General features: G+C 70.0%; 216 protein-coding genes, 3 tRNA genes and 1 pseudogene (2 of these 220 only partly in view). 88 read left to right on the top strand and 132 right to left on the bottom strand.

Annotated features, from left to right (window positions below):
- The 6 genes in view from ccsB to MO1_RS02345 are tightly spaced (at most 59 nt apart) and all read right to left on the bottom strand, a layout consistent with a single transcriptional unit that may run on beyond the window.
- Positions 1 to 927, bottom strand: the 5' portion of a protein-coding gene (gene ccsB, locus MO1_RS02370; protein ID WP_036310190.1) for a c-type cytochrome biogenesis protein CcsB. It extends 93 nt beyond the left edge of the window; the window shows 927 of its 1,020 coding nt (coding positions 1-927); its start codon is at positions 925 to 927; its stop codon lies beyond the left edge, outside the window.
- A 29-nt stretch (positions 928 to 956) separates the two neighbouring features.
- Positions 957 to 2,720 (bottom strand): cytochrome c biogenesis protein ResB, encoded by a 1,764-nt coding sequence (resB, locus tag MO1_RS02365; RefSeq protein WP_036310191.1) that lies wholly within the window; start codon positions 2,718 to 2,720, stop codon positions 957 to 959.
- Positions 2,701 to 3,498, bottom strand: a complete 798-nt coding sequence (locus MO1_RS02360) for a cytochrome c biogenesis CcdA family protein (RefSeq protein ID WP_036310192.1) — start codon at positions 3,496 to 3,498, stop codon at positions 2,701 to 2,703. Before MO1_RS02360 ends, resB begins: the two co-directional genes overlap by 20 nt.
- A complete protein-coding gene (locus tag MO1_RS02355) occupies positions 3,495 to 4,094 on the bottom strand; it encodes a TlpA family protein disulfide reductase (RefSeq protein WP_060915113.1) in 600 nt (199 codons plus the stop codon). Before MO1_RS02355 ends, MO1_RS02360 begins: the two co-directional genes overlap by 4 nt.
- On the bottom strand, positions 4,091 to 4,720 hold the full coding sequence (locus MO1_RS02350) for a histidine phosphatase family protein (protein ID WP_036310194.1): 630 nt from the start codon (positions 4,718 to 4,720) through the stop codon (positions 4,091 to 4,093). The genes MO1_RS02355 and MO1_RS02350 overlap by 4 nt, the downstream gene beginning before the upstream one ends.
- 59 nt (positions 4,721 to 4,779) lie before the next feature.
- Positions 4,780 to 5,463, bottom strand: coding sequence for a DedA family protein (locus MO1_RS02345; RefSeq protein WP_036310195.1), 684 nt, complete (start codon positions 5,461 to 5,463; stop codon positions 4,780 to 4,782).
- A 109-nt stretch (positions 5,464 to 5,572) separates the two neighbouring features.
- Here MO1_RS02345 and aspS point away from each other — a divergent pair, with 109 nt between their 5' ends.
- The 6 genes from aspS (at position 5,573) to MO1_RS02315 (ending at position 12,231) form a co-directional block, all read left to right on the top strand.
- The gene (aspS, locus tag MO1_RS02340) at positions 5,573 to 6,913 is read left to right on the top strand and encodes an aspartate--tRNA(Asn) ligase (RefSeq protein WP_036310198.1); all 1,341 of its coding nucleotides are present in this window, start codon (positions 5,573 to 5,575) and stop codon (positions 6,911 to 6,913) included.
- 90 nt (positions 6,914 to 7,003) lie between these two features.
- Positions 7,004 to 8,176 carry a mechanosensitive ion channel family protein gene (locus MO1_RS02335; RefSeq protein ID WP_036310199.1) on the top strand — a complete coding sequence of 391 codons (1,173 nt, stop codon included), beginning with the start codon at positions 7,004 to 7,006 and terminating at the stop codon, positions 8,174 to 8,176.
- Positions 8,177 to 8,289: 113 nt separating this feature from the next.
- Entirely contained in the window at positions 8,290 to 9,417 is a 1,128-nt protein-coding gene (locus MO1_RS02330) for an ABC transporter substrate-binding protein (RefSeq protein WP_036310200.1), read from the top strand.
- A complete protein-coding gene (locus MO1_RS02325; RefSeq protein ID WP_370670631.1) occupies positions 9,414 to 10,319 on the top strand; it encodes an ABC transporter permease in 906 nt (301 codons plus the stop codon). The genes MO1_RS02330 and MO1_RS02325 overlap by 4 nt, the downstream gene beginning before the upstream one ends.
- Positions 10,316 to 11,119, top strand: a complete 804-nt coding sequence (locus tag MO1_RS02320) for an ABC transporter permease (RefSeq protein ID WP_060915111.1) — start codon at positions 10,316 to 10,318, stop codon at positions 11,117 to 11,119. The genes MO1_RS02325 and MO1_RS02320 overlap by 4 nt, the downstream gene beginning before the upstream one ends.
- A complete protein-coding gene (locus MO1_RS02315) occupies positions 11,116 to 12,231 on the top strand; it encodes an ABC transporter ATP-binding protein (protein WP_060915110.1) in 1,116 nt (371 codons plus the stop codon). Before MO1_RS02320 ends, MO1_RS02315 begins: the two co-directional genes overlap by 4 nt.
- A gap of 9 nt (positions 12,232 to 12,240) precedes the next feature.
- Here the strand turns inward: MO1_RS02315 and MO1_RS02310 are convergent, their stop codons facing one another.
- The 5 genes from MO1_RS02310 to MO1_RS02295 form a co-directional block, all read right to left on the bottom strand.
- Positions 12,241 to 12,540 carry a Dabb family protein gene (locus MO1_RS02310; protein WP_036310211.1) on the bottom strand — a complete coding sequence of 100 codons (300 nt, stop codon included), beginning with the start codon at positions 12,538 to 12,540 and terminating at the stop codon, positions 12,241 to 12,243.
- Positions 12,537 to 12,794, bottom strand: a complete 258-nt coding sequence (locus tag MO1_RS02305) for a glutaredoxin family protein (RefSeq protein ID WP_081416964.1) — start codon at positions 12,792 to 12,794, stop codon at positions 12,537 to 12,539. The genes MO1_RS02310 and MO1_RS02305 overlap by 4 nt, the downstream gene beginning before the upstream one ends.
- Positions 12,795 to 12,890: 96 nt before the next feature.
- Positions 12,891 to 12,989 (bottom strand): 30S ribosomal protein bS22, encoded by a 99-nt coding sequence (locus MO1_RS14410; RefSeq protein ID WP_003792170.1) that lies wholly within the window; start codon positions 12,987 to 12,989, stop codon positions 12,891 to 12,893.
- Positions 12,990 to 13,071: 82 nt separating this feature from the next.
- Complete coding sequence (locus MO1_RS02300) at positions 13,072 to 13,263, bottom strand: helix-turn-helix domain-containing protein (protein WP_036310216.1); 192 nt, start codon at positions 13,261 to 13,263, stop codon at positions 13,072 to 13,074.
- Positions 13,264 to 13,364: 101 nt separating this feature from the next.
- Positions 13,365 to 13,769, bottom strand: coding sequence for an ArsR/SmtB family transcription factor (locus tag MO1_RS02295; RefSeq protein ID WP_060915109.1), 405 nt, complete (start codon positions 13,767 to 13,769; stop codon positions 13,365 to 13,367).
- A 68-nt stretch (positions 13,770 to 13,837) separates the two neighbouring features.
- Between MO1_RS02295 and MO1_RS02290 the strand changes: the two genes are divergently transcribed.
- Both MO1_RS02290 and MO1_RS02285 read left to right on the top strand, forming a co-directional pair.
- Complete coding sequence (locus MO1_RS02290) at positions 13,838 to 15,280, top strand: TrkH family potassium uptake protein (protein ID WP_060915108.1); 1,443 nt, start codon at positions 13,838 to 13,840, stop codon at positions 15,278 to 15,280.
- Positions 15,273 to 15,944, top strand: a complete 672-nt coding sequence (locus MO1_RS02285; protein WP_036310225.1) for a potassium channel family protein — start codon at positions 15,273 to 15,275, stop codon at positions 15,942 to 15,944. Before MO1_RS02290 ends, MO1_RS02285 begins: the two co-directional genes overlap by 8 nt.
- Before the next feature lie 20 nt (positions 15,945 to 15,964).
- Here MO1_RS02285 and MO1_RS02280 read toward each other — a convergent pair whose 3' ends face one another.
- The gene (locus MO1_RS02280; RefSeq protein ID WP_036310226.1) at positions 15,965 to 16,465 is read right to left on the bottom strand and encodes a MarR family winged helix-turn-helix transcriptional regulator; all 501 of its coding nucleotides are present in this window, start codon (positions 16,463 to 16,465) and stop codon (positions 15,965 to 15,967) included.
- A gap of 62 nt (positions 16,466 to 16,527) precedes the next feature.
- On the opposite strand from MO1_RS02280, the gene MO1_RS02275 reads away from it, so the two are divergent.
- Complete coding sequence (locus tag MO1_RS02275) at positions 16,528 to 17,796, top strand: MFS transporter (RefSeq protein WP_036310227.1); 1,269 nt, start codon at positions 16,528 to 16,530, stop codon at positions 17,794 to 17,796.
- Positions 17,797 to 17,802: 6 nt separating this feature from the next.
- Here the strand turns inward: MO1_RS02275 and proC are convergent, their stop codons facing one another.
- Positions 17,803 to 18,636, bottom strand: coding sequence for a pyrroline-5-carboxylate reductase (gene proC, locus MO1_RS02270; RefSeq protein WP_060915107.1), 834 nt, complete (start codon positions 18,634 to 18,636; stop codon positions 17,803 to 17,805).
- Positions 18,637 to 18,696: 60 nt separating this feature from the next.
- Between proC and MO1_RS02265 the strand changes: the two genes are divergently transcribed.
- Positions 18,697 to 19,809: an alpha/beta fold hydrolase gene (locus MO1_RS02265; RefSeq protein WP_060915106.1), complete on the top strand. Its 1,113-nt coding sequence runs from the start codon at positions 18,697 to 18,699 to the stop codon at positions 19,807 to 19,809.
- 3 nt (positions 19,810 to 19,812) lie between these two features.
- Here MO1_RS02265 and tadA read toward each other — a convergent pair whose 3' ends face one another.
- On the bottom strand, positions 19,813 to 20,241 hold the full coding sequence (gene tadA / locus MO1_RS02260; RefSeq protein WP_036310709.1) for a tRNA adenosine(34) deaminase TadA: 429 nt from the start codon (positions 20,239 to 20,241) through the stop codon (positions 19,813 to 19,815).
- 67 nt (positions 20,242 to 20,308) lie between these two features.
- Here tadA and upp point away from each other — a divergent pair, with 67 nt between their 5' ends.
- Positions 20,309 to 20,941 (top strand): uracil phosphoribosyltransferase, encoded by a 633-nt coding sequence (gene upp, locus MO1_RS02255; RefSeq protein ID WP_036310231.1) that lies wholly within the window; start codon positions 20,309 to 20,311, stop codon positions 20,939 to 20,941.
- Here the strand turns inward: upp and MO1_RS02250 are convergent.
- Complete coding sequence (locus MO1_RS02250; protein WP_060915105.1) at positions 20,926 to 24,468, bottom strand: TM0106 family RecB-like putative nuclease; 3,543 nt, start codon at positions 24,466 to 24,468, stop codon at positions 20,926 to 20,928. The genes upp and MO1_RS02250 overlap by 16 nt on opposite strands.
- A 77-nt stretch (positions 24,469 to 24,545) precedes the next feature.
- Here MO1_RS02250 and MO1_RS02245 point away from each other — a divergent pair, with 77 nt between their 5' ends.
- Together MO1_RS02245 and MO1_RS02240 are read left to right on the top strand one after the other, a co-directional pair.
- The gene (locus MO1_RS02245) at positions 24,546 to 26,612 is read left to right on the top strand and encodes an NAD(+) synthase (RefSeq protein ID WP_036310233.1); all 2,067 of its coding nucleotides are present in this window, start codon (positions 24,546 to 24,548) and stop codon (positions 26,610 to 26,612) included.
- Between the two features lie 23 nt (positions 26,613 to 26,635).
- A complete protein-coding gene (locus MO1_RS02240; protein ID WP_036310234.1) occupies positions 26,636 to 27,193 on the top strand; it encodes a nucleosidase in 558 nt (185 codons plus the stop codon).
- Positions 27,194 to 27,220: 27 nt separating this feature from the next.
- Here MO1_RS02240 and MO1_RS02235 read toward each other — a convergent pair whose 3' ends face one another.
- Genes MO1_RS02235 through MO1_RS02215 form a run of 5 tightly spaced genes read right to left on the bottom strand, consistent with a single transcriptional unit; the run spans position 27,221 to position 33,404 of the window.
- Positions 27,221 to 27,400: a hypothetical protein gene (locus MO1_RS02235; protein WP_036310235.1), complete on the bottom strand. Its 180-nt coding sequence runs from the start codon at positions 27,398 to 27,400 to the stop codon at positions 27,221 to 27,223.
- A gap of 36 nt (positions 27,401 to 27,436) precedes the next feature.
- Positions 27,437 to 30,406, bottom strand: a complete 2,970-nt coding sequence (locus MO1_RS02230; RefSeq protein WP_060915104.1) for an AAA family ATPase — start codon at positions 30,404 to 30,406, stop codon at positions 27,437 to 27,439.
- On the bottom strand, positions 30,403 to 31,551 hold the full coding sequence (locus MO1_RS02225; protein WP_060915145.1) for an exonuclease SbcCD subunit D: 1,149 nt from the start codon (positions 31,549 to 31,551) through the stop codon (positions 30,403 to 30,405). The genes MO1_RS02230 and MO1_RS02225 overlap by 4 nt, the downstream gene beginning before the upstream one ends.
- Before the next feature lie 55 nt (positions 31,552 to 31,606).
- Positions 31,607 to 33,088 (bottom strand): MFS transporter, encoded by a 1,482-nt coding sequence (locus MO1_RS02220; RefSeq protein ID WP_235186061.1) that lies wholly within the window; start codon positions 33,086 to 33,088, stop codon positions 31,607 to 31,609.
- A 46-nt stretch (positions 33,089 to 33,134) separates the two neighbouring features.
- A complete protein-coding gene (locus tag MO1_RS02215; protein WP_036310247.1) occupies positions 33,135 to 33,404 on the bottom strand; it encodes a hypothetical protein in 270 nt (89 codons plus the stop codon).
- Positions 33,405 to 33,528: 124 nt separating this feature from the next.
- Here MO1_RS02215 and MO1_RS02210 point away from each other — a divergent pair, with 124 nt between their 5' ends.
- Positions 33,529 to 33,861 carry a hypothetical protein gene (locus MO1_RS02210; RefSeq protein ID WP_036310249.1) on the top strand — a complete coding sequence of 111 codons (333 nt, stop codon included), beginning with the start codon at positions 33,529 to 33,531 and terminating at the stop codon, positions 33,859 to 33,861.
- Between the two features lie 4 nt (positions 33,862 to 33,865).
- Here MO1_RS02210 and MO1_RS02205 read toward each other — a convergent pair whose 3' ends face one another.
- Positions 33,866 to 34,165 carry a GNAT family N-acetyltransferase gene (locus tag MO1_RS02205; RefSeq protein WP_060915103.1) on the bottom strand — a complete coding sequence of 100 codons (300 nt, stop codon included), beginning with the start codon at positions 34,163 to 34,165 and terminating at the stop codon, positions 33,866 to 33,868.
- 424 nt (positions 34,166 to 34,589) lie between these two features.
- Between MO1_RS02205 and MO1_RS02200 the strand changes: the two genes are divergently transcribed.
- Positions 34,590 to 35,309 (top strand): winged helix-turn-helix domain-containing protein, encoded by a 720-nt coding sequence (locus tag MO1_RS02200; RefSeq protein ID WP_060915102.1) that lies wholly within the window; start codon positions 34,590 to 34,592, stop codon positions 35,307 to 35,309.
- 61 nt (positions 35,310 to 35,370) lie between these two features.
- On the top strand, positions 35,371 to 36,306 hold the full coding sequence (locus MO1_RS02195; protein WP_060915101.1) for a DNA-3-methyladenine glycosylase family protein: 936 nt from the start codon (positions 35,371 to 35,373) through the stop codon (positions 36,304 to 36,306).
- Positions 36,307 to 36,308: 2 nt separating this feature from the next.
- Here MO1_RS02195 and MO1_RS02190 read toward each other — a convergent pair whose 3' ends face one another.
- Positions 36,309 to 37,130, bottom strand: a complete 822-nt coding sequence (locus tag MO1_RS02190) for an alpha/beta fold hydrolase (RefSeq protein ID WP_060915100.1) — start codon at positions 37,128 to 37,130, stop codon at positions 36,309 to 36,311.
- Positions 37,131 to 37,198: 68 nt separating this feature from the next.
- Here MO1_RS02190 and MO1_RS02185 point away from each other — a divergent pair, with 68 nt between their 5' ends.
- Entirely contained in the window at positions 37,199 to 37,411 is a 213-nt protein-coding gene (locus MO1_RS02185) for a hypothetical protein (RefSeq protein ID WP_036310259.1), read from the top strand.
- 24 nt (positions 37,412 to 37,435) lie between these two features.
- Here the strand turns inward: MO1_RS02185 and MO1_RS02180 are convergent, their stop codons facing one another.
- Positions 37,436 to 38,560, bottom strand: coding sequence for a zinc-binding alcohol dehydrogenase family protein (locus tag MO1_RS02180; RefSeq protein ID WP_060915144.1), 1,125 nt, complete (start codon positions 38,558 to 38,560; stop codon positions 37,436 to 37,438).
- An 81-nt stretch (positions 38,561 to 38,641) separates the two neighbouring features.
- Between MO1_RS02180 and MO1_RS02175 the strand changes: the two genes are divergently transcribed.
- Both MO1_RS02175 and MO1_RS02170 read left to right on the top strand, forming a co-directional pair.
- Positions 38,642 to 39,208: a TetR family transcriptional regulator gene (locus MO1_RS02175; RefSeq protein ID WP_060915099.1), complete on the top strand. Its 567-nt coding sequence runs from the start codon at positions 38,642 to 38,644 to the stop codon at positions 39,206 to 39,208.
- Positions 39,209 to 39,228: 20 nt separating this feature from the next.
- Entirely contained in the window at positions 39,229 to 40,023 is a 795-nt protein-coding gene (locus MO1_RS02170) for an aspartyl protease family protein (RefSeq protein WP_060915098.1), read from the top strand.
- A 3-nt stretch (positions 40,024 to 40,026) separates the two neighbouring features.
- Here MO1_RS02170 and MO1_RS14690 read toward each other — a convergent pair whose 3' ends face one another.
- Positions 40,027 to 40,176, bottom strand: a complete 150-nt coding sequence (locus MO1_RS14690) for a hypothetical protein (RefSeq protein ID WP_164499359.1) — start codon at positions 40,174 to 40,176, stop codon at positions 40,027 to 40,029.
- Between the two features lie 2 nt (positions 40,177 to 40,178).
- Entirely contained in the window at positions 40,179 to 41,009 is an 831-nt protein-coding gene (locus tag MO1_RS02165; protein ID WP_060915097.1) for an aldo/keto reductase, read from the bottom strand.
- A 101-nt stretch (positions 41,010 to 41,110) separates the two neighbouring features.
- Between MO1_RS02165 and MO1_RS02160 the strand changes: the two genes are divergently transcribed.
- The 3 genes from MO1_RS02160 to MO1_RS02150 are packed head-to-tail and all read left to right on the top strand — an operon-like array spanning position 41,111 to position 43,919.
- The gene (locus MO1_RS02160; RefSeq protein ID WP_060915096.1) at positions 41,111 to 42,382 is read left to right on the top strand and encodes a sensor histidine kinase; all 1,272 of its coding nucleotides are present in this window, start codon (positions 41,111 to 41,113) and stop codon (positions 42,380 to 42,382) included.
- Entirely contained in the window at positions 42,370 to 43,062 is a 693-nt protein-coding gene (locus tag MO1_RS02155; protein ID WP_036310271.1) for a LuxR C-terminal-related transcriptional regulator, read from the top strand. The genes MO1_RS02160 and MO1_RS02155 overlap by 13 nt, the downstream gene beginning before the upstream one ends.
- Positions 43,059 to 43,919, top strand: a complete 861-nt coding sequence (locus MO1_RS02150) for a DUF4097 family beta strand repeat-containing protein (protein WP_060915095.1) — start codon at positions 43,059 to 43,061, stop codon at positions 43,917 to 43,919. Before MO1_RS02155 ends, MO1_RS02150 begins: the two co-directional genes overlap by 4 nt.
- An 85-nt stretch (positions 43,920 to 44,004) precedes the next feature.
- On the opposite strand, the gene aztD is transcribed toward MO1_RS02150, so the two are convergent.
- Genes aztD through aztB form a run of 4 tightly spaced genes read right to left on the bottom strand, consistent with a single transcriptional unit; the run spans position 44,005 to position 48,138 of the window.
- Positions 44,005 to 45,177: a zinc metallochaperone AztD gene (aztD, locus tag MO1_RS02145; protein ID WP_060915094.1), complete on the bottom strand. Its 1,173-nt coding sequence runs from the start codon at positions 45,175 to 45,177 to the stop codon at positions 44,005 to 44,007.
- Between the two features lie 23 nt (positions 45,178 to 45,200).
- Positions 45,201 to 46,097 (bottom strand): metal ABC transporter substrate-binding protein, encoded by an 897-nt coding sequence (locus MO1_RS02140; RefSeq protein ID WP_060915093.1) that lies wholly within the window; start codon positions 46,095 to 46,097, stop codon positions 45,201 to 45,203.
- Positions 46,094 to 47,287, bottom strand: a complete 1,194-nt coding sequence (locus MO1_RS02135) for a hypothetical protein (protein ID WP_060915092.1) — start codon at positions 47,285 to 47,287, stop codon at positions 46,094 to 46,096. Before MO1_RS02135 ends, MO1_RS02140 begins: the two co-directional genes overlap by 4 nt.
- Positions 47,284 to 48,138 carry a zinc ABC transporter permease AztB gene (gene aztB, locus MO1_RS02130; protein WP_060915091.1) on the bottom strand — a complete coding sequence of 285 codons (855 nt, stop codon included), beginning with the start codon at positions 48,136 to 48,138 and terminating at the stop codon, positions 47,284 to 47,286. Before aztB ends, MO1_RS02135 begins: the two co-directional genes overlap by 4 nt.
- Before the next feature lie 54 nt (positions 48,139 to 48,192).
- On the opposite strand from aztB, the gene aztA reads away from it, so the two are divergent.
- Both aztA and pgi read left to right on the top strand, forming a co-directional pair.
- Positions 48,193 to 48,903, top strand: a complete 711-nt coding sequence (aztA, locus tag MO1_RS02125; RefSeq protein WP_060915090.1) for a zinc ABC transporter ATP-binding protein AztA — start codon at positions 48,193 to 48,195, stop codon at positions 48,901 to 48,903.
- Positions 48,900 to 50,582 carry a glucose-6-phosphate isomerase gene (pgi, locus tag MO1_RS02120; RefSeq protein WP_060915089.1) on the top strand — a complete coding sequence of 561 codons (1,683 nt, stop codon included), beginning with the start codon at positions 48,900 to 48,902 and terminating at the stop codon, positions 50,580 to 50,582. The genes aztA and pgi overlap by 4 nt, the downstream gene beginning before the upstream one ends.
- A 3-nt stretch (positions 50,583 to 50,585) precedes the next feature.
- On the opposite strand, the gene MO1_RS02115 is transcribed toward pgi, so the two are convergent.
- Together MO1_RS02115 and MO1_RS02110 are read right to left on the bottom strand one after the other, a co-directional pair.
- The gene (locus tag MO1_RS02115) at positions 50,586 to 50,948 is read right to left on the bottom strand and encodes an immunity protein CdiI family protein (protein ID WP_036310287.1); all 363 of its coding nucleotides are present in this window, start codon (positions 50,946 to 50,948) and stop codon (positions 50,586 to 50,588) included.
- 19 nt (positions 50,949 to 50,967) lie between these two features.
- The gene (locus MO1_RS02110; protein ID WP_255209203.1) at positions 50,968 to 52,191 is read right to left on the bottom strand and encodes an HNH endonuclease signature motif containing protein; all 1,224 of its coding nucleotides are present in this window, start codon (positions 52,189 to 52,191) and stop codon (positions 50,968 to 50,970) included.
- Between the two features lie 113 nt (positions 52,192 to 52,304).
- Between MO1_RS02110 and MO1_RS02105 the strand changes: the two genes are divergently transcribed.
- The 3 genes from MO1_RS02105 to MO1_RS02095 all read left to right on the top strand — a co-directional run bounded on the left by MO1_RS02105 (position 52,305) and on the right by MO1_RS02095 (position 54,139).
- A complete protein-coding gene (locus tag MO1_RS02105) occupies positions 52,305 to 52,898 on the top strand; it encodes a hypothetical protein (protein ID WP_060915087.1) in 594 nt (197 codons plus the stop codon).
- A 34-nt stretch (positions 52,899 to 52,932) separates the two neighbouring features.
- Positions 52,933 to 53,559, top strand: coding sequence for a hypothetical protein (locus MO1_RS02100; RefSeq protein WP_060915086.1), 627 nt, complete (start codon positions 52,933 to 52,935; stop codon positions 53,557 to 53,559).
- 208 nt (positions 53,560 to 53,767) lie between these two features.
- Complete coding sequence (locus MO1_RS02095) at positions 53,768 to 54,139, top strand: VOC family protein (protein ID WP_036310291.1); 372 nt, start codon at positions 53,768 to 53,770, stop codon at positions 54,137 to 54,139.
- Between the two features lie 3 nt (positions 54,140 to 54,142).
- Here MO1_RS02095 and MO1_RS02090 read toward each other — a convergent pair whose 3' ends face one another.
- Both MO1_RS02090 and MO1_RS02085 read right to left on the bottom strand, forming a co-directional pair.
- A complete protein-coding gene (locus MO1_RS02090) occupies positions 54,143 to 54,721 on the bottom strand; it encodes a hypothetical protein (RefSeq protein ID WP_036310711.1) in 579 nt (192 codons plus the stop codon).
- Positions 54,722 to 54,752: 31 nt separating this feature from the next.
- A complete protein-coding gene (locus tag MO1_RS02085) occupies positions 54,753 to 55,304 on the bottom strand; it encodes a helix-turn-helix domain-containing protein (RefSeq protein ID WP_036310293.1) in 552 nt (183 codons plus the stop codon).
- Positions 55,305 to 55,371: 67 nt separating this feature from the next.
- Between MO1_RS02085 and MO1_RS02080 the strand changes: the two genes are divergently transcribed.
- Positions 55,372 to 56,301 (top strand): NAD(P)/FAD-dependent oxidoreductase, encoded by a 930-nt coding sequence (locus MO1_RS02080; protein ID WP_060915085.1) that lies wholly within the window; start codon positions 55,372 to 55,374, stop codon positions 56,299 to 56,301.
- Here the strand turns inward: MO1_RS02080 and MO1_RS02075 are convergent.
- Both MO1_RS02075 and MO1_RS02070 read right to left on the bottom strand, forming a co-directional pair.
- Positions 56,284 to 56,985: a YdeI/OmpD-associated family protein gene (locus tag MO1_RS02075; RefSeq protein WP_255209202.1), complete on the bottom strand. Its 702-nt coding sequence runs from the start codon at positions 56,983 to 56,985 to the stop codon at positions 56,284 to 56,286. The two genes, MO1_RS02080 and MO1_RS02075, sit on opposite strands and share 18 nt — an antisense overlap.
- Positions 56,961 to 57,662 (bottom strand): NRDE family protein, encoded by a 702-nt coding sequence (locus MO1_RS02070; protein WP_174520533.1) that lies wholly within the window; start codon positions 57,660 to 57,662, stop codon positions 56,961 to 56,963. Before MO1_RS02070 ends, MO1_RS02075 begins: the two co-directional genes overlap by 25 nt.
- Positions 57,663 to 57,705: 43 nt before the next feature.
- Between MO1_RS02070 and coaBC the strand changes: the two genes are divergently transcribed.
- The 3 genes from coaBC to MO1_RS02055 all read left to right on the top strand — a co-directional run bounded on the left by coaBC (position 57,706) and on the right by MO1_RS02055 (position 61,698).
- Positions 57,706 to 58,911, top strand: coding sequence for a bifunctional phosphopantothenoylcysteine decarboxylase/phosphopantothenate--cysteine ligase CoaBC (coaBC, locus tag MO1_RS02065; protein WP_036310299.1), 1,206 nt, complete (start codon positions 57,706 to 57,708; stop codon positions 58,909 to 58,911).
- A 64-nt stretch (positions 58,912 to 58,975) separates the two neighbouring features.
- On the top strand, positions 58,976 to 60,781 hold the full coding sequence (locus MO1_RS02060; RefSeq protein ID WP_060915083.1) for an AMP-dependent synthetase/ligase: 1,806 nt from the start codon (positions 58,976 to 58,978) through the stop codon (positions 60,779 to 60,781).
- A 20-nt stretch (positions 60,782 to 60,801) separates the two neighbouring features.
- Entirely contained in the window at positions 60,802 to 61,698 is an 897-nt protein-coding gene (locus MO1_RS02055) for a DUF1295 domain-containing protein (protein ID WP_060915082.1), read from the top strand.
- A 144-nt stretch (positions 61,699 to 61,842) separates the two neighbouring features.
- On the opposite strand, the gene MO1_RS02050 is transcribed toward MO1_RS02055, so the two are convergent.
- Positions 61,843 to 63,927 (bottom strand): S9 family peptidase, encoded by a 2,085-nt coding sequence (locus MO1_RS02050; RefSeq protein ID WP_060915081.1) that lies wholly within the window; start codon positions 63,925 to 63,927, stop codon positions 61,843 to 61,845.
- Between the two features lie 44 nt (positions 63,928 to 63,971).
- Positions 63,972 to 64,544: a cysteine hydrolase family protein gene (locus tag MO1_RS02045; protein WP_060915080.1), complete on the bottom strand. Its 573-nt coding sequence runs from the start codon at positions 64,542 to 64,544 to the stop codon at positions 63,972 to 63,974.
- Between the two features lie 128 nt (positions 64,545 to 64,672).
- Here MO1_RS02045 and MO1_RS02040 point away from each other — a divergent pair, with 128 nt between their 5' ends.
- Entirely contained in the window at positions 64,673 to 66,328 is a 1,656-nt protein-coding gene (locus MO1_RS02040) for a RecQ family ATP-dependent DNA helicase (RefSeq protein ID WP_060915079.1), read from the top strand.
- A gap of 92 nt (positions 66,329 to 66,420) precedes the next feature.
- On the opposite strand, the gene MO1_RS02035 is transcribed toward MO1_RS02040, so the two are convergent.
- The 3 genes from MO1_RS02035 to MO1_RS02025 all read right to left on the bottom strand — a co-directional run bounded on the left by MO1_RS02035 (position 66,421) and on the right by MO1_RS02025 (position 69,771).
- Positions 66,421 to 67,305: an aldo/keto reductase gene (locus MO1_RS02035; protein WP_060915078.1), complete on the bottom strand. Its 885-nt coding sequence runs from the start codon at positions 67,303 to 67,305 to the stop codon at positions 66,421 to 66,423.
- A gap of 76 nt (positions 67,306 to 67,381) precedes the next feature.
- The gene (locus tag MO1_RS02030) at positions 67,382 to 69,091 is read right to left on the bottom strand and encodes a long-chain-fatty-acid--CoA ligase (RefSeq protein WP_060915077.1); all 1,710 of its coding nucleotides are present in this window, start codon (positions 69,089 to 69,091) and stop codon (positions 67,382 to 67,384) included.
- Between the two features lie 65 nt (positions 69,092 to 69,156).
- Complete coding sequence (locus tag MO1_RS02025) at positions 69,157 to 69,771, bottom strand: TetR/AcrR family transcriptional regulator (RefSeq protein WP_060915076.1); 615 nt, start codon at positions 69,769 to 69,771, stop codon at positions 69,157 to 69,159.
- 74 nt (positions 69,772 to 69,845) lie between these two features.
- Between MO1_RS02025 and MO1_RS02020 the strand changes: the two genes are divergently transcribed.
- Together MO1_RS02020 and MO1_RS02015 are read left to right on the top strand one after the other, a co-directional pair.
- On the top strand, positions 69,846 to 70,457 hold the full coding sequence (locus tag MO1_RS02020; RefSeq protein ID WP_060915075.1) for a GNAT family N-acetyltransferase: 612 nt from the start codon (positions 69,846 to 69,848) through the stop codon (positions 70,455 to 70,457).
- A 10-nt stretch (positions 70,458 to 70,467) separates the two neighbouring features.
- Positions 70,468 to 70,986: a DUF2087 domain-containing protein gene (locus MO1_RS02015; protein WP_060915142.1), complete on the top strand. Its 519-nt coding sequence runs from the start codon at positions 70,468 to 70,470 to the stop codon at positions 70,984 to 70,986.
- Here MO1_RS02015 and MO1_RS02010 read toward each other — a convergent pair.
- Entirely contained in the window at positions 70,977 to 72,023 is a 1,047-nt protein-coding gene (locus MO1_RS02010; protein WP_060915074.1) for a S66 family peptidase, read from the bottom strand. The two genes, MO1_RS02015 and MO1_RS02010, sit on opposite strands and share 10 nt — an antisense overlap.
- Positions 72,024 to 72,134: 111 nt before the next feature.
- Between MO1_RS02010 and MO1_RS02005 the strand changes: the two genes are divergently transcribed.
- Positions 72,135 to 74,201 carry a PhoX family protein gene (locus MO1_RS02005; protein ID WP_082724350.1) on the top strand — a complete coding sequence of 689 codons (2,067 nt, stop codon included), beginning with the start codon at positions 72,135 to 72,137 and terminating at the stop codon, positions 74,199 to 74,201.
- Between the two features lie 13 nt (positions 74,202 to 74,214).
- Here the strand turns inward: MO1_RS02005 and MO1_RS02000 are convergent, their stop codons facing one another.
- Positions 74,215 to 75,096: a helix-turn-helix transcriptional regulator gene (locus tag MO1_RS02000; protein WP_060915073.1), complete on the bottom strand. Its 882-nt coding sequence runs from the start codon at positions 75,094 to 75,096 to the stop codon at positions 74,215 to 74,217.
- Between the two features lie 101 nt (positions 75,097 to 75,197).
- On the opposite strand from MO1_RS02000, the gene MO1_RS01995 reads away from it, so the two are divergent.
- The 3 genes from MO1_RS01995 to MO1_RS01985 are packed head-to-tail and all read left to right on the top strand — an operon-like array spanning position 75,198 to position 78,022.
- Positions 75,198 to 76,439: a multidrug effflux MFS transporter gene (locus MO1_RS01995; RefSeq protein ID WP_060915072.1), complete on the top strand. Its 1,242-nt coding sequence runs from the start codon at positions 75,198 to 75,200 to the stop codon at positions 76,437 to 76,439.
- The gene (locus MO1_RS01990; protein WP_036310321.1) at positions 76,436 to 76,963 is read left to right on the top strand and encodes a cyclophilin-like fold protein; all 528 of its coding nucleotides are present in this window, start codon (positions 76,436 to 76,438) and stop codon (positions 76,961 to 76,963) included. Before MO1_RS01995 ends, MO1_RS01990 begins: the two co-directional genes overlap by 4 nt.
- Before the next feature lie 24 nt (positions 76,964 to 76,987).
- Positions 76,988 to 78,022 (top strand): zinc-binding dehydrogenase, encoded by a 1,035-nt coding sequence (locus MO1_RS01985; protein ID WP_081416952.1) that lies wholly within the window; start codon positions 76,988 to 76,990, stop codon positions 78,020 to 78,022.
- Here MO1_RS01985 and sfnG read toward each other — a convergent pair whose 3' ends face one another.
- Both sfnG and MO1_RS14935 read right to left on the bottom strand, forming a co-directional pair.
- Positions 78,023 to 79,171 (bottom strand): dimethylsulfone monooxygenase SfnG, encoded by a 1,149-nt coding sequence (sfnG, locus tag MO1_RS01980; protein ID WP_060915071.1) that lies wholly within the window; start codon positions 79,169 to 79,171, stop codon positions 78,023 to 78,025.
- 355 nt (positions 79,172 to 79,526) lie between these two features.
- Positions 79,527 to 81,329: an acid phosphatase gene (locus tag MO1_RS14935; RefSeq protein ID WP_060915070.1), complete on the bottom strand. Its 1,803-nt coding sequence runs from the start codon at positions 81,327 to 81,329 to the stop codon at positions 79,527 to 79,529.
- Between the two features lie 191 nt (positions 81,330 to 81,520).
- Between MO1_RS14935 and MO1_RS01970 the strand changes: the two genes are divergently transcribed.
- On the top strand, positions 81,521 to 81,949 hold the full coding sequence (locus MO1_RS01970; RefSeq protein ID WP_060915069.1) for a MarR family winged helix-turn-helix transcriptional regulator: 429 nt from the start codon (positions 81,521 to 81,523) through the stop codon (positions 81,947 to 81,949).
- A 73-nt stretch (positions 81,950 to 82,022) separates the two neighbouring features.
- Here the strand turns inward: MO1_RS01970 and MO1_RS01965 are convergent, their stop codons facing one another.
- Positions 82,023 to 82,475, bottom strand: a complete 453-nt coding sequence (locus MO1_RS01965) for an Hsp20/alpha crystallin family protein (protein WP_036310324.1) — start codon at positions 82,473 to 82,475, stop codon at positions 82,023 to 82,025.
- Positions 82,476 to 82,613: 138 nt separating this feature from the next.
- On the opposite strand from MO1_RS01965, the gene MO1_RS01960 reads away from it, so the two are divergent.
- Both MO1_RS01960 and MO1_RS01955 read left to right on the top strand, forming a co-directional pair.
- Complete coding sequence (locus MO1_RS01960) at positions 82,614 to 84,665, top strand: prolyl oligopeptidase family serine peptidase (RefSeq protein WP_060915068.1); 2,052 nt, start codon at positions 82,614 to 82,616, stop codon at positions 84,663 to 84,665.
- 45 nt (positions 84,666 to 84,710) lie between these two features.
- Positions 84,711 to 86,144 (top strand): alpha-amylase family protein, encoded by a 1,434-nt coding sequence (locus tag MO1_RS01955; protein ID WP_060915067.1) that lies wholly within the window; start codon positions 84,711 to 84,713, stop codon positions 86,142 to 86,144.
- A 12-nt stretch (positions 86,145 to 86,156) separates the two neighbouring features.
- Here MO1_RS01955 and MO1_RS01950 read toward each other — a convergent pair whose 3' ends face one another.
- Together MO1_RS01950 and MO1_RS01945 are read right to left on the bottom strand one after the other, a co-directional pair.
- Entirely contained in the window at positions 86,157 to 86,579 is a 423-nt protein-coding gene (locus MO1_RS01950; protein ID WP_020097977.1) for an organic hydroperoxide resistance protein, read from the bottom strand.
- A 13-nt stretch (positions 86,580 to 86,592) separates the two neighbouring features.
- Positions 86,593 to 87,015, bottom strand: a complete 423-nt coding sequence (locus MO1_RS01945) for a MarR family winged helix-turn-helix transcriptional regulator (protein ID WP_060915066.1) — start codon at positions 87,013 to 87,015, stop codon at positions 86,593 to 86,595.
- A gap of 115 nt (positions 87,016 to 87,130) precedes the next feature.
- On the opposite strand from MO1_RS01945, the gene MO1_RS01940 reads away from it, so the two are divergent.
- Entirely contained in the window at positions 87,131 to 87,760 is a 630-nt protein-coding gene (locus MO1_RS01940) for a DUF6584 family protein (protein ID WP_060915065.1), read from the top strand.
- A complete protein-coding gene (locus MO1_RS01935) occupies positions 87,761 to 88,390 on the top strand; it encodes a ThuA domain-containing protein (protein ID WP_060915064.1) in 630 nt (209 codons plus the stop codon).
- 63 nt (positions 88,391 to 88,453) lie between these two features.
- Here the strand turns inward: MO1_RS01935 and MO1_RS01930 are convergent.
- From MO1_RS01930 to MO1_RS01910, 5 genes are all read right to left on the bottom strand, one after another.
- Positions 88,454 to 88,526, bottom strand: a tRNA-Arg gene (locus MO1_RS01930).
- 64 nt (positions 88,527 to 88,590) lie between these two features.
- Positions 88,591 to 89,235 carry a hypothetical protein gene (locus tag MO1_RS01925; protein WP_060915063.1) on the bottom strand — a complete coding sequence of 215 codons (645 nt, stop codon included), beginning with the start codon at positions 89,233 to 89,235 and terminating at the stop codon, positions 88,591 to 88,593.
- A gap of 50 nt (positions 89,236 to 89,285) precedes the next feature.
- Positions 89,286 to 90,761: a serine hydrolase domain-containing protein gene (locus MO1_RS01920; protein WP_060915062.1), complete on the bottom strand. Its 1,476-nt coding sequence runs from the start codon at positions 90,759 to 90,761 to the stop codon at positions 89,286 to 89,288.
- 25 nt (positions 90,762 to 90,786) lie between these two features.
- Positions 90,787 to 91,743 carry an aldose 1-epimerase family protein gene (locus MO1_RS01915; RefSeq protein WP_060915061.1) on the bottom strand — a complete coding sequence of 319 codons (957 nt, stop codon included), beginning with the start codon at positions 91,741 to 91,743 and terminating at the stop codon, positions 90,787 to 90,789.
- Positions 91,740 to 92,774, bottom strand: coding sequence for a zinc-binding dehydrogenase (locus tag MO1_RS01910; RefSeq protein WP_060915060.1), 1,035 nt, complete (start codon positions 92,772 to 92,774; stop codon positions 91,740 to 91,742). Before MO1_RS01910 ends, MO1_RS01915 begins: the two co-directional genes overlap by 4 nt.
- Positions 92,775 to 92,826: 52 nt before the next feature.
- On the opposite strand from MO1_RS01910, the gene MO1_RS01905 reads away from it, so the two are divergent.
- Positions 92,827 to 94,071 (top strand): FAD-dependent oxidoreductase, encoded by a 1,245-nt coding sequence (locus tag MO1_RS01905; protein WP_060915059.1) that lies wholly within the window; start codon positions 92,827 to 92,829, stop codon positions 94,069 to 94,071.
- A 3-nt stretch (positions 94,072 to 94,074) separates the two neighbouring features.
- Here MO1_RS01905 and MO1_RS01900 read toward each other — a convergent pair whose 3' ends face one another.
- Together MO1_RS01900 and MO1_RS01895 are read right to left on the bottom strand one after the other, a co-directional pair.
- Positions 94,075 to 94,917: a sulfurtransferase gene (locus MO1_RS01900; RefSeq protein ID WP_060915058.1), complete on the bottom strand. Its 843-nt coding sequence runs from the start codon at positions 94,915 to 94,917 to the stop codon at positions 94,075 to 94,077.
- 188 nt (positions 94,918 to 95,105) lie between these two features.
- Positions 95,106 to 95,687 carry a hypothetical protein gene (locus MO1_RS01895; RefSeq protein WP_060915057.1) on the bottom strand — a complete coding sequence of 194 codons (582 nt, stop codon included), beginning with the start codon at positions 95,685 to 95,687 and terminating at the stop codon, positions 95,106 to 95,108.
- A gap of 338 nt (positions 95,688 to 96,025) precedes the next feature.
- Here MO1_RS01895 and MO1_RS01890 point away from each other — a divergent pair, with 338 nt between their 5' ends.
- Together MO1_RS01890 and MO1_RS01885 are read left to right on the top strand one after the other, a co-directional pair.
- Entirely contained in the window at positions 96,026 to 96,727 is a 702-nt protein-coding gene (locus MO1_RS01890; protein ID WP_060915056.1) for a WXG100-like domain-containing protein, read from the top strand.
- A 1-nt stretch (position 96,728) separates the two neighbouring features.
- Positions 96,729 to 97,364, top strand: coding sequence for a hypothetical protein (locus tag MO1_RS01885; RefSeq protein WP_060915055.1), 636 nt, complete (start codon positions 96,729 to 96,731; stop codon positions 97,362 to 97,364).
- Between the two features lie 121 nt (positions 97,365 to 97,485).
- Here the strand turns inward: MO1_RS01885 and MO1_RS01880 are convergent, their stop codons facing one another.
- The gene (locus MO1_RS01880; RefSeq protein WP_060915054.1) at positions 97,486 to 98,109 is read right to left on the bottom strand and encodes a TetR/AcrR family transcriptional regulator; all 624 of its coding nucleotides are present in this window, start codon (positions 98,107 to 98,109) and stop codon (positions 97,486 to 97,488) included.
- Positions 98,110 to 98,176: 67 nt separating this feature from the next.
- Here MO1_RS01880 and MO1_RS01875 point away from each other — a divergent pair, with 67 nt between their 5' ends.
- The 4 genes from MO1_RS01875 to MO1_RS01860 are packed head-to-tail and all read left to right on the top strand — an operon-like array spanning position 98,177 to position 103,705.
- A complete protein-coding gene (locus tag MO1_RS01875) occupies positions 98,177 to 99,211 on the top strand; it encodes an agmatine deiminase family protein (RefSeq protein WP_036310351.1) in 1,035 nt (344 codons plus the stop codon).
- Positions 99,208 to 100,905, top strand: a complete 1,698-nt coding sequence (locus MO1_RS01870; RefSeq protein ID WP_060915053.1) for an amidase — start codon at positions 99,208 to 99,210, stop codon at positions 100,903 to 100,905. The genes MO1_RS01875 and MO1_RS01870 overlap by 4 nt, the downstream gene beginning before the upstream one ends.
- A gap of 13 nt (positions 100,906 to 100,918) precedes the next feature.
- Positions 100,919 to 102,280 carry a pyridoxal phosphate-dependent decarboxylase family protein gene (locus MO1_RS01865; RefSeq protein ID WP_036310355.1) on the top strand — a complete coding sequence of 454 codons (1,362 nt, stop codon included), beginning with the start codon at positions 100,919 to 100,921 and terminating at the stop codon, positions 102,278 to 102,280.
- 42 nt (positions 102,281 to 102,322) lie between these two features.
- A complete protein-coding gene (locus tag MO1_RS01860; protein ID WP_060915052.1) occupies positions 102,323 to 103,705 on the top strand; it encodes an aspartate aminotransferase family protein in 1,383 nt (460 codons plus the stop codon).
- 15 nt (positions 103,706 to 103,720) lie between these two features.
- Here MO1_RS01860 and MO1_RS01855 read toward each other — a convergent pair whose 3' ends face one another.
- From MO1_RS01855 to MO1_RS01845, 3 genes are read right to left on the bottom strand one after another with little or no spacing between them, the layout of a single operon-like run.
- Complete coding sequence (locus tag MO1_RS01855) at positions 103,721 to 106,576, bottom strand: ABC transporter permease (protein WP_060915051.1); 2,856 nt, start codon at positions 106,574 to 106,576, stop codon at positions 103,721 to 103,723.
- Complete coding sequence (locus MO1_RS01850) at positions 106,573 to 107,292, bottom strand: ABC transporter ATP-binding protein (protein ID WP_060915050.1); 720 nt, start codon at positions 107,290 to 107,292, stop codon at positions 106,573 to 106,575. The genes MO1_RS01855 and MO1_RS01850 overlap by 4 nt, the downstream gene beginning before the upstream one ends.
- Positions 107,289 to 107,906 carry a PadR family transcriptional regulator gene (locus MO1_RS01845; RefSeq protein WP_036310361.1) on the bottom strand — a complete coding sequence of 206 codons (618 nt, stop codon included), beginning with the start codon at positions 107,904 to 107,906 and terminating at the stop codon, positions 107,289 to 107,291. The genes MO1_RS01850 and MO1_RS01845 overlap by 4 nt, the downstream gene beginning before the upstream one ends.
- Positions 107,907 to 107,999: 93 nt before the next feature.
- Here MO1_RS01845 and MO1_RS01840 point away from each other — a divergent pair, with 93 nt between their 5' ends.
- Positions 108,000 to 108,575 (top strand): DnaJ family domain-containing protein, encoded by a 576-nt coding sequence (locus tag MO1_RS01840; protein WP_060915049.1) that lies wholly within the window; start codon positions 108,000 to 108,002, stop codon positions 108,573 to 108,575.
- Between the two features lie 3 nt (positions 108,576 to 108,578).
- Here the strand turns inward: MO1_RS01840 and MO1_RS01835 are convergent, their stop codons facing one another.
- The 3 genes from MO1_RS01835 to MO1_RS01825 all read right to left on the bottom strand — a co-directional run bounded on the left by MO1_RS01835 (position 108,579) and on the right by MO1_RS01825 (position 111,838).
- Complete coding sequence (locus MO1_RS01835) at positions 108,579 to 109,562, bottom strand: Gfo/Idh/MocA family protein (RefSeq protein WP_060915048.1); 984 nt, start codon at positions 109,560 to 109,562, stop codon at positions 108,579 to 108,581.
- 132 nt (positions 109,563 to 109,694) lie between these two features.
- Entirely contained in the window at positions 109,695 to 110,852 is a 1,158-nt protein-coding gene (locus tag MO1_RS01830; protein ID WP_036310366.1) for a cystathionine gamma-synthase, read from the bottom strand.
- On the bottom strand, positions 110,849 to 111,838 hold the full coding sequence (locus MO1_RS01825) for a pyridoxal-phosphate dependent enzyme (protein ID WP_036310368.1): 990 nt from the start codon (positions 111,836 to 111,838) through the stop codon (positions 110,849 to 110,851). The genes MO1_RS01830 and MO1_RS01825 overlap by 4 nt, the downstream gene beginning before the upstream one ends.
- A 233-nt stretch (positions 111,839 to 112,071) precedes the next feature.
- Here MO1_RS01825 and MO1_RS01820 point away from each other — a divergent pair, with 233 nt between their 5' ends.
- The gene (locus MO1_RS01820; protein WP_036310370.1) at positions 112,072 to 112,617 is read left to right on the top strand and encodes a flavin reductase family protein; all 546 of its coding nucleotides are present in this window, start codon (positions 112,072 to 112,074) and stop codon (positions 112,615 to 112,617) included.
- Positions 112,618 to 112,635: 18 nt separating this feature from the next.
- Here the strand turns inward: MO1_RS01820 and MO1_RS01815 are convergent, their stop codons facing one another.
- Both MO1_RS01815 and MO1_RS01810 read right to left on the bottom strand, forming a co-directional pair.
- Positions 112,636 to 113,142: a MarR family winged helix-turn-helix transcriptional regulator gene (locus tag MO1_RS01815; protein WP_036310371.1), complete on the bottom strand. Its 507-nt coding sequence runs from the start codon at positions 113,140 to 113,142 to the stop codon at positions 112,636 to 112,638.
- 33 nt (positions 113,143 to 113,175) lie between these two features.
- Positions 113,176 to 113,400 carry a hypothetical protein gene (locus MO1_RS01810; protein WP_036310373.1) on the bottom strand — a complete coding sequence of 75 codons (225 nt, stop codon included), beginning with the start codon at positions 113,398 to 113,400 and terminating at the stop codon, positions 113,176 to 113,178.
- A 298-nt stretch (positions 113,401 to 113,698) separates the two neighbouring features.
- Here MO1_RS01810 and MO1_RS01805 point away from each other — a divergent pair, with 298 nt between their 5' ends.
- On the top strand, positions 113,699 to 114,052 hold the full coding sequence (locus MO1_RS01805; protein ID WP_036310376.1) for a DUF7882 family protein: 354 nt from the start codon (positions 113,699 to 113,701) through the stop codon (positions 114,050 to 114,052).
- A gap of 194 nt (positions 114,053 to 114,246) precedes the next feature.
- Here the strand turns inward: MO1_RS01805 and MO1_RS01800 are convergent, their stop codons facing one another.
- Complete coding sequence (locus tag MO1_RS01800; protein ID WP_036310378.1) at positions 114,247 to 114,570, bottom strand: DUF7882 family protein; 324 nt, start codon at positions 114,568 to 114,570, stop codon at positions 114,247 to 114,249.
- A 61-nt stretch (positions 114,571 to 114,631) separates the two neighbouring features.
- Between MO1_RS01800 and MO1_RS01795 the strand changes: the two genes are divergently transcribed.
- Positions 114,632 to 114,961 (top strand): DUF7882 family protein, encoded by a 330-nt coding sequence (locus MO1_RS01795; RefSeq protein WP_036310380.1) that lies wholly within the window; start codon positions 114,632 to 114,634, stop codon positions 114,959 to 114,961.
- Here the strand turns inward: MO1_RS01795 and MO1_RS01790 are convergent.
- From MO1_RS01790 to MO1_RS01765, 6 genes are all read right to left on the bottom strand, one after another.
- Positions 114,951 to 115,202, bottom strand: a complete 252-nt coding sequence (locus MO1_RS01790; RefSeq protein WP_036310382.1) for a hypothetical protein — start codon at positions 115,200 to 115,202, stop codon at positions 114,951 to 114,953. The genes MO1_RS01795 and MO1_RS01790 overlap by 11 nt on opposite strands.
- Complete coding sequence (locus MO1_RS01785; protein ID WP_060915047.1) at positions 115,199 to 115,522, bottom strand: DUF7882 family protein; 324 nt, start codon at positions 115,520 to 115,522, stop codon at positions 115,199 to 115,201. Before MO1_RS01785 ends, MO1_RS01790 begins: the two co-directional genes overlap by 4 nt.
- Positions 115,523 to 115,529: 7 nt before the next feature.
- Positions 115,530 to 116,078 (bottom strand): Dps family protein, encoded by a 549-nt coding sequence (locus tag MO1_RS01780; RefSeq protein WP_036310385.1) that lies wholly within the window; start codon positions 116,076 to 116,078, stop codon positions 115,530 to 115,532.
- 121 nt (positions 116,079 to 116,199) lie between these two features.
- Entirely contained in the window at positions 116,200 to 116,439 is a 240-nt protein-coding gene (locus MO1_RS01775) for a hypothetical protein (RefSeq protein WP_036310387.1), read from the bottom strand.
- A 70-nt stretch (positions 116,440 to 116,509) separates the two neighbouring features.
- On the bottom strand, positions 116,510 to 116,827 hold the full coding sequence (locus MO1_RS01770) for a hypothetical protein (protein WP_036310389.1): 318 nt from the start codon (positions 116,825 to 116,827) through the stop codon (positions 116,510 to 116,512).
- 88 nt (positions 116,828 to 116,915) lie between these two features.
- Positions 116,916 to 117,206: a hypothetical protein gene (locus tag MO1_RS01765; RefSeq protein ID WP_060915046.1), complete on the bottom strand. Its 291-nt coding sequence runs from the start codon at positions 117,204 to 117,206 to the stop codon at positions 116,916 to 116,918.
- A gap of 347 nt (positions 117,207 to 117,553) precedes the next feature.
- Between MO1_RS01765 and MO1_RS14685 the strand changes: the two genes are divergently transcribed.
- A complete protein-coding gene (locus tag MO1_RS14685) occupies positions 117,554 to 117,706 on the top strand; it encodes a hypothetical protein (RefSeq protein ID WP_164499352.1) in 153 nt (50 codons plus the stop codon).
- Positions 117,707 to 117,711: 5 nt separating this feature from the next.
- Here the strand turns inward: MO1_RS14685 and MO1_RS01760 are convergent, their stop codons facing one another.
- The 17 genes from MO1_RS01760 to MO1_RS01685 all read right to left on the bottom strand — a co-directional run bounded on the left by MO1_RS01760 (position 117,712) and on the right by MO1_RS01685 (position 134,529).
- Positions 117,712 to 118,509 carry a lytic transglycosylase domain-containing protein gene (locus MO1_RS01760; protein WP_036310396.1) on the bottom strand — a complete coding sequence of 266 codons (798 nt, stop codon included), beginning with the start codon at positions 118,507 to 118,509 and terminating at the stop codon, positions 117,712 to 117,714.
- Positions 118,510 to 118,648: 139 nt separating this feature from the next.
- The gene (locus MO1_RS01755; protein WP_060915045.1) at positions 118,649 to 119,230 is read right to left on the bottom strand and encodes a hypothetical protein; all 582 of its coding nucleotides are present in this window, start codon (positions 119,228 to 119,230) and stop codon (positions 118,649 to 118,651) included.
- A 19-nt stretch (positions 119,231 to 119,249) separates the two neighbouring features.
- Positions 119,250 to 120,395: a zinc-dependent alcohol dehydrogenase gene (locus tag MO1_RS01750; RefSeq protein WP_060915044.1), complete on the bottom strand. Its 1,146-nt coding sequence runs from the start codon at positions 120,393 to 120,395 to the stop codon at positions 119,250 to 119,252.
- Between the two features lie 79 nt (positions 120,396 to 120,474).
- Positions 120,475 to 121,173, bottom strand: coding sequence for a response regulator (locus MO1_RS01745; protein ID WP_060915043.1), 699 nt, complete (start codon positions 121,171 to 121,173; stop codon positions 120,475 to 120,477).
- On the bottom strand, positions 121,170 to 123,653 hold the full coding sequence (locus MO1_RS01740; protein WP_036310404.1) for a sensor histidine kinase: 2,484 nt from the start codon (positions 123,651 to 123,653) through the stop codon (positions 121,170 to 121,172). The genes MO1_RS01745 and MO1_RS01740 overlap by 4 nt, the downstream gene beginning before the upstream one ends.
- 2 nt (positions 123,654 to 123,655) lie before the next feature.
- The gene (gene kdpC / locus MO1_RS01735) at positions 123,656 to 124,270 is read right to left on the bottom strand and encodes a K(+)-transporting ATPase subunit C (protein ID WP_060915042.1); all 615 of its coding nucleotides are present in this window, start codon (positions 124,268 to 124,270) and stop codon (positions 123,656 to 123,658) included.
- A gap of 18 nt (positions 124,271 to 124,288) precedes the next feature.
- On the bottom strand, positions 124,289 to 126,436 hold the full coding sequence (gene kdpB, locus MO1_RS01730) for a potassium-transporting ATPase subunit KdpB (RefSeq protein ID WP_036310408.1): 2,148 nt from the start codon (positions 126,434 to 126,436) through the stop codon (positions 124,289 to 124,291).
- A gap of 1 nt (position 126,437) precedes the next feature.
- Positions 126,438 to 128,111 (bottom strand): potassium-transporting ATPase subunit KdpA, encoded by a 1,674-nt coding sequence (gene kdpA / locus MO1_RS01725; protein ID WP_060915041.1) that lies wholly within the window; start codon positions 128,109 to 128,111, stop codon positions 126,438 to 126,440.
- The gene (gene kdpF, locus MO1_RS01720) at positions 128,111 to 128,200 is read right to left on the bottom strand and encodes a K(+)-transporting ATPase subunit F (protein ID WP_036310411.1); all 90 of its coding nucleotides are present in this window, start codon (positions 128,198 to 128,200) and stop codon (positions 128,111 to 128,113) included. The genes kdpA and kdpF overlap by 1 nt, the downstream gene beginning before the upstream one ends.
- Complete coding sequence (locus MO1_RS14680; protein ID WP_164499353.1) at positions 128,197 to 128,343, bottom strand: hypothetical protein; 147 nt, start codon at positions 128,341 to 128,343, stop codon at positions 128,197 to 128,199. Before MO1_RS14680 ends, kdpF begins: the two co-directional genes overlap by 4 nt.
- Before the next feature lie 117 nt (positions 128,344 to 128,460).
- Positions 128,461 to 129,060: a DUF1349 domain-containing protein gene (locus MO1_RS01715; protein WP_060915040.1), complete on the bottom strand. Its 600-nt coding sequence runs from the start codon at positions 129,058 to 129,060 to the stop codon at positions 128,461 to 128,463.
- A gap of 22 nt (positions 129,061 to 129,082) precedes the next feature.
- Entirely contained in the window at positions 129,083 to 130,060 is a 978-nt protein-coding gene (locus MO1_RS01710; RefSeq protein ID WP_060915039.1) for a Gfo/Idh/MocA family protein, read from the bottom strand.
- 1 nt (position 130,061) lies between these two features.
- Positions 130,062 to 130,448 (bottom strand): DUF1304 domain-containing protein, encoded by a 387-nt coding sequence (locus MO1_RS01705; RefSeq protein WP_060915038.1) that lies wholly within the window; start codon positions 130,446 to 130,448, stop codon positions 130,062 to 130,064.
- A 7-nt stretch (positions 130,449 to 130,455) separates the two neighbouring features.
- Entirely contained in the window at positions 130,456 to 131,379 is a 924-nt protein-coding gene (locus tag MO1_RS01700) for a glycoside hydrolase family 68 protein (RefSeq protein ID WP_060915037.1), read from the bottom strand.
- A 1-nt stretch (position 131,380) separates the two neighbouring features.
- Positions 131,381 to 132,205, bottom strand: coding sequence for a carbohydrate ABC transporter permease (locus tag MO1_RS01695; protein WP_036310422.1), 825 nt, complete (start codon positions 132,203 to 132,205; stop codon positions 131,381 to 131,383).
- Positions 132,202 to 133,161 (bottom strand): carbohydrate ABC transporter permease, encoded by a 960-nt coding sequence (locus MO1_RS01690; protein ID WP_036310424.1) that lies wholly within the window; start codon positions 133,159 to 133,161, stop codon positions 132,202 to 132,204. The genes MO1_RS01695 and MO1_RS01690 overlap by 4 nt, the downstream gene beginning before the upstream one ends.
- A 3-nt stretch (positions 133,162 to 133,164) precedes the next feature.
- Positions 133,165 to 134,529: an ABC transporter substrate-binding protein gene (locus MO1_RS01685; protein WP_036310426.1), complete on the bottom strand. Its 1,365-nt coding sequence runs from the start codon at positions 134,527 to 134,529 to the stop codon at positions 133,165 to 133,167.
- Between the two features lie 213 nt (positions 134,530 to 134,742).
- Between MO1_RS01685 and MO1_RS01680 the strand changes: the two genes are divergently transcribed.
- Both MO1_RS01680 and MO1_RS01675 read left to right on the top strand, forming a co-directional pair.
- Positions 134,743 to 135,771, top strand: coding sequence for a LacI family DNA-binding transcriptional regulator (locus tag MO1_RS01680; RefSeq protein ID WP_036310428.1), 1,029 nt, complete (start codon positions 134,743 to 134,745; stop codon positions 135,769 to 135,771).
- Positions 135,772 to 135,852: 81 nt separating this feature from the next.
- Positions 135,853 to 136,836, top strand: a complete 984-nt coding sequence (locus MO1_RS01675; RefSeq protein ID WP_036310429.1) for an alpha/beta hydrolase — start codon at positions 135,853 to 135,855, stop codon at positions 136,834 to 136,836.
- A 73-nt stretch (positions 136,837 to 136,909) separates the two neighbouring features.
- On the opposite strand, the gene MO1_RS01670 is transcribed toward MO1_RS01675, so the two are convergent.
- The gene (locus MO1_RS01670) at positions 136,910 to 137,503 is read right to left on the bottom strand and encodes a fasciclin domain-containing protein (RefSeq protein ID WP_235186067.1); all 594 of its coding nucleotides are present in this window, start codon (positions 137,501 to 137,503) and stop codon (positions 136,910 to 136,912) included.
- Between the two features lie 133 nt (positions 137,504 to 137,636).
- On the opposite strand from MO1_RS01670, the pseudogene MO1_RS14970 reads away from it, so the two are divergent.
- A pseudogene (locus MO1_RS14970) lies at positions 137,637 to 137,771 on the top strand (hypothetical protein); the annotation flags it as partial.
- 53 nt (positions 137,772 to 137,824) lie between these two features.
- On the opposite strand, the gene MO1_RS01665 reads toward MO1_RS14970, so the two are convergent.
- The 8 genes from MO1_RS01665 to MO1_RS01630 all read right to left on the bottom strand — a co-directional run bounded on the left by MO1_RS01665 (position 137,825) and on the right by MO1_RS01630 (position 147,547).
- Complete coding sequence (locus tag MO1_RS01665) at positions 137,825 to 139,969, bottom strand: glycoside hydrolase family 36 protein (protein ID WP_036310432.1); 2,145 nt, start codon at positions 139,967 to 139,969, stop codon at positions 137,825 to 137,827.
- A 98-nt stretch (positions 139,970 to 140,067) separates the two neighbouring features.
- Positions 140,068 to 141,456, bottom strand: coding sequence for an NtaA/DmoA family FMN-dependent monooxygenase (locus MO1_RS01660; protein WP_060915036.1), 1,389 nt, complete (start codon positions 141,454 to 141,456; stop codon positions 140,068 to 140,070).
- A 25-nt stretch (positions 141,457 to 141,481) separates the two neighbouring features.
- Positions 141,482 to 142,675 carry an acyl-CoA dehydrogenase family protein gene (locus tag MO1_RS01655; RefSeq protein WP_036310435.1) on the bottom strand — a complete coding sequence of 398 codons (1,194 nt, stop codon included), beginning with the start codon at positions 142,673 to 142,675 and terminating at the stop codon, positions 141,482 to 141,484.
- Positions 142,672 to 143,862: an acyl-CoA dehydrogenase family protein gene (locus tag MO1_RS01650; RefSeq protein WP_060915035.1), complete on the bottom strand. Its 1,191-nt coding sequence runs from the start codon at positions 143,860 to 143,862 to the stop codon at positions 142,672 to 142,674. The genes MO1_RS01655 and MO1_RS01650 overlap by 4 nt, the downstream gene beginning before the upstream one ends.
- On the bottom strand, positions 143,859 to 144,524 hold the full coding sequence (locus MO1_RS01645; protein WP_036310439.1) for a methionine ABC transporter permease: 666 nt from the start codon (positions 144,522 to 144,524) through the stop codon (positions 143,859 to 143,861). Before MO1_RS01645 ends, MO1_RS01650 begins: the two co-directional genes overlap by 4 nt.
- Positions 144,517 to 145,617, bottom strand: a complete 1,101-nt coding sequence (locus MO1_RS01640; protein ID WP_338041435.1) for a methionine ABC transporter ATP-binding protein — start codon at positions 145,615 to 145,617, stop codon at positions 144,517 to 144,519. Before MO1_RS01640 ends, MO1_RS01645 begins: the two co-directional genes overlap by 8 nt.
- Positions 145,614 to 146,600: a MetQ/NlpA family ABC transporter substrate-binding protein gene (locus MO1_RS01635; protein ID WP_060915033.1), complete on the bottom strand. Its 987-nt coding sequence runs from the start codon at positions 146,598 to 146,600 to the stop codon at positions 145,614 to 145,616. The genes MO1_RS01640 and MO1_RS01635 overlap by 4 nt, the downstream gene beginning before the upstream one ends.
- A 218-nt stretch (positions 146,601 to 146,818) precedes the next feature.
- Positions 146,819 to 147,547 (bottom strand): TetR/AcrR family transcriptional regulator, encoded by a 729-nt coding sequence (locus MO1_RS01630; RefSeq protein ID WP_236081063.1) that lies wholly within the window; start codon positions 147,545 to 147,547, stop codon positions 146,819 to 146,821.
- A 109-nt stretch (positions 147,548 to 147,656) separates the two neighbouring features.
- Between MO1_RS01630 and MO1_RS01625 the strand changes: the two genes are divergently transcribed.
- Positions 147,657 to 149,117 (top strand): MFS transporter, encoded by a 1,461-nt coding sequence (locus tag MO1_RS01625; protein WP_060915031.1) that lies wholly within the window; start codon positions 147,657 to 147,659, stop codon positions 149,115 to 149,117.
- Positions 149,118 to 149,189: 72 nt separating this feature from the next.
- On the opposite strand, the gene MO1_RS01620 is transcribed toward MO1_RS01625, so the two are convergent.
- From MO1_RS01620 to serS, 5 genes are all read right to left on the bottom strand, one after another.
- Positions 149,190 to 149,281 (bottom strand) — tRNA-Ser (locus tag MO1_RS01620).
- Between the two features lie 74 nt (positions 149,282 to 149,355).
- Complete coding sequence (locus tag MO1_RS01615) at positions 149,356 to 150,627, bottom strand: LCP family protein (RefSeq protein ID WP_036310445.1); 1,272 nt, start codon at positions 150,625 to 150,627, stop codon at positions 149,356 to 149,358.
- 68 nt (positions 150,628 to 150,695) lie between these two features.
- A tRNA-Ser gene (locus MO1_RS01610) sits at positions 150,696 to 150,780 on the bottom strand.
- A 100-nt stretch (positions 150,781 to 150,880) separates the two neighbouring features.
- A complete protein-coding gene (locus MO1_RS01605; protein WP_174520536.1) occupies positions 150,881 to 151,708 on the bottom strand; it encodes an HAD family hydrolase in 828 nt (275 codons plus the stop codon).
- A gap of 38 nt (positions 151,709 to 151,746) precedes the next feature.
- The gene (serS, locus tag MO1_RS01600; RefSeq protein ID WP_036310449.1) at positions 151,747 to 153,012 is read right to left on the bottom strand and encodes a serine--tRNA ligase; all 1,266 of its coding nucleotides are present in this window, start codon (positions 153,010 to 153,012) and stop codon (positions 151,747 to 151,749) included.
- Between the two features lie 103 nt (positions 153,013 to 153,115).
- Between serS and MO1_RS01595 the strand changes: the two genes are divergently transcribed.
- A complete protein-coding gene (locus MO1_RS01595; RefSeq protein ID WP_060915029.1) occupies positions 153,116 to 154,285 on the top strand; it encodes a diacylglycerol/lipid kinase family protein in 1,170 nt (389 codons plus the stop codon).
- A 73-nt stretch (positions 154,286 to 154,358) separates the two neighbouring features.
- Positions 154,359 to 155,723 (top strand): cryptochrome/photolyase family protein, encoded by a 1,365-nt coding sequence (locus MO1_RS01590; protein WP_060915028.1) that lies wholly within the window; start codon positions 154,359 to 154,361, stop codon positions 155,721 to 155,723.
- Positions 155,724 to 155,837: 114 nt separating this feature from the next.
- Here the strand turns inward: MO1_RS01590 and MO1_RS01585 are convergent, their stop codons facing one another.
- The 4 genes from MO1_RS01585 to MO1_RS01570 form a co-directional block, all read right to left on the bottom strand.
- Positions 155,838 to 157,175, bottom strand: a complete 1,338-nt coding sequence (locus MO1_RS01585; RefSeq protein ID WP_060915027.1) for an ABC transporter substrate-binding protein — start codon at positions 157,173 to 157,175, stop codon at positions 155,838 to 155,840.
- Positions 157,176 to 157,252: 77 nt separating this feature from the next.
- A complete protein-coding gene (locus MO1_RS01580; protein ID WP_036310460.1) occupies positions 157,253 to 158,152 on the bottom strand; it encodes a carbohydrate ABC transporter permease in 900 nt (299 codons plus the stop codon).
- A complete protein-coding gene (locus MO1_RS01575; protein WP_036310463.1) occupies positions 158,149 to 159,084 on the bottom strand; it encodes a carbohydrate ABC transporter permease in 936 nt (311 codons plus the stop codon). The genes MO1_RS01580 and MO1_RS01575 overlap by 4 nt, the downstream gene beginning before the upstream one ends.
- Positions 159,081 to 161,096 carry a beta-galactosidase gene (locus tag MO1_RS01570; RefSeq protein ID WP_060915026.1) on the bottom strand — a complete coding sequence of 672 codons (2,016 nt, stop codon included), beginning with the start codon at positions 161,094 to 161,096 and terminating at the stop codon, positions 159,081 to 159,083. Before MO1_RS01570 ends, MO1_RS01575 begins: the two co-directional genes overlap by 4 nt.
- A 224-nt stretch (positions 161,097 to 161,320) precedes the next feature.
- Here MO1_RS01570 and MO1_RS01565 point away from each other — a divergent pair, with 224 nt between their 5' ends.
- From MO1_RS01565 to MO1_RS01555, 3 genes are all read left to right on the top strand, one after another.
- Entirely contained in the window at positions 161,321 to 162,355 is a 1,035-nt protein-coding gene (locus tag MO1_RS01565; RefSeq protein ID WP_036310468.1) for a LacI family DNA-binding transcriptional regulator, read from the top strand.
- Positions 162,356 to 162,518: 163 nt separating this feature from the next.
- Positions 162,519 to 165,005: an alpha/beta hydrolase-fold protein gene (locus MO1_RS01560; RefSeq protein ID WP_060915025.1), complete on the top strand. Its 2,487-nt coding sequence runs from the start codon at positions 162,519 to 162,521 to the stop codon at positions 165,003 to 165,005.
- 52 nt (positions 165,006 to 165,057) lie between these two features.
- Positions 165,058 to 166,101, top strand: coding sequence for an LLM class flavin-dependent oxidoreductase (locus MO1_RS01555; RefSeq protein WP_036310470.1), 1,044 nt, complete (start codon positions 165,058 to 165,060; stop codon positions 166,099 to 166,101).
- A gap of 133 nt (positions 166,102 to 166,234) precedes the next feature.
- On the opposite strand, the gene pheA is transcribed toward MO1_RS01555, so the two are convergent.
- Positions 166,235 to 167,197 (bottom strand): prephenate dehydratase, encoded by a 963-nt coding sequence (pheA, locus tag MO1_RS01550; protein WP_036310471.1) that lies wholly within the window; start codon positions 167,195 to 167,197, stop codon positions 166,235 to 166,237.
- Positions 167,194 to 168,126: an EamA family transporter gene (locus MO1_RS01545; protein ID WP_255209200.1), complete on the bottom strand. Its 933-nt coding sequence runs from the start codon at positions 168,124 to 168,126 to the stop codon at positions 167,194 to 167,196. Before MO1_RS01545 ends, pheA begins: the two co-directional genes overlap by 4 nt.
- A gap of 64 nt (positions 168,127 to 168,190) precedes the next feature.
- Here MO1_RS01545 and MO1_RS01540 point away from each other — a divergent pair, with 64 nt between their 5' ends.
- The 3 genes from MO1_RS01540 to galE all read left to right on the top strand — a co-directional run bounded on the left by MO1_RS01540 (position 168,191) and on the right by galE (position 171,849).
- Positions 168,191 to 169,126, top strand: coding sequence for a LysR family transcriptional regulator (locus MO1_RS01540; protein ID WP_036310473.1), 936 nt, complete (start codon positions 168,191 to 168,193; stop codon positions 169,124 to 169,126).
- Between the two features lie 62 nt (positions 169,127 to 169,188).
- Complete coding sequence (pgm, locus tag MO1_RS01535) at positions 169,189 to 170,829, top strand: phosphoglucomutase (alpha-D-glucose-1,6-bisphosphate-dependent) (protein WP_060915024.1); 1,641 nt, start codon at positions 169,189 to 169,191, stop codon at positions 170,827 to 170,829.
- A gap of 42 nt (positions 170,830 to 170,871) precedes the next feature.
- The gene (galE, locus tag MO1_RS01530) at positions 170,872 to 171,849 is read left to right on the top strand and encodes a UDP-glucose 4-epimerase GalE (RefSeq protein ID WP_060915023.1); all 978 of its coding nucleotides are present in this window, start codon (positions 170,872 to 170,874) and stop codon (positions 171,847 to 171,849) included.
- Positions 171,850 to 171,864: 15 nt separating this feature from the next.
- Here galE and MO1_RS01525 read toward each other — a convergent pair whose 3' ends face one another.
- Positions 171,865 to 172,803 (bottom strand): LacI family DNA-binding transcriptional regulator, encoded by a 939-nt coding sequence (locus tag MO1_RS01525; protein ID WP_060915022.1) that lies wholly within the window; start codon positions 172,801 to 172,803, stop codon positions 171,865 to 171,867.
- A gap of 118 nt (positions 172,804 to 172,921) precedes the next feature.
- Here MO1_RS01525 and galT point away from each other — a divergent pair, with 118 nt between their 5' ends.
- The 3 genes from galT to MO1_RS01510 all read left to right on the top strand — a co-directional run bounded on the left by galT (position 172,922) and on the right by MO1_RS01510 (position 177,029).
- Positions 172,922 to 174,112, top strand: coding sequence for a galactose-1-phosphate uridylyltransferase (gene galT / locus MO1_RS01520; protein ID WP_060915021.1), 1,191 nt, complete (start codon positions 172,922 to 172,924; stop codon positions 174,110 to 174,112).
- Positions 174,109 to 175,287: a galactokinase gene (galK, locus tag MO1_RS01515; RefSeq protein ID WP_060915020.1), complete on the top strand. Its 1,179-nt coding sequence runs from the start codon at positions 174,109 to 174,111 to the stop codon at positions 175,285 to 175,287. The genes galT and galK overlap by 4 nt, the downstream gene beginning before the upstream one ends.
- Before the next feature lie 80 nt (positions 175,288 to 175,367).
- A complete protein-coding gene (locus MO1_RS01510; protein WP_060915019.1) occupies positions 175,368 to 177,029 on the top strand; it encodes an ABC transporter ATP-binding protein in 1,662 nt (553 codons plus the stop codon).
- A 206-nt stretch (positions 177,030 to 177,235) separates the two neighbouring features.
- On the opposite strand, the gene MO1_RS01505 is transcribed toward MO1_RS01510, so the two are convergent.
- From MO1_RS01505 to MO1_RS01495, 3 genes are all read right to left on the bottom strand, one after another.
- Positions 177,236 to 178,195 (bottom strand): ABC transporter permease, encoded by a 960-nt coding sequence (locus MO1_RS01505; RefSeq protein WP_036310484.1) that lies wholly within the window; start codon positions 178,193 to 178,195, stop codon positions 177,236 to 177,238.
- Positions 178,192 to 179,196, bottom strand: a complete 1,005-nt coding sequence (locus MO1_RS01500) for an ABC transporter permease (RefSeq protein ID WP_036310486.1) — start codon at positions 179,194 to 179,196, stop codon at positions 178,192 to 178,194. The genes MO1_RS01505 and MO1_RS01500 overlap by 4 nt, the downstream gene beginning before the upstream one ends.
- An 84-nt stretch (positions 179,197 to 179,280) precedes the next feature.
- Positions 179,281 to 180,951: an ABC transporter substrate-binding protein gene (locus tag MO1_RS01495; RefSeq protein WP_036310489.1), complete on the bottom strand. Its 1,671-nt coding sequence runs from the start codon at positions 180,949 to 180,951 to the stop codon at positions 179,281 to 179,283.
- A 148-nt stretch (positions 180,952 to 181,099) separates the two neighbouring features.
- Here MO1_RS01495 and MO1_RS01490 point away from each other — a divergent pair, with 148 nt between their 5' ends.
- The 3 genes from MO1_RS01490 (at position 181,100) to MO1_RS01480 (ending at position 183,111) form a co-directional block, all read left to right on the top strand.
- Positions 181,100 to 181,963: a spermidine synthase gene (locus MO1_RS01490; RefSeq protein WP_060915018.1), complete on the top strand. Its 864-nt coding sequence runs from the start codon at positions 181,100 to 181,102 to the stop codon at positions 181,961 to 181,963.
- Positions 181,964 to 182,051: 88 nt separating this feature from the next.
- On the top strand, positions 182,052 to 182,579 hold the full coding sequence (locus tag MO1_RS01485) for a hypothetical protein (protein ID WP_036310494.1): 528 nt from the start codon (positions 182,052 to 182,054) through the stop codon (positions 182,577 to 182,579).
- 43 nt (positions 182,580 to 182,622) lie between these two features.
- Positions 182,623 to 183,111, top strand: coding sequence for a SprT-like domain-containing protein (locus MO1_RS01480; protein ID WP_036310496.1), 489 nt, complete (start codon positions 182,623 to 182,625; stop codon positions 183,109 to 183,111).
- Here MO1_RS01480 and MO1_RS01475 read toward each other — a convergent pair.
- Both MO1_RS01475 and MO1_RS01470 read right to left on the bottom strand, forming a co-directional pair.
- Complete coding sequence (locus MO1_RS01475) at positions 183,098 to 183,754, bottom strand: 2-phosphosulfolactate phosphatase (RefSeq protein WP_060915017.1); 657 nt, start codon at positions 183,752 to 183,754, stop codon at positions 183,098 to 183,100. The two genes, MO1_RS01480 and MO1_RS01475, sit on opposite strands and share 14 nt — an antisense overlap.
- Positions 183,751 to 186,210: a beta-glucosidase gene (locus MO1_RS01470; protein WP_060915016.1), complete on the bottom strand. Its 2,460-nt coding sequence runs from the start codon at positions 186,208 to 186,210 to the stop codon at positions 183,751 to 183,753. Before MO1_RS01470 ends, MO1_RS01475 begins: the two co-directional genes overlap by 4 nt.
- Before the next feature lie 92 nt (positions 186,211 to 186,302).
- On the opposite strand from MO1_RS01470, the gene MO1_RS01465 reads away from it, so the two are divergent.
- Positions 186,303 to 186,809 (top strand): hypothetical protein, encoded by a 507-nt coding sequence (locus tag MO1_RS01465; RefSeq protein WP_036310503.1) that lies wholly within the window; start codon positions 186,303 to 186,305, stop codon positions 186,807 to 186,809.
- Positions 186,810 to 186,865: 56 nt separating this feature from the next.
- Here MO1_RS01465 and MO1_RS01460 read toward each other — a convergent pair whose 3' ends face one another.
- The 6 genes from MO1_RS01460 to MO1_RS01435 all read right to left on the bottom strand — a co-directional run bounded on the left by MO1_RS01460 (position 186,866) and on the right by MO1_RS01435 (position 192,542).
- Positions 186,866 to 188,335 (bottom strand): FtsX-like permease family protein, encoded by a 1,470-nt coding sequence (locus MO1_RS01460; protein ID WP_060915015.1) that lies wholly within the window; start codon positions 188,333 to 188,335, stop codon positions 186,866 to 186,868.
- Entirely contained in the window at positions 188,332 to 189,093 is a 762-nt protein-coding gene (locus tag MO1_RS01455) for an ABC transporter ATP-binding protein (RefSeq protein ID WP_036310509.1), read from the bottom strand. The genes MO1_RS01460 and MO1_RS01455 overlap by 4 nt, the downstream gene beginning before the upstream one ends.
- A 95-nt stretch (positions 189,094 to 189,188) precedes the next feature.
- Entirely contained in the window at positions 189,189 to 189,830 is a 642-nt protein-coding gene (locus tag MO1_RS01450) for a response regulator (RefSeq protein WP_036310511.1), read from the bottom strand.
- Positions 189,827 to 191,029 (bottom strand): sensor histidine kinase, encoded by a 1,203-nt coding sequence (locus MO1_RS01445; RefSeq protein WP_036310513.1) that lies wholly within the window; start codon positions 191,027 to 191,029, stop codon positions 189,827 to 189,829. Before MO1_RS01445 ends, MO1_RS01450 begins: the two co-directional genes overlap by 4 nt.
- A 56-nt stretch (positions 191,030 to 191,085) precedes the next feature.
- Positions 191,086 to 192,027, bottom strand: a complete 942-nt coding sequence (locus tag MO1_RS01440; RefSeq protein ID WP_060915014.1) for a diacylglycerol/lipid kinase family protein — start codon at positions 192,025 to 192,027, stop codon at positions 191,086 to 191,088.
- 56 nt (positions 192,028 to 192,083) lie between these two features.
- A complete protein-coding gene (locus tag MO1_RS01435) occupies positions 192,084 to 192,542 on the bottom strand; it encodes an Lrp/AsnC family transcriptional regulator (RefSeq protein WP_076708388.1) in 459 nt (152 codons plus the stop codon).
- 118 nt (positions 192,543 to 192,660) lie between these two features.
- Here MO1_RS01435 and MO1_RS01430 point away from each other — a divergent pair, with 118 nt between their 5' ends.
- Positions 192,661 to 194,070: a DUF6421 family protein gene (locus MO1_RS01430; RefSeq protein ID WP_060915013.1), complete on the top strand. Its 1,410-nt coding sequence runs from the start codon at positions 192,661 to 192,663 to the stop codon at positions 194,068 to 194,070.
- Between the two features lie 69 nt (positions 194,071 to 194,139).
- Here the strand turns inward: MO1_RS01430 and MO1_RS01425 are convergent, their stop codons facing one another.
- Positions 194,140 to 195,561, bottom strand: coding sequence for an MFS transporter (locus tag MO1_RS01425; RefSeq protein WP_060915012.1), 1,422 nt, complete (start codon positions 195,559 to 195,561; stop codon positions 194,140 to 194,142).
- 65 nt (positions 195,562 to 195,626) lie between these two features.
- Here MO1_RS01425 and MO1_RS01420 point away from each other — a divergent pair, with 65 nt between their 5' ends.
- Positions 195,627 to 196,700: a threonine aldolase family protein gene (locus MO1_RS01420; RefSeq protein WP_060915011.1), complete on the top strand. Its 1,074-nt coding sequence runs from the start codon at positions 195,627 to 195,629 to the stop codon at positions 196,698 to 196,700.
- 3 nt (positions 196,701 to 196,703) lie between these two features.
- On the opposite strand, the gene MO1_RS01415 is transcribed toward MO1_RS01420, so the two are convergent.
- Complete coding sequence (locus tag MO1_RS01415; protein ID WP_036310523.1) at positions 196,704 to 197,333, bottom strand: NUDIX hydrolase family protein; 630 nt, start codon at positions 197,331 to 197,333, stop codon at positions 196,704 to 196,706.
- Positions 197,334 to 197,400: 67 nt separating this feature from the next.
- Between MO1_RS01415 and MO1_RS01410 the strand changes: the two genes are divergently transcribed.
- The 4 genes from MO1_RS01410 (at position 197,401) to MO1_RS01395 (ending at position 205,608) form a co-directional block, all read left to right on the top strand.
- The gene (locus MO1_RS01410) at positions 197,401 to 198,060 is read left to right on the top strand and encodes an alpha/beta hydrolase (protein ID WP_082724348.1); all 660 of its coding nucleotides are present in this window, start codon (positions 197,401 to 197,403) and stop codon (positions 198,058 to 198,060) included.
- Positions 198,061 to 198,357: 297 nt separating this feature from the next.
- Complete coding sequence (locus tag MO1_RS01405) at positions 198,358 to 200,019, top strand: ABC-F family ATP-binding cassette domain-containing protein (protein ID WP_060915010.1); 1,662 nt, start codon at positions 198,358 to 198,360, stop codon at positions 200,017 to 200,019.
- 59 nt (positions 200,020 to 200,078) lie between these two features.
- Entirely contained in the window at positions 200,079 to 204,782 is a 4,704-nt protein-coding gene (locus MO1_RS01400; RefSeq protein WP_060915009.1) for an ATP-dependent helicase, read from the top strand.
- Positions 204,783 to 204,834: 52 nt separating this feature from the next.
- Positions 204,835 to 205,608: a DNA-formamidopyrimidine glycosylase family protein gene (locus MO1_RS01395; protein WP_060915008.1), complete on the top strand. Its 774-nt coding sequence runs from the start codon at positions 204,835 to 204,837 to the stop codon at positions 205,606 to 205,608.
- A gap of 23 nt (positions 205,609 to 205,631) precedes the next feature.
- On the opposite strand, the gene MO1_RS01390 is transcribed toward MO1_RS01395, so the two are convergent.
- Positions 205,632 to 205,931 carry a putative quinol monooxygenase gene (locus MO1_RS01390; protein ID WP_236081061.1) on the bottom strand — a complete coding sequence of 100 codons (300 nt, stop codon included), beginning with the start codon at positions 205,929 to 205,931 and terminating at the stop codon, positions 205,632 to 205,634.
- Positions 205,931 to 206,596, bottom strand: a complete 666-nt coding sequence (locus tag MO1_RS01385) for a YitT family protein (RefSeq protein ID WP_036310534.1) — start codon at positions 206,594 to 206,596, stop codon at positions 205,931 to 205,933. The genes MO1_RS01390 and MO1_RS01385 overlap by 1 nt, the downstream gene beginning before the upstream one ends.
- Before the next feature lie 98 nt (positions 206,597 to 206,694).
- Between MO1_RS01385 and MO1_RS01380 the strand changes: the two genes are divergently transcribed.
- The 4 genes from MO1_RS01380 to MO1_RS01365 all read left to right on the top strand — a co-directional run bounded on the left by MO1_RS01380 (position 206,695) and on the right by MO1_RS01365 (position 209,212).
- A complete protein-coding gene (locus tag MO1_RS01380; RefSeq protein WP_036310536.1) occupies positions 206,695 to 207,102 on the top strand; it encodes a transferase in 408 nt (135 codons plus the stop codon).
- A 69-nt stretch (positions 207,103 to 207,171) separates the two neighbouring features.
- A complete protein-coding gene (locus MO1_RS01375) occupies positions 207,172 to 207,693 on the top strand; it encodes a thermonuclease family protein (RefSeq protein WP_036310538.1) in 522 nt (173 codons plus the stop codon).
- Positions 207,694 to 207,721: 28 nt separating this feature from the next.
- Complete coding sequence (locus MO1_RS01370) at positions 207,722 to 208,444, top strand: LysR substrate-binding domain-containing protein (protein ID WP_060915007.1); 723 nt, start codon at positions 207,722 to 207,724, stop codon at positions 208,442 to 208,444.
- Positions 208,445 to 208,486: 42 nt separating this feature from the next.
- The gene (locus MO1_RS01365) at positions 208,487 to 209,212 is read left to right on the top strand and encodes a glutamine amidotransferase-related protein (protein ID WP_036310542.1); all 726 of its coding nucleotides are present in this window, start codon (positions 208,487 to 208,489) and stop codon (positions 209,210 to 209,212) included.
- Positions 209,213 to 209,224: 12 nt separating this feature from the next.
- On the opposite strand, the gene MO1_RS01360 is transcribed toward MO1_RS01365, so the two are convergent.
- The 7 genes from MO1_RS01360 to MO1_RS01330 form a co-directional block, all read right to left on the bottom strand.
- Positions 209,225 to 210,046: a TspO-related membrane protein gene (locus MO1_RS01360; protein WP_060915006.1), complete on the bottom strand. Its 822-nt coding sequence runs from the start codon at positions 210,044 to 210,046 to the stop codon at positions 209,225 to 209,227.
- 134 nt (positions 210,047 to 210,180) lie between these two features.
- Complete coding sequence (gene treZ / locus MO1_RS01355; protein ID WP_060915005.1) at positions 210,181 to 211,896, bottom strand: malto-oligosyltrehalose trehalohydrolase; 1,716 nt, start codon at positions 211,894 to 211,896, stop codon at positions 210,181 to 210,183.
- Positions 211,893 to 214,241, bottom strand: coding sequence for a malto-oligosyltrehalose synthase (gene treY / locus MO1_RS01350; RefSeq protein WP_060915004.1), 2,349 nt, complete (start codon positions 214,239 to 214,241; stop codon positions 211,893 to 211,895). The genes treZ and treY overlap by 4 nt, the downstream gene beginning before the upstream one ends.
- Positions 214,238 to 216,448, bottom strand: a complete 2,211-nt coding sequence (gene glgX, locus MO1_RS01345) for a glycogen debranching protein GlgX (RefSeq protein WP_060915003.1) — start codon at positions 216,446 to 216,448, stop codon at positions 214,238 to 214,240. Before glgX ends, treY begins: the two co-directional genes overlap by 4 nt.
- Before the next feature lie 99 nt (positions 216,449 to 216,547).
- Entirely contained in the window at positions 216,548 to 217,024 is a 477-nt protein-coding gene (locus MO1_RS01340; protein ID WP_036310552.1) for a hypothetical protein, read from the bottom strand.
- Positions 217,025 to 217,123: 99 nt separating this feature from the next.
- Positions 217,124 to 217,807, bottom strand: a complete 684-nt coding sequence (locus tag MO1_RS01335) for a GTP pyrophosphokinase (RefSeq protein ID WP_060915002.1) — start codon at positions 217,805 to 217,807, stop codon at positions 217,124 to 217,126.
- A gap of 47 nt (positions 217,808 to 217,854) precedes the next feature.
- Positions 217,855 to 218,916, bottom strand: a complete 1,062-nt coding sequence (locus MO1_RS01330) for a LacI family DNA-binding transcriptional regulator (protein WP_338041428.1) — start codon at positions 218,914 to 218,916, stop codon at positions 217,855 to 217,857.
- A 95-nt stretch (positions 218,917 to 219,011) separates the two neighbouring features.
- Here MO1_RS01330 and MO1_RS01325 point away from each other — a divergent pair, with 95 nt between their 5' ends.
- The 4 genes from MO1_RS01325 to MO1_RS01310 are packed head-to-tail and all read left to right on the top strand — an operon-like array spanning position 219,012 to position 224,509.
- On the top strand, positions 219,012 to 220,301 hold the full coding sequence (locus MO1_RS01325) for an ABC transporter substrate-binding protein (RefSeq protein WP_060915001.1): 1,290 nt from the start codon (positions 219,012 to 219,014) through the stop codon (positions 220,299 to 220,301).
- Positions 220,302 to 220,303: 2 nt separating this feature from the next.
- Positions 220,304 to 221,317 carry a carbohydrate ABC transporter permease gene (locus MO1_RS01320; protein ID WP_036310561.1) on the top strand — a complete coding sequence of 338 codons (1,014 nt, stop codon included), beginning with the start codon at positions 220,304 to 220,306 and terminating at the stop codon, positions 221,315 to 221,317.
- Positions 221,318 to 221,325: 8 nt separating this feature from the next.
- Positions 221,326 to 222,204: a carbohydrate ABC transporter permease gene (locus MO1_RS01315; RefSeq protein WP_036310726.1), complete on the top strand. Its 879-nt coding sequence runs from the start codon at positions 221,326 to 221,328 to the stop codon at positions 222,202 to 222,204.
- Between the two features lies 1 nt (position 222,205).
- Positions 222,206 to 224,509: a beta-xylosidase/alpha-l-arabinosidase gene (locus tag MO1_RS01310; RefSeq protein WP_060915000.1), complete on the top strand. Its 2,304-nt coding sequence runs from the start codon at positions 222,206 to 222,208 to the stop codon at positions 224,507 to 224,509.
- On the opposite strand, the gene MO1_RS01305 is transcribed toward MO1_RS01310, so the two are convergent.
- Positions 224,499 to 226,955, bottom strand: a complete 2,457-nt coding sequence (locus MO1_RS01305) for a glycoside hydrolase family 3 C-terminal domain-containing protein (protein ID WP_060914999.1) — start codon at positions 226,953 to 226,955, stop codon at positions 224,499 to 224,501. The two genes, MO1_RS01310 and MO1_RS01305, sit on opposite strands and share 11 nt — an antisense overlap.
- Positions 226,952 to 226,967, bottom strand: the 3' end of a protein-coding gene (gene yicI, locus MO1_RS01300; protein ID WP_060914998.1) for an alpha-xylosidase. 2,261 nt of this gene lie beyond the right edge of the window; only the last 16 of its 2,277 coding nucleotides appear in the window; its start codon lies beyond the right edge, outside the window; it ends in the stop codon at positions 226,952 to 226,954. Before yicI ends, MO1_RS01305 begins: the two co-directional genes overlap by 4 nt.

Here is a 226,967-nt window from a genome sequence, read left to right as displayed (position 1 = left end):
CAGCCAGGCCGATCGGGTGCCGCGCCAACCACGCGTCGCACGAGCGTGGATGTACCCGGCGTAGACGACCCAGATGACGAACGTCCAGACTTCCTTCGTGTCGAAGCCCCAGTACCGGCCCCACGCGTCGTTGGCCCAGATCGCACCGGCGATGAGGGTGAACGTCCAGAGGACGAAGCCGATGATCGCGAACCGGTAGGCGAGGGACTCGAGCACCTCTGCGCTCGGCAGCGTGCGGAGGAAGGGCAGGCGCGTGCGCGGCGCGGCATCCGTCCCCACCGCGGCGAGGGCGTTGCGCTCGCGACGGGACTGCAGCAGCTGCACGACCGACAGGGCGAACGCGAGCGCGAAGAAGGCCGAGGCCAGCGACGCGACGAACACATGGATGACGAGCCAGACGCTCTTCAGCGGGTCGGAGAGCGGGACGACCTCGACGTAGTACGCCAGTGCGGCGCCGCCGAGGAGGATGACGATGAGGCCGTTGATGAAGGCCCCGAGGAAGCGTAGGTCGTACTTGACCAGCACGGTGAGGAACACCATGACGACGAGCAGCGTGCCTGTAAGGGCGAACTCGTAGTTGTTCGACCACGGCACCCGACCGGCGGCGATCCCGCGCGTGACGTCGGCGCCCACGTGGAAGAGGAAGCCGATCGTCGTGAGCACGACACCGAGGCGGGCGAACAGGTAGCGTCCACGCTTCGACGGCGCCGCCTCGAGGGCGATCTTCGCGGCGGCCTCCTCCGCGCGGATGTCCTCGATGGACTGGCCGCCACCACCCGCGGCGACGAGAGTGCGCGCCTTGGCGTCCTGCGCCGCGATCGCCAGCTCGGAGCGGCGGGCGAGGTCGACGGTGAACGCGAGGAAGCCGAGCGTGTAGATCGCGATCGCGGTCCACAGCAGCAGCACGGAGATGTCATCGAACGACATGTGGAGTCCTTCGCAAGAAGTGGGTGAATTCAGTTTACGTTCGCGGGGGTGGCGGGGGCGGATGCCGGTTCGTCACCGAGCGCCTTGCCGTGACGCTCCGCGAGGTCGGCCACCGCGACCCCGATCGCGGGGTCCTCGCCTCTGGCGAGCCCCGCGTACTCGATCCGCACGTCGTCGCCGTCCGGCGTCGCCTTCACCCACATGCGTCGCCGAGGGACGAACAGCGCCGTGAACAGACCGAGGAGCGAGAGGATCGCGAAGAATAGGACCCACGGAGCGCTCGAGTCGTTGTGGATCGACAGCGAGACGTAGCGCTTCACGGATTCCGGTGCGCCGTTCTTCGTCTCGTCCTCGAACGTGACGGTGCCGCGTCCGCCCGGGAGGTCGACCGTCTGGCCCGGGGAGAGCTCGAGCGAAGGGGTGTCGGCGTTCCGGCCGGCGATCTCGGTCATGCCGTCGGTGTCGAGGGCGTACACCGACCGAGCATCGCCGTTGTTGATGCCGAGGTCTCCCTCGTAGACGAAGAACGTCAGGCGAGGATCGACGAGGTCGCCGTAAGCCGACGTGAGCGCGCCGCTCGGGAGCTTCGCGACGGTCGGGTAGAAGAAGCCCACGAGCCCGAGCTGCTTGCCGCCCGTGTCGGGGACCTTCACGACGCCCTGCGAAGTCATGGTAGGGCTCTGCGGCAGGAACGGCACCGCCTCGCTGAACACGACGGTACCGGCGCGGTTTCTCACCGTGATGGTTGGCGCGTAGCCGTTGCCCATCAGGTAGACACGGTCACCCGCCATCGTGATCGGGTGGTTGACCTCGATGACCTGGTCCTCGGCTTCTTGACCCGGGAAGCGCGTCGTGACATGGGCCTCGAAGTCCCCCGCCTGACCGGATCCCGGAGTGCCCGGTTTGGCGTAGGTCACGTCGAAGCGGTCGAGGCTGATCGAGTACGGAGTCAGCGCCTCGGTGTCGACGAAGCGACCCGGGTTGAACGAGGTGTAGCCGAGGCCGAGGGAGTTGACGAACCCATCCCCCTCGGTGATGACCGTCTGCCCCGTGTAGGTGAACCCGCCGCCGATGCCGACGGAGATCAGCACGCCCACGAGGGCGCCGTGGAAGATCAGGTTCCCGGTCTCGCGGAGGTAGCCGCGTTCGGCCGAAACCGAGGCGACGCCGCCCCGGTCGTAGCGTTCGACGCGGTAGCGGGCAGAGCGCAGCTGCGCCTCCGCGAGGTCGACGGCATGCGCGGCGTGACCGGCGGCATCCTCGCCCTCGGGTACGCCGGCCGTCGTCTCGCGATGATCGGTCAGTCGGGACAGGCGTGCCGGGGTGCGTGGCGGACGGGCGCGGAGCGCCTTCCAGTGGTGCTTGGTGCGCGGCAGGACGCACCCGATGAGCGAGATGAAGAGCAGGATGTAGATCGCCGAGAACCACACCGACGAGTACACGTCGAAGAGCTGGAGCGTCTCGAACGTGGGGTACAGGTCGGGGTTCGTGGCCCGCCACTGCGTGACGCCGTTCGGGTCGGCGCTTCGCTGCGGGACGAGCGAGCCGGGGATCGCAGCGATCGCGAGCAACAGCAGCAGGACGAGCGCCGTCCGCATGCTCGTCAGCTGACGCCAGCCCCATCGGAGCCAGCCGACCACGCCGAGTACGGGCTGCCCACCGGAGAAGGCGGAGGCGGATCCGCCGTCGTCGCCCGGCTGGTCGGTCTGGCCGGTCTGATCGAGGTGGTCGTTCGGCCGGAGCGGACCGTCGACCGTCTCGCTGACGGAATCCTCAGAGGAACGTCGGGACACCGGCCACCACCCCCTGGAAGGCTGACATGAGAGCGGTCCACACACCCGTCACCATCAGCACACCGAGTGCGACCAGGAGGACGCCGCCGATGATGTTGACGGTGCGGATGTGGCGCCGCACGAAGGCGACCGAACGGGTCGCCCAGCCCGCACCGAGCGCGATCAGGACGAACGGGATGCCGAGGCCGAGCGAGTACGCCACGGCCAGCGTTCCGGCACGCAACGGATCGGCCTGACTGTAGGCCATCGTGAGGATCGCCGCGAAGGTGGGACCGATGCACGGCGCCCAGCCGACGCCCATCGCGATGCCCAGAAGCGGAGCGCCGACGAGGCCGAGGTTCTGCTTGAGCTGCGGGCGGTAGATCTTCTGCGCGAACCCGAAGACGCCGATGAAGACGAGACCGAGGGCGATGACGACGGCGCCGAGGACGCGCGTGATGAGGTCCTGGTACTCGATGTAGACCCGGCCGAGCACGCCGGCGAAGACCCCGAAGGCCAAGAACACGACGGTGAACCCGGCGATGAACAGGGCGACGCCGAGCATGAGGCGGCCTCGCGGCGGAGCCTCGGCGCGGACGCGCGTGGCAGTGCCGGTGGCCGCGGCATCCGTCGATCGTGTGCGCGGCTCACGCGGCGCGACCGCACCGCCGAGGAACCCGAGGTAGCCCGGGACGAGGGGCAGCACGCACGGCGAGAGGAAGGAGACGAGACCGGCGAGAGCGGCGATCGGGATCGCGATCCACAGAGACCCGTCCATCACGATCGAGCCGGGGTTCATCCCTTCTCCGCGAGGGCGTCGTCGACGAGGTCGCGAAGCGTCGTGGCATCGGGCAACTGGCCGAACAGACGCGCGGCGACCCTCCCCTTGCGATCCACGATGAGCGTCGTCGGGGCGGCCTGCAGCGAGGTCCAGTCCGCGAAGGCGAGCTTCAGATCGACGTCGCCGCGGGCGAGGATCGACGGATAGGTGATCTTGTAGGTCTCGTCGAACGACGTCGCCTGCTCGGGACCGTCATAGATGTTGACGCCGAGGAAGTGCGCACCGTCATCCTTCGTGTCCTGGAAGGTCTGCTCGAGCACCGGCGCTTCCGCCCGGCACGGGCCGCACGCGGCGTACCAGAAGTTGAGCACGAGGACGTCGCCCGCGAAGTCCGTGCTCGACACCGTCGAGCCGTCGACGCCCGTGCCGCTGAACGAAAGCGCCTCGCCGCGCTTGGCGGCCGGGATCGTTTCGACCCGACCATCGCTGGAGATGAAGCCCTGCGTGTTGCCTTCGCGGTACAGGTCGGAGAGGTTGTCGTTCTCGCTTGCGCACGCCGAGAGCCCCACGGCCAGCGTCACGGCGGCCACGGCCGCGAGGATGCGGCGCTTCATACCGCCCCCACATCCACGGCGCCTGCGGTGGCGGCCGGCTCGGCGTACTCGACCTCGCGCCAGACGTCACCGTCGAGCTCGAAGCTCGTGATGCTCGACAGCTCGCAGCGGCGACGACGCGGGTCGTGCCGGAGGGGGAGCCCCGCGACGGAGAGGTGCGTGATCCAGATGGGCAGCTGGTGGGAGACGATCACGGCGTCACCGGAAGGAGTGCGGTTCCAGGCGTCGCGCATCGCGGCCTCCATGCGCTCGACGACCTCGAGATACGCCTCGCCCCAGCTCGGCAGCGCCGGTGTGCGCAGATGCCACCAGTTCAGGGGGTTACGGAGGGCACTCCGCATCCGCTTGCCTTCGAAGATATTGGTCGGCTCGAGCACGCGGGCGTCGATCACCGGAGACAGGCCGAACAGCTCTGCGATCGGTGCGGCGGACTCGCGCGCACGCTCGAGCGGCGAGGAGACGAGGGAGCGGACCGGGCGGCCCTGTGCCTTCAGATGCTCAGCGGCGGCGCGGGCCATGCCGCGGCCGTCGTCGCTCAGGTGGAAGCCCGGCAACCGTCCGTAGAGCACGCGCTCAGGGTTATGGACTTCCCCGTGGCGCACGAGATGGAGACGGGCAGCGGGCACCCCTTCAGTCTACGTGAGGGGGTTCTATGCAGGGCCTGAGCGCAGGCTGCGAGCGGGTGTCAGCCCGCGGCATCCTCGGTCGACTCCCGCCTGCCGCGCACGGCGGCGCGGATGCGGACGACGAGGAACCAGACCACGAGGACAGCGACGACGACGAGGACGATGTTCTGCAAGATGCCCGCGTACTGCTCGACGACGTGCCAGTTCTCGCCGAGGAAGAATCCCGCGAGCACGAAGATCGAGTTCCAGATGAGGCTTCCGGCGGTCGTCAGGAGCCCGAACTTCCACCAGGGCATCTTCGAAACCCCCGCCGGGATCGAGATGAGGCTCCGAAAGAGCGGGACCATGCGCCCGAAGAACACGGCCACGGCGCCGTGTCGTTCGAACCAGGCGACGGTCTTCGTGATGTCCTCCCCCTTCACGAGGGGGATCCTGTCGGCGATCCGGGTGAGTCGATCCGCGCCGAGCACGCGCCCGAGGACGTAGAGGATGTAGGCGCCGAACACCGACCCGAACGTCGTCCACCCGATCGCCTCGGCGAGGGTGAACGACCCGCGCGACGCAGCGAGCCCGGCCAGCGGCAGGATGACCTCGCTCGGGATGGGCGGGAAGAGATTGTCGAGACCGACGGCGACGGCTGCGCCGGGGGGACCGATGAGGTCCATCAGAGAAACGACCCAGTCCGCGATCGCGGAGAGCCAAGATCCGTCCCCGGAAGAAGAAGAGGCGTTCGCTGCGGTCATCGGGTGCTCTTTCGCGCTCGGTGATCGGATGCCCGGCCGGGCCCCCTGGGCCACCCAGCCTAAGTTGCGAGGATCGGCGCCACCTGGGTGCCGCGTAGACTCTCCCCCCGTGAGCGAACGCACCCTTGTCGAGCAATTGCAGTCCCGTGAAGACGGTCCCGTCACGATCTCCGGATGGGTCGAGACCGTCCGCGATCAGAAGAAGGTGCAGTTCGTCATCCTGCGCGACGAGACCGGCGCGGTGCAGCTGGTGAACCCCGCGACGCGTCCCGCCGAGGACGGCAGTGAGCAGGATGCCGCGGCCCTGGCGCTGACGGATCTCATCTCGAACCTGTCGACCGGCACCTTCCTCACCGCGACCGGCGAGCTCAAGCACGACGAGCGCGTCAAGCTCGGCGGCGTCGAGATCAAACTCGCCGCCCTCGACATCGCCGCCGCGGCCCTGCCCGAGACGCCGATCGCCGCGGACTCCGGCCTCGACAAGCGCATGGACTGGCGCTTCATCGACCTGCGCCAGCGTCGCAACAACCTCGTCTTCCGCGTCCAGACCACCCTCGAGCACGCGATGCGCAGTTACTGGGTGGAGCGCGACTACATCGAGGTCCACTCCCCGAAGCTCATGGCCTCGCCGTCGGAGTCCAACGCCGAGCTCTTCGAGGTCCCGTACTTCGAAGACAAGACGGCGTACCTCGCGCAGAGCCCGCAGTTCTTCAAGCAGATGGCTCAGGTCGCCGGCTTCGGCAAGATCTTCGAGATCGCCCCCGCCTTCCGCGCCGACCCCTCCTTCACATCGCGCCACGCGACCGAGTTCACCTCGATCGACGCCGAGATCAGCTGGATCGACTCGCATGAGGACGTCGCGAAGATGCAGGAAGAGCTCCTGCAGACCGCGATCCGCGCCGTCGCCGACAAGCACGGCGACGAGATCAAGGCCCTGTTCGACATCGACGTGGTGGTCCCCGAGCTGCCCTTCCCGCGGATCCCGCTCGCCGAGGCGCGCGAGATCGTCGCGGCCCGCGGCTACGAGATCCCCCGTACCGACGGCGACCTCGACCCCGAGGGCGAGCGTCAGATCGCGGCCCACGTGCAGGAGACCTACGGTCACCAGTTCGTCTTCATCACCGATTACCACCCCGCGATCCGCGCTTTCTACCACATGCGCGACGAGGAGACCGGGCTGACGAAGTCGTACGATCTGCTGTTCAACGGCGTCGAGATCACGACCGGCGCGCAGCGCGAGCACCGGGTCGACGTCCTGATCGAGCAGGCGAAGGAGAAGGGTCTCGACCCCGAGCACCTCGACTTCTACCTCGACTTCTTCCGCTTCGGCGCCCCGCCGCACGGCGGTTTCGGCATGGGCCTCGCGCGCGTGCTCATGCTGCTGCTCGGCCAGGAGTCGATCCGCGAGGTCACCTACCTCTTCCGCGGCCCGACCCGCCTGGCACCGTAAGACGGGACACGCCCGTCGCGCGGCGACGGTTCGGCATCCGCTCATCCGTCGCCGTATCGTGGCTGACTCTTCGACAGAAGGGTGAGCCTCATGTGGGATCGCTGGATCGACTTCGGTGTCGCGGTACTCATCGGCATCGCGGCGGCGACCGTCGTGGCCGTCGTTGCGACGATCGCGCTGGCAGTCGTCGCCCGCCGCCGTCGATGGGCAGGTGTCCTCAGCCGGCAGTCGCGCGCCCCCTTCCGGATGCTGCTGCTCGCGGTGGCCTTCTGGGTCGCCGTCCGGGTGGCCTTCCCCGATGAGACGTGGCGCGGCATCCTCGGTCAGATCCTCACGATCCTGATCATCGCGGCGAGCGCGTGGCTCCTCGCCTCGCTCGTGGTCGTCGCGACAGACGTCGCACTCGGTCGATATCGGATCGATGTGCCCGACAACCGGGTGGCGCGCCGCATCCGGACGCAGACCCTCGTCGTCAGACGCCTCGCGATCGCGATCATCATCGTGATCGGGATCGGCGCCGTCCTCCTCACCTTCGACTCGGTGCGCGCCATCGGTGCGAGCGTGCTCGCGTCGGCCGGAATCGCATCGGTCGTGGCGGGCCTCGCCGCCCAGTCCGTGCTGGCGAACGTCTTCGCGGGTCTGCAGATCGTCTTCAGCGACGCGCTGCGGGTCGACGACGTCGTCGTCGCCGAGGGCGAGTGGGGTCGGGTCGGCGAGATCACTCTGAGCTACGTCGTCCTCGACCTCTGGGACGACCGGCGCCTCGTGCTCCCCTGCACCTACTTCACGACCACCCCGTTCGAGAACTGGACCCGGCGGGGGTCCGAGCTCCTCGGCGCGGTCGAGATGGACCTCGACTGGAACGTCTCCCCCGCCCTCATGCGGACAGAGCTCCGCCGAGTGGTCGAGCGGACCGAGCTCTGGGACGGCCGGACGGCTGTGCTGCAGGTGACCGACGCCGTGGCGGGTTACGTGCGCGTCCGCATCCTCGTCACGGCGAAGGACGCACCGACGCTCTTCGACCTCCGCTGCCTCGTCCGCGAGGCCATGGTCGCGTGGGTGCAGGAGTCCCTGCCGCAGGCGCTTCCCGTGCAGCGTGTCCTGATGACGGATGCCGCGGCCCCCGCCTCGCGGCCTCGGACAGATCCGACACCGACGAGCGACGGCCTGTTCACCGGTAGCGCCGAGGCGGAGCGGCGCGCGAACACCTTCACGAACGCGATCCCCGTCCTCCGCGAGGACGACCCGGAGCCGTCGACGTAGCGTCACCGCTCGTTCACGTGCCGGGGGCCCGCGGGTCACCGGCCGGCCGTAGCTTCCCCTCGTCCCCCCAGTGTCGCGAGCCCGCGCACGCTGGAGCACCCGAGAGGAACCGCATGTCCCGCATGTCCCGGCGGCGAGCCGCCGTACTCGCCATCACCACGATCGCCGCACTGTCCCTGGCCGGTTGCGCCACCGGCGCCGAGAACGCCTCCGGCGAGAAGCCCGCCGCGGCCACGGCGAAGAGCGTGAGCGACCTCGGCGGGTTCGCCAAGCTCGAAGAGGCCGCGAAGGCCGAGGGCGCTCTGAACGTCATCGCCCTTCCCCGCGACTGGGCGAACTACGGCGAGATCCTCGATCTGTTCGCCCAGCGCTACCCGGAGATCGCCATCACCGAGCAGTCGCCCGACTTCTCGAGCGCCGAGGAGATCACGGCCGCCAAGACGAACGAGGGCCTCGACACCGCGCCGGACGTCTTCGACCTCGGGCTGACCGTCGCCCTCCAGAACACCGACCGTTTCGCGCCCTACAAGGTGCAGACCTGGGACGACATCCCGGCTGAGCTCAAGGAGCCGACGGGGCTCTTCGTCGGCGACTACGGCGGGTACATGTCGGTCGGCTACGACTCTGCGAAGTTCGAAGCGCCCACCCAGCTCACCGACCTCCTCGGCGAGAAGTTCCGCGGCTCGGTCGCCATCAACGGCGACCCGACCCAGGCCGGCGCCGCCTTCGCGGCGGTGGGCCTCGCGACCGTGCAGTCGGGCGGCAAGCTCGATGACTTCCAGCCCGGGATCGACTTCTTCTCGAAGCTCGACAAGGCCGGCAACATGCTCAAGCTCGATGTCACGAGCGCGACCGTCGCCAGCGGTGAGACGCCGGTCGTCTTCGACTGGGACTACCTCAACGCCGCGCACACGGCCGACGTCCCCACCTGGAAGACGGTCGTCTTCGACGGCGTCGGATACGCGGGTTACTACAACCAGGCCATCAACGCCGACGCCCCGCATCCTGCCGCCGCACGTCTGTGGCAGGAGTTCCTCTACAGCGACGAGGTGCAGAACCTCTGGCTGAAGGGCGGCGCACGTCCCGTCCGGATGGAGGCGATGACGACGGCCGGAACGATCGACGCCGACCTCGCCGCCAAGCTGCCGAAGGCGCCCGCCGACACGGTCGTCCCGACCGAGGACCAGTCGACGAAGGCCGGCACGCTGCTCGGCAAGGAATGGGCGGCCGCGGTCCAGTGACCACCGTCGCACCTGCGGGGAGCCCGATCACGGGCTCCCCGCTCCCCCGCTCCCGGCGTATCGGGTGGGCGTGGCTGGGGCTCGTCCCGTTCCTCGCCTACCTCGCGCTCTTCCTCCTCCTCCCGACGATCCTCGCGGTCGTCACGGGTTTCCAGGATGGCGCCGGTGCCTTCACATGGGACAACGTCACAGCCCTCGTCGATCCTGTGATCACCGCCACCTTCTGGAACTCGACCTGGGTGTCGCTGCTTACCGCGGCGATCGGGGCCGCGGTAGGCGCGCTCGTCTGCTTCGCGATGCTGGGACTGCCCGAAACGGGTGCGATCCGCGCGTCGGTGGACGCGGCATCCGGCGTCCTCGCCCAGTTCGGCGGCGTGATGCTCGCTTTCGTCATGGTCGCGACCCTCGGCACGCAGGGGGTCATCACCCGCCTGCTGTCCGATGTGCTCGGAATCGACATCTTCTCCGACGGCGCCTGGATCTACGCGCTCCCCGGTCTCATCCCGGCGTACATCATCTTCCAGGTGCCGCTCATGGTCATCACGTTCATGCCCGCCCTCGCCGCCCTTCGCCCCCAGTGGGCGGAGGCGCACCTGACACTCGGCGGCACGCGAGCCGGCTTCTGGGCCCACGTCGGCCTTCCCGTCCTCGCACCGTCTTTCCTCGCGAGCTTCCTGCTCCTGTTCACGAACGCGTTCTCGTCGTACGCGACCGCGGCAGCCCTCGCAAGCCAGGGCTCGTCGATCGTGCCGCTGCAGATCCGCACCGCCCTCACGAGTGAGACCGTGCTGGGCCGCGAGAACCTCGCCGGTTCGCTCGCGCTCGGCATGGTGCTCGTCGTCGCCGCAGCGATGCTCGTCTACAGCCTCGTCCAGCGACGCGCATCGAGGTGGCAGGCATGAGCCGGTCGCCCCTCGCCCCCTCCCGCACGACGCGGTGGGTCATCGGCATCCTCGTCGGTGCGGTGTTCGCGGTCCCCTTCGTCGCGACGCTGCTGTTCACCCTGACCGCAGCGGACGGTTCGCTCACACTCGACCGCTGGGCGGCACTGTTCGATCCCACCCGAGCTGCGGCCTACCGCCCGGTCTGGACCGGACTGGTCAACTCGCTCATCCTCGCGGTCGTCACGGTCGCCATCGTGCTGGTCGTCCTCGCCCCGACGATGGTGCTCGTCACCCTGCGTTTTCCCGGCATGCGTCGGGCATTCGAGTTCCTCGCCCTCCTGCCGATCACGATCCCCGCGATCGTCCTGGTCGTCGGCCTCGCGCCGATCTACCTGACGATCGGGCGGACCCTCGGCACCGGGGCCTGGACGCTCGCCTTCGCGTACGGCATCGTGGTCCTCCCGTTCGCCTACCGCTCGATCCAGGCTTCCATCGACGCCGTCGACCTCCGGACGCTCGCCGAAGCGGCACGCACACTGGGAGCGAGCTGGCCGACCGTGCTGCTGCGCGTCATCGCGCCGAACCTGCGGCAAGGGCTGCTGGCGGCATCCCTCATCACCGTCGCCGTCGTCCTCGGCGAGTTCACGATCGCGTCGCTCCTGAATCGTCAGGTGCTGCAGACGGGGCTCGTCCTCATCAACAAGCAGGATGCCTGGGCCTCCGCGATCTTCACGCTGCTGGCACTCGCCTTCGCCTTCACCCTCCTGCTCATCATCGGCCGCGCGGGACGCGTCGGCGCCGGAAGGAACACTCCATGACCATCGACGCGACAGCTGGCGCCCGGGCGCTGCCCCGCACCGCCGACAACCACCTTCTCGCTGCTGCGGGTGACGGCACGCGCGTCGCGTTGCGCGGAATCGTCAAGGACTACGGCGCCACGCGGGTACTGCACGGCGTCGACCTCGACATCGCCCCGGGCGAATTCGTCTCGCTGCTGGGTCCGTCCGGATGCGGAAAGACGACCGCGCTCCGGGTGATCTCCGGGCTCGAGGAGGCGACGGCCGGCACCGTGTCGTTCGGGGGCACCGACGTCTCGAGGACGCCGACGAACAAGCGCGACATCGGCATGGTCTTCCAGGCCTACTCGCTCTTCCCGCACCTCCGCGTGCTCGACAACGTCGCCTTCGGCCTCCGGCGGCGGCGAGTGGATGCCCGAACGTCACGTCGACGGGCGGGCGAGGCTCTCGAGCTCGTCGGCCTCGACCACCTCGCGGATCGCTATCCGCACCAGCTGTCGGGCGGCCAGCAGCAGCGCGTCGCGCTGGCGCGGGCGCTCGTCACCGAGCCCCGCGTCCTGCTCCTCGACGAGCCGCTGTCTGCGCTCGACGCGAAGGTCCGCGTGCAGCTGCGCGACGAGATCCGCCGCATCCAATTGCGCCTTGGTACGACGACCGTGTTCGTCACGCACGACCAGGAGGAGGCCCTCGCGGTTTCGGATCGGATCGCCGTCATGGACGCCGGTCGCATTGAGCAGATCGGCACCCCCGAGGAGCTCTACCTGCGCCCGGCGACACCGCGCGTGGCCGCGTTCATCGGCCTGTCGAGCTCGGTTCCCGGTGTCGCCTCCGGCGGCGCCGTCACGGTGTGGGGCACGAAGATGCCGGCTCAGACCACGGTGCCCGACGGAGAGGTCGACGTCCTCCTCCGCCCCGAGCACGTCCGGCTGGTCGGGGCCGGGCTAGGCATCGGGGCCGTCGTCGAGGAGAGCACGTTCCTCGGCAGCATCCGCCGCTCGCTCGTCCGCACCGACGACGGAGCCCTGGTGCGCATGCAGCACCCCGCGGCCGAACGCCTCGAGTTCGGCGAGCGGGTGCGAATCGCCGTCACCCCGGTCCCCGTTGTCGCGTCGACGCGCGCGACCTCGCCCTGACGCCTCGCGTCAGACGGTGAAGTCGACGGCCATCCGATCACCGGTCACGCGGCGGATGTAGGCGGCGACCTCCTGGTGGGCGGGATGCTTCTGGTAGGCCTCGAGCGCGTCGAGATCATCGAGGTCGATGACGAGCGCGACATCCGCGTTGACCTCAGGAGCAGCGACGTTCCCGCCGACGGTGAGCGAACGGATCGCCGGCACGACACCCATGAGTCCTTCGAGCAGTCGCACGACCTCGGCGGCGTGCGCGGCCCGCGTCTCGGCATCGTCCGCCGCCATCTTCCAGATCACCACGTGACGGATCATGCCGTGGCCTTCGCGCTGAGAGCCGTCCGCAGCCGGTCGGCCGAGAGCCGCCAGTGCGCGTGCAGGTCACCGTCGATCAACACGACGGGGATCTTCTCCCACCAGGTCGCGTAGAGGGCGGGGTCATCGGCGATCGACAGCTCCTCGACGTCCACCTGGCCTTCGGGGAGGTCGGCGACGACGGAGTCGACGATCTCGCGCGCGACGTCGCAGAGGTGGCAGTCCGGTTTGGAGATGAGGGTGAGTGCGGTCACGGCATCCATTCTCCCTCGGGAATGCACCTCACGGACGCAACACGAAGCGCCCCGACGACCGGCGAACCGGTCGGGGGCGCTTGTGTGCGGTGCCGCTTACTTCTTGTTGCGGCGCTGGTGGCGGGTCTTGCGAAGCAGCTTGCGGTGCTTCTTCTTCGCCATGCGCTTGCGGCGCTTCTTGATGACTGAACCCACGGTAAACCTCACTAAGTAGGGGTCTGGACGCCCGGTGTCGGCGTCCGGGAACGGCAGAACGGAAAAAATGCCTCGGATCAGTCTAGCCGACGTCAGCGATGGGACGTTGCAGGGCTGCGGTGACCGCGGATTCGGGGACACGATAGCTGCGGCCGAAGCGCACGGCCGGGAGCTCGCCCGAGTGGACGAGTCGATAGACGGTCATCTTCGAGACGCGCATGAGGTCAGCGACCTCTGCAACCGTGAGAAAGCGCACATCCGAGATGTCCGACATGTGTGTCCCCTTTGAATTTTTCATCCCCCGCGAATTCCTCCACATTAGGGGGTCGCTGGGACGCGTGTAAACCTGTGTGACTCGTGGGGCCGAGCGAGGACTCAGCGGCCCGGCAGCTTGTTGAAGACGCTCGCGACAGCGTGCTTCGCCGAGGCGGCCGCGCGCCCGACCACATCGGCGGCGTGGGCGGCGCTCTCGGTCAGGCCCGTCGCGGCGGCGAGGCCGTCGTCGTCGAGGGCGAAGAAGGGGAACAACCAGTCGTCGACGACGTCGAGCGGCTCGGGCGACAGGCTGTAGTACCGGTGCTGGCCGTCTTCGCGGACCGAGACGAGGGATGCCTCTCGCAGTACTTTCAGGTGCTTCGACACCGTCGGCTGGCTGACTCCCAGGGCGGTGACGATCTGCGAGACGCTCGTCCCCTTCTCCCCGGAGGCCCCGCGTTCGCGCAGGAGCTGGAGGATGTCCCGACGGGTGCCGTCGGCGATCACGTCGAAGATGTCCGCCATGGCATTAGGTTAGCCCGCCCCGCGCGCGGGAGTACCATGACAACGATCCGAATCAGGAAGGGGCGCGGATGACGGGCTTAGCCGTCGACGAGCGCGCCCAGCGGGGCGGACCGGCGTGGTATCGACGCGCTTTCTCGGCGATGCGCGATCTCGCCACCGCATCCCCATCCCGTTTCGCCGTCCTCATCTTCTCTGCCCTGATCCTGCTCTTCACGGCGCTGTTCTCGCTGCCGATCATGGCCTCCGACGGCCGCGTGACGCCCCTACCGGACGCTCTGTTCACGGCCGTCTCGACGATCTGCGTCACAGGCCTCGCGACGGTCGACATGGCGACGCACTGGTCGCCGCTCGGTCACGTCCTCGTCTTCATCGGCGTCAACGTCGGCGCGCTCGGCGTGCTGACCCTCGCATCGATCCTCGGCCTCGTCATCTCGAAGCGCCTGGGCCTACGCGCCAAGCTCCTCGCCGCCGGCGACAGCAACCCCATGCGCGCCCACGGCGGACCCGTGAACGAAGGTCAGGCCGTCCGCCTCGGCGAGGTCGGCCAGCTACTCGCGACCGTCGCACTGTCGACGCTCGTCATCGAGGCCGCACTCGCCGTCCTGCTGTATCCGACGCTCCTCGCCAGCGGCGTCGATCCGCTCACGGCGCTGTGGGAAGCGCCCTACTACTCGGCGATGGCGTTCACCAACACCGGCTTCGCTCCGAACGCCGAGGGCCTCGCGCCGTTCGCGCAGAACTACCTGCTCCTCAGCATCCTCATGGCGGGTGTCTTCCTCGGCTCGATCGGCTTCCCCGTCATCTACGCGCTGTGGAAGCACCACTGGCACGTGCGCCGGTGGTCGCTTCACGTCAAGCTCACGCTCATCACGACGGTCGTCCTGTTCTTCGTGGGGGCGCTCTCCTTCGTCATCCTCGAATACGGCAACCCGAAGACCTTCGGAACACTGGATGCCTGGGACACGACCTTCCAGGCCCTGTTCCTCTCTGCGATGACGCGGTCCGGCGGGTTCTCGATCATCGACATCGGCGAGATGCACGAGTCCTCCCTCGTCGTGGGATCGATGCTCATGTTCGTCGGCGGCGGCTCGGCCTCGACGGCCGGTGGCATCAAGGTGACGACACTCGCCGTCCTGGCGCTCGCGGTCTGGTCCGAGGCCAAGGGCCGCCCGAGCGTCTCGGTGTTCGGCCGCCGCATCCCGAGCGACGTTCAGCGGGTCGCCCTCTCCGTCGTCGCCTGGGGTGCCACGATCGTCGCGCTGTCGACCATCACGATCGCGCATCTGACGAGGGCGCCGCTCGACGAGGTCCTCTTCGACGTCGTGTCGGGCTTCGCGACCGTGGGGCTGTCGACCGGACTCACGCAGGAGCTCCCCGACCCCGCCGTCTTCGTCATGGCCGTCACGATGTTCATGGGGCGCGTTGGTACAGTGACACTCGCCGCGGCGGTGGCCGCGACCAGCCGAACGCAGCACTATGCGCTGCCCGTGGAAAGGCCCATCGTTGGTTGAGCAGTTGCGCAGCGATTCGCCCGTCCTCGTCATCGGACTCGGTCGCTTCGGCGCCGCGTGCGCGGGCGAGCTCGACCGACTCGATCGCGACGTGCTCGCGATCGACGACAGTCTCGACCTTGTGCAGAAGTGGTCCGAGCGCGTCACGCACGCCGTGCAGGCCGACGCGCGCAACATCGAGGCGCTGAAGCAGATCGGCGCGCAGGACTTCCAGGTCGCCGTCGTCGCCGTCGGGTCGTCCATCGAGGCGTCCGTCCTCATCACGGCGAACCTCGTCGACCTCAAGGTCCCGCAGATCTGGGCGAAAGCGGTCTCGCAGTCGCACGGCAAGATCCTCGCCCGAGTCGGCGCCAACCACGTCATCTACCCCGAGCGCGAAGCCGGTGAGCGCGTCGCGCACCTCGTCAGCGGCCGGATGCTCGACTTCATCCGCTTCGACGACGACTTCGTCCTCGCCAAGATGTACCCGCCGCGCTTCATCCGCGGCGTCGGCCTCAACGAGTCGGGCGTCCGCTCGAAGTACAACGTCACCGTCGTCGGCGTGAAGAGCCCCGGTAAGCCCTTCCGCTATGCGGAGGCGACCACCGTCGTCACCAACCACGACCTCATCATCGTGTCGGGGACGAACTCCGACATCGAGCGATTCGCCTCGCTCGACCGCTGATCCGGCGGCGTTGATCCGGATCAGGCCTCGCGCTGCGCGTTCGCGAGCAGGCGGGCGAGCAGACCGGCGAGCACCTGCTGCTCGTCGTCGCTGAACCCGTCGAGCAGTCGCGCATCGTGTGCGAGTGCGCGGGGCATCTCGCGCTCGACGAGGTGACGACCGGCATCCGTCAACGACAGCTGCACGGCACGACCGTCGCGGTCGGAACGCTCTCTTCTGATGAGCCCCGCGGATTCGAGCCGGCTCGTGAGCTTGGTCGTGGCGGCACCGCTGAGCATCGTCTCGGCCGTGACCTCGCTGGCGCGGAGCGGCCGGCCGGTCCGCGCCAAGGCGCAGAGCACGTCGAACTCCGACCGCGAGACCCCGCTCTCCGTGAGCAGGCGCTCGATCTGCGCCGTGGCCAGCGTGCTCGTGCGGTTGAGGCGCCCCCACACGTCGACCGGCGACGTGTCGATCTCGGGCATCGTCGACGCCCAGGCGGCTCGGATGCGGTCGATCAGGTCGGCGGGGTCGGTCACCATTCCACTCTAGCGACGTGGACGAAGTTAATTCACTGGTAAAACATCGGTGTAGCATATGAGGAATGACCGCCCTCGACACCGGAACCGTCCCGACCTCCTCCGTGACACGCGCGGAGCCCGAACAGCAGCGACTCCTGTCGCAGCCGCCCGCCGTCTGGGCGATCGCTTTCGCCGCGATGGTCGCGTTCATGGGGATCGGCCTCGTCGGCCCTATCCTCCCCACCGTCGCAGCCGATCTGGATGCGACGCCGGTGCAGACGTCGCTGCTGTTCACGAGCTACCTCGCCGTGACCGCGTCGGCCATGTTCTTCACGAGCTGGCTGTCGACACGGATCGGCACCCGCGCGGTCATGATCCTCGGGCTCGCGGTGATCGCGCTCGCGGCCATCGGGTGCGCTCTGTCGACCAACGTGGGTGAACTGATCGGCTTCCGAGCCGTCTGGGGTCTCGGCAACGCCCTCTTCCTCTCCACCGCCCTCGCCTCGATCGTCTCGGCATCCGGTGGACGCAGCGAGCACGCCGTCGTCTTCTACGAGGCGGCACTCGGAATCGGCCTCGCGGTCGGCCCGCTCCTCGGCGGACTGCTCGGACAGATCGGCTGGTTCGCACCCTTCTGGGGCACGGCATCCCTCTTCGCCGTCGGCGTCGCGGCGCTCCTCGTCCTCGTCCGTGACCGCGGACTCGCCGCACAGCGAAGCTCGGTCAGCGCACCGTTCCGGGCCTTCGCCGACCGCGGGCTGCTCGCCATCAGTGTCGTCGCCTTCCTCTACAACGCCGGCTTCTTCGTCACCCTCTCGTACACGCCCTACGCCCTGGAGCTGCCGGCCGTCGGCATCGGCCTCGTGATGATGGGGTTCGGCATCGGCCTGGCCATCGCGGGCGTCCTCATCGCGCCCCGACTGACGCGGCGGTACTCGGTCGTGTGGGTCCTGTTCTGGTTCCTCGTCGCCTTCGCCGCGACCCACGTCGCCGCAGCGCTGAGCGCGGGGTCGCGTCCGCTGCTCGTCGTGTGCGTCGTCCTCCTCGGCATCGAGATCGGAGCCGTGAACACGATCCTCACCGAGGCCGCCATGGAGGCGACCACACTGCCTCGAGCCGTCGCCAGCTCGGCCTACTCGGGCTTCCGATTCTTCGGAGGAGCAATCGGCGCACCCGTCGGCACCGCCCTCGCGGTGTTCGGAGTCGGGGCGCCCTATGCCGCCGCGGCGGTATCGGCCGCACTCGGCGCTGCGCTCCTGTTCGCCCTCCGCCACCTCGTGGTCCGGGCAGACCACACCGCGGACCTCAGCGAGCGGACGACGGCCGAAGACCTCACCCTCGGCGAGGCCTGACCCTCGTCAGACGCCGGTCGCGAGCTCGCGGGCGCGGGACAGGGCGGCATCCGTCGCCTGCGAGAACAAGCCGTCGAGGTTGCCCGTCTGCAGGACTCCGATGGCGCGCTCGGTCGTGCCCTTGGGGCTCGTGACGCGGCGTCGGAGCTCGGCCGGGTCCTCGCCACTCGCGGCCAGGAGTGCGGTCGCCCCGATGAAGGTCTGCTCCGCCATGAGGCGCGCGTCGGCTTCCTCGAATCCCTTGCCACGGGCGGCTTCGGTGAGCGCTTCGACCAGCAGGAAGACGTAGGCGGGGCCGGATCCCGAAATCGTCGAGAGCGCGTCGATCTGCCCCTCGGGCACCTCGATGACGACCCCGCACGTCTCGAACAATCGACGAACGAGAGCGACGTTCTCGGGCGACGCAGATGACCCCGCGGCGAGGCCGGTGACAGCCTTTCCCACGACGGCGGGAGTGTTCGGCATGGAGCGGATGACGGGGACGTCGGGACCGACGATCGTCTCGAAGGTCTCGATCGTCACTCCTGCCGCCAGGCTGACGACGATCGTCCCCGGCCGCAGGGACTCGGCGATCTCCCGCAGGAGGTCGGGGACCATGGCCGGCTTCACACCGACGAGGACGATGTCAGCGGATGCCGCGGCATCCGTGTTCGCCGACGGAACATCCGCGAGCGCAACGCTCGTCACCGTGTCGAGTCCGTCGAGTTCGCGCGCCTTCGCGGCGGTGCGGTTGGTGACCGTGACCGACACGGCCTGACCGGATCGCGCGAGGCCCTGCGCGATCGCACCTCCCATCGAACCGGCTCCGAGGATGGCCACAGGCGGGAGGTGGTGCGTCATGCCCCCATCCTGTCATCCACCTCCTCGGCGCGACGCAGGAGCCCGGCCTATCATCGGCTCATGGCACTCCTCGACGGAATCACGTCCCGCATCATCGACACCGATCGCCTGAGCGTGAACATCCTCGAGCGCGCGGGCGACGACCCGGCCGCGGCTCCCGACCGCACCGTCGTGCTGCTCCACGGAGCACTGTCGTCGGCGCTCGTCTGGCAGGAACTCATGCAGGACCTTCCCGCGGAGTTCCGGGTCGTCGCGATCGATCTCCGCGGATTCGGCGGCACAGAGCACATGCCCGTCGACGCGCGTCGTGGCGTCCGCGATCTGAGTGAGGACGTCGCCGCCACGCTCGCCCTTATCGACATCCAGGCGCCTCACCTCGTCGGCTGGGACCTGGGCGGCGCGGTCGCTCTGCAGTTCGCGCTCGATCACCCCGTGCAGACAATCCTGCTCGAGTCCCCGGTCTCGCCCTACGGCGTCGGCGGCACGCGACTCGACGGAACGCGGCTGACGGACGACGACGCCGGTTGCGGTGGAGGAATGGCGAACGCGGAGTTCGTGAGGCGACTGACGGCGCGCGAGGCCGATGCCGAATCACCCACGTCGCCTCGGAGCGTCTTTCGCGCATCGTTCGTCGCCGAGGACTTCACGACGGAGCACGAGGACATGTGGGTGGAGGCGATGCTCTCCACTTCGACCGCGACCGGCAACTACCCGGGCGAAGCGGTGACGAGCCCGCACTGGCCCGGATACGCACCCGGCCGCTTCGGCATCCTCAACGCACTCGCACCGTCGAACTTCGACGTCTCCGGGATCGTCGATCTCGCGGAGAAGCCGACGATCCTCTGGATGCGCGGAGTCCTCGACCTGCTCGTCTCCGATACGTCGTTCTCCGACCCGAACCACCTCGGCGCGCTCGGCATCCTTCCGGACTGGCCGGGCGCCGACGTCGCCCCCGCCCAGCCGATGGTGTCGCAGACCCGCGAGGTGCTCCGCCGCTACACGGATGCCGGGGGTACCGCCACGGAGCTCGCGCTCCCCGGCGTCGGCCACACGCCCCACCTCGAGCGGCCCGCGGTCTTCCGCCGCGCGCTGCTCGAGTTGACCGGGTACATCGGCTCGCCGGCATCCCCCGCCCCTCCGACCGAGGCGATCATCCTCAGCTCGTCGGACTGACGCTCAGCGCTTCTGACCGAAGAAGTCGCGCAGCAGGGCGGCCGACTCCTCGGCGCGGACGCCGCCGAGGACTTCGGCGCGGTGCGGCATCCGTCGGTCGCGGAGCAGGTCGTGGATCGAGCCGGCAGCGCCTGCCTTCTCATCCCAGGCGCCGAACACCACGCGACCGATGCGCGTCTGCAGGATCGCGCCGGCGCACATGACGCAGGGCTCGAGGGTGACGACGAGAGTGCAGTCCTCGAGGTTCCATGAACCCAGAGCGGATGCCGCGGCTCGCAGCGCCACGATCTCGGCGTGCGCGAGCGGATCGCCGTCGCGCTCGCGGAGATTGCTCCCCTCGCCGACGACGCGGCCCTCCCGGGTGACGACGGCACCGACCGGGACATCGCCGTGCCGTGGGGCTGCGGCGGCGAGGTCGAGGGCCCGGGTCATCGCCGCATCGTCGGCGGCGGGGACGGGCAGGCTCACGAGGTCAGCGTAGCCCCGGTACCCTGGGCACATGCGTGTGCATGTCGCCGACCACCCCCTCATCACCCACAAGCTCACGGTGCTGCGCGACAAGCGCACGACATCGCCGGTCTTCCGCCAGCTGACCGAGGAGCTCATCACGCTTCTCGCGTACGAGGCCACTCGCGGCGTCCGCGTCGAGGAGATCGAGATCGACACACCCGTCACGCGGACCACGGGCCTGAAGATCAGCGAGCCGCGGCCGCTGGTCGTCCCGATCCTCCGCGCCGGACTCGGCATGCTCGAGGGCATGACGACGCTCCTCCCGACCGCCGAGGTCGGCTTCCTCGGTATGGCGCGGAACGAGGAGACCTTCGAGCCGTACACGTACGCCGAACGTCTGCCCGACGACCTCAGCGACCGCCAGTGCTTCGTGCTCGACCCGATGCTGGCCACCGGTGGCTCGCTCGGCGCGGCGATCGACTTCCTGTTCGCGCGCGGCGCGCAAGATGTCACCGCGGTCTGCATCCTCGCGGCACCCGAAGGCGTCGCCGCGATCGAGAAGCAGGTCGGCGACCGCGATGTCACCCTCGTCCTCGGGGCGCTCGACGAACGCCTCAACGAGAAGGGCTACATCGTGCCCGGCCTCGGCGACGCGGGCGACCGGCTCTACGGGACGGTCTGAGTCGGGACGGTCTGAGACGGCACCGTTTGACCCGTTGCCGATGACACCGGTGACAGGGCGCCGTCGACCCCGACGAGGCGCGCGAACGCGCTGAGTCGGGCCACGCCGTCCGGCGTGCGTGGCAGATCGTCGAGCAGTCCGGTGCTGTAGACGACGTACGCCGTGTGCATCGCGCGCGAGACCGCGACGTTGATGCGGTTCTGCAGCAGCAGGAACTCGAGACCGCGAGGCGCATCGCGCCCGGACGAGGCCGCGAGCGAGACGATCACGACAGCCGCCTCCTGGCCTTGAAAACGGTCGACCGTTCCCACGCGTACGCCGGCGAAGCCCGCTGCGACGAGGGCTTCCTCGACGATCACCTGCTGCGCGTTGTACGGCGTGACGACGATGATGTCCGTCGCCTCGAGCGGGCGGGTGTCGCCGTCGACCCACGGCGTGCCCTCGAGATCGCGGACGATACGAACAACCTCGTCGGCCTCCTCCGGCGACTGCGTCGCGTTGCGTGTGTGCGTGAGGGGAACCGGGATGACTCCCGCCGGAACGCCCTCGAGCCGGCGGAGCGCCGTGTCGGGATGTGCCTCGAGCTTTCCTTCGTACGCGAGCTGAGACACGGGCTCGGCGACCTCGGGTCGCATCCGTCGCGTGCGCGCGAGGAAGTAGCCCCGGTCGGCGGGGATCACCGCGTGATCGTCCATCACCCAGCCGAGCGCCGACGTGTCGACCGGCTCGGGGTGGGTGCCCTGACTCACCTGCGGCAGCTGCTGCGGGTCGCCGAGGAGGAGGAGTCGCTGTGCGGCGACCGACACGGCGATCGTCGAGGCGAGCGAGAACTGCCCGGCCTCGTCGATCACGAGGAGGTCGAGCGAGCGGCGGGCGACTCGACCTGAGTGGGTGAGATCCCACGCGGTGCCGCCGACGACGAAGCCCGCCGGCTGCGCCTCGATGTAGGCAGCCAGCTGGTTCTTGGCGATGACGGTGTAGCTCTCCAGGCCGGTGGCCGGCCCCTTGGGCGCCTTCGCGACCTGCGCGGCATCCAGTCCCGCCTCGACGATGCGCTCGAGCATGTGCTCGACGACGTTGTGCGACTGGGCGACGACTCCCACTCGGAACCCACGCTCACGGACGAGCCGCGCCACGACGTGCGACCCGACGTAGGTCTTGCCGGTGCCGGGAGGGCCCTGCACCGCGAGGTAGCCGTCGGTCACGCCGGCGAGCGCCGCCGAGATGTCGGCGACGTCGTCACCGGTGCGCGGCAACGGGGTCTCGCGACGCGGTGGGCGGCGAAGGAGCAGGTCCGTCGCCGGGTCGGTCGGAAGCGCCGGGGCGGCTGCGAGGACGGCATCCGCCCACTCGTCGATCGCCGCCTGCTGACTGCCGGCCCGCGGAGGCGACGGCGGGGTGAGGGCGACGGGAAGCTCCTGCCACGTGAAGCCCTGGTACGCGTTCTCCTCGATCACGACGCCGTCGTCGAGGACGTCGACCACGGAGATCGATCGCGCGGCGTGGATCCACCGCGGGCTCGTCTCGATCGGGAACGGCGCGGGAAGCTCGTAGACCGCGTACGGGCTCTGCCCGACCGTCATCCGTGTGCCGGGTGCGAACTCACCTCTTATCTCGAGGACGCGCCGGACGGCCGTGAGACCCTCCGGGCGGTGCCAGTCCGTGAGGACGCGGCAACGGTCCCTGTCGACCACGACGACGTCGCGCGTGTCCTCCCAAACCGAGACGGGTTCCCGGAGGCGGAGGAAGTGCGTGGCCCAGAACGTCTTCGCCTCGCGCGGGTAGTAGTCGATGGCCGCCGCTCCGAGTCGGAGCGCCTGTGCGACGGACTCGTCCTCGGAGTCCGCGGCGAAGCGCGCGAGCGCCTCCGCGCGGGGCGACGGCTCGTAGACGGCCTCCCCGGCATCGGGCTCCCGCGACGGCACGAGATTCGCTTCACGAGCGCGGTCGACGAGCCAGTCGCGGAGGCGTCGCGTCGAGACGCAGTCATAGCGGTTGTAGTCGGCGAGGTCGTCGAGGATGATCCGGGCAGCGGCCGCGTCACCGGCATCCTGCAGCGTGCGGGCCTCGACGTAACGGACGATCGAGTCGTCCCCGCGCTGCACGTCGCTCGTGCGCACCTCGTCGCCCATGTAGAGCGGCTCGAGCTTCTTGATCGAGTACGACCGGGAGCCCACCCGGAGTGCGCGACGGACGATCGGGTACAGGTCGACGAAGACCCCGTCGCGCAGGAGCCGGTCGACGGCGGCCTCTCCCACGCCGTGCCGCGCCGCCATGGCGAGCAGGTGGGTCGGCTCGTAGGGGGCGTAATGGTAGATGTGCAGCCCCGGGTGTGTCCGCCGGCGGAGCGCGACGAACTCGAGGAACTCCTCGAGGGCTCGCTTCTCGTCGGCGAAGGAGTGCGCCCACAGCGCGGAGTACTGCTCGGTCTCGTCGACCCACCCGAACAGGTAGTCGATCCCCCACTGCACAGCGGCACCCTCGGTGTACAACGGATCGCCCTCGAAGTCGAAGAAGAGGTCGCCGTGGTCGGGGCGCGGCAGCCCGCCGAGCGCCTTCGGAAAGACCACGTCGAACGTGGGAACGGCCGGCCCGGGTCCCTGCGGCGCGTCGTCGACGCCCCCGGCAGGGCTCTCGAGCTGCAGCCGCGCCTGCGTGCGGAGCCCGGAGAAGGTGTCCCACGACATCCGTGGCGGTGCCTCGCGGGATGCCGCGAGCTCGTCGATCGTGGTGACACCCGCCGCCCGGAGGCGGTCGCGCTGCACGGGACGCATCCCGGCGACGAGCAGCAGGTCCCGCTGGGCGACGACCTCGAGGTCGCACGTCGCGCACCGGCCGCAGGCGATTACCCGGAGATCGCCCCGGTCGTCGCCCCACGGGATCGGCTGACCCGCTGCGCCGGAAGCGACGTCGCGGTCGGCGATGAGTGAGCGGAGGCGCTCGCGTCGGAGCGAGAACACGGGCATGAGATCTCGCACGGCATGCGTCGACACGGTAGCGTCGCCGAGCAGCAGCTGCACCTCGTCGGAACGCGGAACGCCGAGGCGGTCGAGTTGATCCACGTATGCCGCGAGCTGCATGAGAGCGGTGACACGGGCGTGACGGGCCAGCTTGGTGTCCTGCACGATCCACCGGCCGTCGGCCCCGCGCACGAGGAAGTCGGCGAATCCGACGAACTCGTCGGTGGCGAACGCCGCCTGGTAGACCACGTGGACGTCGGGGTCGGCCAGAGCCGCGTCGGTGGCGGCGACCGCGGCGGCGAGGCCCGCGGCATCCGACGATCGCGTTTCGGGGATCTCGACGACCGCACCCGGATGCGCGTCGCGGTACGCCTCGTACACCCGCCGTTCGTGCTGCGTGCCGAGCCGGCCCGCGCGCTCGAGGGTGAGGTCTTCGGGGTCTTCGACCGCCGCGATCCGGCCGAGCTTCGCGTCGATCGCGCGCAGCCAGGCGAACTCGCACTCGGCTGCGGCTTTCAGGTCGCTCGCGCTCCAGACGATCCGGCCGGCGTCTTCGATGTATCGCATGATCCCCTCTCGCCTTCGACCCTAACCACCGCCTCGGACACTGCCTCCCGCGGGCGGCCACCTGACAGACTGGAGCCGTGACCCAGGACCTGCCCTACGAGAACCCCTACCGGCATGGTTTCGCGCGCATCGCCGCGTGCACGGTGCCGGTCGCGATCGCGGACCCCGCGACCAACGCCGAGACGGTCCTGCGGAGCGCCCGCGAGTGCCACGACGAGGGCGTCGCCGTCGCCGTGTTCCCGGAGCTCTGTCTCTCGGGCTACGCGATCGAGGACCTCGTCATGCAGGACGTCGTGCTCGACGCGGTCCTCGTCGCGATCGATCGGCTGGTCGCGGCATCCGTCGACCTCTCCCCCGTCCTCATCGTCGGCGCGCCGCTGCGGATCCGGAGCCGGCTCTACAACTGCGCCGTCGTGATCCACCGCGGCCGTGTGCTCGGCGTCGCACCCAAGTCGCACCTACCCACCTACCGCGAGTTCTACGAGTCGCGCTGGTATGCCCGCGGCGACGCGGCTCCCGCGGCGATGACGCTCGCAGGCAGCGAGGTGCCCGTCGGCACCGACCTGCTCTTCGAGGCGACGGATGTGCCGGGCCTCGTCGTCCACGCTGAGATCTGCGAGGACTTCTGGGTGCCGGTGCCACCGTCGTCCCACGCGGCTCTCGCAGGAGCGACCGTGCTCGTCAACCTCTCGGGGAGCCCCATCACGATCGCCCGGGCCGACGACCGTCGGACGCTCGTCCAGTCGCAGTCGTTCCGCTGCCTCGCCGCGTACGTCTACGCCGCCGCAGGTCAGGGCGAGTCCACGAACGATGTCTCGTGGGACGGCCAGACGATGATCTACGAGAACGGGATGCTGCTCGCCGAGACCGAGCGCTTCCCCGACGGGCCGCGGCACGCGATCGCCGACGTCGACCTCGACCGGCTCCGCCAGGACCGCCTGCGCCAAGGCACGTTCGACGACAACCTGCGGACCACCGGCGCCGTGGTGCGCCGGATCCCGTTCGAGGCGGCACCGGCGGCATCCGTCACCGGGCTCCGGCGCCCGCTCGATCGGTTCCCCTTCGTCCCGGACGACCCCGCTCGCCTCGATCTCGACTGCTACGAGGCGTTCAACATCCAGGTGTCCGGCCTCGAGCAGCGCCTCCGCGCGATCGGTCAGCCGAAGCCTGTGATCGGTGTCTCCGGCGGCCTCGATTCGACCCACGCTCTCCTCGTCGTGGCGCGCGCCATGGATCGCATGGGCCGCCCGCGCAGCGACATCCTCGCCTTCACGATGCCCGGCTTCGCGACCGGCGAGCACACGAAGTCGAACGCGATCGCCCTCGCCGAGGCGATCGGTGCGACCATCGAGACGATCGACATCCGCCCGATGGCGACGGAGCTGCTGGCCGGGCTCGGGCATCCGTTCGCGCAGGGCGAGCCCGTCTACGACGTGACGTTCGAGAACGTGCAGGCCGGCGCCAGGACCGACTTCCTCTTCCGCCTCGCCAACCAGCGCGGCGGGATCGTGATCGGCACGTCCGACCTGTCCGAGCTCGCGCTCGGGTGGGCGACGTACGGCGTCGGCGACCACATGGCGCACTACGGCGTCAACGCCGGCGTGCCGAAGACCCTCATCCAGCACCTCATCCGCTGGGTCATCGCGAACAGCGACCAATCCGGTGCGACCCTCACGGATCGTGCGAAGGAGGTGCTGCAGGCCGTCCTCGACACCGAGATCAGTCCCGAGCTCGTCCCGGCCGGTCAGGACGGCAAGGTGCAGTCCACCGAGAGCACGATCGGGCCGTACGCGCTGCACGACTTCACGCTCTTCCACGTGCTCCGCTACGGCTTCCGTCCGTCGAAGATCGCATACCTCGCCGAGCACGCGTGGGCCGACGCGGATGCCGGGGCGTGGCCCGCAGGCTTCCCCGTCGACGAGCGGTTCGCTTACGACCGGGCGACGATCGTTCGGTGGCTCCGGGTCTTCCTGAAGCGCTACTTCGGGTTCGCGCAGTTCAAGCGCAGCGCCGTCCCGAACGCGCCGAAGGTCTCCCCCGCCGGATCATTGTCGCCGCGCGGCGACTGGCGCGCACCGTCCGACGGCAACGCGACGGCCTGGCTCGCCGAGCTCGATGCGACCTTCCCCGGCGAGGGCGCCTGACCGACGGGTGGGATGATGGTTCGGTGAAGCTCCTCGTCGCCGCCCTTGAATCCGAACTGGTCGCCTTTCCCGAAGAGCTCCCCGGCTTCGATCGGCTCGTCACAGGCCCGGGAAAGCTGCAGGCGACGTACGCGTTGACGCGCGCGCTCGACCGCGGAACCTATGACGAGATCGTCGTCGTCGGCACGGCCGGTTCTGTGGATGCCGCGACGGTCGGTGTGCACGAGGTGACCACCGCCCTGCAGCACGATGTGTCGGACGTCGATGGGATCGCCGGCCAGCACGTGTCGCTGCCGACCACGGTGTCGATCGCGGGCCGCGAGGGCACGACCATCGCGACGGGCGACCACTTCGTGGACGACGCCGACACGGTCGAGGCGATCCGCGCGCTCGGCGGCACGCTCGTCGATATGGAGGCATATGCCTACATCTGGGTGGCGCAGCAGTTCGGGGTGCCGATCCGCATCCTGAAGGCCGTCTCGGACAACGCGCAGGACGACGCGATCACCGACTGGCGTGACGCCGTCGCGATCTGCAGCGCGCAACTGCGTGAGCGGATCACCGAGCTCTACGGCGTCTGATCCGCCTCCCGTTCACGGGCCCCAGGGTCAGGCGTCGCGGCGGCTGAACAGTGACCGAAGGATGAAGAAGACGATCAGCGCGACGACGGCGACGAGCAGGAGCTTCCCGATGAGGAAGACCGCCTTGAGCGCGATGTCCACGACGATCCATGCGATGACGACGGCGATGACGACGCCGAGAATGGTCCAGATCGTGCCCTTTTTCATGCCCTCAGCCTACGGGGCTCAATCGAGGCCGACTGCCTAGCGGACGATGCTGGGTCCTTCGGGGGTCGCTTCGACGATCAGCTGCGCGGGGATCTGCTCCTTCATGGCCTCGACGTGGCTGATGACGCCCACGACCCGTCCGCCGGCGCGCAGCTCGTCGAGCGTGCGCATCGCGAGTTCCAGGGTCTCCGGGTCGAGCGATCCGAAACCCTCGTCGATGAACAGGGTGTCGAGTCGGATGCCGCCCGCGCGGGACGTGACGACCTCGGCGAGCCCGAGGGCGAGGGCGAGGGAGGCGAGGAACGTCTCTCCGCCCGAGAGCGACTGCGGCGAGCGGAGCCGGCCGGTGTGCGCATCCTGAACCTCGATCGACAGACCGGATGCGGCGCCTCGGGCCTGCCGCGCGTCGGAGTGGTGGAGCGTGTAGCGCCCCGACGACATCTCGGACAGTCGAAGGTTCGCGGCGGCCACGATCTCCTCGAGCTCCGCGGCGAGCACGAACGTCTCGAGATCCATCTTCATCGTGTTGGGAGCGCGCCCCGCGACGGTGTCGGCGAGCCGGGTGACGACGGCGGCATCCGCTGCCTCCCCCGTCACGGCGTCGGCAGCGGCGTGGATGCTCGCGGCCAGCTCGTGGAGGCTCGCGGCGGCACTCACGGCGTCCGCGGCGGACGCGATCGCCGTGGAACGCTCGGCGGCGGCAGCATCGGCGGCGCCCCGCGCGGCCTCGAGGGCGACGTCGTCGACCTCCTCGCCGATGGTCGCGAGCTCGAGGTCGAGCCGGCGGGCCTGCGCGGCAGTCACGGCGGCGGTGTGCTCGTCGATGCGAGCGGCGAGCGCGGTGCGTTCGGCGTCGGGGAGCAGTGCCGCCAGCACCTCGTCGGCCGAGGCGAAGACAGACGCCTCCACCCGAGCGTCCCGGTCGATCACCGTCTCGTCACGCACCCGAGCGCGTTCGGCGGCGTCGCGGCGGGCGGCCACGACCCGCTGCGCGAGCGTGCGACGCTCGATGTCGGCGGTGATGCGAGCGGCCACGTTCGGGTGGTCGCCGCGCGCGGCGTCGATCTCCGTCTGACGAGCGGCCAGGGTGGCGTCGGCGGCCGCGATCTCCTCGCGGGTCGTGGCGATACGCGCCCCGAGCGCCTCGGACTCTGCTCGGGCGTCCGTGTCGAGGCGCTCGATGCCGACGAGCTCGTCGGTGAGTTCGGCCACTCGCCGAGCCGCCTTCTCGGCGGCGACGAGGCGCGTCTCGGTCTCGGTCAGGCGGTCCGCAAGCTCCTCCGGCGCTATTCCCCCCGAAGCGGCGGTCGCCGCGGAGAGATGCTCCCGAGCAGCGGTCGCCGTCTTGGCCGCGTCCTGCTCGCGTCGGGCCGCGTCATCGCGGGCGCGCTCGGCCGCCGCGAGGTCGTCGTCGGTGACGGGACGTTCGTCACTGGTCGCCGGTGACGGGTGTTCGATCGCCCCGCAGACCGCGCACGGCTCACCCTCGACGAGATCTGCCGCCAGTTCCGCGGCGTGCCCGCGGAGTCGCCGTCGCAGCAGGTCGGCGACGGCGGTGGATGCCTCGGCCGAGGCCGCGCTCGCGGTGACGTACGCCTCGTCGGCGTCCGCCGCCTCGGGGGCGATGCGGGCGAGCTTCTGAGCGGCATCCCGCTGGACCGTCAGACTGTCGCGCTCGGCGACCAGGACGTCCCGGCGGGCGGCAATCTCACGCGCGGTCGCGAGCTCAGCCGTCAGCGCGTCTCGTCGCGCCGGGACGGCGGCTCGGGTGCGCTCGATCTCGGCGCGTGCGGTGTCGAGCTCCTCGAGCGTGCCTCTACGCAAGCCCTGCGCACGGGTGAGGGCAGCGGCATCCTTCTCCGCCTCGGCGGCGGCACGGGCGCGAGCGATCTCCGCCGTCAGCGCCTCGACGATCGCGTCGAACTCGTCGTCGTCGACACCGCCGCCGGCTCGCCAGTCGGCGAGGGCGGCGTCGAGGACGGCTGCCGCGTCGGAGTGGCGGTCGACCGCCCGCGCGGCGCTCTCGACCGGAATGCGGAGGACCTCCGCAGACCGGGCGGCCTCGAGGCGGGCGCGATCGGCCGCGATCGAATCGGCGAGCGAGTCGAGCCGGTCGAGGTCGCGTCGGGCAGCATCGAGCTCCGCGAGCTGTTTGGCGAGGTCGGTGAGACGCTGCAGAGCTGCCGCGGCGGCATCCGCTCGCGCGACGGCGGCGTCACGCTCGTGCCCGCGAGATTCGACCCGGTAGTCGGCGCGCACGACGGCACGGTCGACGGCGGCGGCCCGCGCGGCCACGTCGGCGTCGGCGACATCGGCGTCTTCACCGGCGAGGCCGTGCGTTTCGATGTCACGCTCGGCGACCTCGAGCAGGGTCCGCACTCGGGAACCCTTCTCATCGAGCCGCTTCTGCGCCTCGCGCCGGCGCTGCTCGAGGGCTTCTTCGTACTGCTCGAAACGGCGCGTCCCGAAGAGGGTCCGGAGGAGCTGCTGTCGCTCGGCGTTGCCCGCGAGGAGGAACCGCGAGAACTTGTTCTGTGCGAGCAGGATCACCTGTTGGAACTGCGCAGCGCTGAGTCCCAGGATCTCATCGAGGGCGATGCCGACCTCGCGCTGCTTCGCTGCGCGACCGATCCAGACCCCGTCGACCTGCTCTTCCAGCTCCGCCCGAGCGGGTTCGAGCGTGAGACCGCCGCCGCGCTTGGCGGGCCGCTCGTACTCGGGTGACCGTGTGACGCGCCAGCGGACGTCGCCGACCGTGAACTCCAGGCGAACCTCGGTCGGGTCGGTGAGGAAGCTGTGGTCGCTGCGCAGCCGACGGTCGCCGCCCTCGTAGCGCGGAACGGAGCCGTAGAGCGCGAAGCTGACCCCGTCGAGGATGCTGGATTTGCCCGCGCCCGTGCGCCCCGAGATGAGGAACAGTCCGTCGTCGTCGAACGCGTCGAAGTCGACGACCTGACGTTCGCGGAACGGCCCGAACCCGGTCAGTTCGAGACGGTGGAGCTTCACGCCATCGCCTCCTGGCGAACACGCTCGTCGAGGAGGTCGTCGAGGATCTCGCCCTCGCGCTCCGTCGCCCCCTGCCCGTCACGCACGTGCGAGAGGAACGCCTCGACGAGTTCGCGGTCGCTCCGCGCCGCGCGGACACGCTCGACGTAACTGCGCCGCTCCCCCGAGCGGACCGCAGCGGGGGCATGTACGACCTTCGCGCAGAACGGGAACCGCTGCTGCAGCCGCCGGAGCGGGTCGGCCTCAGGAAGGGCGTCGGTGTACTCGACGCAGACCCAGGCGTCTTCGTTCACGGCGAGCGCCTCATCGGCGAGGATGTCCGCGAACGGGCCGCGCAGGGTCACGAGCCGACGCGGCACCGGCAGATCGAGCCACTGCACCTCGGCGAGCCCGTCGGCGTCGAGGTCGACGAGCCACGACCCGCGCGGCTTCGCCCCCTCGCCGAAGCTGTAGTGGAGGGGAGCCCCGGCGTAGCGCACGCCCTCTGCGAGCGTCTGCCGGCCGTGGATGTGCCCGAGCGCCGTGTAGTCGACGCCCGCGAAGGTGGCGAGCGGCACGACGTCGAGACCGCCCTGCTGGATGTCGCGCTCGAGGTGCGGCGTCGGCTCGACGCCGGCCGCGAAGCAGTGCGCGATCGCGACCGAGCGGCCACCGCGGGCGGCGAGGTCACTCCGGACGAGGTCCATCGCGCGGCCCAGGACCGCGGCCTGCGTCCGCACGCCCTCCCACTTGTGCCGGAGGAGCGCGGGCTCGAGGTACGGGATGCCGTAGAAGTGGACCGGCCCGTGGGCGTCGTCGATCGTGAGAGGTGCGCCCACGGCATCCGGGTCGGTCAGGACGTGGATGCCGTCGCGCAGCAGCCCGGCCTGGAAGCCCAGCCGCGCCGCGGAGTCGTGGTTGCCGCTCGTGACGACGACGCGTGCGCCGGTGTCGGCGATGCCGCGGAGCGTGTCGGAGAGGAGCGTGTAGCAGGACGCGGCGGGGGTCGCGGAGTCGAAGACGTCGCCCGCGACGATCACCACGTCGACCTCGTGCTCCCGCACCTGCACAATCAGTTCATCGAGCACACCGCGGAGGGCCTCGAGCGTGGAGTGACCGTGGAAGGTCCGCCCGATGTGCCAGTCGGAGGTGTGCAGGATGCGCATGCTCACACGGTAGATCGAGGCTCCGACATCGCCGTCCAGGCGTGCCGGGGCGGGGTCACTCCGAGATGGCCGATGTGACGCCGCGGCGCCGGAGGGCGACCAGGTCGACGACCGAGACGAGGGTCGCAAGCGCCAGGAAGACACCGACGGCGATCATCCCGTAGGCGTACGCGTCGTGGAAGATCGCGAGCGACTCGAGTCCGGCATCCGATTCGCGGTAGATCGTCGAGTAGAACAGCGACAGACCGACCGCGGTGCCCACCGCGGTGCCGACGCGCTGACCGAGCTGGCCGACCGAACCGGCGAGACCACCCTCCCGGACGGCGATCTCGGAGAGCGTGAGCGTCTGATTCGGCGAGACGACGAATCCACCGCCGGCACCAGCGACGAGGAGCGCGGCGGCCATGCCGTAGGCGACGGTCTCGGGGGGCATCGTGTAGGTCACGATCGTCAGTGCGACGACGCTGACGAGCACAGTGGCGAGCCCGATCGTCACGAGTTGGCGGCCGAACCGGGCGACCAGCAGGCCGCCGTAGTACGACGTGACGGCGCTCGCGACCGCGAAACCGATCGAGACCATGCCCGCGAACACCGGCTCGAGGCCGACGCCGACCTGCAGGAACAGCGTCCCCAACAGGAACATCGGCGGGATCGCTGTGAAGTACGCCACCACGACGAACGTCCCGTTGCGGAACGACGGGATGCGGAACATCCGGAACGGGATGAGCGGTTGACGACCGGATGCCGCATACCGCCTCTCCCACCAGAAGAATGCCGCCGCGAACAGCACGAAGACGATGAGCAGCCACCAGCGGTTCGGGTCGTCGTCGGGGGAACCGGTCGTGAACAGGAACGGCCACATGAGCGACATGATCATGAGCGCGAACAGCACGATGCCGACGGGGTCGAGCTGCAGCGGACGGCCGCTCGCCTTTCGGGTCTGCGGCAGGAGCCAGATGACGCCGGCGAGGACGAGCAAGCAGAGCGGCACGTTGAACCAGAAGATGCCCCGCCACCCGTCAGTCTTGCCGCCGACGGCGATCATGAGTCCGCCGAGCGTGGGGCCGAAGGCGGTCGCGATACCGATCGTCGCGCCGAACAGGCCGAAGGCCCGCCCGCGCTCCTTACCGGTGAACAGCTGCTGGATCGTGCCCATGACCTGGGGCATCTGGATGCCGGCGGCGATGCCCTGCACGATGCGCGCTGCGAGCAGGATCTCGATGGTCGGCGCGAGCGCGCACACCGCGCTCATGACGGTGAACAGGCTGAGCCCGATGACGAAGAGGGTCTTGCGCGAACGCTGATCGCCGAGTCGGCCGAACGGCACGAGAGCGAGACCGAACGTCAGGATGTATCCCGAGACGACGAGCTGCAGCTGGGTCGAAGTCGCTCCGAGCGACTCTTCGATCGCCGGCAGACCGACGTTGACCTTGCTGAGGTCGAGGATCGTGAACGCCGCGACCGACACGCATACCCAGAAAGCCCGCCAGCGCTGCGATGAGGACAGGGGGATGCTGGCGGTTACAGGCGATGTCATGACCGTCCCACGTTACCGGCCTCCTGGCACGGAGAGGCGGGCGAGTTCACTCCCCGCGGCGATCCGCCTGCTCGTCGGTGAGCACATCGGGGTCGAGCCCCTGCTGGATCTCGGCGCTCTCGACGAACGGGTCGGATGCGGGCTCCGGCATGGGAGCCCCCTCGCCGCGGCCGCGGTCAGCGGCATCCTCGGCTTCTTTCTGTTCGTTCGTCACTGCGCCGGAGGCGGCACCGTCGGGGCTGCCCTCCGTCGACCATCCGCCGGCAGGTGCGCCCTCGATCGTCTTGTCTTCCGCGTCCGCGTGGTCGTGATCCATGGCAGTCTCCTTGTGATCGTCTTCGCCTCATCGTGGGCGCGTACGCGCCGCACGGCGACGGGCTTGACCGCATCGCTCCGGGGCGGCTACGAAGACACACGCACGCGCATCGAAAGGGGACCGGATGCCGGGACACGGCCGTGACACTGCGGGTGGGCCCTTCGTGGTCACCCTCGTCGTGGACCTTCCGATCACGAAGCCCGATGCGCTCGAAACGATCGCCTTCGCCTGCGACGGCACGGTCGAGCACGCCCGCACCGCCTACCCGCGGGTGAGCCTGTCGCCCGGTGCGTGGGCCGAGGTGCAGATCCCGAAGTTCGCCGATCCCCCTCCGCTCGCGATCGACGTCTGCTCCGACGAGTCGACGGAGGTCGCCCGCGCGGCGGCTGATCGCCTGAAGGGCGCGCTGGAGAACCTGGGGTGGCGGATCCGCGATCCGCGCCCCGGCGAAGCCTGAGCGCTCAGGCAGTCCGGCGCTCCTGCAGCAGCGCCTCGTGACCGGGGTTCGCCTCGAACCAGTCGGCGACGTACCAGCAGACCGGGATGACGCGACGGTCACCGCGACGCTCGAGGTCGGACACCGCCCGCTTCACGAGCTCCCCGGCGTAGCCCGATCCGCGAAAGGTCGGGATCGTGTACGCCCGCGTCAGGGCGACGGTCCGGCCGTCGTCGTTGTAATCGAGGACACTGACGAGGTCCTTGCCGCGGTGCAGCGTGTACCGCGCAGCATCCTTCTCGTCGGTGAAGATCAGGTCGCTCATGCGTTCACGCTACGCCGATCACGTGTGGAGCCGGACGATCGGGTGCGAGTTGAGCAATCTGTCACATTCCGTCATGCAGACCGCGCCACGCCGGGGCGGTTTGACACATCCCGACGCGGTTCGTCATAATCAGCCACATGACTGAACTCGCACGCACTCTGTCCGCCCGGGAGGCGAACGGAACTGCCGGCATCATGATGCCGCAGCGTGCAGTCATGTGTTGCCGAATGTGTCGCTGACACGGTGATCCCCGCCGGGTCGCGCCGCCGTTTCTGAACACGGCGTCGTCAGACCCCCGAGGCTCCGGCTCCTCCGCCCACAACGCGGATGCCGGGCGTCTCGCACATCGGCCCCAGTGAGGCCATCCGCGCAACACTCCCGAACCCGCTACCGCACCCGGGTTCCCCCTCTGAAGGACATCGCCATGTCGACCTCCGCTCTCCTCTCCGCACCCGCCGCCCCCCGTCACCTCCGCGCCGTCGAGGACATCCCGCCCGCCCCGGCCGCCGCACCTCGCCCGGCCGCCTCGGGCCTTCCGGCAGGGACCGCACCCCGCGGCTTCGCCCTCTACGTCGGCCTCGACGAGCTGAAGGCCGCCGCTGACGGCGTCAGCCTCTCCGTCATCGTCGATGCACTGCGTCGCACGATCGCCGATCTCGCCCCCTCCGCCGAGACTCACGCGACTGTCGCCCTCGCTCCCGTCGGCGCCGGCGGTCGCGATGTGGACGTCGTCCGTCTGGCCCTTCACGAGCCGGCCGCCGTCGCCCGCACCAAGCCCGAGGAGCCGCTCGACGAGCACGTCCCCGGTGGCGTCACGATCGACATCTCCCGCCGCCGCGTGCACATCGACGGCGAGAGCGCCGCGCTCACGTTCAAGGAGTTCGAACTCCTGCAGTATCTCGTGCTGCGCGAGGGTCAGACGATCGAGCGCACCGAACTCGTCTCCTCCCTGTGGAGCCACGCCGACGGCGACGACGCTCCGGGCGAGCGGACGATCGACGTGCACGTCCGCCGCCTGCGATCGAAGCTCGGCCGCTATGAGGACATCGTCCGGACGGTCCGCGGCATCGGGTACCGGTTCGACCGGCATGCCGACGTCGTCATCCGCTACGGCCACGGCACCCCCTCGCCCGACCGCTTCTGACCAGGCCGCTGTCGGCGCCCGGACGTAGGGTGTCGGCATGAGGTCGGGACTGCGTGAACGGATGCCGCATCCGTCGCCGTCCCCGCATCTCAAGCCGCTCGAGGCGGAGTACCGTCCGAAGGTCCCGACCGACGTGGCGGGCGCGATCCGCTATCAACAGCGCGGAGCGCACGACCCGTCGCAGACGACCGTGGACGGCGTCATCTGGCGGGCGGTCCGCACCCCCGAGGGCGTCGCGACGATCGCGATCCGCCCCGGACTGCGGACGGTTCGAGCAGCCGCGTGGGGCCCCGGTGCGGCGTGGACCCTGGATCAGCTGCCGCGCCTGTGCGGCGCGGACGACGACCCCGCCGAGTTCGATGCGTCTCGGCATCCGCTCATCGAAGACGTGCACCGGAGGAGGCCCGATCTGCGGATCGGGGCGACCGACCTCGTCTTCGACGCGCTCGTCAGCGGCGTCTTCGAGCAGAAGGTCACGGGGCTCCAGGCCTTCGGGGCATGGCGCTGGATCCTGACCCACTACGGCGACGCCGCGCCCGGACCGACCCCGCGCCCTATGTACGCGCCGCCGGCCGACTGGCGCATGATCCCGAGCTGGTCGTGGCACCGTGCCGGCCTCGAACCGCCGCAGTCCCGCACGATCGTCGACGCCGCACGCCGACGCGCCTCGATCGAGCGTGCCGCCGCAGCTGCCACGACGGGGGACGACCGTGATCGGGTCTTCATGAGCCTGCCGGGCGTGGGCATCTGGACGAGCGCAGAGGCCCGCATCCGCGCGTTCGGCGACCCTGACGCCGTCAGTTTCGGCGACTATCACGTCGCCCATCAGGTCGGCTACGCGCTGACCGGCTCACGCGTCGACGACGACGGGATGCGGGAGCTGCTCGAGCCGTGGAAAGGGCAGCGGCAGCGGGTCATCCGCCTCATCTGGGCGAGCGGCGTGGTCGAACCCCGCCGCGGACCCCGCCTCGCCCCCGAGGATCACCGGAACCGCTGACGTCAGCCGCGGCGGAGCGCAGCGAGGGCCGTCGACAGATGGTCGAGGACCGCGATGTGTCCGGCGTCGGGGATCCGCAGCAACGTCGCGCGAGCGATGCAGTCAACGATCGCAGCCGCATGCGATGGCGGGACGACACGATCGAGCTCACCCTGCACGACCATCACCGGAGCGACAACGTCGGCGAGCGCGAAACCCCAGGGCCGGGTGAAGGCGACGTCATCGTCAACCAATCCGTCCAACCCCCACTGCGCCGAGGCCGCGACGTCCTCCCCCAGCGAGGCCCACGTCTCTTCGAGCGCACGGTAGTCCGCGTCGACGAAACTGGTCGGATCAAACTCCTCGACCTCGAGATGAGCCGTGCGCGACGCGATCCCCGCGGTGGCGGATCGAAGACCGGACGGATCGGCCATGCCGGAGAACCACGACCCGTCGCCGGGACGGAACGGGGCGATCGACGCGAGGGTGATGACGCCGGCGACGCGCTCGGGTGAGAGCGCTGCGACGCCGAGCGCATGGGGTCCGCCGCCGGAGGCTCCCACCGACACGACGTTCCGGAGGTCGAGGATGTCGAGCACCTCGGCGGCCCGTGCGGCTGCGTCCCGTACCGACCGTTCAGGCAGACGAGGCGCTCCCCCGTACGCCGGCCGCGCGATCGAGACGACGTCGAGACCCGCGGCATCCGCCATCGCGGCGACGGGTGACAGGACGGCGCCGGTCTGCGGGGAGCCGTGATGCCATAGGAGCACCGGGCGCTCCGCTCCCGGTCGTTCGACGCTGGCGTGGACGACGTGGTCGGTGAGTTCCGGACGGATGAGCCTCATCCGCGTCACGGTAACGGTCTGCGACCCGATGCGCGAGCGCCGGGCGACGAGAACCGTAGGCTGGCCGCATGGCGCAACGACGGCGAGGCCGCGGCTTCTGGATCCTCGGGACGGTTCTGCTGTTCGCTGGCGGCATCCTGTTCGGACTCGTCTGGCAGAACGTCTGGGTCGGGCTCGTCCTGGCCGCCGCGATCTCGATCGGATGGCTCATCGCCTACGAGTCCCGTCGGGGCCGCAATCAGGGCATCTACGACCGCGACGACGACGGCGCACAGCTCTGAGCAGAGGGCGGAACGAGAACGGGATCAGAGCGTGACGACGATCTTCCTCGCGGAGACGCCCGCACGCTGACGATCCAGCGCTTCCTGTATCGCGCCCACCCCGTCGCCGGCCACGATCGCCTCGGGCAGGGGACGGACGGTGCCGTCCGCCAGCCATTCCGGCAGCAGCCGCCCCCACAACCGTCGTCCGACTTCGTCGTCGCGCAGGCTCGTCCCCCACACGAAGGCGGCGCGGATGCCGGCCCGACGCGCACGAGCGTTCAGCAGAAGAGTCTTCAGCCCCAGGCGCGCGAACACGGGCACCATTGCGGGGAAGAGTCGGCGCCGACCGGCGAGCGCCGCGAGCGAGACAGGCGTGCTGGCCATCGCGAGCACCGATCCGCCGGTTCGGTGCAGCACCTCGATGCATCCGGCCGTCGACGTCTCACCCAGGGCCACGGCACCGACGACGGGGCGACCGTCGATCCCTGCCACGAGCTCATCGACGGCGCCCGCGGAACCGTGATCGACGACGACATCGGCGCCGAGCGACCTGACGAGGTCGGCATTGCGAGGCGACGCCGTGCTGACCACGTCGTATCCGGCCGCGCGGGCGAGTTGGATCGCGTTCATCCCGACGCTCGTCGACCCGCCCCAGACGACGACGACACCGCGCTCGCGCGGACGAGTGTCGGCGGGATCGCGGACCGTCAGTCCGAGGTGGCGGGGCTGGAACAGCGCACACGCGGCGGTGGAGACGCCGAGGGGAAGGACGGCTGCCTGCACGTCCGTGACACCGGCCGGAGTCGGGGCTGTGAGGTGCTCCAGGAGGGTTGTGTACTCCTGGAACGCGCCCTCGCGCCGGGAGTCGCGACCACGGTCCGTCCCTGTGGCGAGACCGAAGACACGATCGCCGACCCGGAACCGCGTGACCCCCGAGCCGATGGCGACCACCTCGCCGGCGACGTCCGAGCCGAGCACGGCCGGTGTCGGGAGCCACCGGTAGGTGACCGATCCGGTGCCCTGGATGACCCAGTCGATCGGATTGACCGCAACAGCGCCGACGCGCACGACGACCTCGCCTGCCGCCGGGTCGGGCGTAGGCATCCGCTCGACGGAAAGCCGCGCGCGGGGCGATGCGAGGACGGCGGCGTCGTGGTGTCGGGGCATGTCGATTCCTTCGATCGTGATGTCACGTGGTGTCATCACTGTACCTCGCATGACACCAGGTGTCGTCACTATGCTGTCCGAATGGCCAGATGGGCACCGGACACCCGGGAACGACTGCGTACGGCGGCGCTCTCGCTCTTCGAGGAGCGCGGCTACTCGGCGACCACCGTGCCGGACATCGTCGACCGGGCCGGCGTGACGCGCCGCACGTTCTTCCGCCATTTCAGCGACAAACGCGAGGTCTTCTTCGACGGCGACGAGATCCCTCAGATCGCGACGCGCATGATCTCCGAGGCACCTCGGGAGGCGCGGCCGATGGAGATCGTGATGGGGGGGCTCCGGGTGCTGGCGCGTGAACGCTTCGAGCCCCAGCGTGCGGAAATCCGCTTCGCGCGTCAGGTCATCGCATCCGAGCCGGCGTTGCGTGAGCGGGACTTGCGCAAGCAGGCGGATCTGCGTGACGCCATCCGAGACGGCTTCCGCCATCGTGGCGAGGACGAGTCGACGGCGGCGGCGATCGCCGGAATCACGGTCGAAGCCCTTCAGGCGGCGCTGGAGGCGTGGGCATCCGAGCCGAGCGGAATCCCGCTGACGGATCACCTCGACGAGGTGCTGCAACGGATGCGGATGCTGCTGCAGACGGTCTGAGCGCTCATTAGGGTGTTCCCGTGGCCGCCGTCATCCCGCTCGACCTGGACGCTGATCCGGACCTTTCGGACGCGATCGCGGTGCGGGTGATCGCCGAGATCGACGGCACGACACACAGCCTCATCGTCGACACGGGCGGCGCGCGCAGCGGCCTCGCCGACGGTCCGCTGACGGCGGGGCTCACGCGGCTCGCACCGCAGGACCCCGGCGGCGGCGGCGTGTTCTCCCGCACCGGGTCGACGGAAAGCGTCACCGCCGGAGAGCTTCGCGTCGGCGACCTCGTCGTGGAGCGACCGGTGTTCGACCTCGAACCGAATCCCGCGGCACCCTCGCTGCTCGGGCTCGACGTGCTGCGCTGGCATCGGCTGGACTTCCGTTTCGCCGACGCGCTGCTCGCGCTCGACACCGAGGCGAGTGTCGACGAGTGGCGCGACCTGGTGCAGTCCTCGCGCGGACATCCCTACGTCGATGTCGCCTGGGCGGGCGGCGCGTGGGCCGCCATCTGGGACTCGGGCGCGAGCGTGAGCGTCATCGACCGGGGTGTCGTGGCGCGACATCCGGGGCACTTCCGTGCTGCGGGCGAGGCAGAGGGGACGGATGCCTCGGGTGCCGCGAACGCGCTTGCGCTCGTCCTGCTGCCGGAGGTGACGATCGGCGGGCGCAGGTTCGCTCCGTCGATCGCGGCCGTCGCTGACATCGCGGGACTCGCGCGGCCGGGCGATCCACCGTTCGAGCTGATCCTGGGGATGCCGGTGCTCCGCCACGCGGACTGGGCCCTCCACCTGCGCGACGGCTGGTGGGGCTACCTCGGCTGAGCTCTACCCCACGCGGGAGCGGCGTTCGGCGGCATCCTCGCTTCCGTGGCGCGCCGCGAGCCGGACGATCCAATAGATGCCCCCGACGATCAACGCGATGATCACGAGGACGCCGAGCAGGATCAGGAGATGCCAGCCGACGAGTCCACCCATGCTCACATCTCCTCGTGGGTGTCGGGGTCGCCGTCCCAGAGCCGGCCGCGCTCGAGGCCGGAGATCGCGCTGACCTCCTCGTCCGTCAGCGAGAACTCGAACACGTCGACGTTCTCGGCCTGCCGGGCGGGGTCAGCGGACTTCGGGATCGGGGTGGTCCCCAACTGCACGTGCCAGCGGAGCACAACCTGGGTGGGCGTGACCCCGTGGGCGGCGGCGGCATCCGCCACCACCTGCTCGCTCAACAGCTCCGAGCGACGAGCGAGCGGACTCCAGCTCTCCGTGCGAATACCCTGCGAGGCGTGGAACGCCCGCAGGTGCGCCTGCGGGAAGTAGGGGTGGAGCTCGACCTGGTTCACGGCCGGCACGATACCGGTCGCCTCGATGATGCGGGCGAGCATCGGCTCGGTGAAATTCGAGACGCCGACGGAGCCGACGCGTCCCTCCTTCTGCAGATCGACCATGGCGCGGTAGGTGTCGACGTACTTGTCGACGCTCGGGTTCGGCCAGTGGATCAGGTACAGGTCGATTCGCTCCAGGCCGAGCCGCTCGAGCGAACCCTCGGCGCTCCGTCGGGTCTCGTCGTAGCCGTGGTCGCGACCGGGCACCTTGGTCGTCACGATCAGTTCGTCACGGATGCCGCTTCGCCGAACGGCCTCGCCGACTTCCTGCTCGTTCTCGTAGTTGACCGCGGAGTCGAGGAGCCGGTATCCGCCCTCGATGGCGGTGACGATCGACTGTGTCCCGTCCTCGCCGCGCAGGTTGTACGTGCCGAGACCGAGCTGCGGGAAGGCGGTGCCGTCGTTCAGGGAGACGGTGGGGATGGTGACCATTCCGCCACCGTACGCCCATCCCCGCCCGTGGGGGATAACCCGAAACCACGTCTCGGGCCCGCCCCACTGTGGGCGCCTCGCGTCGCCCCTAGCGTGGGGACATGACTTCCGATACCTCTCCGCGACCCCGACGGTTCCGACCACTGCGGCGCCTCGGCGCGCTCGCTCAGCTCGCCGCCATCGCCCTGGTGGGCGTCGGCATCCTCACCACCGCGGCGACTCTTTTCGGCACCGGCATCGGCTTGGCGCTCGTCCTCGGTATCGGCATCGTTCTGATGATCGGCGCCCTCTACATCGCGTGGGCTGCGGCCTGGCTCGAGCACGAACGCGCGGAGGGTCTGTACGGCCACGGCATCCCCCGTCTGCAGCTCCGCACGAGTGGTGAGCCCGGGTTCCGCGGGTTCCTTCGCACGCTGTGGCTGCAGTTCACCGACGGGGCGATGTGGCGCGGCATCGGCAGCTTCGCCATCGCTACCGTCCTCGGCTGGATCGTCGTCGGCGCCGCGTCCGCGGTCATCACCGGCGTGGCGCTCGCCGTCTCGCCGCTCGGCGACGGCACCGGAGGCCGGCTTCCGCTGGTCGGGATCCCGGTCGCCGACAGCGGCGCGGTCGCCGGCGGCATCATCGCGGCGATCGCAAGCCTCGGCATCCTGTTCGGCGTCTCCCTTCTGGACGACCTGCTCACGCGGTCGATCCTCGTCCCCTCCCGCGAGGCGGTCCTCGCTGAGGCCGCACGAACGGCGGGGGCACAGCGAGCGGGGGCCGTTCGGGCCAGCGAAGTCGAACGCACGCGCATCGAACGCGACCTGCACGACGGCGTCCAGCCGCGCCTCGTCTCGGTCGGCATGACCCTCGGCATGGCGCAGCAGAAGATCGACTCCGACCCGGTGGCCGCGAAAGCGCTGATCGATGAGGCGCACACCTCGACGAAGGCCGCCATCACCGAGCTCCGCCAGCTGGCCCGCGGCATCCACGCCTCCGTCCTCGACGACCGCGGACTGGATGCCGCCCTCTCGGCGCTCGCGGCACGATCCCATGTGCCTGTCGCGCTCGACATCCGCCTCGACGAACGCTGCAGCGCGACTTCGGAAGCGGCCGTCTACTTCGTCATCGCCGAATCGCTCACCAACGCCGCCAAACACGCCCGCGCCACCGAGGTGCGCGTCGTGGTCCGGAGCCGCGGTGACGCGGCCAGCGGGCGCCTCATCTGGGGGCGCGTCGAGGACAACGGGATCGGCGGGGCTCGAGTGCTCCCCGGTGGCGGTCTCGACGGGATCATGAACCGGGTGCTCGCCGCCGGCGGCACCGCGACCCTCGACAGCCCCGTCGGCGGACCGACGGCCCTGGAGGTGACGGTCCCGTGCGCATCCTGATCTGCGAGGACTCCACGCTGCTGCGCGAAGGCTTGATCCGCGTGCTCGAAGACGCCGGTCACACCGTCGTCGCCGCCCTCCCCCGCGCGGAAGGAATCGTCGAGACCGTTACCGAGACCGCGCCGGAACTCTGCATCCTCGACGTCCGCCTACCGCCGACGTTCACCGACGAGGGAATCCGGGCAGCGCTCGACCTGCGGGCGCAGCATCCGTCCCTCCCGGTGCTCGTCCTCAGCCAGTACGTCGAAGAGCGGTACGCCAGTGACCTCATCACCGGCCAGAACGCCGCCCTCGGCTACCTGCTGAAGGATCGCGTCGCCGACGTCCGCGACTTCCTCGACTCGATCGACCGGATCGCTGCGGGGGCCACGGTCCTCGATCCCGAGGTCGTCGCCCAGCTGCTGACGCGCCGGGCACGCGACGAGCGGATGTCGCGCCTCACCGACCGGGAACGCTCCGTTCTCGCGCTCATCGCCGAGGGGAAGAGCAACGCCGCCATCGCGACCGCGCTTTTCGTCTCGGAGGCGAGCGTCGAGAAGTACATCACCTCGCTTTTCCAGAAGCTCGGCCTCGAACAGGACGAGCACGGCAACCGACGGGTGCTTGCCGCACTCGTCCACCTCGAACACGGCACGCCGCCCGCCGGCGGGCATCCCGATCAGAACGGAACACTCCGATGAGCATCGACCTCACTCCCCCGCCCACGGCTCCCGCTTCACCGCCAGCCCTGCCGCCGCAGCAGCCTCGGCGCTCCTCGGCGCAGATCGTCTCGATCGTCGCGATCTGCGTCGGCGGGGTGGTGCTGAGCGGGGCACTCATCTCAGGGATCGGCTCGATCGTGTACGCCGCCACCGACAGCGGGCCCAGCAACCGGTCGGCTGCCACGACCGGGGTGAGCGCTCTGTCGCTGGATGTCTCGGCGGGACACGTCGTGGTCCAGTACGCGGACGTCGACGAGGCGGTCCTCGACATCACCAGTGGCAGCCGCGACTGGAACCTCGAACGCCGCGGCGACACCCTGTCACTCTCGAACAACCGCCCGTGGTGGGCGCTGCAGTCCGGTTTCGACTGGGCTGACAACCGCGTAACGCTGACTCTCCCCGACGCGATGGCCGACGAGCGTCTCGATGCAGACTTCGACGTCTCCGCCGGGTCGATCACGGCCGACGGCACCTACGGAAAGCTCGACGTGTCGGTCGGCGCGGGGGACATCGACGTGTCGGGATCGGCCGACGACGTGCGGGTGGACGTCAGCGCCGGCGATGCCGATGTGAGGGTCGACGGGGCCGCCCGCGCGAACCTCACCATCGGGGCCGGACAGATCACCGCCGATCTCACGGGAGACGCGCTCGACGACGTCCGCATCGATGTCAGCGCCGGGACCCTTGTCGCAACGATTCCCGACACGTCGTACGACGTGACGTCCGACGTGTCGGCGGGCTCCCTCGACAACCTGCTCGAAACCTCGGCGGCCGCCTCGCGCACCGTCGACGTGCAGGTCTCCGCCGGGTCCGTCACCCTCCGCCCCGGCAACTGACCCCCGCCCCACGCCGCGAGCCGTCGCAGATGGTCGCCCCGAGGACCGGGGAACGACCATCCGCAACGGCTCGCGGTCGTTGAGGTCAGCCGACGGCGGCGATCTCGTTCGGGATGTGGTCGAGCTTCACGGTCTTCGCGATCTCGCCCTTCGTCAGATCGACGACGACGAGCTCGCTGTCGGCCGGGTCGGTGACGTAGGCGAAGGAGCCCGCGACCTTGATCGACGGGTGCGGGTCCTGCCACTCGGCCGGGCCCTCCCACGGGTCGACGACCGGCAGCGACGAGATGATCTCACCCGTGTCCGGGTCGATCGAGTGCAGCTTGCCGTCGGTCCCGATCAGGACCGCTTCGGCGTCCGGGCCGCGGCCGACGCCGCGGTAGGTGTACTCGACGCCGTCGGGCAGTGCGACCTTCTCGAGCGTGTTCGCCTCGGTGTCGATCAGGGAGATGTTGCGGAGGAGGTAGCCCTCGGCATCCGGGTCGTCCTTGTAGTCCATGACCACGAGCGGGCTGTTCTCGGACACGTAGGCGTTGCCCATGCGGCCGTACTCGTCGGGAGACGTGAGCTTCGTAATCGTGCCGTCCTTCACGACGAGGGCGCCGTTCTCGCAGCCGAAGACCACGGCCTCGTCCTTGGCGGTTCCCTCACCGTGCACGCCGGGGCACTCGTCGTTCGACGCGACCTCGTTGCGGTCCTCGTCGAGGACACGGATGCCGGTGCGTCCCGACTCGTTGCCGACGGTCGTGAGGAGCGTGCCGTCCTCGAGCTCGACGGAGACGCCGTGGTGGGCCGTGACGCCCGGGATCACCTCGGCCTTCGGCAGGGCGTCCGTCGTCTTGGCAAGCTCGGCGGAGTCGAAGATCGTGGTGTCGCTCGTCGCGTCGTCGTAGAGGACGGTCTTGCCGCCGTGCGAGACGACGTGCCCCGCGGTGGCGGCGGGCACGACGAGGTCGGTGAGCTCTGGCTGCTGCGCGTCGAGCAGCTGGAAGCCCTTCGACGTGGTCACCATCACGTGTCGGCCGTCGCCGGCGGCGTTGAGGCGGATGAAGTCCTCGGAGTCGAACTCGCCGAGGTTCGCGTAGTCGTCGCCACCGAGGACGAGCACGCCCCCCTCGTACCCGACGGCGACGCGGGGGCCGTCCGGGACGGCCGCGCTTTCGGCGGGGTCGGATGCGGGCTGCGCGGCGGACGCGCAGCCCGCGAGGAGCAGGGCAGCGGCGCCGGCGAGGGCACCGAACTGCAGGGTCTTCTTCATGGGTTTCCTTTCCAGGGAATGCCTCATGGGGTGAGGCCGTCAGCGATGCTCTGCAGGTTGCGGCGCATCATGTCGAGGTAGGTGGAGCCCGGTGACCCTTCGGGCGCGAGGGATTCGGTGAACAGCGAGACGACGTCGACGTCGCGGCCGGCTTCGTCGGCGAGCACCTGCATGAGCCGGTCGGGCTGCGAGGAGTCGGCGAAGATCGTCGTGACGCCGGCCTCGTCGATCGCATCGACGAGGTCCTGCAGATCGGCGGCGCTGGGGGCGGCGAGCGTCGTCCCGCCGGGGATCGCCGCGCCGAGGATCCGCACGTCGTACCGCCGCGCGAGGTAGCCGAAGACGTGGTGGTTCGTGACGAGCGCCCGGTGCGTCGCGGGGATCGCACCGAGGGTGTCGGACATCTCGGCATCCAACTCGTCGAGTTCGCCGAGGTACGCCGCGGCCGCCGTGTCGACGACGGATGCCTCGACCCCGTCGATGCGCGCCAACTGCGGCGCGAGCGCCTCGACGACGCGCGCGGTCTGCGTGGGGTCGGTCCAGAAGTGGGGGTCGACGGCATCCGAGTCGGCGTAGTCGAGCGGCTCGATATGGTCACCGGCGACGAACGAGGGGGCCCCGTCGGCGACCGCGGCGTCGACATGACTCTGCACGCCCTCTTCGAGTCCGAGCCCGTTCGAGACGAGGAGGTCGGCGCTTCGCATGCTCGCGGCCTCGCGCGCCGACAACTCGAATGAGTGCGGATCACTGCCGCGCGGCATGAGCGTGATGACGTCGACCTCGTCGCCCACGAGGTTCGCGGTGATGTCGCCGAGCAGGTCTGTCGTGACGACGACGGTCGGCCGGTCACTGCCGACGGCGGCGCATCCCGTGAGCGCAGCGATGGCGGCCACCACGACTGCGGCGAGCGCACGCTTCATCGGCCCGTCTCCGCGATGAAGGCGGGAGCGTCGGTCGTCTCGAAGGTACGCGCGATGCGTGCGTCGTCGGCGTGGTCGATCTCGAACATCACGTTCTCGGCGGGTCCGTTCAGGTAGGTGCGGTTCGGGTCGATCTGCAGCGTCACTCCGGCGGCGAGCGCGGGATCGGCGAGGGATGCCGCGACGAGCGGCTCGGTACGGGCGAGCGTCTTTCCCGTCTCGCCGTCGATCACGAGCAGCTCTCCCGCCTGCGTCAGCGCGACGACGTGCTGGTCGGCGTCGTCGACTGCGGCAACCCGTGCCAGGGGTTCACCGGCGTCGAGGCGCGTCCAGGTGCGTTCGCGGGTGTCGAGCAGCCAGAAGGCGTTGCCCTCGGTGAGACCTGCGACCGTCGGCCGGCCTTCGCGCGCGGCGAACGAGACGGCGCGGTCGGTGGTTCCGTTGGGGTACGGGATCCGCTCGAGTGTCGTGCCGTCGGCATCCGTCACCGCCAGCACAGCGCCGTCGGCGCACCCGACGACGACGCCCACGTTCGTCGCGATCGATCCGGCGGGGTCGTCGCAGCGGACGGTCTCCTGCGGTGCGCCGGTCGCGTCGACGTGGCGGAGGCCGTCGGCATCCGTCACGAGGGCGCCCGTCGGAAGCGGGACGATCATGCCCGGCCCGGCGGGGAGGTCGAGGCGGAAGCGCTCCACGATGCGGCCGCCCTTCAGCGCGTCGAGGTCGAGGAGGACCGCCTCGCCGCCGTCGAAGTGCACGCCCGCGCCGAGGTCGCTCGCGACGACCGTCGGACTGCCCTCGCCGTCGAGCTCGCCGAGCATCGCGGCGGGCGCCTCGTAGTAGTGGAAATGATCGACGTGATTCCAGGTCCAGACGCCGCTGTCGACGATCTCCACACCGCCGTCGTGACCGGCGTAGAGGAAGCGTCCGTCGGTGTCGACCGAGGTGGGCGGGGTGATCTCGCCGAGGGTCTCGCTCTTCTCGTCGAGCAGGTCGAGGTGTCGAACGGCGCCGGACGGCGTGACGCTCGTGAGGTGCAGCGCGGGTTCGGCGAGCTCGGTCGCACCGGCGATGGCGCCGTGGTCGTCTGTCTCTGACGCGGGAGCGGATGCGGGTGCGGGTGCGGTCTGACACCCGGCGAGGATCAGGGCGAGAGCGGGCAGGAGGGCGATCGGGACGCGACGGTTCATGCGGTCCTTTCGTCGAGGGCGGAGCGGGTGGTGCGGGTCGAGCGAGTCAGCGCGCGGATGCCGGTGGACACCGCTCCGGAGCAGATCGCCGTGAACGCGACGGTGGCTCCCGCGGCGGTGCCGAGGTGCCAGGACAGGAGCAGCCCCGCAGCGACGGCGACCACGCCGATGAGCGCGGCGAGGACCATGGTCGGGACGATGCGCCGGGTCCAGGCGCCCGCGGCGACGGCGGGGCCGAGCAGCATCCCGACGACGAGGAGCGACCCGACCGCCTGATACGCCGAGACGACGGCGAGCGTCACGAGTCCGACGAGCAGGATGTGCGCGAGTCGGGGGCGGAGGCCGAGCAACTGCGCCTGGCGGGGGTCGACGGCGAGGGCGACGAACGAGCGATGCCCGGCGGCGGCGACGAGCAGGGTCGCAGCGACGGCGAGCGCGAGGAGCACGATGTCGGCCTGCTCGATCGCCAGGATGTCGCCGAAGAGGATGGCCGAGGCGTCCGTTGCGAAGCTGCGCGAGGCCGAGATGACGATGACGCCGAGCGAGAGACTCGCGACGAAGAGCAGGCCGATGCTGGTGTCGGCCGAGAGCCGGCCGCGCCGCTGGAGGGCGCCGACGCCGACCGACATCGCCGCCGCGCTGACGGCCGCCCCAGCGACCGGCGGGAACCCGGTGAGGGTCGCGAGGGCGATTCCGGGCAGCATCCCGTGGGCCATCGCCTCGCCGAGGAAGGCCATGCCGCGGAGCACGACCCACGTGCCGACGACCGCGCAGACGACGGCGACGAGCGCACCGCCGACGAGGGCGCGCTGGACGAAGGCGACGGTGAAGGGGTCGAGGAGCACGGACACGGTGCCCGACTGTACACGTAATTGATAACGGTTTTCATTTGCAATACTGGTCGGATGCCTCACTTCGCCGCCTCCGAGCCTGTCGTCCGCCTGCGGGAGGTGCGTGTCGACGTCGAGGGCCACCGCGCGCTCGACAGCGTCAGCCTCGACGTGCGCGCGGGGCGCCTCACCGCGGTCGTGGGTGCGAACGGGTCGGGGAAATCGACGCTCGTCTCGGTGCTCGCGGGGCTCCGCTCCCCCACGTCGGGGTCCGCGACACGAGACCCCGGGATCCCCGTCGCGCTCGTGCCGCAGCACACCGCCGACAGCGCACGGCTGCCGTTGACCGTCAGCGACCTCGTCGCGATGGGCCGGTGGCGGGAGCGTGGCGCATTCCGTCCGTTGCGCCGCAGCGACCGGGCAATCGTGGCCGAGGCGATCGATGCCGTCGGGATGGCGCGGTTCGCGTCGCGTCCGCTCGGCGCCCTCTCGGGAGGTCAGCGCCAGCGGGCGTTCCTCGCTCAGGCCCTTGCGCAGCAGGCCGATCTGCTCCTTCTCGACGAGCCGACGAGCGGTCTCGATGACGTGTCGCGGCGAGCCGCGGCATCCGCTCTGCGCGTCGCAACCGGCCGTGGCGCGGCAGTCGTCGTCGTGACGCACGACCTCGGCGAGCTCGGGGATGTGGACGAGGTCGTCACCCTCGCGGAGGGGCGGATCGTCCCCGCGGCGACCGCGTCTGACACGCGGGGGCGGAGGGGCGCGAACGTGAGTAGCGTTGAGGGGTGACCAACGCTCCGATCGATGCCACCACCACGTCCGCCTGGGCTGAACTCGAGTCGCTGAAGGCCGACTTCACTCCCGATCTGCGCGGCTGGTTCGCGGCAGACCCGGAGCGAGTCGCGAAGCTGACGCACGACGTCGCCGACCTGCACGTCGACCTGTCGAAGAACCTCGTGACCGAGGAGATCGTCGCCGCTCTCGTGCGTCTCGCCGAGCAGACCGGTGTCGCGGAGCGGTATGCCGCGATGCTGGCGGGCGAGCACATCAACACGACCGAGGACCGAGCCGTGCTGCACACTGCGCTCCGTCGTCCCGCCGACGCCGTGCCGGGGCTGACGGTCGACGGCCAGGACGTCGATGCCGACGTGCAGGGCGTGCTCGACGCGATGGCCGAGTTCGCCGGCCGGGTTCGCACGGGCGAGTTCACCGGCATCACGGGCAAGAAGGTCGAGACGGTCGTCAACATCGGGATCGGCGGCTCCGACCTCGGCCCCGTCATGATCTCGGCGGCGCTGGAGCCGTATGCGGATGCCGGCATCTCGGCGCGCTTCGTCTCGAACATCGACCCGTTCGACATCGCGTCGAAGACGAAGGACCTCGACCCCGAGACGACGCTGTTCATCGTCGCCTCGAAGACGTTCACGACGCTGGAAACGCTGACGAACGCGCGCCTCGCTCGCGATTGGCTGTGGGAGGGTCTGCAGTCGGCGGGCGCGATCGACGGGAGCGACGAGAAGAAGAAGGATGCCGTCGCCCACCACTTCGTGGCAGTGTCCACCGCGCTCGACAAGGTCGCGGACTTCGGCATCGACACCGCCAATGCCTTCGGGTTCTGGGACTGGGTGGGTGGCCGCTACTCGGTGGACTCTGCGATCGGCCTGTCGCTCGTGATCGAGTTCGGCGCCGACACGTTCCGCGAACTGCTCGCCGGCTTCCACGCCGTCGATGAGCACGTGCGGACGACGCCGCTGGCGCAGAACGTGCCGGTTCTGATGGGGCTTCTCAACGTCTGGTACACGAACTTCCTCGGTGCGCAGTCGCACGCGGTGCTGCCGTACGCCCAGCAGTTGAGCCGGTTCGCCGCGTATCTGCAGCAGCTGTCGATGGAGTCGAACGGCAAGTCGGTGCGGTGGGACGGCTCCCCCGTCACGACCGACACCGGAGAGGTGTTCTGGGGCGAGCCCGGGACGAACGGGCAGCACGCGTTCTACCAGCTGATCCACCAGGGCACGCGGCTGATCCCGGCGGACTTCATCGCTTTCGCGAACCCGGCGTACGCCCTGACGGACGGCGACCGCGACGTGCACGGGCTGTTCCTCGCGAACTTCCTGGCGCAGACGAAGGCGCTGGCGTTCGGCAAGACGGCCGAGGAGGTCGAGGGCGAGGGCACGACCGGTGCGCTCGTCGCGGCGCGGACGTTCCCGGGCAACCGCCCGACGACGTCGATCTTCGCGCCGTCGCTGACGCCGACCGTGCTCGGCGAGCTCGTCGCGTTGTACGAGCACATCACGTTCACGCAGGGTGCGGTCTGGGGCATCAACTCGTTCGACCAGTGGGGCGTCGAGCTCGGCAAGCAGCTCGCGATGCAGATCGCACCGGCGATCGAGGGCGACAGCGACGCCTTCGAGTCGCAGGATGCCTCGACCAAGGCGCTGCTCGAGTACTACCGCGACCACCGGGCCTGAGGCTCAGTCGGCGAACTCCGCCCGGATCTCGGCGATGCCGTGAAGCTCCGTGCGGAGACGCCGGACGAGGGCGTGTCCCTGCGCGAGCCAGCGTTGCTCTTCAGGATCCTCGGACGAGCGGGTTGGCGACCATTTCTCGTTCCACTCCGCGAGCGCGGCATCGAGGTCGCTGGAAAGAGGGAGCATCCCGCGTTCGACGAGGTAGTGATCGGTGAAGTTTTCCCAGAGCGGGAGATCGGTGGTGTACTCCGGGAAGACGCGGATCAGTCGCCGACCGTCGTCGAGCCGCGGCGGGGTGCGGCTTTTAATTTGCCGATCCTGCCTCGCCCAAAGAGCCCGCCTACGCGCTTCGGTCTCGTTCCCCATGGGGCCAACGTACCGAAACCTAGAACGGCGGTGGGTCGGTGGTGAACTGCGGGATCCGCCGCTCCGGCTGCACGAGGTAAACCCTGCCTGTGGGTGAGGTCCATTCAAGCGCGCCGCCGGGTCTGCCTCTGACTTGCCAGTCGGTGTGATGTTTGAGGGTGTGATGCCCTCGGCAGAGCGGTGCGAGTTTCGTGGCGTCGGTGTGTCCGCCGTGGTGCCAGTCGACGGTGTGGTCAATGTCGCACCGGTCGGCGGGGATCCCGCATCCGGGTGCCATGCACCGGGCCGCCCGCCACGCGACGAGGCGACGGAGGTCCGCGGGTGGTCGGTACTGCTCGCGTCCGACGGAGAGGACCACACCGGTGTCGGGGTGGGTAAGCACCCGCATCCACCCGGATGCCGCCCCGCACAACTCGCGGGCACGGTCTAGAGGAATCGGGCCGACACCGTCCACCTGCGCGGCCAGGCCGTCACCGGAGAGGAGGGTGAGCGCGGGGACGGTGACGGCGACGGTCGGACGGATCCCGCGCGCGGAGTCGGGAAGCGAGGATGCCTCCCCGTCGATGAGCAGGTCACCGAACACGTCGGCACGCTTCTGATCGAGCGTGCGTTCGCCGTCGAGGGTCTTCGCGATCGCGGTGAGCCTGCCGTGGATCGCGTGCGCTTCCACCGCGGGCAGGTGCGCGGTCAACCACGCCATCCCGTCCACACCGGGTTCGACCCGCACGTGCCGGAGCGTCACGGCATCCGCGTGACGTTCAGCGAGACTCGCCTCCCGTTCCCGATCCACGATGCGTTTCAACGCGCGTCGAAACGGTCCGGTCGGCATGTGCTCCGCCCGGTCGAGCACCTCGCCGACCAGTTCGTCGCGGACGATCTCAAGCTCGTCGAGTCCGTCGACGATGATCGTCGCTTGCGTGTCGGTGATGTCCGCGTGGCTCATCGCCTCCCACACCCGCGGGTACCGGTACACGAGCGCCCGCCCGACCCCCATCAGCCGTCCCGCGGCGTGCTCGGTGATCCGGAGCGCCGACGCCACTTCCAGGCGCACGGACCGTTCCACGAGGACCGACGCACCGTCATCCCGGTTCGCGGCTTTGATCGCGTCATCCCACAGTTCGACGATGCACCGGTACCGCTGCGCGGCGTGAATGGTCGCCATGTCCGCGCTCATCACAACCCAGTCCAGGGTCGTCGGGATCCCCTCGGGGACCTCGTCGATATACGGGGATGGGCTGGACATACTCCCAGACTAGGAGGGGTTTCCGACATCGCTCCTGGCGCGGTGCCGCCGCCAACGAGTGCGCGGGGCGCGAGGGAAGTGAGGCGACCAGCGCTTTCGGCCACACTGGGTGGATGCAGCCGGGGCAGATCGTCGTGGAGTCCGACGATGCGCGATGCGCTGAGCTCGAGGCCGCAGGGTGGGTCGTCGTTTCACGATCGTGGGCCGCGCAGCTGACGGCGTCGGGTGTCGATGTCGATGCGCTCTCCGGCGCAGTTCAGCGAGGCCGGCGCCACGGCGACGTCCGTGAGCTCGGAGACGCGGATCTCGATTCGGTTCTCCTGCTCGACGCGGCGACACTGGCCCACTATCCCGGCGGTGTCGCCACTCAGCACCGTCCGCTGACGCAGTCGTCCGCTCGAATGTCGCGCACCAGGCGTGGCTTCGGCGTCGTCGCCGGGGGTTGCCGGGTTCTCGCGGTCACCTATGTCGATGTTGACGACCGGACCGCCGAGACCGAGTTCACGGTCGCGGCTGCGGACGTGCGCGGGTTGGGCCTCGGCACGGCGGTGAAGGCGGCTTCCATACTGAGTCTCGTTCGCGAGGGCGTCGACGTCTTCCGAACCGGCGGCGCCGAGAAGAACCGCGTCATCCTCCGTTCCAACCAGCACCTGGGATACCGGGTCGACGAGGAATGGCTCACCTTTTCACCTCCCTCCGGGGTGTGATGGCACCACCAGCCCGACTCGGTAGCGTGCAGTCATGCGAGGACGCAGACTCACCTGGACCGTCGGCGGCGTCGGACTGATCGGTTCCGGCGTGGCCGGCATCCTTCTCAGCGCGACGCTGGGCTCATCGTTGACCGACACGTTGGCACTGCTGGTCGACGTCCTGTGGGCGGCCGCCGTCCTCATCTTCGCAATCGGTTCGTCGGTGCGCGACAGCGTCGTCGCCCGTCGCCCGCTGGGCCTCATCACCCTCGCACTGGTCGCGGTCTCTCCCCTGGCGCTATGGATCGTCGGTCTCTTCCAGGATCCGACCGACCCCACACCTCTCATCCCGTGGGAGGTGACGACGTTCGTCCCGCTCGCTCTGAGCCTTGTGGCCGTCGTGCAGATCGGGCGGGCGGATGTCGTGCCGCGCAGATGGAGATGGGCGCCCGCCGTGGCACTGGGCGTTTCCGTGGCGTCCGTCGCCCTCGGACAGGCTCTCATGACCGATCAGGCCAGCGCCGCCCAGCTGGTCGGCCTCGCCTCGGCGCTCGGGATGCTCGGCTTCCTCACCCGAACTGTGGGCCTGGGCATCCTGGCCCTCGTCGCTGTCGCGTCGGAGCGACCGGCATCCGTCCCCGTCTTCTCCTCACCGAACGACTCCGCACCGGATGCCTGACCCGGGCCATCTGCCGCCGAGCGGGGATCCGCACTCCCGAGGACGTTCGGAGCGCGCCGACTCCGCTCGAGCGCAGGTCTCCGCGCGAACGCAGATCCCTGTGCAGGATCGCAGCCCGCCACGACCGCGCGACCCCGAGCCTGACCCTGGACAACCGCCGCCGAGAGCGCGACTCTGGTCGCACACACCCCGGACGAAGGAGACGGCCATGTTCCAGAACGACGGCGCGTACAGCGGTTTCGCGGTCAACGACCTCGATGCGGCTCGAGCGTTCTACGCTGACACCCTCGGTCTCGACGTGTCGACGCTCGACAGCGGCTTCCTCCACCTGAACCTCGCGTCAGGCGGCACGGTGCTCGTCTACGGCAAGCCGCACCACGAACCCGCGAGCTTCACCATCCTCAACTTCCCGGTCGACGACGTCGACGCCGCCGTCAACGACCTCAACGCCAAGGGCGTCGAGACCGCGATCTACGACGACATGCCCACTGACTCGAAGGGAATCATGCGCGGCCACGGGCCGACGATCGCGTGGTTCCGTGATCCCGCCGGCAACGTGCTCGCCGTGCACGAGCGGTGAGCGTCAGGGGATCCAGAACCCGAGGGTGCAGAGCAGGCGAGTCTCGTCATCGGCATCCGCCAGCGGCTCGATCGCGGGCGGGAACACCCCGAATTGGCGCCACTCATCGGCGTGCGGGACGACGTTCTCGTTGAGTCCCGCGATGAGCTCAGGCGACATGTGGAACGGGATGCCGAGATGTTTCGCGATCAGCCACGCCTGGAACGCACGGTACGTCGCCAGGTGCGCGAACCCCTCCTCGGCGGAGTAGTCGCCGTACTGGAAGCGGAAGGTCGTCGCCGCGTTGTCCTCTCGCACCGCAGCCGTCGCTGTGTCATTCAGCCGGTCGTAAGACGCGATCGGGTCGTCGCCGAGCAAGTCGGCGTTCCGGTACTCGTCGCCGTCGGCGATCGACTTCCCGGCGAGGACGCCGGGGACCCAGGCCTCGTCGTATGCGTGCGCGAACACGATGTCGCGGAACGTGGGGTCAGGAGTGGACGTCCACTCCTGCGGCGCCTGCTTCGACAGGTCGGCCGGATCGATGCGATCGATGACGGAGCGCAATGCGGCATCCGCTTCGAGAAACAGTTCGTCGGTTCTCATGTCGACACCGTACGACCGGCCGCCGACACTGTCACGCCCCGTGCACGTGGATCCGCTCACCCGATGCGCTGAAGATGCTCACCACCTCCGCGGGGCCGTCGTCGGTGGCGCTGATGCTGTGCGGCAGCCCCGTGTCGAACTCCGCCGCCTCCCCCGCCCCGATCCGATGCTCCTCGCCGTCGAGCAGCAGGCGGATCGTGCCGCTCAGCACGTAGAACCACTCCACGCCGTCGTGCACCTTCGGCTGCGGAGCGACAGATGCCGCGGCGTAGCGGATCTTGTACGTCTGCATCGGCGAATGCTCGAGGGTCAGCGGCGCGACGACCATGCCGTGCCTTCGTTCGGTTGCGCGGCGCACCCGCGGGTCAACGGGCTCCCCGCGCACGAGGTCGTCGAGCCGCAGGTCGAGGACCGAGACCAGCGGCAGAAGCAGTTCGAGGGATGCCTGTCGTCGCCCCGCCTCGAGCCGAGAGAGTGTGCTGATCGACATCCCCGCCTTCCCCGCGAGGTCTGCCAGCGTCCAGCCGCGCTGCTGCCGCGCCGCGCGCAACCGCGGCCCCACCCGGGTCAGATCCGTCGCCATGCCATCGAGTTTGCCACTTCTGCAAACCACATTGCCAAAAATGCCCGAACCGATGGAGCGTGGAGGCATGACAGACACCTTTTACGACGCCGTCATCGTGGGCGGCGGCACCGCTGGACTCAGCGCCGCGCAGATGCTCGGGCGCGCGCGTCGCCGCGTACTCGTCGTCGACGCCGCCGCACCCCGAAACCGATTCGCAGCACACATGCACGGTGTGCTGGGTCACGATGGGCGCTCCCCCGCCGAGCTCCTCCGCATCGGCCGGGCCGAGGCGGAGGCGTACGGCGTCGAGTTCCTCCGTACGACCGTGACCTCGATCGACGACGCCGGCGGCCGTCTCTCGGTCGCCTACGACGGCGGCACACTCTCCGCGCGCGGCGCGGTCCTCACCACCGGCGTCGTCGACGACCTCCCCGACGTCCCCGGCCTGCGCGAGCAGTGGGGCCGTGGCGTGATCCACTGCCCGTACTGCCACGGCTACGAGGTCGCCGGACGCCGCCTCGGAGTGCTCGCCACGTCGCCCGCGAGCCTGCACCAGATCGAACTCGTCCGGCAGTGGAGCGACGACGTCACGGCGTTCACCGCGGGACTCGGCGACGTCGACGACACGGTCACCGCACGACTGGCGGGCCGCGGCATCCGCCTCGTCGACAGCATCGTCACCGAGCTCCGCGCGGAGGACGACGTCGTGACCGCAGTTCTGACGGCGGACGGCACCGCCCACCCGATCGACGCGCTCTTCACCGCGCCGACGCCCCGCCTGCACCTCGAGTACGCCGCGAACCTCGACCTCGCGATCTCACCCGAGCCCGGCGAGGGTCTTCGCCTCGACATGCGCGGCGCGACGAGTCATCCGCGCGTCTTCGCGGCCGGCAACGTCGCGACCCCGTTCGGCAACGTCCCGCTCTCGATGGGTCAGGGCTCCATGGCGGGCGCCGGGCTCAACGCGGCGCTCGTGATGGAGGACGCCGCAATCGCGTCACTCGCGCGCAGCTGAGGCGGCCGCGGCGGCGCGTGCCAGCCACGCCGGCGGTTCGCCGTACCGCTGGAACGGCACGAGCCGGCCCGCCGCGCAGTCCTCGACGAGCGTCGCGAGCCGGTCGATGCGGGTCTGCTCGCGCTTCGCACTCTGCAGCCAGTTCGCCACGGCCCGCCGGTACGACGGAGTCACCTCCTCCCAGAATGCCCGGGCGGCCGGGTTCGCTGCGAGGGATGCCGCCTGCTCCTCCGTCAGCTCGTTGCGCTGCTCGTGCGAGTACACGCCGCTGCGCTCAGGCGTCCGCCGCTCGAAGGCGGCGAGCCCCGCGGGATGCATCCGCCCCTCGGCCTGCAGCCGCTCGATGTGCGCGATGTTGACGGCGCTCCAGATCGACCGGGACTTCCGCGGCGTCCACCGCTGGACGCGCGCACCATCGCCGATGCCGCGGGCGATGGAGTCGATCCACCCGAATCGCAGCGCTTCGGGCACGGCTGCCGCCCAGGTCAGCCCCAGACGCGGGTCGCCCTTGCGGTAGAACAGCGTCCACACCTCGGTCGCCGTGGCGTGGTTCGCCTCGAGCCACTCGCCGAACTCCTCCGCCGACGCGAAGAAGACCGGTTCAGGATCGGATGCCGCTGCCGCCATGCTCGCGAAGCTACACCCGGCATCCGACTCTGTCAGCGCAGCTGCAGGCTGTTCCACGCTCCGGGCTCGTCAAGCTCGCCGTAGATGACATCGGCTCCGGCCGCCGAGACGGACGCCGCGCACACAAGCAGCGACAGCGTCGGGTAGCCGTGCGGGCGATTGTCGCGGATGATCGCGCGATCGTCGGTCGGCGGCAGCGCGGTCGTCCGCTCGAGCGCCGCGACCCACTCGGCGACCCAGTCCTCGCCGGACGGCGCCGCGAACGCGTCGTGCCACGTGGCGATGCGCGCGGTCTTCGGGTCGTCGACATCGTCGTGCGCGATCATGTGCACGCCGGGGGCGAGGTCGACCGCGCGCACCGCGTCGCCGTCCCACATCGCGACGCGGGCGCGGCCGGGGGTCACGGTCAGCAGGTTGAAGCCGTGCGTCGGCGGCGCGATCGGCAGGTCGCGTCCCGCCGCGGCCTCGAGCACGATGTGACCGCGGGAGCCCGTCGCCAGCGAGTCGTCGATGAGGTCCGCCCGGTTGAGCACGACGGCGAGACGGGCTTCGGCGGGGTCGGCCGCGAGCCACGCACCGCCCGCACGCGTGTCGCGGACGCCTACGACACCGGGCAGCTCCGGCCACCACGCACCGAGCGGGTCCCACGCCCGCGCCGGATCCTCGTCGCGGACGGCGAGCACACGGATCGCGGCGGTCGAGTCCTCGGGCACGTGGACGATCACGGTGCACATCGGTGGGGCCTCTCGTGTCCGCACCCCGTGGGAGGATCGGACCATGTTCGTCGTCGTGGGCGTCTCCGGCGGTATCGCCGCATACAAGACGGTGCAGGTTGTGCGTGCGCTGGTGACCAACGGGCACGAGGTGCACGTTGTTCCCACCGACGACGCCCTGAAGTTCGTCGGGACCGCCACCTGGGAGGCGATCAGCCGCCATCCTGTCACGACGAGCGTGCACGACGACGTCGCCGAGGTGCGCCACGTCGCCCTCGGCACGAAGGCCGACCTCGTCATCGTCGCGCCGGCGACCGCGAACACCCTCGCCAAGATGGCCGCCGGCATCTCCGACAACCTCCTCGGCGTGACCCTGCTCGCCACGACCGCCCCCGTCGTCGTCGCACCCGCGATGCACACCGCCATGTGGGACCACGCGGCGACGCAGGCCAACATCGCGACGCTCCGGGCACGCGGCATCCACATCGTCGGTCCTGCCGACGGACCGCTCACCGGCGGCGACAGCGGCCCGGGCCGCATGGTCGAGCCGGACGAGATCGTCGCCGCCGCCCTCGCCGCGGTCGACGCCCCGGCATCCGATCTCGCCGGGCTCCGCGTCGCCGTGTCGACCGGCGGCACGCGGGAACCGATCGATCCCGTCCGCTTCCTCGGCAACCGGTCCAGCGGAAAGCAGGGGGTCGCCGTCGCCCTCGCCGCGGCCGACCGCGGCGCATACGTGCACCTCGTCGCCGCGCATGTCGACGACGGCGTGCTTCACGAGGCGCTGCACCACCCGCGGATCGCCGTCGAACGTGCACTGACGGCGGTCGAGATGGATGCCGCGATGCGCGCTGTCAGCGACGAATCCGACGTCGTCGTCATGGCCGCGGCCGTCGCCGACTTCTCGGTTCCCGAGGTCTCGGACGTCAAGATCCGCAAGGAGGACGGGACCTTCGCCCTCGACCTCGTCGAGAACCCCGACATCCTCATCGGCCTCGTCGAGGAGCGGCGCCCCGGCCAGACGATCGTCGGATTCGCGGCCGAGACCGCGGCCGACGATGGGGAGTTGCGGGAGCGCGGCATCCGGAAGCGCTCACGGAAGGGCGTCGACCTCCTGGTCGTGAACCGCGTCGGGTGGCAGGAAGGCTTCGAGGCGAGCGAGAACGCCGTGCTCTTCGTCGATGCGACGGATGACGTCGCTGGGCAGGCCTCCGGGACCAAGCGCGCCGTCGCCGATGCCCTGTGGGACGCGGTGCTGCGGCTGCGCTGATCCCATCGCGCACCCGCGCGGAACATAGCGGAATCCGATTCGGGTTCGGCTCCGAATATTCTGTGTGCCGCAGATACACACCCCCCTTCTCGCGCCCGCGGACGGGCATCGGAACGTCACCGACCTGCTCGTCCGGCGCGCCGAGAAGGCCCCCGACCACGCCGCCTTCGACGTCGCCACCGGCGACGGATCGTGGCAGCAGATCTCGACCGCATCGTTCCTCCACGAGGTCCAGCGGCTGGCGAAGGGCTTCATCGCCGCCGGCATCCGTCCCGGCGACGCTCTTGCGATCATGGCCTCGACGCGCTTCGAGTGGGCCGTCACCGACCTCGCCGCCTGGTTCGCCGGCGCCGTCGTCGTCCCGGTCTACGAGACGTCCTCTCCGGTCCAGGTCGCCGGCATCGTCCGCGACGCCGGGGTCGTTCTCGGCGTCGGCGGGACCGAGGCCCAGACCAGCCGGTTGATCGATGCCTTCGCCGAGACCGGCACCGGGGGCCTCGGCGCCTATGCGATGGACCCGCGCGAGCGGGTGACCGGCGGCATCCCGACCCTCGACGAGCTGCGCTCACGCGCCGACGAGGTGACGGATGCCGACCTCGAGCGGCACCGCACCGCCGCCGACCTCGACGCGGCCGCGACCATCGTCTACACGTCGGGGACGACGGGCGAGCCCAAGGGCGCCGTGCTCACGCACCGGAACTTCCTCGGGCAGGTGCTGAACATCGCCGCGGCCTACGGCGAAGTCGTCCACGAGGGCGGCAACACGATCATCTTCCTGCCGCTCGCGCACGTCCTCGCGCGCGGACTGCAGCTCATCTGCCTCGCGAACGGCATGCGCATCGCGCACCTCAGCGACCCGAGCACCGTCGTCGAGACCCTGTCGGTCCTGCGACCCACGTTCCTCGTCGTCGTCCCGCGCGTCCTCGAGCGGATCCAGGCCGCCGCGGCGCAGAAGGCCGAGGCGGCTCACCTCACCCGCGTGTGGCGGGCCGCGGTCGCGACCGCCGTCGCCGGCGGGCGTGCGTCCGAGCAGAGCGCGGACGGGCGGGCACCGGCATCCGTTCGGCACCGCCTGTTCGAGGCGCTGTTCTACCGTCGCCTCCGCGCGGTCATGGGTGGCCGCGTCGACTACATCCTGTCGGGAGGGGCGCGGCTCGACCCCGAGGTGTCGCTGTTCTTCCGCGGGATCGGCGTGCCCGTGATCGAGGGGTACGGCCTCACCGAGACCACGGCTCCCCTGACCGGCAACCTGCCGGGCGACATCCGCGCCGGCACCGTCGGGCGGCCGCTCCCCGGATCGACCGTGCGGATCGGCGACGACGGCGAGATCCTTGCGAAGGGCATCGGTGTCTTCCGCGGCTACCGCGACAGCGCGCACGACGCGGACGCGTTCGTCGACGGCTTCTTCCGCACCGGCGACCTCGGCCGCTTCGATGCCGAGGGACGTCTCATTATCGTGGGCCGGGTGAAGGACGTCATCGTCACCTCGACCGGCAAGACAATCGTCCCCGCACCGTGGGAATTCGCCGTCGAGGCCGACCCGCTCGTCTCGCACGCGGTCATGGTCGGCGAGGGGCGCTCGTTCCTGACCGCGCTCATCGTCGTCGACCCGGAAGAGGTCGCCGCCCGACAGGGCGCCACCCCCGCGGACGGGCGGCTGCACGAGATCCCCGACGAGGACCTCCGCGCGCGGATCCAGCGGCGCATCGACGCGGCCAACGCGCTCGTCTCGCGCAGCGAACAGGTGCGGCGCTTCACCCTCATCGCCGCGGACCTCGCGGACACCACCATCATCACGCCGACGCTGAAGATCAAGCGCCGCATCCTCCTCGAGCGCGGTTCCGACGTCGTCGCCGCGCTTTACAGCTGACACCCTCCCGAAAGGCCCCCATGTCTTCGCAGAACCGTTCCGCCCTGATCACCGTGATCGTGGGCCTCGTCATCGGCGCGCTCGTCGCGCTCGCGGGCAGCCAGGGCGGCGCGACCGCCGGCGGCGTGCCCGTCTTCGCCCTCGCCGTCGCCGCGGCGTTCCTCGTGCAGGTCATCGTCTTCATCCCGTCGGCGATCGCCCGCACCGAGCGCTTCTTCGACGCGACCGGCAGCGCGACCTTCATCCTCGTCACCCTGGGTGTGTTGCTCCTCTCCCCCTCCCCCGACGCGCGTTCTGTCGCACTCGCGGTCATGGTGATCGCTTGGGCGGCTCGCCTCGGCTCGTTCCTGTTCGTCCGCATCCACCGCTCCGGCAGCGACGACCGCTTCGACGAGATCAAGGTCCACCCGCTGTCGTTCCTCCGCGTCTGGATCATGCAGGGACTCTGGGTGAGCATCACGGCCGCCGCCGCGTGGATCGCGATTGCCACCGCTCCCGCCGACCGCGCCGCGTTCGACGTGTTCGCCGGCATCGGCATCGCGCTGTGGCTCATCGGCATGGCGATCGAGGTTGTCGCCGACGTGCAGAAGACCGCGTTCAAGGCCGACCCCGCCAACCGGGGCCGGTTCATCCAGAGCGGCCTGTGGTCGCGGTCGCGCCACCCGAACTACTTCGGCGAAATCCTCGCGTGGGTCGGCGTCGCGATCGTGGCCGCGCCCGTCTTCGACGGCTGGCAGTGGATCGGGCTCCTCTCGCCCATCTTCGTCGTGCTGCTCCTCACCCGCGTGAGCGGTGTGCCGCTGCTCGAGAAGAAGGCCGACAAGCGCTGGGGCGGCGAGGCCGACTACGAAGCGTACAAGACGGCGACGCCCGTGCTCGTCCCGCGCCTCACGCGTCCGAAGCTCGCCGTGCGCTGAGGCGCGACGCAGATAGCGGCATGCCACGACCCGGCATCCCGCTCGGCGAATCGGGTCCTCGGAACCAGCCCTGCGGCGGTTCCGGGGACCCGATGTGTCGTGCCACCGGCATCCCGGCGGCACATCGGGTCCCCGGAGGCCGGGTCAACCCAGCCCGGCGACGGTCGGTGCGGGCGTCCCGTGCACGTGCTCGCCGAGGAAGCCGAACACGGTCTCGTACCAGACCACCGCGTGCTGAGGCTTGAGCACCCAGTGGTTCTCGTCGGGGAAGTAAAGGAACCGGTGCACCGTCGATCCGTCGTCCTCACCGAAGTGCTCGTTGAGCTCCGACCAGAGGCGGAGGCTCTCGCCGATGGGCACGCGGTAGTCGCGGTCGCCGTGAATGACGAGCAGCGGCGTCGAGATGTTCTCGACGTAGCGGTGCGGTGAGTTCTCGACCATCGCCTCGGGCGTGAAGATCTCCTGCCAGTACGACGAGCTGTCGGTCGTCCCCGCGAACTGATCGAGGGCCCACAGGCTCGCGTGGGTCACGATCGCGCGGAAGCGGTCGGTGTGCCCGGCGACCCAGTTCGCCATGTACCCGCCGAACGAGCCACCCATCGCGGCGGTCTTGGTCTCGTCGATGTCCGCACGCGCAACGACCTCGTCGGTGATCGACATGAGGTCGGTGTAGGGCTTCACGCCCCAGCTGTTCCAGCCGCGCGCGATGAAGTCGAGACCATAACCGGTCGACAGCGCCGGGTCGGGCAGCAGCACCGCATAGCCGCGCGCGAGGGCGAGCTGCGGGTTCCAGCGCCAGCTCCACGCGTTCCAGCTGTTGAGGGGCCCGCCGTGGATCCAGAGCAGCAGTGGGGCGGGGGATGCCGCATCCGCCCCTTCCGGCAGGAGCAGCCAGCCGCGCACCCGCGCACCGTCCTCGGCCGTCGTCTCGACCTCGGTCATCGTGCCCGCCGGAGCCGGGAGCGGAGCCGGCGTCGCGAGCGCGGTCACGGTTCCGTCGGGGTCGATGCGGACCGGGTGCGGCGGCACCATCCACGATGAGCGGAGCGCCACGAGCGCACCCGTCGCGCGGTCGACGGACACGTTCGAGTAGGCGTGGTCGTCGGTCGTGAGCTGCACGGGAGCGCCGCCGTCGAGCGGGACGCGGAAGACGGGACCGCGCCCGTCCTGGTCGGCCGTGACGATGAGTGCGGTGTCGTCGTGCGCGAAGGTAACGTCGGTCGGCCAGCGGTCCCAGCCCTCGGCGAGGCGGCGCGGCGCGGCGCCGTCGATGCCCGCGACCCAGAGCTCCTGGTCGGCGGGACCGGTCGGGTCTGAGAATGTGGCGCGGACGTAGGCGATCAGCGAGCCGTCGTGGCTGATGGCCGGACCCTCGAAGTAGGTCGAGCGCTCCTCGAACAGCGTCGTGTGCTCGCCCGACGCGACGTCGATCGACACGATCGCGAAGCGTTCGGCGCGCCCCTCGGGGAAGCGCATCGCGGCGATGAGCGTGCGGCCGTCGGGGGTGAGCGCCGTGCCGGCGGTGTCGGCGGTGCGACCAGGTGCGGGCGTCAGGTCGCGCGGGCGCGGAAGGGATGCCGGGTAGGGGGTCGTGGCATCCGGTTCGTCTTCGGCGGTGTCGGAGGCCGCCAGCGACCCGATCGTGTCGGCGAGGTCGCCGAGCTCGAGCGAGAGGAGGTGCGGCTCGGCGGGGCCGAGGTCGTGGTCCCAGTAGCGGACCGGGTAGGTCGTGTGCAGGATCGCGGACAGCTTGCGCTTCTTCCGTTCTGCACGCAGCTTCGCGTCGGCCTCGAACGAGTCCGCGGACGGCAGCAGGTCTGCGGAGAGCACGGCGACGGATGCCGCATCCGCGACGGCCTCGATGCCCGACACTCCCCCGGCGAGGCGCGTGATCGCTCGGGCCTCGCCGCCCGCGGCGGGCAGCAGCCACAGCTGCGCCGCTTCGTCCTCGCCGTCGCCCTCCGCGTCAGGACGGCCGCTGACGAACAGCAGGTCGCCGTTCGCGGTGAACGCGGCTCCCTGTTCACCCTTCGCCGAGCGGGTCAGCCGTCGCGGCGTGCCGCCGCCCGCCGCCGGGACCTCCCACAGCGCGCGGTCGTATCCGGTCTTGTCCTTGTTCAGGGTCGCGACCGTGAGGACGGCGCGGGTGCCGTCGGGCGAGAGGGCGACGGCGTCGATGCGGGGCAGGGTGATGTAGTCCTCGAGCGAGGCGAAAGGGTTCTGCGGCATCCCTCCACGCTAACCGTGGACCCTGTCGCGGCGACAGGGTCGGTTCAGCGGAGCAGGTCGGCGGTCGAGCAGACGGTGGCGAACTCGCCGTCGAGGTTCGTCGCGGTGATGGCCGCGAGCGTCGCTGCGGGGATCACCCTGCCGTCGGGCGCCGTGCGGTCGAACGAATGGGTGGCGTCGAGGGCGAAGTACACGTCGTACCCGAGGTTGCCACCGACGCGGGCGGTCGTCTCGCAGCAGTGGTTCGTCGAGATGCCGGTGACGACGATCTGCTCGATCCCGTTCGCGCGCAGCCACGCATCGAGGTCGGGAGTCCCGTGGAACGACGAGTTCACGCTCTTCGTGACGAGCAGATCCGGGATGCCGGTGACCTCGGGCTTGAGGTCGTTGCCCGCCTGGCCGGGTCTCAACGGTGACGCCGGCGAGGTCGAGTCATGCCGGACGAACACCACGGGCCACCCGCGCTCACGCCAACGCTCGATGAGCGCGGCGACGTTCGCCTCGCAGTCGGGGTTGTCGCGCTCGCCCCAGTAGGCGGAGTCGTCGAACCCGCGCTGCACGTCGATGACGACGAGCGCGGCACGGTCGAGGGTGAGCTGGCGCGGCGGGATCTGCACGTTCCGAGCCTGGCACGCGGCGCCGGCGAGCGGCTGTCACGGTGCGGCGGGATCCTGCCAGGTGGAGGGCTGCGGCATCCGGTGTCAAGGGTGTCCTCCGAGGTCGCGGCATCGACGACCGTGGAGGGATGCCACACCGCTCCACCCCTGCATCGTCCGCACCCGATCGCGCCGAGGTCGAGCGCATCGCCGCTGAGCGGTTCGGACTGACGCAGCTGCGACCGGCGCAGCTCGACGCGATCGAGGCGGCTGCCGGCGGGCGCGACGTGATGGTCGTCTGGGCGACCGGATCGGGCAAGTCCGCCGTCTACCAGGTGACCGCAGCCCTGCGGCCGGGCGTCACCGTGGTGGTGTCTCCGCTCATCGCGCTGCAGGAGGACCAGCTCGCCGGGCTCGAGCACGCACCCGACGCACCCAAGGCCGTCGCGCTCAACTCCAGCCGCGGCGAGAAGGCTCGCGATGATGCTTGGCGGCGCCTGCGCGAGGGCGAGGCGACGTACGTGCTCCTCGCTCCCGAGCAGTTGGCCAACGACGAGGTCGTCGCCGAGCTCGCCGCCCTCGACATCGCCCTCCTCGCTGTCGACGAGGCGCACTGCATCGCCGCGTGGGGGCACGACTTCCGTCCCGATTACCTGGGTCTCGGCGAGGTCGCCGAGCGGCTCGGGCGGCCACCGATCCTCGCGCTGACCGCGACGGCATCCACCCCCGTTCGCGAGGAGATCGCAGCCCGGCTCGGACTCGACGACCCGTCGATCCACATCGGCGACGTCGACCGTCCGTCGATCCGCCTCGGCGTGCGCCGCCACGGCGACGACCGAGAGAAACGCGCCGCCGTCGTCGACGAGGTCGCCTCACTGCCCGTCCCGGGGCTCCTCTACACGTCGACGCGACGCTCGGCCGAGCAGTACGCCGACGACCTGACCGAGCGCGGCAAGCGGGCGCGGGCGTACCACGCCGGGCTCCCGTCGAGGGAGCGCGCCGAGGTGCACCGGCAGTTCCTCTGCGACGAGCTCGACGTCGTCGTCGCGACGAGCGCGTTCGGCATGGGGATCGACAAGGAGAACGTGCGCTTCGTCATCCACGCCGACGTGCCCGAGTCGATCGACGCCTACTTCCAGGAGCTCGGTCGCGCCGGCCGTGACGGCGAAGAGGCGCACGGCACGCTTCACTACCGCGCCGAGGACCTCGCCCTGCGCCGCTACTTCGCGACGAAGAACCCGGATGCCGCCGAGCTCCGCCGCCTCATGCGGTCGATGTCGACGCGGGCGCGCCTGAAGTCCACTCTCGCGACGGAGTCCGGGCTTTCACCGCGCCGCGTCACGGGACTGCTCACGCTGCTGATCGACACAGGGTCGGCTCGTGCGTCGAAGTCCGGGGTGTCGCTACTGCGGAACCTCGACGAGCGGGCGGCCGTGAAAGCGGCGCTCGAACGGGTCGACGAGCGTGAGCGGATCGAGCGCTCGCGGATCGAGACGATGCGCGAGTACGCCGAGACGCGGCGCTGCCGACGACAGGTGCTGCTCGGCTACTTCGGGCAGGACCTCGACAAGTCGTGCGGCAACTGCGACACCTGCGCGGCGGGGGCGGCCGACGCCGTTCGGGACCCGGCATCCGTCTCGGCCGCCGGATTCGAGATCGACAGCAAGGTGTCGCACCGCGAATGGGGTGCCGGCACGGTCGTCTCGATCCACGACGACCGCATGCGGGTGTTCTTCGACAGCGAGGGCTACAAGGTGCTCTCGCTCGAGATCGTCGAACGAGAGCACTTGCTCAAGGCCGGCTGACGTACCACTCGGATTCGGACCGCACCGCCGGATTCGGACCGGGGAATGCTTCCCGATCCGAATCGGCGTCACATCTCCGAATCCGGGCCCCCTCAGACCTCGATGCCGACAGCGGCCGAGCAACGGGCGAGCTCGTCGGTCGAGAGCACCAGGTCGCGGGCCTTGGCCGAGTCTGTGATGGATGCCGAGCGGCTCGCTCCTGGGATGGGGATGACCGTCTCACCGAGCGAGAGCTCCCACGCGAGGACGACCTGCTGCGGGCTGACTCCGTGGTCGGCCCCGATCTCGGCGAACGCTGCGAACCGCTCGCCGATCGAGCCCGCGCCGCCGATGCCGCCGAGCGGGCTCCACGGCAGGAACGCGATCCCGTGCTCGACGCAGTAGGTCAGTTCGCCGTAGCTGCCGGGATGCCGCGGCGAGAACTCGTTCTGGACGCTCGTCAGGTTCCCCTCGCCGAGCACTTCCTGGGCGATCTGGATCTCCTCGACGCTCGCGTTTGAGATGCCGAGCGTCCGCACGAGTCCCTCGTCCTGCAGCGTCTTGAGATTCTGCATGACCTCGCCGTAGACCATCCACCGGTCGGGACGGTGGTACTGGTACAGATCGATCACGTCGACCTGCAGGTTCTTCAGCGACTTCTGAACGGCGCTCCGGAGGTACTCCAACGACCCGTTGCGTCCGAAGTCCTTCTCCTCGGTGCGGGTGATGCCGCCCTTCGTGGCGACGACGATGGACGACCGGTCGCCATCCCACCCGGCGAGCGCGTCTCCAACGATCCGCTCGTTGTGTCCCATCTGGTCCCAGCTGGGCGCGTAGATGTCAGCGGTGTCGACGAACGTCACGCCGGCATCGAGGGCCGCCCGGACGGTCGCCACCGCGTCGTCGTGCGACGGGATGCCGTTTCCGTTCATCGACACCGGCATGGCGCCGAGTCCGATGGCCGAGACGGTGAACGGTCCGAGAGTGCGCTGCGACATGAGTCTCCTTCGACGTGGTGGGGTGCGGCATCCACCCTGCCATCCGAGACCGCCGACAGCGACGACCCTTGACAGATCAGCGCGCGGTCAGCTGCTCCCGCACCTGGCGGCGAAGCACCTTGCCGATCTGCGAGCGCGGCAGATCATCGAGCTGCACGACCTTGCGCGGCACCTTGTAGGGGGCGAGGTGCGACTTGGCGAAGTCCTTGAGAGCGGATGCCTCGAACGCCGCCCCCTCCTTCATCACCACGGCTGCCACCACGTCCTCGCCGCCGGACGGGCGGGCGACGCCCACGACGGCCGCGGCCTCGACATCGGGGTGCAGCGTCAGCACCTGCTCGACCTCGCTCGGGCTCACGTTGAACCCGCCCGTGATGATCAGCTCCTTGACGCGGTCCACGACCGTCACGAACCCGTCGTCCGAGACCGTGACGATGTCGCCGGTCCGGAGCCAGCCGCCGTCGAGCAAGACCTCCGCCGTCTCCTCGGGGCGACGCCAGTACCCCTGGAACACCTGCGGTCCGCGAATCAGCAGCTCACCCGCCTCACCGGCGGGGCGGTCGACGGTCGGGTCGTCGGGGTCGACCACGCGGATCCACGTGCTCGGGAACGGCACGCCGACGGTGCCCGGGCGGCGCGTCGGGCCGATCGGGTTGCCGAGCGCCACGGGCGACGTCTCCGTCATGCCGTAGCCCTCGACGAGCAGCCCGCCGGTCGCCTCCTCCCACCGCGTCACGGTCGGGACGGGCAGGCTCATCGCGCCCGAGATCGCGAAGCGGATGGTCGAAAGGTCGACGTCCTTGCGAGTGCTCGCGCGGGACAGCGCGTCGTAGATCGGCGGGACGCCCGGAAGGAAGGTCGGCGGCGACTTCTTCAGCGCGCCGACGACGAGGTCGACATCGAACTTGGGGAACAGCACGATCCGCGCGCCGATCGACACGGCGAACGTGAGGCAGAGGGTCAGCCCGTAGGCGTGGAACATCGGCAGAACGGCGTAGAAGGTCTCTTCGCCCTCGTGCAGTCCCGGCACCCACGCACGCCCCTGCTCGGCGTTCGACCGGAGGTTCCGATGCGACAGCACGGCGGCCTTCGGCATCCCCGTCGTGCCGCTCGTCAGCTGCAGGAGCGCCGTGTCGTCGAGCTCGGGACGCGCCCACTTGCGGGAAAGGCGGCGCGTCTTCGTGAACTGCGACCACCGGATGACCCCGCGCGCGGTGGGCTTGGAGGTCATCGCCTCGCGCCGCTCGCGGAGGGCGGGCACCGGTGCGCGCAGCGCCGTGCGCATGACCCACGGGAGCGCGTCGGTCATGTCGACGGCGACGATCGCGGCGGGGGCGACGTCGCTCGGGAACTCGGCGACGATGTCGGCGACCTTGTCCCAGACGATCGCGACGACCGCCTCGTGCACCTCGAACTGGTGTCGCAGCTCGCGCGCAGTGTAGGTGGGGTTGTGTTCGACGACGATCGCGCCGATGCGAAGCGCCGCGTAGAAGGCGACGATGTGCTGCGGGCAGTTGGGCAGCACGAGAGCGACGCGGTCGCCCTTACGCACGCCGAGCTTGCGGAGCGCGTTCGCTGCGCGCGACACCTGCTCGCCGAGTTCGGCGTAGGTCGTCTCGGAGCGGAAGAACTCCGTCGCGACCTTCGACCCATAGCGTTCGACCGCGTGATCGAGCAGATCCACGAGCGTCTCGTCGACCGGATCAATGTCGGTCGGGACGCCGGGCGCGTAGGCAGCCAGCCAGGGGCGATCCTGCAGATCGGATGCCGGGGGTGTCGGGCTCATCGTCTTGTCCTCCTCGGTGTCCCGCCAGCGTAGGGCGGCGTGTTCATGCGTCTGCTGTGCGTTCGCTACGGGCGCTCGAGACCGGCGAGGCCGGACGTCAGCACGTCGATGACGTCCTCGACGTGCGCGTCGTCGTCGGTCGCGAGCCACCACGCCGCGAGCCCTTCTGCGGCGGCGTGAACGACGGCGACGAGGGTCGCAGTGGGCACGGTCGTCTCGGCGCCGCGGACCTCTCGCCACGCCTCGACGAGCCGCCCGATCTCGGACTGGACCGACTCGACTTCAGCGCGTGCAGCGACGGCGAGCGCAGCCGAGGCGCGCGCCATGGCGGTGAGTTCGGCGAGGCGTTCGTGCCTCACGCGGTCGCGCTGGAGCTCGGCGATGAAGGTGCGGAGCGCGGCGGAGACAGCCTCCGCGAGGGGCAGAGGCGCGAGCGGCTCGGCCCACAGGCGGCGGGTCAGCAGCTCCGATTCGCGCTGCAGGAGAGCGGTCACGAGCTCGGCCTTCGAGCCGAACGCGTAGCTCACGACGCGGTGGGCGACCCCCGCGCGCTGCGCGACGGTCCGCAGCGACAGCGCGGACACCCCGTCGTCGACCATCACGGCGACGGCGGCGTCGAGCAGCTGACGGCGTCGGTCGTCGACGTCGAGGTAGGTCCGGCGAGGGGACGGGTCGTTCACAGTGGTCTCCGAGCATGCGGCGCGGTGGTGTCTCCATACTAGTTTTATCCACTTGGACCAATCGAGGAGACATCATGATCACCGTGACCCCCGCCCGCGCCACCGACCTCGCCCCGGCATCCGTGGTCCTCGCCGAAGCGTTCGCGCAGGACCCCGTCATGTCGGCGATCGTTCCCGGGTCGCGTCGGCGTCATGAGCGGCTCACCGACCTGTTCCACGGCCTCCTCGCGAGCGGTCCGTACGCCACCGGGACGGTGGACCTCGCCCGCGATGCCGACGGCACTCTCCTCGGCGTCGCCGCGTGGGAAGGTCCTCACGCCGAGCGCGGCGCCTTCGGTCGGCAGACCGGGGAGCTCCCCCGCTTCGCGCGGGCGCTCGGCTGGCTCGGGATGCCGCGGGCCCTCGCCCTGCTGTCGCGTCTCGCCCGCCACCGCCCCCGCGCACCGCACTGGTATCTCGCCGAGATCGGGGTCAGTGCCGCCGCCCGCGGCAAGGGGGTCGGCAAAGCGCTCCTCGCCGCACAGCTCGACACCCTCGACACCACCCGCCAGACCGCGTACCTGGAGTCCTCCACGCCCGACAACCGTCGCCTCTACCGGCGGCTCGGGTTCGAGGAGCTCAGCCCGATCGACGGCGTTCCGGGCGCGACGCCGGTCGCGATGCTGCGTCTGCCCGCCGCGCGGTAGCGTGCTGAGCATGGTGACGGACCGAAGCGGAGACACCTGGCGACCTCTCGTCGCGGCGCTCGCGAACGACCGGGTGCGCGAGGCGTTCGCCCGGCTGACGCTCGGCGCGAGTGCGGACGACGCCCTCGACGGACTGTCGCCCTCGCGGCGACGCCACGTCGTCGAGACGCTGCACCGCGCCGGGCTCGTCACGGCGGATCTCCGCGCCGACGGCACGGCGTTCGCGCGGGTGCTCGCCGCGGTTCCGCCCGCTCCGCGGCCCACCGGTGCGGACCGATTCCTGTCGAGCGAGGGCCGACTCGTCCGCTACCCGTCGCATCCGGACGAGAGGCGCGACCTGCTCGAGACCCTCGCGCAGCGGGTGCTCGCTCCGGGCGAGATCATCGACGAGCCGGAGCTGAACGACCGGTTGGCCGCTCTCACCGACGACATCCCGGCGCTCCGCCGTCACCTCGTCGACCACGAGATCGTCGAGCGCACGCGCTCCGGCAGCGCGTACTCCCTCGTCGCCGCGCCGCCTCAGTCGTAGGAGCCGAAGACGCGGCGCCCCGCGCCATCGAGCCGCATGAGACCGCCGTAGGGCACGATCCACTGAGGTCGCGTGTGACCGAACGGCACGCCGATGCAGACGACGGCCTCCGGGTTGTAGCGAGCGACCAGCGCGGTCACCACGTCGCGCTGCGCGTCGCGGCGCGCGCGGCGGGTCTCGGCATCCGGTTCGTCACCGAACGTGCTCACCGGCGGCCGCGCAACCAGCACGCCGGCGACAGCCCCGAGCACGCCACGCTCGCCGAGTGCGCGCAGCCAGCGTGCGACGAGGCGGCGCGAGGGCAACTCCTCGCTCGTTTCCAGCAGGAGGATGCCGCCCTGCAACGCATCGAGCTCCGGCATCCGTCCCGCGAGGCCGATCTCGTCGAGCACGTCGAGGCACCCGCCCCACGTCCGCCCCTCGACGACCCGTTCCGGGCCCGACCACGTCCACGGCTCGGTCTTCTGCCGGTCGCCGTAAGAGGTGAGCGCGCGAGGGTCGAGCCAGTCGATCCCGATGTCCTCCGACTCGCCGGGCTCGGTCAGCTCGAGCTCCCCGCCGTCGAACAGCGCCGCGCGGAGCGACTGCAGGTGGATGGTGTCGATCCCCGGCCCGGCACCGAGGTGCACCTGGGTCGACCCGCCGTAGAACCCCGGCACGCCCGCCTGCCACAGCGCGTTCAGGAGGTGCGTGTTGTCGCTGTACCCGAGGTACGGCTTCGGGTCGGCGATCGCCGCGGCGAGGTCGACGTGCGGCACGACGGTGATCTGGTCGTCGCCGCCGACGCTCGCGAGAATCGCACGAACATCGGATGCCGCGAACGCCGCCTCGACATCCGCTGCGCGGGCGCGCGGGTCGGCGCCCAGCATCCGCGTCGTGGGGTATTCGACCGGCTCGAGGCCGAGGTCGTCGCGGATGCGGCGGAGCGCCTGCTCGTGCACGGCGGGCGCGAACCCGGGAGCGGCGAACGAGGGCGAGAGCACCGCGACCCGGTCGCCCGCGCGAAGCTTCGGGGCAGTCCGGAACGAGGGGCGCATGAGCTCATCGTGGCATCCGCGGGGCGACCGTCACCCGCTGTTCACCGGCGATTCACTCCGTTGCAGGAACGCCGTCGGATCCTGGAACGGACCTGCACGAAAGGATCCCCCGTGACGATTCTGGACCCCCCCACCGCCCGCAAGACCCTCCCACTCGCCGCGCACGCCGTCGGCAAGCGCTCGGCCGTGACCTGCCAGTTCAAGTGCGCGAACGCGTGCCTCGGCCCCGAGTGCAACGGGTCGGACAACCCGACGTTCCGGAGCATCGCCGAGCTCGCCCTCTCGCGCCGTACCCTGATCGGCGCCGCTGCCGCTGGAGCGGTCGTCGTCGCGACCGACGCGTTCGGCATCATGAACCCGGCGCCGGCGTCCGCGCTCACCGGCGGACCGGTCGAGTCCACGTGGGGATGGGGCGGTGCGCACAGCCTTCCGTTCCAGCCGATCGCTCCCGTCCCGGCATCCGTCGACGCGCTCACGGTGCCGAAGGGCTACACGTGGTCGCCGATCATCCGGTGGGGCGACCCGCTCTTCTCCGACGCGCCCGCGTTCTCGCTCGAGGCGCAGAGCCCCGCCGCGCAGGCGCGGCAGTTCGGCTACAACAGCGACTACCTCGACATCCTCGCCGACCGCGGCGGACGCACGGGCGTGCTCGTCAACAACCACGAGTACGTGAACCCGAACATCATGTTCGCCCCGACGACGGATGCCGCCGAGCTCCGCCGTCGCGGCGAGGTCTACAAGGCCGCCCAGGGCATGTCCGTGGTCGAAATCACGCGCCGTCGCCGCGGCAAGCCGTGGCGCTACGTCGTCGACGGCCGCCGCAACCGGCGCATCACGGTCGAGACCGTGTTCGAACTGACCGGCCCCGCCGCCGGCTCCGACCTGGTGAAGACCGCCGCCGACCCCGAGGGCCGGTGGGTGAAGGGCACGCTCGGCAACTGCTCCGGCGGCACGACGCCGTGGGGCACGATCCTCTCGGGCGAGGAGAACTTCAACGGCTACTTCGCGTGGGCCGCCGACACCGCGGGGCAGAAGCGCTACCAGGCGACCGCCTCGCGGACGACGTCGACCGGCTGGGAGGCCTACGACCCGCGGTTCAACTCGTTCGACCCCGGCTACGTCAACGAGCCCAACCGGTTCGGTTACATCGTGGAGATCGATCCGGACGACCCCACCTCGACGCCGAAGAAGCACACCGCGATGGGGCGCTTCAAGCACGAGGGCGCGAACGTCATCGTCGCGGACGACCGCCGCGTCGTCGCCTACATGGGCGACGACGAGCGCAACGACTACCTCTACAAGTTCGTGTCGAAGCACCGCATCAGCTCGTCGCGCAAGAAGAACATGACGCTCCTCTCGGAAGGCGACCTGTACGTCGCGCGCTTCCGGGGCGACTCCCCCGCGAGCCAGATCGACGGCTCGGGCACGCTCCCCGCCGACGGCGCGTTCGACGGCAGCGGCGAGTGGATCGCGCTCACGCGTCACGGCAAGAGCGTCGTGCCCGGCATGACGACCGATGAGGTCCTCGTCTACACGCGCCTCGCGGCCGACAAGATGGGCGCGACGAAGATGGACCGCCCCGAGGACGTGCAGCCGAGCCTCCGCACCGGCAAGATCTACGTCGCCCTGACGAACAACTCCGACCGGGGCAAGACCTCGATGGTGGATGAGGCGAACCCCCGCACGGGCAACCGGTTCGGCCACGTGCTCGAGATCACCGAGCGCCGCGGCCAGACGGGCACCTCGTTCGGGTGGAGCATTCTGCTGCAGTGCGGCAACCCCTCCGACCCGAGCACCTACTTCGCGGGGTACCCGAAGGACAAGGTGTCGCCGATCTCCTGCCCCGACAACCTCGCGTTCGACGAGGACGGCAACCTCTGGATCTCGACCGACGGCGCCCCCAGCACGATCGGCTTCAACGACGGCCTGTTCCGCGTCCCCCTCACCGGGCGGGAGCGCGGGCACGTGCAGCAGTTCCTCGCCGTCCCGCGCGAGGCCGAGACGTGCGGCCCCGTGATCCACGCGCGGGAACAGCTGGTGTTCGTCGCGGTGCAGCATCCCGGCGAGAACGGCACCGTCGCAGCTCCCACCTCGCTGTTCCCCGACTACGGCTCGACGCGACGGGGCGACATCCCCAACGCGCCTCGACCGGCGGTCGTGCAGGTGTACCGGAGCTGATCTGATGCCCGCGTCAGCCCGCCGGCGGGCTGACGCGGGCGCGATCGTCCACCGCCAACGACCCGAGCAGCCCCAACCGCTCCGCCGAGGGTGAGCCGGGCTCGGCGCTGTAGATCAACAGGACACGACCGGGCTCGGCGGTGACGGCGAGCTCCTCGTACACGAGGGTGAGTTCGCCGACCGAGGGATGCCGGAAGCGCTTCTTCCCGGAACCGTGGGCCCGGACGTTGTGGGCGGCCCACAGCTTCCGGAACTCGTCGCTGCGGGTCGACAGTTCGCCGACGAGATCCTGGATGCCCTTGTCGTGCGGGTCGCGGCCGGCCTCCGCGCGGATGACGGCGACGCACATGTCCGCGAACAGATCCCAGTCCGGATAGAAGTCCCGCGCGACGGGATCGAGGAACTGGAAGCGTGCGAAGTTCGGGACGCGTCCGCCGTCACCGATGAGAGGCGAGTAGAAGGCTCGGCCTAGATCGTTGAACGCGATCAGGTCCTGACGCTGGTCGCGCACGACGGCCACCGCATCCGTGATCGACGACAGCGCCCACTCGAGGCTCGGACGGATCGGCCCCGACTTCGAGGCGCGGCGACGATGGCGCCCCGAGGCGGGAATCCCGTCGGCGTTGCGTGCGAGGTCGAGAAGGTGCGCGTGCTCGGCGTCGGAGAGGTGCAAGGCGCGGGACAGGGACTCCAGCACCGCACCGGACGCGCCCGCGATCGCTCCTCGTTCGAGCTTGGCGTAGTACTCCACGCTCACGCCGGCGAGGGCAGCGACCTCGCTGCGCCGGAGCCCCTCGACCCTTCGGCCCGGTCCCGCGGGGATCCCCGCCGCATCCGGCGTCACGCGTGCCCGACGCGTCATGAGGAACTCACGGACCTCAGCTCGATTGTCCATGCCCACAGGCTAGATCGGCCGAGCCGGATCAGGGATGCCCTCTCGGTACACCTTCCGGCAGGGACTCCCGCCCGCGCCCGAGCGCGACGACGCTGAAGGACATGACCGCATCCGCTCTCACGCAACGCACCGGCTCCCGGAGGGCGCTGCCGACCCTGCTCCTGCTGCTGACCGTGTTCGGCCCGATCTCGATGGACCTCTACCTCCCGGCCCTCCCCGCGCTGACGGCGGAGCTCGACGCCGTCACCTCCGTGGCTCAGCTCACCGTCACCGCCTGCCTGATCGGGCTCGCCGCCGGCCAGCTGATCGCGGGCCCCCTGTCGGACCGGGTCGGACGCCGCGGCATCCTGCTCGTCGGCATCGCCGCGTACATCCTGATGTCGGCGGTATGCGCGCTGAGCCCAACGGTCGAACTGCTGATCGCGGCCCGGTTCGTGCAGGGGCTGGCCGGCGGGGTCGGCATCGTCATCTCGCAGGCCGCGGGCCGCGATGTGTACACTGGCGGCGCGTTGATCCGGTTCTACGGGCGCCTGACGGTCGTCGGCGGCCTCGCCGCGATCATCGGGCCCCTCCTCGGCGGACTCCTCGACGCGGTCACGGACTGGCGCGGCCTGTTCGTCTTCCTCGCCGCGATCGGGGCGGCCATCCTGGTCGTCACGCTGCGGATGTTCCCCGAGACGCTGGCACCCGAGGAGCGGACCGCCGGCGGCTTCGCGCACACCGTCGCCGACTTCCGGACGCTCCTGCGAGACCGGGCATTCGTCGGGGCCGTCCTGAACCAGGGGTTCCTCTACGCCGCCCTGTTCGCCTACCTCGCCGGATCGACCTTCGTCCTGCAGGACGTCTACGGGCTGTCCCCGCTCGGCTACGCGCTCGCTTTCGGGCTGAACTCGGCGGGCTTCATGACCCTGGGACACCTCGCCGGGCGCTCCGCCGAGCGGTGGAGCATTCCCGGCACCCTGACCGCCGGCGTCCTGACGTCAGGTGTCGGCGCGATCGGACTCCTCGTCGCCGGCCTCACCGCCCTTCCCCTGTGGGTCGTCATCGTGTCGCTGTTCCTCCTGGCGGGCGGGGTCGCGATCTCGTCTCCCCCGGCGACGACCCTCGCCCTCGCCGACTATCCGCGGATGGCGGGCACGGCCTCATCCCTCCTCGGGATGGTGAGGTTCGGGTTCGGGGGGATCGCGGCTCCGCTGGTCGGGGTCGCCGGTGCCCTCAGCATCCTGCCGCTCGGCATCGTCACAACGGTCTCCGTCCTCCTCGCGGGCGCCTCCTTCCTAATCCTCGCCCGCGGACGCACCGCATCGGCGGTCCGCTCCCCGCAGGTCGGGAGCGCCTCGTGATCGGCGACCCCCGCGGACGGATGCCGCGCCGCAGGGCAGCTGTCGGCTTCGGGCTGCTCGGCGTGGCCCTGCTGGGCGGCTGCGCCGCCGAACCCACTCCGCAGCCCGCGGCGACCCGCCCGGACACGCCCTCGGCCTCGGCATCCGTTCCGGCGGAGATCGTGGGGACGCGCATCCGGTTCTCGTCCGACCGCACCACGATCGACGTCACGATCGGCGAGGACAGCCCGGCGGTGCGCGATCTCCTGTCGCTCCTCCCGGCCGAGCTGTCGTTCGAGGACCTGAACAGCCGGGAGAAGATCGCGTCCCTGCCCCGCGAACTCGCCTGGCAGGGATCACCGGGCTCCGACCCGGAGGACGGCGACCTCATCTACTACACGCCCTGGGGGAACCTCGGGTTCTACTACGACGCCTCCGGGATCGAGTACTCCGACGACACGCTCCACATCGGCACCTACGACGCCACCGAAGAACAACTGTCGCTCCTCGTGGGCGGACCCGTCACACTCGAGATCATCGACTGACCACTGAGACAAGGAACAGAAGTCATGCGCGCAACCCTCATGTACTCCGCGGGCGACGTCCGCGTCATCGACGTGCCCGAGCCCACCCTCGAAGCGCCCACGGACGCGATCATCCGCGTCACCTACGCGTGCGTCTGCGGCTCCGACCTGCACCCGTATCACGACCTCGAGGACACCCCCGAGGGACGCCGCATGGGGCACGAGGCCGTCGGCGTGGTGGAGCGGATCGGCGAGGACGTGACGACCCTCCGGGTCGGCGACACCGTCATCGTCCCCTTCGCCTGGTCCGACGGCACCTGCACGTTCTGCCGCGACGGGATCACGACCTCCTGCATCCATGGGGGCTTCTTCGACGGCGCCGCATCCGCCACCCAAGCCGAGAAGCTGCGGGTGCCGTACGCCGACGGCACCGCCGTCGCCATCCCGGCCGGCACCGACGAGGCGCTCATGCCGTCGCTGCTGACGCTGTCCGACGTCTACCTCACCGGCTACCACGCGGCTATCCGCGGCGGCGTCGAGGCGGGCAAGACCGTCGCGGTGATCGGCGACGGAGCGGTGGGCCTCTCCGCCGTGCTGGCTGCGCGGCAGCTCGGCGCCGAGACCATCATCCTGATGGGCCGGCACACCGCCCGCACCGACCTCGGCCGCGAGTTCGGGGCGACACACGTCGTCGCCGAGCGCGGCGAGGACGGCGTCGCGAAGGTGCTCGAGATCACCGGCGGCGAGGGCGCCCATGTCGTCCTCGAGGCGGTCGGCCACATGCCGGCATACGAGCAGGCTTACGGCATCGTCCGCCCCGGCGGCGTCATCTCGCGCGTCGGCGTCCCCCAGTACGAGGATGCCGCGGTCGGGTTCACCTCGCTGTTCGGCAAGAACGCGACCCTCACCGGCGGGCCGGCCACCGTCCGCGCCTACCTCGAGGGCGCCATCCCCCAGGTGCTCGACGGCACCATCGAGCCGGGCAAGGTCTTCGACCGCGAGCTCCCCCTCGACGACATCGCCGAGGGCTACCGCCTGATGGATTCGAGGGAGGCGCTGAAGGTCCTCATCCGCCCCTGATCAGCGGGCGACGCCGATCGGGTCGCCGGTGCGGGCGAGGTCGGCCTCCAGCTCGCGAACGATCGGGATGACCTTCTCGCCGAACGCCTCGAGCTCCTCCTGGAAGTGCAGGAAGCCGAGCAGGAACAGGTCCACCCCGCGCTTCTTGTAGGCGATGATGCGCTCGGCGACCTGCTCGGGCGGACCGAACAGCTGGGTGCGGAAGCCGTCGTTGTACTGCACGAGGTCCTCGAACGAGGAGTCGGCCCACATCCCCTTGCGGTCCGCGGTGGATGCCCCGGCCTGCTGCACCGACTTGCGGAAGCCTTCGACGGACGCCGGATCGGCCTGCGCGATGATCTCGCGCAGCTGCTCGCGCGCTTCCGCCTCGGTGTCGCGGACGATCGCGAACCCGTTCAGACCGAACCGCACGGTTCGGCCGTGCTCAGCGGCGACCCGGGTGACGTCGTCGTACTGCTCGGTGAAGCCGTCGAAGTCCTTGCCGTTGGAGAAGTACCAGTCGGAGTGGGCGCCGCCGTTGAACCGTGCCGCCGTCGAGTTGCCGCCCTGGAAGATCTCGGGATGCGGGCGGCCGGGCACCGGGTACGGCCCGGGGCGCAGCGTGAAGTCGTTCACCCGATAGAAGTCGCCGTGGAACTGCACGTTCTCCTCGGTCCAGAGCTTTCGCAGCACCTCGATGAACTCGGCGGAGCGGCGGTAGCGCTCGTCGTGCTCGAGCCACGGGAGGCCGAGCTTCGTGTACTCGTCCTTGAACCAGCCCGAGACGACGTTGACGGCCGCGCGGCCCTTCGAGAACTGGTCGGCCGTGAGGATGAACTTGGCCAGCACGGCCGGCTCCCACAGGCCCGGGTGGACGGCGGCGATGACCTTCAGCTTCTCGGTCGCGAGCAGCAGAGCGAGGCTGATCGACGTCGACTCGTGCTGCTGAGCAGCGCCGTAGCTCGACAGGTAGCGCACCTGGCTCAGGGCGTACTCGAACCCGACGCGCTCGGCCGTCTGAGCGAGCTTCACGTTGTACTCGTAGTCCCAGGAGGTCCGCTGCTCGATGTTCGAGACCACGAGGCCCCCGCTGACGTTGGGCACCCAATAGGCGAACTTCAGCGGCTCGTGCGTCGACGCCGGGTCGTGCGGGGGTGTCTGCTCAGTCATGAGATCTCCGGGTGAGGACGGCGCCCTGAGGCGTCGCATCGGGTGGCTTCCCGGAACTCTCCGCCGGCCGGCCGGAGGGTGTCAATCGATGTGACCGCGTGTGTCCGACCATGACGCCGGGTGACGCCATCCAGGGCTGCGCGCCCCGCCCGAGCCGGCCGGAGTACACGCCAAGCTCGCTCATCACAAATTGATAACAGGAAATCCTTGCCGCCGTTATCCCGTCGTTATACAGTCAATGCCAGGTAGTTGTTTTGCTGTGGCAGCTACCGACATGTGATTGCAGGACACTCTTGGTGCAAAGGGACAAGGGCCGGCTGGATGCCTCTCCAGCCGGCCCTTACTGCATCACCCGTCAGACGGTCGAGCTCCGTCGGCGTCGCAGGACCAGCACCACACCGAGCGCGAGAAGCGCCGTGCCGGCGCTGCCCGCGATCCACAGCGGAGCAGCCTGACCACCCGTTGACGCCAGCTCATCGTCGACGGCGGCGGCCTGACCCACGGTCACCGCGGCCCAGCCGACGAGCTCCCCGGATTCATCGACGACCGCGACCCGGTGCGACCCGGCCTCGAGATCGTTCGGCAGCGCGAAGCTCGCGGCACCCTCGGCATCCGCTGTCACCCCTCCAAGCGCCGTCGGCGTGGAGTAGACGAAGCCGTAGTACCGCTCCCCCGCGGCCAGGCCCGACACGAAGATCCGGTCACCACGGACGGAGGCTTGGATCTTCCCCTCCGCCGCTGCGGGCAGGTCGTCGCCGTTCGCGACGGGAGCGCTGGGCGCGCCGCCCGTGGACGGCAGCTCGCCGGGAGCGGGCGTGGAGGTGGGCTCCGGCGTGGGCGACGGCGCGGTCGTGGGCTCGGGAGCAGGCGACGGCTCGGGATCGGGCGACGGAGACGGCACAGGCGTCGGCGACGGCTCCGGGGTCGGTCCGGTGCCCGGCGTGCCGATGACGACCGAACCGTCGTCCTTCACGGTGACCTTCGCCGCCATCGCCGCGGCGAGGTTCATCCGCTGCCAGCTCTCCTGCTCACCGACGTCGAGCGGGTGGCCCGAGTCCGTCGCGGTGAGCGCGAGCACCTGTCGACGCTGCTTCGGCGTCAGATCGGGGTGGCTCGAGACGAGCAGCTCTTCGGCTCCTGCGGGGACCACGACCTTCGCGCCCTTCGGACCGGTGGCGGGGAACCCGTAGCCGAGGTGCTCCTCGTAGTACGCGAGTGCCTTGTCCGTCGGGAGGTAGGGGACATCCTTCGCGATGCAGTTCTCGAGGGTGTCGCCGCAACCTCGCTCGAGCACGCCGCGCAGTTCGTCGGATGCCTCGTCGACGAGTTCGCGCATCTCCGGGTCGGCGAGGCGGAGCGCGATGATCTTCTGCCCCATCATCCGACCACTGATGACGTCGAGCGGGTAGTGCGCAGCCATGACGACGCGGTTGTTGCCGGCCTCCGCGGTGCGCGCGAGGATCTGCGGCGCGAGCTCGGGCAGCATCTCGGCGAGCGCCGTGCCCTGCCAGTACGCCTGCGATGTGTGGCCGGAGGGGAAGGACCCGCTCTTGGAGCCCCACGCGTCGCCGCCCTCCTTGTCTCGGTAGACGAGGTCCTTCGTGGTGTCGAGCCGCAGGTAGGGGCGCTTGTAGTCGAAGTAGTTCTTCGGGGGGTTGCTCGACGAGGTCGACCCGAGCTTGCCGCCTTCTTTATTCAGGAGCCACGTCAGCTTCGGCAGCTCGCCGTCGGCAATGGCTTCTGCGTAGATCGCGCCGAGCTTCTTGCCGAACGCGTCACCCATGCTGACCGACATGTCCTGGTACTGGTCGACGATGGCCCGCTGCACCTGCGCATCGGATGCCGTGAGGTTGATCTCACTCGTCAGCTTGTCGTTGTAGTTCATGACCGCGGGGTTGCCGCCGTCGCCCCGGTCGGTCCGGAGACCGTCGAAGATGTCCATCATCTGCACCGACCAGTTGTCGGCGCTGGGGGCCGACGACGTGCCGGTCGACGCGGTCGCGTCGGACGAATAGGTCGCTGTCTTCTGCGCCTCGGTGAAGCCGTCGGCTGCGAAGGCCGGTCCGGCAGTCAGGGCGCAGGCGACAAGGATGCCGAGTCCCCCGATCGCCACGCCGGTGCGAGTACCGGCTCGTTGTGTCTGTCTCTTCACGCTCATGGGCGCGCCTCACTTCCATCGGTTGCGGGGGTTGTCGCAGACTATCGGCGCGGGGCCGCTTTGTCAGGACATAGCGACAACAGGGTTCGTGAGAATGCTCTCCTCTTCACGAGAACGGCCGGTGACGCCACGGTGACGACGAGGCATCCATCGGCGTCTTCGGCGTGGCACACCGCTATACAGTTGACGCCATGACCGACCGACGCCTCGCCATCGCTGCCTGGGAGAGCCTCTTCCGCGCGCAGCACGAGGTGATGGCTGAGATCTCGAAGGACTTCGACGAGGACGAGCTCTCGGGTGCCGAGTACGACGTCCTCCTCACCGTGACCCGTTGCGAGGAGCACACGGCGCGACTGCGCGACGTGACCGCCAACATGTTGATCAGCCAGCCGAGCGTGTCCCGACTGGTCGATCGGATGGTCGCCCGCGGCCTCGTCTCGAAGTGCCCCGACCCGCAGGACGGTCGCGGTGCGATCCTCCGCGCCACCGAGAAGGGCGCCTCGACCTTCCGTCGCGTCGCAACCGTTCACGGCCGCACGATCGCCGAACGGATGTCGGTGCTCACCGACGACGAGCTCTCGCAGCTCGAGCAGCTCACCGCCCGCCTCCGCGGCGTCTGACCGAACGCGAATCGCCCCGCATCCGAGACGGGATGCGGGGCGATTCGCGTTCACTGCGGGAGCGCTGTGCCGGTCACTGGTCGATCGGCTGCGGGTGCTCGCTCTCGCCGGCCGTGATGGTCGGGGACGATCCGTCGGCGACCACCTGAACCTTGCGAGGCTTGGCCTTCTCGCTCACCGGGATGGTGACGGTCAGCACGCCGTTGTTGTAGGTCGCGGTGATCGACTCGGTGTCGATGCCCTGGCCGAGGTTCAGCTGGCGGAGGAAGCTCGCGGTCTCGCGCTCGCGCGTGATCCACTTGACCCCCTCGCCGGAGCCGAGCGTGCGCTCCGCGCGGATGGTGAGCAGCTGACCGTCCACGTCGATGTCGACCGAGCCCGGATCGATGCCCGGCAGGTCGGCGTTGAGGACGTAGTGGTCGCCGTCGCGGTACAGATCCATCGGCATCCGTCGCGGACCGCGGCGCGTGTCGAAGAGGGTCGACGCGAGGCGGTCGATGTCACGGAACGGGTCGTAGGTTGCCATGATTCTCTCCTTCGGTGTGGTGGTTCAAAGTTGAGCCTTATCGGCTCAAGTAGCTTCAGATTAGCACTCACCCACATCGAGTGCCAACGATTCGCGCACGGCGAACGACCCTCGGAAACCTGCCCGTAGGCTGACGATATGAGCGCCCACGAGATCGCCCCCGAGCCCGCTGACCCGTTCCTCTGGCTGGAGGAGATCGACGGCTCCGCCGCCCGCGACTGGGCCGCGGAGCGGACAGCCGAGACCGAGGCGGCGTTCGCCGGCGATACCCGGACGGCGCTCGAGACACGGCTGACCGGCATCCTGCAGGACCCCGACCGACTCGTCGTCCCGAGTCGCCACGGCGACCTCATGTACGACCTGTGGCGGGATGCCGAGAACCCCCGCGGCCTCTGGCGTCGCACCTCGCGCGCCTCCTTCGCGGGAGGCACCCCGACGTGGGAGGTCCTGCTCGACATCGACGCCCTCGGCCGCGAAGAGGGCACCGCCTGGGCGTTCGCGGGCGCGGCCCACGGTCCCGCCGGCACCGGCCGCGCGCTCGTACGACTGAGCCCCGACGGGGGCGACGCCGCCGTGGTGCGCGAGTTCGATCTCGAGACGCGTCGCTTCGTCGACGACACCCCGTTCACCCTCGACGCCGAGAAGACCATGATCGCGTGGGTCGACCGCGACACCCTGCTCGTCGCCACCGCCCTGCACGGGGGCGGCGTGACCGACTCGGGCTACCCGATCAGCGCCCGCGCATGGCGCCGGGGCGAGCCCCTCGAGGACGCGCCGCCCATCGTGACGGGTGTCGCGTCGGACGTCGGCGTGTTCACGCACGTCGACCACACCGGCGGCACGGCGACCCCGATGGTCGTCGTCGCGCACGACTTCTTCCACTCCGAGTCGTGGGTCTGGGACGGCGGCGAGCCGAGCCTCCTCGCCGTGCCGCAGGACGCGAACGTCGACGTGCACGGCGAGCTCGTCACGGTCCGCACGACGACCCCGTGGCAGATCGGCGACACGACGCATCCGTCGGGCACCCTGCTCATCGGTCCACTCGAGACCGTCACGGAAGGCGATGGGTCGGGCCTCCGCGTCGCGTTCGCGCCGACCGACACCGCCGTGCTCGAGACGTGGACGTGGACCCGCACCCGCCTCGTCCTGACGATCCTCGACCGCGTGCAGAGCCGACTCGTGTCGCTCGATCCCGACACGCTCCTCGGCACCGACATCGACCTGGGGCTCGGCGATGCCGACCTCTTCAGCGCGAACATCGCGACGGTCGATGACGAGGAGGACGACGAGCTGTGGGTGGTCGCGCGCGGCTTCCTGACCCCGCCGACCCTGCTCGTCATCGAGCCCGGGAAGGACGCCCGCGTCGTCGACCGCAGCCGGGCGACGTTCGATTCCTCCGGCCTGGTCGCCCAGCAGCACTGGGCGACCTCGGCCGACGGCACGCGCGTGCCCTATTTCGAGGTCGGCCCGCGCGAGCGTTCCGGCGCGCTCCCCGTCCTGATGAACGGGTACGGCGGGTTCGAGCACGCGCTCACCCCGGAGTACCCGACGATCGTCGGCCCCGCGTGGCTTGAAGAGGGCCGCGTGTACGTCGTCGCGAACATCCGCGGCGGCGGCGAGTTCGGCCCGGAGTGGCACCTTGCCGCGCTCCGCGAGAACCGCCACCGCGCCTACGAGGACTTCGCCGCCGTCGCCCGCGATCTCGTCGCCCGTGGTGTCTCGACCCCCGACCGGATCGCCTGCCACGGTCGCAGCAACGGCGGCCTGCTCGTCGGCAACATGCTCACCCAGTACCCGGACGACTTCGGCGCGATCGTGTGCGGCGTGCCGCTCCTCGACATGCGCCGCTACACGCGCCTGTCGGCCGGTGCCAGCTGGATCGCCGAGTACGGCGATCCCGACGACCCCGCCGAGTGGGAGTTCGTGAAGACCTTCTCGCCGTACCACCTGATCGAGCCCGGGCGGCGGTACCCGGCATCCCTCATCTACGCAGCGGCGAGCGACGACCGGGTCGGTCCCGTGCAGGCGCGCAAGATGGCGGCGCGCATGGCGGACGAGACGGATGCCGAGGTGCACTACCTCGAGCCCATCGAAGGCGGTCACTCGGGAGCAATCGATGCGGCGTCGACGGCGGCACTGCACGCGACGATCCACGCGTTCCTCGACCGGACGGTGGCGCGCGCCGACTGAGGGTCGAGGGCCCGCCCTCTACGCTGGGGGCGGGAGGTCCACCGCATGAGCACCATCGGGACCGTCGAGGACGAGCTGGCGGCGACGCTGTCCGCCGTGGCAGAACGCACCCGCGTCGACGACGCGGCTGCCGACCGCATCCGTCGACACTTCCCTGCCCTGCACGCGGCGCTGGCGGCACGGGATGCCTCGTCGGCAGAGCTCGCCGACCTCGTCACCACCGCCGTCGTCGCCGCGAACGGGCTTTCGCTCGACCTCAAGGTGCACGGCGAGCAGCGCGCCGCGAACACGACGCGAACGGCGTCGCGGTTCGCCCTCGGTGCGGCCTGTTACGCCGACCGCTACGCCGGCAACCTGGCGGGCCTGCGCGATGAGATCCCCGCGCTCCGAGACCTCGGCGTCAGCGTCCTGCACGTCCAATCGCCGTTCGCCCGCCGTGAGGACGGCACTGTCGACCTCCGCCGCGGCGACCCCGGGCTCGGGTCGATCGATCGGCTGTCCGACCTCGCCGGGGACCTGCGCCTGTCGGGCATCTCGCTCGCCGTGGACGTGCCCGCAAGCGACGACCTGAGCATGTTGATCGACGATCTCCTCTTCCTCGCGGGCCGCGGCGTCGAGGTCTTCCTCCTCTCCGACCGCGCGGCGGTGGACATCGCCGCTGCCGTGCTCGCGATCGGTGCACCGGGGGTCGATGTGCTCCCGGCATCCCCCGGTTCGGCCCCGCTCTGGCAGGCACTCGCCACCGGCGACGCTGCGCCCTTGCAGCGCGCGATCGAGCGCCGCGACGGCAGCACCGACGTCGCCGCGGTCCGCGACGCGGACGCCGTCATCTGGGAGACGGATGCCGCGGCTCTGACCGCGCGGTACACCGACGAGTCGTCGTTCGGGCGCGGGCTCGCGACCGACGGCGGCGTCGCCGGGACGACGGCCTCGCTCGCAGGCGTCGAGGCTGGCGACCCGCTCGGCGAGGCCCGCGTCGCCCACGCGCACGCTCTCATGCTGAGCGTGCCGGGACTGCCGATGCTGTGGCTCGGCGACGAAGTCGGCCAGCTCAACGACCCGACGTTCCGCGACGACCCCGAGCGCCGCGACGATGCACGCTGGACCCACCGGGGACAGAAGCCCCGCGACAGCTACGCGCAGAAGTCGGATGCCGCGACGTCAGCGGGCCGCATCCACCGAGACCTCACGAAGCTCATCGCGGTGCGGCACACCACGCCGGAGTTCGATGGAGCGGATCTCATCGGCTTCGAGGTGCCGGTGCCGTCGGTGGTGGGGTATCAGCGCCCCGGTGACGGCAGCGTCGTGCTCGTGCTCGCGAATGTCGCGGACGAGCCGGCGCACATCCCGGCGGTGACGCTCTCGGGCTTCGCTCCGACGGCGCTCGATCTCGTCGAGAGCGTCGAGGCCGACATGAGCGAAGGGCTCACGCTGCCTGCCTGCGGATTCCGCTGGCTGCGCGTGAGCCCTGTCGCCTGAGTCCGGCGGAGGTCAGTCCTCGACGACCGTGACCGTGACCTCGATGTTGCCGCGCGTGGCGTTCGAGTAGGGGCACACCTGGTGTGCGGCGTCGGCGAGTGCCTGCGCCTGGTCGTGCGGGAGGTTCGGGATGACGACCTCGAGCTGCACGGCGAGACCGAAGCCGCCCTCGCCGTTGGAGCCGATGCTGACGCGCGAGCCGACGCTGGTGTCCTCGAGGGTCACCTTCTGCGCGCGGGCGACGGACTGCAGGGCGCTGTGGAAGCACGCGGCGTAGCCCGCGGCGAAGAACACCTCGGGGTTCGGTGCGCCACCGGCGCCACCCATCTCCTTGGGAACGCGCACGTCGGTGTCGACGAGGCCGTCGACGGTGCGGACGTGTCCGTTGCGGCCGCCTCCGGTTGCGAGTGCTTCTGCGGTGTAGAGAGCTTCCATGATGTCCTTCGGGTCAGGAGGCGATTGCCTCGTCGGTGGTGCGCATGACGCGGTTCAGGTCGTGGACCACGTCGAGCAGCATCCGAGCCTTCTCTTCGGTCAGTCCGGTGCAGCGCGCGATCTCCGCGCCGACGACGGACAGTTCCGAGCGGAGCGTGCGTCCGTCGTCCGTCAGCGTGACCTCGACGACACGGTCGTCGTGAGGACTGCGCGAACGGGAGACGATGCCACGCGCTTCGAGGCGGCGGATGAGGGGTGACAGAGTGCCCGAGTCGAGGAAGAGTTCTTCGCCCAATTCCTTCACAGACCGGGGCTCCTGGTCCCCGAGAGCGACGATGACGAGGTACTGGGGGTACGTCAGCTTCCACGGCGCGAGCACGCGCCGATACGCCTGCCCGAAGGCGTGGCTGGCCGAGTACACCCCGAAGCACACCATCTGGTCGGTCGCTCTCATATCAGTATGGTTGCACGCAATTGAGTTGTGCGCAACTTAACCGAAAGTGAGCGATCGGCGCGGCCATACTGAGGTCATGGGGACGACGGATGCCGCTATGGCCGACGCGTTTGAACGGGCGGCGATCGTCGGCACAGGACGCGCTGCCCGGCCGCTGCGGTCCGCCCTCGAGCGCAACCCGAACGACGCCGACCTGAGAACCGCGCTGGTGGCGCTCTACCGCGCGAGCGGAGCGCGCGAGCAAGCCGGTCGATACTCCGTCGCCGCGCCCGACGCGGACCCCGACGAGGTGTCCGCCTACCTGCGCTGGGCGATCGCGCAGGGAACCGACGAGGCGCGCGTCCGACGCCTCAGCCTCCTCGATGACAGCCAACGGTTGCCGGAGGACTTCGTCGCGGATCTCGCGGCCGGCAGAGTGCGCCGCACGCCCGCCGAAGCGTGGGACGAGCGGGGCGGTAGCGCGATGGCCGTCTTCGCGGCGCTGATCGTCATCACGCTGGTCGTGACCTTCGCGGTCGTGATCTTCTGGACCCCGGCCGCACCGTTCATCGCTCATCTCGGGTCGCGCCTGTTCGCACTAGCGTGGGCCGTCGCCTTCGCCTGCTTCAGCGTCGCCGACGCCCTCCGACACCGGCGGAAGGATGCCGCGTGGAAGGGCGTCGTATCCGTGGTGCTGTTCGTCTTCGGCGCTGCGGGCCTGGTGAGCCTGTTCACCGGCGGGATCTGAATGAGCCGCGTCGTCGTCTTCTCGGGCGGTGCGGATTACGCCGACCCGTGGCATCCGTTCGGCGAAACGAGTGCGATCGTGGCGGAGGTGCTCCGCGAGGAGGGTGACGTCACGGTCGTCGGCACGCTCGACGCCCTCGCCGAGCGGATCGGCGATGCGGATCTGCTCGTTATCAACGCCGGCGGCGGGACCGCGCCGCATCCGCTCGACGCGCACCTCGCCGAGATCCTCGCGGGGTACGGCGGGCCGTTGCTCGCCCTGCACGTCTCAGCGACGCTGATGCCGGAGCGCGCCGCTTGGGAGGCGCGTCTCGGCGGGCGGTGGGTCCGCGACGTGACCTTCCACCCCGAGCGCGGACCGCTGCGCGTGCGTGCCGTCTCGGCATCCGTGGCCGACCTCGCGGCGTTCGAGACGGTGGATGAGGCGTACACAGCCCTGCGGGTCTCCCCCGACGCAGACGTTCTGCTCGTGCACGATGACGCCGACGGGGTCGCGCACCCCCTCGTGTGGACGCACGAGAACGAAGGATGCCGCGCCGCCTACAGCGCGCTCGGTCACGACGCGGGGGCTTACGCGTCGCCGCTCGCGCCGGAGCTCGTCCGGCGGCTCACGCACTGGCTGCTGGGCTAACGGGCGGAGAACAAGAACGGCCCCGCCGAAGCGGGGCCTTTCTCAGACTGTCTCAACACAGTGTGCGCCCGAAGGGACTCGAACCCCTAACCTTCTGATCCGTAGTCAGATGCTCTATCCATTGAGCTACGGGCGCATGGCCTGTTTCCGGGCCGAGGAAAAGCATACGTCACCGCGGCCCGTAATCCGAAATCGGGGCGCTATTCGAGCTCGCCCGGGTCGATCCCGGCGGGCCCGGCCTCGAGGATCGGCTCGGGCTCGACGCCCTCGTCGCGGAGCGCCTGCTGCTTCGCGGCACTCCGGCGGTGGGCGCGGAGCTTCGGGAGGTCGACGAGGCGCAGCGCCTGCATGCGGGCAACCCGCATCCGGTCGTAGTCGGCGTCGAGGTCGGGACGGGCCGCCGCGATCCGCAGCGACCGGTCGATGTTGTTCGACACCTCGGCCCACGCGGCGTCGCGCGCGTCGGCGATGAGCTTGCGGAGTTCCTCCTGGTCGTCGGCACGGACGCGGAGCTCCTTCGCGACGTGTAGCGACTGCTTGCGCCGGCGACGGAGGTTCCGGACGTCGCGACTGCGGTAATCATGCGTTCCGCTCGAGTCGGAGTACCGGTTGCGCGCGGCCTTGCGCTCGCGCTCGGTGCGGGCGGCATCCGCTTCAGCCTCTTCGGCCAGCGAGATCAGGATGTCGCGGGCGTCGCCCATGAAGCGTTCCGAATCGAAGTCGTCACCCTGCACGAGGATGTCGACGAGGATGCGGTTCTTCAACGCCAAACGTGTCGCCGCGGACGCGATGTAGAGCCCCTCGGCGACGACGTCCCGGGTCCTGACCCGCTCATTCTCCGCCACCGCTCACCCCTTGCCGTCCAGTCTACCGAGCAAGGGCCTCGGGATGCCGGTCAGTCGAGCGACGGCAGGGCGTGACCGGCCGGCCCGTCACCGCGCAGCGGCGGGAACCGCCAGGCCAGCGACGCCTTTCCGCCGGGGGCGATGTCGACCCGGAGGGCGTGCGGAGTCTGGATCATGCGCAGGCGCGCGTGCCACACGCCGTCGGCGTCGACACCGGCGACCGACCTGAACGGCACTCCGTCGAGCCCGTCCGCCGGCGCCGGCCACTCCCCCGACACCCAGTCGCCGCGGCCGACGGGCAGGGTCGCGTCGACGCCGTCTCCCACGAAGCGGATCGCCCATCCTTCGCGGGTCTCGCTGACCTCGACGCGCTCGGCGCCGGGCACCGGGCCGCCGCTCGTGAACGGTCCGGGCGGGTACGCGGTCGCGTCGACGTCGAACGTTCCCGAGAAGCCGGTGCCCGCGTCATCGGGCAGCGGCAGGGCGAGCGACGACAGCCGCTCGGCGAGCGCGGCATCCGCTTCGTCCGTCCCCGCCCCGGTCATGGCGGGGCGAAGGTGCTCGGTGATGAGGTTCAGCAGCGTCTGCATGTCGACCGTCTCGGCCGTCGTGATGATGACGGCATCCTCTTCGGGCCACACGATGATGAACTGCCCGTACGCACCGTCACCGCGGAACCCGTGCCGGTTCATCCAGTACTGGAAGCCGTAGCCCTGCTGCCAGTCGATCGGATCCGGAGCCCCCGGACCACGATGCGCGGTGTCGTTGCCCATCTGCTTCGACGTGGCGGTCGCCACCCACTCCGGGTCGAGGATCTGCTCACCCTGCCAGCGTCCGCCGTCGAGCATGAGCTGACCGGTCTTGGCGAGCGATTCCGTGAAGACATGGATGCCGCTGAAGCCCATCTCGACGTCTCCGAGCATCATCCACTGCGCCTCGTCGATCCCGAGGGGGTCGAGCAGTCGCGGGCGCAGGTAGTCGAGGATCGTGCCGCCGGTCGTCTTCGCGACCAGGCGCCCGACCCCGTAGATCGTGGGCTGGCTGTATGCGAAGACCGACCCGGGTTCACGGTCGGGCGCGACGCGGAAGAATCCGCCCAGGACGTCGCCGCCGACCTCGCGCGAGGCCGCCGCGGCGCGATCGAGCGCCTCGGACTCGTGGCCGCTCGCCATCGTCAGCGCGTGGCGCACGAGGTAGCGGCGGTACTTCTCGTCGAGGTCGTCGGGGACCAGCTCGGGGAAGTGATCGACCATCACGTCATCGAGTCCGAACCGGCCCTCGGCGATCGCGAGACCCGCCGCGGCGGACGTGAACGTCTTCGACAGCGAGTAGACGAGATGCTTCAGGTCGGGCGCGAACGGCGCCCACCATCCCTCGGCGATGACGTGTCCGTGACGCACCACCATGAGACTGTGCATCTCGGTGTCGGTCTGGCTGATCGCGTCGATCAGGCGGTCGACGCCGGCGGCATCCACCCCCTGCGCAGACGGAGTGGACCGGGGCAGGGAGGAGGACGTCGACGTCATGTCGCCATCCTAAGGACGACGGCTATCAGAGGGCCGAGATGCGCCAGGATGCCGCGAACGTCGCCCCGGGCGCCAGCACGAGCAGTCCCGCGTCGTAGTCGTACGCGCTCGCGTTGAACGCATCGGGCGCGCACGTCATCGGCTCGACAGCGAGACCCTTCCGGTGCCCCGGGTGGGCGGCTCCGGTCGGCTTGTCGGCGGTGTGCACCTGCACCCACGGGCACTCGGCGCCCCACGTGACCTCGACGCCGACACCCGACGGGTCGGTGACGCGGACCGTGGCGGCGCCGTCGGCATCCGTCTCGATGTCGGTGAACGCGTGGTCGAGCTCGACGTCACCGAGAACCCGCGGCGCGCGCCGGTCGAACCGCTCGGGCTCGTAGTCGGTGACGGGGTGGACGGCGACGGGGCTGAGCCGGTCGGGGGTGACTTCGAGAACGGATGCCGCAGGCAGCACGAGCGTCCACTCGTCGAGAGGCGCGGGGCCGGCGACCACGTACGGGTGCGGGCCGGTGCCGAACGGCGCGGGCCTCGTGCCGAGGTTCCGCGCTCGGACGGTCTGGGTGAGGCCGTCGACGGCGAGCGCGTAGGTCGTCTCGACGCGCACGCGCCACGGATAACCCGTCTGCGGCTCGATCGTCGCGGCGAGCGTCACGCTGCTGTCGGTGCGCTCGACCTCGGCGAAATCGAGCCACGCGACGAGCCCGTGGAGGGCGTGCGACCGGTCCGGCTCGGTGAGAGCGGTGACGAGCTCCTCGCCGTCGAACTCGTACTCGCCGTCGACGATGCGGTTCGGCCAGGGCGCCAGGGTCGCGCCGCGGTAGTCGGGTCGCACCTGGTCGGCCTCGAACGGGACGACGAGGTCGCGGCCGTCGTGGCGGAGCTCCCGGAGGGTGGCACCCACCGAGGCGATGACGGCGTCGTATGCGCCGGAGCGCAGCGAGAACTGGACGCCCGAGAGCGGGGCGGGGGCTGTGGTCACGGGCGGAGCATCACTTTCAGGGCGGCGCGGTCATCCATCAGGCGGTAGCCGTCTGCGGCTTCGCCGAGGCTCAGTTCGCGATCGAAGACGGCCCCGGGGTCGACAGTACCGTCGAGGACGCCCGGCAGGAGGTCGTCGATGTAGGCGCGCACCGGGGCGACGCCGCCGGTGACGGTCACGTTCTTCTGGAACTGCACGCGCTGCAACGGCGCATCGGCGTACTGCGGCACGCCCACACGGGTCACGGTGCCGCCGTCGCGCACCACGCCGAGCGCCTGCTCGTACGCGGGAAGGTGCCCGACCGCGTCGATGACGACGTGGGCTCCGAAGCCCCCGGTCAGCTCGCGGACGGCGGCGACGCCCTCGTCGCCGCGCTCGGCGACGACGTCGGTCGCGCCGTAGCGACGGCCGAGATCGGTGCGCACCTCGTGGCGACCCATGAGGATGATGCGCTCGGCGCCCAACCGACGTGCCGAGAGGACCGCGAGAAGGCCGACCGCACCGTCGCCGATGACGACGACGTCCTTGCCGGGTGCCACGCCGCCGGTGACAGCGGCGTGCCAGCCGGTGCCGTAGACATCACTCAGGGTGAGGAGCCCCGGCATCCGCTCGTCGTCTTCTGCGACGTCGACGCGGTAGAGCGTGCCGTCAGCGAAGGGAGCGCGGCGACGCTCGGCCTGCGCGCCCCCGGCGCCGGTCGGGACCGACAGGCCGGCGAACCGGCACGAGGTCTGCAGGCCCGCGCGGCAGAACTCGCACTCGCCGCACGAGAAGACGAACGGCACGATGACGACGTCGCCGGGCGTCACGGTGCGGACGTCCGCCCCGATCGCCTCGACGACACCGATCATCTCGTGCCCCATCGAGCGGCCCGCCTCGCTGGGCTCGATCGAGTGGTAGGGATGCAGGTCGCTGCCGCACACGCACGCCACGACGGTGCGGAGCACGGCGTCGGTGGGCTGTTCGATCCGGGGTTCGGGGGCGTCGACCACGCGGACGTCACCGGGGCCGTACATGTAAGCAGCTCGCATCCTCCGATTCAACTACGGATGCCGGGGCGCCGGGCTGTGCGAGTCTGTCGCCATGACCGCTCTCCACGACGTCGCGATCGTCGGTGCGGGCCTCGCCGGGCTCCGCGCCGCCGCGATGCTCGCCCGCTCCGGGCGGGATGTCGTCGTGCTCGACGCCGGCGACGACGTCGGCGGCCGGCAGCGCACCGACGTGGTCGACGGGTTCCGCCTCGACCGCGGGTTCCAGGTGCTGAACCCGCGGTACGACGCCCTCGCCCGGGCGGTCGACCTCGCCGACCTCGACCTGCGGGCATTCCCCGTCGGCGTGCGGGTGGTGCGCGGCACGCGGTCGGACGTCCTCGCGCACCCGCTGCGGCACCCCGGGATGCTCCCCGCCACCATCGCCGGCGCACTGTCGGGTCTCGTGTCGCCCGCCGATGTCGTGGGCGCCGCGCGGTGGCTCATGCCCGCGCTCGTGCGCCCGGCATCCGTCGCGGACGGACCGGATGCGACGCTGCACGAGGCGTGGGACCGCGCCGGACTCACCGGGCCGCTGCGCCGATCCGTGCTCGAACCGTTCCTCACCGGGGTGCTCGCCGACGACGGTGCGGAGACGTCCGCGGTGTACGCGACGCTGCTCACGCGTCTGTTCGCCCTCGGCCGGCCGGGCGTTCCCGCGCAGGGCATCGCGGTGCTGCCGCGGCGGCTGGCGGCGCTCGCCCGCGCGGCGGGGGCCGACATCCGTCTGTCGCACGCCGTGGACGCGATCGACGTGCGCGACGACCGGGCGGAGATCGGCGTGGTCGGCGGCGACACGGTTGCTGCCCGCGAGGTGATCGTCGCGGTGGGCGGCGATCAGGTCTCTCGCCTGACGGGCGAGCCGGCGCCGGCGATGCGCGGGCTGCAGACGTGGTGGTTCGGGACGGATGCGGGGGCCCCGGCATCCGCTCTGCTGACCGTCGACGGCGAGCGCAGCGGCCCGATCGTGAACAGCGTGGTGATGTCGCGGACGGCGCCCGACTACGCCCCGAGCGGTCGCCACCTGGTCTCGGCGAGCTGTCTGCTGGGGGATGCCGCCGACGAAGCGAGCGTGCGCGCGCAGCTCACCAGGATGTGGGGCGGCGAGGCCGCGTCGTGGGAGCTGCTGCGGCGCGACGACATCCCGAACGCGCTGCCCGCCCTCGGAGCGCCGATGCGGCACCGGTCGCCGGCGCGGCTGTCGGAGCGCGTCGTGCTCGCGGGAGACCACCGCGAGACACCTTCGATCGCGGGCGCGCTCGTGTCGGGCGAGCGTGCGGCGCGCGCGATCCTGGGCTGACGCCTACGGCTGGTCGCCGGTCGCGACCGGACGGTCGGGGTGGTTCGACCACTGGCTCCACGACCCGCCGTACAGTGCCGCGTCGATACCCGCCAGGCTCAGCGCGAACGCCGCCTGCGCGGCGGAGACGCCCGAGCCGCAACTGACCCCGACCGTCGTGTCGCCGGTGACGCCGAGCGCCTCGTACCGTGCGCGCAGCTCCTCGGCCGAGCGGAATCGGCCGTGCTCATCGACGTTGCCGCCGGTCGGCGCATTTACCGCGCCGGGTATGTGGCCCGCCCGCGGGTCGATCGGCTCGACCTCGCCGCGATAGCGCTCGGGGGCGCGCACGTCGAACAGGATGCCGGTCGCCGGCAGCGCCGCGGCCTCGTCGATGTCGAGGCGAGTCAGATGCCGGGGGGTGAGCGACACGTCACCGCGGGCCGCGTGGACCGTGCCCGACTCGAGCGGAAGGCCGGCGTCGCGCCAGGCCCGCAGGCCGCCGTCGAGGACGCGGACGTCGGGCACACCGGCATCCGTCAGCACCCACCAGGCCCGAGACGCCCCGAACGTCTGCCAGTCGTCGTACACGACGACTGTGTGCCCCTTGTCGATGCCCCAGCGGCGCGCAGCCGTCTGCAGGTCGGCGATCTCGGGGAGCGGATGCCGCCCGTCCTCCGGCGCGCCGTGGGCGGCGAGCTCATCGTCGAGGCTGACGTACACCGCGGTCGGGATGTGCCCCTCCTCGTAGTCCGCACGTCCGTCAGGTCGGTCGAGGCGCCATCGGACGTCGAGAACCGTCAGCGGAGCGGCATCCCTGATCATCCGGTCGAGCTCGTGGGGGTCGATCAATCGCGCGCGTGACATGCCCCGACCCTACGTCGCACGGCCCGCCCGGTGCGTGCGTCGAGCCGTCGCACTTCGTCGTTTCCGGCTCGGCGCGGCGACCGACTGCGACGGCTCGACGGCGCCCGAACGCGACGATGCCGGGGCCCCGTGGGACCCCGGCACGCGTGTCGAGCGGGTGCGGATCGGCTGGGCCGAACCGCGGGCGATCAGTTGCCCAAAACGCCGTCGACCAGGTCGTTGACGTCCGACGACACGTCGCCGACCGTGCTGTCGACGTCGCTCGTGATGTCCTTCACGAGGTCGCCGGTCTTCGAGGTGACGTCGGTCGTGACGTCGCCGACCTCACCGGAGACATCGGTGTTCGGCGACACGTCGGTGTTCGGCGAGACATCGGTGTCGTTGCCCGAGCCGACGTCGTTGCCGTTGCCGACCTCGTTGCCCGAGCCGACGGGAGCGTCGACGGAGGTGTCATTGCCCGAGCCGATCGGCGCGCTCACGTCGTTGCCCGAGCCGATGGGGGCGTCGTTACCGGAGCCGATGTCGCCCACGGAGAGGTCGCCGGTCGAGATGTCGCCCAGGAGGGGTCCGTCCAGCAACGAGCCGACTGAGCCCTGGAAGGCGTCGTTGGCGTCGAGGAAGTTCGTGAACGCCTCGGTCGCCGTGGTGGTGGTGGTGGTGGTGTCCTCGCTCTGGGCAGCGTTCGCCGGGAGGGCGAATCCTGCGGTGAGGGCGACGGCCGCCAGGCCGGTCGAGCCGAGAACGATGGTCCGCTTCAGGTTGGTACGCATGGTGTTTTCCTTCCTTCAGTGCGGCTTTCGCACAGTGGGTGGTCCGGGGCGAGGCACGGAATCGGATTGGACCGGATGCCGAGAAGAGGCGTCGGCGAGGGCGTGACGCAGGCCCCTCTTCCCCGTAAAGACGCGGTGGTCAGCGGCATCCTGAAAGCTTCTTATGAGCCGTGCGGCAGTGCTGATCTGAGCCGCCCCACCGTGCGCGAGTTCACCGGCGGCCGAGCCGTTGCGGTCGGCGCCGCAGCGCGTCGGGATGACCGGGATGGGGCCTTCTCCCCATCGCCCTCGGGGGTGCCTGCTCACTAGGGTCGACGACGGAGGTGGTCCCCGTGGGAATGATGTTGCCCGATGAGCTGATCTGGATCATGGACAAGATGGGGCTCGAGTGGCCCGACATCGACGAGGACGAGGTCCACAAGGCGGCCGAGCTCGTACGCGGCTACCGCGATGACATGGAGTCGATCATTCAGACCGTCGACAGCCGCGTGAACGGCGACCTGGCCACCGCGTTGCAGGGCAACGCCGGCACGGCGCAGGTCGAGGGGTGGAATCGCAACCGCTCCGACAATATGCAGAAGCTCCTCGATGTGCTCGGCCCCGCAGCGACCGGGATCGACATCGCGGGTGGCATCGTCCTGGCGATGAAGATCAAGGTCATCGCCGAGGTGACCCTGACCCTCATCCAGCTCGTTCCGTTGCTCGCCGCGGGTCCTTTCGGCGCCGGCGGCGCGGCGTTGCTGCTGCTCGCGCGGAAGAAGCTCCTCGCCATGGCGATGGAGGCGACCCTCGAGCAGGTCATCAACGAGGTGCTGCCGCTCGCGGTCGAGCCGCTCGTCGAGCAGGTTCCGGTGATCGTCATGGCCTTGATGGACGCCCCCGTCGTGGAGGGTGCTGTCGGCGACGTGGACGAGTTCCAGGCTGATCTCGAAGCACTCGAGGCGGCCGCCGACGAGATGGACGCGCAGGCCGTGGACATCGAGGATCGCACCGATCGGTTGCTCGCCGATCTCGCCAACCTGCAGATCTCAGGAGACTGACATGACCATGAAGAAGCTCATGCGCGAGATCGTCGATGCCGTCGACGGCGCGGGCCGCGAGTTCAAGAAGGGGTTCGGAGGCGCGTTCCGCAAGCGCGGCGGCAAGCACCGCGCCGACGCCGCCCGCATCCGCGGCACGGACCGGCGAAACAGCGCCGATGCCGGACGGCACCGTCGCGACGCGCCGGTCCCCACCCACGCCAAGAAGTACGACATGCTCACGGATGTCACTCGCGGAGTGGACCAGCTCGGGCGCACCGGCCGCCACGCCGCGCCGGACTACAACGTCGCCAATGACCTCGGGACCTCGATCGGCAAGGCGGTGCGGGAGACCCCGCGCGATGTGCTGAACGAGGTACTGGACACTCCGAAGAAGATTCCCGGACAGGTCGTCGAGGAGCTGTACGAGGACGCCATCGGGCAAGACAACCCCGACGCTTACGGGAAGAAGGGCAGCGGCGACATGGAGTTCCTCGCTCCCGCCGGCGAAGCGTCGGAGCTGCGTGGACTGAATCAGGCTGGCCTCGAGGAACGCTTCGGTCTCACGCCGGGCGCGCTGGACGGCGCGACGTTCGAGGTACGCCCCGTCCCCGGAACCAACTTCGTCACCATCGACGTCACTCGCCCCGAGGACTGACCGACCGCGGCATTCGCGAAGTCTGAGCGTTGCCGAGCCGACGCAAACGGCATTCATTCTTCGCGGGTGACCGCCGTTCCCGTCGGGTCGAGGCGTCCGAGATGGTCGGGTCGGCGGCGGCTCAGGGGCGCAGCGCGTGGGCGGGGACACCCAGCAGACCCGCGAGCGCGCGACGGGTCAGGTCGGCGCGCGACGGGTCGTCGCGCCAGCGTACGAGGCCGTGCGCGCCGAGGCCGTCGAAGATCGCCAGCAGATGCCAGGCGATCGCGTCGGCATCCGCGTCGCCGAACTCGCCCCGATCGTGGCCGCGGGCGATCTCGGCCGCGAGCGCGGCTTGCCAGGCGTCCATTTCGGCACGCACGCGCTCCGCGAGGGGCTCGCTGCGGGCGCCGAGGGCCCAGCCCTGCACCCAGACGAAGGTGACGTCGTTCGGTTCGTCGCCGAGCACAGCGTCGATGAGCGCCCCGAGCCGGGCGGTGGCGGCATCCTGCTCGTGCATCAGGCGGAGGAGCACGACGAGTTCGTCGGCGACGATGCGGCCGAAGGTGTCGGCGACGAGCGCGTCCATCCCCTCGACGTGGTGGGCGACGAGGCCGGGGGCGACGCCGACCTTCGCGGCGACCGCGCGCAGCGTCACGGCGGCGAGCCCCTCGGCGAGCGCGATGTCGCGCGCCGCAGCAGCGATCTCCTCGCGACGCTCGGCCGGGCTCTTGCGGGCCCGACGGACAGTTGACGTCTGCGACATGGACTCGGTAGCCTCCCCACTATTGATCAATCGATCAATAAGCTACCCGACGATCGAGGAGCCCGCCATGGGTTGGCGCATGCCGAGCGAGACCGCTGCACACGAGCGCACCTGGATGGCGTTCCCCCGCGAGGGCATCACCCTCGGCGACACCGACGCCGAGCGCGAGGAGGGCTACGCCACCTGGACGGCCGTCACCGCGGCCGTCGCCCGGTTCGAACCCGTCTCGATCGTCGTCGACCCGACCGAGACGGCTCGCGCGCGCCGCATGCTCCCGGGTGAGGTCACCATCATCGAAGCACCCGTCGACGAGTTCTGGATGCGGGACCACGGCCCCACCTTCGTCGTCGATGACGAGCGGCCCGGCGTCCTCGGCGCCGTCGACTGGATCTTCAACGGGTGGGGCGCCCCCGACTGGGCCGAGTGGCAGAACTCCGCCGAACACGCCAGGATCGTCGCGGCAGAGGTCGGTGCCGAGCTCATCTCCTCCACGATGGTGAACGAGGGCGGCGGCATCCACGTCGACGGCGAAGGCACCGTGCTGCTCACGCAGACCGTGCAGCTCGACCCGCGGCGCAACCCGTACGCCGACCGCGCCCGCATCGAGGCGGAGATGGCCCGCACCCTCGGCGCGACGCACGCCGTCTGGCTGAGCCAGGGCCTCACGCGTGACTACGACGACCTCGGCACGAACGGTCACGTCGACATCGTCGCGACGATCACCTCGCCCGGACGCCTCCTGCTCCACGACCAGCGCGCCGCGTCGCACCCTGATCACGCCGTCACCGCGAAGCTCCGCGCCGAGCTGGAAGGGCAGACGGATGCCGCCGGCCGCCGCTTCGAGATCGTGTCCCTTCCCGCACCCGAAACCCTCACCGACGCGCACGGCCCGGTCGACTGGAGCTACGTGAACCACCTCGTCGTCAACGGCGGCGTCATCGCGTGCGGCTTCGGGGAGGAGCGCGCGGACGCACAGGCGCGGGCGATCCTCGCGGAGGCCTACCCGGGCCGCGAGGTCGTCACGGTCGATGCCCGCGGCCTGTTCGCCCGGGGCGGAGGCATCCACTGCATCACGCAGCAGCAGCCGGCGGTGACTCGATGATCGACGTCGTCGAGGCCTCGATTGCCGACCTCCGCGCGGCGCTGGAATCCGGCGAGACGACGGCGGTCGAGCTCGTCGAGGCCTACCTCGCCCGGATCGACGCCTACGACGGGCCCGACACCGAGACGGCGCTCAACGCCGTCGTGGTCCGGAACCCCGACGCGCGCGGCGAGGCCGAGGCGTCGGACGCGCGTCGGGCCCGCGGCGAGACGCTCGGTCCACTCGACGGCATCCCGTACACGGCGAAGGACAGCTACCTCGTCCGCGGGCTCACCGCGGCCGCCGGCTCCCCCGCCTTCGCCGAGCTCGTCGCGCAGCGCGACGCATTCACGATCGAGCGACTGCGCGGCGGGGGCGCCATCTGCCTCGGCCTGACGAACATGCCCCCGATGGCCAACGGCGGAATGCAGCGCGGCGTGTACGGCCGCGCCGAGAGCCCGTACTCCGCCGACTGGCTCACCGCGCCTTTCGCGTCGGGCTCGTCGAACGGGTCGGGCACCGCGACGGCCGCGAGCTTCGCCGCCTTCGGTTTGGGCGAAGAGACGTGGTCGTCGGGTCGCGGACCCGCCTCGAACAACGCCCTGTGCGCCTACACGCCGTCGCGCGGCGTGGTCTCGGTGCGCGGCAACTGGCCGCTCGTTCCGACGATGGACGTCGTCGTGCCACACACCCGCACGATGGCGGACCTGCTCGAACTGCTCGACGTCATCGTCGCGGACGATCCCGAGACCCGCGGTGACTTCTGGCGCGCCCAGCTGTGGATCGAACTGCCGGCCGCATCGTCCCTGCGGCCCGCGTCGTACCCGGCGCTCGCGCAGGGCGCCTCGCTCGAAGGGGTGCGCCTCGGCATCCCGCGCATGTACATCGGCGAGGATCAGGATGCCGGGACCGGCACGACGATCGGCGGCCCGACCGGTCAGCGGGTCGAGACGCGGGACTCGGTGCTCGCACTCTGGCGCGCGGCCCGTGCCGACCTCGAGGCCGCGGGAGCGAACGTCGTCGAGGTCGACTTCCCCGTCGTGAGCAACTACGAGGGCGACCGCGTCGGAGCGCCCACGATCGCGAACCGCGGGTTCCTCCCCGAGGGCTACCTCCTCCGCGAGATCGTCGACCTGTCGGCGTGGGCGTGGGACGACTTCCTCGCTGCGAACGGCGACCCGGCGCTGTCGACCCTCGCCGACGTGGACGGCCAGGCGATCTTCCCCCACCCGCCCGGGGCACTCCCCGACCGCTACACCGGGTTCGACGACGACATCGCCGTCTACCCGGAGTGGGTGCGCGAGCACCCCGGTGCGACGCTCGACGACATGCCCGAACTCGCCGAGGGCCTGTCGGGACTCGAGCGCACGCGTCGCGTGGACCTCGAGGAGTGGATGGATGCCGCCGGCCTCGACGCCGTCGTCTTCCCCGCCGTCGCCGACGTCGGTCCCGCCGACATGGACGTGAACCCGGCCTCGGCGGACCTCGGGTGGCGAAACGGCGTGTGGATCGCCAACGGCAACCTCGCGATCCGACACCTCGGCATCCCGACCGTCACCGTCCCGATGGGCACGATGTCCGACATCGGAATGCCGGTGGGCCTGACCTTCGCCGGTCGCGGCCATGACGATGCCACGCTGCTGCGTCTGGGCGTAGCCTTCGAACGTCTGGGTACCCGCCGGACGCCACCGCCGCGCACACCCGCGCTGCCCTGATCTCGGAGAACCGATGACCCGACCCGCCCGCATGCACGACGTGACCGACGAGACGCGTCACATCGTCGACCTCGTCCTGAACTACTCGCGTCAGCGCCTGCTCACCGACGACAACCCGCTCGACAAGCCGCTCCCCCCGGCCGAGCTGGCACGTCTGGCGGGCGTCACGATCAACGAGAAGGGCATCGGCGCGCAGAAGGCGCTCGGAGTCTTCGAGCACGTGCTCGCTCCGGCGTGCATCACCACGGACGACCCGCGGTACCTGTCGTTCATCCCGAGCGCGCCGTCGAAGGCCGCCGCGGCGTTCGACCTCGTGGTGTCGGCGAGTGCCCTGTACGGCGGCTCCTGGCTGGAAGGAGCGGGTGCGGTCCACGCCGAGAACGAGGTGCTCCGCTGGCTCGCCGGCGAGTTCGGCCTGCCGGCGACCGCGGGCGGCGTGTTCGTCCAGGGCGGGACGCTCGGCAACCTCTCGGCGCTCGTCGCTGCACGTGAGACGGCGCGGGAACGCGGCATCCGTCCCGATCGCTGGCGAGTCGTCTGCTCGGCCGAGGCGCACTCCTCGATCGCATCAGCGGCCCGGGTCATGGACGTCGAGGTCGTCACCGTCGCACCCGACGCCGGTGGCGTCCTGCACGGCGATGCGGTCCGCACAGCCCTCGAGGAGCACGGCGACAGCGTGTTCGCGGTGGTCGCGACGGCGGGATCCACGAACTTCGGCATCGTCGACGACATCGCCTCGGTCGCCGAGGTCACCCGCGAACTCGGTGTGTGGCTGCACGTCGACGGTGCGTACGGTCTCGCCGCTGCACTGTCGCCCGAGGCACGCCATTACTTCGCCGGCCTCGAGCACGCCGACTCCCTCATCGTCGACCCCCACAAGTGGCTGTTCGCCCCGTTCGACGCCTGCGCCCTGCTGTACCGCGACCCCGAGCTCGGCCGTCGCGCGCACACGCAGCACGCCGAGTACCTCGACACGCTCACCGAGACGAGCGACTGGAGCCCGTCGGACTTCGCTGCCCACCTCACGCGGCGCGCCCGCGGCTTGCCGCTGTGGTTCTCGCTCGCCACCTACGGTGCCGAGGTCTACCGTGAGGCGATCACGGCGTCGATCACGCTCGCCGAGCAGATCGCCGCCGAAATCGAGTCCCGCGACGAGCTCGAACTCGTCCGTCGCCCTCAGCTGAGCGTCGTCGTGTTCGAGCGTCGCGGCTGGGACAAAGCGGACTACACGACCTGGTCGAACCGCCTCCTCGACGACCAGCACGCCTTCGTCACGCCGTCGAGCCATGGTGGCCGGACGAACGCGCGCTTCGCGATCCTGAACCCCCGCACCCGCTTCGAGGACCTCGTCGGCATCCTCGACACCATGCGCTGAGCCCGCCGGCATCCCACCCCGCACCGACGCACGGAGGACACCATGGCCCGATCCGAAACCGACCTGCAGGCCATGGCGCGCGACCATCTCTGGTTGCACTTCGCTCGCCAGTCGTCGATGACGGAGGGGCCCGGCGTCCCGATCATCGTGAAAGGCGAAGGGCATCACATCTGGGATGCCTCGGGCAAGAAGTACATCGACGGACTGTCCGGCCTGTTCGTCGTCGCCGCCGGCCACGGTCGCGCCCGGTTGGCGCAGGCCGCGGCCCGACAGGCGGAGGAACTCGCGTTCTTCCCCATCTGGTCGTATGCGCACCCGTCGGCCATCGAGCTCGCCGACCGTCTCGCACACCTCGCGCCCGGCGACCTGAACCGGGTGTTCTTCTCGACGGGCGGCGGTGAGGCGGTCGAGACCGCGTTCAAGCTCGCGAAGCAGTACTGGCGACTGCAGGGTAAGCCCACGAAGCACAAGGTGATCTCGCGTTTCGTCGCGTACCACGGCACTCCCCAGGGCGCCCTGGCGATCACGGGGCTCCCGGCCATGAAGTCGATGTTCGAGCCGGTGACGCCGGGCGGCTTCCGCGTGCCGAACACGAACTGGTACCGCGCGGCGGAGCAGGGCTTCACGGGTACGACCCCGGAGGAGTACGGCAGGTGGGCCGCTGATCGAATCGAGGAGGCAATCCTCTTCGAAGGCGCCGACACGGTCGCGGCGGTCTTCCTCGAGCCGGTGCAGAACTCGGGCGGATGCTTCCCGCCGCCGCCCGGCTACTTTCAGCGTGTCCGCGAGATCTGCGACCGACACGACGTGCTGCTCGTCTCGGATGAGGTGATCTGCGCGTTCGGCCGCCTGGGCGAGTACTTCGGCGCCGACCGCTACGGATATCAGCCCGACATGATCACGTTCGCGAAGGCCGTCACGAGCGGGTACGCGCCGCTCGGCGGCACGATCATCAGCGACCGCATCCATGAGCCGTTCTCGCACGGGACGACCTCGTTCCCGCACGGCTACACGTTCGGCGGCCACCCTGTCTCGACCGCGGTCGCGCTCGAAAACCTCGACATCTTCGAGGAGGAGGGGCTGCTGCAGAACGTGCGCGACAACTCCCCGGTTTTCCGGTCGACGCTCGAGCGGCTGCTCGACCTGCCGATCGTCGGCGACGTGCGCGGTGACGGCTACTTCTTCGGCATCGAGCTCGTGAAGCACAAAGCGACGAAGACGACGTTCGACGACGACGAGTCGGAGCGCCTTCTGCGAGGTTTCCTCTCCAAGGCGCTGTTCGACGCGGGGCTCTACTGCCGCGCCGACGACCGGGGCGATCCCGTCATCCAGCTCGCTCCCCCGCTGACCATGGGGCCGGCTGAGTTCGACGAGATCGAAGGCATCCTCCGGACGGTGCTCACCGAGGCATCCGCGCAGCTGTGAACCGGCGGGTCGGGCTCACGCGATGACGTTGCGTCGCGTGAGCTCGGGTTCCCGCGGCGGCACGAGCCAGTTGACCGCCGCGATCCCCAGCGGCAGCGCGACGGCGAGCGCACCGAGCAGCCACCACGGGATGTCGGCGAGGTCCAGGGGCTGGTACGAGGTCTGCGACTGCAGCCAGAACCCGATGGGCGGAAGGATGCCGGCGGCAGCGCCCGCGAATGTGCCGAACCCGGCGATCACGAGGCCCTGCCAGAGGCCGACCCTGCGCCGGAGGCCCGGCGTACCGCCGACGGCGGCGAGCGTCGCGTCGTCGGGGCGCCGCTCGAAGCGGGCCAGGCCGAGCGCGACGGCGCTCGCACCGAGCACGAGCACCGCGACGGCGCCGAGGAGGGGGACGAGCCAGCCGGCGGGGCTGTCGGGGCCGGTCTCCCGCCACATGGACACCTGGTACTCATCGGTGTCGAGACTGCCCGCGAGGGCGTTCAGGTGGTCCTGGGAGTTCATCTCAGCGCCCTCGGGGAACTCGGCGATGACCCGGAGGGGCACCGCGGCGATCCCCCACTCACGGGCCGTCGTCGGGGCGATGGCAGCGACGATGTTCTGGTGCGGGGCGGTCACCGGTATCGCCGGGGCACTGCGCGCCCACTGTCGATTCCCGATCTCGTCGCCTGCCCAGATGTTGCTCGGGATCATGCGGTCGTAGGCGTCGCGCGCGCTCCACGAACCGACCTCGACGCGACCGTCGGTGAGGTAGCGGTCGTCGGCGACGATCACCGCGCCCTCGGCGTAGGCAGCACGTTGGGCAGGGCTCAGAGTGACCCCCATCACCGTCTCCAGGTCGTCGACGACCACGACCGAGAGGTTGTCGGTGGGACTGCCTTCGTAGGAGATCCCCCGATAGTCGTCCTCATCGGGCGCCAGCAGCGACCGGGCGGGGGCGACGAGCATCGCATGGTCGAGGTCCGCGGGAATGTCGGCGGACGTCTCGGCGAAGTACACGGGCGGCTGTGCGCTCACGACGCCGATCCCCGTCGCCCCGGACGACGAGAAGAGCCGCTGGACGTCGTCGACCGCATCCTGGGCGACGTCTGCGGTCAAGACAGAAGCGTCCATCGAGGAGACGTCCGAGACGACCGTTCCCGCCGGAGCGCTGTAGGTGTAGTTCCGCGCCGACTGCTCAGCCGTCATCATGCCCATCGCCACGGCGAACACGCCGACGAAGACCGTGGCGCCGATCGCGGCGAACGCGGGGACGGTCCGCGCCCCGTTCGCGACCGCATCCCTCGACGCCAGTCGCGCGGCGAGCCCGATACGTGAGAGGAGGCGAGACGACAGCCACAGCAGCCACCGTCCGGACACGAGGATGCCGACCTGCGCGAGGATGGGGCCGCCGACGATCCCCACGGTGGGGATCCACCGCAGAGGTGAGTCGCCCGGGATCGTGTCACTGATTGCGACCGCGCCCGCGGCGATCCCCGAGAGGACAGTCAGCGCCACGCCGACGATGATCAGGAGGGATCCCCACAGCGGTCTCGCGGCCGTGACGGTCATCGGTCGACGCGCCCCGCGCAGCGCAGAGATCGTGTCCGACTTCCCGACCGTCCGCGCAGGCATCCACGCCGACGCGGAGCCGACGAGGACAGCGAACACCAGCACGCCCGCGAGCAGCAGCCACGGCACGTGGAATCCCCAGAACACGGTGGCGGAGCCGTTGTTGAGGATGGGCATCAGGAAAGCCGACAGTCCCACTCCAGCCGCGAGCCCCACGGCACCGGCGATGAGGCCCAGCACCGCGCCCTGCAAGAGCACGATTCGACGCAGGTCCCGCGGCTCGGCACCGACGCTGGCGGCGATCGCGAGAGCGCGTTGCTGGCGACGCGCGCTCACGGCGAAGGCGGCGCCGGCGAGCATGACCACCATGTATCCGGCGGCGATACCGCCGCCGCCGATACCCGCCGCGAGGGCGAGCTGGCGCTGCTGGTCCTGTTCCGCAGAGGTCGGGAAGGTGTAGTCGTCGTACGGCTGATCGAACGGAGGCGGGTTGAGAACCAGCTGTCGCGCATAGACGCCGAACCCCGCCGCGTTCAGCGCACCGAGCCGTTCAGAATCGATGTCCGCCTGCGGCAGGAAGGACCGGATCGGGCTGTACCGATCAGCGTCGAAGAACGCGATCACGAGGTCGGCATCCGCGGCGGTAGAGGCGTCGAATGTCCCCGTGACGGTGAACCGTTCGCCGTCGGCGAGTGTCAGCGTGCCGCCGATCGTCGCTCCGGCTCGCTCGAGCACGGCGGGCGTCACCAACACTTCCCCGTCGTCCGAGGGAGCTCGACCGTCGATGAGCGCGTACGCGCCTTGGAACCGGGCGTCCGTCACATCGCCCGCCACGGCGCGCGCGGGGGCGGTGCCGGCGACCGTCTCGATGCGCTCGTCACCGGACGAGACAGGCACGATCTCCGTTCCCGGGGGGAGCGCAGCCCTCGGGTCAGCGGACAGCTCGGGCTCACTCGACCCGTCGGACCCGCCCCACTGCGAGGAATTGCCGAACTCGTAGGGGTCGTCCGGTTTCTGCCAGAATCCGGACTCCGCCGACCACAGCGGCTCGACCCAGGCCGACATCCGCCCGAGTTCGACGGTCACCCGCTCCGCAGGCGTCGCGAACGTGCTCGAGACGACCACCGCCACCCCCGCCATCCCCGCGATCGGCAGCGCGATGAGCGACATGATCAGCAGCGACGACACCCACGCCCGGCGCACCTGACGCCGAGCGATCCGCGCCGAGACCCACATCCGCGCGGTGCGCGAGGGCTTCGGTCGCTCCGCGCGGCGGCGCGCCCCGGCATCCGCTCGGGACCGGTCCCGCAGCGTCGTCATCGGGTGCTCGACAGGAATGCGTCGGCGCCGTGGCGCTGCGTCTCGTCGATGATCCGGCCGTCGCGGAGGAAGACGATGCGGTCGGCCCACGCCGCGTGGCGCGGCTCATGAGTGACGAGGATGCCCGCGGCCCCCTGGTCGACGCGGTGGCGGATCATCTTCATGACAGCCTCCCCCGTCACCGAGTCGAGCGCGCCCGTCGGCTCATCGGCGAGGATCAACCGCCGCCCGCCGACCACCGCACGGGCGATCGCGACGCGCTGCTGCTGCCCACCCGAGAGGTCATCGGGGTAGGAATCGATCTTGTCTTCGAGACCGACCGACGCGAGCGCATCCCGACCCGCACGGCGCGCCACCCGGGCTCGGAAGCCGTCGAGCTCGAGCGGCAGCGTCACGTTCTCGACCGCCGTGAGGGTCGGGATGAGATTGAAGTCCTGGAAGACGAACCCCAGGGAGCGCCGCCGGAGCTGCGCCAGGTCGCGACGGGTCGCCGTCGAGAGATACGTTCCCTCGACGACGACCTCGCCGCTGGTGGGCTTCTGCAACCCGCCGGCGATCGACAGGAGCGTGGATTTGCCCGAACCGGACGCTCCCATGATCGCGACGAGCTCGCCCTTGTCGACCGTCAGATCGACGCCCGACAGTGCCGAGACGCTCGTCTCGCCTTCGCCGTACTGCTGCGTGACCCCCACCAGCTGCAGAACGGCGCCGCTCACTTCAGCGCCGCCTCAGCGTCGCTCGCCTCGGTTCTCGCGGGCCTCCCGCGCTTGGGAGTCTCCGTCGACAGTTCGAGGCCCATCGTGCGGTGCGGATGCCGCGCCAGCCGCTGCTCGGTGTGGTCGAGCCACCGCGCCTCGGCCTCTGCGGCGAAGATCATCGAATCGACGACGAGCGACCACGCGAGCTCTTCGGGACCGTCGGGGTTCGAGCCGGCGTACTTCGCGCGATTCAGCTCCTGGAGCTGGCGCAGCGACGCGGAGCGCTGTCGCTGGATGACCGCGGCGACGTCGATGCCCGGCAGGGTCGCGGCGATCGCGAGCTTGATCGCGAGTTCGTCACGCGTTCCCTGCGTCCGCTCGACGGGAGCGTCCAACCACGCCGCGACTTCGGCGGACCCGTCATCCGTGATCTGCCAGTAGACGTGCCCCTGCTCGTCGACGTCGCCCTTCTCGACGAGTCCGTCACGCTCGAGACGGTCGAGGGTGTTGTAGATCTGGCCCACGTTGAGGGGCCAGGTCGACCCGGTGCGGCGGTCGAACTCCGCGCGCAGCTGGTAGCCGTAGCAGGGCCCCTGATCGAGGATCGCCAACAGACTCTGTCGTACCGACATCGGAACTCCTTGCTGCATACCGAGTATGTGTTTTCTGAGTATATGCATACCGGGCAACATCCCCGCAACATCGAGGCGTCGTACGCTGGATCCATGGCCGAAGACCGCGCCGCGAACGACGACCCCCGCCTCGCCGCGGCGCGTTACCGTGTCGAGAAGGCGGCGCAGGAGAACGGCGAGGATCCGCCCGCCGAACCGGAACGTCACGCGGGAACGCCGACGGGCACCGAGCGGGCCCTGTACGTCGAGACCGCCATCCAGCAGGCGATCCGCCGCGGCGACTTCGACGATCTGCCCGGTGCCGGCAAGCCGCTCGAGGGCCTCGGCGGCTCGCACGATCCGGACTGGTGGATCAAGCGCAAGATCCACACCGAGCAGCTCACGGGGCTCGGACCTCCGGCGCTTCGCCTGCGCATCGAGCATGCCGAGTTCGAGGACCGCGTCGACGCGTTCCATCGGGAAGAGGACGTCCGCGAGTACGCCGCGGACTTCTCCCGCCGGGTCGTCGAGGCACGCCGTCAGTTGCTCGGCGGGCCTCCCGTGGTGACGCCGACGCGCGATCCCGACGAGGAGGTCGCCGCCTGGCGGCAGCGGCGCGGAGAGCGGGCCGCGGCATCCCCTCCCCCGGCAGAGCAGGAAAAGCCGCGACGTCGCTGGCGGCGCCGGTAGGACTCAGTCGATCGAGCCGCGCCACGCAGCGAGCAGCCGCGCGATCGTGCGGGTCTCCTCCCACGGAACCTCGGGCACCTCGGTCCGCCCGTCACGGAGCGCCCGGATGGTGGCATCCGCTTCCGCCGCCATCGGCTGCACGGTCGACACCTCGATCTCCTCGCGCGTGCCCTCGGTGCGGATGAGGGTGGCCGCCTCGGTACTGCCGGTGCGACTGCCCCACACGTTCGGGATCTCGAGCGACGCGTCACGACCCACGATGCGGGTGAGACGCGGCAGGTCGTGCACGATGGCGGTGCGGATGTTCGCCGTCGCACCGCCCAGATCGATGGATGCCGCGGCGCTCACATCGACGCCGGTCTCGCCGATCGTGCCGGCCACCGCCTCCACGACCAGCGCAGAGAGGTCCCGGCCGGACCAGGCCGCGACGCCCACGACGAGCGACAACGGGTAGCAGCCGACGTCGAGGATCGCGCCGCCCGCCGTGGCGGGGTCGAAGAGCCGCCCCGTGTGCGAGCCGGCGGCGAAGCCGAGCGACGACTCGATCTCGACGAGGTCCCCGAGCGCACCGCTCCCGACGATCTCACGCAGACGGTCGGCAAAGGGGCCGAACCGATACTTGAACGCCTCGACGAGCGGGAGTCCCGCCTCGCGGGCGGCGTGGATGGCGGCATCCGTCTCGGCGGGAGACACCCCGAGGGGCTTCTCGCAGAGCACGGCCTTGCCTGCGGCCAGCGCCTGGTGCACAAGTTCCGTGTGCGTCGTGTGCACCGTGCCGATGTAGACGGCGTCGATGTCGTCGCGGCCGAGGATCTCGTCGTACGTCCCAACGACCGGCGCCCCGTGAGCGGCCGCGAACTCCTCCGCGCGGGACTGGTCACGCGCGCCGACGGCGTGGAGCCGCCCGAGCTCCGATTCGGGGAGTGCGCGGGCGAAGTCACCGCTGATCGCCCCGGCGCCGAGGATGGCCCATCTCGCGTGTGTCATCCGGCAACGCTATCGCCCGCGTCACGGACCGAATGCAGGTTCAGCTGCTCTTCGGGTGCCGATGGCGCCCCGATCGAACAGTTCTCCCTGCACTCGGCACACGCAACGTCACGGCGCAGCGCCGAGCCGCCGTCAGGCCTCGAGCGCCTGCTCGATGTCGGCCAGCAGGTCGTCGATGTCCTCGATGCCGACCGACAGACGGACGACCTCGACTGGAACGGCCGCCTCCGTGCCGCGCACGGACGCATGCGTCATCGCGTCGGGGTAGTTCACGAGCGACTCGACACCACCCAGCGACTCGGCGAGCGTGAAGAGGCGAAGCGACTCGGCGAACCGGCGCGCGGCCTCGCCCGACTCCAGGGCCAGCGACACGATGCCACCGAAGCCCGACATCTGCCGTGCGGCGAGCTCGTGCCCGGGGTGCGATTCGAGGCCCGGGTAGTACACGCGCGCGACGCGGTCATGTGCGTCGAGGAAGGATGCCACGGCCATGCCGTTCTCACTGTGCCGCTGCATGCGCACCGCGAGCGTCTTGATCCCGCGCGTCGTCAGCCAGGCGTCGAGAGGGCCGGAGACCGCGCCGACGGCGAACTGGATGAAGCCGACTTTCTCGGCGAGCTCGTCGTCGTTCATGACGAGCGCACCACCGACGACGTCGGAGTGACCGCCGAGGTACTTGGTGGTCGAGTGCACGACGACATCGGCGCCGTAGGAGAGCGGCCGCTGCAGCGCGGGGGTCGCGAACGTGTTGTCGACGACGACGAGCGCGCCGGCCGCGTGACCGAGCTCAGCCAGGCCGGTGATGTCGGTGATGCGCAGCAGCGGGTTCGAGGGCGTCTCGACCCACAGGATGCGGGGCGCCTGCTCGCCGATCGCGGCGCGGACGGCGTCGAGGTCGCTCATGTCGACGACGCGGAGTTTCACACCCCAGTCGCCGAGGACACGGGAGAGGAGCCGGAACGTCCCGCCGTACACGTCGTTGCCGAGGAGGACCTCATCACCGGGGCGGAGGACTGCGCGCAGCAGCGCGTCTTCGGCGGCGAGACCCGACGCGAACGACAGCGCGTGGGCGCCACCCTCGATCGCGGCGAGCTGGGTCTGCAGCGCCGTGCGGGTCGGGTTGCCGCTGCGGCCGTACTCGTACCCGCCGCGGAGGCCGCCGATGCCGTCCTGCGCGTAGGTCGTCGAGAAGTGGACGGGCGGGATGACCGCACCCGTCGCTTCATCGGGCTCCTGGCCTGCGTGGACGGCGAGGCTCGCGAAGCCGCGAGCGGAGGACTGTGCACTCATGCGAGGCTCCCGGTGGTCTCGGACTCGGTGGCGATGGAGAAACCGTGGTCGGTCATCCAGTCGTCGTTGTAGATCTTGCTGAGGTAGCCGCGGCCGTGGTCGGGCAGGAGGACCACCATGACGGCATCCGCCGGGAGGTCGCGGGCGACGCGGAGCGCCGCCACCACGGCCATACCCGAGGACCCTCCGACGAGGAGACCCTCCTCGCGAGCGAGTCGGCGGGTCATCGTGAACGCCTCGGCGTCGCTCACCCGCTCGTAGCGGTCGACGACCGTCGGGTCGAAGGTGGCGGGCATGAAGTCCTCACCGACGCCCTCGACGAGGTAGCCGTGGATCTCGCCGCCGGAGTAGATCGACCCTTCGGGGTCGGCACCGACGACGGTGATCTCGCCGTCGGTCGCCTCCTTGAGGAATCGGCCCGTGCCGCTGATCGTGCCGCCCGTGCCGACGCCGGCCACGAAGTGCGTCACCTTCCCGTCGGTGTCCCGCCAGATCTCGGGTCCGGTGGTCTCATAGTGTCCGCGCGGCCCGTTGAGGTTCGCGAACTGGTTGGGCTTGAAGGCTCCCGGGATGGACGCTGCGAGACGATCGGACACGCTGTAATAGGAGTCGGGATGCTCGGGCGGAACGCTCGTGGCGGTCATCACCACCTCGGCACCGTAGGCCTTGAGGACGGCGACCTTCTCACCCGCGAACTTGTCGGGCACGACGAAGATCATCCGATACCCGCGCTGCTGCGCGATGAGGGCGAGGCCGACGCCGGTGTTGCCACTGGTCGGCTCGACGATCGTGCCGCCGGGCTGCAAGTGCCCGTCGCGCTCTGCGGCGTCGATGATGTTCCGCGCGATGCGGTCCTTCGCCGAGCTGCCGGGGTTGAAGTACTCGACCTTCGCCAGGACCGTGGCGGCGATGCCCTCGGTCACCGAGTTGAGGCGGACGAGAGGGGTGTTGCCGACCAGATCGGCGATGGAGGTGGCGTAACGCACGTGTTCTTCCTGACGGGATGCCGCGCTCGCAGAGGCGCGGTGGCTGTGGGGGTCGCGGAGGTCGCCGGTTAACCGGCGGTCAGCGACGACAACAGCGAAGGGTCAGCACCCGACCAGAGTAGCGGACGCTCGGCATCCGCGCCCCGTTCGTGTCGACTCGTCATCTCCCGCAACAGAAGGAAAGGTTCGGACACATGGCCCGCACACCGTCCGAGCGATCGTAGGTTCGATGTATGACTTCCGCCGCACACGCCGGACCGGGCGAACCCTCCACCCCCGGGTTCACGGAGTCCTTGTCTCCTGACGAATTCAAAGCCGTCTTCCGGGGACACCCCGGTGGTGTGGCCGTCATCACGGCTGACGCAGGTCACGGACCCGTCGCCCTGACGGCGACCTCGGTGTCGTCCGTCAGCGCCGACCCGCCGCTGCTGATCTTCTCCGTGTCGGCGCAGTCCTCCGCGGCATCCGTCCTCGCGGCGGCCGACACCGTCGTGGTGCATCTTCTCGACGCCGACGACCTGCGAGTCGCGCAGGTGGGCGCCACGAGTGGGATCGACCGCTTCGCCGAGCTGCCGTGGTCACGACTCGTGACCGGCGAGACCGTATACAACGGGGTCCGCGCGTGGGTGCGGTGCGCCGTCATCGATCGGATGGACGCCGGCGGCTCGACCGTCATCGCAGCCCACGCCATCCAGGCCAACATCGCCCGCGATTCCGACGCGGCGCTCGTCTACCACAACCGCACCTGGCACAGTCTGGGCCCGGATACCGCTATCTGAGCCGCCGCGACTCGCCCGTCAGGACTGGCGAGCGAGGGCGTCGAGAGCAGCGGCAACCCGTCGGATGGTCTCGGCGGTGGTCGCTGCCTCACGCTCGTCGAGGCTGTCGATGACTGACACCACCGCAGCATGGTGCGCTCCGTAGACCTCGTCGACGAGATCGTTGGCCGAGTCTGTCGGCAGAAGATAGTGCGCACGCCGGTCGGTCGGGTGTTGCTCGCGGGTCACATAGCCCTTGCTGACCAGGCGCTCGATCACATTCGTGACCGTTGCACTTGAGGTGCCGAGCATCACGATCAAGTCCTTCGGGCTGATCTCCCGCTCTTCGCGGCGGGCCTGCACGAGATAACGCAGTGCGGCCAGGTCGATGCCGCCGAGGCCTGAGATGCGCTGCGATCGGTCCGCCTGCACCTGCTCGGCGTGGCGGAGCTCGAGGATGGCGCTGCTCAACTGGCGCCCTGCCTCGGTCTGAGGCTGCGAGGCGTACAGGTGGGTGTGCTCATGGCGCACTATCGACTGAGGCATGTCAACTCCTCGGCTCGTGACGGTTGTCGAACATCATCCGATCGCCGCCCGAGCCGTTGCTGCATCCGGATACTTCCCCACGACAGCCCCGGCGTGATCTCGGGTGATCCAACCGGTGGGGCTCTGTTCGACGGTTCCGAGGAACCGGCCGTGGGTATTGCCGACCCAGAAGCCCGCCTCGACCTCATGCCACGTCGCGAGTTCTTCGCGGACGCTCACGGGATCGTACGAGTCGAGCAGCTCCATCGACTTCACCACCTTACATGTCTGAATCTGTGACAGTTCGTGTCACTCTCGAAATCAATGATAGACATGAGATGTGAAATCCACTAGATCTATTACCTAGCTAGTAATTCAGGAACGGACAGATGACTCCTCCACCCGCACAGCCTCTCTCGGCGCCGTTTTCGGCGATCGGGGTCGCGCTCATCCCCGAGCAGCGCACGGGATGGTGGACGCCTCTCTTCGCCTCCTTCACACGACAGCGACCGCACCGCACAACGGCGCAGCCCGCTCACCACTGACCACGCACCACGCACCACACCAGGAGAACGTCATGGGAAGCCTCTACTACGGGAACGTCGAATCCCCCATCGTCATGCCCGACCGCATCCTCGCCCACCTCGCCGCGATCGCGACGACCAAGCTGCGCCGCAGCGAGAGCTTCGTCGTGTCGTGGAAGGGCACGGCCGGTGACGGCGAAGGCCGCACCACGCTCTGGTTCCAGCCGGCGATCCCCCTGCGGTTCGTCTACGACCAGTCCGCGGCCATCGCTCTGAACCCCGCGACGCTCCGCGAGATGGCCGACCAGGCCACCTCGAACGGTGGCCTCGTGCTTGACGCCGATCTCGACATCCCCGAGATCTCCGCAGCTCGCACCGAGGCACGCCGCTCGGTGGCCGCAGCGTGACCCACCCTGAGCTCAGCGACGAGGCCGACGCCTACGAGGACGCCCTCGCCGCTGATTTCACGGAGCGCTTCGGAACTCCACCACTCCTGGTCTGACCGTCGCTCGCTGAGCGAACGCCCTCGCGCCGCCCTATCCGCCGTTCCCCCCACGGCGTTGATGGGGCGGTGTGTTCGTGTACGGGCGGATGCCGCCGGTCAGACGCTCGCTTCGCCGTCGCCGGCGTCAGCGGGCTCAGGAACCAGGTGCAGACCCGCGGGCGAGTTCGCCGCGTACATGAGCGCTTCGGACCAGGCGCGGTTGATGCGCGACTGGCGACTGCCGTAATACTTGAAGACGAGCGACGCGTGCGGGTGCAGCCAGACCGACGTGCGGCCCTCGCCGATGCTCTTGTCATCACGCCACGTGAAGTGGAAGGACTCGCCGCGGCGGAGTTTGTTGCCGATCACCTGCTGCAGGTGCGCGAGTGTGCGGTCTTCGAAGTCCACCTTGATGGAATCCTCATAGATGAACTTGCCCACTGCGACCCTCTCGTCGTGTCGTCTCGGTATCAAGGCGACGTCTTCCCATTATGGTGTCCCCATGGGCCTGATCTACTACGGCGGCTCGGCGATGCCCATCCGCATCGATGACCGCGCACTTGCTCACCTGAAAGTGGTCGTGGCGACGAAGCTCCGTCGTTCGGAGAGCTTCACGGTCTCGTGGCAGCATCCCGACGACTCGCCCCTCGGACGCACCACGATCTGGCTCCACCCCGCCATCCCGCTCCGCTTCGTCTTCGACGACGCCGAGCCGCCGACGCTCAACCGGGAGTGGATCGAGGAGCTCGCGGCATCCGCCAATTCGTCCGGCGGTATTCAGCTGTCGGCGCGGATGTTCGAGGACGAACCGGACTCGCACGTCACGGAATGAAGTGTCCGTCGGCTGCGTCCTCGGGCTCAGGCGAGGATTCGTCGGGAATCGGGATGAGGGCGATCGGCACACCGGGTGAGATCAGCAGGTGCGCAGGGCGCGGTGCCCCTTCACCGTCGTTGACGACGATCCACCCGTGACCAGCTTCGAGAGCTGCCGACACCTGCGCCGCGAAGTCCTCGAAGGACTCCTCGCCGATGCTGTACAGCGCGCCCCCGTAGTGCACGTCGATCCGTTTCACGCTCCCACACCCTCTCGTTCCGCCGCAGCAGGTTCGGGCACGATGTACAGGCCCGTGGGGGAGTTCGCGACAGCGGTGAGCGCGTCCACCCAGGCGAGGTTCAGCGGCTCGCGCTGACCCCGGTAGAACTTGAACACCAGCGTGCACCGCGGATGCAGCCAAATGCTGGTGCGACCGTTTCCGATCGCGGCGTCGTCCTTCCACGTGAAGTGGAAGGACTCGCCGCGACGGAGCTTCGACATGATGACCACCTGCAGGTGGGCGAGCGCACGGTCGTCGAAGTCGACCTTCAGCGTGCTGTCGTAGATGAACTTTCCCACCGGATCATTACCGGGGCGTACGGTTCTCGGCGCTGATCATCCACGCGAACTGCTCAAGGCTCTCGAGGATGCTGTGCAGGATGTCGGCGCTCGTCGGGTCTTCGTCGTCGACCTCGTCATGGACGTCGCGGCAGGTGCCGATGACGGCCTCGAGACGCTCGGTGACGAGGTCGATGACGTCGGAGGTGAGCACCTCGCCGTGCGGGAACTCGGGAAGCGTCGTGGTCTCGGCCACGGTGTCGCTTCGACCGTCGGGCACGGCGTGGAGGGCCCGCATCCGCTCGGCGACGGTGTCGCTGAACTCGCGTGCCGCGTCGATGATCTCGTCGAGCTGGAGGTGCGTGTCGCGGAAGTTCTTGCCGACGACGTTCCAGTGCGCCTGCTTGCCCTGGATCGAAAGCTCGAGGAGGTCGACGAGGACGGCCTGCAGGTTGTCACTGAGCTTCTGAGAGGCGCTGAACCCGCGCTCGGAGTTCTGCTCCTCGGTCAGCTGCGCCCCCGACTTGGCGGGACGGCGCTTGTTGCGGGTGGCGGGCTTCGTCTGCGTGGTCGTCATGGGGAACAACACCCTTCTTTCGCGGATCGTGGATGCCTCAACGGTAGGACGGCGAGCCACCGGACGGCAGCGGGTTGCGTCGCCTGAGAGGCGGTGATATTTCGGACGCGACGCGCAGGTCTCAGCCGTCCAGTCGGGCGACTGCGGCGGCCATCTCGTCGTCGGACAGCGAGATGCCCGCGTCGCTCAAGCGCTGCGCGAGAACGTTCTCGGGGTCGACGCCGTCTTGGCCGGCGAGATCGGCGCGCGTCTGCACGATGATGCCGTCGAGCTTCTGACCCGCGTCGGCGTCGTTCTGCGACATGGCAGGTTCGTTCTGGACCACCTCGCCGGGCTGACCGGCATCCTTCGCATCGCTCATGGCACCCAGTGTGCGCGGAGAGGGGGTCACGCGTCATCCCCTTGACCCGCTCCGGAACCGCCGATAGGCGTCACAACCGAGGGGAGCGTCCGGGGTGGATCGTCGGGCCGTTCCAAAGCGGCGAGAACCCCTCGGGCTCGGACTCCGGGAAGGGGGTCCCGTTTCCTTCGCTCGGAGGATCGTGAGGTTCCGGGACCGGGATGACGGCGATCGGGACACCCGGCGTGATGAAGAGGTAGGCGGGGCTCGCACTCCCCTCCCCGTCATTGACGGCGAGCCAGTGCTGCCCCGTGCGGGCGCCTTCTTGGATCTCGCGGTGGAGCTCTTCGACCGTGCGGTTACCGACGCTGTAACGCTGCCCGCCGTAGGAGATGTCGATGCGGGTCATCGGGTCCTCTCGGATGCGGCCGGGAAATGTCCAGCCTCTGACCTCGAGGGCCGATTGTCACGTTCTTGACACGTCCCCGGTGGGACGGTTAGAGCGCGGCGAGCGGAGGCCGGTGGGCGATCGGCTTCGGCTTGCCGCGGCGGGACGCGCAGGCCACCAGGTGGCGGACGGCCCCATTGAGCAGCTCGTCCATCGTCGGGAACCAGGCGGTGCCCGCGCCGCCGTAGACCCAGGTCACGTCGAACCCGCCTTCGTCGGCCGCCTCGATGTAGGCCAGGACGCTCGCTGCGTCCGAACTCGCCACGCGGGTGTCGCAGAGCCGCCAGGTCGACGACGAGAGGGGTTGCAGCGATAGCTGATGAACGGGGTCGGCACTCATGGCGCACCTCCGAGGTTCGTGTGCGACGATCGTCGTCGATCGGGCACGGGGCCAAGCCTTTGCGCTCCTCACGATCCCTCCGGGGTCACGGCCTGCCGAGGGGCTTGACACCGCCCCGGGCGGGGATTAGCCGGTGCCGAGTGGCTAGCAGAGCGGGAGGCGCGCCGTCAATCCCCCCGGGCTCTGGAGGCCGCCCGCCTAGCGTGATAACCGCAAGGTAAGTAGGCGGCAGATGGTCGAGTCGAAAGGTGTTCGGGTCACCGATCCGCTCCCACGTCTACGACAGGCCCCGGCGATCGGGCTTATCGCCGGGGCCTCACCTTTTCCCGGCAATCAGAGGAGCAGCGATGACCGATCACAAGACGCCCGAAGAGGACCCGATCGAGAGCGTGTCGAATGCGGCGGCAGGCGACGAACCTGTTCCCATCGAGCAGATCCAGCCAGGCGTCGACCCCGACTCCGCTGACTCCAGCCGATCACTGAAGCGCAAGGACAGCTGACCGGATCAGCCCGGCGAGACGCTCCGCGCATACTCGTTCGCCCGGGTCGCGACGTCGTCGATGTAACGGGTCAGCGGGTTGTACGTGAACACGGCATCTCGCCATGCGCGCTCCGACTCCAGGGGACCCGACCTGCAGAGATAGCGCGCGGCGGCCAGAGCAGCGTCGTCGATGTGGTTCGGATCGCGCGTGCCGTCGGCGTTGCCGTCTGCTCCCCATCGCCGCCACGTCTCGGGGATGAACTGCAGCGGCCCCACGGCGCGGTCCCACTGGTCGTCGCCGTCGAGGCTCCCTCCGTCCGTGTCCTCGATCGCGCCGACCCCGTCCCCGTTCAGGCGCGGACCGAGGATGCGCGGGCTCACCAGACCGCTGTCGTCGAGCGTGGCCCCGCCATACGAGCCGTGGTGCGATTCGACCCAGCCGATGCCCGCCAGCGTCGTCCAGCCGATCGCACACGCTGGCTCCTCGTGCGCGACGGTCAGATCCGCCGCCGCGTAGGCGATGACGGCTCGACGAGGGATGCCCGTGGCCCCGGCGACGCTCGCCGCCCACTCACCGTCGACCAGGTCGATCGCAGGAGCCCGGGACGGGTCGGCTCCCGCGACGGCGAGGGCAGGCGGCGGCGTCGTCGCCCACCGGGACGACACGGGCGGCAGGGGCCGCTCAGCGGGCGCTGAGACCGTCGGCAGGCACGCGGCGAGGAGGACGACGACAGCTGCCGGCGCGATGCCGAGCCCCACGGCAAGCGCAGCGAACCGGCGACGGTGCGCGCGCACCAAGGGGGTCGTGCGGCGTGCGGCCATCTGCGCCCTCCCCCGGTCGGTGCCCGCACCACGCTAACCCGTGGCTCGGCGAGACCCGGCATCCTCGGTCAGAGCGACTCGATCGTGCCGGTTCCTTCGTCGCGCGGCTCCATCCGCCCAGGCGTGTCGCACCTGCGCGTCAGCGGTGGCGGCGGGATGCCGGCACGAAGGCCGCGCGCCCGATCCGGAAGACCACCACGGTGGCGACGACCCACGGGCCGACGACGAGGAACGGGTCCATCCACGCGTGCTTCAGATCGACACGGCCACGTCCGAACCGTGAGGCGATCGGCCGCCGCCCGCGTTCTCCGAGCACGCCCGACTGGGTCACGGGGTCATCGGGATGCCGCGAGAACAGCGACCTCACGTGCGCACCCGACGACTCGACACGGTCGCCCAGGATCAGCAGCATCCAGTGCGGCGTCTGCCCCTCGCTGTATCGCGCATAAGCGAGGCGTCGGATCGCGCCCGACATACCGTGGAGCGGCTGCGCGGTGCCGAACACGGGGGTGAGGCGCTGATGCTCGATCGAGCGTTCGCGGCCCTCCCCGTGCGTCTGCTGCTCGGGAAGGTCCCAGTGGGCGCCGGTGTCGATGTCGGGCTGCTCCCTCGGGAAGGCGGGACGATCGGTCGGGTCAAGGTCGGCACCCCAGCCGGGAATGCGGCGACGGAGCTCGTCGGGATCAGGGGTCTGGCCGGGCTTGTCTGCGGTGTACGGCATGATTCCTCCTCGGGGTGCTTCAGGCGCCGAACGTGACGACGGGCTTGATGATGCCGTCGAGCTTCGACGAGAACACGTGGTAACCCTCCGCGATGTCGTCGAGCTCGAAGCGATGGGTGATGAGCTCGCGCGGCGCGATGCGACCGGCGCGGATGTGCTCGATGAGGCGCGGCCACTGCCGCTTGACCGGTGCCTGGTTGGCCCGGATCGTGAGCCCCTTGTTCATGGCATCGCCGAACTTTATGGCGCTGAACAGGGGGCCGTATGCACCCATGACCGAGACGGTGCCGCCCTTCCGGACCGCGTCGATCGCCCAGTTCAGCGCGACCGGCGAGCCGCCCTGCAGCTTGAGCTTGGCGGCCGTGACGTGCTGCAGGACGTGGCCGTCCGCTTCGGCGCCGACGGCGTCGATGACGGAGTCCGCGCCGAGGCCGTCGGTCATCTTCTTCAGCGTCAGCACGATGTCGTCCACCTCGCCGAAGTGGACGGTCTCGGCGAATGCGAAGTCGCGAGCTTTTGCCAGACGGTAGTCGAGGTGGTCGACGACGATCACACGGCCCGCACCCATGAGCCAGCACGAACGCGCGGCGGCGAGACCGACCGGGCCCGCCCCCAGCACCACGACGGTGTCGCCCTCGACGATGTCGGCGAGCTGGGAGCCGAAATATCCCGTGGAGAACGCGTCGGTCAAGAGCAGTGCGTCCTCTGAGGCGATGTCGTCGGGAATGACCTGCGGACCGACATCGGCGAACGGAACCCGCACGAGCTCCGCCTGTCCGCCGTCGAAGCCGCCCGACGAGTGCGAGTAGCCGTAGATGCCGCCGATGGCCGTCGCGTTCGCGTTGACGTTGTGGCAGTTGGAGTACAGCCCGCGGGCGCAGAAGAAGCACGACCCGCAGAAGATGTTGAACGGCACCATGACGCGGTCACCCGGCTTCAGGTTCTGTACCGACGAGCCGACCTCTTCGACCCAGCCGATGAACTCGTGACCGAACGTGTGCCCCACGCGGGTGTCGGGCATCATGCCGTGATATAGGTGCAGGTCGGAGCCGCAGATCGACGCCAGCTCGACGCGCACGATGGCGTCGTTCGGGTGGACGAGCACGGGGTCGGGTTTGCGGTCGACGCGGATCTTCGACGGTCCGCGATAGGTCATCGCCTTCATCAGTCCTCCTCAGGTTCCCGGCGAGCCTGGTCGGTGGGATGCCGAGGAGGGAGGGGCTTGCGCCTCCTCCGCCGACGTGTCAGCCGAGGGTGTCGCCGAGCTCGAAGCGGTAGCCCATGCCCGCCTCGGTGAGGATGTGGCGCGGCTGCGCGGGGTCGTCCTCCAGCTTGCGCCGCAGCTGGGACACATAGAGACGCAAGTAGCCGGTGTCGCTCACGTGCTCGCTCCCCCAGATGGACGTGAGGATCGTCTGGCGGGTGACGAGCTTGCCGGGGTTGCGAAGCAGGATCTCCAGCAACTGCCACTCGGTCGGCGTCAGCCGCACCCGCTCGGTGTGACCGTCCACGGTCTTCATCACACTGCGAGCAGCGAGGTCGACGGAGATCGAGCCGAACTCGGTCACCGGGTCGGGCTCCTGCTGCGGGGCCCGACGTGTCAGGGCACGGATCCGTGCCAGCAGCTCGTCGATCGAGAACGGCTTCGTGACGTAGTCGTCGGCCCCGGCATCGAGCGCGTCGACCTTGTCGGCCGCGCCGGTCCGTCCCGACACCACGAGGATCGGCGCCTCGGACCAGCCGCGGATCGCGTGGATCACCTCGATGCCGTCGAGCTCCGGCATCCCGAGGTCGAGAAGGAAGATGTCGGGGTGGTGATCCACCGCGGCGGCGATGGCCTGCGCGCCGTCGGCGGCGGTGAACACCTCGTACCCGCGGGCCGCCAGGGTGATGCGCAGCGCACGGACGATCTGCGGGTCGTCGTCGGCGATGAGGATCCTCACGGGCGTTCCTCCTCGTCGGCCACCGGAAGCGAGACGACCATCGTCAGTCCGCCGCCCGGCGTGTCTTCGGGGGTGAGCGTACCGCCCATCCCCTCGACGAACCCCTTCGAGAGGGCGAGCCCGAGACCGAGGCCGGTGCTGTTGTCGGTGTCGCCGAGCCGCTGGAACGGCACGAACACGTCGTCGCGACGCTCTGCGGGGATGCCGGGGCCGTGATCGATGATCCGGATCTCGACCGCCGAGCCGAAGCTGCTCGTCGCGACCCGGACCTTGCGCCCCTCGGGCGAGTGACGCAGCGCGTTGGCGAGGAGGTTCACGACCACGCGTTGCAGGAGGACCGGGTCGGCGCGGACCGCGGCATCCGGTTCGAGATGGATGTCGACGGATGCCGGGCCCGCGCCGAGCTCTTCGAGCGCCGGGAGGATCACGTCGGCGGGATCCGTGGCCAGGAGCGAGACGGCGAGGGCGCCGGCCTGCAACCGGCTGACGTCGAGGAGATCGGTGACGAGCGAGGCGAGCATGCCGAGCGATTCGTCCGCCGTCTGCAGCAGCTCATCGCGGTCCTGATCGCTGTAGGTGCCGCTGCGGAGCCCGCCGACGGCCGCCGTCGCCGCGGCGAGGGGCCGGCGGAGGTCGTGACTGAGCGCCGAGAGCAGCGCGCTCCGCACCCGGTCGGAGGCCTCGAGCGGGGCGAGGCCGCTCGCGACCTCGGCGAGGTCCTCGCGCTGGAGCGCGGCATCCATCTGCGCGACGATCGCGGCGAGCAGGCGACGCTCGGACGCCCGGAGGTCGTGTCCGTGGAGTTCGAGGACGGCGCGGTCACCGACGGGGAGAGCCGTGTGCCGACCGCCGCGGAGAGGCTCACCGCTGGCGGCCAGGGTCGTGTCACCCGAGACCAGGCGCACGCCGGCGAGGCGGAACGCCTCACGGGTCCGCTCGACGAGGGCTTCGACGGCGCCGGTGCCCCGCAGGACGCTGCCGACGACGGTCTGCAGGAGTTCCGATTCGGCGGCCGCGCGCCGGGCGGCGCGGGTCTGGCGCGCCGCGCGGTCGACCACGACGCTCACGAGGATCGCGATGACGACGTAGAGCGCCAATGCGAGCAGGTGCTGCGGCTCGTGGACGTGAACGGTGAACAGGGGCTCGACGAAGAAGAAGTCAAGGGTGACGCCGCTCAGAAGGGCAGCCCACAGCGCCGGCCAGATACCGCCGACGAGCGCGACGACGACGACGAGCAGCTGATAGCTGAGGACGTCGCTCGTGATCGACTCGTCGGTGCGGGTGAGGAAGAGGAGCCAGGTGAGCAGCGGCCCACCGAGGAAGGCCACCGCGAACCCCGCGAGGCGCCGCTTCATCGAGAGGGCACCGCCCAAGCGAGGCAGGGCGAACCGACCGCCCGCGGCCGAGTGGGTCACGATGTGCACGTCGATGTCACCGGATTCGCGGATCACGGTGGCGCCGATGCCCGGGCCCGAGAAGACCGCCGCGAGGCGGCTGCGACGACTCACGCCGAGGACGAGCTGCGTCGCGTTGACCGACCGGGCGAACTCGACGAGCGCGGTGGGCACGTCGTCGCCGACGACCTGGTGGAACGTGCCGCCGAGCTTCTCGACGAGCGCCCGCTGCTCGGCGAGCGCGCCCGGGTCGCCGCCTCGGAGGCCGTCGTTGCTGGTCACGTGCACCGCGAGGAGCTGCCCGCCCGCCGACCGCGCCGCGATCCGCGCGCCGCGGCGGAGCAACGTCTCGCCCTCCGGACCTCCCGTGAGGGTGACGACGACGCGCTCCCGCGCCTCCCACCTGCTGTCGATGCCGTGCTCGGCGCGGTAGGACGTGAGCGCCTGATCGACCTCGTCGGCCAGCCAGAGGAGCGCCAGCTCGCGGAGCGCCGTGAGGTTGCCGAGTCGGAAGTAGTTCGAGAGCGCGGCATCCACCCGCTCCGCGGGGTAGACCAGCCCGCCGGCGAGACGGTCGCGGAGGGCCTGCGGTGCCAGGTCGATGACCTCGACCTGGTCCGCGGCGCGCAGCACCTGGTCGGGGACGGTTTCGCGCTGCGGCGCCCCGGTGATCTGCTCCACGACGTCGTTGAGCGACTCGATGTGCTGGATGTTGACGGTCGAGATGACGGAGATCCCGGCATCCAGCAGCTGTTGGACGTCCTGCCAGCGCTTGTCCTTCTCGGAGCCGGGCGCGTTGGTGTGGGCGAGTTCGTCGACGAGGGCGACACCGGGATGCCGCGCGATCACCGCGTCGAGGTCCATCTCGGTCAGCGTCACGCCCCGGTGGGTGATCTCGCGCCGGGGCACCTGCTCGAGCCCCTCGGTCATCCGCTGGGTCGCGGTGCGGCCGTGGGTCTCGACGACGGCGATGACGACGTCGGCGCCTTCGCTCGTCAGGCGTCGACCCTCTTCGAGCATCGCGTAGGTCTTGCCGACGCCGGGGGCTGCGCCGAGCAGTACGCGCAGCCGTCCGCGTCCGCCCACTGTCAGCCTCCTAGCCCGTCGAGGGCGAGATTGAGTTCCACCACGTTCACGGTCGGCTCGCCGAGGTACCCGAGGTCGGGGCCCTGGGTGTGCTCGGCGACGAGCCTGCGAACCTCCGACACCGGAAGCGTCCGGGCCTCGGCGACGCGGTCGACCTGGATCGAAGCGTACGCGGGGCTGATGTGCGGGTCGAGTCCGGAGGCGGAGGCCGTCACCGCGTCGGCGGGGACCGCGGACTCCGCGACGCCCTCGCGCTCGGCGATCGCCGCTTTGCGCTCCCGGATCGCGGCGACGAGGTCGGGGTTCTCGGGGCCGAGGTTCGAGCCCGAGGATGCCGCGCCGTCGTAGCCGTCGCCGGCGGCGGACGGACGGGACTGGAAGTACTGCGGGAGCGCGGCACCGTCGGCATCCGTGTAGGACTGGCCGATCAGCGACGAGCCGACGACCTCACCCGAGGCGTTCCGCACGAGCGAGCCGTTCGCCTGCGCGGGCAGGGCGACCTGGCCGATGACGGTGATGAGGGCGGTGTATCCGACGCCGAGGACGAGGGTGAGGACGACCATCGCCCGGACGGCGACGAGGACGGTGCGCCCGGTGGCGCGGGAAGTGCTGTTCATAGCGGGATGTCCTTCGGATCAGAAGCCGGGGAGGAGGCGGACGAGGAGGTCGATCAGCCAGATCCCGATGAAGGGGGCGATCACACCGCCCAGGCCGTAGACGGCGAGGTTCCGGCCGAGGATCGTCGACGCGCCGCCGGGTCGGTAGCTCACGCCGCGGAGGGCGAGCGGGATGAGGAAGACGATGACGAGCGCGTTGAAGACGATCGCCGAGAGGACGGCGGATGCCGGGGAGTGGAGCCCCATGACGTTGAGGGCCCCGAGCTGCGGGAAGACACCCATGAACATGGCCGGGATGATCGCGAAGTACTTGGCGATGTCGTTCGCGATCGAGAACGTCGTGAGCGCCCCGCGCGTGATGAGCAGCTGCTTTCCGATGCGGACGATGTCGATGAGCTTCGTCGGGTCGGAGTCGAGGTCGACCATGTTGCCGGCCTCCTTCGCGGCCGAGGTGCCCGAGTTCATCGCGACACCGACGTCGGCCTGCGCGAGCGCGGGGGCGTCGTTCGTGCCGTCACCGGTCATCGCGACGAGGTTGCCGCCCTCCTGCTCCTTGCGGATGTAGGCGAGCTTGTCCTCGGGGGTGGCCTCGGCGAGGAAGTCGTCGACACCCGCCTCCTTCGCGATGGCGGCTGCCGTCAGCGGGTTGTCGCCCGTGATCATGACGGTGCGGATACCCATCGACCGGAGCTCCGCGAAGCGCTCGGTCAGGCCGTCCTTGACGACGTCCTTCAGGTGGACGACGCCGAGCACGCGCCCGGTGCCGGCGGCATCCCGCGTCGCCACGACCAGCGGCGTGCCACCGGACTGCGAGATCGCCTCGGTGCGCGAGGTGAGGTCGGCACGGACGTCCGCGGCGAGCGCCGTGCCGCCCTGCTCGAGCCAGCCGAGGATGGCGGAGCCGGCACCCTTGCGGATGGACGAGCCGTCGGGCAGGTCGAGGCCGCTCATGCGGGTCTGCGCGGTGAACGGGACGATGACGCCCTGCGATTCGCCGGTCACGTCGACGCCGCGCCGGACGGCCAGGTCGACGATCGAGCTGCCCTCCGGCGTCGGGTCGGCAAGGGACGACAGCGCGGCCGCGCGGGTGAGTTCGGCCTGGGCCATGCCCGCGAGCGGGACGAACTCGGCCGCTTGCCGGTTGCCGTAGGTGATCGTGCCGGTCTTGTCGAGGAGCAGCGTCGTCACGTCGCCCGCCGCTTCGACGGCGCGACCCGACATCGCGAGGACGTTCCGCTGGACGAGTCGGTCCATGCCGGCGATGCCGATGGCCGAGAGCAGAGCCCCGATCGTCGTCGGGATGAGGCAGACGAGAAGCGCGACCAGGACCGGGATGCTGACGGGTGCCGCCGCGTAGGACGCGACCGGGTTCAGGATCAGCGCGACGACCACGAAGATGATCGACAGACTCGCGAGCAGGATGTTGAGCGCGATCTCGTTGGGCGTCTTCTGCCGCGCCGCGCCCTCGACGAGCGCGATCATACGGTCGACGAAGGTCTCACCCGGCTTCGAGGTGATGCGGACGACGATGCGGTCGGACAGCACGCGGGTGCCACCCGTGACGGCGCTGCGGTCGCCGCCGGATTCGCGGATGACGGGGGCCGACTCGCCCGTGATGGCCGATTCGTCGACCGACGCGATGCCGTTGACCACGTCGCCATCGCCGGGGATGAGGTCGCCCGCCGCGACGACGACGACATCGCCCAGGGTGAGGTCGGCCGACGAGACGTCGTCGATCGTGACGCGCTGAGCCGCGGCATCCGTCCGCTCGTCGTACCCCGTGACGCGGTGCGCGACGGTGCTCGTGCGGGTCTTCCGGAGCGTCTCGGCCTGCGCCTTGCCGCGGCCTTCGGCGACGGATTCGGCGACGTTGGCGAAGAGCACCGTCAGCCAGAGCCACGCGGCGATGATGCCCGTGAACGACACCGGGACGGCGGTGCCGCCCGAGTCGGACGGCCCGCCCGTGAAGGGCTCGAGGACCGCGAGCACGGTGGTGAGGGCGGCACCGAGCCACACGATGAACATGACGGGGTTCCGCCACTGCGCGCGGGGGTCGAGCTTTCGGAACGCGCCGGGAAGGGCGGCCGCGATCGCGGCACCGTCGATGCCGCGACGGGGCGTCGGCGCCGGGGCGTCGGCGAGTTCGGAGGTTGTGAGGGTGGACATGTCAGATCAGTCCTTCTGCCAGGGGGCCCAGTGCGAGTACGGGGAAGTAGGTGAGGGCGGTCACGATGAGGATCACGCCGACGAGGAGCCCGACGAACAGCGGCCGGTGCGTGGGGAGCGTCCCCGCGGTGGCGGGCACCCGGTCCTGTGCGGCGAAGGAGCCAGCGAGCGCGAGGACGAGGACGATCGGCACGAACCTGCCGAGCAGCATCGCGACGCCGAGGGCCGTGTTGAGCCACGGCGTGTTCGCGGTGAGGCCCGCGAAAGCGGAGCCGTTGTTGTTCGCCGCCGACGTGAAGGCGTAGAGGACTTCGCTGAATCCGTGGATGCCGGGGTTGAAGATCGAGGTGTTCGTGACGTCTTCGCGGACGGCGGGGATCGCGAAGCTGAGCGCCGCGCCCCCGAGGACGAGGATCGGGGTCACGAGGATGTAGATGCTCGCGAGTTTGATCTCGCGGGGACCGATCTTCTTGCCCAGGTATTCGGGGGTGCGCCCGACGAGCAGACCCGCGATGAAGACCGCGATGACCGCCAGGACGAGCATGCCGTAGAGGCCCGACCCGACACCGCCGGGCGCGAGTTCGCCGAGCATCATGTTGAGCATCGGCATCATCCCGCCGAGGGCCGTGTAGGAGTCGTGCATCGAGTTGACGGCACCGGTGGAGGTGAGCGTGCTCGTCGACCCGAAGATCGTCGAGCCGACGATTCCGAACCGGGCTTCCTTGCCTTCCATCGCCGCGCCGGCGAGGGCGGGAGCGGCACCCCGACCGGCGAGTTCGAACGCCGTCAGCGCGAGCGTCGACCCGAGGTACAGGACGCCCATCGCGCCGAGGATCGCGTAGCCCTGGCGCTTGTCGCCGAGCATCGTGCCGAACGTCCGCGGCAGCGAGAACGGGATGATCAGCATGAGGACGATCTCGAAGAGGTTCGTCCAGCCGGTGGGGTTCTCGAAGGGGTGCGCGGAGTTGGCGTTGAAGAAGCCGCCGCCGTTGGTGCCGAGGAGCTTGATCGCCTCCTGTGAGGCGACGGGGCCGCCCGGGATGCTCTGGGCAGCGCCGGTCACGGTGGTGACGTCCGTGAAGCCGGCGACGTTCTGGATGACGCCGCCCGCCAGGAGCACGATCGCAGCGACCACCGAGAGGGGCAGCAGCAGGCGGAACGTGCCACGGGTCAGGTCGACCCAGAAGTTGCCGACGACGCCGCTGCGCCGAAACGCGAGGCCCCGGACGAGCGCAACGGCCACGGCGAGGCCGACGGCCGCCGAGACGAAGTTCTGCACCGCGAGGGCCGCGAACTGCACCGTGTATCCGACGGTCGCTTCGGGCGAGTACGACTGCCAGTTCGTGTTGGTGACGAAGGAGACCGCCGTGTTGAAGGCGAGGTGCTCGCTCGGCGCCGGGAGGCCGAGCGACCACGGCAGCCACTGCTGCGTGCGCTGCAGCAGGTAGACCGCGAGGACGCCCACGACCGAGAAGGCGAGAACGCTGCGGGCATACGCCTGCCAGGTCTGAGCGGATGCCGGGTCGACACCGATGAGCCGGTAGAGACCGCGTTCGGCCCGGGCATCCTTCGTCGAGGTGTAGGCCCACGCCATGTAGTCGCCGAGGGGACGATAGGCGACCGCCAGGATGAGCGCGAGGGTCGCGAGGGTGAGGACCGCGGGGAGCCACGTCATCAGAACTTCTCCGGCTTCACGAGAGCGACGAAGAGGTAGACGACCACGGCAGCGGCGAGCACTGCGGCGACGATGTCGAAGAGGTTCACAGCCGGTCCACCGCCTTGGCGAACAGACCGATGATCACGAACAGGGCGAGGACGCCCAGGACGTAGACGATGTCGAGCACGAGTGAGGCTCCGTTTCGAGGGAACGCAGGCCCCGAACGGGCCGGCACGCCGGTGAGGCGCATCCCTGATGGAACACCTCCGAGCGAACGCGCTCGGGTCTCCTCACGGAATCCATACGGCCCCGGGCGTCGTCCTCACGGGATCCTCACGCGGGCGCTCAGGCGCCCCGTTCGGGTGCCTCAGTGCAGGTCGGCGTCGGCGTCCCCGCGGCGCCACCCCGTGAACGGCACGGTGAGTCCCGCGCGGCTCGGCGCGCAGACGAACGGGCCCGCCGCGGCATCCAGCTCGGCGTCGAACGGGATGACCCGCACGAGCCGAAGCGGCTCACCGGCGGCGCCCGCCCGGATGGTGAGCGCGGTGCCGTCGCGGCTGACGCGCACCGTGATGCGACGGCCGCGCCAGTCGGGCACGGGTGCGAGCGACCAGTCCGACATGCCGTCCGTCACGACCGCGCCCAGCTGCAGAGCACCGTCGGCGTACTCGATGCCCGCCTTCACCCAGCGAGCCTCATCGACGCGGACGAACAGGCCGGCCTGGTCGAACTGCTCCTCGAAGGGGATCTCGAACTCGACCTCCATCGCCGAGCCGTCCGGCAGCCGTGCGACGAGAGCATGCTCGGTGTCGTGCACGAACCCGTAGGAGGTGAGCCGCCAGGCGTCGCTCCCCTCCTCGGCGGTGACCCGCAGCATCCCGTCCCGTTCTTCGACGGCGTGCGGCGGGGTGGTCCACGTCCCTTCGGACCAGTCGACGGATGCGGTGGCTCGGACGGGTTCGCTCATGTCGCCAGGCTATCGACGCCGATCAACCGAGGCGGATGCCTGCGGACGCCAGCGCGCGCACGGCGGTGTCGAGCACGGCGGCGCTGTGGTCGAGGCGGCGGTCGCGCTCCGCAAGGTTTCGCTCGTCGACCATCCGGACGAACGCGCGGAACTCGGCCGTCATCCGGTGCGGATCATCGTCGAGCGCGACTCGCTCGCGCGTGCCGTCGCGCAGCTGGAGCTCGACGGCCGGGATCTCGTTCGGCGGCCCGTCGAACACCATGACGCCCTCCGTGCCCTGGATCTTGGTGCGGCACGGCCCCGGCGAGTCCTTCGCCGCGACGCAGACCGCGCTCAGGCCGTCGTACCCGAGGACGGCGACACCGGACGTGTCGACGCCGCGCTCCATGCGGGGCGTGTAGGACACCGTCTTCGGAGCGCCGAGCAAGCCGATCACCAGGTGCAGGGCGTAGACGCCGAGATCCATCAGCGCACCGCCGCCCGCCGCCGGGTCGAACGCGGGCAGGACAGTGCCCTCCCGGAAGGCGTCGTAGCGCGAGGAGTACTGCGAGTACTCGCACTGCACGAGTCGGAGCTCTCCCAGGCGCGGGAGGTTCTCCCGCATCCACGCGACGTTCGCGAGGTACTGGTTGCTGATCGCCTCGACGAGAATCAGGTCGCGCTCTGCCGCGAGGGCGCGGAGCTCCGCGAGCTCCTCCGTCCGCAGCACGAACGGCTTCTCACAGATGACGTGCTTGCCCGCCAGGAGCGAGCGACGTGCGACGTCGGCGTGCAGGACGTTGGGCACCGCCACCCACACCGTGTCGATGTCGCCGTCGGCGAGGCAGTCGTCGAGGTCGGTGAAGACGAGCGGGATGCCGTGACTCGCCGCGAGCGCTTCGGTCGTGTCCCGGCTGCTCTCCCGGCCGACGACGGCGGCGACGGCCAGCCCCGCGATGTCCCGGGCGTGCGGGAGGAACTCGGCGACGATCTTGCCCGCACCGACGACCGCAAGCCTCACGTCAGAGCGCCAGACCGATCGCGAGCAGGACCACACCGACGAGCGGCGCGGCGAGCTGGATCATCGCGGCGCGTGCCTTCGAGCGGTCCGAGAGCAGGAGCACGAGGCCGGCGGCGACCATCGAGCCCGCACCGACGAACACGAGCGTCGCACCGATCGCGGTCGACCCGGTGGCGACGAAGATGATGCCCAGGAAGACCGAGATGGCGAGGAAGAGGTTGTAGAAGCCCTGGTTGTACGCGAACGGCTTCGTGATCTCCACGGTCGCGTCTGTCGTCCCGAACGTGCGCCGCGCAGCGGCCCCCGTCCACGCGATGGACTCGAGGAAGAAGATGTAGAGGTGGATGAGGGCGCCGAGCGCCGCGAACACCAAACCGGCGATGACCATGCGGCCATCATCCCAGACCGCGGGCTTCACGCCAGAGGGGACCCGCGGGCGTCGGATCGGTGACGCCGATCGGCGCTCCGCTGTCGTCCCGGGAGAAGGCCAGGAGGACCGGGACACCCGCCCGGTCCGCGACGATGCGTCCCGCGTACCCCGGGGCCGGCAGGAGCAGCCGCGCGGCGTCGACCGGAGCGTGCCGCGGGAGCGCGTCCGCCGTTACCACCCAGACACCGTCCGCGCCGTCGGAGCGGGTGGCGCAGAACAGGACGACGGGGGTGCCGTCGACCTCCGCGACCTGCAGCACCTCGAGATGAGGGAACCGCCGCGACGGTTCGATGAGGGGCGGCTGCACCGTCCACGTGTCGAGGTCGGGAGACCACGCGTGCCCGATGACGCCGCCGGCCGCGGAGTCGGCATCCTTCCCCCGAGCCGTGATCAGCATGTGCCACCCGTCACCGGCGGGATCGCGGAAGACCCACGGGTCCCGCCACGCTTCGTCGGCCCACGCGGTGTCGCCGAGCTTTTCGTAGTACTCCCCCGCGGCACGGAGGACGAATCCGTCGCGCTTGTCCCAGACGGAGAGATCCACCGAGGTCGCCATCCCGATCGACTCGATGTTCCGCACCGAGCTCGCCTCGAGGAAGACCGTGCCCGTGTAGAACATCCGCCAGAGGCCGTCGTCGCCGCGGACGACGCATCCCGTCCAGGTGGCCGTCTCATCGAACGCGCCGGCGACGCCCGGGCCGAGGACCTCCCCGTGATCGGTCCATTCGGTCAGATCCGGAGACGTGGCGTGCCCGATCCGCGCGTTCCGGTGGCGGAGATCGGGGTCGCCGAGCGAGATCGGCGCGCGCAGGTAGTACAGGTGGAACGTCTCGCCGTCGTCAGCGACCCAGAAGTCCCACACCCAGTGCGCCTCGAGAGAGAACGCCACGTCAGCCCTTCAGCGACCCCTGCATGAGAGCAGAGACGAAGTGACGCTGGAAGATCAGGAAGATGATCAGCGTCGGGGTCAGGATGAGCAGCGATCCGGCGCACAAGAGCGGGATGTCCGTGCCGTACTGCCCCTGGAACGCGCCGAGAGCACCCGCCATCGTCCGCTTCTCGGGATCGTTGACGAGCACGATCGCGAGCAGGAACTGGTTCCAGGTCCACAGGAACAGCAGGATCGCCAGCGACGACAGCGCCGGGACCGACAGCGGGATGTGGATGCGCCAGAAGAGCTGCCATGTCGTCGCGCCATCCATGCGGGCAGCCTCGGAGAGGTCGGCCGGCATGGTGATGAAGTGCGCCCGCATCCACATCACCGCGAACGGCATGAACAGACCGATGAGCGGCAGGATGATCGCCCACCGGGTGTTCAGGAGGCCCATCTCGCGGATCTGGAAGTACAGCGGCGTGATGATCCCCTCGAACGGCAGCGTCAGGCCGAGGATGAACGCGACGAACACGATGCGCCCACCGGCGGGCCGGAGGTGTCCGAGCGCGAAGCCGGCGAGGGTCGCGAACAGCACAGCAGCCGGGACGACGGCGATCTCGATGAGGAAGCTCGACCCGAGCAGCGCCGCCATGTTGGCGGACTGGAAGGCGGTGACGAAGTTGTCCCACCGGGGCTCCGCCGGCCACTCCAGGCCGCTGGGGTAGGTGCCCGGTGCGTGAAGCGCCGTCACGAAGAGACTGATGAACGGCATGATCGTGACGAGCATCAGGATGATCAGCAAGACGCGGCCGAGCCACTTCTCGCGTGCGCGGACGATCACGATTCTTTCCCTCGGAGGATGCGCTGCAGGGGCAGGACGATGAGAAGGACGAGGGCCATGAGGACGATGGCGAAGGCCGACGCGGTTCCGACCTCGCGCTGATAGAACGCGAGATAGAAGATCTGGAGGCCGGGGACGAGCGTGCTGTCGCCGGGGCCGCCCTGCGTGGCGATGTAAATGATGTCGAAGCTCGCGAGCGCGGCGATGACGGTCACCGTGACGCACACCGCGACCTCCTGGCGGACGCCCGGGAGCGTGATGCTGAAGAACTCGCGGATGGGGCCGGCGCCGTCGATGCGTGCGGCTTCGTAGAGGGCGGGGTCGATCTTCGTCATGCCCGCCAGGATCAGGACGAGGCAGAGACCCACCTGCACCCACGCGCCGATCACACCGACGGCGGGAAGAGCGGTCGAGAAGTCACCGAGCCATGCACGGGTCACCCCGCCGAGGCCGAACAGGCCGAGAAGCTGGTTGACCAGGCCGTTGGTCGACAGCTGCCAGCTCCACATGATGCCGGCTGCGACGAGCGGGATCACCTGCGGGAGGAAGAGGACGGTACGCGAGATGGCGGCCAGACGGCTCGCGGCGATCGCGCGGATCATGTTGGCCGCCACGAGGGCGATGCCGACCGGGATGATGCTGAAGTAGATGATCAGCTCGAACGCGTTGCCGATCGCGCCGGTCAGCTTCGGGTTGCTGAAGACCTCAACGTAGTTGGCGAAGCCGACCCACGTCGCCGGACCGATGCCGTTCCACTCGTAGAGCGAGTACTGCGCCGACAGGGCGATGGGCCGCAGCACGAAGAAGATGTAGAACCCCGCGGCGGGGACCACCAGCAGGTACGCCGCGACGCTCGCGCGGAACTTACGCCGACGGCGGCGCTGAGCCGCCGCGGAGTCGAGCGCTGCTGCGCCGGTGGAGACCACCGGCGCAGCAGCAGAAGGAGCAGAGACCATCACTCAGTTCCCGATTTGGCTTTCGTAGTCGGACTGCACCGAGGACAGCAGGCCCTCCGCGGTCTGCTCGCCGGCGACGAGCTTCTGCAGGTTGGGCGTCCAGCTCTGGGCGTAGATCGCGCCCGTCGCGTTGGCGATGAAGTCCATCGCGCCGTTCGCCTCGGACAGCTGAGCACCGGCGGCGAGCGTCGCGGCCGTGGTCGAGCCTTCCTTGACGGGAGGCATGAACGCGTCGGCCGGACCCATCGGGTGCGAGCCGCCGACCTCGACGCCGATGGTGCGCGCCTTCTCGTTGGTCGCCGTCCAGTTCAGGAAGAACGCGGCGCAGTCGGGGTGCTTGGCCGTGGCCGCGACACCGTAGGTGAGCGGAGCGGACATCGCACCGATCTGGCCACCCTCTTCACGCGGGGGCATGAGGAAGAAGCCGGCCTCGCCGGGCATCTGGGTGTCGAGGTTGCCCGACTCCCAGTCGCCGTCGAACATGAACAGCGAGTCGCCGCCGATGAAGCGGCTCATCATCTGCGCGTAGTCGAGCGAGTTGATGTCGTCGGCGAAGAAGCCCTCGTCGATCCACTTCTTGAGGTGCTTGGCGGCCTCGAGGTTCTCCGGGGTGTCGATCGAAGCGCCGGGCTGCTGGAAGATCCAGTCGTTGATTTTGGCGGGGTCTCCGTAGGAGGCCATGAGCGCCTGCAGCGGGAAGGCGAGACCACCGGTCGCGCCGCCGTTGAACTGCGTGATCGGCGTGATGCCGGCATCCTTCGCCGCCTTGAGAGCGGCGTCGAACTCGTCGAGGGTCTTCGGAGCCTCGGTCATGCCGATCTTCTCGGCGAGGCTCTTGTTGTAGAAGACACCGGTCATCGAGTAGTTGAGGCCGAGCGCGTAGAGCGGGCCGCTACCGCGACGACCGTTCTCATCGACCCGCAGCTGCTGGAGCTGCGACTCGGGCCACTTCGTCCACCCGAAGGCCTCGGCGTACGGGTCGAGGTCGAGGAGCAGGCCGTCGGTGGCGAGCTCGGACATCTGCGGCAGACGCATGAGGTCCGGCGGCGAGTCCTGCAGGACGCGCGGTGCGTTCTGCGTGATGACCGCGAACTGGTCCTCGCGGATGTCGAAGGTCACGTTGGGGTACTGCTTCGTGAACTCTGCGGTGAGGTCCTTCGGCAGCGGGAAGCCGGTTTCGAAGTAGCCGCTGAGGACGACGTCCTCGTCACCGCAGGTGGGACCCTCGGCTCCGAAATCGGAGGTGGAGGATGCCTGGGGTGCGGCGCTTCCGCCGGGAGGGGCGCAGGCGGTGACACCCACGGCGAGCGAGGTGAGAACCCCGGCGAGGATCAGCGGACGGAGGGGGTGCTGTGTGAATCGAGACATCACTGTCTCCTTTCGGAAAACCACGGTGTTCGGGAGGGAGGCCTGGTGAGCCTCGGTGCTAAATCGCGTTAGCAAGGTCATGATGCGTCATCGGGCAGCACCGTGTCAATGGTTTCGAGGCGTGTCGCATGCGCATCCCGACGAGCGCCGTGCCCGGGCGGTCGACCCCGTTAGGATCGCCGGAGACAGGAGGCCGCAGTGACGGGGAATCGGGTGACGCTCGCCGATGTCGCACGCGCATCGGGGATGTCGCGGACGACGGCGTCGCTCGTGCTGTCGGGCCGGGGCGACGAGATGCGCATCGCCGAGGCGTCGCAGGAACGCGTCCGACTCGTCGCCGCCGAACTCGGGTACCGCCCCAACATGATCTCGGCGGGCCTTCGGAGCGGGACGAGCCGGACGCTCGGTTTCATCTCCGACTCGGTGGCGACCTCACAACTCGCCGGCGACATGATCAAGGGCGCCCTCGAGGGTGCGCGACGCCACGGCCACATGCTCTTCATCGGCGAGTACGAGGGCGACGATTCCGAGCGCGAACGCCTCATCGAAGCCATGCTCGACCGCCAAGTCGACGGCGTCATCATGGCGTCGATGTTCACGCGTGAGCGGCCCGTGCCTACCGCCCTCGCCAACCGCAACGTGGTGCTCCTCAACACGCTGCCCGAGGGCCCGGCGAAGAACGCGCACGCCATCCTGCCGGACGAGTTGGATGCCGGCCGCCGCGCCGCTCGCCTCCTCCTCGATCGCGGGCACCGCGACATCCACCTCATCGGGGCGGGCCCGACGCTCGCCGAGGTCCCCCGCGGCACGGTCGCCGGACGGGAGCGACTGACCGGCATCCTGGACGAGCTCGCCGACGCCGGCGTCTCCCCCGCATCTGGCCGCATGTTGAGCATCTGGCTCCCCACGGACGGGTGGAAGGCGACGGCGGACCTCATTGCGTCGGGGGTGCGGTCGGGGGCGATCCTGGCCTTCAACGACCGCATCGCGTTCGGGGCCTACCAAGCCATCTCGGAGGCCGGTCTGACCGTGCCCGGCGACTTCTCCGTCGTCTCGTTCGACGACCACCAGCTCGCGAGCTGGGTGCATCCGGGGCTCACGACCTTCGCGATCCCCCACTTCGAACTTGGACTGCAGGCCGTCGAGACACTGCTGACGTCCTCGCCCGACGCCCCGGCATCCGTCGAGCGGATCACGATGCCGCTGCGCAACCGCGGGTCGGTGCGCACCATCGACGACTGATCGGGATCCGGCCCGCGACATCCGCTACTCTCTGAGCTAACGCGATTTAGCACGCGCTTTTCGACGCGTGGAGAGGACAGCATGGAGCAACGGAGCCCCAGCGAGAGCGACACCCGACCCGCCCACCCGCCGTTCGATCCCGACGTCCGGCGAGCGCTCACGGAGCGCGACGACGTCGTGATCGGGCTCGCCGCCGACGACATCCTGGCACTCCGCGCCGGCGCCGTGATGCCTTCGCGCGAGGAGTACACGCTCGGCGGCCGGTTCGACGATCACGAGGTCGAGACCGCCTCCGCTGAGGGCTCTCCGGTGCGTCTCGTCGTGTTGACTCCGCGCGGGGTTCCGGGTCCGCATCCCGTCCTCCTCCACGTCCACGGCGGCGGGATGGTGGTCGGCAGCGCCTACGACGTCCTTCCCGACCTGGGACTCCTGGCGCTCGACCTCGGCTGCGCCATCGTCTCGGTCGAGTACCGCCTCGCCCCCGAGCATCCTTACCCCGCCGCGCTCGACGACGTGTACGCCGGGTGGGAGTGGATCGCCCGCAACGGATCGGAGCTGGGCCTCGACGCCGCACGCGTCGTCGTCCATGGGGTGAGCGCCGGAGGCGGCCTCGCCGCCGGTGCCGTGCTGGCGGCGCGTGACCGCGGCGGGCCGTCCGCGATCGGGCAGATGCTCGTGTATCCCATGCTCGACCACCGGAACGACTCGGCATCCGCTCGGCAGCTGGAGGGCGTCGGAGCCTGGGACCGCCGCGCGAACGCCACGGGGTGGGCGGCGTACCTCGGCGGTCTCGACCGAGCCGCCGTGCCGGCGTACGCCTCTCCTGCCCTGGCGGACGACCTGAGCGGCCTGCCGTCGACCTTCCTCGAGGTGGGATCGGCGGAGACGTTCCGCGATGAGGACGTCGACTACGCCCGACGCATCTGGGCCGCCGGCGGCGAGGCGGAGCTCCACGTCTGGCCCGGCGGAGCGCACGCCTTCGACGCGCTGGTCCCCGACGCACCCCTGTCGCGCGACGCCCGCGACGCGCGCCTTCGCTGGCTGCGTCGACTGCTCGCGCGCTGAGCCGCGGCATCCCGAACGGCCGAACGGCCCGTCACCGTGGAGTCCACACGGGTGACGGGCCGTTCGACGACGGTCAGGAGCCCGGGACGAGGACCCGGTCGATCGTGTGGATGACACCGTTCGACGTTTTGATGTTGACGGCGCGGAGGACGAGCTTCGGATTCTTCAGCTCGGGCGTCTCGTCGCGAAGCGTGATGCCTCGGGGCTCGATGGTGCCGCCGTTAGCCATCGTGATCTCGTGCGAGAACAGCACCTTGAGCGGCGACAGCTTCTTGCCCGCGACCACGTGGTACAGCAGGATGTCGCTGATCTGGTCGGCCGTGAACGTCGAGGTGATGGCCTTGAGCGCAGCCGCCTCAGAGGCGGGTGCCTTGCCGGTCAGGTCGGTCACGAGACGCTCGAAGGCGCGGTCGTTGGGTGCGAACACCGTGAAGGTCGAGTTCGAGTCGTCCAGCGTCTTGTCGAGTCCGGTCGCGACGAGGGCCTGGACGAGGATGTCGTAGTCCGACCCGTTGGCGTCCGGGGCACCTCCGCCGGATGCGGCGACGGCGACATCCACGATCGTGCCGGCAGGCTTCGTCGCCTGGTGGGCCGAGGCCGGGGAGGCCGTCAGGGCGAGGGCGCCTGCGACCACGGTGGCGAGGGCGATTCCGAGCTTCTTGTTCATCACGTTGCTCCTTCGATGAGAAGAGTGGCGCCCGGCGGAGGTGTCAGGCGCTGCAGGTGTATTCCGGCCGAGAGGGCTCCGTGGATGCACCGTGTGATGAAACCGTCACGGCGACGCGGGCAGGATCGCCGTCATGGGCGATTCCGGCGGCGGCGGGGTCGCTGCAGCTGCCGCGATCCTGGCTCGAGACGAGGGCGTCTCGGCGACGCGATCGGTACGTCCGCAGTGTCTTCGTATTCCGCCCCGCGCTCGACTCGGTGTTCGCCGAACGCCGGAGCGCGGATGGGGCCCGCGCCCTCACGAGCTTCTGACCGCGACCGCTCAGCGGACGATGAACCGGACGACGCGAGCGGCGAGCGCGGGGTCGGTCGCGACGACGTCGAGCACGGCGTCGGCGGCGGACCACGTCAACTCCCACCCGGGCGCGGTCACGGGGAAGATCGTCTCGATGTCGAGCTCCGCCCCGGCGAGCGCGGGCAGCGGGATCCGCACCGTCGAGGGTGCCCCCTCCTGCCGCCACAGCGTCAGGAGGGTCTCCGTGTCTCCGCGGAAGGCGAGGGCCTGCCACGGCTCCTCCCGCTGGTCGAGACCCAGCGGCCAGGAGGGGGTCGCCGTGCGGATGAACGGGCGAAGCTCCTTGTGCACGCGCACCGCCTCTGCGGTCAGCTCGCTCTGGCGCGCGTCGAGCCGGTCGAGGAATCCCGAGAGGCAGAAGCGGCCGAGCACACCCGTCGCGAGCGTGAACGCGGTCTTCTCCAGGGTCATGTCCGCCGCTGGGTACGCCCAGTTCGCCGCCTGCTCCGGCAGCATCGAGAAGGGAGCGGATGCCGCGATCGCCGAGTAGTACTCGGCTTCCTGCTGGTCGCTGGTCGACTGCAGCTGCGTGACGGAGAGCAGCGCCCAGTCGGCCCGCATCGCGCCCGAGCCGCAGTTCTCCAGCGTCACCTCGGGATGACGGTCGAGGATGCCGGCCAGCCAGTCGACGTGCGCACGGTTGTACGCGAGCAGCCCCGCACCCACGCTGTCGGCATCGTGATCGGTGCCGAGGCTCATGTTCACGTTGTAGTCCAGTTTGAAGTACGCGATCCCGAACTCGGCCACGAGGCGGTCGACGACGTCGTCGAGGTGCTTCCTCGCCGCCGGATGCCGCAGATCGAGGTGCAGACGCTCGCTCTCGATGGTGAGCTGCGAGCGAGACTGGAAGAACGCCTCTGGCGGCAGCGTGCGCGCAGCCTCGGAGTCGATCCCGACGAGCTCCGGCTCGAGCCAGATCCCCGGACGCATTCCCCGGTCGCGGATGCGGTCGAAGACCGCGCCCATTCCGCCGGGGAAGCGGACGGTGGAGGGGATCCAGTCTCCGACGGTCGCCCACCAGTCGTCGTCGTCCGAGTACCAGCCGGCATCCATCACGAAGTACTCGGCGCCCGCGTCGGCTGCCGCGTCGATGAGCGGAATGAGCTTCTCGGTCGTCGGATCACCCATGAGCGTGTTCATGTAGTCGTTGTAGACGACGGGCAGTTCGTCGTTGTCGGGATGCGGTCGGCGGCTGAGGCGGCGTAGGCCCGTCATCGCTGCCACGGCGGCGTCGAGATCACTCCCGAAGGCGATCGAGACCGGTACGGTCGTGAAGCTCTCGCCGGGGGCGAGGACGGCGATCCAGTGGTGATCGTCGTCCGTCGGGCCGCTCAGCGCGAGCGAAGTGCCTTCGGCGTTCTCGGCGAGGTCGAACCGCCACCCGCCGTTGTGCTCGATCTGCCACGTCGCGGCGGAGCCGTCGGCCGTGTTCCAGATCGCGCCCGATGCGAGGTGCGTGCCGGTCGACCAGGTGCCGGCCGAGGCGAAGGTGACGTGGCCGCGGCTGCCGATGTTCCGGAAGCGGAGGCCCAGGTCTTCGAGACCGGAGGACCGGAGCGGAGCGACGCTCCACCGCGACTCCCCCATCCAGTCGTTCCGCGCGGTGGCGAGAGTGAACGCGTCGGGCGTGACGGCACCGCTCGGTCCGAGGGAGAGATGGAGAGCGAGGCTCGCGACGGACTTCAGTGTGCGCGTGTCGGACGCGTCTGCCGCGTGGGTGACGGTCACGCTCGAGCGCAGCGCGCACCCGCGCGGCGGGATGGTGAGCCGCAGGACGGCTTCGATCCCGATTCCGGCGACGAGCCCGAACCGCTGCGCGGGACCGTCGACCGCCTCGCGGGTGGACAGCGAGAGCTCGGTCCATCCGCCGCCGAGCTCCCTCGCTTCGTGGCTCACGTAGCGGAGCCGACCGCTGAGCTCGCCGTAGGTGATCCGGGTCGTGGACGGCGCGTGACCCGAGTCGCCCGTGACGATCTCGATGAGCGGCTGGCCCGCGGGGATGTCCGCCGTCCTCCCCCGCGGACCGGCGCGGAGGAGGCGAGGAGCGGCATCCGTTTCGGCGAGGATGACGACCTCGAAGTCAGGGTTGCCGATCTCGATGCGGGTGGTCATGCGGATGCCTCCTGACAGCGCAGACATCCGATGTCCGATGCGGACATACCGGCGAATGCCTCATAATCACCCTAATCGGCCTCCATTCATTGGATGAATCAGTCGAACAGCGGCGGCACGGGCTCGTCGAGGTTCGCCCCGCCGCGGTATCGGGCGGCGATGTGGTTCTCAGGCAGTCGTGGCCCCCGCTCGAAGAGACGCTCGCGCAGCGTCGGACCGCCCTCGAGAAGGCGTCCGCGGCGGCGGAGCTCGGGCACGACGAGTTCGGCGAAATCGCGCGCGGTGTCGAAGGAGTGGTACTGCCGCAGGTTGATGCCGTCGATACCGTCCTCGTCGAGCCACCGTTCGATCTCGTCGGCGACGACGGTGGGGGTGCCTGCGACGAAGAATCTGCCCTCTCGTCCAGTGGCGACGCTGTCGAGCAGGGCGCCGATCGTCGAGTCCGGGGCCGCGTACGGCACCGCATCGTCCGAGACTCCGGCCTGGGCGAGCGCGTCGCGGACGAGGGTCTCGCGTGAGAAGGCGGTCGGGTCGAACGGGAAGCCCGCGTGGGCCAGGATGCCGTCGACGCTCGTGTTCTCGCGGTAGGTCCGCCACTTGTCGGCAGCCTCCTCTTCCGTGCGACCGACCACGACCCCGGCCTGCACGATGAACCGGAGATCCTCGCGCCCGCGGCCGTGCCGCTCGGCCGCCTCTCGCATGTGCGCCACGTTGCGGATGAAGTCGGCCGTCGAGCGCCCACCCGTGAAGACGAGCTCCGCGTGACGACCCGCGAACTCGATGCCCGCGGGCGAGCCGGTCGCCTGGTACAGCACCGGCGTCCGCTGCAGCGAGGGCTCGCTCAGGTGGGGGCCGGCGACCTGGAAGTTCTCGCCGACGTGATCGATGTAGCGGACCTTCGAGGGGTTGGTGTACGTCCGGGTCGCGGCATCCGCGACGACCGCGTCGTCGTCCCACGACCCCTCCCACAGCTTGTAGACGACGTCGAGGAATTCGTCGGCGATCGCGTAGCGACGTTCCTTCGGGATCTCGTCGGCGAGGCCGAAGTTCCGCGCAGCGTTCGGCAGGTACGACGTCACGATGTTCCAGCCGACCCGTCCGCGAGTGAGGTGGTCGAGCGTCGACATCCTGCGTGCGAATGCGAACGGAGGCTCGTAACTCGTCGAGAACGTGACGCCGAACCCCAGCCGCTCGGTCACGGCCGCCATGGCGGGGATGACGAGGAGCGGATCGTTCGAGGGGATCTGCAGCCCCTCGCGGATCGCCGTCTCGGGGCCGCCTCGGAAGACGTCGTACGCCCCGACGACATCGGCGAGGAACACGCCGTCGAACCCGCCGTGCTCGAGGATCTGCGCCAGCTCGATCCAGTACGAGATGTCGTTGACGCGATGCCGGTTGTTGCCCGGCAGCGACCACAGCCCGTGGGTGATGTGGCTGACCGTGTTCATCTCGAACAGATTCAGGATGAGCTTCTTGCGCTCGACCATGTCGTGCCTTTCTCAGAGAGTTCCGTCACGCCTCACCGGTGCTCCACCAGCCGGGGACCGGGCTGTCGTTGAGCAACAGGTCACCGATCGCCCGCGCCTTGAAGGCGACGGGGTTGTGGGATGCCAGGGTTCGGGCGTTACGCCAGTGTCGGTCCAACGCGAGCCCGGTGTCGACGGCGCTGGCGCCGCCCACCTCGAACAGGAGCGTCGCCGCCTCCAGCACCGAGGGAAGCACGACGAGCTGAGCCCGGGCGGTCGCCGCTTCGATCGGGGCGATGATCTCGCGCAGATCGTCGCCATCGACTCCGGCGCGCTGCGCCGCGACCGAACCGTCGACACCAGCCGCTGCCGCCGTCAGAGCGGAGTCCGCGGCGAACGACAGCCCGGACAACCGGCCGATGGTCTCCTGCACGAGCGGATCCTCCCGCGCCGTCGCCGCCGAGGCGTGACTGTAGGTGCGGGTGCGGTTCCGGACGAACGCGACCGCGTCGTCGACGATGGCGCGACCGATCCCCGCGACGGCGGCGAGAAGGACGAGCTGCACGAAGGCCCCGCCGTGCGAGGGCCCGCCGACGACGCGGCGCGACACGGCACGCTCGTCGACGCGGACAGAGCGGAAGACCGTCGTCCCGCTTCCGGTGAGGCGCTGCCCGAACCCTCGCCAGTCGTCGACGACGTCGACACCGGATGCGGCGGTGGGGACGAGTGCCGCCACGAGAGCACCGTCCTCGTCCTGCGCCGCGACCGAGACCACATCCGCGAAGAGGGTGCCGGTGCTGTAGAACTTCGTGCCGTCGAGGCGGAGCCCGTCGGGCGACGCCGTCAGCGTCGTCGACAGCGAGCCGACCTTGGCGGTGGACCGCTCATGGGTCGCGTTGCCGACGATCGCGCCGCCCGCGAGCATCTCGAGCCGGCGGTTCCGCTCGGCGGAAGGTGCCGCGAGGATCGTGCGATCGACGAACGAGAAGTGGGAGCGGAGCAACTGTGCGAGGTTCGGATCCCGACGGCCGAGCTCGGCGAGCAGCGCGAACAGCACCGACGGCGGCTCCCCGCCGCCCCCGAACTCCTCCGGCACCGTCACCCGCGTGAAACCCGCATCCCGGAGCGCGGTGACCTCCGCGTGCGGGAGTCGACGGTCGAGCTCCCGGGCGACCGCATCCCGTCCCACATCGTCGAAGACGGCGGTGAAGCGAGCCACGGCATCCGTCACCCGGGTCATGCCTGCCCGACTCTGGCGTATCGAGGGGTGCGGGTCTCCTCCGCAGCCGGCGCGGACCACTCGGGGAGGGTTCCCGTGAGGGCGAACCGGCCGAGCGCTCGCGTGCGCTGGATCACGGGGTTGTGCGAGGCGATCGTGCGGACGTTCCGCCAGTGCCGATCGAGTGCCGGGCCGGTGCCGACCGCGGATGCCCCGCCGACCTCGAACAGCCGCGTCGTCGCCTCGAGCACGAGACGCGGGACGATTTCCTGCAACCGGAACACCTCGAACTGGATCTCGCGGAACTCCTCCGCTGTCGCTCCCTGATCGGATGCCGCACCCAGGTCGGCCGCGACCGACAGCACCAGGCGCCGTACCGTCGCCGCGGCGACACTGAGCTCGCCGACGACGAGCTGGACCAGCGGGTCTTCCCGCGGCAGCGTCTCGCCCGCGAAACCGAAGGTCCGGCGGCGCGGGGTGACGAAGGCGATCGTGTCGTCGAGTGCGCGCTGCGCGATACCCGCGATCACCGCGATCAGTGCCAGCTGCAGCACCGAGCCGAGGTGGGCTCCGCGGGCCGCGGCATCCGTCGTCACCGAGGGCAGGATGCCGTCGCCCGCCACCGGCACACGATCGAACACCGTCGTGCCGCTGCCGGTGAGGAGCTGGCCGAAGCCGTCCCAGTCGTCGGTAGAACGGACACCCGCATGGTGGGCCGAGACCGTGACCGCGACCCGGTCGTCGCCGTCGAGGGCGGCGAGGTGGATCCAGTCCGCGTAAATGCTGCCCGTCGTGTAGTACTTCGTTCCCGACAGCAGCGGTCGGCCGCTCGCCCGGTCGATGCGGGTCTCGAGGTGAGCGGTCGCGTGACGCTCGGATTGCGCGTTGCCGACGAAATCGCCCGCGAGGATCCGCTCGAACCAGGGGCGTGCCGCATCCGCGGGCTGCAGCCGGAGCGATTCGACGAACGCGAGGTGACCTCGCCAGACGTGGCCGAGGCTGGCATCCGCGGCGGACAACCGGATGAGGCGGGCGAACTGCTCTTCCAGGGCGAGGGGCGAGCCTCCGAACTCCGCGGGCACCCGCCAGGTGCCGAATCCGATCGCCCGGAGTTCGGCGAGCTCCGCCGTCAGCAGTCGCCGCTCGCGCTCGCGCTCCGGAGCGCCGGGACCGACGCGGGTCACGAACTCGTCGAATGCGGCGGTCACCGGTGCATCACCTTCCGCGCGACGGCATTGCCGAGGAATTGCGCGAGCTGGACGAGGACGATGAGGGTCAGGACGACGATCGCGACGGAGATCCAGTCGAACCGTTGGTAGCCGTAGTTCATCGCCAGCGAGCCCAGCCCGCCGCCGCCGAGCACGCCGGCGACCGCTGTCGCATCGACGAGCGCCACCAGGATGTAGGTGAGGCCGAGAGTCAGCGGCCCGAGCGCCTCGGGCACCACGATCGTGAACAGCACCCGTGCGGGACTCGCACCCATGGCCGCGCCCGCTTCGATCGAGCCGGGGCTGACCGCCACGAGGTTCGATTCCGAGACGCGGGCGATCGCGACGCACGCGACGATGATCAGCGGGATCGTCTGCGGCAGCGGGCCGAGCCCCGTCCCGAAGAGGAAGCGCGTGAGCGGGATGATGGCGATCGCGACGATGAGGAACGGGATCGGTCGGATGACGTTGATGATCACGTTCAGCACCGAGAAGACGACGCGGTTCTGCAGGAGGTTGCCCGGCCGGCTCGCGTACAGCAGGAGCCCGAGGAGCACACCGATGACGGCGGCTCCCGCGAACGCCACGACGACCATGAGCCCGGTCTCGCCGATCGCGTCCCAGAGCCTGGGGAAGAAGGCATCCGGATCGAAGTCACGCATGTGCGACCTCGCGCTCCGGGGCCGCGGAGATCTCCGAGACGGTGGCCGTCCGTCGGAGGCCCTCGATCGCGGCGTCGATCGCAGTATCCGTGCCGAGGAGCTCGACCGTCAGGCTGCCGAACAGACGTCCCTGCAGCTCGTCGACACCGCCGAAGACGACGTTGAAGTCGACGCCGTGCTCGCGCGCGACCTGCGACAGGAACGGGTGGTTGGTATCGCGGTCCTCCACGTGCAACTGCACGAGTCGACCGTGATGCACGGCGCGGATCTTCTCCAGCGCCTCGGTAGACGGCACGTGATGCAGGACCGAGGACACGAACCGCCGCGTCGTCGGATGCCGCGGCGAAGAGAAGACGTCGTAAATGCTGCCCTGCTCGACGACCTCGCCGTTCTCCATGACGGCGACCTTGTCGGCGAGCTCGCGGACCACGTCGATCTCGTGGGTGACGAGCAGAATCGTCACCCCGTACTCCTCGTTCACCCGACGGAGGAGGTCGAGCACCTCGCCGGTGGTCTGCGGGTCGAGGGCACTCGTCGCCTCGTCGGAGATGAGGACGTCGGGCCGGGTGGCCAGAGCACGCGCGATGCCGACGCGCTGCTTCTGGCCACCTGACAGCTGCGACGGATAGGCGAGGGCTTTGTCCGCCAGCCCGACGAAGCTCAGCAGCTCCTCGACGCGGTCGAGGGTCTCCTCCGCAGACAGCCCGGCAAGGCGGAGCGGGTAGGCGATGTTCTTGTAGACGTTCCGAGACTCCAGGAGGTTGAACTGCTGGAAGACCATGCCGATCCGCTGCCTCGCCGCGTAGAGATCCCGTCCCTGCAGCGCCGAGATCTCCCGCCCGTCGACGACCACCCGGCCGCTCGTCGGCCGCTCGAGGGCGTTGACCGTCCTCAGGAGCGTCGACTTGCCGGCGCCGGAGAATCCGACGATTCCGAAGATCTCCCCCTTCTCGACGGTCAGGTTCACGGCCCGGAGGGCCTCGAAGGGGCGGCCCTTCACGGTGTAGGACTTGGAAACGTTCTCGAACGCGATGGCGGTGGTCATGGGTTCCTCATCTCTGGCGATCGGCCTCGGGGAGTACCGTCCCGTCAGTTCTTCGCGGCCTGCTTCTCGAGGTCGGCGAGCTTCGCGCGAAGCTTCTCGACGGGAACGTCGACGAGGACCGTCGTGTCCTGGTTCTCCTTCTCATTGGCCGCAGCGATCCGCTTGTCGGCATAGACGTCCTTGAGGATGTCCCAGGCGGGGTCGTCCTTGTTGTCGTCGCGCGTCGCGATGACGTTCACGTACGGCAGGTTCTGCGCGGAGAGCGAGTCGTCGAGGAACAGTGCGTCCTTCGTCGTGATGCCCTGGCTCTGGTCGAAGTAGGACGTGCCGACCACGACGGCTGCAAGGCTCGGGTCGTCGTACTGCTGCGCGATGGACGTCGCGGGGAGCTCGACGAACTGGAGCTTCTTGGGGTTGTCCGTGACGTCCTCGACGGCAGGGAAGTCGCCCTTGTCGTCGGAGAGGGTGATGAGGCCGGCCGCTTCGAGGATGTTGAGCGCTCGCCCACCGTTCGACGGGTCGTCGGGGATGGCGATCTTGGCGCCGTCGGCGATGTCGTCGACCGACGTCGCCGATGCGGAGAAGATCCCCCACTGCGTGATGATCGTCGAGAAGACCGGCGTCAGGTGCTCGTCGTTCTCGGCGTTGAACGCACTGAGATACAGGATGTGCTGGAACGCGTTGGCATCGACGGTACCGGCGGCGAGCTCCGTATTCGGCAGCACCCAGTCCTCGACGTTGACCCATTCGATGTTGAGGCCCTTCTCCGCAGCGACCTTCTTCACCGCATCCTGGAACGGGCTGTCCTCCGAGACCGCGATCTTGACGTTGATCGGTTCCTTCGAGGCGCCCCCTCCCGCGGCACTGGCCTCCGCAGGTCGGAGTGCGGGTAGCGCGAGCGCGACACCGCCGACGATCGCGCCGACGGCGACGACGGCGATCGCGATGGCGATGCCGACACGGGTTCGCTTCTTCTCCCCTGCCACCGCCGCTCGAAGATCGCTCTGCGGGGTCTTGTTCTCATCGGACATGGGTGGGTCTCCTCGTGGTGCGGGATGTCGGACTGCTGGCTGTGCGACATTCCTAGCCCGGCGCAACCTCGAGGGACGAGTTGCGAGACGCCCCATGACCGGGCGTTACCGCGTTTGACGCGACCGCCGGGACAGAGTCGAACTCGCCGTGCGAATCGTGGTAGTTGCGCGCGACGAACGTCGCTCCATGACGACGAGCGACTGGTCGCGGGGTGCGCTCAGCGGCGCCCGGCGCTCAGACGGAGCCCGTCCAGCAGGAGATCGAGGCCGGCGCGGAACTGATCGCGGTCGTCATGGCCGGCGAACTCGTCGACGATGTGATGCACGAAGGGGTACTGCAGAGGATCCAACGCCCGCCATTGCGTGACGGCTCCCGCGAGGTACTCCTCGCGTCCCATCTGACCGGACGCGACTTCGACAGGGAGTTGCTGCCCCATGTCGGCGGCGGTGCCGATGACGAATCCCACGATCGCCGACGTGGCGTGGAAGCAGTCGCGCGGCGAGAGTCCGAGACGCATGACCTGCTGGCCCAGCTTCTCGTACAGCTGGAGCGAGTGGATCTGCTGGGCGGTGTTGCGCATCGCATACGCCCCGAGCCACGGGCGATCGACGATGGCGTCGAACAACGCCACGGCGATCATCCGCGCACAGGCGATCGGATCGCTGTCGTCACTGTCGCCCACGCCCGACACGGCCGTCAGGACACTCGCCAGCACCGAATCGGCAGCGAGATCGAGAAGCTCTTCGCGGCCGGACACGTACCAGTAGATGCTCGCCGGCCCGCCACCCAGGCGCGCAGCGAGTGCGCGAGTGGTCAGTCCCTGCGCCCCAGACTCGTCGAGGATCTCGACGGCTCCGGCGATGACGGCATCGATGGAGTGCGATGCTCGTGCGCGCCCGCGCGGGACCCCGGTGCGTGTGCGGGAGGACGCCGCGGGCTCGCTCATGACAGCCATCACATCACACCGAGCCGCGAGTCTTGCCATCTGTCGAACATCGTTCTATCGTATCGAACGGCGCTCGATGTTCGAACGCTGTTCGATACGAAGGATCGCCATGACCGTCACTGCCACCCCACCGCGCACGTACACCTCCCTCGCCGCCGCGTGGATGCCGCTCGCCGCCCTCTGCCTCGCATTCTTCGTCGAGATGGTCGACAACACGCTCCTGTCCATCGCGTTGCCGACCATCGGTCGCGACCTCGGCGGAGACACGACCGGACTGCAATGGATCACGGGGTCGTACTCCCTGACCTTCGGAGGCCTCCTCCTCACGGCGGGCTCGATCGCGGATCGCTTCGGACGGCGGCGCGTCCTGCAGATCGGGCTCACCGTCTTCGGGGTGGTCAGCTTGGCCGTTCTGTTCGTCAGCAGTATCGGCGAGCTCATCGCCGTCCGCGCAGCCCTCGGAATCGCGGCCGCCGCCATGGCGCCGATCACCAACTCGCTGGTCTTCCGTCTCTTCGACGACACCGCACTGCGGATGCGGGCGATCACGCTCATGATGGTCGTCGGCATGTCGGGCTTCGTCGTCGGACCTCTGCTCGGCGGCACCATCCTCACGCACCTGCCGTGGCAGTGGCTGCTGCTCATCAACGCGCCCCTCGCCCTCATCGCGGGCCTCGGCGTGCGACTCGGCGTCCCCGCCGACGATCCCCGCGGGCTGACACGGGACCGTCTCGACCTGGCCGGCGCCGCGTTGAGCGTCCTGTCGATCGGTCTCGCCTGCTACACGCTGACCAGCGGTGTGCAGTCCGGATGGCTCGCCCCGACCACTCTCCTCGTCGGCGCCTGCGCCGCCGCATCCGTGACGCTCTTCATCGTGAACGAACGACGATCGTCCGCCCCCATGCTCGACCTGCGGCTGTTCTCGGTCGGCACGATCCGCGGCGCGGCGATCGCGCAGATCGGCACGTCGATCGCCATGGCGGGCGTGATGTTCGCCCTCATCCTGCACTTCCAGTACGCCTGGGGATGGAGTCCGATGGCGGCCGGGCTCGCCAATCTGCCGCTCATCCTCACGATGATCCTGGCCACTCCCCTCACGGAAGCCCTCATCCGGCGGTTCGGACACCGCATCGCGTGCATCATCGGCGCAGTCGTCCTGACGCTGGGACTCGGCATGATGGCGTGGGCCGTCGAGCGCGACTACCTCGCCATCGCCGTCGCCATGGTCGTCATGACGATCGGGCTGCGCACCGTCATGACCATCTGCGCGGTGGCACTGATCGGCGCGGTGCCCGAAGAGCGCACATCGATGGGCGCCGCCTTGAACGACACGGCCCAGGAAGTGGGGTCGAGCATCGGCACGGCTCTCGTCGGCACGCTGATCGCCGTCCTCGTAACCTCGACCCTCCCCGACGGCGTATGGAGCGCGGTGCAGGTGTCGACGTACTTCCACGGCGAGCAGGTCGCCTTCGTCGCGCTCGCCGCCGCCGTCGGCGCGCTCTCGATCATCGGGGCGATGGCTCTGACCGGCTCCCGCGCGACGGACGAGCATGTGTCCGAGGCGGAGTGACCGCGACCGGCGGCGCGCGTCGGGACGCGTCATCCCATAAACGGGAAAAGCCCCGGCGAACCGGGGCTTTCCTGGCGGAGACGGAGGGATTTGAACCCTCGGTCCCCTTGCGAGGACTCCACCTTAGCAGGGTGGTGCACTAGGCCTGACTATGCGACGTCTCCAGGCATCCGACCGCGAACGGCGCGAATGCACCCCGCAAGCATAACGGTTTCCCGGGGCCCTTCCGAACCGACGGTCAGCGCTGCGCGACCGTGCAGGTCTTCTCGTTGGCCGACTGTCCGGTGATCTGGCTGGGGAGGTCGACCGTACCGTCGCTCGCACCCTGGGTCGGCGCGCCGGACCCACCCGGGGTCTGAGTCGGCGTCGGCGCGTTCGCGTCCGGGGTCTTCGTCGGAGTCGGCGTGCCGTCGGGGCCGGCCTCACCGACGACTTCGACGCCGCCGCCGCCACTGGCCGCACCGGTCACGCGGATCGGCTTGTTCTCGGACAGAGCCGTGAAGAGCACGTCGGCGGCCGACGACACCGGGAGGACGCGGCCGCCACCGGGCGCGTACACGGTCGGGTACTGGACGAAGACGATGTCCTTGAACGGCACGTCGGCGACGGCCATGGCGATCTGGACCATCCGCTGCGGGTTGGTGAGCGACTCGCTGAGGACCAGCTGCTTCTCGTTCACCTGACGCAGCGCCGTGTTGGCGAGGTTGAGCAGGGCGGGGTAGTTCGACAGGACTTCGCCCGACTGCAGCTTGCGCACGAGGGAGCTCATGAACTGCTGCTGGTTGGAGATGCGACCGAGGTCCGACCCGTCGCCGATGCCGTGACGGATGCGGAGGAACTGCAGCGCCTGCGCTCCGACGAGGGTCTGCTCGCCGGCCTTGAGGTTCAGGCCGGTGTGCTTGTCGTTGATGTCGCCGCTGAGGCAGACGTCGACGCCGCCGATCGCGTCGGACATGTTGATGACGCCGGTCCAGCGAATGGCCGCGGCGAACTGGATGTCGACGCCGGTCAAGGCCTCGACGGTCGCCACCGAGCAGCCCAGACCGCCGTAGCTGTACGAGACGTTGATCATCTGCGCGCTCATCGCGGAGTACTCGCCGCCCGCGGGGTTCTTGCACGAGGGGATCGGCACGATCATGTCGCGAGGGAACGAGACGACGGTCACGCGGCGCGGCGCATCGCTGATGTGCACGAGCATCGTGACGTCGTTGCGCTCACCGCCGTCGTCGTGGGCGCAACGCGGGAAGAGCTTGAGGTCCTGGCCCTCGCACGAGTCGGTGCCGACGACGAGCATGTTGACGCCGCCCTCGATCTCACCGATGTGCGGCGGCAGGCTCGCGTCCCCGCCGCCGATGGAGACACCGCTCTCGTCGAGGCTGCGCGCGGCATCCCACACGTAGAAGCCACCGATCGCCGTCGTACTGACGAGGACGACGGCGACGACCGCGGCGAGGATCGTGAAGATCTGCCGCATCGGATGCGGAGAAGACAGCTCTCCGTGACGGGCCACGGGTTGGCGGCGGAACTTCGTCGCCTTCGCGTCGTGCCTAGCGCTCACGGATCACCTTTCGGACAGTGCGGAGGGTGTGGGATTCGAACCCACGGGACATTGCTGCCCACCGGTTTTCAAGACCGGATCCTTCGGCCGCTCGGACAACCCTCCCGACCGCGCCGAGTGGCGCCGATCGAACAGGCCGAGTCTAGTCGAACCCAGAACCGTTACATTCTCGCGGGATCGCCTGTATACGCCCTGAACGGCCAGGTCAGAGGGCCTTCAGCACCGCCGTGACGCCACCCTCCGTGACGGATGCCGTCGATTCCGACGCTTCGGAGCGCACCTCGTCGGGGCCCTGGGCCATGGCGATCGCACGCCCGCCGTGGCCGCGCGCCCACCGGAACATGCCGATGTCGTTGCGCCCGTCGCCGATCACGACGACGTCCTTCGCCTCGATGCCGAGCCAGGCGCGGACCAGTTCGAGCCCGGTCGCCTTGTCGACGCCCTGCGGGGCGATGTCGAGCCAGGCCGACCACCCGACGGCGTACGAGACCTCGTTGAGGCCGATGCGCGAGACGAGGTCGACGAAGTCCTCGTCGGTGTCCTCCTCGGAGACGACGACGACGCGGGAGACCGGCTGCGCCGACAGTTCCTCGAACGTCACGCGATCGGCGCGGGCGAGGCTCCAGTCGTCCATGTGGTGGGTGAACAGGCGTCGCCCGCTCGGCAGCTCGACCATGTACCGCGCCGACGGCAGGTGATCGCGGAGGAGCGTCAGGACCTCGGTCGCGTCGAACTGCTCGGTGTGGAACCGCTCGTACGCCGGCGACTCCCCCGCGCCGGCGCGCTTGAGGATGACGGCGCCGTTCGAGCAGACGACGTACTCGGGGGTCAGCGCAAGATGCACGATGATGTGGCGCGTGCTCTCCCACGAGCGCCCGGTCGCGAGCATGACCTCGTGACCGGCGCGCTGCGCATCGGCGATCGCGTCGACCACGCCGGGGCTGTACGTCTCGTCCTCGAGGAGGATCGTGCCGTCGACGTCGAGCGCGATGAGCAACCGCTCGCGCGGGGGCTCGGCGGCATCCGACACCATCTCGTCGACGACCTCGGCAGCGTCATCCGGGGAGATGCTCACGCGATCGGCTCCGCCACCTCGAGGCCGCCCAGGTAGGGGCGGAGGACCTCGGGGATGACGACCGAGCCGTCTTCGCGCTGGTGCGTCTCGAGCAGCGCGACGATCCAGCGTGTGGTTGCGAGCGTGCCGTTCAGCGTCGCGACGGGCGCGGTGCGACCACCCTCGGGGCGATAGCGGATGTCGAGGCGACGGGCTTGGTACGTCGTGCAGTTCGACGTCGAGGTGAGCTCGCGGTACGCGCCCTGCGTCGGGACCCACGCCTCGACGTCGTACTTCCGCGCGGCCGACGACCCGAGGTCGCCCGCGGCCACGTCGATCACGCGGTACGAGAGGCCGAGATCCTGGAGCATGCGCTCCTGCATCTCGACGAGGCGCAGGTGCTCGGCTTCGGCATCCTCGGGGGTCGTGTAGACGAACATCTCGAGCTTGTTGAACTGGTGCAGGCGGATGATGCCGCGCGTGTCCTTGCCGTACGACCCGGCCTCGCGGCGGTAGCACGTCGACCACCCGGCGTAGCGCTTCGCACCCGGCTCCAGGTCGAGGATCTCGTCCATGTGGTATCCGGCCAGCGGAACCTCGCTCGTGCCGACGAGATAGAGGTCGTCGTCGTCGAGTCGGTAGACCTCGTCGGCGTGCTGGCCGAGGAAGCCGGTGCCGCGCATGACCTCGGCACGGACGAGGGTCGGCGGAATCATCGGGATGAAGCCGGCGTCGAGGGCCCGCTGCATACCGAGGTTCATGATCGCGAGTTCGAGGCGGGCGCCGATGCCGGTCAGGAAGGTGAAGCGGGCGCCGGAGACCTTCGCTCCGCGTTCGGTGTCGATCGCCCCGAGCATCTCGCCGAGCGCGAGGTGGTCGCGAGGCTCGAAGTCGAACGCGACCGGCTCACCGTGCGTGCGGAGGGTGACGAAATCGTCCTCGCCACCGGCGGGCACGCCGTCGATGACGATGTTCTCGATGCGCGCGAGGGCAGTGGATGCGGCATCCTCAGCCACCGTCACGGCCTGCTGCGCGGCCTTCACCCGCTCGCTGAGGTCCTTCGCCTCGGCGACGAGGGCGGCCTTCTCCTCTTTGGGCGCTTTCGCGACGCGCTTGCCGTGGGCGTTCTGCTCAGCCCGGAGCTCCTCGAAGGTGGTGATCGCCGCGCGACGCTCCTTGTCGGCCGCGAGCGCGTCGTCGACGGTGTCGGGCGACTCGCCACGGGCTTCCTGCGAGCGCTTCACGAGGTCAGGGGCGTCACGGAGAAGGGCGAGATCGATCACCCGACGAGTCTAGTCGCGGCCCTCCCGGCCCCTGCCCTGGTGCGCAGAACGCCCGAGCGCAAGGGGTCCCGGAAGGAGGGATGCCTGGCCCTATCCTGTTCCCATGGCGACCGATCCCGGCACGACGCACCGCTCCGACGACGCGCACGACCCGGCGGCAGCCGCAGAGCCCGACGGCGTGATCCGCGAACCGGATGACATCGCCCCGGACACGCAGGACGGCGAGACCGGCGAAGCGCGCCGAGTCGACCGGACGGGATCGCCCGAGCCGATGCCTGACGTCGAGGGCCGCCCCGCTCCGAAGGCAGCACTCGTCTACAACCCCATCAAGGTCGACGGTGACGAGCTGCGCGAGCAGGTCGCGCAGCTGGCGAAGGATGCCGGCTGGTCCGAGCCCCTCTTCTACGAGACGACGGTCGACGACCTCGGCGACGACGTCGCCCGCCAGGCCCTCGCCGAAGGGGTGACCGCCGTGCTCGTCGCCGGGGGCGACGGCACCGTCCGCGCCGTCAGCGAGGCGATGACCGGGTCATCCGTGCCCCTGACGATCGTCCCGAGCGGCACCGGCAACCTCCTCGCACGCAACCTCCGACTCCCCCTCACCGACCCGGCCGCGATGATCGCTGCCACGTTCGACGGGGACACCGTCGCGATCGACGTGGGGCTCGCGCAGCTGCGCCGCGCCGACGGCCAGGTCGACGAGCACGCCTTCGTCGTGATGGGCGGCATGGGCCTCGACGCCGCCATGATCGCCAACACGAACAGCGACCTGAAGAAGAAGGTCGGCTGGGTCGCCTACGTCGACGGCGCTGCCCGCTCGATCGCGCAGGCGAAGCCGTTCCCGGTCGTCTACCAGGTGCCGGGCCACCGCATCCATCGCGCAGACGTGCAGAGCGTCCTGTTCGCCAATTGCGGGTCGCTCCAGGCGGGCCTCGAGCTCATCCCCGAGGCATCCATCACCGACGGCGAACTCGACGTCGCCATCCTGCAGCCGCGCACCGCGTTCGGCTGGCTTCTCGTCTGGCGGCGCCTGGCCTGGGACAACAGCGTGCTGCGGAAGTTCCGCGCCGGCCGCAAGATCCTGGCCGTCCGGACTGCCGACAACTCCGTCCGCTACTCCCGTGGCAAGGGCATCGACCTGGCTGCCGAAGAGGCGCACCCCGTGCAGCTCGACGGCGACGAATTCGGTGAAGCCACTCGGATCGCGGTCCGCGTCGTCGCCGGCGGGCTCACCCTCGCGATCCCCCGCGGCCACTCCCTCGACGCGGTCTGATCCGTCCGCGGGGTCATTCCGCGCCTGAATGCAAGGGGCGGCGCCCTCAGCCGTCGGCAGCGAGGATGAGGAGATGCCGTCCCCCTCCATCGTCTGGTTCCGCGACGACCTCCGCCTCGCCGATCACCCCGCGCTGCGTGCCGCCCTGGATCGCGGCGAGCCCGTCATCGGGCTGTATGTGCTCGATGAGGTGTCCGACGGCATCCGTCCGCTCGGCGGCGCAGCCCGCTGGTGGCTGCACCACTCGCTCGCCTCTCTCGCCGAGCGTCTCGCTGAGCGTTGCTCGCGGCTGATCCTCCGGCAGGGTCCGGCGGACCGAGTCGTCCGCGAGGTCGTGACGGATGCCGGCGCCGGGGCGGTCTTCTGGAACCGCCGCTACGGCGGACCGGAGCGCGACATCGACGCCGGACTGAAGTCGAGCCTCCGGGAGGGCGACGTCGAGGTCGCGTCGTTCGCGGCATCCCTCCTCTTCGAGCCGTGGACGATCACGACCGGCGCCGGCACGCACTTCTCCGTCTACAGCCCCTTTTGGCGGGCCTGCCTGGCTCAGCCTGCGCCCCGCGCTCCGCTTCCCGAGCCGCGGGAGGTACCCGGCCCCGCGACCTACCCCGCGTCGGACGACCTCGCTGACTGGACGCTTCTGCCCACCGCGCCCGACTGGGCGCAGGGCCTCCGCGACACGTGGGAGCCGGGCGAACCGGCCGCCCAGCGACGGCTGCGCGAGTTCCTCGACGAGGACCTCGGCCACTACGACGATGCCCGCGACCGCCCGGCGGCCGGCGCGACCTCGATGCTCTCGCCGCGACTGCGCTGGGGCGAGCTCAGCCCGTACACCGTGTGGCACGCGGCCGTGGACACCCCCGGGACGTCGCGCTTCCTCTCCGAGATCGGGTGGCGCGAGTTCGCGTGGCACACGCTCTACCACTTCCCCGACCTCGCGACGAAGAACCTCCGCCCGGAGTTCGACGCGTTCCCCTGGCCACGGCTGAAGCCCTCGGCCCTGGCGGCGTGGCAGAAGGGCCAGACAGGCTACGCGATGGTCGACGCCGGGATGCGTGAGCTCTGGGAGACCGGCTACATGCACAACCGCGTGCGCATGATCACGGCATCCTTCCTCATCAAGAACCTGATGATCGACTGGCGGCGCGGCGAGGAGTGGTTCTGGGACTGCCTCGTCGACGCCGACGGCGCGAGCAACACGTTCAACTGGCAGTGGGTCGCCGGTTCCGGCGCGGACGCGGCGCCGTACTTCCGCGTCTTCAACCCCGAGCTCCAGGCCGACAAGTTCGACAAGAGCCGCGAGTACATCGGGCGGTGGGCCCCCGAGTACCGGGATGCCGACGGTCAGCCCCCGATGCCGATGGTCGACCTGAAGGCGACCCGGCAGAACGCCCTCGCCGCCTACGAGAAGGTCAAGCAGGCCTCACGCCAGAGCTGACGGCCCGCACCAACGACCGCGCCGCGGATCGGAGCCCGAAGGCCCGACCCGCGGCGCGGATGCGTGGTGTCAGTGAATCAGTCGTATCAGTGAATCAGTCGTATCAGCGAGCGGTCACTCGGAGACGGGAATCGACTGCGCCTTGAGGGCGTCGACCGTCTTGGTCTGCGCGGACTGCAGGGCCTCGAGCAGCGTGCCCTGGCCACTGGCGGCCTTCTGGAAGCCGTCGGACACGTCGGCGTAGGTCTGCGTCATGGTCGGGCCCCACACGAAGTCGGGGTTGACCTGGGCAGCGGCCTCAGCGAAGACGTCGTAGATCTTCTGTCCGCCGTAGAAGTCCACACCCTGCTGGAGCGACTCGAGCTTGAGTCCCTCGGTGGTGGCGGGGTAGATGTTCGCCGACTTGTTCAGAGCGGTGAGCGCCTCGGGGGAGGTGTTCAGCCAGAGCGCGAACTTCGCAGCCTCGTAGGGGTGCTTGGTGCCCTTGAAGACGGCGACCGACGAGCCGCCCCAGTTGCCCGAAGCTTTGTCGCCCGCGGCCCACTGCGGGGAGGGAGCGACCGACCACTTGCCCGACGTGTCCGGAGCACCGGACGAGATGGAGTTGGCACCCCAGACGGCGGAGTTCCAGCTCCAGACCTTGCCCGAGTTGTAGGCGTTGTTCCACTCCTCGGTCCACGCCGGGTAGGTGGAGACGAGGTCCTCGTCGATCAGGTCCTGCCAGTAGTCCGCGACGGTCTTGGACTCGTCGCCGGTCAGGTTGACCTTCCACGCCTTGCCGTCGTTGGAGAACCAGTCGCCACCGGTCTGCCAGACGAGGCCGGCGAACTGGTTGATGTCAGCGGTCGAGAAGTTGGTGATGTAGCCACCGGTCTTGCGGACCGCCTTGGCTGCTTCCTTGTACTCGGCCCACGTCGTCGGAACGGCGATGTTGTTCTCTTTGAACAGGTCCGAGCGGTAGAACAGAGCCATGGGGCCCGAGTCCTGCGGGATGCCATAGACACCGTCGGAGCCGAGGGTGACCTGGTTCCAGGTCCACGGGATGAACTTGTCCTTCGCCGCGACGACGTCCTTGCACGCGGAGAGGTCCTCGAGACCGTCCTGCACGCGGAAGCTCGACAGGGCGTCGTACTCGATCTGGCCGAGGTCGGGAGCGTTGCCGGCTTCGAGCTGGCTGAAGAAGCTTGCGTAGGTGCCGGAGTTGCCGTTGGGGCCCGTCTGTACCTTGACCTGGATGTCGGGGTTCTCGGCGTTCCAGGTCTTGGCGGCGTCCTCGATGCCCGGGATCCACGACGTGAAGTCGAGGGTCACCTTGCCGTCGGAGGGAGCGCAGGCGGCGGGGTCTGCCGCGGCTCCGCCGCTGGTGTCGCCGTTTCCGCCGGCGCAACCGGCGAGAGCGAAGGCGGTGAGCAGTGCGACGCCGGCGACGACTGCTTTCTTGGTGTGCTGCATGGGATTTCCAATCTGATCTTTGATCGGGTGACAGGTGGTACTTCAGGGATGCCGGGGGGTTCGCCCGCGGCGGGAGCTCACTTCACGGAACCGGTGCCGAGTCCGTTGCGCCAGAAGCGCTGAAGCAAGAGGAAAGCGATGATGAGCGGCACGATCGAGAGGAACGCGCCGACCAGGACATAGGTGCGGAGCTCGGGAATCTGGTTGAGCTGCGTGTTCCACGTGTAGAGGCCGTAGGTGACGGGGAACAGATCCTGGCTGCGGAGCATGATCAGCGGCAGGAAGAAGTTGTTCCAGATCGAGACGAACTGGAACAGGAAGATCGTCACGAGCGCCGGGGCCATGAGCCGCGTCGAGACCGTAAAGAACGTGCGGACCTCACCCGAGCCGTCGAGGCGGGCAGCCTCGATGAGCTCGTCCGGAACCGACGACGACGCGTAGATGCGAGCGAGGTAGACGCCGAAGGGGCTCACGATGCTGGGGAGCAGGACCGCCCAGAACGTGTTCGTCAGGTTGACCTGGCTGAACAGCAGGAACAGCGGGAGCGCCAGCGCGGTCGCCGGGACGAGGACGCCACCGAGCACGACGTTGAAGAACGCCTCACGACCGCGGAAGCGGTACTTGCCGAGCGCGTAGCCGGCCATGCCGGCGAACACGGTCGCCAGGAGCGCCCCGAGTCCGGCGTATCCGAGGCTGTTGAGGAGCCAGCGGAAGTAGATGCCGTTGTTGTACGAGACCAGGTCGCCGATGTTGGCGAACAGGTTCCAGTCGGCGAACCACAGCGCGTTGGTGGTCAGCAGCTGGCCGCGGTCCTTCGTGGAGGCGATGAACAGCCACCAGATCGGCACGAGGAAGTAGAGCGTGAAGATGCCCATGATGAGCAGCGCCGCGCCCCGCGAGAGGATCGATTCGCGCGGCCCACGCGTCTTCGGCAGGTCGGTCGCCAGGGCGCCGTTGGTACGGGTGAGGAGGCTCATTGCTCGGCCTTCCGCTGGGTGAGCTTCAAGAACGCGAACGACAGGACGCAGGTGGCGAGTGCCAGCACGACCGAGAAGGCCGCTGCGAGATACGGGTTCGGCACCGCGCTCGTTGCATAGATCGTCATGTTCGGCGTGAACGAGGACGACACCGCGGTGCTGAAGGAGCGGAACACCTGGGGTTCGGCGAGCAGCTGCAGAGTTCCGATGATCGAGAACACGGCGGTGAGGATGATGGCGGGCGCCACCATGGGGATCTTGATCGACCAGGCGATGCGGATCTGGCCCGCGCCGTCGAGACGCGCGGCCTCGTACACCTCGGCGGGGATCGCGAGGAGCGCCGAGTAGATGATGAGCATGTTGTAGCCCACGAACACCCACGTCACGACGTTCGCGATCGACCAGAGGATCATCTCGGGCGAGAGGAAGTCGACGGAGCGGGTCAGGTCGGTGAACGGCGACAGGTTGGGCGAGTACAGGAAGCCCCACATGATCGCCGCGATGACGCCGGGGACGGCGTACGGCGCGAAGAAGGCGAGGCGGAAGAACCGCTTGCCCTTGAGCGCGGGCGAGTCGAGCAGCAGCGCGAAGAGGAGCGCGAGGCCGAGCATGACGGGCACCTGCACGACGCCGAACAGCAGGACGCGGCCGACGGACTCCCAGAACGGCGCGTTCTGGAACACCTGGATGTACTGCGTCAGTCCACCGAACACCTCGGTCGGCTCGCCGTACAGCCCGTCGCGCTGGACGACCAGCAGCGACTGCCAGATGGCGTAGCCGATGGGCAGCAGGTAGAAGAGCAGGAAAAGGATGCCGAACGGGCCCAGGAAGACCGCGATCGCCCCCTTGTGCGGGGTCTTGGCCCGCGGGATTCGCTTCGCGCGCGGCGGCTTCGCCGACGATCGCGTCACGAGGAGTTCCGTGGCGGTCATGCTGCCGCCTCCTCTCTGATGATGCGCACCGCGCCGGCGGGCACGGTGGCGCGACCGGCGACGGGAGTGCCGGTCACGAGGTCCACACCGTCGGATTCGACGTGGACATCGGTCTCGCCGTGGTTGATCACGAAGAGATAAGACGCGTGGTCGCCGCGGCGGCGGACGATCTCGAGATCTCCCGTGCCGGGCTCGACGACTGCGGCAGGAGCCACTCCCGCCTCATCGGCGAGGCGCGCGACGAGGTCACGGTAGTCGGCTTCGCTGGGAACAGTCGCGAGGTAGAACGCGACACCTTCCCCCCAGGCGTTGCGGGTGAGCGCCGGCATCCCGACGGCAGGACCGTCGGTGAAGGATGCCTGCACCTCGGCGGTCGTGGCGCGGGAGCGCTCGGACCACAGCCGCGCGGTCGAGCCGTCGCTCAGGGTGAGCGCGGCCTCGGGGGCGACGGGGGCGAACTCCTCGATGTGGAGGCCGATGGCCTCGCGGAGGGGTCCTGCGTAGCCGCCGGTGTAGACGCGGTCGTTCTCGTCGACGATCGCCGTCGAGAAGGTGATGAGGGCCGTGCCTCCGTCGGCGATCCACGAGGTGAGGACCGCGGCATCCGCTTCGGTCATGAGGTGGAGGCCGGGGACGACGACGAATCGGTAGGCCGAGAGGTCGGCGCCGGGGGCCACGACGTCGACGGTGAGGCCGTTCGCGTGGAGTGCGCCGTAGGCGGCGTGCACCTGGTCGAGGTAGCCGAACGCCTGGCTCGGGCGCGTCTCGCTCTGAGTCGCCCACCACGACTCCCACGAGAAGAGGACGGCCACGTCGGCGACGACACGGGAGCCGGCGACCTCGGCCAGTCGGTCGACGATGCCACCGAGCTCGACGACCTCGCGCCACACGGTGGAGTCCGTCCCGGCATGGGGAAGCATCGCGGAGTGGAACTTCTCGCTGCCCTGGACCGAGGCGCGCCACTGGAAGAAACAGACGCCGTCGGCGCCGCGGGCGACGTGGGTCAGGGAGTTGCGGATCATCTCGCCCGGAGCCTTGGGCTTGTTGAGCGGCTGCCAGTTGACGGCGCCGGTCGAGTGCTCCATCAGGAGCCACGGAGCGCCCTCGCCGAGACCGCGCGACAGGTCGGCCGCGAAGGCCAGCTCGGAACGGGGGTCGCCGAGGCGGTGGTCGAGATAGTGGTCGTTCGCGACGATGTCCATCTCGCCTGCCCACGACCAGTAGTCGAGGTTCTCGATGTGCGCGGTCACCATGAAGTTCGTCGTGATCGCGATCGCACTGTGCGCGCGGATGGCCTCAGCTTCGTCGCGGTAGTGCGCGAGGAGGGCGTCGCTGCTGAAGCGGTGGAAGTCGAGGACCTGGCCGGGGTTGCGGCTCGAGAGCGTCGCCTTCGGAGTGAGGATCTCGTCCCACTCGTAGTACGTCTGGCTCCAGAAGGCCGTGCCCCAGGCGCGATTGACGGCCTCGACCGTGCCGTAGCGGGCGCGCAGCCACTCACGGAACGCGCCGGCGCTCTCGTCGGAGTGGCAGAGCGCATTGTGGCATCCGAGTTCGTTCGACACGTGCCAGAGCGCGACGGCGGGGTGCGCGCCGTAGCGGGCGGCGACGGCGTCGACGAGGGCGAGCGCAGCCTCGCGGTAGACGGGCGAGCTCGGGCACCACGCCTGACGGCCGCCCGGGTAGCGGCGCGTGCCATCGTCGACGACGGGGAGGATCTCGGGGTGCGCCGTGGTCAGCCACGCGGGGGTGGAGGCTGTGCCGGTACCGAGGTTGATCCGGATTCCGGCGGCGTGCAGCCGGCCGATGATGTCGTCGAGGCGGGCGAAGTCGTATTCGCCGGCGCGCGGCTCGACGTGCGCCCAGCCGAAGATGTTGATGGCGACCAGATCGACACCGGCCTCGCGCATCAGCGCAATGTCCTCGTCCCAGACGTCCGGCGTCCACTGTTCGGGGTTGTAGTCACAACCGAACGCGATGCCGTCGTGCGCAAAGGGGCGGGCAGGGGCCGACATGTTCTCCTCAGGATCCTGTGAACGTGCACAGGTTCGAGCGGTGTTCCTCCGCATTGAGTCTCTGTGAACGTGTACAGAGTAGACAGAGCGATTCCTGGATGTCAACATCGCCGCACAAAGAGGGACCTTCGCCGCGGAAACGCGGGGATGCGCACTCTCCGCCACCGCACGCCCTTGCCGGGACGGGTGGACACCGGGTGTGTGCGTGCACATACGATGAACGCGTGAACAGCGACCGCACGGATGTCATCGGCCGACGTCGACGTGCAACCGTGAAGGACGTGGCCAATGAAGCCGGCGTTTCGCGTGGAACGGTCAGCCGCGTGCTCAACGGGCAGCCGTACGTCTCGGACGAAGCGCGCGAGGCCATCGAGGCCGCGATCGCGAAGGTGGGATTCGTCCCCAACCGGGCCGCGCGCAGCCTCGTCATGCAGAGCTCGCAGGCCATCGGACTCATCGTCCACGAGCCGCACTCGCTCTTCGTCGAAGACCCCAACATCGGCTCGATCCTGCTCGGCGCGAACGCGGCGCTGTCGGAAGCCGACTACCAGCTGTCCTTCATGATCGCCGACACCACCCGCGACATCGAGCGGCTCGCGCGCTACCTCAGCGGCGGGCTCATCGACGGCGTGATCATCGTCTCGGCGCGCGTCGGAGACCCGATCACCCGCGCCGTCGCCGACCTCGGTCTGCCCGCCGCTTTCGTCGGTCACCCGCGCGACATCGGCGATGCGGCGTACGTCGCCATCGACAACCGCGGCGCGGCGCGTGAGATCACGAACCGCCTCATCGGCACCGGCCGCAGCCGCATCGGGATGATCGCTTCGGCCCTCGACCGAGACTCGGGCTCGGATCGCCTCGCCGGATTCGTCGACGCCCTCGGCAGCCGCTTCGACCCGCAGCTCATCGAGCCGGTGCCCCTCTACTCCTACTCCGACGGCCAGGCGGGTATGCGTGCGCTGCTCGAACGTGCGCCCGACATCGACGGCGTGTTCGCCTCGAGCGACGCGGTGGCCGCGGGGGCGATGGACGTCCTCCAGGCAGCCGGCAAGATCGTGCCCGACGACATCGGCATCGTCGGCTTCGACGACAGCTCCTGGGCGACGCGCTGCGATCCCCCGCTCTCGACCGTGCACCAGCCGGCCGGCGAGCTCGGCCGCGCGGCTGCCGAATCGGTGCTCCGCCAGCTCCGCGGCGAGGACCCCGGCACGAGCGGGCGCGTCCTCGACTGCCCCGTGGTCTGGCGCGCCTCCGCCTGACGCGTGCACGTATGCGCACGTCGGGCATTCGCCGTTGACATTGCGTTCGGCTCGGTGCGACTCTCTGTGTGCACGTTCACAGCACACTCTTTAGCGATTCCGTGAACGTGCACAGTCACAGCCGGGCAGAGACGCCCGGCATCCCACAAGGAAGTAGGAGTTCGTGAAGCATCACGTTCCGAGGCGGCGCCTGGCCGCCGTCACCGCAGTCGCCGCGGTCGCGGCATCCCTCTGCATCGCCGTCCCCGCCTCGGCCGCGCCGTCGGCCCCGACGTCCGCCGTCCGCACGAACGACGCGGAGGCCGCCGGGGGCAGCGTCTCCCTCGATCTCGCCGGCACCTGGAAGTTCGCGAAGGGCGACGACCCGTCGTACGCCTCACCGGACTTCGACGACTCCGCCTGGCAGGACATCACCGTTCCCGGCGACGGCACCCCGTTCGCCGACTATGACGGCTTCGGGTGGTACCGACTGACGTTCACCCTCCCGGCGGGCGCCGAGGGCACGAACCTCGTCGCCTCGCTCGGCTTCCTGGACGACGTCGACGAGGCCTTTCTCAACGGCCAGCGCATCGGCGGGTCCGGCACCATGCCGCCCGCGGCGAGCAGCCAGTGGTTCGAGAAGCGTCTCTACCCCGTCCCCGCCGGCGCCCCCAACTTCGGCGGCGAGAACACCCTTGCGGTGCGCCTCTACGACATGAACGGCGGCGGCGGCTGGTACGAAGGCCCTGTCGGGATCTACTCGAAGGATGCCGTTCGCGCAAACGTCTACGGCATCACCGGTGCCCGCGCCTCGGCCGCTCAGTCCAGCGCCGTCGCCGATGTGCTCGAGACGCAGAAGAAGGCTCTCGCGGCGGGCGACGTCGACGCGTACCTGAAGACGCTCGACAAGGGCTATTTCCACGACGGCCGCTCGAAGGAGCGTCGCGCCCGCGAGCTCCGCGAGTGGATGACGGAGTCGTCGGGCACCCTGACTCTCGCCGACAGCGAGGTCGAGGTCGTCACGGGCGCGAACGGCACGCTCATCGTCGACACGAACCGGGCGATCACGGGCACGCGTGATGGCGAGCCGTACACGTACCAGCCCGCCTCGCAGCAGTTCCTGCACATCGACGGCATGACGCTCCGCGAGACGGGCAACGACTCGCGGTTCTTCCGCGAGACGGTCGACTCCGACCTCGAGGGCCAGCCGCGCGAGTTCGCGACCTACCTGCCCCCGTCCTACCTGAGCCAGCCCGACCGCGAGTACCCCGTCGTCTACCTGCTGCACGGCATCAACGGCGGCAGCCGCGAGTGGGAACCCCGCGACATCGATGACGTCCTCGACGGCCTGTGGAAGCAGGGCCTCGCCGAGTCGATCGTGATCATGCCCGACGGCGAATCGCTCTGGTACGCCGACCAGGCGAACGGCGGCACGCCGTGGCGCAGCATGTTCCTCACCGAGATGGTGCCTCTCGTCGACAAGGAGTACCGCACTCTCGAAGGCCGCGACTTCCGCGCGCTGACGGGTGTCTCGATGGGCGGCTTCGGTGCGTGGTCGCTCGGCCTGTCGAACCCCGGCATGTTCTCGTCCATCGCGTCGCACATCGGCTCGCTGAGCTACGCCGGATCGTCGCAGCTCCCGACGCCGCTCACGCAGGTCGACAGCCTGTCCACGAAGCAGCTGAAGAAGTTCGATTTCTACTTCGACGCGTGCGAGTTCGACGAGTACCGCTTCGACGACGCCGCACGGTCGATGGACACCAAGCTCACCGACAAGGGCGTTTCGCACACCTTCGCCGTCTACCCCGAGGGTCGTCACAACGACGCATGCTGGATGCCGCATCTGAAGGACTCCTTCGGCATGCACTCCACGCACTTCCGCGAGGCGGGCCTGCGCGAGGACTTCGTGAAGCCCGAGATCAGCGTGCCGGCATCCACCACTGTCCGCTTCGGTGCGACGTTCGACGCCCTCGCCGACGTCACCGCCCGTGACGCCGTCGACGGCGACGTCACGGCCTCGCTGAAGGTCCGCGGCACGGTCGACACCACGAAGCTCGGCACCTACACCCTCCGTTACGTCGCGACGGATGCCGCCGGCAACCGCGCCCGCGTCGATCGAGTCGTCACGGTGGCCCCCGCCGCGCTGACGGTCGGCACGCCGACGATCACCGGCACGGCGAAGGTCGGCTCCGCCCTCGCGGCGAAGACCGGCTCGTGGACGAAGGGAACCTCCTTCACCTACCAGTGGATGCGAGACGGCGCGCCGATCCGCGGCGCGGTGACCGCGACGCACCGCCTCACGGCGGCGGACGCGGGAGCACGCATCTCGGTGCGCGTGACCGGCACCCTGAACGGCTACGCCACGGCGGCCAAGACGTCCGCGGCGACGGCCAAGGTCGCGAAGGGCACCCTCCGCACCGCGGCACCGATCATCACGGGCACGGCCAAGGTCGGGAAGACCCTCACCGCACGCCCGGGATCATGGACCGAAGGGACGCGGCTGGCCTACCAGTGGCTGAACAACGGCAAGCCGATCTCCGGCGCGACGAAGGCGACCTACACGGTCGCGCGCGGCGACCGTGGTGACGGCATCTCGGTGCGCGTGACGGGCAGCCTCGGCGGCTACGACACGGCGAGCCGGACCTCCGGAATCGCGCGCATCGCCCGCTGATCGCACAGCGGTGCGGAATGCGCCGCCCCCGGCCGGGGTTGCAGTTCTCGATATGAGCACTGCGACCCCGGCCCTTTCCGTTCTCGACCTCGTCCCCGTCCGCACGGGACAGACCAGCAGCCAAGCGATCGCCGCGTCGATCGCGCTCGCGCAGCGCGCCGACGATCTCGGCTACCGGCGCTACTGGTTCGCGGAACACCACAACATGCCCGCGGTCGCCTCCACGACCCCGCCGGTGCTCATCGCCGCGACGGCTGCGCGGACCCGCCGCATCCGGGTCGGCTCTGGCGGCGTCATGCTCCCGAACCACTCTCCGCTCGTCGTCGCCGAGCAGTTCGCGGCCCTCGAAGCCCTGGCGCCGGGGCGCATCGACCTCGGCATCGGCCGCGCGCCGGGATCGGACCCCGTCATCACCCAGCTGCTCCGCCAGTCGGGCACCACGAGCGACGTCGAACGCTTCCCGAACCATGTGACCGACATCCGGTCGCTCGTCTCGTCGGAGGGCGCGACGCTGCGCTTCACGTCGGGCGGCACCTACAACGTGACCGCTACGCCCGCCGGGACGACCGTCCCCGAGGTCTGGCTGCTCGGATCGAGCGACTACTCCGCGCAGCTCGCCGCCGGTATGGGTCTGCCGTACGTCTTCGCGAACCACTTCTCGGGCGAGGGTCTCGAGCGCGCGCTCGACCTGTACCGCAGCCAGTTCCAGCCGTCCGAGACCCTCGACGCGCCGCGCACCTTCGTGACGGCGAACGCGGTCGTGGCCGAGACCGACCAGCAGGCCCGCGCCGCCGCCCTGCCGCAGGCGCGCATGATGGCTCGCCTCCGCAGCGGCAAGCCGCTCACGGCACTCGAGACGGTGGAGCAGGCGAGGGCAGCCGAGGCATCCGATTCCCTCGCCGCCCCCGTGTTCGACGCGATGATGTCGCGCTGGTTCGTCGGGACCGGAGCGGATGTCCGCACCCGTCTCGCCGAGTTCGCTGCCCGCCACGGTGTCGACGAGATCATGGTGTCGCCCGTCTCCGGCGCGACCGAGGACGAGCCGATGGATGCCTCGCCCTCCCGCATCCGCACGCTGGAGCTGCTCGCGGCCTGAGGCGTGCGGCTGAGGTCCGGGGCGCTCCGGTGTCGAGCGCTGCCCGGACCGGACTCCGGATCGATCCCGCCCTGACCGCCGTCGACTCGCTCGCGCCCCGATCCTTCCGGAGAACGGGACGCCAAGCCCGGGGTCAGGCCTCGGGTTCGCCCGAGACGAGGCCGCGCAGCCAGTCGCGTGCCTCGACGAAGACCTCGTCCGAGTACCGGTCGGGGTAGCGGACGATCGCTCGGTCGGCGCGCGGATACGAGCCGAGGTACAGCACGCGAGGCGAGAAGCGGCGAAGGCCCAGCAGAGCGTCGGCCATGCGCTCGTCCTCGATGTGCCCGTCGGCGTCGATGACGAACCGGTATCGACCGAGCTCGTCGCCGATCGGCCGGGAGGCGAGCAGCGACAGGTTGATGCCGCGGGTCGCGAACTGCTCGAGCAGTTCGAGCAGGGCGCCCGGGTGGTCTTCGGGCAGCTCGACGATGAGCGAGGTCTTGTCGGCGCCGGTGGGCGCGGGCGGCGGCGCTGTCCGGCTCACGAGCACGAAGCGCGTCACCGCGTGCGCGTTGTCGCCGATCTTCTCGGCGAGCAGCTCGAGGTCATGCAGCTTGAGGATGCCGGGAGGGGCGATCGCGGCATCCGCGTCGATCACGCCGTCGACGATGCCGACGGCGGCGGCCACGTTGCTGGCCGCCGGGATGTGCGAGTGCTCGGGCAGCGTCGCAGTGAGCCACGTGAGGCACTGCGCGTAGGCGACGGGGTGCGCCGCGATGACCGAGACGGCCTCGAGGCGGACGCCGGGCTTCGCAACGAGCACGAACTCGACGGGGACGAGGTACTCCCCCACGATCCGCAAGCCCGGGACGGTGGCGAGGGCGTCCTGCGTGGTCGAGACGCCGCCGTCGACCGAGTTCTCGATCGCGATCATCGCGGCATCCGAGCGTCCTTCGACGACGTCGGCGAGTGCTTCGCCGACGTTGCGGACGGGACGCCAGTTCTGATCGCGCGCTTCGGGGACCTGCGCGAGAGCGGCCTCCGTGAAAGTTCCGGCGGGGCCGAGGAAGCTGTACGTGCGACGGGTGGGGGCGGCCAGGGGCTCGGATGTCACGCGGACAGCCTAGTGGGCACCCCCATGGGCTCGACCGCAGGCAGCTCGCGCCGACGACGACGGATGCCACTCACCAGCACACCCGCGACGAGCACCGCACCGCCGACCATCTCTCCGACGCTCGGCGCCTCGCCGAGCAGCAGCGCCGCCGACGCCATCGCGACGACGGGCGCGAGGAGGATCCACGGGACGACGGCGGCCGACGGGTTGCGGCCGAGCAGGCCGTTGAACACCGCGTAGGCGAACAGGGTGCAGAGCCCTGCCGTGTACAGGGTGGAGATGACGGCCTGGGGACCGATCGCGGCGAACCCCGCCCCGATCGCGGCGGGTCCGTCGATCACGAACGACAGTGCGAGCGCGGGCACCGGGACGACGAGCGACGACCAGACGGTCAGCGACAGCGTGCCGCCGCGTCCGACCCCGGTGACCACTCCCGCGCGGCGCGAGATGACGTTGCCGACCGCCCACGACAGCGCAGCGGCGAGAGCGAGGCATACCGCGAGGACCGGGGCATCCCCGCCTCGGAACACCGCGACGATCGCGAGCCCGATGACACCGAGGCTCACGCCGGCCACCTGCATCGCGGAGGGGCGTTCGCGGAGCGCGACAGCCGCCAGCACGATCGTGAAGACCGCCTGCGCCTGCATGAGCAGCGCGGCGAGCCCGGGGCTCAACCCCAGGGCGAGCGACGTGTAGAGGAGGGCGAATTGCCCGAGACTCATGAACAGGCCGACCCCGACGATCACGCGCCACCCGGTCTGCGGCCGAGGCACCACGACGACGGCGAGCGCGACGACGGCGAACCGGATCGCCGCGAAGAGCAGGGGTGGGATGCCGCTCATCCCCCAGTCGATGACGACGAAGTTCAGTCCCCAGAGCGAAGCGACGAGGGCGGCGAGGAGCATGTCACGGCGGGTCACCTGATCCATTCAGCCGGGAGGGTTCGTGAAGGACAAGCGATCATTTCGTCGCCTGAATCAGTAGCATCACTTCATGATCGATCTCGAGGCCGTCGTCTCCCTCCGCGCCGTCGCGACCGAGGGCAGCGTCGCCGCGGCGGCCGCCGCGCTCGGCTTCACCCCCTCGGCGGTCTCGCAGCAGATCAAACGGCTCGAACGCGACACCGGCGTGGCTCTGCTCGAGCGGGTCGGGCGGGGCGTCGTCCTCACCGAGCCCGCGACGCGCCTCGTCGTCTCGGCCACGCCGATCCTCGCCGACCTCGAACGGGTCGGTGCCGACCTCCACGGCGGTGGGGAGCCCGACCTGGTCTCGGGCGAGATCCGCATCGGGGCCTTCTCCACGGTCGTGCGCGGCGTCATGGTCCCCCTCGTCGCGGACCTCAGCCGTCGGCATCCGGACCTTCGCGTACCGCTACGAGAGAGCGAACCCTGGGAGACCATCGCCCTCGTCGCATCGGGACAGCGGGACCTCGGCATCGTTCACCGGTGGGGCAACGTGGCACTGTCGATTCCCGATCACCTCGTCGAGACACCGCTGTTCACCGACGTCGCCGACGTGATCCTGCACCGCGATCACCCGCTCGCGGACCGCAGCGAGCTCCGCCCCGAGGACATCGGCGACGAACCGTGGGTCGCGACGTTCGAGTCGACGATCTGTCGCCAGTGGCTCCGGCGCCTGTTCGACGGCGTGGGCGGGGCACCCCGGATCATCCACGAGTCGATGGAGTTCGAGAACCACCTCGAGATCGCGCGCGCCGGAATCGCGGTCGCCCTCGTGCCGCGTCTCGGCCGCCCTCCACTCGGGCCCGACCTGGTCGCGATTCCGACGGTCTCGCCCGAGTCGATCCGCGAGATCTCCTCGATCCACCGGAGGACGATGTCGGATTCGCCCGCTCTCCGGACGGTGCTCGACGCGCTGAGCGACCACACGGGGCGCATCGCGACCGACGCCGGCCGCCTGCCTGCCTGAGAGGCCGGCACGGATCCGCGACACGCCACGCCGATGCCGTGGTTCCCTGGCAGACTGGGCGGATGAGCCGCGCAGGACGACCAGCCGAAGCCTCTGATCTCATCGATGTGGACGCGCTGATCAGCGCGTACTACGACCTGAAGCCCGACCCGTCGGTCACCGGCCAGCGCGTCGCGTTCGGCACGAGCGGCCACCGCGGCTCGTCGCTGTCGCGGAGCTTCAACGAGGACCACATCCTCGCCACGACCCAGGCGATCGTCGACTACCGGGCGGCGCAGGGCATCTCGGGCCCGCTGTTCCTCGGCCGAGACACGCACGGCCTGTCACTGCCCGCCGAGCACACTGCGATCGAGGTTCTCGTCGCGAACGGCGTGGACGTCCGCATCGACAGCCGCGACTCGTGGGTGCCGACGCCGGCTCTCAGCCACGCGATCCTCACGTACAACAAGGGCCGTAACGAATCGGATGCCGGGCGTGCTGACGGCATCGTCGTCACCCCCTCCCACAACCCGCCGCGCGACGGCGGCTTCAAGTACAACCCGCCGCACGGCGGCCCCGCCGACACCGACGCGACCGGCTGGATCGCCGACCGCGCGAACGCTCTCATCGAAGCCGGCCTCGAGGGGGTGAAGCGGGTCCGTCACGCCGACATCGACGACGCCACGCTCGGCGAGTACGACTTCCGCGAGGGCTACGTCGCCGACCTGGCCTCGATCATCGACGTCGAGGCGATCGCCCGCTCAGGCGTCCGCATCGGGGCAGACCCGCTCGGCGGTGCTTCGGTCGAGTACTGGGCCCTCATCGGCGAGCGCTACGGCCTCGACCTGACCGTAGTGAACCCTGAGGTCGACCCGACCTGGAAGTTCATGACGCTCGACTGGGACGAGAAGATCCGCATGGATCCCTCTTCGCCGTCTGCCATGGCCTCGCTCGTCGCGCGCCGCGACGAGTTCGACATCCTGACGGGCAACGACGCCGACGCCGACCGCCACGGCATCGTGACGCCGGACGCGGGCCTCATGAACCCGAACCACTTCCTCGCCGTCGCGATCGACTACCTCTACGCGCATCGCGAGAACTGGCCGATGGATGCCGCCATCGGCAAGACGCTCGTCTCGTCGATGATCATCGACCGCGTCGCAGCATCCCTCGGCCGCACCCTGCTCGAGGTTCCGGTCGGCTTCAAGTGGTTCGTGCCGGGCCTGCTCGACGGCTCCGTCGCCTTCGGCGGCGAGGAGTCCGCCGGCGCCTCGTTCCTTCGCAAGGACGGCACCGTCTGGACGACCGATAAGGACGGCATCCTCCTGTGCCTCCTCGCCGCCGAGATCCTCGCCGTGACGGGCAAGACCCCGTCGCAGCGCTACGCCGAGCTCGAGGCCGAGTTCGGGGCATCCGCCTATCAACGGGTCGACGCCCCCGCCTCGCCCGAGCAGAAGGCCGCACTGTCGAAGCTGTCGGGCGATGCCGTGTCGGCGAGCGAGCTGGCGGGCGACCCCGTCACCGCGAAGCTGTCGCACGCCCCCGGCAACGGCGCAGCGATCGGCGGTCTCAAGGTGCAGACCGAGTTCGCCTGGTTCGCCGCGCGTCCCTCGGGCACAGAGGACGTCTACAAGCTCTACGCCGAGAGCCTCAAAGGCCCCGACCACCTCGCGCAGGTGCAAGAGGAAGCGCGCGCCGTCGTCGCTGCCGCACTCGGTTCCTGACCCCGTCGGAGCCGTCGGTCCCGCGCCAGTAGGCTCGGGACCATGAGTTGGCTCGTCACCGGAGGCGCCGGGTACATCGGCGCACATATCGTCCGCGCTCTCGCTGAGGCGGGTCTCGACCCCGTCGTCATCGATGACGTCTCGAGCGGCCATGAGTCGTTCATCCCCGAAGGGGTGCCCTTCGTCCGGGGCACGATCCTCGACCAGGACCTCGTCTCCCGCACGCTCCGCGAGCACGACGCCGAGGGTGTCATCCACCTCGCCGGCTTCAAGTACGCCGGCGTCTCGGTGACGCGCCCCCTCCACACGTACGAGCAGAATGTCGAGGGCACGCGCGTCGTCCTCGCAGCGATGGCGGATGCCGGGGTCACGAACATCGTGTTCTCCTCCAGCGCCGCCGTGTACGGCACGCCCGACGTGCCGCTCGTGACCGAGGATCTACCCAAGCGCCCCTCCTCGCCCTACGGCGAGTCGAAGCTCATCGGTGAGTGGCTGATCGCCGCCCAGGGCGTCGCGACCGCGGCATCCGATGCACCGCTTCGCCACACCGCGCTGCGGTACTTCAACGTCGTCGGCTCGGGCGACCCGTCCGTCTACGACACGAGCCCGCACAACCTGTTCCCGATCGTGTTCGAGATGCTGATCGAGGGCAAGACGCCGCGCATCAACGGCGACGACTACGACACCCCCGACGGCACGAACGTGCGCGACTACGTCCACGTCGCCGACATCGCCGCCGCGCACGTCGTCGCGGCGCAGCGCCTCCGCGCCGGTGAGAGCGTCGAGCCGGCGTACAACCTGGGTTCGCAGAACGGCCTGTCGGTCCGCGAGATCATGGATGCCGTCGCCCGCGTCACCGGCATCGATTTCACGCCCGAGATCGCCCCGCGCCGCGCCGGTGACCCCGATCGGATCGTCGCCACCGGCGAGCTCGCCGCCCGCGACCTCGACTGGCAGATGCGCTACAGCCTCGACGAGATGGTCCGCACCGGTTGGGACGCTCGCCGCAACGCCGGCTGAGCTCGGCCGGGTGCGTCAGCCCGACGCTCGGGCGATGAGCGTCGTCGGGACGACGGTTCGCGTGGGCGGGGCGCCGTCGAGCGTCGCCGCGAGGGCGGCGACGGCAGCCTCGCCGAGTGCCGCGAAGTCCTGGCGGACGGTGGTGAGCGGCGGGCGATAGTCAGCGGCATCCGCGACGTCGTCGAAGCCGATGACGGCGACGTCGTCGCGGCCGGCCTCGGCGAGCGCGCGCAGCACGCCGAGCGCCATCTGATCGTTCGCCGCGAACACGGCGTCCACGTCGGCATCGGCGGCGAGGCGGCGGCCCGCGGCATGACCGGATGCCGCACCCCAGTCGCCGCGCAACGGTTCCGGCGCGGGCGCGCCGTCGTGCGCCGCGCGCCAGCCGCGCTCGCGCTCGGCCGCCGCGTAGGAACCCGCGGGACCGGCGACGTGCGCGATGGAGCGACGCCCGGCATCCCGCAGTCGACGCGTCGCCGCCTCGGCGCCGCCCGCATGGTCGGACTGCACTGTCGCGAACGCGCCCCCGGGAGAGTCGACCGCGACGAGCGCGAGTCCCTGGGGCGCGGTGACGCCCTCGGCGATCGCAGAGGCCTCGTTCAGCACGATCGCGCCGTCGACCCCGAGGTCGTGCAGGCGGTCGAAGGCGGCGGCGATATCGGCCCGCTCGGCGAGGGCGACGAGGGTGACCGCGAGTTCGCGGTGGGCGGCAGCGGATGCCACGGCCTCCAGCATCCGCGAATTGCCGACCGTCGCGAGGGTCGCCACGATCACGCCGATCGTGCCGGAGCGACCGGTGCGGAGCGCCCGGGCGGCGCGGTGCGGGCGGTAGCCGAGCTCGGCCATCGCCGTCTCGATGCGCGCGCGGGTGTCGGGATCGACGCGGGGACTGCCGTTCACGACGCGGGAGACGGTCTGGCCGGAGACGCCGGCGGCCGCGGCCACATCTACCATCGAAACGCGTCGCTGCACGGCATCCTCCCCGCCCCGGATCTTCCCCGCGAAGAGGTGCCCAACTCCGGAGACTTACGTGATGTTGACGATAACATAGCGCTTCGATTACCGTGTTGACGTGAACACACCGGAGAACGGCACGCCCACGCACGCGATCGCCGAGACGAGCGACCTCGGCGCCGGCGTCGTCAAGCGGAGCACGCGCCTGGCCGACGGTCGCGAGCTGATCTACTTCGACGACCCCGGCACGGCGCTCGGGCCCGAACGCGCCGTCGACACCCGCGATCTCGGCGCGCGACCCGAGACGGCCACGATGCGCCAGGACATCCTGACCGGCGACTGGGTCTCGGTCGCCGCGGCCCGCCAGAACCGCGCCTTCCTGCCGCCCGCCGAGCTCGACCCGCTCGCGCCGCAGACGGCCACGAACCCGTCCGAGATCCCGTCGGTCTACGACGTCGCCGTCTTCGAGAACAAGTCGCCGTCGTTCGGACCTGCCCTCGCCGCGGCGATCGGCGACGCTCCCGAAGCGGCCGATGCACCGCGCGGGCTCGAGGACCTCGCGCACCTCGGCCTCGGTCGCACCCGCACGAGCGTCGGCCGCACCGAGGTCGTCTGCTTCTCGCCCGAGCGCACCGGCTCGTTCGGCACGCAGACGGTGACCCGTGCGCGCACCGTCATCGAGGCGTGGGCCGACCGCACGGCCGCCCTGTCGGCGCTCCCCGGCATCGAGCAGGTCTTCCCGTTCGAGAACCGGGGCGAGGCGATCGGCGTCACGCTGCAGCATCCCCACGGCCAGATCTACGCGTACCCGTACGTCACGCCGCGGACGACGCGTCTGCTCGACTCGATCGACCGGACGGCACCCGATCTGTTCCAGCGGATCCTCGAGTTCGAGCAGGCCGGGCCCCGCGTGCTGCTGCGCGGCGAGCACTTCACGGCGTTCGTGCCGTTCGCCGCCCGCTGGCCGCTCGAGATCCACCTGCTCCCCCACCGCCACGTCCCCGACTTCGCGATGCTGTCCGACCCCGAGAAGGACGAGCTCGCGCCGATGTACCTGCGACTCCTGCGCGGCGTCGACGCCCTCTACGAGTCCGAGACCCCGTACATCGCCGCCTGGCACCAGGCGCCCGTGAACGTCGGCCGCGACACCGTGCGCCTGAGCCTGCAGCTCACCAGCCCCCGCCGCGCCGCCGACAAGCTCAAGTTCCTCGCCGGATCCGAGGCCGCCATGGGCGCCTGGATCGGCGACGTCCCCCCGGAGGACGCCGCAGCGCGCCTCCGCACCGCCATCGAAGGAGTCACCCTGTGACCGCTGCCGACGAGGCCCAGGGCCTCTTCTCCACCCTCACCGGCTCCGAAACCGTCGGCCTCTGGTCGGCGCCGGGTCGCGTCAACCTCATCGGCGAGCACACCGACTACAACGACGGGTTCGTCTTCCCGTTCGCGACGCCGCACCGCACGTACGTGGCCCTCGGCCGTCGCACGGACGGCCGCATCCGCATCGTGTCGACGTTCGACACCGCCCCGGTCGAGGTGGCCCTCGCCGACCTCGACGCGTTCTTCCCTGAGCGTCGTGACGAGATCGTCGAGTGGGCCCGTTACCCGCTCGGTGTCGCCTGGGCGCTGCTGCAGGCGACGGGTAAGGACGCGGCATCCGTCACCGGTGTCGACCTCGCGTTCGCTTCGGACGTGCCCGTCGGCGCCGGGCTGTCGTCGTCGGCCGCCATCGAGGGCGCGACCGGTTCGGCGCTGAACGACGTGTGGGAGCTCGGACTCGACCGCGTCGCGCTCGCGCAAGCGGGACGCCGCGCCGAGAACGAGGCCGTCGGCGCTCCGACCGGGATCATGGACCAGATGGCGTCGATGCTCGGCGAGACGGATGCCGGGACTTTCCTCGACTGCCGGAGCCTCGACGCCCAGGTGGTCGAACTCGGCTTCGAGGCCGCGGGTCTCGAGCTCATGGTGATCGACACCCGCGTCGCCCACGCCCACTCGACCGGCGGCTACGGCGAGCGCCGCGCGGCGTGCGAGCGCGGCGCCGAGGCGATGAAGGTGCCGGCGCTCCGTGACGTGCGCGTCGACCAGCTGCCTCGCGTCGAGGAGCTCGTCGACGAGAAGACCTACCGCCGCGTGCGCCACGTCGTGACCGAGAACCAGCGCGTGCTCGACACCGTCCGCACCCTCCGCGAGAAGGGCCCCCGCGCGATCGGCGACCTGCTCTACGCCTCGCACGCATCGATGCGCGACGACTTCGAGATCTCGGTACCCGAACTCGACCTCGCCGTCGAGACCGCGCGCGAGAACGGCGCCATCGGTGCTCGCATGACCGGCGGCGGATTCGGCGGCTCGGCGATCGCGCTGATCGATCGCGACGCCGTGCCCGCGGTGCGCGAGGCGATGCTCGCCGCCTTCGCGGCTGCGGGCCACACCGAGCCCCACGTCTTCACGGTCCGCCCCTCCCAGGGCGCCCGCCGCGACGGCTGAGCCCACCCGGGTCGTTACGGCTGGGTAAAGCCGGGCGATCCACCCGTGCGCCCGAGGCGGGCGGAGGGCAGGATGGGTCCATGCCCCTCGAGACCTCCCCCGCCGCCGGCGCGCCCCTCCTGCAGGTTCGCGACCTCGCCGTCGAATTCCAGACCATCGACGGATCCGTGCGGGCCGTCGAAGGCGTCGACCTCGACCTCGCCGCCGGTGAGACGGTCGCGATCGTCGGCGAGTCGGGCTCGGGCAAGTCGACGACGGCGATGGCGGTGATCGGCCTGCTGGCCGGCAACGGCCGCATCGCGCAGGGCAGCATCCGCCTCGACGGCCAGGAGCTGGTGGGCGCCTCCGAGTCGACGATGCGCGGCATCCGCGGTGCGCAGATCGGGCTCGTCCCGCAAGACCCGATGTCGAACCTCAACCCGACGTCGAAGATCGGCACGCAGGTCGGCGAGACCCTGCTCGCCCACGGACTGGCCACGAAGAAGGACGTCGCCCGCAAGGTCGTCGAGACCCTCGCCGCTGCAGGTCTGCCGAACGCCGACGAGCGGGCCAAGCAGTACCCGCACGAGTTCTCGGGCGGGATGCGCCAGCGCGCGCTCATCGCGATCGGCCTCGCCTGCAACCCGCGCCTTCTCATCGCCGACGAGCCGACCAGCGCGCTCGACGTGACGGTGCAGAAGACGATCCTCGACCAGCTCGGCCGCATGACCACCGAGCTCGGCACCTCCGTCCTCCTCATCACGCACGACCTCGGCCTCGCCGCAGAGCGCGCCGCGCGCGTGGTCGTCATGCACCGCGGACGCATCGTCGAGCAGGGCGCGGCCCGGCAGATCCTCGAAGACCCCCAGCACCCCTACACGCAGTCCCTCGTGCAGGCGGCGCCCTCGGTCGCCGTCGCGCGCCTGCGTCCCGAGGCGTTCACGACGCCGACTCCGGATGCCGCGCCGAAGCCCGTCGACAACATCGTCGAGGTCGAGGGGCTCACCAAGCTCTACAAGGTGCGCGGGCAGAAAGAGGACTTCGCCGCCGTCCGCGACGTGTCGTTCGCCATCCCGCGCGGCGAGACCGTCGCGATCGTCGGCGAGTCCGGTTCGGGCAAGACGACGACTGCACGGATGCTGCTGAAGGTGGTCGACCCGACGGAGGGGAAGATCCGCTTCGACGGCGCCGACGTGGCATCCCTCAAGGGGCGTCAGTTGCGCGAGTTCCGCCAGAAGGTGCAGCCGATCTTCCAGGACCCGTACTCGTCGCTGAACCCCATGTTCACGATCGAGCGCATCGTGCAGGAGCCGCTCGACTTCTACAACCGCGGATCGGCGAAGGACCGCGCCGCGCGGGTGCGGAAGCTCCTCGACGACGTCGCGCTGCCCGAGTCGACGCTGCGGCGCTACCCGTCGGAGCTGTCGGGTGGTCAGCGACAGCGCGTCGCGATCGCCCGCGCCCTCGCACTGTCGCCCGAGCTCATCGTCTGCGACGAGCCCGTGTCGGCGCTCGACGTGCTCGTGCAGGACCAGATCCTGACGCTCCTCCGCGACCTGCAGAGCGAGTACGGCCTCAGCTACCTGTTCATCTCGCACGACCTCGCCGTCGTCCGCCTCATCAGCGACTACGTCTGCGTGATGAAGGACGGTGCGCTCATCGAAGCCGCCTCGAGCGAGGAGATCTTCACGAACCCGCGGGACCCGTACACGCGGAACCTCCTCGCCTCGATCCCCGGCAACGAACTCGACATCGCCGTCTGAAGCGGAGCCTCCCCTGTCACAGAACGCGCCCCACCGCACGGCGTGCTGTGACAGGCGAACGCGGATGCCGCTGCACGCCCGGCAGCGGCACGCCAGCGCTCACGCGACGGCGGCGTTGCCCAGCAGTCCCGACGTGTATCCGATGACGAGCGCCGCGGCGAGCACGACCAGAACCACGACCAGCAGGATCGCGACCCGACGGCTCATCAGCGGCTGCGGGTGCGCGGGTCCATGGACTCGCGGAGCGCCTCACCGAAGAGTGTGAAGCCCAGCGCCGTGATGGCGATGCAGATGCCGGGGAGGAACGCGAGCCACGGCGCGATGGCGAGTTCCGCCTGCGCATAGGTGAGCATGCGACCCCACTCCGCGGTCTCGGGCCGTCCGCCGCCGAGTCCGAGGAACGACAGCGCGGCGGCGTCGATGACGGCCGTCGCGAGCGACAGCGTGCCCTGCACGATGACCGGCCCGACCGCGTTCGGCAGGACGTGGGTCATCGTGATGCGCCCGCGGCCGAGGCCAAGAGTCTGCGCCGACAGGACGTAGTCCGCCGACCGCTGCTGAAGCATCGAGGCGCGCAGCAGTCGCGCGAAGATCGGCACCTGCGCGACACCGATGGCGATCATGACCGAGTTCTGGTTCTGGCCGAGGATCGCGGCGATCGAAACCGCGAGGAGCAGGCTCGGCACCGACAGCAGGATGTCGACGAGGCGCATGATGACGTTGTCGACCCACCCGCCGAACGTGCCGGCGACGAGGCCCAGCAGCATCCCGCCGATGAGGCCGTAGGCGGTCGAGACGACACCGATGAGGAGCGACGACTGCGCACCCCAGATGAGCTTCGAGACCACGTCACCGCCGAAGCGGTCGAGGCCGAGCGGGAATGAGGCGATCTCGCCGGGGCCGGGGATGTACGTGGGCGTGATGTCGCGAGCACCCGGCAGAGCGGTCTCGGGGTACGGCGCGAGCAGCGGTGCGAGAAGCGCCACGAGCACGAACAGCAGGACGATGGCGAGACCCACCCACGCGGTGGGGCTGCGGCGGAGGCGGCGGAACACGTCGTGCCAGAAGCCGCCGCGCGGGGCGCCGCCGGTGCCCGCGGTGAGGACGGCGACGGTCGAGTCCTCGGCGGCGCTGCCACCTGAGGCGGGGGGAAGGACGGTGCTCATGAGACCCTCACTCTCGGGTCGATCAGGCTGTACGAGACGTCGACGAGCAAATTGATGAGCGCGTAGACGATCGCGATGAAGATGATGAAGCCCTGCAGGACGGGGAAGTCGCGGTTGAAGATCGCCCCCGACAGGAACGAGCCGATGCCCGGGAAGGCGAAGACCGTTTCGGTCAGGATCGCCCCGGACAGCAGCAGGCCGGCCTGGAGGCCGATCGTGGTGATGACCGGCAGCATCGCGTTTCGCAGGATGAACCGGTTGCGCAGCAGCGAGCCGGGCACGCCCTTGGCCTTGCCGGTACGGACGTAGTCGGCGTTCTGCACTTCGAGGACGGATGCCCGTGTGATGCGCACGATGATCGCGAGAGGGATCGTGCCGAGGGCGACGGCCGGGAGGATCAGGTGCAGGACAGCGTCCCACGCGGCGTCGAACTCCCCCGTGATGAGGCCGTCGAAGACGTAGAAGTTCGTGTAATGCGTCGCCTCGATGCGCGGATTCTGGCGGCCGTCCGAGGGCAGCCAGCCGAGCTGGACCGCGAAGACGTATTTCAGGATGAACGCGAGGAAGAAGACGGGCACGACGATACCGAGGAGGCTGAAGACGACGGCGGTGCTGTCAGCGGCCTTTCCGTGGCGGCGGGCAGCCCAGTAGCCGAGCGGAACGCCGATACCGACGGCGATGATGAGCGCCGCGATCGACAGCTCGATGGTCGCCGGGAATCGGCGGAGGAACTCGTCGAGCACGGGCTGGCTGGTCCGCAGTGACGTGCCGAAATCGCCCGACAGCAGGCGTCCGATCCACGTGAAGTACTGCTCGATCAGGGGCCGGTTGAAGCCGTAGAGCTCGTTGATGCGCGCGACGGCTTCGGGGGTGGCCTTCTCGCCGAGGAGCGCTTGGGCGGGGCCGCCGGGGAGGGTTCGGACCCACCAGAAGAGCAGGATGCTCAGACCGAGGAGGGTGGGGATCAGCAGCAGGAGCCTTTTGCCGATGGTTCGCAGCACGGGTGTCGCTTTCGTGGAGGGTCGGTGGGGGCGGGAGAGTATCCCGCCCCCACCGGTCAGGCGGCCGAGGCCACCTCGATCGGCTTACTTCGTGAGGACGATCTGGCTGAACACCTCATCGTTCACGGGGCTCGCCGGGTAGCTCTCGACGCGGGGGTCGAAGGCCAGGGTGGGAGCCGGGTGCGCGAGCGGGACGCCGGGGATGAAGGTGGCGACCTCCTCGTTGATGTCGGAGTACAGCTGCGTCTGCTCGTCGAGGTCCGCGATGCCGCGGGCATCGGTGAGGTCCTTGAACAGCTCGGGGTTGTCGAAGCCCCACTCCGCGGACTTCTGACCGAAGAACACACCGAGGAAGTTGTCAGTGTCGTTGTAGTCACCGGTCCATCCGAGCAGGTGGATGCCATGGTCCGTGCCGCCGGTGATGAGGTCGAGGTACTCGCCCCACTCGTTCGACTTCGGCGTGGTCTCGACGCCGACAGCCTTGAGCTGCGACGACAGCACGGTGAAGATCTGCTCGGGGTCCGGCATGTAAGGACGCGAGACGTTGACCGGGTAGTTGAAGGTCAGCTTCAGCGGGTTGGCCTCGGTGTAGCCGGCCTCAGCGAGGAGCGACTTCGCCTTTTCGGGGTCGTAGTCGTAGGTCGTGACGTCGGCGTTCCAGCCGTTCACGCTCTGCGGCATGAACTGCGTCGCCTTCTCGGTGCCCTCGGGGAGGACCTGCGAGATGAGCGCATCCTTGTCGACCGCGTACGAGAGCGCCTCGCGGACCTTGGGGTCCTGGAGCTCTTTGACCGCCTGGTTGAAGGCGAGGTACAGGATCGTGAAGGGCGGGCGCGACACCATGGTGAAGCCGGCGTCCTTGAGCGCACCGGTGTCGGCGGGGCCGACGAGGTCGTACCCGTCGATCGAGCCCGATTCGAGCGCCTGACGGCGCGCGGTCGGGTCGTCGATCGTGCGGAAGATGATCTTGTCGATCTGTCCCTTGTCGCCCCAGTAGTCCTCGTAGGAGCTCAGCGTGACCTGCTCACCGCGGGCCCACTCGTCGAACTTGTAGGGGCCGGTGCCGACGGGGTGACCCATCGCGTACTCGCTGAGCGTGGGAGCGTCGGCGGTACCGCCGACCTCGTCCGCCTTGTACTCCTCCAGCGCCTTCGGCGACTGCATCGAGAAGGCAGGCAGCGACAGGGCGGCGACGAAACCGGCGAACGGCTTCTTCAGCGTGATGGTGACCGAGGAGTCACCGTCGGGCGTGCACGAGTCGAAGACGGCACTGTCGGGGCTCGAGGCGTACCCCTTGAAGAGCTTGTTGTAGTAGTACCCGAGCGCCTCGCTGGCGGCCAGGCCCTCCCAGTTGTACCAGCGGTCGAAGTTGACGCAGACGGCCTCCGCGTTGAAGGGGGTGCCGTCCTGGAACGTGACGTCCTTCTTGAGCGCGAAGGTGTACGAGAGGGAGTCGTCCGACGTCTCCCACGACTCCGCGAGGAGAGGTGCAGGGTCGGGCGTGCCGGGCTTGGTGCCGACGAGGCCCTCGAAGATCTGACGCGAGACGCGGAACGTCTCACCGTCCTGCGCGAAGGCGGGGTCGAGGCTCGCGGGGTCGGACGACGCGGCGAAGACGAACGTGCCGTCGACGTCCGCGGGTCCTTCCGCGTTGTCGTCGCCGCCTCGCTGACTGGCGCACGCGCTGAGCGCGAGCGCACCGATGACGAGGGCCGCGGCGCCCGCGACCACCCGCTTCCGGGAAATGGGGAGCATTGCTGTGCACCTTCCGATGGGGCTCGTCGGCGGCACGCCACGGGGCGGCGCTGCCGAAGGGATGCGGCTGACGCTACCGTCCGCACTGCCGGTAAGCGATTACAGCTGTATCTCGATCGTGTTTCTTCCTGCGGGCTACCGTAGTCGGATGGCCCGTTCCCGCGACCCTATCGACCCGCCCGCGGCGAAGCTCTCCGACGGACGGCAGGCGCGCATCATCCCGGGTCGCTTCGCCGGAGGCTGGGAACTGGTCGTCGAGACGACCCCGCAATCGCACGTCGACCTCGACGACCCGTCGCACCTGCACTTCGAATACATCGCCCGCATGGGCGCCGTGATCGACCAGATCGGGATGCCGGGGGAAGCCCTCACCGCCGTCCACCTGGGCGCGGGCGCCCTGACTCTCCCGCGCTACGTCGAGCACACCCGCCCGGGCTCTCGCCAGCAGGTGATCGAACTCGAGCAGGCGCTCATCGACCTCGTCCGCGAGCACCTCCCCCTCCCCCGGACCGGCCAGCTGCGCGTCCGCATCGGGGATGCCCGGGATGTCGCCGCGCGCCTTCCCCCAGGAATCGTGGGCAAGGTGGATCTCGTCGTGTCCGATGTGTTCGCGGGCGCGCAGACACCCGCGCACATCACGAGCGTGGAGTACTACCGCATCCTCGCGGGGCTGCTGGCGCCGGCCGGCATCCTTCTCGTCAACATCGCCGACGGCAGCGGACTCGCCTTCGCGCGGCGCCAGGTGGCGACCGTCCGCTCCGTTCTCGAGCACGTCGTGATCCTCGCCGAAGTGGGAACGCTCAAGAGCGGTCGGTTCGGCAACATCGTGATCGCCGCGTCGCCCGCACCGCTGCCCATGGAGTGGCTCCCCCGCCTGATGGCGGCCGGCCCGCACCCCGCGAAGGTCGCCCACGGCGCCGAGCTCGAGGCGTTCGCGCGCGACGCGCGGATCATGACGGATGCCGATTCCACCCCGTCGCCGAAGCCGGCGGCATCCGTCTTCGACCGCTGAGGCCACGACGCGCGGCGCGCCCTCAGCCGATTCCGGGGGGTGCGCGGCGACACTGGAGACACACGTCGCGGGGTCGGAAGGAACAGCTGTGGGCTTCATCAAGGGGTACGACCCGGAGACACTCCGAGAGATCGTCGACCTCGACGAATGCCAGGCGCGCCTCGCCGAACTCGGCGAGCAGCGGAGCCTCGCAGCGATGCTCGAGAAGGTCTGGCTGCTGAAGGTCCTCGGCCGCCTCGACGACGCACTCGTCGTCTCGGAGGAGTCCGTGCGCCTGGCGCGCATGGCGGGGACTCGCAAGGATCTCCTCCGCGCCCGGATGCTGCACGCGACGGTCCAGCAGTTCCGCGGCGCGTACGCCGCGGCCATCCAGGAACTGAACACCTGCGTCGAAGAGGCCGAGGGCCAGGGCTGGTCGGCGGTCGCCGCGTTCGGCTGCCAGCACCGCGGCAAGGTCTCCTTCGACGCCGGTGATGATGCGGGAGCGCGCGCCGACTTCAAGAAGGCGCTGTTCCTTCGTCAGGAGGCGGGCGCCCCGGAGGATCAGCTCGAATCCACGCTGCTCGCCATCGACGCCGTCGACCGGCGCCGCAATCGCTCGACCGTTGCCAGCTGAGTCTTTCCGCCCGAGTGTCGTACATGCGTTCTAGAGTTCTGGCATGACCGATCTCATCGACGTCCGCCGAGAGGCAGAGTCTCTGCTGCGGCAGCTGCTCGACGACTCGTGGAGCTTCGCGTTCGACAATGCCAAGCGCCGCGCCGGTGCATGCGATTACCTGCGCAAGCGCATCACGCTCTCGCGCTACCTCGCCGCCCGCTACGACGCCGAGACGAACCGCCAGACGATCCTGCACGAGATCGCCCACGCCGTCGCGGGCGCTGCCGCCGGGCACGGCGCCGAATGGAAGCGCGTCGCCGCGTCGCTCGGGTACACCGGCGGTGTCACCCATCGCGGCGAGACAGCCACCGAGCTCGCCCCCTGGGTGGGCGTGTGCCCCGCCGGTCATGTCGCCTATCGCCACCGCAAGGCGACGCGGGCGACCTCGTGCGCGCGCTGCGCACCCACGTTCGACGAGCGCTACCTGATCTCCTGGCGCCGACGCGAGATCACCGCGGCCACCCGCCGCGCTGCCCTCACCCCGCGCTGACCTCGTAGGCGCTCCACACACCGTCGCGCAGGACCGGCACGACATCGTCGGCATCGTGCACGGCCGCCGCCAGCACCTCGGCACGGCGGTCGCGGGCGAGGAGCTCCTGGCCCGACCCACTCGCCGTCAGCAGGTGCCGGACCGCGGAGCGGAGCCCGCGGAAAGCTTCGGATGCCGCGGCGGCCTCCGGCGAGGAGTGATCGAGGCCGAGCGTCTCGAGGGCGGCGAACACCGCACCGGCGCCGAGCTGGTCTTCGACGGAGAATCGCAGGACCGCCGCATCCCCCTTGCCCGCCAGCTCACCGGCGGCGATGATACTCACGCTCGTGCGCGCGCCGCGTCGGTTCTGCTCCGCGAGCACGGCATGCGCGACCGCCGTCGCGTTGCGGAGGCATCCCAGGAACACGACGGCCCCGGTGCCCGCTGCAGCCGACGCGACGGCGGCGCCGTTGCGCGACACGGCGTGGGCGGACTCATCGTGCGGCACGGTCTCGCCGCCGGCCACGCGCGCCGAGACCGTCGATGAGAAGCGGAGCACGTCGACGACCACGACCACGTCGGCCGGCGCGAGACGCTGCAATCCGTCCCGCCCCCAGTCGAAGCGCAACTGGTAGCGGGACTGATCGAAGGGGCTCGCGGTCATCCCTCCAGCGTACGAGCGTCGACGACCGGCTTGAGCGCAATCGCCAGGCCGAGGACGTTCCGCGCCGTCCGCTGAAGCTCACCGCGCGTCAGCCCGTCCTCGCGGGCGAGCGAGTCGAGGATCGTGGTGTCGGCGTAGGCCTGCGGCGCGGCATCCGTCTTCACCCCGCCCGGCATGAGGACGTCCACCTGCGCGCGGACGCGGTAGGCGTTGTCCTCCAGCGCAGGGAAGTCGGGGTCGACCGCGTCCTCGATCCACCAGTCGGTGATGACGACGCCCTCGTAGCCCCACTCCTCGCGGAGGATGACCGTCGCGAGGTCGTGGTGGTAGTGCGACCACACCCCGTTGATCTGGTTGTACGACGTCATGATCGTGCGGGGCGCGGCCTCACGGACGCAGATCTCGAAGCCGCGCAGGTAGATCTCGCGGAGAGCCCGCTCGGAGACGCGCGAGTCGTTGCGGGTGCGGTTGGTCTCCTGGTTGTTCGCGGCGAAGTGCTTCGGGCACGCCGACAGCCCCGTGCTCTGAACGCCCCGCACGACGGCCGCGGCGATACGGCCGGTCACCACGGGATCCTCGCTGAAGTACTCGAAGTTCCGCCCGCAGAGCGGATCGCGGTGGATGTTCATGCCCGGGCTCAGCAGCACGTCCGAGCCCTTGCGGAGCATCTCCTGGCTGTGGAGGGCAGCCAGCTCTTCGATGAGCGGCACGTTCCAGGTCGACGCGAGCGCCGTGCCCGAGGGCAGCAACGACGCATAGGCCGAGAGCCGGATGCCGCTCGGTCCATCCGTCGTCGTGACCGGCGGCACGCCCTTCGCTCGCAGCGATTCGGACACCCCTGCCAGCACACCCGCGTTGCCGGGCGCCCCGAGCGGGCTGTCCATCGTGACGTCACCGCGGGCGAGGAGCGACAGCTCCTCATCGCTGAGTTGCGCGACGAAGTCGTCGAGGGATGCTGTGCCGCTCGCGACGTGGGCGAGATCGATGCCCCGGTCCCCCGTCTGGGGAAGTTCGGCGGGCAGTGAGCCGAGGACGCGCTCGGCGCGGGAGACGGTGCGCGTGGGGACGGGCTCGCGGGCCGCGACGGCCGAGCCGTCGGCGGCGCGAGCCAGCGTGAGCCGCTCGAACGCGTGGGCCGGAGCCGCGACCTCGGTCGCCTCACGCACGACCTGAGTCTCGGGCACCTCGAAGGCAGCGACCTCTGCCGCGGAGCGGACATCCGCCCCCACGAAGACCGGGTACTCGCCAGCCTCGAGGACCCAGGCGTTTCGGTGTCCGGTCTCGCCGCCGTCGTCGTAGGAAGCGAGGTCGTCGACGTGCACCTCGAGCCGCACGGTGTCGCTCTCGCCGGGGGCCAGCAGGCGTGTCTTGGCGAACGCCGCCAGGTGCCGCGCGGGCTTCCCGAGGGCGCCGTCGGGCGCACCCGTGTACACCTGGACGACCTCTTTGCCGGCGCGGTCGCCGGTGTTGGTGACGACGACCTCGAGGCGGAGCGTGCCGGCATCCGCGTCGGCCTCGGTCGACAGCTCGAAGGTCGTGTACGAGAGGCCGTGGCCGAAGGGGAAGAGCACGCGGTCAGGGGCGAAGGTCTCGAAGTACCGGTACCCGACGAACACATCCTCGGCGTAGACGTTGACGTCGAGGTGGCCGAAGTGCGGCGCGCTGGGGTAGTCCTCGTAACTGAGGGCGATCGTGTCGGTGAGCTTCCCGCTCGGCGACGACTCTCCGGCGAGCACGCTCGCGACGGCGCGAGCGCCCTCCATGCCGCCCTGCCAGGCGAAGAGCACGGCGCCGATCCGATCCCGGTAGTCGGCGACCCACGACAGGTCCATGACGTTGCCCGCATCGACGACCACGACGGTCCGCGCGAAGTGGGAGGTCACGGTGTCGAGGAGCATCCGCTCGTCGTCCGTCAGGTAGTAGCTGCCGGCTTCGAGGATGCTGTCGCGCGCTTCTCCTGCGGCACGTCCGATGGCGACGACGGCGGTGTCGGCACGGGATGCCGCGGCGGCAACGACGGACTCGTCGAGGGGCATCTCGGGGAAGTGGTGCGGCCACTGGCCCCAGGAGTCGGCGAAGACGGGGCGGTTCGCCGCGGACCAGGTCGAGTAGTGCGAGGCGAGTTCCGCGTCGACGCGGACCCCCGCGTCACGGAGCCCCGCGAGCAGGTTCCAGACGTAGGGCACCTTCACATCGCCGCCCGAGCCGTAACCGACGGCGAACCAGTCGATCTGCACGCGACCGAACACCGCGACGGAACGCTCGCCGAGCGGGAGTGTGCCGTCGTTCGTCAGGAGGACGACCCCCTCGGCCGCGGCGGCTCGGGCCGCCTCTGCGAGGGCGGGGTCGAGCGTGGGATCGGTGTCGAGCAGCATCGAGGAGATCTGCGCGACCGACTCGACGGGGGCGAGGGTGTGCGAGCGATCGCCGGATTCGATGGCGGGTTCCAGGGGCATGACGGTCTTTCCGAGGAGGTCGGCGGTGAGGCCTCGAGTATGGGAGCGCTCCCAACGTACCGACTGCCGCGAGGGAATGCGAGAGTGGTCCGATGCGGATCCTCCTGAAGCTCGAACTCGACTGCACCGCCGATGCTGCATGGCGTGCGCTCCACTCGCCGCGTGCGATCACCGAGCTCTACGGGCCGCTGCTCGAGATGGGTCCGATGTCCGGTGAACTGCCGACCTCGCTCGAACCCGGCACCGACGTGCCCGTCGAGATCCGCGCGCTCGGCTTCATCCCCGCGGGGCAGCAACTGATCCACGCGAGCGACCGCTTCACGGAGGACAGCAACGGTCCCGTGCGGATCTTCCGCGACAGCGGCATCCCGCTCACCGGAGCCCTCTCGGCGCTCGATGTCTGGGACCACCAGATGGCGGTCAGCCCGCTGCCGGGAGACCCGACCAAGACGCTGTGGCGCGACCGCCTCACAATCGGTGGCGCGGCCGCCATGCCACTGTGGCCGGTCCTCTGGGCGATGTGGCAGTACCGCGGCATCCGCCTGCGGGCCATGGCCCCGACCTGGTCGTACGACCCGCCCGCCACCGAGAACGACTGACCGACGGACGCGTCCCTCCGCGAGGCCCGGACAGGTCACGCGGAGGGACGTCAGCGTCACTCGGACAGCGCCTCGACGGGTGCCGTCCGGGTCGCGATGCGCGTCGGTGCGACGGCGGCGCCCAGCGTGAGCGCGGCGGTGGCGACGATCACGATCGCCACCGGGATCAGCGGGATGGCCGGGGCGACGAACGTCGGCGACAGCCACATCGGCGGCATCGCGACGGAGCCGAGGAGCGACTGCGCCGCAACCCAGCCGTAGAGCACGCCCAGCACGAGGCCGAACAGGAGCGCGGTCACGGTGACGTGAGCCGCCTCGATGAGCACCATCCGGCGGATCTGCGCCGCCGTGAGACCGAGCGCCCGCAGCAGACCCAGTTCGCGCTTGCGCTGCACGATGCCGATCGTGAGGAGGTTCACGAGACCGACGGCCGCGATCACCGCGCTGACGGCGACGAGGCACATCATGACCGTCGAGAAGGTGTCGATCATCTCGTTGAACGCGGGGTCGGGTTCGCCTCCCCCCGACACGGTGACGAGCGACTTGACCGACTCGGCCGCGACCGCGAACATCACGACGAGCGCGACACCCATGACGACGCCGATGGCCATGCGGCTCGAGCGCTCCGGATAGCGGACCGCGTTCTCGGCGGCCAGCCGCGCGGTGACCGACTTGCCGAACAGTCGTCCTGTCGCCTTCAGGAGCGGCGGCATGATCGACACCGCGCTGATCGAGACCGCGGTGAAGGAGAACAGACCGCCGAGAAAGGCGACCAGCACGCCGACGGGGTGCAGGAGACCGATCAGGATGCCGCCGGCGAGGAGCACCACGCCGATGACGCCGAGCACGATGGCCGCCGCCTTCCGGCCGCGGACTCCCGCGATTTCCTCGCGGGAGCGCTCGACCGAGCCACCCAGCGCCTCGAGCGGGGTCACCGTGAGCACACGTCGCGACCCCGACCATGCCGCGATCCACGTCGTCAGGGCGACGGCCGCCGCCGGGATGACGAGGACCGCCTGGACGGGCGACCAGTCCGAGGTCACACCGAGCCCGTCGTTGAGCAGCGGAAGCGCGAGGACCATCGCGATCGTCGTCGCGACGAGTCCGGCGACCGCGCCGATCGCACCGACGATGAGCCCCTGCGTCGCGACCTCGCTGCGCTGGGAGCGGGCGGTCGCGCCGATCAGGCGCATGAGGGCTATGCGGCGGGTGCGTCCCGCGATGATCGTCGAGAAGGTGTTGGCGGTCACAATCGCGCCGACGTAGACCGCGACGGCGAGCAGGATGCCGCTCAGCAGCGTCAGCACGGCCGCCAACGTGTCGGACGACCCGTACATCTCGTTCGAGGCGAGCACCACGGAGAGGTACCCCGTCGCGGAGAGGAGGACGACGCCGAACGCCGTCGAGATGGCCGAGACGAGGATCGTCGCGCCCATGCCGCGCTCACGCAGCCACGCGAGACGCGAGGTGCGGGCCGGTTCGGGGACGACGGTACTCGCCGCCGCGGGGGTCTCGAGCGTGGTCACGCGGTCACCTCCGTGCTGAGCATGTGGGCCGAGATCTGCTCGGCCGTCTGGCGGGGCTTGTCGGCGACGATGCGGCCGTCGCCGAGGAACAGGACGCGATCCGCGTACGAGGCGGCCACGGGGTCGTGGGTCACCATCGCGATCGACTGGCCGTGCTCGCGACTGGCCGCGGCGAGGAGCGAGAGCACCTCGCGACCCGAGCGGGAGTCGAGGTTGCCGGTCGGCTCGTCGGCGAAGACGAGGTCGGGCGCGGTCGCAAGGGCGCGGGCGATGGCGACGCGCTGCTGCTGACCGCCGGAGAGCTGGTGCGGGCGGTGCCGCAGGCGGGGCCCGAGACCCAGCGTCTCGACGAGGCCGTCGATGCGCGTCTTCTCCTGGGAGGTGGGGCGCCGGCCGTCGAGGTCGAAGGGCAGCAGGATGTTGCCGATCGCGTCGAGGGTGGGGACCAGGTTGAACGACTGGAAGACGAAACCGACCCGGCGGCGACGGAGGATCGTCAGCTCCACGTCGGAGAGCCCCGTGATCTCGGTGTCGCCGATCCAGACGGTTCCGGATGCCGGCGCGTCGAGGCCGGCCATGATGTGCATGAGCGTGGACTTGCCCGATCCCGACGGCCCCATGATCGCGGTGAACTCCCCGCGACGGATGCCGACGGTGACGTCGTCGAGCGCGCGGACGGCGTTCTCGCCACCGCCGTAGGTCTTCGTGAGGTTCTGGACGCGGGCGGCGAGGCCCATCTCGGTGGTCGTGATCTGCATGTCTCCGACGCTACGGACGGGGCCCGGGGCGCCGCGTCGGTCGCTCGTCGCGGTGGTCTACATCGCAAGGATGATCGCGAGTCAGCCCGGCGGGGTCAGGCGAGGCCGTGCTCGAAGGCGAAGACCACGAGCTGCACGCGATCGCGGAGCGACAGTTTGCCCAGGATGCGCGAGACGTGCGTCTTCACGGTGGCCTCGGAGAGGAACTCGCGCGCGGCGATCTCGGCGTTCGAGAGCCCCCGCGCCGCGAGGGCGAAGATCTCGCGCTCGCGGTCGGTGAGCTCGGCGAAGGACGGCGGCACCGCACGCACGGGCTCGTTCAGCTGGGCGAAGAGCTGGCGGGTGGCCGCGGCCGCGATGACCGACGATCCCGCGTGCACCGTGCGGATCGCGGCGAGGAGGAACTCGGGGTCGGCATCCTTCAGGAGGAACCCGCTGGCGCCACGCTGGATGGCCCGCGCCGCCGCCTCGTCGAGGTCGAACGTCGTCAGCATGACCACCTTGGGCGGGTCGGCGTCGGCGAGCAGGGCCTCGGTCGCTGCGAGCCCGTCCATCACCGGCATCCGGATGTCCATGAGGACGACGTCGGGACGCGTCTCGCGGACGACCTGCAGGGCCTGCGCCCCGTCGGACGCCTCGCCGACGACCTCGAGGTCGGGCTGCGAAGCGACGACCATCCGGATGCCGGCGCGGAACAGGGCCTGGTCGTCGACGAGGACGACGCGGATGACGCTCACCGAGCGCTCCTCTCGGTGGGGGTCGGAAGCTGGGGAGCAGCGCCGGTGGGGAGGGACGCGGTGACGGTGAACACGCCGTCTGCGGCCGCGGCATCCAATCGTCCGCCGATCAGCTGCGCGCGCTCGCGCATGCCGATCAGGCCGTGACCGCCGGTGCGCCGCTCCGCGCCCTCGGCGACCGGGGCGACCTCGTTGCGGACCTCGAGGTCGACGCGGTCCGCGTGCCAGGCGAGCGAGACGTCCACCCCGCTCGCCCCGCCGTGGCGGAGTGCGTTCGTGAGGGCTTCCTGCAGGATGCGGTACACCGAGAGCTGCACGGATGCCGGAACCTCACCGCGGGGCGCCGGGTCGACATCCACCCGCAGTTCGACGCCCGCCGCCCGCACCTGCGCGTACAGCTGCTCGAGGTCCGCGAGGGTGGGCTGCGGGCCCTCCGCCTGCGAGTGCCGCAGCTGCGTGAGGAGCAGCCGCACATCCGAGAGTGCGGAGCGGGCGGTGGAGGAGATGGTGCCGAGCGCGGCGGACTGCGCCTCGGGATCGGATGCCGCAGCGTACCGGGCCCCGTCGGACTGGGCGATGATGACCGCGAGCGAGTGGGCGACGATGTCGTGCATGTCGCGCGCGATGCGGGTGCGCTCCTGCTCGGCGACGGTCTCCTGCTCGGCGCGCGACTGTGCCACCCGGTTCGCCCGGGCGCGCATCGCGGTGCGGACGAGGGCACCGGCGGTCCACGAGAGTCCGAGCGCGAAAAGCGCTGCAAGGAGCACGAAGATCAGGGTCGGGATATTGGACAGCGCTCCGCTGCCGAGGAACGCCCACCTGAAGAGGTACACCGTGATCGTGCCCGAGCCCACGATGACCGAGCTCAAACCCAGCCAGAACACGAGCCTCGAGCCGTACGCGGCCGTCGCGTAGAGCACGGCGAAGATCGCGAGGTCTGCGAATCCCGGGCCGCGCCCGAAGCCCATCTGCACGATCGCTCCGAGCCACGCGACACCGAGCGCAAGCCCGGGTGAGAACCGACGGAGCCCCAGCGCCGCAGCCAGAAGGAGGACCACGGGGATCGCGCTCCACCCGCCGAGATTGCCGGCGTCGGTACCAGAGGCGGCACCGAGCTCGAACGGCAGCGCCATCAGCGCGAACAGCACCGCGATCGCCGCATCGACGGCAGCCTGGTACGGGCGGAGCGGGCGGAACACCCTTGAACGCTACGCGGTCACCGTCGGCAGCCGCATCCGTCGGAGGATGTATCCCCTCAGGGCGCGGGAAGGTAGACCCGGAGGCCTTCGGGAACGGCGCGCACCCGCAGACGGAAGCCGTCCCTGCCCACTTCTTCGAGCTCCCCGTCGTGGACCCAGATGTCGGGGGAACTGCCGGGCTGCACGACGATCTCGAAGTCCTCGTCGAGGATGCGCTCGATGTCGGATGCCGGGGGCATCAGCCGCAGAGCGCGAAGAACCCGGACGGTCCTCTCCCCGAACGCGAGCGAGACGATCGCGCGCGCCCGAGTGCCGCGCGCGTGGTGCACACGGACGTCGATGACCGCGTCGTCGAGCGTCGCGCGCTGCATCGTCGCGATACGCCCGGGGTCGTTCCCTCCGACACCCGCGAATACCGACCAGACGGACGCGCGCTTTCCGCCGCGGGCAATGTCGACCGCCGTGGCGTCGTGCATCTCGCGCCACGCCGCGACGGCTCCGCCCCACCATTTGCCGAGGCTCGTGCGCCGCTCGCGCTCCGCGAGGAACTCGGGGTACGCACCGAGTGAGACCGCGTTCAGGACCGTGATGGGGTCGCCGTCGTCGACGGTCGCCTCGGCGACCGCGACCGGTCGGACGCGCCCCGCCGCATACGCGTCGAGACCGGCATCCACGTCGGGAATGCCCGCCGACCGCGCGAAGTGGTTGAACGTCCCGTTGGGAAGGACGAGGAGGGTCAGGTCGTGACGTCGCGCCAGGTGCGCCGCACGGGACACCGAGCCGTCTCCGCCCAAGATGGCGAGAACCTCGGGCGGATTCTCCCCCGACGTCGCGGACGCGACGACCTCATCGAGAGTCTCGTTCTCGGCGAGCTCGTGCACGGTGGCGCCCGGCATCCGTCGACGCACGTCGGGGACGCGATCGGGGCGACCGACCGAGACGCCGGATCGGCTGTTGGCGACGACGAGGACTTCACGGCCGATGGGGGTGTCGCTCATGCCTCCACGCTAGGAACGCACGCGCGAACCCGCCTCCCCTTGACAGCCGGCGGGCGTCAGGCGGGCGAGAGCGGACGGTGCTCGAAGAACGTCTGCAGCACGACCGTCGTGCGGGTGTTGACCGACGCTGCGGAGCGGATGTCGCGGATCAGACGCTCGAGGTCGCGCGGCGTCGCGACGCGGACGAACAGCATGTACGCGGCGTCGCCGGCGATGGAGTGGCACGCCTCGATCTCGTCGAGGTGGGCGATGAGCTCGGGCGCGTTGTCGGGCTGGGCGGGGTCGAGAGGGGTGATCTCGACGAACGCCGCGAGCGGCTTGCCGGCGACCTCCGGGTCGATGACGGCGCGGTACCCGGAGATCAGTCCGCGCGCCTCGAGGCGACGCACGCGCGCCTGGGTAGCCGAAACGGACAGGCCCGCGACCCCCGAGAGCTCGGCCAGCGTGGCGCGCGCGTTGGCCGACAGCGCGGCGATGATCGCGGAATCGGTGGGGTCGGTCTCGTCTGCGGGCACGCTCCGACGGTACCGCAGCCATCTTGCACACGCGATCCTTACGGCCTTAGGCTGATATCACAGGAAATATTCTCGTGACATCGCGAGGAAACCGTGAAGAACCGATAGGAGGTCACCCATGAGCACCGTCACCACGTCGACGATCATCGGAATGCCCGAGGTTCTCGAGGACGCTCGCCAGGCGGAGACCTCCACCGCTTGGACGATGCTGCGGGATGCCGCAACGGCCCTCCAGGCCGTCCAGGTCGCCGACGGCTCGGTGCCCGACCCGGCCGACCACGAGGTCGCCCGGTCGCACGTCGAAGCCATCACCGCTGGCATCCGAGCCCTCTCCCCCGCCTTCCCGCACGACGAGGCCTACCTCGACGCGAGCATCGCGGACTTCGAGCGGTGGGCGTCGGAGGGCCTCGGGGTGCCCGACTTCCTCGATTCGCTCCTGGCCTTCCAACCGCAGCAGAACCGCATCGACGGCCTCCGCCACCTCGTCGTGTTCCCGATGTACACACAGAACGGCACGCGCGACCGCAAGGTCGAGGCCGTGATCGTCGAGACGATCTGGCCGGAGTTCATCGCCGAGCTGGAGCAGACCTACACGAACCGCTTGTTCGTCTCGTTCCGCCTGCTCGACTTCACCCCGGGCTACGACACGAACTCGGCCGTGCTCTTTCCCGAAACGGTCGCCATGCGCGAGGTGCCGTCCTTCACATGGGGTGCGATCTTCCAGGACCGCGAGGCCGCGCGCTACCGCCGCGTCGTCCGCGCTGCCGCCCAGATCACGCGTCTCGATCTGCCCGAGGCAGCGGCACGTCTGCTCGACGACCAGCGCCTCGCCGAGAAGACGTTCGTCATGTGGGACCTCATCCACGACCGCACGCACATGCGCGGCGACCTGCCCTTCGACCCGTTCATGATCAAGCAGCGGATGCCGTACTTCCTGTATTCGCTCGAAGAGCTGCGCTGCGACCTCACGGCTTTCCGCGAGTGCGTCGCGATCGAGCGGGATCTGTCCGCGAAGGCATCGCTGACGGATGCCGAGGACGAGATGCTCGAGCACGCCGGTCTCGTGCAGTACGCGGTGCTGTTCGATCGCATCTTCCGTTTCGCGATCACGGGGACCCGCGTCCGCAACTACGACGGCCTCGGCGGGCAGCTGCTGTTCGCGTGGCTCCACCAGCGCGGCGTCCTCCACTGGACCGACACCTCGCTGGCGTTCGAGTGGGACCGCGTCGCCGTCGCCGTCATCGCCCTGAGCGACGCGATCGACCGCCTCTACTGGGAGTCGATCGACCGGCCGAAGGTCGCGCACTGGCTCGCGGCCTACGACCTCGTCCGCCAGACCGTGACGCCGCACCCGGCGTCGCAGTGGGCCCGCGGCCTGCCGGACGAGACCCTCGCCGGCGCTCCGAAGGGATACACCGACGCGGTGCTGGACGACGAGTTCCCGCTGTCGATGTTCTTCGAGGCCCTCGAGAAGAAGATGCGACCCGTCATCGCCGGCGTGGCCGGCATCCGCGCCACCGACGCCTGAGGCGTACGGCACACCACTTCGGCGCCTGGGACCTGGGGGACTCGGGCGCCGAAGCCGTACCTGGCGGGATCACTCGCCGGCGACGCCGCCGGCTGCTTCGCGCGACGAGGACGGGATGCCGGTGGCCGGGGGGCCGGCATCCGCTTCGCTCGTCTCGGGCGCCGTCTCGTACTGTGCCGACAGCGTCCGGTACGAGCGGGTGAGGAAGGCGGCGAGCGCCGCCGCCACCATGAGGAGGCCTCCGACGAGGAAGATCAGCGCGATCCCGCGCATCTCGCCCTCGCCGAGGAGCCAGGACCACGCCCGCTCCCCCTCCTCGGTGCGGAAGTAAGGGATGATCCAGAACTCCGCGATCGGGGCGATCGCGAACGACGTGATGGGTCCGGTCGACACTTCGAGCGCGGTTGCCGCACCGAACACACGCCCCTGCCTCTCGAACGGGACGACCTTCTGGATGACCGTCTGCTCAGCGGACTCGATCACGGGGACGAGGGTCATGTAGGCCCAGATCCCCAAGCCGTACAGCCACCACCACTCGCGGAGCGTGAAGACCGCGCCCAGCAGCCCCATGACGGCGACGGCGAGCAAAAGCGTGCGGATGGGGTTTCGTCCGAGCCCCTTCGCCGCGACGATCCCGCCGCCGATGAGGAAGCCCGTGGCGGTCACCGCGAGGACGATGCCCCACACCTTCACGTCGAAGAGTTCGAGCCCGTAAGGATCCATCAGCGCCATGTAGAGGCCGCCGATGAGGTTGTTGAAGGTCGAGAAGAGGATGAGGGCGAAGAGCCCCGGGACGGCGCGGATCGCGGCGGCCGCTCCGCGGACGTCGAGGATCTTCGAACCGGGGTCGGGCGCCGGGGCGTCCTCGGCGATCCGCACGAAGAGCAGATGCACGAGCGGCACGGCCGTGAAGGCGATCGCCACCGCGAGCGTCCACCCCATGCCGACAAGACCGATCGCGAGGCCGGAGAGGGCGCTCGTCACGATGAAGGCGATGCCCTGCACCGTCCCGACGAGGCCGTTGGCGTTCGCGTGACGCTCGGTCGGTACGAGAAGGGTCACCGTCGTCGACAGCGCGATGTTGCGCAGATTCTCGACGACCGCGCCAGCGAGGATGATGCCCGAGAACAGCCAGAACCACGGCCGGCCGAGGTCGAGGATCGCGGACTCCGGCTGGGACACGTAGATCGCCCCCGCCGCGAGGAACGCGATGAGGGTGAAGACACCCGAGAAGACCATGACGGAGTGCTTCCGGAACCGGTCGACGAGCGTGCCGAACACCATGCCGAAGATCGCGAGCAGCAGCATGTAGGCGCCGCCGATGAGCCCCGTGGCGAGCACCGACTTCGTCTCGAGGTACACCCAGAAGGTGAGGGCGAACCACAAGAAGCTCGTCGTGACGTTCGCGACGGCCGTGTTCACAAGGACGTGCAGGAACACGCGCATCCCGCCGGGAGGGACGGTGCGCGGCGACGGCGGCGCTTCGGTCATGCGGTGAGGGTATCGCCGGGCTCCGACACGGGGGAAGACCCCGCCGCGCAACCTAGGCTGGAGGGGTGACGACGCTCCACGACCCCACGGTCCGTTCCTTCGCCAGCGACAACTACTCCGGGGTCCACCCCGAGGTGCTCGCGGCCATCGCCGCCGCCAACGACGGCCACCAGATCGCCTACGGCGAAGACGTCTACACGGAGCGGCTGCAGCAGGTCTTCGCGCGCCACTTCGGCGAAGAGGCGCAGGCCTTCCCGGTGTTCAACGGCACCGGCGCGAACGTCACCGGCCTGCAGTCGATGCTCCCCCGCTGGGGCGCTGTGGTCGCGGCATCCACCGCCCACATCAACGTCGACGAGGGCGGCGCCCCCGAGAAGGTCGCGGGCATCAAGATCCTGAACGTGCCGACCGACGACGGCAAGCTCACTCCCGAGCTCGTCGACAGGGAGGCATGGGGCTGGGGCGACGAGCACCGCGCGCAGCCGCTGGTCGTGTCGATCACGCAGTCCACCGAGCTCGGCACGCTCTACACGCCCGACGAGATCCGGGCGCTGGCCGACCACGCGCACGCGCGCGGAATGCGCCTGCACCTCGACGGCGCACGCCTGTCGAACGCCGCCGCCGCCCTTGATCTGCCGATCCGCGCCTTCACGAAGGATGCCGGTGTCGACCTCGTCAGCGCCGGTGGCACGAAGAACGGCGCTCTCGCAGCCGAGGCCATCGTCGTGCTCGACCCCGCGGCATCCCAGGGCCTGCCGTATCTGCGCAAGCTCAACATGCAGCTTTCATCGAAGATGCGCTTCGTCTCGGCACAGCTGATCGCGCTCTACGAGGGCGACCTGTACCTGCGGAACGCACGTCACTCCAACGCGATGGCGGCGCGTCTGCGGGCGGCCGTCGAGGCGGGCCTCGCCGACGGCTCGATCTCTGGTGTGCGCTTCAGCCAGCCGACGCAGGCGAACGGGGTCTTCGCGACCCTGCCCGACGGCGTCGCCGATGAGCTTCGCGAATCGTTCCGCTTCTACGACTGGGATGCCTCGAAGAACGAGGTGCGCTGGATGTGCTCGTTCGACACGAGCGAGTCCGACGTCGACGCGTTCGTCGCGGCCCTCTCCCGCCTGACGACCGCCCACGCCTGACGGCTACCGCAGCGCGCCGACCGAGGCGAGGGCCTGCCGCACGAGCGACGATCGGCCGCCCTCCATCTCGGCGGCGAGCGCGTCGGACGACGCCTCTTCGGGCGACATCCAGGTGACCTCGAGCGCGTCCTGACGCGGCTCGCACGTGCCGGTGACGGGAACGACGAACGCGAGCGACACGGCGTGCTGCCGGTCGTCGTGGTAAGCGCTCACGCCGGGAATCGGGAAGTACTCGGCCACCGTGAACGGCGCCGGCTGCGGCGGCAGCATCGGGAACGCCATCGGGCCGAGGTCGTTCTCGAGGTGGCGGAACAGCGCGTCGCGGACGGTCTCGCCATAGCGGACACGGCCCGACACGATCGTTCGCGAGATCTCGCCCATGGGCGTCGCACGCAGCAGGATGCCGACCTCGGTCACCGCTCCCATGCCGTCCAGGCGGACGGGCACGGCCTCGACGTAGAGCATCGGCAACCGCCGTCGCGCCTCGGCCAGCTCGACATCGCTCAGCCAGGCGGGGTTGCCCGCGGAGCCGGGGCGCCCCATCGACGAGCCGAGGCCTCGGAGCGGATCACGCGAGGATCCTTCCTCGTCGTCACGCTCGTTCGGGTCGGGGTCGGGAGTGCGGACGGCCATGCCTCATGTATACCCGAGCCGATGGCGCGTCCGGGTGATGTCGCCGGGCCTGGTGCAGGATGGACGCATGGTGGCCGCTTCCCCGCTCGATCCCGACGTCGTGCTCTGGTCCGCGCCCGTGGACGAGCGCGGCGACCGACCGCTGCTCGTGCTCCTGCACGGGTACGGATCGAACGAGGAGGACCTGTTCGGCCTCGTTCCGCACCTTCCCGCCGAGTACGTGGCGGTCGCGGTCCGCGCACCACTCGCACCCCGCTTCCCGATGCCGGGCTACTCGTGGTTCACGATCGACGGCGTCGAGAGTCGCGACCCCGCCGAGGTGACCGCCTCAGCCCACGCCGTCTGGGAGTGGATCGACAAGGTGCGGGGGGACGCGGCATCCGTCGGTCTTCTCGGGTTCTCGCAGGGCGGGGTGATCGCGCTGCAGATGATGCGGATGCGGCCGCGCGACGCGGCCTTCGCCGTGAACCTCGCCGGCTACGCCTTCCCCGAACCCGCAGCCGGCGATGCGGAGCTGGCGGAGGTCCGACCGCCGGTGTTCTGGGGCCGCGGTGCGCGCGACGAGGTCATCTCGGCCCGCTTCGTCGACCACACCGCCGAGTGGCTGCCCGGGCACGTCGACCTCAGCGGACGGGTCTACCCGAACCTCGCGCACAGCGTGTCAGCGGAGGAGCTGAACGACGTCCGGGTGTTCCTCGAGAAGCAGCTGGCCACGCCGAAGGGCTGAGGACGGCGGCCGACCCCTGGCATCCGCTCCGGATCGTCGCTAACATGGCCCGGTCCTTGTCCCGAGTGTGAGGAAGAGCCGTTGAAGGCTATCGACGCGATCGCGCTGTGATCCCGCGCTGACCCGTCGACCCTCCTTGAGGATGAATCCGGCGGTCCGCGCGGTGATCGATTCACCGACCAGCGCGGACCGTCGTCCTCCGATCGCAGCACGTCCGTGCTGCCCGGCCGCACCCAGCGCTGCAGGCCGGATCGTGGACACACCTGTCCGCGCACCCCTCATCACAGGGAGGCGCATATGCCCACCACACTCACCTCAGCGGTCGTCCTCGACCGCGTCACCCTCGCCTGGCCCGACGGCACCGTCGCGCTGAACGAGCTCTCCGGGGCTTTCGGTGGCGGCCGCACCGGCCTCGTCGGACGCAACGGCTCCGGCAAGTCCACGCTGTTGAAGCTCATCGCCGGCACCCTCGCACCGACCTCGGGCTCGATCTCGACCGCGGGGCGCGTCGACCTGCTGCCCCAGCAGCTGACGCTCGACACGTCCCGGAGCGTCGCCGACGTCCTCGGCATCGGGGCCACCCTCGACGCCGTACGGGCGATCGAGCGAGGCGACGTCGACGAACGCCACTTCGACACCGTCGGCGACGACTGGGACGTCGAGGCACGGGCGACGGCTGCGCTCGCCACTGTCGGCTTGCCCGACGGCGCGCTCGATCGCCGCGTCGGCGAGCTGTCGGGCGGCGAGGCGGTGCTCGCCGCCCTCATCGGCGTGCAGCTGCGTGGCGCCGACATCGCCCTGCTCGACGAGCCGACGAACAACCTCGACCGCGATGCGCGCGCCCGCGTGCACGAGCTCGTACGCACCTGGCGCGGCACGCTGATCGTCGTGAGCCACGACGTCGCGTTGCTCGAGGAGCTGGACGACACGGCGGAGATCTACGACAACGAGCTGTCGGTCTTCGGCGGCCCGTACTCCGAATGGAAGGCATGGCTAGACACCGAACAGGCCGCGGCGGCGCAGGCTGAGACTGCCGCTCGGCAGCTTCTCAAGCGCGAGCGGCGCGACCGGGCGCACGTCGAGTCCGCCATCGGGACCCGCAACGCACAGGGCCGCAAGGCCGCGTTCGAGCGGTCGGCACCCCGCATCGTGCTCGGCGCGAAGAAGCGGGCCGCGCAGGTGACGGCGGGCCGGCTGCGCGTCGAGGCGAACGAGAAGGTGGATGCCGCCCGCTCCGCCGTCGACACCGCCGGACGGCGCGTGCGCGATGACGACACGGTGCGCATCGACCTGCCCGATCCGGACGTCGGGACGGGCCGTCGCATCGCAACGATCGGCGACGGCGAGCGCGCCTGGATCATCCAGGGGCCGGAGCGCGTGGCCCTGATCGGCCGCAACGGCGCCGGCAAGACGACGCTCCTCGAGCGGCTCGTCGCCTCGGCTGCGCCGGCCGTCGGCCCGATCTCCGGTCAGGAGGCGGGTGAGCCGCCCGGATCCGGCCTGGACACGGCATCCATCCGGAGAACGGCACGGGCAGAGGCGCACACCGACCGGGTCGGCTACCTGTCGCAGCGGATCGATGGGCTCGATGAGGCGGCGTCGGTGCTGGAGAACATCCGCGCCGGGGCTCCTGGCGTCGGAGACGTGGACCTCCGGAACCGGCTGGCGCGATTCCTCATTCGCGGTGACACGGTGCTGCGGCCCGTGGCGGCGCTGTCGGGCGGCGAACGGTTCCGCGTCGCGCTCGCCCGGCTGCTGCTGGCCGACCCGCCGCCGCACCTCCTGGTGCTCGACGAGCCGACGAACAACCTCGACCTCGACACGGTCGACCAGCTCGTCGAGGCCCTCTCGGCCTATCGCGGCGCGGTGCTCGTCGTCAGTCACGACGACGCGTTCCTTCGACGCGTCGGGCCCGACCTGACGCTGGAGCTCAGCGAGGGCCGGATGACGGAGGCCTGACGTTCGGGCCGGGGCGCAAGCCCCGGCCCGATGTCGGTGGTCCGCGCGATGATAGGAGGATGGCGGACGTCCTCCAGCGGTTCAGTCCTGCGACGCAGGATTGGTTCCGTGGCGCCTTCCACGCCCCTACGTCTGCGCAGGCCGGTGCATGGCAGGCGATCTCCGCCGGAAAGCACGCCCTCGTCGTGGCTCCGACGGGGTCGGGAAAGACACTGTCGGCCTTCCTGTGGGCGCTCGACCGGATCTTCCGCGACCGCGTCGCCGAGAAGCCCGCCGCCGAGGGCGAGCAGCCCGCGCGCGGCAAGAAGAAGCGACCGGATGCCTCCTCCCCCCGCACGCGCGTCCTCTACATCTCGCCGCTGAAGGCGCTCGGCGTCGACGTGGAGCGCAACCTCCGCTCGCCGCTGGTCGGCATCGGGCAGTCCGCCCGCCGGCTCGGGATTCCGGCACCCGACGTGACGGTCGGGGTCCGCTCCGGAGACACTCCCTCCGGTGACCGGCGGCGTCTTCTCGCCGACCCTCCCGACATCCTCATTACAACACCCGAGTCGCTCTACCTGATGCTGACCTCGCAGGCAGCCGAGACGCTGCGCGGCATCCACACTGTCATCGTCGACGAGGTCCACGCGGTCGCCGCGACCAAACGCGGTGCGCACCTCGCCGTCAGCCTCGAACGCCTCGACGCCCTGCTCGACACCCCGGCACAGCGCATCGGTCTGTCGGCGACGGTGCGGCCGATCGACGAGGTCGCGCGGTTCCTCGGCGGAGCCGCGCCCGTCGACATCGTCGCGCCGAAGGCCACGAAAGCCTTCGACCTTTCGGTCGTCGTTCCGATCGATGACCTCACCAACCCTCCCCCGCCCCCGGGCGCAGACGCGGAGGAGCCGGTCGCCGTCGATCCCGACGACGATGACGGCGACGGCGGCAACTGGTACACCCCGCCGCAGTCATCCGAGATGACGGGTTCGGTCTGGCCGCACGTCGAAGAGGCGATCGTCGACCGCATTCTCGCGCACCGCTCCACGATCGTGTTCTCGAACTCGCGCCGCCTCGCCGAGCGGCTGACCGGACGGCTCAACGAGATCTATGCCGAGCGGGTGGGGATCGACGTGCCCGACCAGACCGTACCCGCGGCCATGATGGCGCAGGCAGGATCCTCTGCGGGCGTCGCCGCGATCCTCGCGAAGGCGCACCACGGCTCGGTGTCGAAGGAGCAGCGTGCGCAGGTCGAGGACGAGCTGAAGTCGGGTGTCCTCCGCTGCGTCGTCGCGACGAGCAGCCTCGAGCTCGGCATCGACATGGGCGCCGTCGACCTCGTCATCCAGGTCGAAGCGCCGCCCTCGGCGGCATCCGGTCTGCAGCGCGTCGGTCGCGCCGGCCACCAGGTGGGTGAGGTCAGCCGCGCCGCGCTGTTCCCCAAGCATCGGGGCGACGTACTGCACACCGCCGTCGTGACCGAGCGGATGCTGGCGGGTCAGATCGAGGCGATCTCGGTGCCGCAGAACCCTCTCGACATCCTCGCTCAGCACACGATCGCCGCCTCCGCGGTGGCCGTGCTCGACGTCGAGGGCTGGTTCGAGACGGTCAAACGCTCCGCTCCGTTCCGCTCCCTCCCCCGCTCGGCGTACGAGGCGACGCTCGACCTCCTCGCCGGCCGCTACCCGTCCGACGCGTTCGCCGAGTTGCGACCCCGCGTCGTGTGGGACCGGGATGCCGGGACCATCACGGGCCGACCCGGGGCACAACGCATCGCGGTCACGAGCGGCGGAACCATCCCCGACCGAGGGCTGTTCGGCGTGTTCATCTCCGGCGAGGCGCGCAATGCCCGCGTCGGGGAGCTCGACGAGGAGATGGTCTACGAGTCCCGCGTCGGCGACGTCTTCACCCTCGGGACGACGAGCTGGCGGATCGTCGAGATCACCCACGACCGCGTCAACGTCCTCCCCGCCTATGGCCAGCCGGGCAAGCTGCCGTTCTGGCACGGCGATGGGCTCGGCCGACCCGCAGAGCTCGGCGAGGCACTCGGCAGGTTCTCGCGCGAGCTGTCGACGGCGAAGCCCGAGAAGGCGACTGCACGCCTGCGCGAATCGGGGCTCGACGACAACGCGATCGGCAACCTGCTCGCCTACATCGGCGAGCAGCGCGACGCCACGGGCAGTCTGCCGACCGACAAGACCCTGACCGTCGAGCGCTCTCGCGACGAGGTCGGCGACTGGCGCGTCATCCTGCATTCCCCGTACGGCATGCATGTGCACGCGCCGTGGGCGCTGGCCGTCAACGCCCGGATCCGGGAGCGCCTCGGCGTCGAGGGAGCCGCTGTCGCGAGCGACGACGGGATCATCGCCCGCGTTCCCGACACCGACGCGGAGCCGCCCGGCGCGGAGCTCTTCGTGTTCGACGCCGACGAGCTCGAGCAGCTCGTCACCTCGGAGGTCGGCGGGTCGGCGCTGTTCGCCTCCCGTTTCCGCGAGTGCGCGGCCCGGGCGCTGCTTCTTCCCCGGCTCAACCCCAACAAGCGGTCGCCACTCTGGCAGCAGCGGCAGCGCTCGGCGCAGCTGCTCGAGGTCGCCAAGGAGCACCCGACCTTCCCGATCATCCTCGAGACGCTTCGCGAGGTCCTGCAGGACGTCTACGACCTGCCCGCGCTCCTGCGCATCGCACGGAGCATCGCGGACCGCCGCATCCGTCTCGTCGAGACGACGACGAGCTCCCCGTCGCCCTACGCGCGCGACCTGCTCTTCGGATATGTCGGCGCGTTCATGTACGAGGGCGACTCTCCGCTCGCCGAGCGGCGTGCGGCAGCGCTGTCGGTCGACCCCGCCCTCCTCAGCGAATTGCTTGGCAAGATCGAGATGCGCGAGCTGCTCGATCCCGGCGTCATCGAGCAGTACGAGCGGGAGCTGCAGCGACTCGATCCCACCCGCCGGGTCCGCGGTGTCGAGGGCGTGGCCGACCTGCTGCGCCTGCTCGGCCCCCTGTCGGCCGTCGAGGTCGCCGAACGGCTCGAAGGGGCGTCGTCCGACACCGATGCCCCGGCGCCGGCTGCGACCGAAACGGATGCCGCTGCCCTCCTCGACGAGCTCATCGACGCCCGCCGCGCCATCCGGGTCACGTTCGGCGGTGTCGCCCGCGTCGCGGGCATCGAGGACGCGGGCCGGTTGCGCGATGCCCTCGGCGCGGCCCTGCCCGTCGGCATCCCGACCGCCTTCCTCGAACCGGTCGTCGATCCGCTCGCCGACCTCGTCGCCCGCTACGCACGGACGCACGGCCCGTTCCGGACCTCCGATGTGGCGTCCCGCCTCGGCGTCGGCGGCGCTGTCGCGCGCCAGACGCTGCAGCGACTCGAAGCGCAGGGACGGCTCGCGAGCGGGTTCTTCCTGCCCGCGGACTCCACGCACTCCGACGACCTCGAGTGGTGCGACAGCGAGGTGCTGCGACGCATCCGGATGCGGTCGCTCGCCGCGATCCGCGGCAGCGTCGAGCCCGTCGAACCCGAGGCCCTGGGGCGCTTCCTGCCGGTCTGGCAGCATCTCACCCGTCCCCTCGAGGGTGTCGACGGGGTCCTCGCCGTCGTCGAGCAGCTCGCCGGGGTACCGCTTCCCGCCAGCGCCTGGGAGTCGCTCATCCTGCCCTCCCGCGTGCGGGACTACTCCCCCGCGCTCCTCGACGAACTGACCGCGACGGGCGAGGTCCTCTGGTCGGGACAGGGGTCGCTCCCGGGCCGCGACGGCTGGATCGCCCTGCACCCCGCGGATGCCGCGACCCTCACCCTGCAGACGCCCGAAGACGAGCCCACGCCGTTCGAACAGTCGATCCTCGATGCGCTCGGCGCGGGTGGCGCGTACTTCGCCGGGCAGCTCGCCGGGATGGTCGCCTCCCCCAACGAGCAGTCCGTCATCGAGGCGCTCTGGAACCTGACGTGGTCGGGACGCGTGACGAATGACACCTTCGCGCCCGTCCGCGGGCTCCTCGGCGGCGGGTCGCAGGCGCACCGCGTGACCCGGCGCACCCCGCGCTCTCGCATGTTCCGCGGTACGCCGATCGCCGCGCCGACTCGGCCCGCCCCGCAGCGGCCAGCGATGGTCGGCGGACGCTGGTCGCTGCTGCCGACGCCGGATGACGATGCGACCCTCCGGGCGACCGCGACGGCGGGCCTCCTGCTCGAGCGCTACGGCGTCGTGACGCGCGGATCCGTGCAGTCCGAGGGCGTGCCGGGTGGGTTCGCGCAGGTCTACCGGATCCTCGCCGGATTCGAGGATGCCGGGCACTGCCGGCGCGGCTACTTCGTCGAGAAGCTCGGCGCCGCGCAGTTCGCCACCTCGGCGACCGTCGACCGGCTCCGCGAGTTCGCCTCGGTCTCGGAACCCGCCCCGCTGACGGCGCGCACGCTCGCCGCCACCGACCCCGCCAACCCGTACGGCGCGGCGCTGAACTGGCCCTCGATCGAGGGCGTGAACCACCGCCCCGGCCGCAAGGCGGGCGGACTCGTCGTGCTCGTCGACGGCACGCTCGTGCTGTACCTCGAGCGCGGCGGGCGCACCGCCCTCGCCTTCACCGATGACGAGGAGGTGCTCGGTGCCGCCGCGCGGAGCCTCGTCGAGACCTCCCGCACGCGCGGGCTCGACACCCTCACGATCGAGCAGGTGAGCGGCGCGTTCGTCTACACGACGGCGGCCGGCCGTGCGCTCCGCGACGCCGGCTTCGTCGAATCGCCCAAGGGCCTCACCCTCCGTCGCGGCGCACGGACCCCGCAGCATGCCTGAGGTTTTCCATGCCTGAGCCGAAGGCGACTGATGCCTGAGCCGAAGTCGACTTATGCCTGAGGGCGACACCGTCTTCCGAGCCGCGCGGAAGCTGCACGAGGCGCTCGCGGGCCACGAGGTCACCCGCTTCGAGGTGCGCGTCCCGCGGAGCGCCACCGTCGACCTCCGCGGCGAGACCGTCCACGAGGTCGTCCCCCGCGGCAAGCACCTTCTCATGCGCATCGGCTCGCAGACCCTGCACTCCCACCTCAAGATGGAGGGCCGCTGGCACGTCTACCTGCCCGGCCAGAAGTGGCGGGCACCGGCGTTCCAGGCCCGCGCGATCGTCGGCACCCGACCCGCGGATGCCGTCGGCTTCGAACTCGCGATGGTCGAAGTCCTGCCGACCGCCGACGAGGACCGCGTCGTCGGCCACCTCGGTCCCGATCCGCTCGCCGACGACTGGGACCCGGCGACGGCGATCGCCAACGTCGCGGCGGACGAACGCGCCATCCACGTCGCGCTCCTCGACCAGCGGAACGTCGCCGGGTTCGGCAACGAGTACGCGAACGAGCTGCTGTTCGTCCGCGGCATCCGTCCCACCGCGCTCGCGCGCGACGTCGATGTGCCCGGCATCATCGAGACCGGCACCCGGATGATCCGTGCGAACCGCGACCGGCAGGGGCGGACGTTCACCGGTGACAGCCGTCCGGGCAAGCAGACGTGGGTCTACGGCCGCGGCGGGAAGCCGTGTCGCCGCTGCGGCACCCTCATTCAGGGGTCGGAGCTCGGTGCTCGCGCGACCAGCGAACGGATCGTGTTCTGGTGCCCCGTCTGCCAGCCCTGACCTGACCCGACCTGACAGAGAGGTCAGTCCTCCGGCGTCAATCCCTCGACGCGGTAGCGACGTTCGATACCCGCCGTCGCCCGGCCCCATTCGCTGTCGGCAGCCCGACGCTGGTGCTCCCGGAACGTCGGCGCATCGGTCCAGAGCTCTTCGACCGACCACGCGTGACCGCCGCCGAGCGGCGTGATCTCGAACAGCAGACAGCCCGGTTCGGCGCGGGTCCGTTCGATGTGCGCGTCGAGGTGTTGCCGCACGGCATCCGCTTCGGCCTTCGTCGCGCAGATCATGCGACCCGACAGGCGCACCCCCCCGATGTCGACCATCAGTGGCCGATGTACCGGCCGGGCCGGTGGTTGAGGGCGAGCACCAGGTTCAGCACGACAGCACCGGCCGCGCTGAGCACGACGAACGGCCACGGGACGACGAGGAGGGCGAGGAGAATGACGAGGACATCGAAGACCATCATGGTCCACCCCACGCGGATGCCGGTCGCATCCTGGATGACGAGGGCCACGACATTGATCCCGCCAAGGCTCGCCCCGTGCCGGAACACGATGAGAAGGCCGATCCCGGCGAGCAGGTTTCCGGCAACGGTGCCGAAGATCGGGTCGATGCTCTCGACGAGGAACAGGTGCTCGATGAGGACGGAGAAGCCCGACACCCCGGCGATGCAGACGAGGGTGCGGAGGGCGAAGTTCCACCCGCGCTTCCACACCGCGAGCGCACCGAACGGCAGGTTGACGACGGCGAACAGCGCCCAGAACGGCCAGTCGAGGGCGTAATTCAGCAGCAGCGAAAGTCCCGCCGTGCCGCCCGTCACCGCTGTACTCAGGTGCAGGAGGAAGAGTCCGAGGGAGACCGTGAAAGTCCCCGTCGCGAGTCCGACGACATCATCCAGCCACGAATGGGGGGCGGCCTTCTCCTCGAAGACGAGCGAAGGCCCCGTCTCGGGGGCGGCGGGGTCGACCGGGTCTGCGTGGGCTGTCACCGAATCAGGTTACCCAGCCGCGGTCAACCCCATGATTTCGGGTGCCGGATGGGAATGAAATGCCTTGTGGGACGTTGTATCCGCCAAGGAGGATTCCCGTGGGCAAGAACTACATCGACATCGAGAACGACCGAGGCGAGACGCTGCGTTACCGCAAGCACGCCAACGGACGTGGCTTGATCGCGAACGGTGCCAAGGTGCACCCCAGCGCGATCGTTGACGCAGGCAGCTACGTCGAACCCCGGGCACAGATCGCAGCGGGTGCGCGCATCGGCCGCGGCGTCTGGATCGAACCGGACGCGATCATCGGCCCGAACGTCGAGATCGCCCCGCACGCGCACATCGGAGCGGGAGCGTCGATCGGCGCCGGCGCGAAGATCGGCGTGCGGTGCTTCGTCGGCGCCGGCGCGCGCGTCGCGAGCGAATCCCTGATCGGCGACGACGAGAGCATCCCTGACGGGGAGCGCGTCGCCACCGACCGCCGCGGACTTCGCCTCGCTGCCTGATCCCGGGGACCCAGGCTCGGTCGCCCACGCGGTCGGGCCGACGTCCGTGCCCGCCGTTAGCATCCACGGGTGACGACTCCGCGCCGAACCTCCCGTTCGGTGATCGCAGGCTTCGTGGGGGCGCTCCTGCTCGCAGGCCTGTGGGCCGCGGCATCCACTCTCCGAGGGACGCCAACGGATGACATCCCCACCGGGGCAGTCGCGTACACGGTGGAACGGGTCGTCGACGGTGACACCCTCATTGCGCGTGACGGCGGGGACCGACTCCGGATCCGTCTGATCGGCATCGACACCCCTGAGCTCAGGCCCTCACCCGAGTGCGGAGCGGATGCCGCCAAAGATCGCCTCCGCAACCTCGCCCCCGAGGGTGATCGCATCTGGGCCACGGCCGACCGCGAGCCGACGGATCGCTACGACCGTGCGCTCCGCTACCTGTGGACTGACGACGGTGACTTCATCAACGAGTCGCTCGTCGCCGAGGGGCACGCAGAGACGCTCCGCATCCCGCCCAACATTCGCTACGCCGAGCAGTTCGCCGGCGTCGAGGCCGCTGCCCGCGCAGCACACGCCGGCCGATGGGGCACCTGCTGAGCCGCGCGGCGCGGCTACGCTGACAGGCATGGCGACACGCGGCGGACCCCAGCGCAAGGGCAGTCGTCCCGCTCCGGCCCGGTCTCGCGCCGTCGCAGCAAAGCCGAAGGCGAAGCCCGCGCAGAACCTCCGGAACGACCCCGCCACGCCTCCCCCGTCATATGGGCCGTTCCGCCTGGGAGCCATCCCCGGCGCGACCCCGGGCAAATGGATCGACACCTGGAAGACGCGGATGCCGCGGATCGCCCTCGAACTCGTCCCACTCACCGTGGCGGGTCAGCGCGACGCCGTCGCGCGCGGTAACGTCGACGCAGCGATCGTTCGTCTGCCGATCGACCGCGACGGCCTCCACGTGATCCCGCTGTACGAGGAGACGCCGGTCGTCGTCTGCTCCGTGGACTCGCACCTGACCGCTGCGGATGACCTCGCTCTCGACGACCTCGCCGGCGAGGTCCGCATCGTGCCGCGTGACGACGTGCTCTCCTTCGACGCCCCGGGCACCGAGCCACCGCGGTTCACGGCGCCCGGGACGACGGGCGACGCCGTCGAGACGGTCGCGACCGGCGTCGGGATCGTCATCGTGCCGATGTCACTCGCGCGACTGCACCATCGCAAGGACGTGACGTTCCGCCCGCTCACGGGGGCCCCGGCATCCGTCGTTGCACTGGCCTGGCCGGTCGAGGGCGCCAGCGAGCACGTCGACACCTTCGTGGGCATCGTGCGGGGGCGCACCTCGAACTCGTCGCGCTGACACGCGGCGTTCGGCCTCCGATCGGGCATTTAGACTCGAGGAATGGCTCCGCTCGTCTATCTGTGCGTTCGCCCGCAGGTGGATGCCGCGGACGGCGAGTATGCGTCGTTCCACCAGGCCATGGGCACCGGCGAGAGCGGCCTCGAGCGGTGGAACCTCGTCGAGGACGACCTCCCCGTTGACGCGTTCACGCGCTGGCGAGGTTTCGTCGTCGGCGGGAGCCCCTTCAACACGACCGACCCCGAAGACGCGAAGCCCCCGGAGCAGTTCCGCATCGAAGCAGGTCTCGGCGCGGTCGCCGAAGCCGCCGCCGCCGGTCGTACGACGGCGCTGTTCACGTGCTTCGGTATCGGTGTCGCCTCCCGGGCCCTCGGTGGCGAGGTCACGCGCGATCACCCGGAGGACACCGGGCCCACCGGCATCCGTCTCACCGAAGACGGCCGTCACGACCCGCTGTTCGGCGCGCTCGACGCGGAGTTCACCGCGTTGACGGCTCACAAGGAGGCGATCGCGCGGTTACCCGAGGGCGCGGTCCTCCTCGCGACGAACGACGACTGCCCCGTGCAGGCCTACCGGCTGGGCGAGCGCCTGTATGCGACGCAGTTCCACCCGGAGCCCACCGGGGTCGCGTTCACCGAGCGCATGACGATCTACCGCAACCACGGCTACTTCGACGCCGACGAGTACGACCTCGTTGCGGCGCGCGTGATGGCCGCGGATCTCGACGAGCCGCAGCGGCTGTTGCGACGCTTCGCCGCCTCGTTCTGACCGCCGCCGCGCTCAGCTGGGGGCGAACGCGAGTTCGCCGCGGCGACCGCGGGCCCAGAGGACGAGCGGCACGATGACGACGATCGCGGCCGCGATCCACGCCACGATCGCGATCGGGGTGGACTGGGGCTCGGTCGCGAACCGGCCGATGCCGATCCACAACAGCCCCCACGCCGAGGCGAGGGCGGGTGCGAGGCGGCCCCGGGTGCCGATCGCGCTCGAGGCGGCGATCAGGACCACCACGACGATGACGGCGATGCCCCACGCGGTGGCTGCGTCACCCCACGACTTCGGCGCGACCTCCGCGGTGAGCCACGCGGTCACGTTGGCGACGGTGGCGAGCGTGACCCAGCCCAAGTGCAAGCCGACGGTGACGTCGGTGAAGAAGGTCTCCGCGAAAGATCGCGGCGGGTTCAGCACGAGGATGCGGATGGTCCAGCCCAGCGCGACGAGGAGGGCGACGATCGTCACGACGGTGACGAGGAGCGTCGTGTACTGCGCGGCCAGCAGCCAGAAGCCGTTGAGCACGGCGGTCAGGGCGATCGGGTAGCCGGCCTTCCGCTGACGGTCGCTGCCGCGCTGCGACGGGAGCGCCTGCCAGATCGTGTACGCGATCATGAAGAGGTAGATGACGCTCCAGATCGAGAATGCCTGGGCTGCGGGAGCGAGCACCGTGGACGTCGCCGAGAGTGCGCCGTCCTGCACGTCCTGCACGGGCGTCCCGCCGAGCACACCCGCCCCGAACAGGGCGGCGACGAGCATGAACGACACGGCCGAGATGACGACGATCTGGCGGGTGAGGTCAGAGGAACGGGATGCGGTGGAGCTCGTCATCGGGCCACGGTACGACCTACCCCGCCTCGGCAGCGACCTCTTGACAGGTTCGCGCGGCCGTTCCCCTGTCGCGATCGGCAGCGCCGTGCGGCGTGTTGCGACAGGGGAACGGCGAGCAGGGAACGAGGAGCGGGTCAGCCGACGACGACCGCCGACTCCGGTGCGACCACGAGCGTGTCGCCGCGGACGGTCGGCTCGACCGACGCGATCCAGACGTCTCCGGCGGGCACCTCCCACGGCTCCGAGGTCAGGTTCACGACGACCCGTGCGGCACCGCGGCGCAGCACGTACCGGCGACCGGACGACGAGGGCACCACCTCGGCATCCCGACCACCGGGGCCCGGATGCGTCAGCTCGGGACGCTCACGGCGCAGTCGCGCGAGCTGCCGGTACAGGTCGAGCAGGCGGGCGTGATCGCCCTGGGAGACTTCGGACCAGTCGAGCTTCGACCGCTGGAACGTCTCGGGATCGTTGGGATGCGGCACGATGCTCTCGTCCCAGCCCATCTTCACGAACTCCGCGATGCGTCCCTTCGCGGTCGCCTCGGCGAGCTCGGGCTCGGGGTGCGAGGTGAAGAACTGCCACGGGGTCGACGCGCCCCACTCCTCTCCCATGAACAGCATGGGGGTGCCCGGTGCGGTCAGCGTCAGGACCGCCGCGACGGCCAGCCGGTCGGTCGACAGCGTCGCCGTCAGGCGATCTCCCGCCGCGCGGTTGCCGACCTGATCGTGGTCCTGCGCGTATGTGACGAGGCGCCAGGATGCCGACTCGTCGGGCACCGGCTTGCCGTGGTCACGCTCGCGGAAGGACGAGTGCGTCCCGTCGTGATAGAAACCCTTCGTCCAGACCTTCGGCAGGGCCTCCGGGTCGGCGAAGTCCTCGTAGTAGCCGACGGCTTCTTCGGTCAGCGCCACGTGGACGGCGTGATGCCAGTCGTCCGACCACTGCGCTGCGAGACCGTACCCGCCGGCTTCGCGCGGCAGGAACATGATGGGGTCGTTCAGGTCGCTCTCGGCGATGAGCGTCAACGGCCGACCGACGTGCGAGCTGAGCGCATCGGTCCGCTCCGCGATCTCTTGCAGGATGTGCACCGGGTGCGAGCCGGACTCGTGCAGCGCGTGCACGGCGTCGAGACGGAGCCCGTCGACGTGGAAGTCGCGCATCCACATGAGCGCGTTCTCCACGATGAAGGACCGGACGGCCTCCTCATCGAGGTTGAGGCTGTCGCCCCATGTGTTGCGGGAGCCGTCGCGCAGGTACGGGCCGTACTCCGGCAGGTAGTTGCCGCTGGGCCCGAGGTGGTTGTAGACGACGTCCTGGATGACGGCGAGACCTGCCGCGTGCGCGGCATCCACGAACCGCTGGTAGGCCGCAGGACCCCCGTAGGTCTCCTGCACGGCGTACCAGAGGACGCCGTCGTAGCCCCAGTTGTGAGTCCCGTTGAAGGCGTTCACGGGCAGCAGCTCGATGTGCGTCACGCCGATGTCGATCAGGTGATCGAACCGGTCGATGGCGGCATCCAGCGTGCCCTCGGGGGTGAACGTCCCGAGGTGCAGCTCGTAGATGAGTCCGCCCGCGAGCTGGCGGCCGGTCCAGGACTCGTCGGACCAGTCGAAGGATGCCGCGTCGAACCACGCCGACACGTCGTGCACGCCCCGGGGCTGACGCCGCGAGCGCGGGTCGGGACGCACGTCATCGCCGTCGCCCAGGACGAAGCCGTACTCATCGCCGTCCTGGAGTGCGACGTCGGCACGCCACCAGTCGTCGCCGGCCGCGGTCAGCGCGAGGTCGTCGTGACCCGGGCGACGCAGCCGCACCCGCTCGACACGCGGAGCCCAGACCTCGATCACGATGCGTTCCCCTCGATGACGTCCGCCGGCGCGAGCAGCGCGACGGGGTAGGTGTCCAGCAGGTCGGCCAGACGGAGGCGCCCGCCCTCGAAGCGGCGCCCCGTCAACACGTCGACCGCGGCGCCGTGGTGGCTCAGCACCTCGGTGTCGCCCCAGCCACCGCGGGCGGCGAGCCCTGCGGGCAGGCGCGTCGCGACAGCGACGACGCCACCGCGGTCGAAGGCGACCGCGTGATCCACGGCCTCCCCGACGACGGTCATCGGCGTGTACCGCGTGAACAGCTCGGGATGGTCGCGCTTCAGCCGCAGCGTCCGCGACACCACGAGCAGCTTTGCCGCGCCCGACGCGTCGACGGGCGGCTTCCACCCCTCGTCGAGCCGTCCGAGCAAGCGGCGACGCTCGGCGAAGTCGATCTCGCGGCGGTTGTCGGGGTCGACGAGCGAGTGGTCCCAGAGCTCGGTGCCCTGGTAGACGTCGGGAACTCCCGGGCCCGCCAGCTGCAGCAGCTTGAGCGACAGCGAGTTGGAGCGGCCGAGCGGGGTGATCTCGTCGACGAACTCCTCGACGATGGTCCGCGCGTCACCGAACGCCGCGTCCACGAGAGCGTGCATCTTCTCTTCGAACGCCTCGTCGGGGTCGGACCAGGTCGTGCTGTTCCCGGCCTCGCGCGACGCCTTCTCGGCGTAGGCGTGCAGCCGCTCACGGCTCGCGGGCCACGCGCCGACGATCGCCTGCCAGAGCAGGTTGTCGAACGGCCCGTCACCGGTGGAAGCCACTCCGCGGAGCTCGCCGAGCACCTCGGCCCAGCGGTCGGGGATCTCGGCGAGCACCGACAGGCGGGTGCGGACGTCCTCGCTGCGCTTCGTGTCGTGGGTCGACAGCGACGTCATCGCCGCCGGCCATGAGGCCTGGCGATGAGCGGATGCCGCATGGAACCCGTCGACGTCGACCGCCCACTCCGTCGGGTCGCCGCCCACCTCGGTGAGCGTGCCGAGCCGGGTGTAGCGGTAGAACGTCGTGTCCTCGACGCCCTTCGCCATGACGGGTCCCGTCGACTGCATGAATCGTCGCGTGAACTCGCTCTCCGGTCCGGCGACCAGGCGGGCCGCGATCGCCGTGAAAGCGTCGACGAGCTCGGGGCGCCGGGCGGAAGCCAGCGCAACCGCGTCGTCGAGGTGCTCGGCTCCGGCCGGAAGGTACGCGCGGTAGACCGGGAACACCGTAAGGAGCTCGGCGAGCGCGTCGAGCCACTGCTCGTCGGAGGCTCCGCCGCGCTCCGCGTCGGGGACGAGAGCGGCGAGGCGCAGCACCTCGGCGTGGAGACCGTCGGTCGCCCACGACAGCTTCGCCTCGTGCATCATGTCGGCGTAGTCGGCTTCCCCGCCGCCGCGCAGCTCGGAGTCGAGCGCGGTCAGGCCCCGCTCGCCGGCCGGATCGATGAGCACGCGGTCGAGGACGGCCATCGCGTCGTACCCGGTCGTCCCCTCGGTCGCCCACCACGAGGGCAGCTCTTCGCCGTGCTCGAGGATCTTCTCGACGAGCACGTACGCGCCGTTCGTGGCATCCGCCAGCAGGTCGAGGTACCCGCCCGGATCAGCGAGGCCGTCCGGGTGGTCGACGCGCAGGCCGTCGGCGAGACCCTCGCGGATCCAGCGGGCGATCTCGACGTGGCTCGCATCGAAGACGTCGGGGTCCTCGACCCGGACGCCCGCGAGCGTCGTCACGGCGAAGAAGCGCCGGTAGTTGAGCTCCGCGTCGCCCCGGCGCCAGAACAGCAGCTCGTAGTGCTGCGCCGCGAGGACGTCGCGGACGTCACCCTCGCCGGTGCCGTCCGCCAGCGGGAACTCGTGGTCGAAGTACCGGACGACGCCCGCCTCGGCATCGATCGTGATCTCGCCCGCCTCGAGCGCCGCGTCGAGCTCCGACCCGAGCACAGGCAGCCGCAGCCGCCCGCCGAGCGCCCAGTTCACGTCGAACGCCGCCGCGTGCGGCGACGCCTGCCCCTGACAGAGGACGTCCCACCACCACGGATTCGCCCGCGGATCGGAGACGCCCTGGTGGTTCGGGACGATGTCGATGAGGATGCCGAGGCCCGCCGCCCGTGCCGCCGACGCGAATCGTGTCAGCCCCTCGGGTCCGCCGCGCTCCGGGTCGACGACGGTCGGGTCGATCACGTCATAGCCGTGGTCGGACCCGCTCGTCGCCGCCAGGATCGGCGACAGGTAGGCCCAATCCACGCCGAGGTCGCGCAGGTAGTCGGTCAGGTCGGCTGCGGCATCCAGATCGAATCCGGCCCGGATCTGCAGCCGGTAGGTGGACAGCGGAGCCTTCGGAACGTCGGTCATGAGTGCGGAAGCTCGCTCTGCTGCGCCTGCGCGGGGACGTCGATCGCCCCGGTCATCGCGGAGAGGGACGCGGCCACCGATGAATCGACTTCGATCGTCTCCTGCTCGTGGTCGCGCAGGACGACGAGCGCCCGGCCACCGACCGAGACGGTGCCGCCGGGGTCGACGATCGGAATCTCGTCGACGCCGCCGGCGGTGTCGACGATGACCTCCCAGCGCGGGCTGGCGGTCGCCGTGGGAATGGTGAAGTCGATCGCCTCGTCGCTCGCGTTGAAGAACACGAAGAAGTGGCGGTCGTGGATCTCCTCGCCACGGCGGTCGCGCTCGCGGATGCCGTCGCCGTTGAGGAAGACGCCCACGGCGCGGCCGAAACCAGAATCCCAATCCTCGGGCTGCATCGCCGAACCGTCCGGACGGATCCACGCGATGTCGGGGAGCGGCGCCCCCTCCTCGCGGCGCACAGGTCGCCCGTCGAAGAAGCGCCGACGACGGAACGTCGGGTGGTCGCGGCGCAGGCGCGCGAGCACCGAGGTGAACTCGATGAGCGGCTGGTCGATCGCAGTCCAGTCGATCCAGGTGAGTTCGTTGTCCTGCGCGTAGCCGTTGTTGTTGCCGTCCTGCGTACGGCCGAGCTCGTCGCCGTGCGAGATCATGGGCACGCCTTGGCTGAGGAGCATCGTCGCAAGGAAGTTCCGCTGCTGACGCGCGCGCACCCGGAGGATGTCGGAGTCGTCCGTCGGACCCTCGACGCCGTGGTTGTACGAGCGGTTGTGCGATTCGCCGTCGTTGTTGTCCTCGCCGTTGGCCTCGTTGTGCTTCTCGTTGTACGAGACGAGGTCGCGGAGGGTGAACCCGTCGTGGGCGGTGACGAAGTTGATGGATGCCACCGGCCACCGGCCGTCCTGCTCGTAGAGGTCCGCGGAGCCCGTGAGGCGGAGCGCGAACTCACCGAGCGTCGACGGCTCGCCGCGCCAGAAGTCGCGGACCGTGTCGCGGTACTTGCCGTTCCACTCCGTCCACTGCGGCGGGAAGTTGCCGACCTGATAGCCGCCGGGGCCGATGTCCCACGGTTCAGCGATCAGCTTGACCTGACTGACGATGGGGTCCTGCTGCACGAGCTCGAAGAACGCCGACAGGCGGTCGACGTCGTAGAACTCGCGGGCCAGGGTCGAGGCGAGGTCGAAGCGGAAGCCGTCGACGTGCATCTCGAGCACCCAGTAGCGCAGGGAGTCCATGATGAGCTGCAGCGTGTGCGGGTTGCCGACGTTGAGGCTGTTTCCCGTGCCGGTGTAGTCGGTGTAGTAGCGCTTGTCATCGTCTTCGAGGCGGTAGTAGGCGAGGTTGTCGATGCCGCGCATCGACAGCGTCGGACCCATGTGGTTGCCCTCGGCGGTGTGGTTGTACACGACGTCGAGGATGACCTCGATGCCCGCGGCGTGGAGCGCGCGCACCATCGCCTTGAATTCCTGCACCTGCTGGCCGACGCCACCCGCAGCCGAGTAGGTGTTCTGCGGCGCGAAGAAAGCGATCGTGTTGTAGCCCCAGTAGTTGGAGAGGTCCTTCTCCTGGAGCGTCGAGTCGTTCACGAACTGGTGCACCGGCATGAGCTCGAGCGCCGTGACGCCGATCTTCTTGAGGTGTTCGATGATCACCGGGTGCGCGATGGCACTGTAGGTGCCACGGATGTCCTCGGGGATGTCGGGGTGCGTCATCGTGAGGCCCTTCACGTGGGCTTCGTAGATCACGCTCTCGGCGTACGGCGTCTTCGGCTGGCGGTCACCCTGCCAGTCGAAGTACGGGTTGACGACGACGCCCTTCATCATGGCCGCGGCCGAGTCGTCGTCGTTGGTCGAGTCGGGGTCGCCGAACGTGTAGCTGAAGACCGACTGGTCCCATTCGACCTGACCGTCCACGGCCTTCGCGTACGGGTCGAGGAGCAGCTTGTTCGGGTTGAACCGCTGACCGTTCTCGGGGTCGTAGGGCCCGTGCACGCGGTAGCCGTAGCGCTGTCCCGGCTGCACCGACGGCAGGTAGGCGTGCCAGACGAACGCGTCGACGTCGATGAGTTCGACGCGCGTCTCCGCGCCGTTCTCGTCGAACAGGCAGAGTTCGACTTTCTCAGCGCACTCGCTGAACAGGGCGAAGTTCGTCCCATTGCCGTCGAAGGTCGCTCCCAAGGGGTAAGCGGAACCGGGCCAAACCTGCATACGAACTCCCGAGATAGGTGGAAGGCCACACTACCGAGGGGGCGTGACCGGTCACGGGGCCCTTGACAGCCGCCCGCGGGGAGGCCGTTCTGCGGGCGGTCAGCGGAGCGAGAGCATGTCGTCGAGGTAGGCCGCGAGGGGCCTTGCCGGCCCCGTCGTGCTCCAGGCCACATGCGGCGCGCCGTTCACGAGAGAGAGGATGCCGGAGCGCTCACCGCGGTCGACGGCGGCGGCATCCATCTCGGTCCAGCCCACGTGAAGCACCTCGCCCTCCGCGAACCCGCCCCGGAACGCGGCGCCCGCTCGCTCGAAACGCGCGCGCTGCGCCTCGGCGGTGTACCCGCGGATCGCATCCTGGCGCGCGCGCAGCACCTCGCCCGTCGCGAAGACGCGATCGTCGCCGATGAGCAGAGTGCCGACGTGCCATGCCTCGGTCACCGGGACGATCCGGGGAGCACGGCCGATGCCCAGGATGCGGCGGCCCTGCGTCCACTCCCCCAGCCGCTCGCGCGGCGATCCGGCCAGGCGCTCGCGCGCCGCTTGCAGCAGGCCGGTGGTCGTCGAGGCATCCGTCACCGTCCCATTCTGCGCATCGTTCGCCGCGGGGCGCTTCCCCTGTCACAACACGCCACAGGCGGCAGCACTTCGCGACAGGGGAAGCCCCGGCGGGGAGCGTCAAACGAAGTGCGTCGGTCCGGGGGCCGCGGCGCCGCGGATCTGCTGGTGCAGACGCGTCATACGGGCGTCGAGCTCGGCGGCTGCCTCGGCGGCGTCCTTCAACTGCCCCAGCAGGTGGTCGGGAACCTGGCGCTCGTACTTGTAATAGATCTTGTGCTCGAGGCTCGCCCAGAAGTCCATCGCGATCGTTCGGAACTGCACCTCGACGGGCACGTCAACGCGCCCGGTCGAAAGGTAGACGGGCACCTCGAGGATCGCGTGGAGGCTCTTGTAGCCGTTGCCCTTCGGGGTGGCGATGTAGTCCTCGACCTCGCGCACGGTGATGTCGTCCTGGGCGGTCAGCAGGTCGAACAGGCGGTAGACGTCGTTCACGAAACTGCAGGTGATGCGGATGCCGGCCACGTCGGTGATGTGGGCCCGCACCGAGTCGAAGTCGGGGTCGATCCCCCGACGCTGGATCTTCTCGACGAGACTGTCGGGCGACTTCACGCGGCTCGAGACGTGCTCGATCGGGTTGTAGTCGTGCATCTCGTGGAACTCTTCGCGGAGGATCGAGATCTTCGTCTCGATCTCCTGGAGCCCGAAGCGGTACTCCATGAGGAAACGCTGGAACTCGTCGCGCATGGTCCGGAGTGAAGAGGCGGACACCGTGATCTGCTGCTCATCGAGCGGAGTGGACATGGTGCGACGCTATCGGGACCCGCCCCGAGTGCGCTGTGAAGGATGCCTCAATCAGGTCGAGGCGGCGCCGTCGTCGCCCGCGGGACGAGAGCCGTCGGAAGACGCAGGTGCGTCGCCGCCGGGGTGCCGCCGCCCATGAACTCGAGGAGCATCGTGACCGCCTCGGCGCCGAGGCGCTGCATGGGCTGGCGGACGGTCGTCAGCGCGGGCACCGACTGCGAGGCATCCGGAACGTCGTCGAACCCGACGACGGACAGATCGTCCGGCACCGAAAGCCCGTGTTCGTGCGCGACCCGGATGACGGTGAGGGCGGAGATGTCGTTGGCGGCGAACACCGCGGTCGGCCGGTCGGGGCGCCGCAGCAGGCGCGTCGCCGCTTCGCGCGCGATGTCCTCGACGTAGCGCCCCACGCCCACCAGGTCGGGGTCGAACGGGATGCGGGCGTCTTCGAGCGCGCGGCGGTACCCGCCCTCGCGGAGCATCGAGGACCGGAGGTCGGGGCGGCCCGCAACGAAGCCGATGCGGCGGTGCCCGAGCGAGACGAGGTAGGCGACGGCGTGGCGGGCGCCCGCGAAGCTGTCGGACTCGACCATCGGGAGGTCGGCGGGGCCCGTGTGCGGATCGATCGCGACGACGGGCACGTCGGCCGTGACGTTCACGACTGTGGGGGTGACCATGATCACGCCGTCGACGAGCGTGCCGCTCAGGCGGCTCAGGGAACGTCGTTCCCAGCCGTCGCTCGAGACCGCCCGCGATCCGCTGTAGGCGAGCAGGTCGAGTCGGGAGTCCCGAAGGGCGGCGCCCACGCCCTTCAGCACCTCGGCGGAGAACGGTTCGAAGTCGGCCACGAGGACGCCCACGACGCCCGTGCGGCGCGCGCGCATGCTGCTCGCGACGAGGCTCGATTCGTAGCCGAGGTCCTGCACCGCGGCGAGCACGCGCTGCACCGTGGCGGGCGCGACGCCGTAGCGCCCGTTGACGGCTTTGGACACCGTGGCGACCGAGACGCCGGCCGCCGCGGCGACGTCGTGGATCGTGGTGCGCCTTCGCATGGCTCGAAGCGTAGCCCCATGGAAAACATTTTCGAAAACGTTTGACGTGAGCGACAACAATTCCGACACTGGGACCGACCCGGCACGCACCGCCGGGACCACCCGCACCTCGAGGACCGAGCGTGCGACTCAATGAGGAGATTGGTGATCACATGAGGACCAAACGGTTCGCAGCGGGGCTCGCGGCATTCGCCGCGATGACACTCGCGCTCAGCGCGTGTTCGGGCGAAACAGGTGGCGGCAGCGGCGGCGGCGACGTCGAGATGACGCTGTGGCAGAACTCGACCACGGGACCCGGCCAGCAGTTCTGGAAGGACGCCATCGCGGCCTTCGAGAAGGAGAACGACGGGGTCACGATCAAGATGCAGTCCGTCCAGAACGAGGACATGGACGGCAAGCTGCAGACGGCCCTCAACGCGGGCGATCCGCCCGACATCTTCCTTCAGCGCGGCGGCGGCAAGATGACCGCGATGGCGAACGCCGGACAGCTGATGGACCTGACCGACCTCATCTCGGACGACATTCGCAGCGAGATCTCCGAGGGCTCGTTCGCCGCGGAGACCTACCAGGACAAGGTGTGGGCGATGCCGCTCTCGGTGCTGCCGGGCGGGTTCTTCTACAGCCAGGATGCCTTCGACAAGGCCGGCATCTCCGACACCCCCGCCACCATCGACGACCTGAAGAGCGACGTCGAGGCGCTGAAGGGCACGGGCATCGCACCCATCGCCCTCGGCGCGAAGGACGCGTGGCCCGCCGCCCACTGGTACTACTTCTTCGCGATCCGCGAGTGCAGCCCGAAGGTGATCGAGGCGACCGGCGACTCGAAGGACTTCAGCGACGACTGCTGGACGCGCGCCGCTCAGGACCTCGTCGACTTCAACGGCATCTCGCCGTTCAACGAGGGCTTCCTCACGACCGCCGCCCAGCAGGGCGCCGGCAGCTCCGCAGGCCTCGTCGCCAACCGCAAGGCAGCGATGGAGCTCATGGGCGCGTGGGACCCGGGAGTGATCGCGTCGCTGACGCCGGATGAGAAGCCCCTTCCCGACCTCGCTTGGTTCCCGTTCCCCGAGGTCTCGGGTGGCGACGGTGAGCCCGGATCGATGATGGGCGGCGTCGACGGTTACTCCTGCTCTGCGCAGGCACCCAAGGAGTGCGCCGACTTCCTCAACTTCATCGCGAGCTCCGAGCAGCAGACGAAGTACTACGAGGCGTTCCAGTCGCCGCCGGTCAACTCGGTCGCGCAGAAGTCCGTCACCGAGCCCTACCTGCAGCAGATCCTCGAGGCGTACAACAGTGCCCCGTTCGTGTCACAGTGGCTCGACACCGTCCTCGGCCAGAACGTCGGCAACGCGCTGAACGTCGCGGTCGTCGACATGCTCGCCGGTGGCAGCGACCCGCAGAAGTTCATCGCCGCCGTCAACGCCGCAGGCGCGCAGGGCTGAACATGACCGTTCGCGAGATGTCCGCTTCGGACACCCCTGCTCTCGCGGCGCACGCCGGGGGCGGCGACACGTCGCCCCCGGCACGGCCGCGGTCCCGCCGTCGGCGGGGCCTCGGCTGGTCGGGGCGACTGGAGGTCCTCCTCCTCGCCGGACCCGCCGTGATCTTCTTCGTCGGGTTCGTCATCCTGCCGGTTCTGATGGCCGCGTACTACGGCTTCTTCCGGTGGTCCGGGTTCGGTCCCGCCACCGACTTCGTCGGGCTGAAGAACTACATCACCATCTTCAGCGACCCGAACTTCCAGAGCGCACTGCTGCACAACGCCTTCATCGTCGTCATGTCGCTCGTCTTGCAAGGCCCGATCGCGATCGGTCTGGCGCTGCTGCTGAACCGCAAGATGCGGGGACAATCCGTCATCCGCGTCCTCATCTTCGTGCCGTACGTCATCGCCGAGGTGGTCGTCGGCACCGGGTTCAGCCTGCTGCTGTCGACCAACGGCGCCGCCAACGGCATGCTCGACAAGCTCGGACTGGGCAGCCTCACGCAGGACTGGCTCGCCGATCCGGCCATCGCCATCTGGACGCTCATGGCGATCCTGACCTGGAAGTACGTCGGCTTCGCCGTCATCCTCTTCCTCGCAGGGCTCCAGGGCATCCCCGAGGAGCTCTACGAGGCCGCCGCCATCGACGGCGCGTCGTACTGGCAGATCCAGCGCCAGATCGCGCTGCCGCTGCTGGCACCCACCCTCCGTATCTGGGCGTTCCTGTCCATCATCGGCGCGCTGCAGCTGTTCGACCTCGTCTACATCATCTGGGGTCAGTACGTCTCGTCGGTCGCCGGTACCAACACGATGGCCATCTACATGGTCGTCACGGGACGTAACGCCGGCAACTTCGGCTACGGCAACGCGGTCGCCGTCGTCATCTTCGTCATCTCGCTCGTCGTCGCGCTGTTCTATCAGCGATTCGTGCTCCGCCGCGACACGGCCGGCGCCATCACAGAGAGGGGCGTGCAGTGAGCGCCACCATGACCCTCGTCACGGCACCGCCCGCCGACGACACCCGCATCCGCCGCGCCCCGAAACCGAAGCTGCCGTGGGGCTCGCCCCTCGTCTACTTCGTCGCGCTGGCCGTCATCGCGCTCATGCTCGGCCCGGTGATCTACATCATCATCGGCGGCTTCCGCTCCAACTCGGCGATCACCGTCGATCCGGCGGGGTTCCCCGACCCCTGGAACGTCGACAATTACGTCGGCGTCGTCACGAGCGGACAGTTCTGGGGCCAGGTCGGCAACTCGACGCTCGTCGCCCTCGCGACCACGATCGGGGCCGTCGCGCTCGGACTGGCCGCGAGCTACGTCATCGCCCGCTACACGTTCAAGGGGCGCGGAGTGCTCTACGCCCTGTTCGCCTCGGGCCTGATGTTCCCCATCACGGTCGCGATCACGCCGCTGTACATCGTGATCCGCTCACTCGGGCTCATGAACACCCTGCCGGGCATCATCCTGCCGCAGATCGCGTTCGCGCTGCCGACGACGATCATCATCCTCGTCCCGTTCCTGCGGGCCATCCCCGACGAGATCCAGGAGGCGGCGTCGATCGACGGCTGCAGCCGCCTCGGATTCTTCTGGCGGATGGTGCTGCCGCTCGCGGTGCCGGGCGTCATCACGGTCGGCATCCTCGCCTTCATCGGCAGCTGGAACGCATACCTGCTCCCCCTGTTCATCCTCAACAACGAATCGCAGTTCACCCTCCCGCTGGGTGTCCAGGCGTTCTCGTCGCAGTACTCCGTCGACACGGCGCGCGTGCTCGCGTTCACCTCGCTCTCGATGCTTCCCGCACTGCTGTTCTTCAGCCTGTTCGAGCGGCGCATCGTGGGCGGTCTCACCGGAGCCGTGAAAGGCTGACATGACCGATCTCCACTCGCAGGCCTCGGCCCGCGTGCACGATCTGCTCGCGCAGATGACGCTCGAAGAGAAAGCCGCTCAGCTCGTCGGGTATTGGGTCGACCAGGGCGGTGAGGTCGTCGCTCCTCTCGCCGACGAGATGGTGACGACGACGAAGTACGCGGATGCCACGGCTCACGGCCTCGGCCATCTCACCCGTGTCTACGGCACGCGACCCGTCGACCCGATCGAGCGCGCCGCCTGGCTCTGGGAGGAGCAGCGGCGTCTGCGCGCGCAGACCCGCCTCGGGATCCCCGCGATCGTCCACGAGGAGTGCCTGACCGGCCTCGCCGCGTGGAAAGCCGCGACCTACCCGACCCCGCTCGCCTGGGGCGCATCGTTCGACCCCGAGCTCGTCGCCGAGGTGGGCGCCGCGATCGGCGACTCGATGCGTGAACTCGGCATCCACCAGGGTCTCGCCCCCGTGCTCGACGTCATCCGCGACCCCCGCTGGGGACGCGTCGACGAGTGCATCGGTGAAGACCCCTACCTCGTCGGCACCGTGGGGACGGCGTACGTGCGAGGGGTCCAGTCGGCGGGTGTGGATGCGACGCTGAAGCACTTCGTCGGGTACTCCGGCTCGCAGGCGGCGCGCAATCACGCGCCCGTGCACGCCGGAGCCCGCGAAGTCGCCGATGTTCTGCTGCCGCCGTTCGAGATGGCGATCCGCGACGGCGGCGCGGCATCCGTCATGAACTCCTACGCCGAGATCGACGGCGAACCCGTCGGCGCCAGCTCGCACTACCTCGACGAGGTGCTGCGCGGCCGCCTCGGCTTCACCGGCCCGGTCGTCTCGGACTACTTCTCCGTCGCCTTCCTCCACTCGACACACGGGGTCGCCGCCGACCTCGGCGATGCCGCCGAGCAGGCGCTCCGCGCGGGCATCGACGTGGAACTCCCGACGGGTGATGCGTTCGCCGCTCCCCTGCTCGAGCGCATCCGCTCCGGGGCGATGGATGCCTCGCTGCTCGACGCCGCCGTCCTCCGCGTCCTCGCGCAGAAGGAGCGCCTCGGCCTCCTCGACGAGACGTTCGAGACTCCCCCGACCGACGTCGACCTCGACGGCGAGCGCCACCGCGAGCTCGCCCGTCGCCTCGCGGCCGAGTCGGTCGTGCTGCTGACCAACGACGGCGCACTGCCGGCGGCATCCGCTCGTCGCATCGCGCTCATCGGTCCGAACGCCGACTCGGCGGAGGCGCTCATGGGCTGCTATTCCTTCGTCAACCACGTTCTCGCGCACCACCCGGGCACGCCGCACGGCATCGAACTCCCGACCGTCCGCGAGGCGCTGACCGCCGAGTATCCGGATGCCGAGATCACCCACGAACGCGGATGCGGCGTGGAGGATCACGACGACAGCGGTATCGCCGCGGCCGTCGACGCCGCGACCGCGGCGGAGCTCGCGATCGTCGTCGTCGGCGACCGCGCCGGGCTGTTCGGGCGCGGGACCGTCGGCGAAGGCAACGACGTCGACCACCTCGAACTGCCTGGCATCCAGCGTCAGCTCGTGGAGCGCGTGGTCGCGACAGGGACCCCCGTCGTGCTCGTGATCCTGTCGGGACGCCCCTACGCGATCGGATGGGCGCTCGACGGCGACCACCGCGTCGCCGCGGCAGTGCAGTCCTTCTTCCCCGGCGAGGAGGGCGCCGACGCGATCGCCGGCATCCTGTCGGGGCGCCTGTCGCCGTCCGGCCGGCTGCCGGTCACCCTGCCGCGGTCCGCGGGGGCGCAGCCGTACAGCTACCTCCACCCGCGCCTTGGCGGGCCGATCGACGTGACGAGCGCCGACCCGACGCCCGTCCGTCCGTTCGGACACGGGCTGACCTATACGACCTTCGCGCACGAGGACCTGCATACACCCGCGACCGTGGCGGCCGGCGACACCGTCGAGGTCTCCGTCGTGGTCCGGAACACCGGCGACCGCGCTGGGGCGGACGTCGTCCAGCTCTACGCGCACGACCCCGTCGCCAGCCTGACCCGGCCGGTCGCGCAGCTCATGGCGTACCGCCGCGTCTCGCTCGAACCGGGCGAGAGCGCACGCGTGGTGTTCGAGCTTCCGACCGCCCGGTTCGCCTTCACGGGGCGCGACGGACGCCGTGTCGTCGAGCCGGGCCGGATCGACCTCTGGGCCGGTCCGTCGTGCGCGGAGCGCGAGACGACCGCCACCCTCGAGGTGACCGGAGAGCACACCGTCACGGCCGACGACGCGCGGATCGTCGCGACGCGGGTCGACTCCCTCGCGGGCGCCGGCGTCGTCAGCCCGTGACGGTGAGCCGGCTGTCGACGGTGAGCACGTCTGCCGACGGGCCCGCCGCGACGCGGTAGTCGCCGGATTGCACGCGAAGCGCCTCGCCGTCCCACACGGCGAGGCGCTCGACGGCGAAGCGGATCTTGACCGTGCGGGTCTCGCCGGGCTCGACGCGCACGCGTGCGTATCCGAGGAGCAGGCGGCGCGGCGCCGCGATCGGGAGCTCGGGCGCGAGCGCGTACACCTGCACGAGCTCCTCGACCGCCCGAGCCGACCGGTTCGCCACCGTCACCGCCGCCGTCACGACCCGCTCGTCTCCGCGAGGATCGAGGGCGGGATGCCGGCGGGTGGGCGCGGGCGCTGCGACCAAGACGGCATCCACCTCGATCGCCTCGTAGACGACGTCACCGTAGCCGAGCCCGTGGCCGAACGCGAAGGCGTACGGGGCAGGCTGATGCCGATAGGTGGCCTGCTGACGTCGGGTGTCGTAGTCGAAGAGGTCCCCGGCCTGAGCGGGGTGCGCGGGCCACGACTGCGCGAGGCGTCCGGTGGGCTCGCGATCCCCGCTGAGCACGTCGAGCAGGCCGTGGCCGAGTTCCTGCCCCGCGTGACTCGACCACACGACGGTCGCCGCATCGGCGGCATCTGCGAGGACGTAGGGGAAGCTCGAGACGATCGTCAGGACCGCCCGCGGGTTGGCCGAGTGAGCGGTCTGCCACAGGTCGGTCGCGGCCGCCGGCAGGAGCAGGTGCGCGCGGTCGACGGTCTCGCGGCCCGAGAGGTGCGGATCGTTGCCGACCGCGACCAGGACGACGTCGGCCGCCGCGGCGGCGCGGGCCACCTCGTCGCTCCCGCTCGTCACGGTCTCGACCTCGAAGCGCGCGGCATCGTCGAGAGTCACGCCCTCGGCCACGAGCAGACCGACGTCGCGCACGACGCGCACCCACCGGCCCGAGCCGAGGTGCAGCAGGGACCACGACCCGTCCTCGTGCAGATGCCTGCGGAAGCTCTCCTGCACGACCCAGCCGCCCACCCGCTCGGCGTCGGCGCGCATCGGCCAGGCGCCGCCGGTGAGCAGGAGACCGCTCGCCCGAGAACGCAGGGTGAGGATGCCGTCGCCCCAGTCGGTGACATCGAACAGGCTCGCGTCGGCGCGGGCGTCGGCGACGGCATCGACGAGCGCACCGTCGGCGCTCGCGGCCACAAAGCCGGAGGGGGCGCGGAGCGCGACGGTGTCGGCGCCCGTGACCACCTCGACCGTCGCGGTCGGGTACCGGTCGCGCACGCCCTGCGCGATGCCCACCGCGTAGGGAGGGGTCCCCGAGTACCAGTCGGTCAGGACCACGTCCGCGAGGGGACCGATGACGGCGACCGACGCCGGCTCGGACAGCGGCAGGATGCCGTCATCGTTGCGGAGCAGGACGACCTGGCGGGCGGTGGCCTCGCGGGCGAGCTCCCGCGCGGCGGGCGTGTCGATCTCGTCGGCGCCGATCGCCGCGTACGGGTCGTCCTCGCCGTCGAACTCGCCCGTGCGGAGGCGCATCTCGAGCAGGCGCAGCACGGCGGCATCCACGTCCTCTTCGGTGAGGAGTCCCTGCGCGAGCGCCCCGCGGACGGCCTCGAGGCTCGGCGTGGGGTCGGGACCGTCGTCGGTGAAGGAGTCCATGCCGCTTCTCACGAGAGCAGCGGCGCCGTGCACCTTGTCGGGCTGCGCGCGCTGGATCGACACGAGGAAGCTCGGCGCACCGGCATCCGACACGACCGAGATCGACTCGTCGCTCCAGCTGCGCGCCTCGGCGACCAGTTCCGGCTGCGTGTGCGCGGGGACGCCGTTGACCCGGTTGTAGGCGAGCATCATGCTGCCCGCGACCTTCTGCTCGATGGCGGGCCGGAACGCGGGCAGCTCCTCCTCGTGGAGCGTGCGCGGGGACATCTCGGACGATGTCGCCGACCGGTCGGTCTCGTTGCTGTACGCCAGGAAGTGCTTGAGCGAGGGCACCGTCTTCCAGACGCGCGGGTGATCGCCGCGAAGCCCGCGACTGTACGCCGCGCCGAGCTGCCCGGTGTAGTGCGGGTCCTCGGAGTACCCCTCCTCGTTTCGACCCCAGGCGGGATGCCGGAGGGTGTTGACGACCGGGGCCCACACGTTCAGGTCGACGTCCGCCCCCGACGCGCGCTTGGCGCGCACCTCGGTCGCCACGAGGTCGCCGACGCGCGTCACGAGCTCGGGATCCCACGTCGCGGCGAGCCCGACGGGCTGCGGGAACACCGTCGCGACGCCCACCCAGGCGAGCCCGTGCAGGGCCTCGCACCCGGTGTGGAACGAGCGGAGGCCGAGGCGCTCCACCGCGGGCATTGCCTGGTGAAGCATCGCGATGCGCTCCTCCGCGCTCAGCCGGTCGAGCAGGTCTCGGGACCTCTCGGCGAGTGGCAGATCGGTGCGACGGAAGGCGTCGTCCGTCACGGGGCGACCTCC

The organism is Microbacterium oleivorans NBRC 103075, from assembly GCF_001552475.1.
Classification (GTDB): Bacteria; Actinomycetota; Actinomycetes; order Actinomycetales; family Microbacteriaceae; genus Microbacterium; species Microbacterium oleivorans.
This window is presented reverse-complemented; position numbering and strand designations above follow the sequence as displayed.

Coding starts and splice junctions, on each gene's coding strand:
- MO1_RS02100 (WP_060915086.1), top strand. CDS start 52,933: ATGCGAGGACGCAGACTCACCTGGACCGTCGGCGGCGTCGGACTGATC.
- MO1_RS01835 (WP_060915048.1), bottom strand. CDS start 109,562: ATGACACACGCGAGATGGGCCATCCTCGGCGCCGGGGCGATCAGCGGT.
- MO1_RS01690 (WP_036310424.1), bottom strand. CDS start 133,161: ATGGTCTCTGCTCCTTCTGCTGCTGCGCCGGTGGTCTCCACCGGCGCA.
- sfnG (WP_060915071.1), bottom strand. CDS start 79,171: ATGACTGAGCAGACACCCCCGCACGACCCGGCGTCGACGCACGAGCCG.
- MO1_RS01395 (WP_060915008.1), top strand. CDS start 204,835: ATGCCTGAGGGCGACACCGTCTTCCGAGCCGCGCGGAAGCTGCACGAG.
- MO1_RS01965 (WP_036310324.1), bottom strand. CDS start 82,475: ATGGCAACCTACGACCCGTTCCGTGACATCGACCGCCTCGCGTCGACC.
- MO1_RS02200 (WP_060915102.1), top strand. CDS start 34,590: ATGTCGACCTCCGCTCTCCTCTCCGCACCCGCCGCCCCCCGTCACCTC.
- MO1_RS01585 (WP_060915027.1), bottom strand. CDS start 157,175: ATGCAGCACACCAAGAAAGCAGTCGTCGCCGGCGTCGCACTGCTCACC.
- MO1_RS01950 (WP_020097977.1), bottom strand. CDS start 86,579: ATGGAAGCTCTCTACACCGCAGAAGCACTCGCAACCGGAGGCGGCCGC.
- MO1_RS01525 (WP_060915022.1), bottom strand. CDS start 172,803: ATGGTAGATGTGGCCGCGGCCGCCGGCGTCTCCGGCCAGACCGTCTCC.
- MO1_RS01555 (WP_036310470.1), top strand. CDS start 165,058: ATGAGCACTGCGACCCCGGCCCTTTCCGTTCTCGACCTCGTCCCCGTC.
- MO1_RS02355 (WP_060915113.1), bottom strand. CDS start 4,094: ATGAAGCGCCGCATCCTCGCGGCCGTGGCCGCCGTGACGCTGGCCGTG.
- MO1_RS14680 (WP_164499353.1), bottom strand. CDS start 128,343: ATGCGCCTCACCGGCGTGCCGGCCCGTTCGGGGCCTGCGTTCCCTCGA.
- MO1_RS14935 (WP_060915070.1), bottom strand. CDS start 81,329: ATGAGCGTGAAGAGACAGACACAACGAGCCGGTACTCGCACCGGCGTG.
- MO1_RS01670 (WP_235186067.1), bottom strand. CDS start 137,503: ATGAACAAGAAGCTCGGAATCGCCCTCGCCACCGTGGTCGCAGGCGCC.
- MO1_RS01760 (WP_036310396.1), bottom strand. CDS start 118,509: ATGGCCGCACGCCGCACGACCCCCTTGGTGCGCGCGCACCGTCGCCGG.
- MO1_RS02085 (WP_036310293.1), bottom strand. CDS start 55,304: ATGGCGACGGATCTGACCCGGGTGGGGCCGCGGTTGCGCGCGGCGCGG.
- MO1_RS01440 (WP_060915014.1), bottom strand. CDS start 192,027: ATGAGCGACACCCCCATCGGCCGTGAAGTCCTCGTCGTCGCCAACAGC.
- MO1_RS02330 (WP_036310200.1), top strand. CDS start 8,290: ATGTCCCGCATGTCCCGGCGGCGAGCCGCCGTACTCGCCATCACCACG.
- MO1_RS01545 (WP_255209200.1), bottom strand. CDS start 168,126: ATGGATCAGGTGACCCGCCGTGACATGCTCCTCGCCGCCCTCGTCGCT.
- MO1_RS01875 (WP_036310351.1), top strand. CDS start 98,177: ATGGGTTGGCGCATGCCGAGCGAGACCGCTGCACACGAGCGCACCTGG.
- MO1_RS02275 (WP_036310227.1), top strand. CDS start 16,528: ATGACCGCCCTCGACACCGGAACCGTCCCGACCTCCTCCGTGACACGC.
- MO1_RS02095 (WP_036310291.1), top strand. CDS start 53,768: ATGTTCCAGAACGACGGCGCGTACAGCGGTTTCGCGGTCAACGACCTC.
- MO1_RS02290 (WP_060915108.1), top strand. CDS start 13,838: ATGACGGGCTTAGCCGTCGACGAGCGCGCCCAGCGGGGCGGACCGGCG.
- MO1_RS01630 (WP_236081063.1), bottom strand. CDS start 147,547: ATGAGCGAGCCCGCGGCGTCCTCCCGCACACGCACCGGGGTCCCGCGC.
- MO1_RS02345 (WP_036310195.1), bottom strand. CDS start 5,463: ATGACCGCAGCGAACGCCTCTTCTTCTTCCGGGGACGGATCTTGGCTC.
- MO1_RS01995 (WP_060915072.1), top strand. CDS start 75,198: ATGACCGCATCCGCTCTCACGCAACGCACCGGCTCCCGGAGGGCGCTG.
- MO1_RS02015 (WP_060915142.1), top strand. CDS start 70,468: ATGGTGACGGACCGAAGCGGAGACACCTGGCGACCTCTCGTCGCGGCG.
- MO1_RS01470 (WP_060915016.1), bottom strand. CDS start 186,210: ATGCCCCTGGAACCCGCCATCGAATCCGGCGATCGCTCGCACACCCTC.
- MO1_RS01675 (WP_036310429.1), top strand. CDS start 135,853: ATGGAGCAACGGAGCCCCAGCGAGAGCGACACCCGACCCGCCCACCCG.
- MO1_RS02235 (WP_036310235.1), bottom strand. CDS start 27,400: ATGAAAAAGGGCACGATCTGGACCATTCTCGGCGTCGTCATCGCCGTC.
- MO1_RS01335 (WP_060915002.1), bottom strand. CDS start 217,807: ATGTCCACTCCGCTCGATGAGCAGCAGATCACGGTGTCCGCCTCTTCA.
- MO1_RS01510 (WP_060915019.1), top strand. CDS start 175,368: ATGCCCCTCGAGACCTCCCCCGCCGCCGGCGCGCCCCTCCTGCAGGTT.
- MO1_RS01795 (WP_036310380.1), top strand. CDS start 114,632: ATGGGCCTGATCTACTACGGCGGCTCGGCGATGCCCATCCGCATCGAT.
- MO1_RS02140 (WP_060915093.1), bottom strand. CDS start 46,097: ATGAAGCGTGCGCTCGCCGCAGTCGTGGTGGCCGCCATCGCTGCGCTC.
- MO1_RS02190 (WP_060915100.1), bottom strand. CDS start 37,130: ATGAGGCTCATCCGTCCGGAACTCACCGACCACGTCGTCCACGCCAGC.
- MO1_RS01540 (WP_036310473.1), top strand. CDS start 168,191: ATGATCGATCTCGAGGCCGTCGTCTCCCTCCGCGCCGTCGCGACCGAG.
- galE (WP_060915023.1), top strand. CDS start 170,872: ATGAGTTGGCTCGTCACCGGAGGCGCCGGGTACATCGGCGCACATATC.
- MO1_RS02310 (WP_036310211.1), bottom strand. CDS start 12,540: ATGATCCGTCACGTGGTGATCTGGAAGATGGCGGCGGACGATGCCGAG.
- MO1_RS02180 (WP_060915144.1), bottom strand. CDS start 38,560: ATGCCCCGACACCACGACGCCGCCGTCCTCGCATCGCCCCGCGCGCGG.
- MO1_RS01855 (WP_060915051.1), bottom strand. CDS start 106,576: ATGACGACGCTGCGGGACCGGTCCCGAGCGGATGCCGGGGCGCGCCGC.
- MO1_RS01705 (WP_060915038.1), bottom strand. CDS start 130,448: ATGGTCATCGCCGGTTTGGTGTTCGCGGCGCTCGGCGCCCTCATCCAC.
- kdpB (WP_036310408.1), bottom strand. CDS start 126,436: ATGTCCACCCTCACAACCTCCGAACTCGCCGACGCCCCGGCGCCGACG.
- MO1_RS01475 (WP_060915017.1), bottom strand. CDS start 183,754: ATGACCGCGAGCCCCTTCGATCAGTCCCGCTACCAGTTGCGCTTCGAC.
- upp (WP_036310231.1), top strand. CDS start 20,309: ATGCGTGTGCATGTCGCCGACCACCCCCTCATCACCCACAAGCTCACG.
- MO1_RS02250 (WP_060915105.1), bottom strand. CDS start 24,468: ATGCGATACATCGAAGACGCCGGCCGGATCGTCTGGAGCGCGAGCGAC.
- coaBC (WP_036310299.1), top strand. CDS start 57,706: ATGTTCGTCGTCGTGGGCGTCTCCGGCGGTATCGCCGCATACAAGACG.
- MO1_RS01505 (WP_036310484.1), bottom strand. CDS start 178,195: ATGAGCACCGTCCTTCCCCCCGCCTCAGGTGGCAGCGCCGCCGAGGAC.
- tadA (WP_036310709.1), bottom strand. CDS start 20,241: ATGACCCGGGCCCTCGACCTCGCCGCCGCAGCCCCACGGCACGGCGAT.
- MO1_RS01940 (WP_060915065.1), top strand. CDS start 87,131: ATGGCCGACGCGTTTGAACGGGCGGCGATCGTCGGCACAGGACGCGCT.
- MO1_RS02160 (WP_060915096.1), top strand. CDS start 41,111: ATGACTTCCGATACCTCTCCGCGACCCCGACGGTTCCGACCACTGCGG.
- MO1_RS01625 (WP_060915031.1), top strand. CDS start 147,657: ATGACCGTCACTGCCACCCCACCGCGCACGTACACCTCCCTCGCCGCC.
- MO1_RS01490 (WP_060915018.1), top strand. CDS start 181,100: ATGGCCCGTTCCCGCGACCCTATCGACCCGCCCGCGGCGAAGCTCTCC.
- MO1_RS01905 (WP_060915059.1), top strand. CDS start 92,827: ATGACCGCTCTCCACGACGTCGCGATCGTCGGTGCGGGCCTCGCCGGG.
- MO1_RS02080 (WP_060915085.1), top strand. CDS start 55,372: ATGACAGACACCTTTTACGACGCCGTCATCGTGGGCGGCGGCACCGCT.
- MO1_RS01840 (WP_060915049.1), top strand. CDS start 108,000: ATGGCCGAAGACCGCGCCGCGAACGACGACCCCCGCCTCGCCGCGGCG.
- MO1_RS01780 (WP_036310385.1), bottom strand. CDS start 116,078: ATGACGACCACGCAGACGAAGCCCGCCACCCGCAACAAGCGCCGTCCC.
- MO1_RS01685 (WP_036310426.1), bottom strand. CDS start 134,529: ATGTCTCGATTCACACAGCACCCCCTCCGTCCGCTGATCCTCGCCGGG.
- proC (WP_060915107.1), bottom strand. CDS start 18,636: ATGACGCACCACCTCCCGCCTGTGGCCATCCTCGGAGCCGGTTCGATG.
- MO1_RS14690 (WP_164499359.1), bottom strand. CDS start 40,176: ATGGGTGGACTCGTCGGCTGGCATCTCCTGATCCTGCTCGGCGTCCTC.
- MO1_RS01495 (WP_036310489.1), bottom strand. CDS start 180,951: ATGCTCCCCATTTCCCGGAAGCGGGTGGTCGCGGGCGCCGCGGCCCTC.
- MO1_RS01575 (WP_036310463.1), bottom strand. CDS start 159,084: ATGACCGCCACGGAACTCCTCGTGACGCGATCGTCGGCGAAGCCGCCG.
- MO1_RS01910 (WP_060915060.1), bottom strand. CDS start 92,774: ATGCGAGCTGCTTACATGTACGGCCCCGGTGACGTCCGCGTGGTCGAC.
- MO1_RS01595 (WP_060915029.1), top strand. CDS start 153,116: ATGGCGACCGATCCCGGCACGACGCACCGCTCCGACGACGCGCACGAC.
- MO1_RS01890 (WP_060915056.1), top strand. CDS start 96,026: ATGATGTTGCCCGATGAGCTGATCTGGATCATGGACAAGATGGGGCTC.
- MO1_RS01455 (WP_036310509.1), bottom strand. CDS start 189,093: ATGCAGATCACGACCACCGAGATGGGCCTCGCCGCCCGCGTCCAGAAC.
- MO1_RS01815 (WP_036310371.1), bottom strand. CDS start 113,142: ATGCCTCAGTCGATAGTGCGCCATGAGCACACCCACCTGTACGCCTCG.
- MO1_RS01430 (WP_060915013.1), top strand. CDS start 192,661: ATGAGCACCGTCACCACGTCGACGATCATCGGAATGCCCGAGGTTCTC.
- MO1_RS01665 (WP_036310432.1), bottom strand. CDS start 139,969: ATGACCACCCGCATCGAGATCGGCAACCCTGACTTCGAGGTCGTCATC.
- MO1_RS01765 (WP_060915046.1), bottom strand. CDS start 117,206: ATGAGTGCCGACCCCGTTCATCAGCTATCGCTGCAACCCCTCTCGTCG.
- MO1_RS01400 (WP_060915009.1), top strand. CDS start 200,079: ATGGCGGACGTCCTCCAGCGGTTCAGTCCTGCGACGCAGGATTGGTTC.
- MO1_RS01820 (WP_036310370.1), top strand. CDS start 112,072: ATGACTTCCGCCGCACACGCCGGACCGGGCGAACCCTCCACCCCCGGG.
- MO1_RS01570 (WP_060915026.1), bottom strand. CDS start 161,096: ATGTCGGCCCCTGCCCGCCCCTTTGCGCACGACGGCATCGCGTTCGGT.
- MO1_RS01985 (WP_081416952.1), top strand. CDS start 76,988: ATGCGCGCAACCCTCATGTACTCCGCGGGCGACGTCCGCGTCATCGAC.
- MO1_RS02225 (WP_060915145.1), bottom strand. CDS start 31,551: ATGCGCATCCTGCACACCTCCGACTGGCACATCGGGCGGACCTTCCAC.
- MO1_RS01410 (WP_082724348.1), top strand. CDS start 197,401: ATGGTGGCCGCTTCCCCGCTCGATCCCGACGTCGTGCTCTGGTCCGCG.
- MO1_RS02265 (WP_060915106.1), top strand. CDS start 18,697: ATGGCACTCCTCGACGGAATCACGTCCCGCATCATCGACACCGATCGC.
- MO1_RS01830 (WP_036310366.1), bottom strand. CDS start 110,852: ATGAGTGCACAGTCCTCCGCTCGCGGCTTCGCGAGCCTCGCCGTCCAC.
- MO1_RS02210 (WP_036310249.1), top strand. CDS start 33,529: ATGCCGGGACACGGCCGTGACACTGCGGGTGGGCCCTTCGTGGTCACC.
- MO1_RS14685 (WP_164499352.1), top strand. CDS start 117,554: ATGACCGATCACAAGACGCCCGAAGAGGACCCGATCGAGAGCGTGTCG.
- MO1_RS01755 (WP_060915045.1), bottom strand. CDS start 119,230: ATGCCGTACACCGCAGACAAGCCCGGCCAGACCCCTGATCCCGACGAG.
- MO1_RS01885 (WP_060915055.1), top strand. CDS start 96,729: ATGACCATGAAGAAGCTCATGCGCGAGATCGTCGATGCCGTCGACGGC.
- MO1_RS02315 (WP_060915110.1), top strand. CDS start 11,116: ATGACCATCGACGCGACAGCTGGCGCCCGGGCGCTGCCCCGCACCGCC.
- MO1_RS01775 (WP_036310387.1), bottom strand. CDS start 116,439: ATGAGCGATGCGAAGGATGCCGGTCAGCCCGGCGAGGTGGTCCAGAAC.
- MO1_RS01465 (WP_036310503.1), top strand. CDS start 186,303: ATGCGGATCCTCCTGAAGCTCGAACTCGACTGCACCGCCGATGCTGCA.
- MO1_RS02055 (WP_060915082.1), top strand. CDS start 60,802: ATGTCTTCGCAGAACCGTTCCGCCCTGATCACCGTGATCGTGGGCCTC.
- MO1_RS01960 (WP_060915068.1), top strand. CDS start 82,614: ATGAGCGCCCACGAGATCGCCCCCGAGCCCGCTGACCCGTTCCTCTGG.
- MO1_RS02205 (WP_060915103.1), bottom strand. CDS start 34,165: ATGAGCGACCTGATCTTCACCGACGAGAAGGATGCTGCGCGGTACACG.
- MO1_RS02175 (WP_060915099.1), top strand. CDS start 38,642: ATGGCCAGATGGGCACCGGACACCCGGGAACGACTGCGTACGGCGGCG.
- MO1_RS02165 (WP_060915097.1), bottom strand. CDS start 41,009: ATGGTCACCATCCCCACCGTCTCCCTGAACGACGGCACCGCCTTCCCG.
- MO1_RS01865 (WP_036310355.1), top strand. CDS start 100,919: ATGACCCGACCCGCCCGCATGCACGACGTGACCGACGAGACGCGTCAC.
- MO1_RS01895 (WP_060915057.1), bottom strand. CDS start 95,687: ATGCGTACCAACCTGAAGCGGACCATCGTTCTCGGCTCGACCGGCCTG.
- MO1_RS01635 (WP_060915033.1), bottom strand. CDS start 146,600: ATGTCCGATGAGAACAAGACCCCGCAGAGCGATCTTCGAGCGGCGGTG.
- MO1_RS02280 (WP_036310226.1), bottom strand. CDS start 16,465: ATGGTGACCGACCCCGCCGACCTGATCGACCGCATCCGAGCCGCCTGG.
- MO1_RS01845 (WP_036310361.1), bottom strand. CDS start 107,906: ATGTCGGTACGACAGAGTCTGTTGGCGATCCTCGATCAGGGGCCCTGC.
- MO1_RS02195 (WP_060915101.1), top strand. CDS start 35,371: ATGCCGCATCCGTCGCCGTCCCCGCATCTCAAGCCGCTCGAGGCGGAG.
- aztD (WP_060915094.1), bottom strand. CDS start 45,177: ATGAAGAAGACCCTGCAGTTCGGTGCCCTCGCCGGCGCCGCTGCCCTG.
- MO1_RS01360 (WP_060915006.1), bottom strand. CDS start 210,046: ATGACGAGCTCCACCGCATCCCGTTCCTCTGACCTCACCCGCCAGATC.
- MO1_RS01590 (WP_060915028.1), top strand. CDS start 154,359: ATGCCGTCCCCCTCCATCGTCTGGTTCCGCGACGACCTCCGCCTCGCC.
- kdpC (WP_060915042.1), bottom strand. CDS start 124,270: ATGAACAGCACTTCCCGCGCCACCGGGCGCACCGTCCTCGTCGCCGTC.
- MO1_RS01605 (WP_174520536.1), bottom strand. CDS start 151,708: ATGGTGTCGGATGCCGCCGAGCCCCCGCGCGAGCGGTTGCTCATCGCG.
- MO1_RS01645 (WP_036310439.1), bottom strand. CDS start 144,524: ATGCGTGACTTCGATCCGGATGCCTTCTTCCCCAGGCTCTGGGACGCG.
- MO1_RS01970 (WP_060915069.1), top strand. CDS start 81,521: ATGACCGACCGACGCCTCGCCATCGCTGCCTGGGAGAGCCTCTTCCGC.
- MO1_RS02090 (WP_036310711.1), bottom strand. CDS start 54,721: ATGAGAACCGACGAACTGTTTCTCGAAGCGGATGCCGCATTGCGCTCC.
- MO1_RS01870 (WP_060915053.1), top strand. CDS start 99,208: ATGATCGACGTCGTCGAGGCCTCGATTGCCGACCTCCGCGCGGCGCTG.
- MO1_RS01805 (WP_036310376.1), top strand. CDS start 113,699: ATGGGAAGCCTCTACTACGGGAACGTCGAATCCCCCATCGTCATGCCC.
- MO1_RS01900 (WP_060915058.1), bottom strand. CDS start 94,917: ATGTCACGCGCGCGATTGATCGACCCCCACGAGCTCGACCGGATGATC.
- MO1_RS01425 (WP_060915012.1), bottom strand. CDS start 195,561: ATGACCGAAGCGCCGCCGTCGCCGCGCACCGTCCCTCCCGGCGGGATG.
- MO1_RS02150 (WP_060915095.1), top strand. CDS start 43,059: ATGAGCATCGACCTCACTCCCCCGCCCACGGCTCCCGCTTCACCGCCA.
- pgm (WP_060915024.1), top strand. CDS start 169,189: ATGAGCCGCGCAGGACGACCAGCCGAAGCCTCTGATCTCATCGATGTG.
- MO1_RS02115 (WP_036310287.1), bottom strand. CDS start 50,948: ATGGGGAACGAGACCGAAGCGCGTAGGCGGGCTCTTTGGGCGAGGCAG.
- MO1_RS02215 (WP_036310247.1), bottom strand. CDS start 33,404: ATGGATCACGACCACGCGGACGCGGAAGACAAGACGATCGAGGGCGCA.
- MO1_RS01715 (WP_060915040.1), bottom strand. CDS start 129,060: ATGAGCGAACCCGTCCGAGCCACCGCATCCGTCGACTGGTCCGAAGGG.
- MO1_RS01320 (WP_036310561.1), top strand. CDS start 220,304: ATGACCGTTCGCGAGATGTCCGCTTCGGACACCCCTGCTCTCGCGGCG.
- MO1_RS02030 (WP_060915077.1), bottom strand. CDS start 69,091: ATGAGCCCGACACCCCCGGCATCCGATCTGCAGGATCGCCCCTGGCTG.
- MO1_RS01315 (WP_036310726.1), top strand. CDS start 221,326: ATGACCCTCGTCACGGCACCGCCCGCCGACGACACCCGCATCCGCCGC.
- glgX (WP_060915003.1), bottom strand. CDS start 216,448: ATGCAGGTTTGGCCCGGTTCCGCTTACCCCTTGGGAGCGACCTTCGAC.
- MO1_RS02010 (WP_060915074.1), bottom strand. CDS start 72,023: ATGCGCCCCTCGTTCCGGACTGCCCCGAAGCTTCGCGCGGGCGACCGG.
- MO1_RS01390 (WP_236081061.1), bottom strand. CDS start 205,931: ATGGTCGACATCGGGGGGGTGCGCCTGTCGGGTCGCATGATCTGCGCG.
- MO1_RS01580 (WP_036310460.1), bottom strand. CDS start 158,152: ATGAGCCTCCTCACCCGTACCAACGGCGCCCTGGCGACCGACCTGCCG.
- MO1_RS01920 (WP_060915062.1), bottom strand. CDS start 90,761: ATGACGTCGACGTCCTCCTCCCTGCCCCGGTCCACTCCGTCTGCGCAG.
- MO1_RS02050 (WP_060915081.1), bottom strand. CDS start 63,927: ATGCCGCAGAACCCTTTCGCCTCGCTCGAGGACTACATCACCCTGCCC.
- MO1_RS01770 (WP_036310389.1), bottom strand. CDS start 116,827: ATGACCCGCATCGACATCTCCTACGGCGGGCAGCGTTACAGCGTCGGT.
- MO1_RS02295 (WP_060915109.1), bottom strand. CDS start 13,769: ATGGCGGACATCTTCGACGTGATCGCCGACGGCACCCGTCGGGACATC.
- MO1_RS02360 (WP_036310192.1), bottom strand. CDS start 3,498: ATGAACCCCGGCTCGATCGTGATGGACGGGTCTCTGTGGATCGCGATC.
- MO1_RS01480 (WP_036310496.1), top strand. CDS start 182,623: ATGACCGATCTCATCGACGTCCGCCGAGAGGCAGAGTCTCTGCTGCGG.
- MO1_RS02185 (WP_036310259.1), top strand. CDS start 37,199: ATGGCGCAACGACGGCGAGGCCGCGGCTTCTGGATCCTCGGGACGGTT.
- aztA (WP_060915090.1), top strand. CDS start 48,193: ATGCCTCACTTCGCCGCCTCCGAGCCTGTCGTCCGCCTGCGGGAGGTG.
- MO1_RS01655 (WP_036310435.1), bottom strand. CDS start 142,675: ATGACCCGGGTGACGGATGCCGTGGCTCGCTTCACCGCCGTCTTCGAC.
- MO1_RS01370 (WP_060915007.1), top strand. CDS start 207,722: ATGGCGACACGCGGCGGACCCCAGCGCAAGGGCAGTCGTCCCGCTCCG.
- MO1_RS02300 (WP_036310216.1), bottom strand. CDS start 13,263: ATGTCGGACATCTCGGATGTGCGCTTTCTCACGGTTGCAGAGGTCGCT.
- MO1_RS02335 (WP_036310199.1), top strand. CDS start 7,004: ATGTGGGATCGCTGGATCGACTTCGGTGTCGCGGTACTCATCGGCATC.
- MO1_RS01310 (WP_060915000.1), top strand. CDS start 222,206: ATGACCGATCTCCACTCGCAGGCCTCGGCCCGCGTGCACGATCTGCTC.
- MO1_RS01405 (WP_060915010.1), top strand. CDS start 198,358: ATGCCCACCACACTCACCTCAGCGGTCGTCCTCGACCGCGTCACCCTC.
- MO1_RS02020 (WP_060915075.1), top strand. CDS start 69,846: ATGATCACCGTGACCCCCGCCCGCGCCACCGACCTCGCCCCGGCATCC.
- MO1_RS01415 (WP_036310523.1), bottom strand. CDS start 197,333: ATGGCCGTCCGCACTCCCGACCCCGACCCGAACGAGCGTGACGACGAG.
- MO1_RS02220 (WP_235186061.1), bottom strand. CDS start 33,088: ATGACATCGCCTGTAACCGCCAGCATCCCCCTGTCCTCATCGCAGCGC.
- MO1_RS02105 (WP_060915087.1), top strand. CDS start 52,305: ATGCAGCCGGGGCAGATCGTCGTGGAGTCCGACGATGCGCGATGCGCT.
- treY (WP_060915004.1), bottom strand. CDS start 214,241: ATGACCGACGTTCCGAAGGCTCCGCTGTCCACCTACCGGCTGCAGATC.
- MO1_RS02040 (WP_060915079.1), top strand. CDS start 64,673: ATGCCACACCGCTCCACCCCTGCATCGTCCGCACCCGATCGCGCCGAG.
- MO1_RS02000 (WP_060915073.1), bottom strand. CDS start 75,096: ATGGACAATCGAGCTGAGGTCCGTGAGTTCCTCATGACGCGTCGGGCA.
- MO1_RS01880 (WP_060915054.1), bottom strand. CDS start 98,109: ATGTCGCAGACGTCAACTGTCCGTCGGGCCCGCAAGAGCCCGGCCGAG.
- MO1_RS01860 (WP_060915052.1), top strand. CDS start 102,323: ATGGCCCGATCCGAAACCGACCTGCAGGCCATGGCGCGCGACCATCTC.
- MO1_RS02110 (WP_255209203.1), bottom strand. CDS start 52,191: ATGTCCAGCCCATCCCCGTATATCGACGAGGTCCCCGAGGGGATCCCG.
- MO1_RS02135 (WP_060915092.1), bottom strand. CDS start 47,287: ATGAACCGTCGCGTCCCGATCGCCCTCCTGCCCGCTCTCGCCCTGATC.
- kdpA (WP_060915041.1), bottom strand. CDS start 128,111: ATGACGTGGCTCCCCGCGGTCCTCACCCTCGCGACCCTCGCGCTCATC.
- MO1_RS01955 (WP_060915067.1), top strand. CDS start 84,711: ATGAGCACCATCGGGACCGTCGAGGACGAGCTGGCGGCGACGCTGTCC.
- MO1_RS02070 (WP_174520533.1), bottom strand. CDS start 57,662: ATGTGCACCGTGATCGTCCACGTGCCCGAGGACTCGACCGCCGCGATC.
- MO1_RS01935 (WP_060915064.1), top strand. CDS start 87,761: ATGAGCCGCGTCGTCGTCTTCTCGGGCGGTGCGGATTACGCCGACCCG.
- MO1_RS01750 (WP_060915044.1), bottom strand. CDS start 120,395: ATGAAGGCGATGACCTATCGCGGACCGTCGAAGATCCGCGTCGACCGC.
- MO1_RS02035 (WP_060915078.1), bottom strand. CDS start 67,305: ATGTCGCAGCGCACTCTCGGACCGTTCACCGTCTCGGCCATCGGACTC.
- MO1_RS01660 (WP_060915036.1), bottom strand. CDS start 141,456: ATGGTCGAGCGCAAGAAGCTCATCCTGAATCTGTTCGAGATGAACACG.
- MO1_RS01945 (WP_060915066.1), bottom strand. CDS start 87,015: ATGGTGTGCTTCGGGGTGTACTCGGCCAGCCACGCCTTCGGGCAGGCG.
- MO1_RS01325 (WP_060915001.1), top strand. CDS start 219,012: ATGAGGACCAAACGGTTCGCAGCGGGGCTCGCGGCATTCGCCGCGATG.
- MO1_RS02320 (WP_060915111.1), top strand. CDS start 10,316: ATGAGCCGGTCGCCCCTCGCCCCCTCCCGCACGACGCGGTGGGTCATC.
- MO1_RS01365 (WP_036310542.1), top strand. CDS start 208,487: ATGGCTCCGCTCGTCTATCTGTGCGTTCGCCCGCAGGTGGATGCCGCG.